Annotated in this window: 186 protein-coding genes and 2 tRNA genes (2 of these 188 running past the window's edge); 98 read left to right on the top strand and 90 right to left on the bottom strand. The window is 60.3% G+C overall.

All coding sequences use genetic code 11. The annotated features are described in order from the left end of the window. The 5 genes in view from DES53_RS14605 to DES53_RS14585 are tightly spaced (at most 56 nt apart) and all read left to right on the top strand, a layout consistent with a single transcriptional unit that may run on beyond the window. Nucleotides 1–76: the end of a vWA domain-containing protein gene (locus DES53_RS14605; RefSeq protein ID WP_113958999.1), read on the top strand. 560 nt of this gene lie to the left of the window's left edge; 76 of the gene's 636 nt are visible here — the last part of the coding sequence; its start codon lies beyond the left edge, outside the window; the stop codon is at nucleotides 74–76. Nucleotides 77–95: 19 nt separating this feature from the next. Further along, nucleotides 96–2,102 carry a PP2C family serine/threonine-protein phosphatase gene (locus DES53_RS14600; protein WP_113958998.1) on the top strand — a complete coding sequence of 669 codons (2,007 nt, stop codon included), beginning with the start codon at nucleotides 96–98 and terminating at the stop codon, nucleotides 2,100–2,102. Then, nucleotides 2,099–3,595, top strand: coding sequence for a helix-hairpin-helix domain-containing protein (locus DES53_RS14595; protein WP_113958997.1), 1,497 nt, complete (start codon nucleotides 2,099–2,101; stop codon nucleotides 3,593–3,595). The genes DES53_RS14600 and DES53_RS14595 overlap by 4 nt, the downstream gene beginning before the upstream one ends. A 56-nt stretch (nucleotides 3,596–3,651) precedes the next feature. Continuing rightward, complete coding sequence (locus DES53_RS14590; RefSeq protein ID WP_113958996.1) at nucleotides 3,652–4,686, top strand: VWA domain-containing protein; 1,035 nt, start codon at nucleotides 3,652–3,654, stop codon at nucleotides 4,684–4,686. Between the two features lie 52 nt (nucleotides 4,687–4,738). Then, nucleotides 4,739–5,440, top strand: a complete 702-nt coding sequence (locus tag DES53_RS14585; RefSeq protein ID WP_113958995.1) for a TIGR00266 family protein — start codon at nucleotides 4,739–4,741, stop codon at nucleotides 5,438–5,440. Here the strand turns inward: DES53_RS14585 and DES53_RS14580 are convergent. The 10 genes from DES53_RS14580 to DES53_RS14535 all read right to left on the bottom strand — a co-directional run bounded on the left by DES53_RS14580 (nucleotide 5,381) and on the right by DES53_RS14535 (nucleotide 14,321). Then, on the bottom strand, nucleotides 5,381–6,367 hold the full coding sequence (locus DES53_RS14580) for an HpcH/HpaI aldolase/citrate lyase family protein (protein ID WP_113958994.1): 987 nt from the start codon (nucleotides 6,365–6,367) through the stop codon (nucleotides 5,381–5,383). The two genes, DES53_RS14585 and DES53_RS14580, sit on opposite strands and share 60 nt — an antisense overlap. 11 nt (nucleotides 6,368–6,378) lie before the next feature. Then, the gene (locus tag DES53_RS14575) at nucleotides 6,379–7,494 is read right to left on the bottom strand and encodes a cysteine protease StiP domain-containing protein (protein WP_113958993.1); all 1,116 of its coding nucleotides are present in this window, start codon (nucleotides 7,492–7,494) and stop codon (nucleotides 6,379–6,381) included. 10 nt (nucleotides 7,495–7,504) lie between these two features. After that, nucleotides 7,505–8,233, bottom strand: coding sequence for an HAD family hydrolase (locus DES53_RS14570; RefSeq protein ID WP_113958992.1), 729 nt, complete (start codon nucleotides 8,231–8,233; stop codon nucleotides 7,505–7,507). Continuing rightward, nucleotides 8,230–9,390 (bottom strand): phosphoribosyltransferase domain-containing protein, encoded by a 1,161-nt coding sequence (locus tag DES53_RS14565; protein WP_113958991.1) that lies wholly within the window; start codon nucleotides 9,388–9,390, stop codon nucleotides 8,230–8,232. The genes DES53_RS14570 and DES53_RS14565 overlap by 4 nt, the downstream gene beginning before the upstream one ends. Continuing rightward, complete coding sequence (locus tag DES53_RS14560) at nucleotides 9,387–10,469, bottom strand: ATP-grasp domain-containing protein (protein WP_113958990.1); 1,083 nt, start codon at nucleotides 10,467–10,469, stop codon at nucleotides 9,387–9,389. The genes DES53_RS14565 and DES53_RS14560 overlap by 4 nt, the downstream gene beginning before the upstream one ends. A gap of 50 nt (nucleotides 10,470–10,519) precedes the next feature. Continuing rightward, a complete protein-coding gene (locus DES53_RS14555) occupies nucleotides 10,520–11,101 on the bottom strand; it encodes a TerD family protein (RefSeq protein ID WP_113958989.1) in 582 nt (193 codons plus the stop codon). 92 nt (nucleotides 11,102–11,193) lie between these two features. After that, a complete protein-coding gene (locus DES53_RS14550; protein WP_113958988.1) occupies nucleotides 11,194–11,769 on the bottom strand; it encodes a TerD family protein in 576 nt (191 codons plus the stop codon). Between the two features lie 66 nt (nucleotides 11,770–11,835). Beyond that, the gene (locus DES53_RS14545) at nucleotides 11,836–13,077 is read right to left on the bottom strand and encodes a TerD family protein (RefSeq protein WP_113958987.1); all 1,242 of its coding nucleotides are present in this window, start codon (nucleotides 13,075–13,077) and stop codon (nucleotides 11,836–11,838) included. 163 nt (nucleotides 13,078–13,240) lie between these two features. Continuing rightward, nucleotides 13,241–13,696: a tellurite resistance TerB family protein gene (locus DES53_RS14540; protein ID WP_113958986.1), complete on the bottom strand. Its 456-nt coding sequence runs from the start codon at nucleotides 13,694–13,696 to the stop codon at nucleotides 13,241–13,243. Nucleotides 13,697–14,000: 304 nt separating this feature from the next. Then, nucleotides 14,001–14,321: a cupin domain-containing protein gene (locus tag DES53_RS14535; RefSeq protein WP_170157124.1), complete on the bottom strand. Its 321-nt coding sequence runs from the start codon at nucleotides 14,319–14,321 to the stop codon at nucleotides 14,001–14,003. A 353-nt stretch (nucleotides 14,322–14,674) separates the two neighbouring features. Between DES53_RS14535 and DES53_RS14530 the strand changes: the two genes are divergently transcribed. From DES53_RS14530 to DES53_RS14445, 18 genes are all read left to right on the top strand, one after another. Beyond that, nucleotides 14,675–18,403, top strand: coding sequence for a DUF4132 domain-containing protein (locus DES53_RS14530; RefSeq protein ID WP_170157123.1), 3,729 nt, complete (start codon nucleotides 14,675–14,677; stop codon nucleotides 18,401–18,403). A gap of 45 nt (nucleotides 18,404–18,448) precedes the next feature. Next, entirely contained in the window at nucleotides 18,449–21,412 is a 2,964-nt protein-coding gene (locus DES53_RS14525; protein ID WP_113958983.1) for a DUF4132 domain-containing protein, read from the top strand. 17 nt (nucleotides 21,413–21,429) lie between these two features. Beyond that, nucleotides 21,430–22,560, top strand: a complete 1,131-nt coding sequence (locus DES53_RS14520; protein WP_113958982.1) for an ATP-binding protein — start codon at nucleotides 21,430–21,432, stop codon at nucleotides 22,558–22,560. Then, nucleotides 22,557–25,031: a DUF5682 family protein gene (locus DES53_RS14515; RefSeq protein ID WP_113958981.1), complete on the top strand. Its 2,475-nt coding sequence runs from the start codon at nucleotides 22,557–22,559 to the stop codon at nucleotides 25,029–25,031. Before DES53_RS14520 ends, DES53_RS14515 begins: the two co-directional genes overlap by 4 nt. Beyond that, nucleotides 25,028–26,164, top strand: coding sequence for a VWA domain-containing protein (locus DES53_RS14510; protein WP_113958980.1), 1,137 nt, complete (start codon nucleotides 25,028–25,030; stop codon nucleotides 26,162–26,164). The genes DES53_RS14515 and DES53_RS14510 overlap by 4 nt, the downstream gene beginning before the upstream one ends. Nucleotides 26,165–26,169: 5 nt before the next feature. Then, nucleotides 26,170–28,197, top strand: coding sequence for an SWIM zinc finger family protein (locus DES53_RS14505; protein ID WP_147263412.1), 2,028 nt, complete (start codon nucleotides 26,170–26,172; stop codon nucleotides 28,195–28,197). Nucleotides 28,198–28,264: 67 nt separating this feature from the next. Next, the gene (locus tag DES53_RS14500) at nucleotides 28,265–30,193 is read left to right on the top strand and encodes a BatA domain-containing protein (RefSeq protein WP_170157122.1); all 1,929 of its coding nucleotides are present in this window, start codon (nucleotides 28,265–28,267) and stop codon (nucleotides 30,191–30,193) included. A 3-nt stretch (nucleotides 30,194–30,196) separates the two neighbouring features. Further along, entirely contained in the window at nucleotides 30,197–33,709 is a 3,513-nt protein-coding gene (locus tag DES53_RS14495; protein WP_113958977.1) for a hypothetical protein, read from the top strand. Then, nucleotides 33,696–35,141: a trypsin-like peptidase domain-containing protein gene (locus DES53_RS14490; RefSeq protein WP_170157121.1), complete on the top strand. Its 1,446-nt coding sequence runs from the start codon at nucleotides 33,696–33,698 to the stop codon at nucleotides 35,139–35,141. Before DES53_RS14495 ends, DES53_RS14490 begins: the two co-directional genes overlap by 14 nt. A gap of 26 nt (nucleotides 35,142–35,167) precedes the next feature. Next, complete coding sequence (locus DES53_RS14485) at nucleotides 35,168–37,618, top strand: glutamine amidotransferase (protein ID WP_113958975.1); 2,451 nt, start codon at nucleotides 35,168–35,170, stop codon at nucleotides 37,616–37,618. Then, nucleotides 37,615–38,856: a WD40 repeat domain-containing protein gene (locus DES53_RS14480; protein ID WP_113958974.1), complete on the top strand. Its 1,242-nt coding sequence runs from the start codon at nucleotides 37,615–37,617 to the stop codon at nucleotides 38,854–38,856. Before DES53_RS14485 ends, DES53_RS14480 begins: the two co-directional genes overlap by 4 nt. A 200-nt stretch (nucleotides 38,857–39,056) precedes the next feature. Then, nucleotides 39,057–39,857: a hypothetical protein gene (locus DES53_RS14475; protein WP_113958973.1), complete on the top strand. Its 801-nt coding sequence runs from the start codon at nucleotides 39,057–39,059 to the stop codon at nucleotides 39,855–39,857. 42 nt (nucleotides 39,858–39,899) lie between these two features. Then, the gene (locus DES53_RS14470) at nucleotides 39,900–40,901 is read left to right on the top strand and encodes an AAA family ATPase (RefSeq protein WP_113958972.1); all 1,002 of its coding nucleotides are present in this window, start codon (nucleotides 39,900–39,902) and stop codon (nucleotides 40,899–40,901) included. Beyond that, nucleotides 40,898–41,776, top strand: a complete 879-nt coding sequence (locus DES53_RS14465; RefSeq protein ID WP_113958971.1) for a DUF58 domain-containing protein — start codon at nucleotides 40,898–40,900, stop codon at nucleotides 41,774–41,776. The genes DES53_RS14470 and DES53_RS14465 overlap by 4 nt, the downstream gene beginning before the upstream one ends. 97 nt (nucleotides 41,777–41,873) lie before the next feature. Then, the gene (locus tag DES53_RS14460; RefSeq protein WP_170157120.1) at nucleotides 41,874–44,501 is read left to right on the top strand and encodes a DUF1592 domain-containing protein; all 2,628 of its coding nucleotides are present in this window, start codon (nucleotides 41,874–41,876) and stop codon (nucleotides 44,499–44,501) included. After that, nucleotides 44,498–45,130 carry a heavy-metal-associated domain-containing protein gene (locus DES53_RS14455; protein WP_113958969.1) on the top strand — a complete coding sequence of 211 codons (633 nt, stop codon included), beginning with the start codon at nucleotides 44,498–44,500 and terminating at the stop codon, nucleotides 45,128–45,130. The genes DES53_RS14460 and DES53_RS14455 overlap by 4 nt, the downstream gene beginning before the upstream one ends. 23 nt (nucleotides 45,131–45,153) lie before the next feature. Beyond that, nucleotides 45,154–46,419 (top strand): DUF1552 domain-containing protein, encoded by a 1,266-nt coding sequence (locus DES53_RS14450; RefSeq protein WP_113958968.1) that lies wholly within the window; start codon nucleotides 45,154–45,156, stop codon nucleotides 46,417–46,419. 144 nt (nucleotides 46,420–46,563) lie between these two features. Further along, the gene (locus tag DES53_RS14445) at nucleotides 46,564–47,112 is read left to right on the top strand and encodes a glutathione peroxidase (RefSeq protein WP_113959090.1); all 549 of its coding nucleotides are present in this window, start codon (nucleotides 46,564–46,566) and stop codon (nucleotides 47,110–47,112) included. Between the two features lie 70 nt (nucleotides 47,113–47,182). On the opposite strand, the gene DES53_RS14440 is transcribed toward DES53_RS14445, so the two are convergent. Next, on the bottom strand, nucleotides 47,183–48,352 hold the full coding sequence (locus DES53_RS14440) for a XylR family transcriptional regulator (RefSeq protein ID WP_170157119.1): 1,170 nt from the start codon (nucleotides 48,350–48,352) through the stop codon (nucleotides 47,183–47,185). A 203-nt stretch (nucleotides 48,353–48,555) separates the two neighbouring features. Between DES53_RS14440 and DES53_RS14435 the strand changes: the two genes are divergently transcribed. The 3 genes from DES53_RS14435 to DES53_RS14425 are packed head-to-tail and all read left to right on the top strand — an operon-like array spanning nucleotide 48,556 to nucleotide 51,607. Beyond that, the gene (locus tag DES53_RS14435) at nucleotides 48,556–49,122 is read left to right on the top strand and encodes a DJ-1/PfpI family protein (RefSeq protein WP_113958966.1); all 567 of its coding nucleotides are present in this window, start codon (nucleotides 48,556–48,558) and stop codon (nucleotides 49,120–49,122) included. Between the two features lie 15 nt (nucleotides 49,123–49,137). Further along, a complete protein-coding gene (locus DES53_RS14430; protein WP_113958965.1) occupies nucleotides 49,138–50,949 on the top strand; it encodes a GMC family oxidoreductase in 1,812 nt (603 codons plus the stop codon). Between the two features lies 1 nt (nucleotide 50,950). After that, on the top strand, nucleotides 50,951–51,607 hold the full coding sequence (locus DES53_RS14425) for a gluconate 2-dehydrogenase subunit 3 family protein (RefSeq protein ID WP_211325551.1): 657 nt from the start codon (nucleotides 50,951–50,953) through the stop codon (nucleotides 51,605–51,607). 233 nt (nucleotides 51,608–51,840) lie between these two features. Here the strand turns inward: DES53_RS14425 and DES53_RS14420 are convergent, their stop codons facing one another. Both DES53_RS14420 and DES53_RS14415 read right to left on the bottom strand, forming a co-directional pair. Next, nucleotides 51,841–52,107 carry a GIY-YIG nuclease family protein gene (locus DES53_RS14420; protein ID WP_113958964.1) on the bottom strand — a complete coding sequence of 89 codons (267 nt, stop codon included), beginning with the start codon at nucleotides 52,105–52,107 and terminating at the stop codon, nucleotides 51,841–51,843. Between the two features lie 48 nt (nucleotides 52,108–52,155). Next, a tRNA-Met gene (locus DES53_RS14415) sits at nucleotides 52,156–52,232 on the bottom strand. A 296-nt stretch (nucleotides 52,233–52,528) separates the two neighbouring features. Between DES53_RS14415 and DES53_RS14410 the strand changes: the two genes are divergently transcribed. The 10 genes from DES53_RS14410 to DES53_RS14365 all read left to right on the top strand — a co-directional run bounded on the left by DES53_RS14410 (nucleotide 52,529) and on the right by DES53_RS14365 (nucleotide 62,919). Next, nucleotides 52,529–53,323, top strand: coding sequence for a 3-keto-disaccharide hydrolase (locus tag DES53_RS14410; protein ID WP_113958963.1), 795 nt, complete (start codon nucleotides 52,529–52,531; stop codon nucleotides 53,321–53,323). 503 nt (nucleotides 53,324–53,826) lie between these two features. Further along, a complete protein-coding gene (kdsA, locus tag DES53_RS14405; protein ID WP_113958962.1) occupies nucleotides 53,827–54,669 on the top strand; it encodes a 3-deoxy-8-phosphooctulonate synthase in 843 nt (280 codons plus the stop codon). A gap of 5 nt (nucleotides 54,670–54,674) precedes the next feature. Beyond that, entirely contained in the window at nucleotides 54,675–55,469 is a 795-nt protein-coding gene (locus tag DES53_RS33015) for a hypothetical protein (protein WP_170157118.1), read from the top strand. Nucleotide 55,470: 1 nt separating this feature from the next. Further along, nucleotides 55,471–56,628, top strand: a complete 1,158-nt coding sequence (locus DES53_RS14400; RefSeq protein WP_170157117.1) for an LptA/OstA family protein — start codon at nucleotides 55,471–55,473, stop codon at nucleotides 56,626–56,628. A gap of 116 nt (nucleotides 56,629–56,744) precedes the next feature. After that, complete coding sequence (gene lptB / locus DES53_RS14395) at nucleotides 56,745–57,578, top strand: LPS export ABC transporter ATP-binding protein (protein ID WP_113959088.1); 834 nt, start codon at nucleotides 56,745–56,747, stop codon at nucleotides 57,576–57,578. 144 nt (nucleotides 57,579–57,722) lie between these two features. Beyond that, nucleotides 57,723–58,328 (top strand): ribosome hibernation-promoting factor, HPF/YfiA family, encoded by a 606-nt coding sequence (gene hpf / locus DES53_RS14390; protein WP_113958960.1) that lies wholly within the window; start codon nucleotides 57,723–57,725, stop codon nucleotides 58,326–58,328. A 130-nt stretch (nucleotides 58,329–58,458) separates the two neighbouring features. After that, nucleotides 58,459–58,935: a MarR family winged helix-turn-helix transcriptional regulator gene (locus DES53_RS14385; protein WP_113958959.1), complete on the top strand. Its 477-nt coding sequence runs from the start codon at nucleotides 58,459–58,461 to the stop codon at nucleotides 58,933–58,935. Nucleotides 58,936–59,389: 454 nt separating this feature from the next. Next, nucleotides 59,390–60,559: an ABC transporter permease gene (locus DES53_RS14375; protein WP_113958957.1), complete on the top strand. Its 1,170-nt coding sequence runs from the start codon at nucleotides 59,390–59,392 to the stop codon at nucleotides 60,557–60,559. Then, complete coding sequence (locus DES53_RS14370) at nucleotides 60,556–61,302, top strand: ABC transporter ATP-binding protein (RefSeq protein ID WP_113958956.1); 747 nt, start codon at nucleotides 60,556–60,558, stop codon at nucleotides 61,300–61,302. Before DES53_RS14375 ends, DES53_RS14370 begins: the two co-directional genes overlap by 4 nt. Nucleotides 61,303–61,914: 612 nt before the next feature. After that, on the top strand, nucleotides 61,915–62,919 hold the full coding sequence (locus DES53_RS14365) for an efflux RND transporter periplasmic adaptor subunit (protein ID WP_113958955.1): 1,005 nt from the start codon (nucleotides 61,915–61,917) through the stop codon (nucleotides 62,917–62,919). A 104-nt stretch (nucleotides 62,920–63,023) separates the two neighbouring features. Here DES53_RS14365 and DES53_RS14360 read toward each other — a convergent pair whose 3' ends face one another. The 5 genes from DES53_RS14360 to DES53_RS14340 all read right to left on the bottom strand — a co-directional run bounded on the left by DES53_RS14360 (nucleotide 63,024) and on the right by DES53_RS14340 (nucleotide 65,996). Then, entirely contained in the window at nucleotides 63,024–63,296 is a 273-nt protein-coding gene (locus DES53_RS14360) for a hypothetical protein (RefSeq protein ID WP_113958954.1), read from the bottom strand. Nucleotides 63,297–63,600: 304 nt separating this feature from the next. Further along, entirely contained in the window at nucleotides 63,601–64,065 is a 465-nt protein-coding gene (locus tag DES53_RS14355) for a GyrI-like domain-containing protein (RefSeq protein WP_113958953.1), read from the bottom strand. Nucleotides 64,066–64,165: 100 nt separating this feature from the next. Next, nucleotides 64,166–64,642, bottom strand: coding sequence for a hypothetical protein (locus DES53_RS14350; protein WP_113958952.1), 477 nt, complete (start codon nucleotides 64,640–64,642; stop codon nucleotides 64,166–64,168). Nucleotides 64,643–64,654: 12 nt separating this feature from the next. Continuing rightward, on the bottom strand, nucleotides 64,655–65,557 hold the full coding sequence (locus DES53_RS14345; protein WP_113958951.1) for an ATP-grasp domain-containing protein: 903 nt from the start codon (nucleotides 65,555–65,557) through the stop codon (nucleotides 64,655–64,657). A gap of 70 nt (nucleotides 65,558–65,627) precedes the next feature. Next, the gene (locus DES53_RS14340) at nucleotides 65,628–65,996 is read right to left on the bottom strand and encodes a hypothetical protein (RefSeq protein ID WP_113958950.1); all 369 of its coding nucleotides are present in this window, start codon (nucleotides 65,994–65,996) and stop codon (nucleotides 65,628–65,630) included. Nucleotides 65,997–66,135: 139 nt separating this feature from the next. Here DES53_RS14340 and DES53_RS14335 point away from each other — a divergent pair, with 139 nt between their 5' ends. After that, nucleotides 66,136–66,723, top strand: a complete 588-nt coding sequence (locus tag DES53_RS14335; protein WP_147263411.1) for a hypothetical protein — start codon at nucleotides 66,136–66,138, stop codon at nucleotides 66,721–66,723. Here DES53_RS14335 and DES53_RS33010 read toward each other — a convergent pair. Beyond that, nucleotides 66,689–67,252, bottom strand: a complete 564-nt coding sequence (locus DES53_RS33010) for a hypothetical protein (RefSeq protein WP_170157116.1) — start codon at nucleotides 67,250–67,252, stop codon at nucleotides 66,689–66,691. The two genes, DES53_RS14335 and DES53_RS33010, sit on opposite strands and share 35 nt — an antisense overlap. Nucleotides 67,253–67,493: 241 nt before the next feature. Here DES53_RS33010 and DES53_RS14320 point away from each other — a divergent pair, with 241 nt between their 5' ends. The 3 genes from DES53_RS14320 to DES53_RS14310 all read left to right on the top strand — a co-directional run bounded on the left by DES53_RS14320 (nucleotide 67,494) and on the right by DES53_RS14310 (nucleotide 69,981). Further along, nucleotides 67,494–68,405, top strand: a complete 912-nt coding sequence (locus DES53_RS14320; protein ID WP_170157115.1) for a helix-turn-helix transcriptional regulator — start codon at nucleotides 67,494–67,496, stop codon at nucleotides 68,403–68,405. A 351-nt stretch (nucleotides 68,406–68,756) separates the two neighbouring features. Beyond that, nucleotides 68,757–69,626 carry a class I SAM-dependent methyltransferase gene (locus DES53_RS14315; protein WP_113958945.1) on the top strand — a complete coding sequence of 290 codons (870 nt, stop codon included), beginning with the start codon at nucleotides 68,757–68,759 and terminating at the stop codon, nucleotides 69,624–69,626. 49 nt (nucleotides 69,627–69,675) lie between these two features. Further along, nucleotides 69,676–69,981 (top strand): carboxymuconolactone decarboxylase family protein, encoded by a 306-nt coding sequence (locus DES53_RS14310; protein ID WP_113958944.1) that lies wholly within the window; start codon nucleotides 69,676–69,678, stop codon nucleotides 69,979–69,981. 144 nt (nucleotides 69,982–70,125) lie between these two features. Here the strand turns inward: DES53_RS14310 and DES53_RS14305 are convergent, their stop codons facing one another. Beyond that, nucleotides 70,126–71,343, bottom strand: coding sequence for an endo-1,4-beta-xylanase (locus DES53_RS14305; protein WP_113958943.1), 1,218 nt, complete (start codon nucleotides 71,341–71,343; stop codon nucleotides 70,126–70,128). A 177-nt stretch (nucleotides 71,344–71,520) separates the two neighbouring features. Here DES53_RS14305 and DES53_RS14300 point away from each other — a divergent pair, with 177 nt between their 5' ends. Beyond that, nucleotides 71,521–72,564 (top strand): hypothetical protein, encoded by a 1,044-nt coding sequence (locus tag DES53_RS14300; RefSeq protein ID WP_113958942.1) that lies wholly within the window; start codon nucleotides 71,521–71,523, stop codon nucleotides 72,562–72,564. 1,112 nt (nucleotides 72,565–73,676) lie between these two features. Here DES53_RS14300 and DES53_RS14295 read toward each other — a convergent pair. Further along, entirely contained in the window at nucleotides 73,677–74,003 is a 327-nt protein-coding gene (locus DES53_RS14295) for a rhodanese-like domain-containing protein (protein WP_113958941.1), read from the bottom strand. Nucleotides 74,004–74,016: 13 nt separating this feature from the next. Further along, nucleotides 74,017–74,691: a L,D-transpeptidase family protein gene (locus tag DES53_RS14290; protein WP_113958940.1), complete on the bottom strand. Its 675-nt coding sequence runs from the start codon at nucleotides 74,689–74,691 to the stop codon at nucleotides 74,017–74,019. Between the two features lie 272 nt (nucleotides 74,692–74,963). On the opposite strand from DES53_RS14290, the gene lepB reads away from it, so the two are divergent. The 3 genes from lepB (at nucleotide 74,964) to DES53_RS14275 (ending at nucleotide 77,813) form a co-directional block, all read left to right on the top strand. Further along, a complete protein-coding gene (gene lepB, locus DES53_RS14285; RefSeq protein WP_113958939.1) occupies nucleotides 74,964–75,641 on the top strand; it encodes a signal peptidase I in 678 nt (225 codons plus the stop codon). Nucleotides 75,642–75,937: 296 nt separating this feature from the next. Further along, entirely contained in the window at nucleotides 75,938–76,990 is a 1,053-nt protein-coding gene (locus tag DES53_RS14280; RefSeq protein WP_113958938.1) for a hypothetical protein, read from the top strand. Nucleotides 76,991–77,300: 310 nt separating this feature from the next. Next, the gene (locus DES53_RS14275; protein ID WP_113958937.1) at nucleotides 77,301–77,813 is read left to right on the top strand and encodes a hypothetical protein; all 513 of its coding nucleotides are present in this window, start codon (nucleotides 77,301–77,303) and stop codon (nucleotides 77,811–77,813) included. Between the two features lie 183 nt (nucleotides 77,814–77,996). On the opposite strand, the gene DES53_RS14270 is transcribed toward DES53_RS14275, so the two are convergent. Beyond that, a complete protein-coding gene (locus DES53_RS14270) occupies nucleotides 77,997–80,282 on the bottom strand; it encodes a DUF1549 domain-containing protein (protein ID WP_170157114.1) in 2,286 nt (761 codons plus the stop codon). 276 nt (nucleotides 80,283–80,558) lie between these two features. Here DES53_RS14270 and DES53_RS14265 point away from each other — a divergent pair, with 276 nt between their 5' ends. From DES53_RS14265 to DES53_RS14240, 6 genes are all read left to right on the top strand, one after another. Continuing rightward, on the top strand, nucleotides 80,559–80,789 hold the full coding sequence (locus DES53_RS14265) for a hypothetical protein (RefSeq protein ID WP_113958935.1): 231 nt from the start codon (nucleotides 80,559–80,561) through the stop codon (nucleotides 80,787–80,789). Nucleotides 80,790–80,814: 25 nt separating this feature from the next. Then, the gene (locus DES53_RS14260; protein ID WP_113958934.1) at nucleotides 80,815–81,147 is read left to right on the top strand and encodes a hypothetical protein; all 333 of its coding nucleotides are present in this window, start codon (nucleotides 80,815–80,817) and stop codon (nucleotides 81,145–81,147) included. Further along, complete coding sequence (locus tag DES53_RS14255; protein ID WP_113958933.1) at nucleotides 81,144–81,440, top strand: hypothetical protein; 297 nt, start codon at nucleotides 81,144–81,146, stop codon at nucleotides 81,438–81,440. Before DES53_RS14260 ends, DES53_RS14255 begins: the two co-directional genes overlap by 4 nt. A 289-nt stretch (nucleotides 81,441–81,729) precedes the next feature. After that, nucleotides 81,730–82,305 (top strand): lipocalin family protein, encoded by a 576-nt coding sequence (locus tag DES53_RS14250; protein WP_113958932.1) that lies wholly within the window; start codon nucleotides 81,730–81,732, stop codon nucleotides 82,303–82,305. A 127-nt stretch (nucleotides 82,306–82,432) separates the two neighbouring features. Next, on the top strand, nucleotides 82,433–82,711 hold the full coding sequence (locus DES53_RS14245) for a hypothetical protein (protein WP_113958931.1): 279 nt from the start codon (nucleotides 82,433–82,435) through the stop codon (nucleotides 82,709–82,711). A 124-nt stretch (nucleotides 82,712–82,835) separates the two neighbouring features. Next, entirely contained in the window at nucleotides 82,836–83,105 is a 270-nt protein-coding gene (locus DES53_RS14240) for a hypothetical protein (protein ID WP_147263409.1), read from the top strand. A 158-nt stretch (nucleotides 83,106–83,263) separates the two neighbouring features. Here DES53_RS14240 and DES53_RS14235 read toward each other — a convergent pair whose 3' ends face one another. After that, nucleotides 83,264–84,151, bottom strand: a complete 888-nt coding sequence (locus DES53_RS14235; RefSeq protein ID WP_113958929.1) for an HAD family hydrolase — start codon at nucleotides 84,149–84,151, stop codon at nucleotides 83,264–83,266. A gap of 241 nt (nucleotides 84,152–84,392) precedes the next feature. On the opposite strand from DES53_RS14235, the gene DES53_RS14230 reads away from it, so the two are divergent. After that, entirely contained in the window at nucleotides 84,393–85,295 is a 903-nt protein-coding gene (locus DES53_RS14230; protein ID WP_113958928.1) for a LysR family transcriptional regulator, read from the top strand. Between the two features lie 406 nt (nucleotides 85,296–85,701). Here DES53_RS14230 and DES53_RS14225 read toward each other — a convergent pair whose 3' ends face one another. The 9 genes from DES53_RS14225 to dnaA all read right to left on the bottom strand — a co-directional run bounded on the left by DES53_RS14225 (nucleotide 85,702) and on the right by dnaA (nucleotide 94,844). Then, nucleotides 85,702–86,673: a sugar phosphate isomerase/epimerase family protein gene (locus DES53_RS14225; protein ID WP_113958927.1), complete on the bottom strand. Its 972-nt coding sequence runs from the start codon at nucleotides 86,671–86,673 to the stop codon at nucleotides 85,702–85,704. Between the two features lie 110 nt (nucleotides 86,674–86,783). After that, nucleotides 86,784–87,080: a hypothetical protein gene (locus DES53_RS33005; protein WP_170157113.1), complete on the bottom strand. Its 297-nt coding sequence runs from the start codon at nucleotides 87,078–87,080 to the stop codon at nucleotides 86,784–86,786. Between the two features lie 470 nt (nucleotides 87,081–87,550). Continuing rightward, nucleotides 87,551–88,168 carry a lysophospholipid acyltransferase family protein gene (locus DES53_RS14220; protein ID WP_113958926.1) on the bottom strand — a complete coding sequence of 206 codons (618 nt, stop codon included), beginning with the start codon at nucleotides 88,166–88,168 and terminating at the stop codon, nucleotides 87,551–87,553. Between the two features lie 21 nt (nucleotides 88,169–88,189). Then, the gene (gene cmk / locus DES53_RS14215) at nucleotides 88,190–88,846 is read right to left on the bottom strand and encodes a (d)CMP kinase (protein ID WP_113958925.1); all 657 of its coding nucleotides are present in this window, start codon (nucleotides 88,844–88,846) and stop codon (nucleotides 88,190–88,192) included. Further along, the gene (gene aroA / locus DES53_RS14210) at nucleotides 88,843–90,231 is read right to left on the bottom strand and encodes a 3-phosphoshikimate 1-carboxyvinyltransferase (protein WP_113958924.1); all 1,389 of its coding nucleotides are present in this window, start codon (nucleotides 90,229–90,231) and stop codon (nucleotides 88,843–88,845) included. The genes cmk and aroA overlap by 4 nt, the downstream gene beginning before the upstream one ends. 3 nt (nucleotides 90,232–90,234) lie before the next feature. Continuing rightward, nucleotides 90,235–91,107 carry a prephenate dehydrogenase gene (locus DES53_RS14205; protein ID WP_170157112.1) on the bottom strand — a complete coding sequence of 291 codons (873 nt, stop codon included), beginning with the start codon at nucleotides 91,105–91,107 and terminating at the stop codon, nucleotides 90,235–90,237. A gap of 85 nt (nucleotides 91,108–91,192) precedes the next feature. Continuing rightward, nucleotides 91,193–91,681, bottom strand: coding sequence for a hypothetical protein (locus DES53_RS33505; RefSeq protein ID WP_211325549.1), 489 nt, complete (start codon nucleotides 91,679–91,681; stop codon nucleotides 91,193–91,195). Nucleotides 91,682–91,695: 14 nt separating this feature from the next. Then, on the bottom strand, nucleotides 91,696–92,793 hold the full coding sequence (dnaN, locus tag DES53_RS14195) for a DNA polymerase III subunit beta (protein ID WP_113958922.1): 1,098 nt from the start codon (nucleotides 92,791–92,793) through the stop codon (nucleotides 91,696–91,698). 527 nt (nucleotides 92,794–93,320) lie between these two features. Further along, nucleotides 93,321–94,844: a chromosomal replication initiator protein DnaA gene (dnaA, locus tag DES53_RS14190; RefSeq protein ID WP_170157111.1), complete on the bottom strand. Its 1,524-nt coding sequence runs from the start codon at nucleotides 94,842–94,844 to the stop codon at nucleotides 93,321–93,323. A gap of 279 nt (nucleotides 94,845–95,123) precedes the next feature. Here dnaA and DES53_RS14185 point away from each other — a divergent pair, with 279 nt between their 5' ends. After that, nucleotides 95,124–95,372 (top strand): hypothetical protein, encoded by a 249-nt coding sequence (locus DES53_RS14185; protein ID WP_113958920.1) that lies wholly within the window; start codon nucleotides 95,124–95,126, stop codon nucleotides 95,370–95,372. 165 nt (nucleotides 95,373–95,537) lie between these two features. Here DES53_RS14185 and DES53_RS14180 read toward each other — a convergent pair whose 3' ends face one another. The 5 genes from DES53_RS14180 to DES53_RS14160 form a co-directional block, all read right to left on the bottom strand. Then, the gene (locus DES53_RS14180; protein WP_113958919.1) at nucleotides 95,538–95,993 is read right to left on the bottom strand and encodes an SRPBCC family protein; all 456 of its coding nucleotides are present in this window, start codon (nucleotides 95,991–95,993) and stop codon (nucleotides 95,538–95,540) included. Nucleotides 95,994–96,045: 52 nt separating this feature from the next. Continuing rightward, nucleotides 96,046–96,393: a DUF2200 domain-containing protein gene (locus DES53_RS14175; RefSeq protein ID WP_113958918.1), complete on the bottom strand. Its 348-nt coding sequence runs from the start codon at nucleotides 96,391–96,393 to the stop codon at nucleotides 96,046–96,048. Nucleotides 96,394–96,427: 34 nt separating this feature from the next. Next, nucleotides 96,428–96,817 (bottom strand): hypothetical protein, encoded by a 390-nt coding sequence (locus DES53_RS14170; protein ID WP_113958917.1) that lies wholly within the window; start codon nucleotides 96,815–96,817, stop codon nucleotides 96,428–96,430. A 32-nt stretch (nucleotides 96,818–96,849) separates the two neighbouring features. Then, complete coding sequence (locus DES53_RS14165) at nucleotides 96,850–97,719, bottom strand: hypothetical protein (protein ID WP_113958916.1); 870 nt, start codon at nucleotides 97,717–97,719, stop codon at nucleotides 96,850–96,852. 111 nt (nucleotides 97,720–97,830) lie between these two features. After that, nucleotides 97,831–98,172 carry a HesB/IscA family protein gene (locus DES53_RS14160; protein WP_113958915.1) on the bottom strand — a complete coding sequence of 114 codons (342 nt, stop codon included), beginning with the start codon at nucleotides 98,170–98,172 and terminating at the stop codon, nucleotides 97,831–97,833. A 147-nt stretch (nucleotides 98,173–98,319) separates the two neighbouring features. On the opposite strand from DES53_RS14160, the gene mutL reads away from it, so the two are divergent. Then, nucleotides 98,320–100,335, top strand: coding sequence for a DNA mismatch repair endonuclease MutL (gene mutL / locus DES53_RS14155; RefSeq protein WP_113958914.1), 2,016 nt, complete (start codon nucleotides 98,320–98,322; stop codon nucleotides 100,333–100,335). Nucleotides 100,336–100,838: 503 nt separating this feature from the next. After that, nucleotides 100,839–101,540, top strand: a complete 702-nt coding sequence (locus DES53_RS14150; RefSeq protein WP_113958913.1) for a hypothetical protein — start codon at nucleotides 100,839–100,841, stop codon at nucleotides 101,538–101,540. Between the two features lie 115 nt (nucleotides 101,541–101,655). On the opposite strand, the gene DES53_RS14145 is transcribed toward DES53_RS14150, so the two are convergent. The 4 genes from DES53_RS14145 to DES53_RS14130 all read right to left on the bottom strand — a co-directional run bounded on the left by DES53_RS14145 (nucleotide 101,656) and on the right by DES53_RS14130 (nucleotide 104,414). Beyond that, the gene (locus DES53_RS14145; RefSeq protein WP_113958912.1) at nucleotides 101,656–102,153 is read right to left on the bottom strand and encodes a hypothetical protein; all 498 of its coding nucleotides are present in this window, start codon (nucleotides 102,151–102,153) and stop codon (nucleotides 101,656–101,658) included. A gap of 53 nt (nucleotides 102,154–102,206) precedes the next feature. Continuing rightward, complete coding sequence (locus DES53_RS14140; protein ID WP_170157110.1) at nucleotides 102,207–102,797, bottom strand: RNA polymerase sigma factor; 591 nt, start codon at nucleotides 102,795–102,797, stop codon at nucleotides 102,207–102,209. 102 nt (nucleotides 102,798–102,899) lie between these two features. After that, on the bottom strand, nucleotides 102,900–103,256 hold the full coding sequence (locus DES53_RS14135; protein ID WP_113958910.1) for a dihydroneopterin aldolase: 357 nt from the start codon (nucleotides 103,254–103,256) through the stop codon (nucleotides 102,900–102,902). 66 nt (nucleotides 103,257–103,322) lie between these two features. Next, complete coding sequence (locus tag DES53_RS14130; protein WP_113958909.1) at nucleotides 103,323–104,414, bottom strand: NUDIX domain-containing protein; 1,092 nt, start codon at nucleotides 104,412–104,414, stop codon at nucleotides 103,323–103,325. Nucleotides 104,415–104,878: 464 nt separating this feature from the next. On the opposite strand from DES53_RS14130, the gene DES53_RS14125 reads away from it, so the two are divergent. Further along, nucleotides 104,879–105,220: a DUF6717 family protein gene (locus tag DES53_RS14125; protein ID WP_113958908.1), complete on the top strand. Its 342-nt coding sequence runs from the start codon at nucleotides 104,879–104,881 to the stop codon at nucleotides 105,218–105,220. A 106-nt stretch (nucleotides 105,221–105,326) separates the two neighbouring features. Here the strand turns inward: DES53_RS14125 and DES53_RS14120 are convergent, their stop codons facing one another. The 4 genes from DES53_RS14120 to DES53_RS14100 form a co-directional block, all read right to left on the bottom strand. Beyond that, on the bottom strand, nucleotides 105,327–105,857 hold the full coding sequence (locus DES53_RS14120) for an outer membrane beta-barrel protein (protein ID WP_170157109.1): 531 nt from the start codon (nucleotides 105,855–105,857) through the stop codon (nucleotides 105,327–105,329). Nucleotides 105,858–106,673: 816 nt separating this feature from the next. Next, nucleotides 106,674–107,993, bottom strand: a complete 1,320-nt coding sequence (locus DES53_RS14115) for an ATP-dependent Clp protease proteolytic subunit (RefSeq protein WP_113958906.1) — start codon at nucleotides 107,991–107,993, stop codon at nucleotides 106,674–106,676. Nucleotides 107,994–108,606: 613 nt separating this feature from the next. Beyond that, on the bottom strand, nucleotides 108,607–109,572 hold the full coding sequence (locus DES53_RS14110) for an enolase-like domain-containing protein (RefSeq protein WP_113958905.1): 966 nt from the start codon (nucleotides 109,570–109,572) through the stop codon (nucleotides 108,607–108,609). A gap of 281 nt (nucleotides 109,573–109,853) precedes the next feature. Further along, the gene (locus tag DES53_RS14100) at nucleotides 109,854–110,786 is read right to left on the bottom strand and encodes a 1,4-dihydroxy-2-naphthoate polyprenyltransferase (RefSeq protein WP_113958903.1); all 933 of its coding nucleotides are present in this window, start codon (nucleotides 110,784–110,786) and stop codon (nucleotides 109,854–109,856) included. Between the two features lie 454 nt (nucleotides 110,787–111,240). Here DES53_RS14100 and DES53_RS14095 point away from each other — a divergent pair, with 454 nt between their 5' ends. From DES53_RS14095 to DES53_RS14065, 7 genes are all read left to right on the top strand, one after another. Next, a complete protein-coding gene (locus tag DES53_RS14095; RefSeq protein WP_211325548.1) occupies nucleotides 111,241–112,944 on the top strand; it encodes a 3-keto-disaccharide hydrolase in 1,704 nt (567 codons plus the stop codon). 130 nt (nucleotides 112,945–113,074) lie between these two features. Next, nucleotides 113,075–114,256: a Gfo/Idh/MocA family protein gene (locus tag DES53_RS14090; RefSeq protein ID WP_113958902.1), complete on the top strand. Its 1,182-nt coding sequence runs from the start codon at nucleotides 113,075–113,077 to the stop codon at nucleotides 114,254–114,256. 348 nt (nucleotides 114,257–114,604) lie between these two features. Beyond that, nucleotides 114,605–115,093, top strand: coding sequence for a GNAT family N-acetyltransferase (locus DES53_RS14085; protein ID WP_113958901.1), 489 nt, complete (start codon nucleotides 114,605–114,607; stop codon nucleotides 115,091–115,093). After that, nucleotides 115,090–115,524: a GNAT family acetyltransferase gene (locus DES53_RS14080; protein ID WP_113958900.1), complete on the top strand. Its 435-nt coding sequence runs from the start codon at nucleotides 115,090–115,092 to the stop codon at nucleotides 115,522–115,524. The genes DES53_RS14085 and DES53_RS14080 overlap by 4 nt, the downstream gene beginning before the upstream one ends. Before the next feature lie 61 nt (nucleotides 115,525–115,585). Further along, on the top strand, nucleotides 115,586–117,061 hold the full coding sequence (locus tag DES53_RS14075; protein WP_113959086.1) for a sulfatase: 1,476 nt from the start codon (nucleotides 115,586–115,588) through the stop codon (nucleotides 117,059–117,061). A 573-nt stretch (nucleotides 117,062–117,634) separates the two neighbouring features. Next, nucleotides 117,635–118,153 carry a GNAT family N-acetyltransferase gene (locus DES53_RS14070; RefSeq protein WP_113958899.1) on the top strand — a complete coding sequence of 173 codons (519 nt, stop codon included), beginning with the start codon at nucleotides 117,635–117,637 and terminating at the stop codon, nucleotides 118,151–118,153. A gap of 13 nt (nucleotides 118,154–118,166) precedes the next feature. Next, the gene (locus DES53_RS14065; RefSeq protein WP_113958898.1) at nucleotides 118,167–118,670 is read left to right on the top strand and encodes a GNAT family N-acetyltransferase; all 504 of its coding nucleotides are present in this window, start codon (nucleotides 118,167–118,169) and stop codon (nucleotides 118,668–118,670) included. 462 nt (nucleotides 118,671–119,132) lie between these two features. Here the strand turns inward: DES53_RS14065 and DES53_RS14055 are convergent, their stop codons facing one another. The 4 genes from DES53_RS14055 to DES53_RS14040 are packed head-to-tail and all read right to left on the bottom strand — an operon-like array spanning nucleotide 119,133 to nucleotide 123,012. Next, nucleotides 119,133–120,284 carry an ABC transporter permease gene (locus tag DES53_RS14055; protein ID WP_113958896.1) on the bottom strand — a complete coding sequence of 384 codons (1,152 nt, stop codon included), beginning with the start codon at nucleotides 120,282–120,284 and terminating at the stop codon, nucleotides 119,133–119,135. Nucleotides 120,285–120,324: 40 nt separating this feature from the next. After that, a complete protein-coding gene (locus DES53_RS14050; RefSeq protein WP_113958895.1) occupies nucleotides 120,325–121,260 on the bottom strand; it encodes an ABC transporter ATP-binding protein in 936 nt (311 codons plus the stop codon). Between the two features lie 19 nt (nucleotides 121,261–121,279). Next, nucleotides 121,280–122,251, bottom strand: a complete 972-nt coding sequence (locus tag DES53_RS14045) for an HlyD family secretion protein (RefSeq protein WP_113959085.1) — start codon at nucleotides 122,249–122,251, stop codon at nucleotides 121,280–121,282. A 38-nt stretch (nucleotides 122,252–122,289) separates the two neighbouring features. Beyond that, on the bottom strand, nucleotides 122,290–123,012 hold the full coding sequence (locus tag DES53_RS14040) for a TetR/AcrR family transcriptional regulator (RefSeq protein WP_113958894.1): 723 nt from the start codon (nucleotides 123,010–123,012) through the stop codon (nucleotides 122,290–122,292). Nucleotides 123,013–123,538: 526 nt separating this feature from the next. Between DES53_RS14040 and DES53_RS14035 the strand changes: the two genes are divergently transcribed. The 6 genes from DES53_RS14035 (at nucleotide 123,539) to DES53_RS14010 (ending at nucleotide 134,113) form a co-directional block, all read left to right on the top strand. Further along, a complete protein-coding gene (locus DES53_RS14035) occupies nucleotides 123,539–125,218 on the top strand; it encodes a glycoside hydrolase family protein (protein WP_113958893.1) in 1,680 nt (559 codons plus the stop codon). 212 nt (nucleotides 125,219–125,430) lie between these two features. Next, entirely contained in the window at nucleotides 125,431–128,070 is a 2,640-nt protein-coding gene (locus DES53_RS14030; protein WP_147263408.1) for an FAD-dependent oxidoreductase, read from the top strand. Nucleotides 128,071–128,095: 25 nt separating this feature from the next. Further along, nucleotides 128,096–128,410 (top strand): hypothetical protein, encoded by a 315-nt coding sequence (locus DES53_RS14025; protein WP_113958891.1) that lies wholly within the window; start codon nucleotides 128,096–128,098, stop codon nucleotides 128,408–128,410. 118 nt (nucleotides 128,411–128,528) lie between these two features. Beyond that, nucleotides 128,529–129,767: a TolB family protein gene (locus DES53_RS14020; protein ID WP_113958890.1), complete on the top strand. Its 1,239-nt coding sequence runs from the start codon at nucleotides 128,529–128,531 to the stop codon at nucleotides 129,765–129,767. A 318-nt stretch (nucleotides 129,768–130,085) separates the two neighbouring features. Beyond that, nucleotides 130,086–132,770: an FAD-dependent oxidoreductase gene (locus DES53_RS14015; protein WP_113958889.1), complete on the top strand. Its 2,685-nt coding sequence runs from the start codon at nucleotides 130,086–130,088 to the stop codon at nucleotides 132,768–132,770. Nucleotides 132,771–133,033: 263 nt separating this feature from the next. Continuing rightward, complete coding sequence (locus tag DES53_RS14010; protein ID WP_170157108.1) at nucleotides 133,034–134,113, top strand: galactose oxidase; 1,080 nt, start codon at nucleotides 133,034–133,036, stop codon at nucleotides 134,111–134,113. A gap of 534 nt (nucleotides 134,114–134,647) precedes the next feature. On the opposite strand, the gene DES53_RS14005 is transcribed toward DES53_RS14010, so the two are convergent. Beyond that, the gene (locus tag DES53_RS14005; RefSeq protein WP_113958887.1) at nucleotides 134,648–135,784 is read right to left on the bottom strand and encodes a zinc-dependent alcohol dehydrogenase family protein; all 1,137 of its coding nucleotides are present in this window, start codon (nucleotides 135,782–135,784) and stop codon (nucleotides 134,648–134,650) included. A gap of 80 nt (nucleotides 135,785–135,864) precedes the next feature. After that, entirely contained in the window at nucleotides 135,865–136,920 is a 1,056-nt protein-coding gene (locus DES53_RS14000; RefSeq protein WP_170157107.1) for a pepsin/retropepsin-like aspartic protease family protein, read from the bottom strand. A gap of 105 nt (nucleotides 136,921–137,025) precedes the next feature. Here DES53_RS14000 and DES53_RS13995 point away from each other — a divergent pair, with 105 nt between their 5' ends. Continuing rightward, complete coding sequence (locus tag DES53_RS13995; protein ID WP_211325547.1) at nucleotides 137,026–137,931, top strand: hypothetical protein; 906 nt, start codon at nucleotides 137,026–137,028, stop codon at nucleotides 137,929–137,931. Nucleotides 137,932–137,943: 12 nt separating this feature from the next. Here DES53_RS13995 and DES53_RS13990 read toward each other — a convergent pair whose 3' ends face one another. The 8 genes from DES53_RS13990 to DES53_RS33500 all read right to left on the bottom strand — a co-directional run bounded on the left by DES53_RS13990 (nucleotide 137,944) and on the right by DES53_RS33500 (nucleotide 148,860). Next, a complete protein-coding gene (locus DES53_RS13990) occupies nucleotides 137,944–139,026 on the bottom strand; it encodes a pepsin/retropepsin-like aspartic protease family protein (protein WP_113958885.1) in 1,083 nt (360 codons plus the stop codon). Further along, nucleotides 139,010–140,299: a TCR/Tet family MFS transporter gene (locus tag DES53_RS13985; RefSeq protein ID WP_113959083.1), complete on the bottom strand. Its 1,290-nt coding sequence runs from the start codon at nucleotides 140,297–140,299 to the stop codon at nucleotides 139,010–139,012. The genes DES53_RS13990 and DES53_RS13985 overlap by 17 nt, the downstream gene beginning before the upstream one ends. A gap of 180 nt (nucleotides 140,300–140,479) precedes the next feature. Then, complete coding sequence (vccD, locus tag DES53_RS13980; RefSeq protein ID WP_211325546.1) at nucleotides 140,480–141,133, bottom strand: Verru_Chthon cassette protein D; 654 nt, start codon at nucleotides 141,131–141,133, stop codon at nucleotides 140,480–140,482. A gap of 52 nt (nucleotides 141,134–141,185) precedes the next feature. Further along, on the bottom strand, nucleotides 141,186–142,334 hold the full coding sequence (gene vccC / locus DES53_RS13975; RefSeq protein ID WP_170157105.1) for a Verru_Chthon cassette protein C: 1,149 nt from the start codon (nucleotides 142,332–142,334) through the stop codon (nucleotides 141,186–141,188). Between the two features lie 14 nt (nucleotides 142,335–142,348). Beyond that, entirely contained in the window at nucleotides 142,349–142,873 is a 525-nt protein-coding gene (gene vccB, locus DES53_RS13970; protein WP_113958882.1) for a Verru_Chthon cassette protein B, read from the bottom strand. After that, nucleotides 142,870–146,820, bottom strand: coding sequence for a Verru_Chthon cassette protein A (vccA, locus tag DES53_RS13965; RefSeq protein WP_113958881.1), 3,951 nt, complete (start codon nucleotides 146,818–146,820; stop codon nucleotides 142,870–142,872). The genes vccB and vccA overlap by 4 nt, the downstream gene beginning before the upstream one ends. A 417-nt stretch (nucleotides 146,821–147,237) precedes the next feature. Next, nucleotides 147,238–147,978 (bottom strand): helix-turn-helix domain-containing protein, encoded by a 741-nt coding sequence (locus DES53_RS13960; RefSeq protein WP_170157104.1) that lies wholly within the window; start codon nucleotides 147,976–147,978, stop codon nucleotides 147,238–147,240. 408 nt (nucleotides 147,979–148,386) lie between these two features. Next, a complete protein-coding gene (locus DES53_RS33500) occupies nucleotides 148,387–148,860 on the bottom strand; it encodes a histone (RefSeq protein ID WP_113958879.1) in 474 nt (157 codons plus the stop codon). Nucleotides 148,861–148,971: 111 nt separating this feature from the next. Between DES53_RS33500 and dusB the strand changes: the two genes are divergently transcribed. From dusB to DES53_RS13940, 3 genes are all read left to right on the top strand, one after another. Continuing rightward, entirely contained in the window at nucleotides 148,972–150,015 is a 1,044-nt protein-coding gene (dusB, locus tag DES53_RS13950; protein WP_113959082.1) for a tRNA dihydrouridine synthase DusB, read from the top strand. A 432-nt stretch (nucleotides 150,016–150,447) separates the two neighbouring features. Further along, a complete protein-coding gene (locus tag DES53_RS13945) occupies nucleotides 150,448–150,774 on the top strand; it encodes a hypothetical protein (RefSeq protein ID WP_113958878.1) in 327 nt (108 codons plus the stop codon). A gap of 367 nt (nucleotides 150,775–151,141) precedes the next feature. Next, nucleotides 151,142–151,480, top strand: a complete 339-nt coding sequence (locus DES53_RS13940; protein WP_147263406.1) for a hypothetical protein — start codon at nucleotides 151,142–151,144, stop codon at nucleotides 151,478–151,480. 159 nt (nucleotides 151,481–151,639) lie between these two features. Here DES53_RS13940 and DES53_RS13935 read toward each other — a convergent pair whose 3' ends face one another. Then, nucleotides 151,640–153,661 (bottom strand): monovalent cation:proton antiporter family protein, encoded by a 2,022-nt coding sequence (locus DES53_RS13935; protein WP_113958876.1) that lies wholly within the window; start codon nucleotides 153,659–153,661, stop codon nucleotides 151,640–151,642. Between the two features lie 181 nt (nucleotides 153,662–153,842). Here DES53_RS13935 and DES53_RS13930 point away from each other — a divergent pair, with 181 nt between their 5' ends. The 5 genes from DES53_RS13930 (at nucleotide 153,843) to DES53_RS13910 (ending at nucleotide 160,560) form a co-directional block, all read left to right on the top strand. Next, nucleotides 153,843–155,618 carry a DUF4241 domain-containing protein gene (locus DES53_RS13930; RefSeq protein WP_113958875.1) on the top strand — a complete coding sequence of 592 codons (1,776 nt, stop codon included), beginning with the start codon at nucleotides 153,843–153,845 and terminating at the stop codon, nucleotides 155,616–155,618. A gap of 79 nt (nucleotides 155,619–155,697) precedes the next feature. Next, nucleotides 155,698–156,117 (top strand): hypothetical protein, encoded by a 420-nt coding sequence (locus DES53_RS13925; RefSeq protein ID WP_113958874.1) that lies wholly within the window; start codon nucleotides 155,698–155,700, stop codon nucleotides 156,115–156,117. A 213-nt stretch (nucleotides 156,118–156,330) separates the two neighbouring features. Then, nucleotides 156,331–157,752: an MBOAT family O-acyltransferase gene (locus DES53_RS13920; RefSeq protein WP_245958178.1), complete on the top strand. Its 1,422-nt coding sequence runs from the start codon at nucleotides 156,331–156,333 to the stop codon at nucleotides 157,750–157,752. Between the two features lie 29 nt (nucleotides 157,753–157,781). Further along, entirely contained in the window at nucleotides 157,782–159,575 is a 1,794-nt protein-coding gene (locus DES53_RS13915) for an alginate O-acetyltransferase AlgX-related protein (protein ID WP_113958872.1), read from the top strand. Between the two features lie 346 nt (nucleotides 159,576–159,921). Then, nucleotides 159,922–160,560: a hypothetical protein gene (locus DES53_RS13910; protein WP_147263404.1), complete on the top strand. Its 639-nt coding sequence runs from the start codon at nucleotides 159,922–159,924 to the stop codon at nucleotides 160,558–160,560. 226 nt (nucleotides 160,561–160,786) lie between these two features. Here the strand turns inward: DES53_RS13910 and DES53_RS13905 are convergent, their stop codons facing one another. Together DES53_RS13905 and DES53_RS13900 are read right to left on the bottom strand one after the other, a co-directional pair. Then, nucleotides 160,787–161,932, bottom strand: a complete 1,146-nt coding sequence (locus DES53_RS13905; RefSeq protein ID WP_170157103.1) for a hypothetical protein — start codon at nucleotides 161,930–161,932, stop codon at nucleotides 160,787–160,789. A 68-nt stretch (nucleotides 161,933–162,000) separates the two neighbouring features. Continuing rightward, entirely contained in the window at nucleotides 162,001–163,476 is a 1,476-nt protein-coding gene (locus DES53_RS13900) for a glycoside hydrolase family 10-like protein (protein ID WP_170157102.1), read from the bottom strand. A gap of 147 nt (nucleotides 163,477–163,623) precedes the next feature. Here DES53_RS13900 and DES53_RS32990 point away from each other — a divergent pair, with 147 nt between their 5' ends. Then, on the top strand, nucleotides 163,624–164,664 hold the full coding sequence (locus DES53_RS32990) for a PH domain-containing protein (protein ID WP_170157101.1): 1,041 nt from the start codon (nucleotides 163,624–163,626) through the stop codon (nucleotides 164,662–164,664). A 33-nt stretch (nucleotides 164,665–164,697) separates the two neighbouring features. On the opposite strand, the gene DES53_RS13890 is transcribed toward DES53_RS32990, so the two are convergent. Then, nucleotides 164,698–165,090: a hypothetical protein gene (locus tag DES53_RS13890; RefSeq protein WP_113958867.1), complete on the bottom strand. Its 393-nt coding sequence runs from the start codon at nucleotides 165,088–165,090 to the stop codon at nucleotides 164,698–164,700. Nucleotides 165,091–165,284: 194 nt separating this feature from the next. Here DES53_RS13890 and DES53_RS13885 point away from each other — a divergent pair, with 194 nt between their 5' ends. From DES53_RS13885 to DES53_RS13860, 6 genes are all read left to right on the top strand, one after another. Beyond that, the gene (locus DES53_RS13885) at nucleotides 165,285–165,818 is read left to right on the top strand and encodes an RNA polymerase sigma factor (protein WP_113958866.1); all 534 of its coding nucleotides are present in this window, start codon (nucleotides 165,285–165,287) and stop codon (nucleotides 165,816–165,818) included. Nucleotides 165,819–165,875: 57 nt separating this feature from the next. Continuing rightward, the gene (locus DES53_RS33495; protein ID WP_211325544.1) at nucleotides 165,876–169,253 is read left to right on the top strand and encodes a YfbK domain-containing protein; all 3,378 of its coding nucleotides are present in this window, start codon (nucleotides 165,876–165,878) and stop codon (nucleotides 169,251–169,253) included. A gap of 71 nt (nucleotides 169,254–169,324) precedes the next feature. Beyond that, complete coding sequence (locus tag DES53_RS13875; protein WP_113958865.1) at nucleotides 169,325–171,169, top strand: HEAT repeat domain-containing protein; 1,845 nt, start codon at nucleotides 169,325–169,327, stop codon at nucleotides 171,167–171,169. Between the two features lie 349 nt (nucleotides 171,170–171,518). Continuing rightward, nucleotides 171,519–172,211 carry a PIG-L deacetylase family protein gene (locus DES53_RS13870; protein WP_113958864.1) on the top strand — a complete coding sequence of 231 codons (693 nt, stop codon included), beginning with the start codon at nucleotides 171,519–171,521 and terminating at the stop codon, nucleotides 172,209–172,211. 48 nt (nucleotides 172,212–172,259) lie between these two features. Next, complete coding sequence (locus DES53_RS13865; protein WP_113958863.1) at nucleotides 172,260–173,666, top strand: right-handed parallel beta-helix repeat-containing protein; 1,407 nt, start codon at nucleotides 172,260–172,262, stop codon at nucleotides 173,664–173,666. Nucleotides 173,667–173,862: 196 nt separating this feature from the next. Further along, nucleotides 173,863–178,443: an ATP-binding protein gene (locus DES53_RS13860; RefSeq protein WP_113958862.1), complete on the top strand. Its 4,581-nt coding sequence runs from the start codon at nucleotides 173,863–173,865 to the stop codon at nucleotides 178,441–178,443. A gap of 40 nt (nucleotides 178,444–178,483) precedes the next feature. Here DES53_RS13860 and DES53_RS32985 read toward each other — a convergent pair whose 3' ends face one another. Together DES53_RS32985 and DES53_RS13850 are read right to left on the bottom strand one after the other, a co-directional pair. Beyond that, nucleotides 178,484–179,206 (bottom strand): hypothetical protein, encoded by a 723-nt coding sequence (locus tag DES53_RS32985; RefSeq protein ID WP_170157100.1) that lies wholly within the window; start codon nucleotides 179,204–179,206, stop codon nucleotides 178,484–178,486. Nucleotides 179,207–179,459: 253 nt separating this feature from the next. Next, the gene (locus DES53_RS13850; protein ID WP_113958861.1) at nucleotides 179,460–184,763 is read right to left on the bottom strand and encodes a serine/threonine-protein kinase; all 5,304 of its coding nucleotides are present in this window, start codon (nucleotides 184,761–184,763) and stop codon (nucleotides 179,460–179,462) included. Between the two features lie 189 nt (nucleotides 184,764–184,952). Between DES53_RS13850 and DES53_RS13845 the strand changes: the two genes are divergently transcribed. Further along, a complete protein-coding gene (locus DES53_RS13845) occupies nucleotides 184,953–185,687 on the top strand; it encodes an RNA polymerase sigma factor (protein ID WP_113958860.1) in 735 nt (244 codons plus the stop codon). Nucleotides 185,688–185,742: 55 nt separating this feature from the next. Here DES53_RS13845 and DES53_RS13840 read toward each other — a convergent pair whose 3' ends face one another. Continuing rightward, nucleotides 185,743–186,339: a hypothetical protein gene (locus DES53_RS13840; RefSeq protein WP_147263401.1), complete on the bottom strand. Its 597-nt coding sequence runs from the start codon at nucleotides 186,337–186,339 to the stop codon at nucleotides 185,743–185,745. A 269-nt stretch (nucleotides 186,340–186,608) separates the two neighbouring features. Here DES53_RS13840 and DES53_RS13835 point away from each other — a divergent pair, with 269 nt between their 5' ends. The 3 genes from DES53_RS13835 (at nucleotide 186,609) to DES53_RS13825 (ending at nucleotide 191,385) form a co-directional block, all read left to right on the top strand. Continuing rightward, nucleotides 186,609–189,149, top strand: a complete 2,541-nt coding sequence (locus DES53_RS13835) for a hypothetical protein (RefSeq protein WP_147263400.1) — start codon at nucleotides 186,609–186,611, stop codon at nucleotides 189,147–189,149. Between the two features lie 178 nt (nucleotides 189,150–189,327). Further along, complete coding sequence (locus DES53_RS13830; protein WP_113958857.1) at nucleotides 189,328–190,116, top strand: ABC transporter ATP-binding protein; 789 nt, start codon at nucleotides 189,328–189,330, stop codon at nucleotides 190,114–190,116. A gap of 42 nt (nucleotides 190,117–190,158) precedes the next feature. Continuing rightward, nucleotides 190,159–191,385 carry an FtsW/RodA/SpoVE family cell cycle protein gene (locus DES53_RS13825; protein ID WP_113958856.1) on the top strand — a complete coding sequence of 409 codons (1,227 nt, stop codon included), beginning with the start codon at nucleotides 190,159–190,161 and terminating at the stop codon, nucleotides 191,383–191,385. 30 nt (nucleotides 191,386–191,415) lie between these two features. On the opposite strand, the gene DES53_RS13820 is transcribed toward DES53_RS13825, so the two are convergent. Then, nucleotides 191,416–191,488: transfer RNA gene (locus DES53_RS13820), tRNA-Ile, on the bottom strand. A 209-nt stretch (nucleotides 191,489–191,697) separates the two neighbouring features. On the opposite strand from DES53_RS13820, the gene lpxD reads away from it, so the two are divergent. Beyond that, entirely contained in the window at nucleotides 191,698–192,759 is a 1,062-nt protein-coding gene (lpxD, locus tag DES53_RS13815; RefSeq protein ID WP_113958855.1) for a UDP-3-O-(3-hydroxymyristoyl)glucosamine N-acyltransferase, read from the top strand. A 41-nt stretch (nucleotides 192,760–192,800) separates the two neighbouring features. Here lpxD and DES53_RS13810 read toward each other — a convergent pair whose 3' ends face one another. From DES53_RS13810 to DES53_RS13800, 3 genes are all read right to left on the bottom strand, one after another. Continuing rightward, entirely contained in the window at nucleotides 192,801–193,379 is a 579-nt protein-coding gene (locus DES53_RS13810; RefSeq protein WP_113958854.1) for a sterol desaturase family protein, read from the bottom strand. Nucleotides 193,380–193,652: 273 nt separating this feature from the next. Then, nucleotides 193,653–194,171, bottom strand: coding sequence for an HD domain-containing protein (locus DES53_RS13805; protein WP_211325543.1), 519 nt, complete (start codon nucleotides 194,169–194,171; stop codon nucleotides 193,653–193,655). A 103-nt stretch (nucleotides 194,172–194,274) separates the two neighbouring features. Further along, the gene (locus DES53_RS13800) at nucleotides 194,275–194,688 is read right to left on the bottom strand and encodes a MarR family winged helix-turn-helix transcriptional regulator (RefSeq protein ID WP_113958853.1); all 414 of its coding nucleotides are present in this window, start codon (nucleotides 194,686–194,688) and stop codon (nucleotides 194,275–194,277) included. A gap of 154 nt (nucleotides 194,689–194,842) precedes the next feature. On the opposite strand from DES53_RS13800, the gene DES53_RS13795 reads away from it, so the two are divergent. The 3 genes from DES53_RS13795 to DES53_RS13785 all read left to right on the top strand — a co-directional run bounded on the left by DES53_RS13795 (nucleotide 194,843) and on the right by DES53_RS13785 (nucleotide 197,778). Next, nucleotides 194,843–196,594, top strand: coding sequence for a chloride channel protein (locus tag DES53_RS13795; protein ID WP_245958173.1), 1,752 nt, complete (start codon nucleotides 194,843–194,845; stop codon nucleotides 196,592–196,594). Between the two features lie 138 nt (nucleotides 196,595–196,732). Beyond that, nucleotides 196,733–197,134: a hypothetical protein gene (locus tag DES53_RS13790; protein ID WP_113958852.1), complete on the top strand. Its 402-nt coding sequence runs from the start codon at nucleotides 196,733–196,735 to the stop codon at nucleotides 197,132–197,134. Then, on the top strand, nucleotides 197,131–197,778 hold the full coding sequence (locus DES53_RS13785; RefSeq protein ID WP_113958851.1) for a class I SAM-dependent methyltransferase: 648 nt from the start codon (nucleotides 197,131–197,133) through the stop codon (nucleotides 197,776–197,778). The genes DES53_RS13790 and DES53_RS13785 overlap by 4 nt, the downstream gene beginning before the upstream one ends. Nucleotides 197,779–197,785: 7 nt before the next feature. Here the strand turns inward: DES53_RS13785 and DES53_RS13780 are convergent, their stop codons facing one another. The 3 genes from DES53_RS13780 to DES53_RS13770 all read right to left on the bottom strand — a co-directional run bounded on the left by DES53_RS13780 (nucleotide 197,786) and on the right by DES53_RS13770 (nucleotide 201,367). Then, nucleotides 197,786–198,130, bottom strand: coding sequence for a hypothetical protein (locus DES53_RS13780; RefSeq protein WP_113958850.1), 345 nt, complete (start codon nucleotides 198,128–198,130; stop codon nucleotides 197,786–197,788). A gap of 280 nt (nucleotides 198,131–198,410) precedes the next feature. Continuing rightward, the gene (locus tag DES53_RS13775; protein ID WP_113958849.1) at nucleotides 198,411–199,709 is read right to left on the bottom strand and encodes a hypothetical protein; all 1,299 of its coding nucleotides are present in this window, start codon (nucleotides 199,707–199,709) and stop codon (nucleotides 198,411–198,413) included. A 176-nt stretch (nucleotides 199,710–199,885) separates the two neighbouring features. Next, nucleotides 199,886–201,367, bottom strand: coding sequence for a hypothetical protein (locus DES53_RS13770; RefSeq protein ID WP_113958848.1), 1,482 nt, complete (start codon nucleotides 201,365–201,367; stop codon nucleotides 199,886–199,888). 191 nt (nucleotides 201,368–201,558) lie between these two features. Between DES53_RS13770 and DES53_RS13765 the strand changes: the two genes are divergently transcribed. Further along, nucleotides 201,559–202,650, top strand: coding sequence for an alpha/beta hydrolase (locus DES53_RS13765; protein WP_245958172.1), 1,092 nt, complete (start codon nucleotides 201,559–201,561; stop codon nucleotides 202,648–202,650). Here DES53_RS13765 and DES53_RS13760 read toward each other — a convergent pair. Next, nucleotides 202,586–203,410, bottom strand: a complete 825-nt coding sequence (locus tag DES53_RS13760) for a transglutaminase-like domain-containing protein (RefSeq protein WP_113958846.1) — start codon at nucleotides 203,408–203,410, stop codon at nucleotides 202,586–202,588. The genes DES53_RS13765 and DES53_RS13760 overlap by 65 nt on opposite strands. Nucleotides 203,411–204,119: 709 nt before the next feature. Here DES53_RS13760 and DES53_RS13755 point away from each other — a divergent pair. The 3 genes from DES53_RS13755 to DES53_RS13745 all read left to right on the top strand — a co-directional run bounded on the left by DES53_RS13755 (nucleotide 204,120) and on the right by DES53_RS13745 (nucleotide 207,502). Continuing rightward, the gene (locus DES53_RS13755) at nucleotides 204,120–204,869 is read left to right on the top strand and encodes a hypothetical protein (RefSeq protein ID WP_113958845.1); all 750 of its coding nucleotides are present in this window, start codon (nucleotides 204,120–204,122) and stop codon (nucleotides 204,867–204,869) included. 100 nt (nucleotides 204,870–204,969) lie between these two features. Then, on the top strand, nucleotides 204,970–206,286 hold the full coding sequence (locus tag DES53_RS13750; protein WP_113958844.1) for a hypothetical protein: 1,317 nt from the start codon (nucleotides 204,970–204,972) through the stop codon (nucleotides 206,284–206,286). A 199-nt stretch (nucleotides 206,287–206,485) separates the two neighbouring features. After that, nucleotides 206,486–207,502: an SMP-30/gluconolactonase/LRE family protein gene (locus DES53_RS13745; protein ID WP_113958843.1), complete on the top strand. Its 1,017-nt coding sequence runs from the start codon at nucleotides 206,486–206,488 to the stop codon at nucleotides 207,500–207,502. A gap of 153 nt (nucleotides 207,503–207,655) precedes the next feature. Here the strand turns inward: DES53_RS13745 and DES53_RS13740 are convergent, their stop codons facing one another. Next, nucleotides 207,656–208,240, bottom strand: a complete 585-nt coding sequence (locus DES53_RS13740) for a YdeI/OmpD-associated family protein (protein ID WP_170157099.1) — start codon at nucleotides 208,238–208,240, stop codon at nucleotides 207,656–207,658. Between the two features lie 217 nt (nucleotides 208,241–208,457). Between DES53_RS13740 and DES53_RS13735 the strand changes: the two genes are divergently transcribed. Further along, entirely contained in the window at nucleotides 208,458–208,718 is a 261-nt protein-coding gene (locus DES53_RS13735) for a neuropeptide-like protein 29 (protein WP_147263398.1), read from the top strand. A gap of 79 nt (nucleotides 208,719–208,797) precedes the next feature. Here the strand turns inward: DES53_RS13735 and DES53_RS13730 are convergent, their stop codons facing one another. The 11 genes from DES53_RS13730 to DES53_RS13675 form a co-directional block, all read right to left on the bottom strand. Then, complete coding sequence (locus DES53_RS13730; protein ID WP_113958840.1) at nucleotides 208,798–209,805, bottom strand: DUF6807 domain-containing protein; 1,008 nt, start codon at nucleotides 209,803–209,805, stop codon at nucleotides 208,798–208,800. Nucleotides 209,806–209,869: 64 nt separating this feature from the next. Further along, entirely contained in the window at nucleotides 209,870–212,968 is a 3,099-nt protein-coding gene (locus DES53_RS13725; protein WP_170157098.1) for a PVC-type heme-binding CxxCH protein, read from the bottom strand. 261 nt (nucleotides 212,969–213,229) lie between these two features. Beyond that, entirely contained in the window at nucleotides 213,230–214,498 is a 1,269-nt protein-coding gene (locus DES53_RS13720) for an outer membrane protein assembly factor BamB family protein (protein ID WP_170157097.1), read from the bottom strand. 99 nt (nucleotides 214,499–214,597) lie between these two features. Beyond that, on the bottom strand, nucleotides 214,598–215,068 hold the full coding sequence (locus DES53_RS13715) for a nuclear transport factor 2 family protein (protein ID WP_113958837.1): 471 nt from the start codon (nucleotides 215,066–215,068) through the stop codon (nucleotides 214,598–214,600). A gap of 103 nt (nucleotides 215,069–215,171) precedes the next feature. Beyond that, on the bottom strand, nucleotides 215,172–215,615 hold the full coding sequence (gene cynS, locus DES53_RS13710) for a cyanase (RefSeq protein WP_211325555.1): 444 nt from the start codon (nucleotides 215,613–215,615) through the stop codon (nucleotides 215,172–215,174). Between the two features lie 98 nt (nucleotides 215,616–215,713). After that, complete coding sequence (locus tag DES53_RS13705; RefSeq protein WP_113958836.1) at nucleotides 215,714–216,292, bottom strand: TetR/AcrR family transcriptional regulator; 579 nt, start codon at nucleotides 216,290–216,292, stop codon at nucleotides 215,714–215,716. A 177-nt stretch (nucleotides 216,293–216,469) separates the two neighbouring features. Next, nucleotides 216,470–217,837: a RasGAP domain-containing protein gene (locus tag DES53_RS13700; protein WP_113958835.1), complete on the bottom strand. Its 1,368-nt coding sequence runs from the start codon at nucleotides 217,835–217,837 to the stop codon at nucleotides 216,470–216,472. A 397-nt stretch (nucleotides 217,838–218,234) separates the two neighbouring features. After that, nucleotides 218,235–219,758: a RasGAP domain-containing protein gene (locus DES53_RS13690; protein WP_113958833.1), complete on the bottom strand. Its 1,524-nt coding sequence runs from the start codon at nucleotides 219,756–219,758 to the stop codon at nucleotides 218,235–218,237. 87 nt (nucleotides 219,759–219,845) lie between these two features. Then, nucleotides 219,846–221,273, bottom strand: a complete 1,428-nt coding sequence (locus tag DES53_RS13685; protein WP_113958832.1) for a sulfatase family protein — start codon at nucleotides 221,271–221,273, stop codon at nucleotides 219,846–219,848. A 111-nt stretch (nucleotides 221,274–221,384) separates the two neighbouring features. Continuing rightward, nucleotides 221,385–223,646: a sulfatase gene (locus DES53_RS13680; protein ID WP_113958831.1), complete on the bottom strand. Its 2,262-nt coding sequence runs from the start codon at nucleotides 223,644–223,646 to the stop codon at nucleotides 221,385–221,387. A gap of 198 nt (nucleotides 223,647–223,844) precedes the next feature. Further along, nucleotides 223,845–225,380 carry a N,N-dimethylformamidase beta subunit family domain-containing protein gene (locus DES53_RS13675; protein WP_113958830.1) on the bottom strand — a complete coding sequence of 512 codons (1,536 nt, stop codon included), beginning with the start codon at nucleotides 225,378–225,380 and terminating at the stop codon, nucleotides 223,845–223,847. Between the two features lie 151 nt (nucleotides 225,381–225,531). Here DES53_RS13675 and DES53_RS13670 point away from each other — a divergent pair, with 151 nt between their 5' ends. Further along, nucleotides 225,532–225,903 (top strand): ankyrin repeat domain-containing protein, encoded by a 372-nt coding sequence (locus tag DES53_RS13670; RefSeq protein WP_113958829.1) that lies wholly within the window; start codon nucleotides 225,532–225,534, stop codon nucleotides 225,901–225,903. Nucleotides 225,904–226,396: 493 nt separating this feature from the next. Here the strand turns inward: DES53_RS13670 and DES53_RS13665 are convergent, their stop codons facing one another. From DES53_RS13665 to DES53_RS13655, 3 genes are all read right to left on the bottom strand, one after another. Beyond that, nucleotides 226,397–227,440 (bottom strand): cation diffusion facilitator family transporter, encoded by a 1,044-nt coding sequence (locus DES53_RS13665; RefSeq protein ID WP_113958828.1) that lies wholly within the window; start codon nucleotides 227,438–227,440, stop codon nucleotides 226,397–226,399. A 108-nt stretch (nucleotides 227,441–227,548) separates the two neighbouring features. Further along, complete coding sequence (locus DES53_RS13660) at nucleotides 227,549–228,211, bottom strand: hypothetical protein (RefSeq protein WP_170157096.1); 663 nt, start codon at nucleotides 228,209–228,211, stop codon at nucleotides 227,549–227,551. Nucleotides 228,212–228,379: 168 nt separating this feature from the next. Next, on the bottom strand, nucleotides 228,380–230,686 hold the 3' portion of the coding sequence (locus DES53_RS13655; RefSeq protein WP_147263396.1) for a TcdA/TcdB catalytic glycosyltransferase domain-containing protein. It continues 630 nt past the right edge of the window; the window shows 2,307 of its 2,937 coding nt (coding positions 631–2,937); its start codon lies beyond the right edge, outside the window — the gene reads right to left on this strand; it ends in the stop codon at nucleotides 228,380–228,382.

The following is a 230,686-nucleotide window of genomic DNA, read 5'->3' as shown; positions in this document are numbered from 1 at the left end:
TGGAAACGTGAGCGTGGGCGCCAGCGCCGAGCTGCATCTGCCACCGCCGCCGCCCGAAGTGAACCTGGTGTTCTAACTTCCTCGGAGATTGTCTCATGGCGGGTCTCAACACTCTCTCCCAAAGGAATGATCAGCGGCTGCCTTTATACACATTCCTGATCCAGCGGCATGAGATCCTCGTGGGAAATCCCGTGAGGACGCTGCATTCCATCGTGGAATGCCTGAAGCAGATTCACGACTTGGGCCGGGCTCATGGCGCGGTGTGTGCCCAGCGCATGCTGGTTTCATCCGAAGGGATGCTCGATGCGGAGTTCTTCGCCGCGAGAGATGGACAGCGGGAACCTCTCAAGCCTCAGGAAGCCTACTCGTATTATCCCGATGGGACAGGCGCGACGCTTGAAGAGCAACAGCACAGCGATGTCCAGGCTCTGGCAAGTGTGCTGCACTTGATTGTGCTTGGTCACGAACCTGCACCGGTCCTGCGCAACGCCAACATTCGTCAATGGGGACAGCCCATCGAGGCGCCGTGGCCGCCTTTGTTCTTGCAGTACGCTGAGCTCCTGTTTACGCATGGTCCGCGGGCCGTCGAGGCGCCCTTGGAGGCCCTGATGCAGTCCTTGGAGACAGTCGTCCATTCCAACAACGGAGAATCCATGGCAACCGACGCAGCATCCTCTCCGGAGAGCCAAGAACCTCCGGGGGAGTCTTCCAGCGAAGTTCCGGTGTCCGAAGTCCCCGCGGAAACCCAGGTGGAAAGCACAGCCACGGAGTCCGTGGATCAACCACAGCCCGCTGAGGACGGTTCTGCCGCGGCACCCGAATCCACCCCTCCCCCAACCGTCGCCGCAGCCATGACGCCTCCTCCAATGCCCATCCGGCTGCCCAACGCCACCGTGGGACGTGCGTATTCGGCATCCCTGCTGACGGCGCTGGAGATCCACAAGCTTTCCTTCGATGTAGTGACCGTGGCAGACGACCCGCCGAAGGGATTGTCCTGTGAATCGTCGGTGCTGTCAGGCGTGCCCGCTGAGTCAGGTGAGTTTTCATTTTCGATGACGTGCGCCTCGGCCGAGCCGGAGTCCGGCAAGCCATCGGCACTGAACAAGACCTTCCTGCTGACCATCAATCCGGATCCGTCCTCGCTTTGGAAAAACACACCCTCCAACACTTCGGCTCCGTTCTGGAAACCGGATGTCGATGCGGCGGCGCTTCCTGATGCCCCGCTGCTGGTGACCGCCGCCAGCCGGCGCGGTCGCTCCCACGCGCACGTGGGTAGCTGCCGTGATGATGACTTTTCCATGGCGTGGCTGCCCGAGACCGGATGGTATGCCCTGACGGTGGCGGACGGCGCGGGCAGTGCCAAGTACTCCCGCGAAGGCTCCAGGATTGCCTGTGTGCATGTGCTCCAGTATTTCTCGAAGCTGCTGGGCGAAGTTTCCACGGATCCTCTTACCCCCCTCGTCGAAGCCTACGCGGCGGATCCATCTGCAACGTCTGAAGCACGCTCAAAGCTGCGAACGGAAGTCTACAACCATTTTGGCCGCGTGGCATGGGACGCCCGCCGCTTGATTGAGGAGAAGGCAAACACGGCAAACGCCGTCTCCAGGGACTTCCACACCACCATCATCATCGTCCTTGCCCGGCCACTGGCCTCGGGCGGATGGTTCGTTGCCTCCTTCTCCATCGGCGACGGTGCTGCTGCGCTGGTGAGAACGGCTGATGACGACATCGAGTGTCTGTTGACCAAACCAGACGGCGGAGAATTCGCCGGACAGACTGTGTTCCTTACCGTCAAGGAAGCGCTGGCATCCGGTGAGGCCATCATGAACCGGATCAAGTTCGCGATCGTGCCCAGTTTCGAGGCACTGCTGCTGGTCACCGATGGTGTTTCGGATCCGCGTTTTGCCAGTGAGGCCGCGCTGGGTGACGCAGATGCCTGGAGGAAACTCTGGGCCGAGGTGCAGCCCCTCGTAGCCGGAGCCTCCACACGTGCGGAGTCCGCCGAGCGGCTGCTTGATTGGCTGAACTTCCCCTCTCCCGGTCACCATGACGACCGGACGATCATCGTCCTTACGGAAACCCAACCCTCCGCATCCCTATGAGCATTGTCAGGCTGAAAGCCACGGATGGAACCTCGTTCGAGTTTGACGACGCCAACCAGGCCGGATCAGGCGGGATGAAGGATGTCTACTTCTCGAAAGACAAGAAGCAGGTCATCGGGTGGTACCGGAAGAAACCGGACGCCAACTCCATGGAGCGCCTGCGCAACATCGTGGGAAGGTACCGTGAGAACATTTTCAATCAAGAGGGCGGAGCCTATTGGGAGTCGCTCTTCTGCTGGCCCACGCATATTGTGGAAGACGCGGGGCATGTGGGTGTCGTCATGCCCACCTACCGGCAGCATTTCTTCTTTGAGCACGGATCAAAGAATGGCGATTTCCTGAGCATCAAGGGCAAGGAAAAGGAGGGCAAGTGGTTCGCCTCCGCCAATCACCAGCAGAAGCACCTGGATCCCCGCGAACGCGGCAACTGGCTGAGCTACTTCACCACGTGCATCAAGATCGCACGCTCCGTGGGCCGCCTGCACATGGCGGGTCTCGCGCATTCCGACCTCTCCTACAAGAACGTGCTGGTGGATCCCGCTGGAGGAAATGCCTGCATCATCGACATCGACACCCTCGTGGTGCCTGGTAGGTACCCGCCAGATGTGGTGGGCACGCCGGACTTCATTGCCCCTGAAGTGGTGTCCAGTCTGAGCCTCCCGGTGGGCGATCCCAAGAAGATGCTCCCCCGCATCGAAACCGATCGTCATGCGCTGGCGGTACTCGTGTACATGTACTTGCTCTACCGCCACCCGCTTCGCGGACGGAAGGTGCATCACAGTGATCCTCAGAAGGATGAAGAACTCGGCATGGGGAAACAGGCGCTGTTCATCGAGCATCCGTCTGATGACACCAACCGCAGTGATCCCACCTCAGTGAAGCCAGGCTTCCTGCCCTTTGCCGATACGGCGAAGATTCCCTACGCCATCTGTGGCCCGTATCTGCGGGATATCTTTGATCGCGCTTTCATCACGGGACTGCATGCACCGGATCAGCGGCCCACGGCGCACGACATTGAAACGGCGCTGGTGAAGACAGTCGACCTGATCCAGCCCTGCGCCAATCCGAGCTGCGACCAGAAGTGGTACGTCTTTGACAACAGCACCAAACCCAAGTGCCCCTTCTGTGGCACGCCGTTCGTCGGGCCTCTGCCTGTGCTGAACCTGTACTCGTCGCGTGGTGGTGGGAAGTTCCTGCCGGACAACCACCGGCTGATGGTCTACTCCAACCAGTACCTCTATCCCTGGCACGTTTCGCGCCTCATTTTCCCAAGCGCGAAGCTTACGGATGCGCAGCGCAAGCCGGTCGGCTACTTCGTTTTCCACGGCGGAAAATGGCTGCTGGTGAACCAGTCCCTGCCCGCCCTCAAGGATGCGGATACGGGTGAACTCATCGAGCCTGGCAAACGCATCGAACTGAAGAATGACCAGAAGCTCCTGCTGAGTCCCGAGGACGGCGGCCGACTGGTCCACGTGCAGATGGCCAACGTCTGAGTCGAGCCCCGAATCAACTTTTCTCCACACACTGAACCTTCTCACCTGAATCTGCTATGCGCCGTCTTCCTGTTTACGTACTTCTGGACTGCTCAGAATCCATGATCGGCGCCGGCCTCGCCGGCATGAGGGTAGGCATCAACAGCATGTTGAAGGCCCTGCGGCAGAATCCCCACGCGCTGGAGACAGCTTGGATTTCCTTCATCACATTCGACAGCCGTGCCGAGTTGAAGTCGCCGCTGCAAAGCATTGATGAGGCGCAACCACCACGCCTGCTCGTGCGCCCCGGGACCTCACTGGGCAGCGCGCTGATGCTCCTGGCAGAGCGCATCCTCAAGGAAGTGCAACGCAACCAGTCCGGCGGAGCGAAAGGTGACTTCCGCCCCATCGTCATCCTCATCACCGACGGCCAGCCGACGGACGACTGGCGCTCCGCGCTCCGCGATCTGAACAGCACGGTGAAGATCGCCAACTTCTACGCCATCGGCTGCGGTGATGACATTGACTTCGCCGGCCTTCGCGAGATGACCGATGTGGTGCTGAATCTCCACCAGACGGATGAGCACGGCTGGGCCAAGCTCTTTGTCTGGATCAGCGACACGGTCTCCACCGCAAGCCGGGGGGTATCCGACGGGGATGAGCGTGAGGTCATGCTGTCCAAGCTTCCTGACGTCATCGAGAAGGTCGATGACTCGAACATGCCCTACTCCAGCGATGACGGTCGCGCCCGGCAGTTGTTCCTTTCAGCGCTTTGTGGAAAAACAAAACAGCCCTACCTCATGCGCTACCGCTGGGAGCCGGACTACGGTGTGTATGTCCCCGCAGCATCGCACATCATGGACGCGGAGACGTGCGACTTCAGCACCCGTGCCGGCGCAGGCCTGCCCCAGGTGAACTCCCGCGAAGTGGATGGCTGCCCGCCCTGTGCTTATTGTGGCAACATGTCTGCCGGTTCCTGTGGAAACTGCGGTACTGTCTTCTGTGGCTCCAGCCGTCAGCCGGACGGAACCAGCGTCTGCCCGGGATGCGGCGGCATCCTGCGCTCAGGCGGCGGTGGACGTGACTTCAAGATCAAGGCCAGCGAAGGCTGATTACCCACCCGCTTACTCTCTCTCACACACCTACCCCTTACTCCATTCCATCATGCCCAAGTTCGAAGTCGTCGGCAACGTTGATCCATTCCTCCATGTCTCCATGAAACGGGGCGAGAGCGTGTATGCAGAACGCGGCGCCATGGTAACCATGGATGGAACTCTCGAACTCAAGGGTGAGGCACGCGGAGGCCTGCTGCGCTCCCTGGCACGCCGCCTGACCGCGGGTGAATCCTTTTTCCAGCAGAGCGTGGTTGCCACAAATGGAGACGGAGATGCGCTGTTCTCTCCGAACATGCCGGGAGATGTCATGGTGCTCGATTGCGGCGCCAAGCAATACCGTCTCAATGACGGGGCCTTCCTCGCAGCCGAGACCTCGATTCAAATCACCACGAAGACCCAGGGCATCGGCCAGGGGCTCTTCGGCGGCACCGGCGGCTGGTTCATCATGGAAACCACCGGTTCAGGAAAGCTGGCCATCTCGGGATTCGGTGCGCTGTTCGCGATCGATGTGAACGAGCAGACCGGCACGATTGTGGACAACAGCCACGTGGTGGCCTGGGAATCGGGACTTCAGTACGAGATCACCGCCTCCACCACCGGACGCGGGTTCTTCAGCAATGTGGTGAACTCCATGACCAGCGGCGAAGGCCTGGTGAACCGCTTCCGTGGCAAGGGTCAGGTCATCATCGCCTCACGAAACCGTGCTGGCTTTGTGGATTGGATAGCCAGCCTCCTCAAGACCGGGAATTGAGTGCCCGCTGCCGTTGCCGTTGGCTTGCGCACGCCGCTCCAGTGCCAGCTCCGCAGCGCGGTGCATGGACTGGCGTGTGAGAAGGCGCCGCGCCCACTCCCCGTGGCACGCAGGCTCGTGCATGGAGCCATTCATGCCGAACACAGCCGGAGAATCCGGGTGCAGGATGTGGTTCGCCTCTTCAATCTCCAGCTCTCCGGGCTTGTATCCTGACCAGATGGTCGCCACCTGGGCCGGGTTCAACGCGGTCTTGCAGAAGAGCCCGCGATGGATGTCCAGCTCCACCTCGCGCTCAAGCGTCTTGAGGTCATCCAACCGGTCAAACACGGGCCCGCTCAGCGGAATATCCCGTGGTACAAATACTTCAAGGAGTTCATCAATGACTCTGCCAAGCGGAGTCTCATACACGGTGCAGCCCTGAGGCCGTCGCAGGCCACCCAACCGTGCGAAGAGGTCATTTGCCCCGATGCGCACCCGCGGAATGAACTGGCTGTACTCCGCGCAGACGGCGGCAAGTTCCCTGCGGCCACCGTGATCCAGTGCTTCGTTGCTTTCCAGGATAGGCAGAATCGGGAATCTCCCGCAGGTCAGCTCCATCCATCGCGCAATGTTGCGCGTCGTGGCCTTGGGCAGCACGAAGGCGGCGATGTGATCGAGTTGCGCTGCATCCAGCAGTCGCTCGAGCATCTCAGAGTCGGCGGGCCTCACGAAAATAGTATGGGGCAAGGAGCTCGCCTGATGCAGGATCTCGCACAGACGTGACGCGGCGCGGGCGCGGTCATCAATCCTCACCGCATCTTCCAGGCACACGGCGAGCGAGCAGACTCCGAGCTTTTTCCGCCCGGACAGGATGGCCTGCAGGTCCGGCCGGGAGGCCGGCACGTAGAGCACAGGAGCCAGATGAAAGGAAGCGGAGGGAGTCATCATTCTAAAAGGTGCTAAGGGAGGGCAACATTCGCGATGAGTGCGACAGCCGCAAATGGCATGATCTGTGCCTGAACGGGAACATTGCGCAAAGCCGCCAGCCGGCGGATGAGTTCGGCATCCTGCTCGTGAGCGTCTGGAGACAAAAGGACAATCTTCGGCAGCCGGCGCAGCAACACTCGCACGGTCTCTCCGATGCCGAGTTTGATCTGATTGCGACTGGCGACACCATGCTCAGCCTCAAGGGTGTCCAGAAACGCGTGGGCCAGTTCGTAGCGCACTTTCCCACCGGAGGCATTGGGCGGCGCTGGGAAGGCGGCGCTGTAGTTCTCGCAAAGGGTAAGCATCGTCCGGAGGAACCAGCGCGTGAGGTCATAGCGCCGCAGGTGGGACAGTTCCACGGAGCCGTGCCACACCCCGGTGTCCTCTTCGCCACGGGGCAGCACTGAACGGGATACGAGGCCGGAAATGGTCCCACCCAGCAGGGTCGAAGGGATGAGGTAGTCGCGCGCGTTCGGCGAGTACCTGGCCGCGCCGCAGACATCCAGAGGTGTCCACAGCCCGGGGTCAATGACCGCAAGGTCGGGTTTTGTCGACAGTGACTCGCGCAATTCCGTGGCGATGGTCCCCTTGCCAGTCCAGCCATCCACAAAGCGGATGCTTTCCGCCGCATGCCGCTCCTGGATCCAACGCAATGCAGCGAAGTCCGCACCACGATCCCGGATCACCGAAATAGAGTAGTGGTAGACCCGAAGGTCCGGACGTGACTTTTTCAGCAAGTGCCAGAGCAAGGCGCCAATCGGCGTGCCCGCGCGAGCAATGGAGGTGATGGTCACCTCCCCCTCGTGCGCACTCTCCGCGAGAGCGCTCGCGAGATCCATGGTGTCCTGGGCAAGCTGCCTCCCGTTGTTCTCCAGGCATTCGCGGAAAAGCCTCAGGCGTTCCCGCGTAGGGGCATCCTCCGGGCCGATGAGTTCGCTATAGTGGCGGGATCCGCTTTGGATAAGCCTCTCGCGCTCCTGCAAGGGTGTAGCGGTCATCTGCAGCCCGCGCAGCAGGAAGGTGGTCTCCTCCGGAAGGTAACTTCCGTGGAATGCCTGATTGAGGACGGCTGTGGGAGCTGCGGACATGGATACTGTACTAGACAAAACTTTGCTCCAGGCGGCTGCCGGACGGAATGCCAAGGAAACTGCACTCACGCATGAATTCCATGTCGGTGGGCATGTCACCGAGGCCCATCAGCGGCGGATTGCCCATGCCGTAGCGCTGCTGATAGGCCGCGAGGCCGATGCTCTTCGATACGCCGGGTGGCAGCACCTGGAGTTCATTCTTGAGCAGGGCTGCGCGGCAGGTGCTTACTTCGAGAGTCTGCAGGAGGTGGACACCCTCTGGGGTGCCCCACCACGCCTCGTCTGCTTTCGCCACCAGGTAGGCCGCATGCTCTGTACCGCTGGCTACCAGTCGTGCGCGCGCAAGACCTCGCGACTGCTCAGCAACCTGCCGGCATACGGTCTGCAGTTCAGGCGCCACGCTTTCCAGCACTCCCCCCATCACATCATTCCAGCTCTCGTCAATGTTGCCATCCGGGTCGATGATGATGGCACCATTGGCGAGCACGGCCCCACGGAACGTGAGCCCCTCGATCTTCACGCGAGAATAGGAATCCAGATCGCGCGCCGTCACGGGAACAAGGTCGAAGCACTCTCCCAGCGCCCGCATGAGGCGGTAGGTCGCGGGGTGCACCCAGGATGAAGGCACGTCTCCGGCAGCGTCCTTTTTCCACGTGGCAGGGATCGCCCCCTCTACGGCGAATTCCCGTGAAAAGAGCGTGCCATCCAGATCCGTGGCAATCCAGTCACGTGTCTTCATGAGGGCAGAGAGTCTGGGAGTGGCAGGATTTCGATTCGCGGCACCTGTCGCAGCGGATGGTCCGATGGCAGCAGGGTGTCTTCACAGCAGAGGAGAACCCGATCGTACGGATGGTCGTCGGGGACATTGTAGAGGAACTCGGGATGGCCCTCGCCCGTGAGGGAGGGAAAGGTACGGCTGTGGCCGATGGCTCCCCCAGTCAGCACCGGCGAGCGTGTCGTGGCCTGCACCCATGCCGTGGCTCCCTGCCCTTCCAAAGCAGAGGCGAGGAGCTGGGGCTGATAACCGAACTCGCCCGTGCCCAACACGAGAATGCGCTCACCGGGATTGGCCTTCACCGACCAAGGCATCTCCTGGGGACGGGACAGGCCATGCCGTGCGCCACACCGTGCATTGCTCTGCACATCGGCATGGGCCACCTGGGCAGGCGCCTCGGGGAAGACACCCGTCTCGCGAAACTCAAATGCGCCATCCAGCAGGGTGTGAATGGTCACCTCGCCAAGAGGTGCCGCGCCTTGGGGAGGATTCCACCGCGCCAGGACGGCAAGCTCCACCCGCATGGCCTCGACAGGGATGCCACGCCAGGCGGCGTAGGCCGCTGCCAGTCCTGCTGCGGTGCGTCCTGTGGTGGCTTCGTCATCCACGACCACCACGCGGCTGGCCTTCTGAAAAACACCTTCAGGATCATCCTCGGGTGACGGCAGGTGGACGAGATGCGCGGAAGCGTGTGAATGGCTCTCCACAAACTCGAACGCGATTGAGCCCCCCGTCCTGCGGCGCGTGCTCTCGATGTACAGACCTGCGCAGCCAAGCTCATGCCACGCCGCATACACCGCCTGGGCGAGTGTGGTGGCCGTCTCGGACATGCCAAAGAACAACACAGGGCCGCGACCATTCCCTGCAGCGATCTTCCGCGCCAATCGTGCCGCGGCATCCCGCAAATGGCCAGGCCGGGTGGGCATGTGCCTTCCGAGCACCCGGCTGACAAAGAGGAATCGCCGCCGTGCATTCCGCCGCAGCGCAAAATCGCACAGCTCCGGCAGCGGCACTTCCTCGCGATGCATCTCCATCGTGAGCACACCTCCGGACAGGCGGGCTTCATATCTGCCCGGGGCTGTCTGGATAAGGTGGGGCTGGAACGGGCGGGTAATGCTCATCTAGAGGTCGAGCTACCCTGTGACACAACATGAACCGCGGGGAAAGCACTGAATGCCTGTTGGGCACGAACTGGAGATCCGACCTTGCGGACCTCCGGCAAAGGTGCATCCGGACCGGCCAGGGTCACCTGGATGGCCAGCTCCAGCAGATGGATGCCTGTGAGACAGGCCAGGGCCATGCCGCCGGACATCCGCCCATTCACCTCCAGAAGCTTGGGGCGTCCTCCATCTGCACCCTCACGAAACTGCATGTTATACAGTCCATCCAGTCCGTAGCGGTGGGTAATGGCGCGGGCCATCTGCTCCACTTCAGGATTCCCCTGGACGAGCTGGGAACTGCCTACGGAGTCGTCGCCTCTCAGCTTGGCACGCACGATGGCGCACACCAGCTCTCCCCGGCGCCCTACGCAGTCCACGCTGTATTCGTTGCCGGGCAGGTACTCCATGACCAGCACATCGCGAAACTTCTCCTGGGTGGCCAGGATGCGGTGTGCCTCCTCGAACGAGATGACATTGGCATACCCATCGAGCAGGCGGTTCACCGGCTGCAGGCCTTCCTTGAGCACATAGAATCCCAGCCCGAAGATGGACTGGCTGGGCTTGAAGCACACCTTCTCGCAGGTGGCCTGGAGCGTGGTGACAGCATCCGCAAACTCTGCCGCGGTATTGACCGTCACATAGCGGGCGATGGGAGCAATTTCCGGCGGCACTCCGGCGAGGAAGCCGGACTTGTCCTCCAGATGCTTCAAGGTCGGCCCATCCGCAGCCACGAGGATACGGGTGCCTACTGACGCGAACTCCTCCCGTCGGTCAGCGATTTGCGACCGGGCTCCGCCGGGGACAAAGACATCAATGCGGTGCTCACGACAGAAGTCGAGGCACCACTGGACATACGCGTTCCCCTTGAGCTCAGCCGGCTCCAGCAGGGCCACATCACTGGCACAGAGTGCTGGGGAATCCCACTGGGAATGGCTGGAGTAAATCTCCAGATCACCACCCAGTGGTCTCTGCTTGAGAGTCAGAAGTGCGGGATGAAGACTGGAACTGGCCCGGCTGAACCAAACGCGATGTTTTGCCATGAAGAAACAGAATCCTGCTGGGGGGAAGCTGGGGGTCTGAACCTCAGGCGTTAGAGTGCGCGCACCATCGCTGGCAGCAGATCCTGGAAGGTGCGTCCAGCGGCATTCTCACCGATGGCGTGCATCTTCCACTCGTTGTTGTGGCGGTACACCTTGGCCATGACCATGGCGGTGTGTGAGCCATTGCAGCTCAGGTCGTACTTCGCCAGTTCCTGGTTGTTCGATCCATTGATCACGCGGCAGAACGCATTCTCAATTTCTGCAAAGCTCTGGCCGGTGAAGCTGCTCACCACAAAGATCAACGACTTCACCCCGGCGGAGACGCGGGAGAGGTCCACGATGATCTGCTCGTCATCTCCATCACCGGCGCCCGTGCGGTTGTCGCCCGTGTGATTGATGGAGCCGTCACGGCTGGTAAGCTGCCCAAAGTACACGATGTCCATCGGCCTGTTCTGATCATCGAACAGTGCGCAACTGGCATCCAGGTCGATTTCCTGGTCCTTGGAGCCGAGGCCGAAGAACGACTTCTTCTTCTTGGCGTCCCAGCCCAGACCCATGACGATCTTGGTGAGCGTTCCTCCCGCTTCCTTCTCCAGCGAGATCTTCTGTCCTTTTTGCAGGCTGATGGGCATAGTGAACAATGGTTAAAGTGAATGACTGAAACGGGAACCGTGCATACGCACCAGCGCATGCACGGCCCATAAGAGGCTGTAAGAGGGGTGAACTAGATGTTCACACCGTAGTTCTTGGCCATGGCGGCAAGGCCACCCTGGAAGCCCTGGCCCACGGCGCGGAACTTCCACTCGCCGGAGTTGCGATAGACTTCGCCGAAGACGAGAGCGGTCTCAATGCTGAAGTCTTCGCTCAGATCGTAGCGCACGATCTCCGTGCCATCCGCTTCGTTCACCACGCGTACGAAGGCCTGGGATACCATGCCGAAGTTCTGCTTGCGGGCTTCCGCATCATGGATGGTCACGCTCACGGCGATCTTGTCCACGTCCGCGGGGACGCCGGCGAGGTTCACCTTGATCACTTCGTCATCGCCTTCACCGGCGCCCGTCGTGTTGTCACCCATGTGGTTCACGGAGCCGTCAGCCGAGGTCTTCTGGTTGAAGAAGATGAAGTCGCCGTCGCCGCGCACCTTGCCATCGGGCTTGAGCAGGAACGCGCTCGCATCAAGGTCGAAGCCAGCACCGTCAGTGGCGCGAGCATCCCAACCAAGGCCGATGAGGATGTTCGTCAGTCCGGGAGCAGTCTTGGAAAGGGAAACATTTCCGCCTTTGGATAGTGAGATAGCCATGGTTTGCTTATGTTTTGATGTTTGGTGTTCTGAAAAAGAGAGCTTCTCTTGAAAACAGATTGGGAACTACTTTGAACCCTGCCTCCACTGGAAGCCGAAACCGTAGTGGCGATCCGCGTCCGGATGGCCTCTGAAGTATCGGGTTTCCTTCATCACGTCCACACCGGACGAGGTGCGTGAGATCAGGCAAATCGCACAGAAAGTGGCCCCTTGTTGGGGAGCGTCAAGACGGATCAATGTTTCACTTCCGTCTGTTTCGCGCAGGTTCAGCCGGCCATTGACCGTGCTAAAGTTTGCAACGCCTTCATAAATGAAGGCGAATACGAGCACGCGCTCGATGATATCCGGGCGGAGGATGTAGAGGTTCTCACCGTCGGTGCTTGCGCCACTCCGGTCATCCTTGTCCAGATAGATGAAGGGCTCGCTACTGCGGCTTCCGAAATTGCCGCCCAGCGCCTGGATGCAGCTCTTCCTGCCGTCACGCAATTGGAAGAAGCAGCCCAAATCGAGGTCGGCCTCCTGTTTGCCTCCGAAGAAGGAACGCTTCGTGGCGCGGTCCCAGTTGAGATTGATGTGAATCGGGCTCTGTCCCCCACCCTTGGTCAGGTTGATGGACTTGCGCTCGCCTGGCTTTTCCAGCGTGAGCTTCTTCAGCGACAACGTCGGCGCTGCTGACGCGGCGGCGGCAGCGGCAACAGGAGGAGGAGTTGCAGGCCGAGGAGGCGGAGCGGGAGCTGGAGGCGGGCTGGCCACCGGAGGCTTCGGCTTCTGTTCGTCCTCCGCCACCTTTCCGCCGAAGTGCCGCAGCAAAGCATCCAGACCACCGGCGAAGCCCTGGCCGGTAGCGGCCACACGCCATTCATCCTTCCAGTAAAGGTCCAGCAGCATCAAGGCCTTTTCAGCACCGTAGTCCCTGGCCTCCAGGGGAAACTCGGCCATGGGCGAGCCCGCACTCTTGAGGCGCACCGCTCCCCGGGTGATCTGATTCATGGTGGCGCTGCCGTCGATGGCCGCCGTGAACACCAGTCGCTTCACCGTGGAGGGGAGCTTTCCCAGATCCACCTGGAAGGTCTGGCGGGCGTCTCCGGACGCGCCCTTCGCCTGTAGCGCACCGCAGGGGGACTTCGGCTGATTGTAGAAGATGAAATACCTCTCGTCCGAGAGCTTCCCCTGCTCGTCCAGACCGAAACAGCTGACGTCAACGTCACCTGCCTGGCTGAGATCCAGGGACACGGCAACCTCCAGGGCGGCAGGATTGCCGCCCAAGCTGGAAATGGTGGCCTTCTGGCCGCGCGCGAGAGTTTTCATGCAGGCAGGTACTTGTCTGCGTTCCGATGCTTGAACGGTGATTTTTGTCGATGCTCAGTACGTACACGTCACCGGCTGTGCAAGGTTTTATTTACGGAATGGGGACTCTCCGCAAAAGACCTTCACAGCAGGCGCTGACTTTTCTGACGGAAAAGTAACTGACTTACAGATCGAAGTCGGACGGGGCGATGCCCACCGCGGCGCAGGCAGCCTTCACCGCTTTCTTTTCGTCATCGTCGAAGTTGCCATCCGCACCGCCGATGATGATGCCAATCTGGATCACCGCGCGCGCCTGGTCCGGCTTGGACTTCAGCTTGCCAATGGCTTGGATGGCCTCAATGCGGCCGAAGTCGTAGTCCGCCGTCAGCTTGTCGCAGAAGAAGTCGAACTTCGTCTTGAGTTCCGCAGCGGGGAAGATCTTGAGCGTCTCGTTCACGGAGATGAGCGTGGCGATCTTGCCCTTCTCCTGTCCGCTGATGCTGCCGTCCGCCGAGGCAATCAGGGCGCACATGGCCATGCAACCGTTCGCGAACTCCGCGTTCTTGAATTTGCTGACGCTGGTTTGCAGCGAGGCATTCATGCCCGCCACCTTGTCCTTGAGATTATCCCAAAAGCTCATGGCCCCGAATTAAGGCGGGATAACTTTGGTTTGTCGAGTAACAAGTGCTGATTTTCGGAAGATATTTGGCCCCAATTCCTTATCCGCACGATTTGGCTGGGAGAACTCGCCCAGCGCCTGCCCTACCTACGCCGGCAGCTTCGGAAGCTCTAAATTGGGAGTGCTTGAAACAGGTTCAGGGTGCGCCGCTTGGATGCGCTGATCCCCCGTTGCATCCCGGCATAAGGAACGGGGTCCTCTTGGAGCAAAAAAGTACCGCAGTTGCACCTCATTCCTGAGCAAGGGAAGCTCCCACAGCGCACCCTCACCCCTCACGCAAGTCTCCAGGCCCAACCCACTCACCCTCCTCATCGTACGCGCGATAAATACCGTCGCCACCCTTGATGGTAAACACCACCTGCGTGCCAGGTTGCTCCGGCCTGGCCGAGTGCCTTGTCCCCTTGGGCAATTGCACCGACGCACCAGCCTTCAGCTTTTTCTTTTGGATCCTGCCATCGGGCAATAGCACCGCCTGTTCAATCTCACCTTTCACGACCACAATCAATTCATCCTGCTTGTGGTAGTGCCAGAGGTGCGGAGAATCATCTTTGAAGTCCACCGCATACATCGTTGTATCACGGGCCATCCGACCAAGAAAGCGCATCACGCCCCAGTAGGGCCTATTTCTCTTTTGCTTTGAGAGTGGGAAGAATTGGAGGTTCATAAATCCAGCAGGTGACCGTCGATGAAACTTCATGCGTTGCGCACTGCATCCTTCAGCGTCGATTGAAATCCCTGCGTTATCATACGCACACGAGTGATTAAACTCTCACAATTCAATCGAACAAATCAAGGCGGCACGTAACAATCCTGTTCCACGCTGTCATGCGTGGCAGAAGGCACTGCACATTCAGTGGAATCTCATAATCACTAAATGCAGTAGCACTTGCGCAGCTTTGGACCATGCCCAAAGTCCGCGGGAACCCAGACTGTAGAACCATGCTCAAGTGGCTCAAGAATATGCGAGGAACGACTGGCGAGAACTGGCGTAAGGCTCAGCACCCTGTTGGCGAGTTGGAATACTTGTGGTCCAGCTTTCACGCACTGGATTCCCTGAAGCCCGATGTGGCGGACAGAATCATGAACTTCATCGTCCTGGGTGGCGATGACTCCGTACTGAAGGAGATATCCAGCATGCCTGCCGCGAGCGGCGCCCTGGGGCTCAGGAGCCGGAGTGACTCAGGTCGCGAGGTGACGGAAAGGGATCTTTTCTTCTCCTCCACCACCATCAGTGAACCCGAATTGCACTGGCGCCTGGGACTCGTGTTGCATGCGGCTTCACTCACGGGCCGCCGGGTCGATATCGCCCCGGGACTTCTGGTCGGCGCGGATTTCCTGGACTCCTACATCTGGGAGGCCACCCAATGCAACGGGTACAGCTATCCCCGCAGACCGAAGACTCCCAAGCTCAGTGCTCCCGAATTTGAGAGGATGCTGGAACTTAATGGCAATCCTGCTTCCAAGCTCGTCCGAGCCGCGTTGTTCATTGATCCCAGCACTCATGGATGGCTTTCGCATTCAGGTTCGCTGTTCACTTCGATCAAAGGCTTCCACGATGCGCTGGTCCGCCATCTGAATGAGGTACGAGCATGCCTGGCTCATGCGGATCACCGGGCCAAGACGCATGCAATCGGCGTGCTTCAGGGTGCACTGTTCTCACCAAAGCATGTACCGGATACCGCGGTGAAGCTTGCCGTGGATTCCTCCAAGGTGGTGCGCGAAGCAGCGCAGGCATGGATCGACAGGGACCCGAAGTCTGTCGTGCCGCAACTACAGCAGGTGGTGGAGGCCGGTTCGCCGGAGGAGCGCCTCCATGCAGTCCGACTTTTCGCGAGAATCGGTGGTGAGGGCGCCCAAGCCGTTTTGCAAGAGAGACTCCCTGCGGAGAAATCCAAAAAAGTCGCAGAACTCATCGAGTCCATTCTCCGCCCACCATCCGAAGCCGACCTTGCTGCGGAGACGTCGTCCACCGAACTCCCAGCGCTCCCGTCGCTTCCCGATGTGATGGCGGATCAGGCGCTCGATGCCTCCATACTGGAAGAACTCCATACGATCATTGAGAAGACCAATGTCACATGGGCATCCCTCTGGGAGCGTCAGAAGTCTCAGTCGTGGGCACCAAAGAAGCCGCCGCATATCCAGCCAGCATCCGCGAAGGAGTGGTTCGCTCTTTTGCAGAACCTGGATTCCAATTCCAGGATCCAGCACGCGGTGCCGCACAGCGGGATGGGAGGCCGGGAACTGCTGGAGGAATTTGCCGCGCACCCGAAGCTCAGGCTGGTGCATGTCCTGCGCTGGTGCACCATCATGCAGGGCGGGAGCTTCCATCACATGCCCAGTGGACATCTGGGACTGGTCTCGGCCTGCCTCACTGCCCGTATCCTGAAGCATGGTCCCATCGACTACCGCGAGCTGGCGGAAGTGTGCCACCGCCTGGGATTTGATTCCGACTGGATTGGACAAGGCTGGTTGCAGGCCGACCCTTATTTCAAGAATATGTTCAATGCGGAGCCGCCGGAGTTCGTCTGGAGTTACTTCGCGGAACGGCTGACCATGCTGGAGGAAGCGCTGGGCTGGAAACATGCCTCCAATCCGAGCACGCAGCCAGACTACTGGGCTGCCACCAGGCGCTCGAATGCCTGGCGCGCGCTGGCAGGCTTCCCCACACCACCTCCCTCCTTTCTTGATCGGATGTGGGAGACAGCGCTCAGCGCCGGCAAGACAGAGCGTCCGCTGGTGCAGGAAGCCCTGCTGCGCGCGCCCAATCGTGATGCGCGTATCATCGCAGCCCTGAGCTCGGGTCTGCAGGACCAGCGTACCGCAGCAGCAGAGTGGCTCGGCCGCATCAAGGCGGAGGTGGCCATTCCTGCACTGCGCACAGCCGTGGCCAGGGAGAAGCATGATGTTCCCAAGGCTGCCATGATCGGCGCACTTGAGCGGCTGGGTGTGTCACCGGATGAATTCCTGGATCGCAAGGGACTGCAGGCGGAGGCCGTCAAGCTATTGGGCAAGGGCATCCCTGCCGCCCTGCAATGGTTCCCCTTCGCCCAGCTTCCCGTAGTGCATTGGGCTGACAATGGTGAAGTGGTCGCGCCGGAGATCCTCAAGGGCTGGCTGGCGCAGTCCTGCAAACTCAAGCAGCCTGAGCCTGGCGCCCTGCTGCGACGCTATGCACAGAGCTTCCGCCCGGAGGATCGCGCCGCACTTGGAGAGTATGTGCTGGACGCATGGATGGCGGAAGATGTGATGCCAATCACGCGGCAGGAGGCTGAGAAAAGCGCGATGAATCTCGCGCAGACGTTTCATCAATCAGCAATTCAATATCCACAGTACTATTCGGCATATCAGGGGAAATCACTGGAGCAAATCTACGCAAGCCTGCTGCCGAATCAGCTCGAGGCGCCCAGGGGATCCGCGACGGATTCCAAAGGCATCCTGGCGCTCGCGGCTGCGTGTGCAGGAACCAGCGCGGCTGAACCCGTCGCCCGTTATCTGAAAAAATGGTATGGCACACGCGTGCACCAGGCCAAGGCTCTGCTGCAAATGCTCGCGTGGGTGGATCATCCCAACGCCACACAAACACTGCTGGCCATCGGCACGCGCTTCCGCACGAAGAGTCTTCAAGAGGAGGCCACGAAACTGGCGCGCGAGATTGCCGAGCGGAAAGGCTGGTCCCTTGCAGAACTGGCGGACCGTACCATTCCCACAGCCGGGCTGGATGAGCAGGGATTGCTGGAACTCGACTACGGAGCGCGCCAGTTCCAAGCGAGATTGGATGCGGACCTCAATCTGACCCTCGCGGATCCCGACGGAAAAACCATCAAAAGCCTTCCGGAACCTCGCAAGGATGACCATGAAGAACTCGCGGCCGCGGCGAAGAAACAACTCGCAACCTCCCGCAAGGAGCTGAAACAGGTGCTCGAGCAGCAGCGGATGAATCTCTATGAAGCCATGTGTGTTGAGCGCGCCTGGGACTACGAGGATTGGGAGCCGTATCTGAATCGCCACCCCGTGGTGCGTCACTATTGCCAGCGCATCGTCTGGATGGCAAAGCGTGGCGAGGAGACCGTGTGGTTCCGCCCTCTGGCCGATGGCACACTCTCTGATGTGGAGGACAATGCGCTTACGCTGCAGCCCGATCATCGCATTTCCATCGGGCATCACACGACTACATCCCTGGAGAACGCAAAGGCCTGGATCCAGCACTTCGACGACTACGAGGTGACTCCCCTGTTCGAGCAGTTTGGCAGGAGCACTCCTGAGAGCACCTCCGATGGCAATGAGCGCCGCGAGTTGAAGGACTTCGAAGGCTGGCTGGTGGAAACCTTCAAGCTGCGCACCCGCGCCACCAAGCTGGGCTACACCCGCGGAGCCACGGGCGACGGTGGCTGGTTCAATGACTATGTGAAGCGCTTCACGACCACAGGCATCCGGGCTGTGGTCGAGTTCACAGGCAACAGTCTCCCGGAAGAAAACCGGACTGCTGCCATGCTGAAGCTCTCCTTCCACCGCGAAGATTCCTCCCCCGACCATAGTTACGGAAGTGTTGGTCTGCGCCTTAGCGAGGTCCCCACCGTGCTGCTCGCAGAATGCTGGAATGACTTCCGCCAGATGGCCGCCGAAGGCCCGGGCTATGACGCGGACTGGGCCAAGAAGAGCCAGTCTTAACTCTCAATTCCACGCCCTTTCCACGCACCATTCTTCTTCACCCCCATGTCCAAGATTCTCAAGCTTCTCGATGCCTTTGCCAAAGAAACCTACTCCAAGGACTGGCATCATCCCTCCATCAAACGATACATTGAGACCGGAGATGATGCACAGCTCGCAGCCATTCCCAAGATGCCCTATCGCAGTGGGTCCTGGCAACTGGCCTACGAGCTACCCGACCCGGACGCGTGGACTGAAGAAGCCGATCGTGTGCTGAAGTTTGCGGTTACCCGGAATGTCGAGAATCTGCTGACGACCTGGCTTGAGCGCTACTGCAGGTACACCAGTGCCAGGCCCGAACAGTTTGACGCCGCGGTGCAGAAGTACCGCTCCATGGGAATCAATGATGCTCAATTGCGGGAGTGGGTACTTCACTCGCGTCTGGTCGGGGAGGATGGCGCTCCCACACCCGCGGGCAGCCTGATGCTGGAGGGTGATGACAAAGAACTGGCTGCGAATCTGCGGCAGCAGAGGTTCAATGATGTCGGTCCCTTGCTCGCCCGCTCCGCTCCAGATCGCCTCGAACGCATGCTGGACGATCCCACCGTGCTCAAGCGAGGCGACTCCCTGCTATCCCGGATCGTGCATGCCAATGCACCGCGCTTTCACACAAGGGCGTTTGACTACTACAAGAGTCAGGGCAGCGCCAAAGACAACACCAGCATCCTGATGCAACTCGGCGAGAAGATGCCGGAGAAGTACCTCACATGGGCATGCGGTGAGCTGAAGACCCTGATGCGCGGCGAGTCCAAGCGGGAGAACTTTGCGGGAAGTGAAGACTACATGGGGCGCTCCATTTGCGAGTACCTGGTGAAACATCGCGATCCGGATGCGCTTCCGGTTTCAGAGGAGTGGATGGCAGGATACAACGAGAAGAATCCCTGGAACGCTCCCTTCCAGCGCGAACTCATTCTCAAAGCAGCCTCCGAAGTGTCTCCGGAAATGGTGCTGCCTCTCGCCGAGGCCTGCACGCGCTGTGGAGCGGGCAATGTCGTACTGATGGGACTCAAGTACTGGAAGCTGCATGGCACTGGTGACAGCGTCGATCGCTATCATGCTGCACTGCAGCGGCTCCTTGCCAATGCAGACAACAGCTCCGTGGTCTCGGGAATTTCAGAATGCCGGGAATGGGACATGCATCGCACCCAAGAAGACATCTGGCCCCTGATGCTACACAAGTCACGTCCCGTGCGCGGCGCCGCAGCACGCGCCCTGGCCACGCTGGGATACGCAGCCGCAGGCGCACGAGCGCTGAAACTCCTGGCCCACAAGAAAGCAGACATACGCCAGGCCGCGGTCTCCCTCCTCAGCCAGATCGGAGACGAAGAAGCCATGGCCAAACTGAAACAGCACATGGACCTCGAGGAGAATGACGACGTGCGCGATGCCATTCTCCTCGCTCTGGAGAACAGCGGTGGCGGCTCCGCATTGACGCCTGAGGAACTCGCCGAACGTGTGGCCAAGACACTCTCCAAGATCAAGGGCCCACCCGTGGCCTGGATCGATCCAGCGGCCCCCTCACTGACGCGAACCGATGGAAACAGCCTGTCGAAAGATGAGGTCTTGTATCTCCTGACACGCCAGTCGCGCTGCAAGGAGATGCGCGCCGACCTGGAGGCCAAGCCGCTGTACGCCTCACTCGATCGCAAGGCCTGCGGCGAGACGGCCGTGAGCGTGGTGAAGGCCTTTCTTGGCAGCAAGCAAGATGCGGCAGACAGGTGGGTGCTGGCCTTCGCAGCCTTGATTGGGGATGACCGCATCGTTCCGCCCCTGACCAAGGCCATCCATGAATGGGCCGACAAGCAAAGAGGCAAGCTGGCCGAGTATGCCGCCCAGGCGCTCGCACTTCTGGCCACGGAGCCCGCGCTCATGGTGGTGGACAGTCTCAGCGTCCGCTATCGCAGCAAGAACAAGAATATCGGCCAGGCGGCCGCAGAAGCATTCGCCGCAGCAGCGGAAGCGCGCGGTGTGAGTGTGGAAGAATTAGGGGACCTCGTGGTGCCATGGCTGGGCTTTGAGGCCGGTTCACCGCGTCTCGTCACCGCGGGCAAGGGCAAAGTGGAAGTGAGCATCACGGACGACCTCAAACTGTCCTTCCGCGATACTGCCTCACGCAAGACCCTCTCCAAGCTGCCTTCCGGCACGGATGCTGCAACGCAAGCGGAGTTCAAAGAACTGGCAGCTACTCTGAGGGAAGCGGTGAAGGCACAGCTTCTGCGCATCGAGACCTTGCTGGTGCGTCAATTCCGCTGGCCCACGGAACGCTGGTGGGGACTCTACGCATCCCATCCGCTGCTGCTGCCCTTCGCGCACCGGTTGGTGTGGTCGTGGCGCGATGAAGACGGAGTACTCGCGAAGACATTCCGCCTTCTGGACGATGGCTCCCTCACCGATGTGGAGGACAACATGGTCTCCTTGCCACCTCGCGGGACCGTCTCTCTGGTGCATCCACTTGAGCTCGACGATGCGCAGCGACAGGCGTGGATCCAACACCTGGCGGACTACAACGTCGAGCCTCCTTTCTCACAACTTGATCGCCCTGTTGTGACGGTCAACGAAGAGGAGCGCGGCCTCAAGTTCGGCAAGCAGGTTGAGGGCACATCACTCAATGCCATGACATTCCGCAGCCGCTCGGAAAAGCTCGGCTGGACGCGGGGTTCAGTAGTCGATGGAGGCGGTGTCTCCTCCTACCGGAAGACCTTCTCCGGCGCCGGCATTGAGGCGTTCCTCCTGTTGGATGGCATGTACATCGGCATCAGCATGGATGAAAGCATCACGCTCGGGACCCTCAGCTTCGTGAAGGCCGGCACCGTGACGGTCGGAAGTTACATCTATGATGAACCCCACAAGGAGGATGACCCCCGGCTGCTTGCTTTCGGAGATGTACCTCCCGTACCATTTTCAGAAGTGATGGGGGACCTCACCAAGATCGCAGGAAAGACTGCTGACGCACCCACCGCAGAGGCCTAGCATCACCACACCACATCATGGCAGACAAGGACCACATCCAGCCTCCTGCAGAACACCGCTTTGCCAGGGAACTCGCCGCGCTCGCAGCCAATGACCCGGGTGCAAAACCAGTGAACTGGAATCTCTCTCCACAGACGGTGAGACAGTTCATCATCGGCTCCGACGGCGCTGCCCTCAGTCATGAGTGGGAGGGAAAGAAGACAAAAACGGTCATCACGAAAAAGTACTACGGTGACACCGCACTCATCGAGCGGTGCATCGTGACAGTGCTGGGCCAGCGTGGACTCATGCTGGTGGGTGAGCCGGGTACGGCGAAGTCCATGCTGTCCGAACTGCTCTCCGCGGCCATCAGCGGGGATTCTACTCTGGTGATCCAGGGGACCGCCGGCACCACGGATGACCACATCAAGTACTCGTGGAACTATGCACTGCTGCTCGCGGAAGGACCTTCCCAGCGGGCCCTGGTTCCATCCCCCCTGCACACAGCGATGAAGCGTGGAGGCCTGGTGCGCTTTGAGGAAATCACGCGCTGCCAGCCGGAAATCCAGGACACGATGGTGAGCGTCCTTTCGGACAAGGCCATGCACATCCCTGAACTGGGAGAGGACGCCGTGCTGCAAGCGCAGCGCGGATTCAATGTCATCGCCACGGCCAACCTCCGCGACCGCGGCGTGCACGAAATGTCCAGCGCGCTGAAGCGCCGGTTCAACTTCGAGACCGTGCCCGCGCTGGACGACAAGAAGCTGGAAATGGAACTGGTGCGACTTCAGGCAGAGACACTGCTCAGCGGCTCCGGCATCCAGGTGAAGTATCCGGAAGATGTGATGGAGGTGCTGGTGACCACCTTCCAGGACTTGCGCCAGGGCCGCACCGATGAAGGCACGGTGATCGAGAAGCCGAGCACTGTAATGTCCACGGCGGAAGCGGTCGCCGTGGCACACGCGGCAGCGCTTGATGCGCACTACTTTGGCAAAGGATCCGTAGAACCGGAACACCTTGCGAGGCAGCTCCTGGGCACCGCGCTGAAGGATAATCCAGATGATGCCAAAAAACTGCGCCACTATCTGGACGTGGTCGTGAAGGCGCGTGCCGCCAAAGGGCGAGCCTGGTCACAATTTCACAGCGCGCGCCGATGGCTGACTCGATGAGCAGCAGCACCTCCAGCAGAGCGACGCTGCAGGAGGTGCAGCGCGCCATGATCACACCCGAGGTGCTCTACTTTCCTGTGCGGCACCACAGTCCCGCGTGTGCGTGGCAATTGCGGCGATGGATTCGCGAGCACCGGCCACGCGCAGTGTTGGTGGAAGGACCGGACGATTTCACACCTTTGATCACACATCTGGTGGATGCGCGTTGTAAGCCGCCCGTGGCCATCTACACGCACTACCGCATGGGAGGAAAGGCAGCGAAGGCGGCCGACGAACGTTGCGCCTCCTACTTTCCCATGGCCGCCTATTCACCGGAGTGGGTGGCGCTCCGCGAGGGGCACGCCGTAGGTGCGGAGTTGCGCTTTATTGATCTCGACTATGCAAGCCAGCGCGGTGTGGAGCGGGAGGCAGCCGAGCATCCCGGCGCCTTGCACATCGAATCTCTCCAGGCAGAGCATCATTTCCAGCGCAGTGAAGCCCTGCGCTATCTGGCATCCCGCTGCGGATGCCGTGATCACGATGAGCTGTGGGATCACCTTATCGAGGTGCGTGGGTGGCAGTTGAGCGTGGAGCGGCTGGTGCAGGAAGTGGCCGCGTATTGCTGGCTCTCACGGAAAGACACTCCGCAAGAAGTGTTGGAAGCCGATGGCACCGCCGCACGCGAAGCAGTCATGGCAGCAGCTATTCGCGAGACCCTGGCCCGGAATGAGGAGGCCGGAGATCCACGACCGGTACTGGTGGTGACGGGTGGTTTCCACAGTGTCGTCCTGCCCGCCCTGGTAGCAGCCTCCCCCCGCGAGGCAAAGCGGCATGTGCCTGCCCAAAGCCATTCATGCCTCACCCGTTACACCTTCCCCCAACTCGACTCCCTCTCTGGCTATTCCGCGGGCATGCCACAGCCCGGCTACTACCAGGTCATGTGGGAGGCGCTGGAGCGTGCGGAAGGAGAGCCGCTGCATCACACCACTTTGCAATTGCTCGTGCAGCTTGGCCAGGCAGCACGCAGTCGTGACATGTCTGCATCCATATCCGTGGCGGATGAAATCGCCGCCATGGAGCAGGCCTCTCGACTGGCGCAATTGCGCGGCCACCCCGGCCCGTCCCGCGAAGATCTCTGGGACGCGATTCGCGGTTGCCTCGTCAAAGGCGAGCTCGGTGCTGACGGCGCCGCCATCATGGCACTCGCAAGCAAACTGCTCACGGGAGATGCGACCGGGAGTGTCCCACCCGACGCGGGAGTGCCGCCCCTGGTGGAGGACTTCCGCCGTGTGGCGACTGCCGCGAAGCTGCCCGTCGCATTTGGTTCCACGCAGAATCTGGCTCTCGAAATCTACAGCCGCGAGAATCACCGTGGCGTGAGCCGGTTTCTTCACTGCGTGGAATTTCTCTCCGTGCCCTATGGCTTGCGCCGGGCAGGCCCTGATTTCCTGCGCGGTGTGGAGGTGCGACGCGTCATTGAGCACTGGGACTGCCAGTGGACACCCCAGACGGAGAGCAAACTCATCGAGTGCTCCGCCTACGGCAGCTCGGTAGAAGAAGCTGCCTCAGCCAGGCTGCGCGCGGAGATGATGAAGCTGGATGACGAAGCAGCAGAGAGCGCCGCCGCAGGTGTCTCGCTCATCATCCGCGCCTGCCAGATGGGATTGAAAGCCGCCGCGGAAGAATGTGCGCAGCATCTCTCGGACTGGGTGGCTCAAGATGCCTCCTTCGTCTCGGTGTCCAGCGCGCTCAGCCAGCTCATGCTGCTCTGGCAGAGCCGAGAACCACTGGAGGCACAGCGTCTGACGATGCTGCCCGAACTCATGAGCACCGCGTATGCGCGCGCCTGCCAGCTCCTGGAGCACGCAGCGCAGGTGCCGGAGGATGGCGCTCCACCCGTGGTAGATGCCTGCCTTCTGCTCAACAGCCGCCTCGCGGCACAGACCAGGGAACTCCTATTGGATGCGGATCTCTTCTGGCAAGCAGCGGCCCGTGTGCTCGCCCAAGTTTCTACGCCACCACTGCTGCGCGGAGCGATTGCCGGCCTGCTGCATGCCACAGGCAGGATGGACACAGAGGCGCTGATCACGCTCACGCAGGGCGCGCTGTCACCCGCCGTGGATGATGGTGCCAGGCAGGTGAACTTCCTCGCGGGACTTCTGAAGACAGAACGGGAACTGGCCTGGCGTGAACCACGGCTGGCGGAAGCGGTCGAGGCGCTGTTCCAAACCTGGACGGAAGAGGAGTTCCTTCACCGGCTGCCCCACTTGCGATTGGCGTGGTCCGATCTGACGCCTCGCGAAACTGATCGCGTCGCAGCTCTCGTGGCCACCCGGCATGGTGTGGAGTCCCTGCAGCTTGCCCGCGTGCATCAATTTACGGAGGCGGACATGATGCAGGCGCTGCATACCACCGCCGCCGTGGAGCAGTCCCTGCGTGATGATGGCCTGGAAGCATGGCTCACCCCCCAATCCCAACCGATTCCCGCATGAGCAATACTGCCCTTGATCGCTGGCGACTGGTGCTGGGAAGGTTTTCCCAGCGTCAGCTTCCATCCGGCTTGTCCACACAACAGCAGCAGCGCATGGAGGCGGCGCTGGACTATCTCTACGCCCGTGAATATCGGGGCCGTGGTCTGCGCGAGGATCCGGGCACTTCACGTGAAGGCGGCAGCGGACCTCCGGAGTTTACCGTGCCCAGCTGGCTCTCTGAAGTGCGGGAACTCTTTCCCCGCGAGACGGTGGAGATCATCGAGAAGCATGCGCTCGATCGCTACGAGCTGAAGGAACTGGTCACGGACCCGGAGACACTCGCCAAGCTGGAGCCGAACATCGATCTGCTGAAGACTTTGCTCAGCTTCCGGGGGCACCTGCAGGGACAGGTGCTGGATCAAGCGCGCCGGATCATCCGCCATGTGGTGGAGGAGATCCGCAAGAAATGGGAGAGCGAAGTGCGCCAGGCACTCAGTGGGCGCCTCAACCGCTTCCGCCACAGTCCGCTGAAAGTGGCGCAAAATTTTGACTGGCGCGCCACCCTGCGCCGGAACCTGAAGCACTACGACCCCGCCAGGAAAGCCCTGGTGCTGCATGAACAGAAATTCTTTGCCAGGAACACGCAGCATCTGCCCTGGAATATCATCATGTGCGTCGACCAGAGCGGCTCCATGGCAGACAGCGTGATCCACAGCGCGGTCATGGCAGGCATCTTCGCCGGGCTGCCTTCGCTGCGTGTGAAGCTGGTCGTATTTGATACGGAGGTGGTGGATCTCTCGGAGCATGCAGATGATCCTGTGGAGGTGCTCATGAGTGTGCAACTCGGAGGCGGTACGGATATCGCGAAGGCGCTGCACTATTGTGAAACACTGATTGAGCAGCCTCGCCGCACCGTCCTCGTGCTGGTGAGCGATTTCATCGAGGGTGGGTCCGTGGTCCACATGCTGGCTGCGGTGAAGCGGATGAAGGAGTCTGGTGTCATCCCGCTGGGACTCGCAGCACTGGATGCCGAGGCAGTGCCGCAATACGATGCGCAAATGGCACAGCGCCTCGTGGATGTGGGCATGGAGGTGGCAGCCCTGACTCCGAAGCAGCTTGCTGGATGGCTCTCACGCATTGTCGCACTGAGGTAGATGGCATGAGCACCGAAGCCAGTATCCGCGGGTTGCATGCCTCACTCAGTATCGAGACGCTCGAAGCGCTCTCGAACAAGGGGCTGATGCGCCGCGCACAGAAGGACCTTGAGCGTGGCGAGGTGACCCATGCGGAATGGTCGGGCAACGTTCTGTTGCTGACCGTCAGCGGCCAGTGTGTGTCTCTCGTCGAGGCCGGCCCGGCAAAGGCCACCTGCACCTGCCCCGCAACGGGTGTATGCCAGCACATCCTCGCCGCCTGCCTCCACCTGATGCAACAGCCACCAGAAACGGCGGATGCGCAGCAACCTTCCGGAGGAGAACGCGCTCACGCGGAGTGGACGGCCCTGAGCGATGAGGACGTGATCGCGTACTACGGTATGCCGGACCTGCGCATCGCCCATGAGCTGGCCCACACTCAGGAGGTGACCTTCCACTTGGATGACGCTCTTGTGGTGACTTTCCCCGGGCTGAACGCCGAGGTGCGGGGTGTGCCTGGCGCGGGACTCAGCGGCATTATTGTACGTGGCCCTGCGGAGAAGCGGCATCGTCATTTCGCAGCTGCCGCAGTGCTGACGGTGCGTGCACGTGCTGGCATCAGATGGGCACCACCCGCGATCAAAAGCGATGCGACTACGAAAGCACCGGGGCACCGCGACAGCCTGCTGCGCACCGTCGCAGCGACGCTGGAGGAGATTCTGGGCGCAGGACTCGCGAGACTTCCCCCGGCCATGATAGAGCGCCTGGATGCGCTCTCTGTTTCGGCTCAAACGGCAGAACTACATCGGCTGAACCTTCTGCTGCAACGCTTGGCCTCACAGGCATGTGACTGGCAGCTGCGCCGCCCCCATGCCGACCTGAGCGAGATCTTTGAGAACATGGCCACCGCGTACGCCTTGGTTCAAGCTCTGATGACGAAACCGCAGGCGCATCTCACGGGAGTGGCCAGGGAGTCCTACGTGGAAGTCGGCGCGCTGAATCTGGTCGGCGTCGCAGCATGGCCATGGCGCACGCTATCTGGATACGAAGGTCTCACGCTTCTCCTGTGGGACCAGGGGAATGCCTCCTGGGCCACATGGTCGGAGGCACGTCCGCGTGCATTCCAAGGGATGTCGGGATTCAACGCGGTGGCGAGATACACACAAGCGGGCCCGTGGGAGGGTGCGGAATCACCAGCCCAAATCTCCCGCAGCCGGTTTCGGATTACCAAGGCGCGAAAAAACCGTTGGAGCCGCCTTTCCTCCTCCACACAAACGCGTGCCCTGGTGACCGGTGTCACCACACCGGCAGACCTTGGTGCACCTGTGATTGAGGATTGGGCCATGCTGGATGCTCTCCTGGACAAGGCCACGCCTCCCGGGCTCCGTGAGCGCGATCCACGCGCAGCTTTTCAAGTGGTGAAACCAGCTCAGTGGCTGAGACAACCCTTCGATCCCATCACCCAAAGCCTCTCATGGCTGCTGCGTGATACAGCAGGGGGACTGCTCGAACTGCATCTGACTTTCGATGAGCTGAACCAGCCCGCGATCGAGCGATTGGAGAAGCTCACCCCCCAAGATCTGGAAGGGGGCACACTGGTCGGACGATGCCAGCGCATCCACGGGAGGCTGCGACTCTTTCCCCTTGCGCTGATCTCTTCCACGAAAGTCACAGGATTCTTTTTCGCTGCACCGGCCACTACATCGCAACGTCCCGCGTCTACGCCCCAGCAGGCGCCCTCGAATACCGACGAGGTGGGACAGGAACAGCAGGAACTGGAACCGGAAGAAACTCCAAACCCTGTCCCCACCTCCGCCCTGACTCAGATCGTGCTCTCCGCCACGAGTTCCCTCGAATGGATGGCCGAGACGGGTCTGCAAAATCGCAACCATGAAGCACGATCACGACTCCAAGAGGCAGGCTTTTCCCTGGATAAACTGGGTGCCCGTTCTCTTGCACACCTCATCGACCTCGCCGCCACCAATCAGGAACCTTCCTCGCTGATGAAGCTCCGTTGGATGCTCCTCCTTGCAGAACGTTCCCTGGCGAAGTGATGGCGGAGACAATTGCCAGCTTGTCAGGCTGCGAGATTTTCTCCTATGATTCTGCCCGATGTGGTTCATGCACCCAGGCTTCCTGTGGGCGATGGCGGCCCTGGCGGTGCCGCTGTGGATCCATCTGAGCCGGCGACGGCGCTATACCGAAGTGCCGGTGGGCACGCTGAGGTTCCTCAATGAGGTACTGAAGGAGCGGCGGAAACGCTCGCGATTTGAGGAAATCCCGCTGCTGCTCTTGCGACTGCTCGCTGTGGCGTTGCTGGCATTGGCCTTCTGCCGACCGTTTCTGAACTCCAGTGAAAAGGCGGTAGAGTCTCCTGCGGAGACCGTGGTACTGCTGGATGCCTCGGGCAGTGTCACCGAGGACATGAAGGATGCGGGGATGAAGCTGCTGCAACAAAGCACCCAGCAGGTGGCGGAAGGCAGCAAACTCACCCTGGCCCAGTTTTCCGATGAAGTGGAAACCATCAACCCAGCGGACAAGTGGACGCCACGTGCGGGAGCGCCCACGGATCTGACGCGCGCCATGGGATGGGCGCTCGATCGACTGGGAGGCTCGGGCACCAAGCGTGCGGGGAAGATTGTCCTGATTGCCCATCTCGCCGAGGGAGACCTGCCGCCGAATCCTCCACGAGTCTGGCCTCCGGGGGTGACTTTGGAGGTGCATGCGCTCACACCACCATCTTCCGTGAATGCGGCGGTGCGAAATGTTACTTTGCTCACTCCCTATGTCATGGAGCAGATGGAGATCGAAGCGGAAGTCATACTGCCACCGGGTGCAGACCGCACGGTGACCTTGAAAGCCGAGGGCATCACCGCCACCGAGCAAGTGCTGGAGGGCGCCGACCGTGTCATCTTCAAAATCAATCCTCCACGCGATGAAGTGCGCGGCACCATTTCGGTGGCTGGCACGGATGCATGGCCCGCGGATGATGCACGTCCCTTCGCAGTACGCTGGGTAGAACCTCGCAAGGTGAAGCTCATCGATGGCAATCCGGGAACCACACCCTTCGAAGGGCAGGCCTACTTTGGCGAGAAGGCGCTCACCGCCTCCGGCGCGGCGCACGGGAAGACGCCCTTCCAACCGGACATCGCATACGGACTCTCCGGTCGCCAGGGCGCAACGGATCTGACCGGCGTGGGCGCAGTGGCTCTGTGCGGCCTGCCAAACCTCTCCACGGCGGATGCTCGCCAACTGGCGCAATATGTAGAGTCGGGCGGTGGACTGGTGGTAATACTGGACGCGCGATGGACGCGTGGCGCTTCCGCCGTGCTGGAGACCGCAGGTCTTTTGCCGAATGGTGTCCGGCCTGCAGCAGCAGCCACGATGCCCGCCAGCGCCGATGAATCCGGTCCCGTTCGCGCCATCACACAGTGGGAGCGGACCCACCCCGTCCTCGCCGCCTTCGACGGCAGGGAAGGCGGCGACCTCCGCGAAATCGAGTGGCGTGACTGCTTCGACATTCCCGAAGGAGACGGTTGGAAGGCTCTTGCGAAGTTGGACGGAGGTCACGCGTTGCTGCTGGAAAAGACGGGACCGGTTCAGAAAGGCCGCGTGCTGGTGCTGGCGCACTCGCTCACACGTGAGTGGACCGACTTGCCTCGCGATCCTCTGTTTGTGCCATTTGTGAAGAGTCTCTTCTCGTATGCCTCGCGTGCGGAGGGTGCCGGACCTGAGCTGAAGCCAAGGCATCCCGGCATCCATGAGAAGCGCGCTCCGGGTCTGTATGACACCGCCTCGGGTGGAACGGAAATTGTGGCGGCAGCACCGGCTGAATCGTCCGTGGTCGCGACCCCGCCAGAGGCGCTGCGCCGCGCCTTTGGCGTTCCGGACACCACGATACAAACCATCACACCGAAGGATGATCCAACGCTGGCAACGGCCTCGGTGCCGTGGCGTCACGAACTCTGGCCGTGGGCCGTGGCCCTGCTCCTGGTACTGCTCACGGTCGAAAACATCGTCGCCACCCGGCGCCCCACCCGCAACGCCTGACCGATGACTCCCCCACTCCACGACCTGTTCGACCAGGCTCCAGTGCATGCCATCGTGAAACGGCGCGGTTTCATCAATCGTACGACTGCCATGTTGTCTGGAGCGGCAGTGCTGCTGGGCTCCATTCTGATGCTCGCCCTCCTCGACATGCAGGAGGCGTGGGGCGAGTCATTGAGGTTGTGGTTGATCAGCATCACGGCAGCAAGCGCCCTGGTGCTCGCGGTGTGGCTGTGGCTGTCAGGGAGGAAAGGAAACGATCCTGAAACCGTGGTGCGTGCCATGGAAGCGGCCGATCCTGCCTGCGGCCAACAGCTGCGCACGGCATGGGAGGTCGCTCAGCGGGGTGTGCTCACTTCATCCACAGATGAGCACCAGCATTTCACCACCCGTCTGCTGAGTGAAGCGCAGCAGCAGGTAAGCGGCCGTGGCTGGGATTCACTGGCGCCTTCGGTTCGCATGGTGCGTGGGATCGCAGTTTGTGCTTTTCTCGCGGTGCTGGTTCTCGTGACAGCATGGCAGTCTCCTGAGTTTCGCACGGCGTTGCATCGCATCGTCATGCCATTGGGCGCGCCGACCTATACCACTGTGGCATGGCAGTCGCTTCCCACGCATTATGATGATCGGCATCCACCACGCGTGGCTGTGTTGCTTTCCGGAAGAGCCGCAGCGCCGGAACTGCAGGTGAGAGAGGCTGGAACGTCCGAGTGGCAAACCCACTCGCTCAACGCGCTCTCGGACGGACGCACCTATGACGCCGTGCTCACGAGCATGACGGGAGACATCGAAATGCGCGTTTCCGCCGGCGATGGTGGGACTTCCACACACGTGGTGCAGTACCGGCCGATCCCTCGTCTTGAGGAGTCGAAGGTCGCGATTCGTTTCCCGGACTACACAGGCGTCGCTCCCGAAGAGCGCCAGGGTGCGGATGCGAGCGTGGTGGAAGGCAGCGCGCTGGACTGGACCTTCCGCTTCAATACGCCACCCGACCGCGTGGAGTGGACGCTCGCCTCGGACACCAGCACTCCGGAAAAGCTCCCTCTCAAGCACGACGGCTCCACGGTGCAAGCTTCGTGGAAAGCGCCGCTGGGCAAGTACTCCGGTGTGCTCACCATCTACGACAAGGAAGGTGCCACCGTGGACTCCTGGAGATATGAAGTCGTGGGAGCGGTGGACAAGCTCCCCACGGTTGAACTGCTGGAGCCAATGAAGGATCGCCAGGCCACGTGCGTGACCGAACTGCCGGTGCGTATTCGCGCGCGCGATGACTTCGGCGTGGCGGAGGTGGGCCTCATCATGGAGGCCGCAGGCCAGACCATCTGGACACTGGAGAAGGTAATCACGGAGAAAGACCAGCACGACGTTTCCGAACTCACGCGCGCCATGCTGGAGACCGTGCCGCTGACAATTCGCGACAACGTGAAGCTCTACGCCTATGCGTTGGATCACAAACCGCGTGGTGGTCCGCGCAGTGTGAGTCCGCTCCGCTGCATCGACATTCGCGACTTCAAGAAGCTGGAGATCCAAGCAGATGGTGGGAAGCCGCCACCGATGGAAAAGCGGCAGTTTGCGAAGCTGAACCAGCTCATTCGCGCCCAGCGCGTGATCGTTTCCGATTGCCACGTGCTGAAGGAGGACGCGAAAAACGAACAGGCGGAAGGCATCGGACCCCGGTGCCAGGAAACGGATGTGAAGCAGCAGGATGTCATCGTGAAGACAAACGAGCTGCACGCGGAGTGGGCGCAGAAGTCCGGCGTCCCTCAGGATGATCTCGCCCTGCTCCTCACCGCGGCCGCACAGATGGGTGACACCAGCCGCTATCTCCAGCGCACGCTCACGGAGCAGGCCCATCCCGCCTCCGACCGCGCGCTCGGCTCCCTGTTGCAGATCCGCAAGCATCTCATCCTGATTCACACTCCGTTTGGCGATGAGAGCGACCCGGACGAAGAGGACGACAGCAAGCCCAAGCCGCTAGAGGAACTGGCGAAGGAAGCCGAACGTCTCGCCAATGAAGAGAAGTCCGTGCGGGAACAAATTGCGCCCGGGGAGAAGAAAGCCGTGGCGCCGCTGGAATCGTCACGCCGACAGCAGGAAGTCGCTGCGACGGATGCTGGTGAGTTGTTCTCCGCCATCGTAGCGCATCCAAGGAAGAACGAACAGATGCTCAAGCTCATGGCGGCTGCAGAGACCTTCATGCGCGACGCCGATGAACGCCTGCATACCAGGGAGCATCTCACGGCCCAGCAACCTCTCACCGATGCCGAGCATCACCTGCGCGATCTCTCCGACTTCATCCGCGCGATGATCGAGGAAAAGCTTGCGGAAACGCTGAAGCAGATGGCGGCCAAGGCGCAGTCCGACAGCAAGTCTGGCAAGGGTGAAGGCCAGGGCAAAGGAAGCGGAGAAGGTGAAGGCGAAGGAAAAAGTTCAGGTCAGGGGAAGAGTGCCGGTGAACAACCGGCCGAACTGGCCGCCAATGGCAAGGACAAAGGCGAGAGCTCAGGTCAGGGGAAAGGTGCCGGGAAGAAGCCAGGAGAAGTTGCCGCCAACACCCAGGATACAAAAGAGAAGCAGCAGCAGGCCAAACAGCAGGCACTCAAAGAGGCCGCACGCAATGCAGGACTCGCCGATGAGATCCTGAAAGCCCTGGCAGAACTCGCCGCGGAACGCGGCAAGGGTGAATCCCAAGGCCAAGGCAAAAACGGAGAGCAGGACGGCACGGGCACGGGTCTCACCGCGGCAGAACTCGCCGCCCTGCGCGCACGTGCCGGCACCGAAACTTTGGCCAAAGACCTGAAGCAACTCGCAGAAGGCAAAGTCGACGCCAAGGGAGGCAACGGCAAGGGCGACAAGCCAGGAGATGAAGGCACCTCAGGAGATGGCGCCAAACCCAGTGATCAACCACAACCGGGCACAGACTCTCCTGACGGCAAGGACATCGCCGCACGACTCGACCAGATGGCAAAGGCCCTGAACGCCGAAGCTGGACGGCTCAATGCATCCCGCCTCGCCCACCTCGCGGACGTGCGCGAGAAGGCCAAAGGTCTGCGCGACAAGGCGGCCAAGGAAGCCGAGGCAGCGCGAGCCGCGGAAGAGCGGCAGCTTATTGAAAAGCTCCTCGCACAGGGCATGCAGCCCGGTCAGACCGTGAACATCAACGGCAAGAAGATCACCATCCCCGCTCAACCCATGCCGGGCAGCGGTCCTGGCGCAGGCACCGAAAGCAAGGAAGCCAAACCCGGCCCCGGCACACCCAGGGCAGAAATCGAGCGCTTCGCAGCAGAAGCCCAACGTCTCGGTGACGACACGATCACCGGACTGGCCAGTCAACTCGCCACAGACGTGCCACTCGTGACCGCCTTCGACGGAATCATTGAACGTCTGGACCAACTCATGGCCACGCTCCCCGGCAGTGGCACCGTGCAGGCCGCGCAGAGCCGCGTGCCAGAGCACTACCGCCGCGAGATTGAAGCCTACTTCCGCAACCTTTCCGATGACTTTGGCAATGAACCCCAGTAAGCCCGCCGCACTCGCAGGAACCCTCCTTGTCGCAAGCGCGCTCATGCTGCACGCCGAGCCTCCGCGCATGGCGGCGGGACAGGCCGCAATCGCATTCGCCGCGCCCACAGGCACTGCCCAAGCTTACACCAGTGATGCGGATCTCATCGACGTCGTCACCCCTGCCGTGGTCTCCGTGTTTCCCGCACGCATTGTGGAGGGTGAAGATGCCAAGAACCCGCTCGATCAATTCTTCAATCGCGATCTCTCCGGCCCCAAGGGCAAAGGCGGTGATGGCGGCAGCCGCGAGAATGAACGTGTGCAGGGCGTGGGCTCTGGCGTGGTGATTGGTCCGGAGGGTTGGATTGTCACCAACAGTCACGTCATCCACCTCTCCAACGGCAAGCAAGCCGATGCCGTCTCCGTGGAGTTCCCTGATCGACGTCGCTACGATGCGGAAGTCGTTGGTGATGATCCGCTCACCGATCTCGCACTCCTGAAAATCAAAGCCACGGGCCTGCCGTTCCTACATCTCGCTGATAGCGATGGCGTGCGCGTCGGCGATCCGGTGTACGCAGTAGGCAATCCTTTCAAAATTGGCATCACTGCCACGAAGGGCATGGTCTCTGCCGTACGCCGCGCGAACCTCAATCTCACCACGCAGGGCGGCTATGAGAGCTACATCCAGACGGATGCTGCCATCAATCCCGGCAACTCCGGCGGCGTGCTTGCGGATCGACACGGCAGGCTGGTCGGTATCAACACGGCCATCTGGGGTGCCGCAGGCCGTTTCAATGTCGGCATCGGCTTTGCTATTCCTTCGAACCTGGTGCGCAATGTGGTCTCCCAACTCGCGGAGACAGGGAAGGTGGAACGTGGATTCTTTGGCTGGCAGATCGAGGAGCCCACACGGAAGGATATTGAAGCCGCCGGGCTCGTAAGCATGGCGGGCGCAAAACTTTCCCAAGTGATGCAAGGCGGCCCTGCATCCTCGGGTGGGCTGAAGGCTGGAGACATCATCCTCGCAGCCGCAGGACAGCGAGTCTTCTCACGCGGCGACCTTCGCTTTCTCTCCTCCCTGGTGAAGCCGGGCGGCACATTGACACTGACGTATCAACGCGATGGCAAGGAACTCACCGCCGCAGTCACGGCAGGACGCAACGAATCCTCCGCCGTCGCCACGAGCACCACCTTCCGACTGGATGCATTGCCCGGAGTCGACTTTCGTAAAGCACAAGGAGGCATCACCGTGGCGCAGATTGGAAAGCGGGAAAAGGCGAAGACCGGACTCGCCGTTGGCATGGACGTCATCGAGATCAATGGCAAACCCATCGCGGACTTCGCCGCTGCGCAGGCGGCACTGACGGAAGGCGTGAACCGTGTAAAGACAAGAACCGGATTGGAAGAGCAAACGCTTGCCATCCGTCTGCCTCTGAATGCAGAGGAAGAGTAACCGCCATCCCGCTGCTCTTCTCCTGCATGACCTTCTTCTCTTCACTGCAACCCGCCTTGCCCGTTGCGTTGATCGTCGGCCTGGCCGCGTGCGCTGCCGTGGTCGCGGTGGCGTCAGCGGTTCGCGGCAGACCGTTGCGTCCCTCGTGGCTGCAGGCGCCGGCGCTCGTGTTACGCTTGGGAACGATCGCATTGCTCACGTTTATCCTGCTGAACCCTTCGGTGAATGTCAGCACGCCCACAAAGACGTCACGCAGTGCCGTGCTGCTGGATGCCTCTGCCAGCATGACTCTCGCAGGCACGGAAAGCGGCACCCGTTGGGAGGAAAGCCAAAAGTGGACTCGTGACTTGGGCGCCGCCCTGAAGTCGGCCGGTCTGCCTGAGCCGGAAATTCACAAGTTCGCCGGAGATTCCACCATCATCTCTTCCGCCGAGCTTCAGGCAGGCAACTCCCTTCCCGATGGACAGCAGACGAAGCTGGCTGCGGCTTTGGAAAAACTGGCGAGCGGTGGTGGCAGCACAAATATCGATCACGTCATCGTGGTATCCGACGGCTGCACTCAGGACGCCACTCGCATCAGCGCGGCATTGGGGGGCCTGCATGATGCAGGCATCCGTGCCTCGACCAAGCTCGTGGGTCGTGATGTGCCTGCACGGAACGCGACGCTCCTTTCCGTGCTGCCACCACGCATGGTGCGGGCGCAATCACGCGTCATCGTGCCGGTGGAACTGGAAGCAGGCGGAGTGACGCCCAAGGAGAACTTCGAACTCATCCTCCGGGACGCGGATGGCACAGAGGTCGCGCGCCAGCCAGTACACTTTTCCTCACCCGCACCGGATTCCGGCTTTTCCTCCGCGTCACGCAAGCTCAGCTTCGTCAGTCCGGCGCAGACCACACGCTACACCCTGGAACTTTCCGGACCAGGAAAGGAAGCAACGCTGGAGGACAACCGTTTCAGCTTCACGCTGGAGGTCGTGACCACGAAGCTGCGCGTGCTCCTCGCGGAAGGCACCCACGCCAAGCGCTCGCTCGGTTCCGAAGGACACTTTGTGAATGACATCGAGATGATTACCGCAGCCTGCACCGGCACCGGCGAGATCGAGTGCGTGACCTTCACTCCGGTGAGCCAGTATGTGGACAAGCCGAATCTCTTTGCCGTGAAGTTTGCCAATGGCGAGATGCTCGTCGACTCCTCGCGCCCCTTCCCCACCACTCGGGAGGAACTGCACAGCTATGATGTCATCATGGTCAGCGACGTGCCCGTGGGGAACTTCTCCCCGGAGCAGATGCAATGGGTCGTGGACTGGGTGGTGGAGCGTGGCGGCGGCTTCCTCATGGCAGGTGGCAACACCGCCTTCGACACGGGCAACTACGACCGCACGCCGTGGGAAAAGATCACGCCCGTGGACATGCTCGACTATGGCGATGGCCACTATGGCAAGGCGCTCGAAGTCACCATTCCCCTCTCCGTGCGGACCCATCCCATCTGGCAGATGACGCCAGATGCGAAGGAGAATGCGGCCATCCTCGACACGCATCCGAAGTTCGGCGGCATGAACCGGGTGCGTCGCGCCAAACCGGGAGCCACCGTGCTCGCTGTGGTACAGGATGAGCCCGAGCAACCGGTCATCGCCGCGCAAAACTACGGCCGTGGGCGCTCCATCGCCTACCTTCCAGATCCGAATGGCGGCTGGGGCGAATTCGTGATCCGTTGGAGCGCGGATAATGCACCTACTTTGGGAGATCGCATTGAGCTGGGTCAGGGTGCCTCGCTCACCACGCACCCCAGCGAAGCGCGTGCGCCCGCCACGCCACGCCCGCCGCATCCTTCGCCTCACTACGCGGCCTTCTGGGTGAATACGATGAAGTGGCTCGCGGAAAACAGCATCCGCTGGCGACGTGACAAGCTCTCCGGAAAAATCCTCACCGCCCAGGCACGACCGGGCACGCTCCTCCCCGTCGCCGCAGAGTTCCTCGCGGAGTCCGATCCTGCAAAGATGGCGGTTCAGGAGATCGGCGCGCGGCTGGATGTTCCCGGCAGCCCGCGTATCCGCCTCATCTATGACCGTGATCGCCGTGAGTTCGCTGGCTCGCTCCCCGTGCCAGCAGATCTCACCGCAAAGGAGGTGCAGGTGCTTTTTGATACCACTGCCGGACGCGAATCACTTACCGATGTGGTGCCTTGCGGCGTCCTGATTCAGAACAGCGAGTACACACGCTCCGCACCGGATACCGCATTGATGACCGAACTCGCGCAGGCAGGCGGTGGCGAAGTGCTCACTACACCGGAGTCGGCAATCGCCGCATGTCGAGCTGCTTCCGAGGCGCGAGCCGCGCGTGACTCACGTGCCTGGCCGCAACCCATCTGGAGCCACTGGCCCTGGTGGACTGCCGTGCTCGTGCTGCTGGGTCTGGAATGGGTGCTACGCCGCGCTGGCCGTTATTCTCCTCAAACTCCCGTCTCCACCTCCGCATGAAGAGGCTTCTTGCCATCCTCTGTCTCACCACCACGCTCTCCGCCCAGGAACCAGCATCGGAAGAGGCGCGCCTTCAGGCACTGATCGATCAGCTCGCCGCGCCCAAGGTGCGTCTGAGAGATGAAGCGCAACAGGCGCTCTCGCAAAGGATCGATGCCGAGCCGGTGATGCGTACCGCCATGGAGTCGCATCCCAGTGAGGAAGCGCGACTGCGGCTGAAACGCATCCTCAAAGGATTCCGTGATGGCCTGTGGACTATTGAGAGCCAGCAAGCGGTCTCCGCCGTAGGCCTGGACCGCGGGCCTTTGCGCACCACCACGAAAGGCACCCTTCTGGCGAATCTGCACAGCGCGGGCATCGAGATTTTGGATACCACAGATCTCGCCGTGGTGCGCACCTTGGGAAAGTCCACCTCGGGCACTCTCACGCTCCGTTCCCTGGCGTGGACGCCCGATGGCAAACGCATCGCCTTCTCCAATCAATCTGGCGCTGTGATGGTCGAGGATGATGCGGGCAAGCGGCTGCTCACCCTGCCACCGGAGATGCGGCAGATGAACCCCAACAATCCGAACGCGAAGCAGATGGCTCCGCCGGTGGCCCTGGAGTTCCTCCCTGACACGCAGAGGTTGCTCGTATTCACCAATGCGGGTCTCGCGCTGCATGAGCCTGGTCCCGCCGTGGTGTCGCGCCGCATCAGTGTGAAAGAGATCTTTCCTGAAATCACACGTAACATCATCGCGCAGTCCATGGCGGTGTCCGGTGATGGCAAGACTGCGGGACTGGCCTTCGAAGTTCCCGGGCCGGATGATGATCTCGTAGCGATGATCTCGCTCGCCGACATGAAGGTGCTTTGGATCTCAAAAATCTCCGTCACGCCTCGCTGGATTGCCGTGAATCAAGACGGCTCAGAGGCGCTGGTCGCCATGCGTGAAAGGGGCGTGGTGCGTTGCGCAGCAGATGCACCGCTGGCCATCACGGTGAGCCGCTCCATTGATGATCTCACGTCCGTCGCTTATTCACCTGATTACAAAAGCGCCTTCCTCACCTCCGGCCGGGCCAATGCGCCAGTGCGCCAGCTTGCCGTGCCAAGCGGCGAAGAGATGTGGACTGCTGCACCTGCGCCCACAGGATGTTATCACGTGACGATTCTCGGGCCTGACCGTCTTGCCGTGAAGACCTACGACAACCGCATCCTCATCTGGAAGAAGCGCCCACCGATGAATCCGGCCACACGCTGAACTGATCTATGATGATATACTTACACATCATTAGATACAGCCTGATGCGCATCCTCAGGAAAGTAGCTTCGGCTTCAGCCGAATCAGTGAGGCCTCGCGCAGGGATGATGACAATATCGGTCGCGAGTGCGGGCATCCTCATTCGGCTGAAGCCGAAGCTACTTTGCCTGAGCCTTCGGCTATCCGCAGCATGCCTTGTCATGCACGGACTCTGCTTCAGTCAGGACGCAGTCGTGAAGCCGTCCACCAACACCACCACTCCCCGCGTGTGGATCTTCAATGGCACGCCGGGAGATGATGTGCACCACGACTTCTATGAGGCAAACCTGCAATCCCTCCGCAGTTCCCTGACCCAGCGCTTCGGCATTCCTGCGGCGAACATCACTGTGCTGTACGGCCCCAAGAGCGCCGGATACGACGGCCCATGCACCCGAGAAGCGATGCTCGCCGAACTGGAAACGGTCGTGGCACATACCAAGACTAACGGTGCGGGGCCAGCATGGATCATTCTCGAGGGCCACGCCAATGGCGTCCCGGGTGGCGCCATGTTCAACCTGCCGGGACCAGACCTGAGCATGCGTGAGATCGGCACTGCGCTGAAGGAGTGCTCGCCGCAGACCCCGCTGGTGGTATGGGGCACCACCACAGTGAGCACAGACTTGATAAAGCGCGTCTCCGGCCCCGGACGCTACGTCATCACTGCCAGCTCTGCGGAGGACAAGGAAAGCGAGACCGAGTTTCCCAAGGCCCTGGCACAAGCACTCGCGGCGGAGGCGAGCGATGCGAATCAGGACGGCGTCCTCACTCTCACCGAACTCTTCCTCGCCACCTACGAGCAGGTGCTCGCCATCTACAAGCAGGGCAACTACGTCGTCACTGAGCATGCCCAACTCGATGGCAATGGCGACGGCAAAGGCACCCAGCGCCCCGCTCCCGAGGATGCCGAGCCAGCCCAGCGCATCGGCCTCGCCGTCGGCGGTGGTCGTCCCAAATTCGAATAACATCTCTCCCACTTCACTCCATCCCCTCTTTCCATTCACATCATGTCCACCGTATCCACTCCCAGCGATCCCGCCGCCCGCCTCTCCGCTGCCCGAGAAGCACTGCGGAATGAATTGAAAAAATGCATCGTCGGTCAGGAGGACACTGCCGAGCTTCTGCTGCTTGCGCTGCTCTGCCGTGGACACGCCCTCCTGCTCGGCGTGCCGGGTGTGGGGAAGACGCTCATGAGCGCCACGCTGGCGAAGGCGCTGCACCTGGAGTTCCACCGCGTGCAGTTCACCCCGGATCTTATGCCTGGCGATATCACGGGCACTGAAGTGCTGGAGGAAGATCCCGCCACCGGCCGCTACCGCCGCCTCGTGATGCAGGGCCCGCTCTTCGCCAATGTGCTGCTCGCGGATGAAATCAACCGCACGCCTCCGAAGACCCAGGCCGCACTGCTACAAGCGATGCAGGAAGGTGAAGTCACCATCGGCCGCGAGACACACAAACTCCCCTCGCCCTTCCTCGTGCTCGCCACACAGAACCCCATCGAGATGGAAGGCACCTATCCTCTGCCCGAGGCGCAGCTCGACCGCTTCTTCTTCTGCATTCGCGTGGAGTACCCCAACCTGGAAGACGAACTCTCCATCGCCCTGAACGCGCCCGGCAACGCGCTGTCCACCGTGAATGCCGTGCTGGATGCGGAAGCGCTTCATGCGTTGCAAAAGACGGTGCAAGCAGTGCCCATCGCGACGGATGTGGGCCGCTATGCGGTGAGCCTGGTCTCAGCCACGCGGCCGCAGTCCGGCAGCGTTGCAGGAGTGACCGAGTTCATCGAGTGCGGCGCGAGTCCACGTGCCTCGCAAGCCCTTGTACTCGCAGGCAAGGCACGCGCGCTTTTGAATGGCCGCGCTCATGTGGACTTCGCGGACATCCGCGCCCTTGCTCCAGCCGTGCTGCGTCATCGTCTCGTGCTGAACTTCCGCGCGCGTGCCGAGAAGACCGATGCGGATGCCATCATCGCGAGACTGCTGGCTCACGTTCCCCAGGAGAAAGCATGAACACCGCCACTCCAGCCGCGCACGCCGTGGAGGATCCTGAGGTCTTCCTGGCCATCGACGATCTTGACCTCGTGGGCCGCGGTCTTGCCGATGCGGTGTGGCATGGGCAGCACCAGAGCCTGCTACGAGGCCCCGGCGTGGAGTTCCACAGTCATCGCCCTTATCAGGCGGGCGATGATCTGCGGCGCGTGAACTGGTCCCTCCTCGCTCGCCACCACCGCCTCTACACCCGCGAGAGTCGCGCTGAGTCCCGCCGCCCCGTGTATCTGCTGCTGGATACCAGCGCCTCCATGTCCATCCATCACGGACCAAGTTCCAAGCTCCAGTATGGCAAGCGTGCTCTGGCCGGAGCTGCTCATCTCGCGCGACGCCAGGGGGACGCACCCGCGCTGCGTCTCTCCGCGGAAATGGTGCTCCCCCCTCGCAGCAGCGCCGATCATGTGTCCGGCATCTGTGCCATGCTCACTCAGACATCCGCATCAGGCGCTTCCAGCATGGCAGATGAACTGCGGGCCGCACGAGACCTCTGCCGCCAGCGTGGTTTTCTTCTCTTCATCTCTGACTTCCTCGATAACGAACAAGACACCCTGGCTGAACTCGCCGTCTACCGCGCCCAAGGCCACGACGTCTTCGCACTGCAGGTGCTCGACCCCATGGAGGTCGCCCTGCCGGAAGGCGGTGATTTCGACTTCATCGAGCCAGAGAATCACACCCGCCTCCGCACCGCAGCCGAGCCCATCCGCGTGGCCTACGCACGCAAGGTGGCCGAGTGGCGCGCCAGCCTCCGCCACCAGGCCGAGTCCCATGGCATTCGCTGGCACAGCACCACCACAGCAGACTCACTGGTGACCGCGCTGCGTACGTGGCTGGCGTGAAGGCTCCTGCTGCCTGCAGGTGGTGATCCCCAGGACGCCTACCCCGCCGAATCCTCCTAACAAATGGACACATCGCTGCGTATTTTGAGCCGTGTTCTTGAGGAATCTCCCGCTCCTGTTCCTTCTTTCCGCCCTGTCCCCTGCTGCGTTCGCTGCGGGCACGGCAGATCTGCCTGCGACTGCCAGGACGTTTCTGGAGAATCGCTGCCTGGACTGCCATGACTCTGATACCAAAAAGGGCGACTTCGATCTCTCCGCGCTGAAGACGGACTTTACCCATGCGGAAACATTCGCCCAATGGGTGAAGATTCATGACCGCATCGCGTCCGGAGAAATGCCGCCAAAAAAATCCGAGCGCCCTCCAGCCGCCGAGATGCAGCCGGTGCTGGCGTGGATGAAGACGACACTCACCCAGGCTGAGGAGACGCGCCAGGCAGGCACAGGCCGCACCGCACTGCGACGCCTCACCCGTTCCGAATATGAGAGCACGGTGCGCGATCTCTTCGATATGCCGGGCATCGCGCTGCAAGCGATGCTCCCGCCGGATGGCACGGCCCATGGGTTCGACAAGAACAGCGAGGCACTGAGCATTTCCCACGTGAACCTGGCGAAGTACATGGAGGCGGCAGACCATGCGCTGGACCTCGCCATCACCACCCGGCCCCAAGCGCCCACGGTGCAGAAGGTGCGCACGTATCTCACGGACCGCGGTGGGCAGGCGCCGAACCTCTCCATGCAAGGGGATGTGGTTCTGCTGCGCGATGGGAAGGCGGATCCGGCCTACGCGCCTGCAGGTGAGATCGCACACATCGACCAGGGCGCGCATGAGGCCATGGGCAGCTTCGAAACGGGCAGCAGCGTCGGCGTCTTCCGTCGTGAAGATGAATCGGTGAACTACTACTTCCGCGGCCACACCACGGTGTATCCGGGCCGCTACCGTGTGCGCACTTCGATCTGGTCCTTCCAGTGGGACAAGGGACAGGTGCTCCCTGCGCGCGGCACGGAGGCGGCGCGACTCGCGGTGGTGCAGCTCACGGCGGATGGCCGTGGTGGCCAGCATCCCAACTATACCTACGGCTACCTCGACGCGCCCTCCCTCAAGCCCACGGAACACGAAGTGGAAGTGTGGCTGAATCACAATGAGATGATGGGCTTCGATGCCGCCTCGCTCGCGCCCGTGGCGAACTACAACCGCAAGGGTCGCGCCATGGCCTTCACCGGTCCGGGCGTCGCGGTGGACTGGATGGATGTGGAAGGCCCGCTGAATGACGTGTGGCCGCCGCGTTCGCATCGCGCCATCTTCGGCGACCTGCCCATCCAGGAGTTTGTGCCGAAGGATCATCCCGAGGTGCGCGCACCCATCCGCAAGCCTTATGAAAAATCCTGGCTGCGTCTCGGCAAGAACACTCCCGAACCGGTGCCGGGCGTCTGGACAGTGACCAGCACCCAGCCACTGGTGGATGCGGATCGATTGCTCGCCAACTTCCTGCCTCGTGCCTTCCGTCGTCCGGTTTCTGACGGGTTGAGGAAGCGTTACCTGGGTCTCGTAGAAGAGCGGCTGAAGACGGGTGATTGCTTTGAAACGGCCATGCGCTGGGCCTGTCGCGCGGCCTTGTGCTCGCCGGATTTCCTTTTCCACTATGAGCCGGCAAAGCTCGATGACTTCGCGCTCGCGAACCGCCTCTCCTATTTCCTCAGCAACACTGCGCCGGATGAGCAACTCACCAAGCTCGCCACTGCAGGCACGCTGCATGAGCAAAAGACCCTCAGCACCGAAATCGAACGCCTGCTCAAGGACAAGCGCGCGGAACGTTTCATCGAGGACTTCACTGGCCAGTGGCTGAAGCTGCGCTCCATCGCGGCCAATGACCCTGACAAGAAGCTCTACCCGGAGTTCAGCCCGTATCTGCAGGACTCCATGATCCTGGAGACGCGCGCATATTTCCGCGAGATGCTGGTGAAGAATCTCGACATCACCCACCTTGTGCGTTCGGAGTTCGCCATGCTGAATGAAAAGCTCGCCGTGCACTACGGCATCGAGGGTGTGGTAGGGCCTTCCATCCGTCGCGTGGCCCTTCCCGCCGACTGTCAGCGTGGTGGCTTGCTCACGCAGGCCTCCATCCTGAAAGTCACGGCGAATGGCACCACCACCTCACCGGTGCCACGCGGTGCCTTTGTCATGGACCGCATCCTCGGCCATCCGCCTGAGCCGCCTCCCTCCTCGGTGCCTGCGGTGGAGCCGGATGTGCGTGGCGCGGCGACGATTCGCGAGCTGCTGGACAAGCACCGGAACGACGCCACCTGCGCCGGCTGCCATGCGAAGATCGACCCGGCAGGCTTCGCGTTGGAGAGCTACGATGTCATCGGCGGCTTCCGCACGCGGTACCGCTCTTTGGATTTGGGAGATACAGCCCCGCGTGGGAAGATTGACCCGTTCATCGGCATCAGCTTCAAGCTGGGGCCGAATGTGGATGCGAGTGGCGAGCTGACAGATGGACGCGCCTTCAAGGACATCCGTGAGCTGCAGGCTTATCTCGCCGCTGACCGCCAGACGCTCCTGGCAAATCTCGCGCGCCAGTGGCTCACCTATGCCACCGGCCGCGAGCCCAGCTTCCGCGATCGCGAAGCCATCGCCGTCATCGTCATTGCAGCGGAGAAGCGCGGCGGCGGTATCCGCGACCTGCTGCATGAGGTGATCCAGAGTGACCTTTTCCAGACCCGATGAGATTCGTCCTTTCCATCTTCTTCTGCCTGGCCGTACACGCGGGGATAGCCTCCGCGGAGGAGGTGACGGTGCAGTACCGTCTCACCGGACTCTTCCAGCCTGACCGCGTGGAAGACCTGCGCCAGCAGACCAGCATGCTGCAGATTGGCAGTCCCACCGACTCCCCTGCCCAGGTCCGGCTCGTGGATGTGAACTACGACACCACGGTCGTGACCTTCGGTTACGACCCGGCCTCCAAGCACTTCAAGAATGCCAAGGCTGACCAGGTGCGTGAACGCATCAGCAATGTGCTGCGCAACGTTTCTAAGGGCGCCTTCAACATTTTTTCTGTGAGCGAACTCAAGCCGGAGCAGCGCAAGGAAGAACGCATCGCGGTGGCGGGGCTGGATTGCAAAGGCTGCGCCTATGGAGCCTACCGTACGGTCGCCTCCATCGATGGCGTGGAGCGTGCCACGGTGAGCTTCAAGGAAGGCTGGCTCACGGCCTCGATTGATCCGGCCCGCACCAATCGCGAGGCTCTCATCACTGCCTTGGAAAAAGCGCGTGTGACCGTCGTAAAGAGTGATGCGGCACCTGCTCCCGCTCCCACGCCCGCCAAGACTGCCTCTGCCACTTCGACCGCCAAGTAGTAAGTACCCAGCCCGACTCCGCCATGACCCACGTCGCGAAATCCCCGCTCAATCGCCGCGCCTTCCTGCGTGGTGCCGGTGTCACGCTGGCCCTGCCTTTCCTGGATGCCATGCGCCCGGTCTTCGGCGCGGCGGCAAAGGCTGCCTCCGCGGAGTCCGCCGTGCCGCGCCGCATGGTGTGCATCCAGACGAATCAGGGCATCATGCCGCAGTTCTTCTTTCCGGAGAAGGAAGGCCGCGACTACGCCATCACCCCCTATTTGGAGAAACTTTCCGCGCATCGTTCGCAGTACACCGTCTTCTCCGGCGTGAGCCTGCCGGGCGTGAGCGGGGGGCATCTGGCGGAGAAGTGCTTCATCACCGGTACGCCGCACCCGGATCGTGGAGGCTTCCGCAATGACATCTCACTGGACCAGTTCGCCGCAGAGCAGATTGGCAATCAGACGCGACACCCCTCGCTCGTGCTGGCCATGACCACGGAGAACAAGACGCTGAGCTACACGCGCAATGGCGCCCCCATTCCCGCGGAGAGCAGTCCGAAGAAGCTCTTCCAGAAACTCTTCGTGCAGGGAAAGCCTGAGGAAGTCACCGCCACCGTGGAAGCGCTGCGCCAGGGCCGCAGCATGATGGATTTCCTCACGGAAGAGACTTCGCGTCTCAACCGATCCCTGTCTCGCGATGACCAGGCGCGCCTGGATCAATACCTCACCTCCGTGCGCGAGCTCGAGCAGCGCATGGAGAGCTCCGAAGCGTGGGAGCAGAAGCCCAAGCCAGTCGTTGATGCCAAGGCTCCGGATGACATCACCGAAGGCCTGCAGTTCGTGAACAAGACCGGCCAGCTCTATGACCTGATGAAGCTCGCCATCCAGACGGATTCCACGCGTATCATCTCCCTCTTCGTCGACACCACGGTGATTCACAACATCACCCACCACGGCAATCGTCCTGATGTGGTCGCTGAATTGCGCGCCCATGAGGAAGGGCAGTTCGACGTGCTCGGCAAGTTCCTCTCCGGCCTCGCGGAAGTGAAGGAAGGCGATGCGAACCTGCTGGAGCGCACCCAGGTCCTCTACGGCACCTGCATGGGCAGTGCGAACAGCCACAGCAATGTGAACCTCCCCGTGCTCCTCGCCGGAGGCGGCTTCAAGCACGGCCAGCACCTCGCCTTCGACAAGGAGCACAATCACGACCTCTCCACCCTCTATGTCAGCATGCTCCAGCGTCTCGGCATCGAGACCTCGACCTTCGCCGCCGCGAAGACGACGATGCGGGGACTGGAGGTGGCGTGAGCACCGGAGCGAAGACGGTACCAAGCTCACGAACTCAGCGCTCCAGGAAGCACGTCATGCTCCTGGAGCTTTTTTGTGCCTGCCCCGGGAATAGCGTGGAGTGTCTTGAAAGGTGGCTCCGCCCGGGCCGTCTTCCTCCTCCTCATGAAACACATCCTGGTCACCCTCATGCTCGCTGCTACTGCCGCCTTCGGAGCGGAAAATCAGAAACCTCTCAAAGATGTCCCGCTCAAGGACATTGACGGCAAGGACACTTCCTTGAAGGCCTACTCCGGCAAAGTGCTCCTCGTCGTAAACGTCGCCTCGAAGTGCGGCAACACGCCCCAATACAAGGACCTGGAAGCCGCCTACGAGAAATACAAGGATCGCGGTCTCGTCGTCATGGGCTTTCCCTGCAATGACTTCGGCGGGCAGGAGCCCGGCACGAATGAGGAGGTTAAGACCTTCTGCACCACCAAGTACAACGTCAGCTTCCCGATGTTCGACAAGGTGCAGGTGAAGGGCGAGCCAAAGCATCCGCTCTATGAGGCGCTCACAGGGAAGAAGGGCGCCTTCCCCGGGGACGTGAAATGGAACTTCGGCAAGTTCCTCATCGGTCGCGACGGCAAACCCATCATGCGCATCGAGCCCAAAACCAAGGTTGATGACCCCAGCGTCGTCGCAGCCATTGAGCAAGCACTGGCGGCCAAGTGAGCGGTGCTCGCTTTCATCGTGTATTCAGACGGCCGGAGTGGAAACTCCGGCTGTCTCATTTTCACGAGGCTCACCGGGCTTGTTTTCTGCTCCGAAACGCTCCAGGCGTCGTGCCATAGGATTGCTTGAAGACGGCCTGCAGATAGTGGCTGTGACTGAAGCCGGTCTGCCGGGCGATGACATCGATGGTGAGGTCCGTCTCGAGAAGAAGCCGTTCGATCTCGCGGAATCGAATGCGCATGATCTCCTCCTTGGGCGAACGGTTCAAGGCCGCTTTCATGCGACGGTCGAGTGTGCTGCGGGAGGCGTTGAGCTTGCGACAAAGGTCATCCACGTTGATGCCGTTCATCGCGTTCTCCCGAATGAGACGTGCGGCGTGGGCGACGAGGCTGTCGTTGATCACCAGTTCATCAGAGGAGCCACGCACGACAATCCCTTTGGGAGGAATGAGAGTTTCACGGGTGCGCGGCGCCTTTCCGTGCATCATCTTGTCCAGCACGCCGGCGGCAGTGTAGCCCACTGTCTGGCCATCGAATCGGACGCTCGTCAGAGGCGGCGTGGCGAAGGTGCAGAGGGTTTCCTCATTCTCAGCCCCCACCACGGCCACTTCTTCGGGAACAGCAACACCCGCGCGCTGACACGCTTCGAGAAGGCGGACACCGAGCTGATCGTTGGCGGCAAAGACACCGACGGGCTTTGGCAGTTGTGAAAGCCAGGTGATGAGGCGGGCCTGACTCTTCTCCCAGTCAGCCACGCTGTCTGACTTGGCTTCGGGCAGTTCCGAACAGGCGCAGCCATAGGATTGCACCGTACTGACAAAATTCCGTACACGCTCGACGAAAAAGCTCTCTGACTGCAGGCTGTACACGGCGAACCTCCGGTAACCCCGCTCAAAGAAATGCTCGGCCACGGCACGCCCAATGTGGGCGTTGTCTATGCCTACGAAAGGCCGAGCACCAGCGAGTGCCTTGGAGCGAACCTCCACAGCAGGCAGGCCGGTGGCGGTGACGAGGTCGGCCATCTCTTGAGTGAAGGTACGCGTCAGAATACCGTCGCCATCCCAGTGCCGCAGCCACGCGGGAGGCGAGGAGTCCGGAGCGCGAAGCTCAAGGAAGGTGGACCACGGTCCATGCTCGGCCACGTAGCGGCGCACACCCGAAAGCATTTCGCGTGAGAACGTGCGAGTGGTCTCGATAAGGAGTGCCACACGAGGAATACGGCGACGTCTGGGGATGCCCATGGGCGGAAAGTGAAGTGACGAAAAACCTGAGTTTCCATGCACCATAGCTGTATTGGCGGCATCCGCCAAGCGGCGTAATGGAGTACATGAACCGCCGGCAGTTTGTCGCCCTTTCCAGCCTTGCCGTCGCAGGCTCCACCAACCTCCGCGCGGCCAAAGAGACATCTCAGACTCTGCCTTCACAGCCATCCCCCTCCCCATCCATGACCAAGCCCAAAGTTCTCGTCATCGTCGGCGACGCCACAGAAACCGTGGACACGCTCTATCCGTACTACCGCCTCATTGAAGGCGGCTTCGAGCCCGTAGTCGCCGCGCCGGAGAAGCGCCGCTACCAGATGGTGCTGCACGAGGTGAAGCCCGGCTGGACGATCACGAAAGAATGGGAGGGCTACACCATCAATGCCGACATCACCTTCAAGGACATCAAGCCCGAAGACTACGCGGGCATTTTCTTCAGCGGCGGACGCGCTCCGGAATACATCCGCGAGGACGAAGACCTGCTGCGTGCCACGCGCTGGTTCTGGGAGAACGGCAGGCCCATGGCGAGCGTGTGCCACGGCGTGGAGATTCCCGCCCGCGCCGGCATCGTGAAAGGACTGCGCATGGCCACGGTGGCGAAGTGCAAGTTCGACCTCGAAGTCTGCGGCGGCATCTATGTGAATGAACCGTGCGTCATCGACCGCCACATGGTCAGTGGACGCACCTTCCACGACAACGGCCACTATGTGGGCCCGTGGATCAAGATGCTGGAGACCTTCTGCGGCAAATAACTGCTCCTTCACGCCATGCCTGTCATCACCTCCAACACACTCAAAGACACCTACGATGTGATCATCGTGGGCTCCGGCGCAGGCGGTGGCCAGACGGCCTACACGCTGACGATGGAAGGCGTGAAGGTGCTCATGCTGGAGGCCGGGCGATCATTTGACCCTGCGACTGAGGTGGCCATGTTCCAGTTGCCGAGTCATGCGCCTCTGCGCGGTGTCAGCACACCGGACAAGCAATACGGCTTCCACGATTGCTCCATCAACAGCGGCTGGAACATTCCCGGCGAGCCCTACACGAACGCGAGCCCCGAGCCGGAACATCAGTTCCGCTGGTGGCGGCAGCGCATGATGGGTGGCCGCACGAATCACTGGGGCCGCATCTCGCTGCGCAACGGGCCTTATGACTTCAAGCCCCGCACGCGGTTCGGTGCCGGGTTTGACTGGCCCATCGGCTATGAAGATGTCGCGCCGTACTACGACAAGGTGGAGATGCTGGTCGGAGTGTTCGGCACGAACGAAGGGCTGGAGAATTCACCCGACTCATCACCAGGCGTGTTGCAGCCGGCACCGAAGCTGCGTGTGGGTGAACTGTATGCGCAGAAGCATGGCCAGAAAGTTGGCGCGAAGATTGTGCCCATCCACCGCGCCGTGCTGACGAAGCCACAGGATGCGGACACGCTGCCGGCGAAGCTGCATCCGAAGAATGCGAAGGCGCAGCGTATCCTCGCCGAGCACATGCGCATGCGGGCACCCTGCTTCTGGGCCACGGACTGCCATCGCGGCTGCGCCATCCGTGCGAACTACGACTCACAAACGGTGCACCTGCGACCAGCACTCGCCACGGAGAATCTGGATATCCTGCCCAACGCGATGGCCCGCGAGGTCACCATCGACAAGCAGGGCAAGGCCACCGGAGTGACATTCATCGACAAGACAAACGGCCAGGAACGCCATGCGGCAGGACGCGTGGTGGTGCTGGCGGCGAGTTCGCAGGAGTCGGTGCGCCTCTTGCTGAACTCGAAGTCGGCGCTGTTCCCCCACGGACTCGCCAACTCCAGCGGCAAGGTGGGCAAGTACATCACCGATTCCGTCTCGAGCAGCGTAGGCGCTCACATTCCGGCGTTCGAGAACATGCCAGTACACAACGAAGATGGCGCAGGCGGGCCGCACGCCTATGTGCCATGGACGTTGCATGATCAAAATCGCAACGGCGAGCTCGGCTTCCCCGGCGGTTATCATCTGGAATTCACGACGGGACGGCAGATGCCCTCGCTGACCGTGGTGAACGGCATCGACAGGCTCGCAGGTGATGGCGGTGTCCTCTACGGAAAACGTCTCAAGGAAGACGCGCGGCGCTTTTACGGATGCAACCTGGGCTTTGGAGCCCAAGGCACCATGCTGCCGAATGACGGCACCTACTGCGAGCTCGATCCCACCTTGAAGGATCAGTGGGGCATTCCGGTACTGCGGTTCCACTGGAAGTGGACGGACTTTGATCTCAATCAGGTGCGCCATCAGCAGAAGTTCATCACCGAGTTGCTCCAGGCAGCAGGCGGCAAGGTTTCGCCGAAGACGGAGGCCGACATCTTCAAGACGATGAAGCCCGGCGGCTCGGTGATTCACGAAGTGGGAGGAGCAATCATGGGCGAGGATCGCGAGACCTCCGTGACGAATCAATGGAGCCAGACCTGGGATGTAAAAAACCTGTTCCTCGCGGATGGCGCCCCCTTCGCCAGCACTGCAGACAAGAACCCCACCCTCACCATCATGGCCCTGGCCTGGCGCATGGCCGACCACCTGATGGATGAATTGAAGAAAGGGAATCTCTAACATGAGCACGCCTGTCGACCTCCCACGCATGGACCGCCGCAAGGCCATCCAATGGATGCTCAGTACCGCAGCCACCGTCGCCGCTCGCGACACCGGCCTGCACGCCGCAGAAAGCACCACCACTGCCCCACCCCTCGCGAAAGGGTACGGACCCGACCCGAGCATGGTGAAGGTCTACCAACCGGGCGACGTCTGGCCACTCACGCTCTCGGAGCCGCAGCGTCGTGCGGCCCATGCCTTGTGCGATGTGATCATTCCTGCAGACGCGAGTTCCCCGAGTGCCTCCTCCGTGGGAGTCCCGGACTTCATCGACGAATGGATAAGCTCACCCTACCCCGCCCAAGCCACCGACCGCCGCATCGTGCTCGAAGGATTGAAATGGATCGATGACGAAGCGAGCCGCCGCTTCAAAAAGGTCTTTGCCGAGCTCACGGACGAGCAACAAACCGCGATCTGCGATGACCTCTGCCATCCCGCAAAGACCAAGCCTGAGCACAAAGCCGCCGCAGCCTTCTTTAAACGTTATCGCGATCTCACCGCCGGAGGCTACTACACCACCGCCGAAGGCATGAAAGCCATCGGCTACGTGGGCAACGTCGCCTCAGCCACTTTCGATGGCCCGCCGCTGGAAGCGCTCAAGCATGTGGGATTGGCTTGAGGAATCTTCGGCGAACCCGCTCCCTGCGAGGGGGCAGCGTACAGTGCATACGGAGCTTGGCCAAGTGAGTCAGTCACGCCGAAGATTGTACGGCTGAAACCGCAGCTACGTCGGAGCTGCTGAAGCTCGATAGCACATTTCAAACAAAAAGCCCCTGCAAACGTGAGTTGCAGGGGCTTTGTTGAAATTGGTTGTGGGGACAGGATTTGAACCTGTGATCCCGCGAAGCGGGATTATGAGCCTGACGAGCCACCTCGTTGCAGACCAGTGCGCGCATAGAAACCAACTCCGCCTTTTTGCCGCTTCAACTCGTTCTCCAGCCCACGGGCCTCGCCCAAGCTGAGAACCTCGCTTTGCCAGACCAGTTTCCAAAGACCTCGGTGCTTGGTCCATTTGGAGACTCCGTTGTTGTGATCTTCCAGCCGATTGAGGACGTCTTCCGAAACGCCGATGTAGAATCGGCCCTCTTCGTTTTGGATGACGTAAACCTGGTAGAGCATACGCAAGAAAAAGTCCGCCGAGCTTTCGCCAGGCGGACTTCTTGAAATTGGTTGCGGGGACAGGATTTGAACCTGTGACCTTCAGGTTATGAGCCTGACGAGCTACCGGGCTGCTCCACCCCGCGATTGGACGGTGATACTCGTTCAGAGTCGGACACTTGCAAGAAGAATCTGCAATTGTTGATGCTTCACTTCTGTTTTGTCGCTTCATCGCTCATACAACTCCAACTGTGGGGCGACCTCCAACCTCTGATCCCGCGAAGCGGGATGATGAGCCTGACGAGCCACCAGGCCGCTCCACTCCGCGGTTGAGAGAACGCGACAGCTTCCCACCGGACACTTGCAAGAAGAATCTGCAACAGTTATGCGTGCGTCGCGTTTCAGCATCGTTACCCAGTCAGTGTAGTCCTCGTCATCCTCCATGAAGATTCCGTTCTCTGCTTCGCTTCTGCTCTCCTTCGCCTTCACTGCTGTGGCCTGCCATGGCCAGGAGAAGGACAAGCCTTCGCCCATCGGGTATGAAGACACACCCGTCATTCCGGGCACGGAGTGGCGTGTGCACGATATCAAACGTCCCGCGCCGCCGGTGGTGAAGCCGGGCAAGACAAATGACGATGCGCCGGCGGATGCAGTGATCATCTTCAATGGCGGCAGCACGGACGCGCTGGTGAGCAAGGAGGGCAAGCCCTGCCCGTGGAAGGTGGAGAATGGCGAGCTGCTCATCGCGGGCGGCGACTGCTGGACGAAGGAGCAATTCGCGAGCTGCCAGCTCCATATCGAGTGGATGAGCGCGCCGAATACGAAGGGCAATTCCCAGAAGAAGGGCAATGCAGGCGTGTTCTTCATGGACAAGTACGAGTCCCAGATGATGGACAATGACAACAACCCGACCTACGCAGATGGTATGACCGGCTCCATCTACGGCCAGACGCCCCCGATGGTAAATGCGGTGCGCAAGGCAGGCGAGTGGCAGACCTATGACATCATCTTCACCGCGCCGAAGCTGAAAGACGGCAAGGTGGTGGAGCCGGCGTACATCACGACCTTTGTGAATGGTGTGTGCGTGCAGAACCACACGAAGATCATGGGGCCGACGAAGCACAAGAACATCACGAACTATGATGGGGATTTCCCGGAGAAGGGAGCCATCCGTCTGCAGGACCACAAGAATGATCCCCCGGTGCGTGTGCGGAATTATTGGGTGAGACCGCTGTAGGTCATTTTTGATTTCTGATTTTTTGCGGAGCCCGCTGTGTGGATGCATGGCGGGCTTTTTGTTTTCGCCCTGCTGAGGCGTTGGATTGAGCGGGAGGGTTGTGTGCGGACAGAATGGGTGTGGTCGCCTGCATGGGATTCAACGCAGAGACACAGAGACGCAGAGGAACTTCGGAGACTGAAGAAGGGTTGATGGTCTATGGTTGATGGTTGATAGCCGGAGCCACTGAACAGACACCTCTCGGCACGTGCGCTCGTCTCGCCGTACTTCACCTGAAACTGGCAACCCCTTTGATGCGTCCCTCCGTTCCCACCTCTCAGGCTATCAACCATCAACCCCTCCCCGCCACCCTCTCCTCGCGCATTTTGCACTTTATTTTGCATTCCGCTTGTCACAAACGCCCCGTTCCCTGACATGCAGGCGTTGCAATCCACGGAGCCTTCATTACTGTCTGCCCCCTCGATTCGCCTTCAGCCTCAGTTTCACTCACTTCCTCCCACGTTTTGCCAGCTCCGTTTCTCAGCTCACTCCCCATCGTCGACCTTGGCCGCGATGTCCGTTTTGATGGTGTCCAGCCCGTCTTCATCTTGGGGCCCTGTGTCATCGAAAGTGAGGCCTTCGTGTGGGACATGGCCCGCCAGATCAAGGGGATTGCCGATGAACTCGGCCTACGCTGGGTCTTCAAGGCGAGCTATGACAAGGCGAACCGCAGTTCGGGCAAGAGCTACCGGGGCATGTCCTTGGAGGAGGGCTGCGGGATTCTCGCCGCGATTGGCAAAGAACTGGGTGTGCCCGTGACGACGGATGTGCACAGCCCGGAGGAGGCCACGCGAGCGGCAGAGTGGATTGATTTTCTCCAAATCCCGGCCTTCCTCTGCCGTCAGACCGACCTCATCGAGGCGGCGGGCCGTACGGGCCGGGCGGTGAACGTGAAGAAGGGCCAATTCCTGGCGCCTTGGGATGTGAAGAACATTGCGGAAAAACTGCAGTCTGTGGGCTGTAATAACTTTGTTTTCACTGAACGTGGGACTACATTCGGGTATCAAAACCTCGTCGCCGACATGAGGTCACTCTACTGGATGCGTGAGTTGGGCTATCGTGTGGTCATGGATGCCACACACTCGGTGCAGCGTCCCGGAGGACTGGGAAGCGCCACGGGCGGCGACGGGAAGCTGGCGCCGGTACTGGCACGTGCGGCAGTCGCCGCCGGGGTGGACGGCGTATTCATAGAGACGCATGTGGACCCCTCAAAAGCCCTCAGTGATGGGCCTAATCAAATCCCCCTTGGCGACCTAAAGGGGTTGCTCAGCCAGTTGTTGCGCATCCACGAAATCGCGAAAGAGTAATGGCAATGTCCTCCCCCAGTATCCAGAGGCGCCTCCGGCTGGCCATGACGCTGCTCCTGCTGCTCGTCATGGGCAGTGTGACGGGTGCGCAGGCCCAGGAAAAGGACGCCGCAAAGAAGGAAGGCAAAGCCAGGGCCAAGGAAGCAAAGGCTGGCACGGAGGAAGAGAGTGCAGGAAAGCCTGCGACCGCCACTCCTGCCGCTCCCACGACGGGTCTCTTTGCCTTTGGCAAGATGCTGCCCGTGGGTGAGCAGCACAAGGAGCTGGAGATTCCGAGTTTCAAGAATGGCGCGCCCGCCAGCATGGTACAGGCGAAGAGCATGACGCGCATGGATACGGAAAACATGTTCCTGGAGCGCATGGACATCTGGATGTATGGCCCGCCCGGCGAGGCGGAGAAGGACATGCGCGTGCAGCTGCGCACGGCCACGTACCACATGCCCAGCAACATCATCGCCAGTGACGAGCGGAGCCGCATCAGCCGCTCCGATTTCGACCTCCAAGGGGATACGTTGATCTTCGACACGATCACCGGACAGGGGAAGATGGTCGGCAATGTGCGCATGGTGCTCCACGACGCCTCTGCCCTCACCAAGTCTCCCGCCGGCACCTCAGCGGAAAAGGAAAAGAAGGAACCCAAACCGGGGAAAGGCACTCCTGACAAGGACGCCTCAGCTACCGCCCCCGCCTCACCCACTGCCAGCGGCCAGCCGGCAACCACCGCCACTACGCCTGCTGCCGCGGCCGCTTCCAAGAAGCCGGACGCAGGCGCGGCATCACCCACGAATCCGAAGAAGTGAGATGAAACTGACTTTGATCACCACCTGCTGCGTGCTCGCCGCAGCCTCCCAGGCAGTCGCCCAGGCCGGACGGAATGGATTTCCCGTCATCCGCTCGCGTGAAGCAATGAAGAGTGCCCAGGAAGCGGCCCGTGTGCTGACCGAAGCGAAGGCCAATGGCATCGCGGACCTGCAGCGCAAGGCGCAGGAACTGCCGCAGGCCCAGCGCATGGAAACACTGGTGTCTGAGGCGAGGCAGAGCTCCCCCACCCAGCCTTCCTTCTCAGATCAGGCCCACACTGCGGAGTCCACCGCTCGGATGGAATCCGCCATGAGCCGCCTGGCTCCGGAGGGCCAGATACTGCTGGCCCAGAGCAACACCTCACCAGCCATGCGCTCGCCAGATGATGTGCCCGTGGCCAGCCCTGCTGTGAAGGCCTCCCCGCTGACCACCGCAGGTGGGGGCCCGAAGCCCCAGCCGCTGAAGCCCACGCCTCTGGAAGAGAAACCCAAAACGCCGCCCCAGGAGACGGTGATCAATTCGCAGAGCTCCTTCTTCGATTCTCGCGAGGGTTTTGGAGTCTTCGTGGAGAATGTGGTGGTGAATCACCCCCAGTTCCACCTGACCTGCGATGAGCTGCAGGTGTACATGAACAAGGAAGAGGAAAAAGGTGCGGACGGCAAGTCTGCCGCAACGACGCCTCCTCCTCCCAAGGCCCCCACCGCCAGTGAGCTTGCGGCCAGCGGTGCCGCAAACAAACCCGCTTCTGCCTCGGACGCCAAGCCGGACGGCAACAGCAGCCTGAAACGCGCGATCGCCAAAGGGCGCAAAGTGCTCATCAACAAGATGTCCGACAAGGGCGAACTCCAGACCGGAATTGGCCGTGAGGCTGACTACGACGGCAAGACTGGCGACATCATCCTGCGTGGCTGGCCCCAGATTCAGGAGGGGCGGAACCTCACCGTGGCCAAGTCTCCTTCCACCTATTTCCTGATCAAGGCGAATGGCCAGTTCCAGTCGTTTGGACCGAATGAGACCCGCCTGATTCAGGAAGACGATAAGAAAGGCCTGAAAGGTGCTCCCAACGGCGCTTCTGTTGGCGTGGCCGTACCACCCACGGCTCCCGGAGCCGGGCCCGCTCCCGTTTTGAACAATCGCACTCAAGGAGGCCAGCAGTAGTGAGGAAGAAAGGACGCAAACAGCGCCCCCTGGATAGGGATGACGCTCCTCTACAGCCGCAGTCACAGCAAGAGCAGGCCGACCTGCTCTCCGCTGCCCAGGAACCCGTGGAAGGAGTGGTGGCCGCCAGCGCCGCCGCGGCCCCCCGACGCAAGCAGCAAACCAAGGCCTCCGAGGATGATTTTTTTGCCCGTCAGCAGGAGGCAAATCAAGACGCTACTGACGGGGAAACCCTGCTTTACACCCGCGGACTGAGGAAAGTATACGATGGCCGCGCCGTGGTGAATGGCGTGGACATCGAGGTGAAGCGCGGTGAAATCGTCGGCCTGCTGGGACCGAACGGCGCGGGCAAGACCACCTCCTTCTACATGATTGTGGGACTGGTGCAGCCGAATGGCGGCCAGGTCTTTTTCAACGGCCTGGATACCACGGCCGAACCCATGTACAAGCGGGCGCGTCTGGGCATGGGCTACCTGCCACAGGAAGAGTCCATCTTCCGCAAGCTCACCGTCCGGCAGAACATTCTGGCCGTGATGGAGACCCAGAACTTCACCGCCAGGGAGCGCGAGACCCAGTGCCAGCAGCTCATGGAGAAGTTCGGCATCGACCACGTGGCGGACAATCTGGCCCTGACCCTCTCCGGCGGTGAGAAGCGCCGCCTGACCATCGCCCGCTCATTAGTTACAGAGCCGAAGCTGATCATGCTGGACGAACCCTTCTCCGGCGTGGATCCTTTGGCTGTGGAGGATATTCAAAAAATCATCCTGATGCTCAAGAGCGTGGGACTGGCCATTCTCATCACCGACCACAATGTGCGCGAGACACTGGGCATCGTGGATCGCGCGTATCTCATTCATGAAGGACGCGTGCTGCTCCACGGCACGCGCGAGTACATCGTGAACCACCCCCTCGCCCGAGAGCGATACCTCGGCGAGAACTTCAGCATGTGACGCGCGGCTCATCGCAAGCCGCCACGCCACGCAAGCGCACGAACGCAAGCCTACGTCCCAGCACAGCAGAAGCACGCACACGCCCGTATATCGCAAACACCACACGGACCATTTTTGAGGTAAAACCAACCAAGGAGGAAAACCATGCAAGTGCACAATGTAAACCTGCCCATCACCGTCACCGGACGTCACGTAAGCGTGACCGAGCCCATGCGTGACTACGCGCAGCGAAAGGTCGAGAACCTCCACCTCGACTACCCGCGCATCATCGACGCGAAGATCATCCTCGACGTGGAGAACAAGGAGCGCCAGAAGGCGGAAATCATTCTGCACTGTGCGAACCACATCACCATTGAGGTGGACACGACCACGGGCGACATCTACTCCGCCATCGACGAAAGCGTGAGCAAGATCGCGCGCCGCATGCGCAAGTTCAAGACGCGCCTCCTCAAGAGCCATCACCGCCCGCGCAACGGCTCCATCAAGCACATCCAGGAGCAGGTCTTCACGGAAGAGTCCATGCATGCCAACACCGAGCATGACGACATCGAGCCGGTGATCATCCACCGCGAGAACTTCCGCATGAAGCCCCTCTTCCCGGACGAGGCCATCATGGACCTGGAGCTCAGCGATCGTCCCTTCGTCCTTTTCCACAATGCGAAGAACGACGGGAAGCTGGCCATCCTTTTCCGCCGCAAGGACGGCGAGTACGGGATGGTGGAGCCTGAGATGAACGGGCACGCGGCATAAGAATTCGACACGATAGAATCTTTGCCTTTGTCCAATTTGAGCGGCGGCAGCGGTCTGGACCCTGCCGCCGCCTTCGTTTTTGGAGGCGCAGGCTTTGACAGAAGAAAAATCATCAGCAATACTGACCATCATGGGTGCCGACCTTTGTGATTTGATGTTCCGCCTGCCTGAAGGGGCGGAACGCGAACCCCTGCCCGAGGGCCTGACCCGCTACACGGGCTTCCTCGTGGCGAAGGCACACCAACGCATCTGGACCCTCTTCAGCGACGAATGCAAAAAACTTGGCATTGATGTCCACTGCGGCGGCGTGCTGTGGCTGCTGGGTGAGGAGGGCTCCATGTCCCAGCAGCAGCTCGGTCGGAAGCTGCGCATCGACCGCACCACCATGGTGAAGATGGTGGATGCGCTGGAGAAGGGAAAGCTGGCCCGCCGCAAGGACCACCCGGAAGACCGCCGCGTGTACCTGGTGGAGATCACTCCTGCTGGCAGGAAGGTGCTGGCTGCCCTGCAGAAGGTGGGAGACCAGATGGAAAAGAAGCTCTTGATTGGGTTTACCGAAGACGAGCGCATCCTCATCCGACGCGCGTTGCTGGCTCTGGCGGGCTAGGATCCGGAGCGAGAAGGACTGAATTCCTATGGGAGCCGGAGATCACAGCACACTGCCGCAAAGGCGACTGGATCTCCCGCCGCAGTTTGCTGGTGGCATCGCGACACAAGGGGTGGTGGGTGGAAGAGGGTGTGGTGATGTGGTGTGGGATGGCAGAGAATTAATGGAGAAGCGGAGCGCACAGCACCATTTGGAGTGCTGGAGCTTGCTCCAGCTTTTGGGAGTGGAGCTTGCTCCACGTGAAGCCACCCAGAGTGCCATCACCCGCCTCGAAGGTTCTTATGGCCCACGTCTCGGACAAGTAGCACATCAACCATGGCTTCACGGCAGCAAGCTGCCTGCGGGAAAGCTGGAGCAAGCTCCAGCACTCCAAATCTCCGAACAGCAGCTCCCCACCCCGAGCGCCCCCCATTCTCCGCTCCCCGCCTGACTACCGTCCTACCGTCGCTTCACCATGTACCGCCTCGCCCTCAAGATGCTCTTCGGTGATACCGCGAAGTATCTCATGCTGGTGTTCGGCATCTTCTTTGCCACCTTCCTCATTGCCCAGCAGGCCTCGGTCTTCTGCGGCCTCATGCGGTGGACCACGGCTACGCTGAAGAATGTGCCCGCGCCCATCTGGGTGGTGGATGAGAAGGTGGAGCAGGTGAATGAGACCAATCCCCTGCGCGATACGGATGTGGCGCGCGTGCGCAGTGTGGACAGCGTGGCGTGGGCCATGCCGCTCTTCTCCGGCATCCAGCGCGTGCGCCTGGAGAATGGCAAGTTCAAGGTCATCCAGCTCCTGGGCGTTGACCCCACCACGCTCGCTGGCGCTCCAGCGAAGATGATCCAGGGCAACCTTGAGGACCTGCGACTGCCAAATACGGTGATCATCGATGACCTCGCGGTGAAACGCCTGGCGAAGAATCCCGGTGACAAGAGCACGTGGATCAAGGTGGGTGATGTCTTTGAGATCAATGACATGGAAGCCCGCGTGGTCGGCATCTGCGATGCCATGACGAGCTTCACCGGTGGTCCCTACGTGTGGACCACCTATGAACGAGCCCTCCAGTACACCCCGGCCTCGCGCAAGATGCTCTCCGCCATCATTGCCGCGCCCAAGGAGGGCATCAGCGATGTGCAGGCGGCGGCAGATATCCAAAAGGCCACGGGTATGAGGGCGTATGTGAACCACTCCTTCAATTCCTCACCGTATGACTTCGGCACTTCCACCATCTGGTGGTATGTGCGAAACACGGGTATCCCCGTTTCCTTCGGTACCACGGTGATCATTGGCTTCATCGTGGGCATCGCGATTTCCTGCCAGACGTTTTATGCGTTCGTGCTGGAGAACATCAAGCACCTCGGCGCGCTCAAGGCCATGGGCGCCTCCAGTACGAAGCTCTGCGGCATGCTCATCCTGCAGGCGCTCACGGTGGGCGTCATCGGCTTCGGCATTGGCATGGCCGGTACCGCGCTTTTTGGCTACTTCGGCATCAAAAATGAGCAGCCGCCCTTTTACATGACATGGGAGATCCCTGTGTTCTCCCTCGCCATCATCCTTTTCATCTGCATGCTGGCAGCGCTCATCGGCATCTGGCGCGTCAGCCGGTTCGAACCCGCCATGGTCTTCCGCGGATGAGTGACACACCTCCCAACCGGGGCGATCACAAAATCGCTGTGCATGCCAAGGGCATCGTGAAAAGCTTCGGCGACGGTGGCTCGAAGCTCACTGTGCTCAAGGGCGTGGACTTCGATGCGCGTGATGGCGAAATCATGATGCTGGTGGGTCCCTCCGGCTGTGGGAAGACCACGCTGCTGAGCATCCTCGCCGGGACCTTGCGTGCCGAGCAGGGCAGCATCGAGGTCTTCGGCAGGCAAATCGACAAGCTGAGCAATGGCGTGGTGACGAAGTTCCGCGCGGAGAACATCGGCTTCATCTTCCAATCCTTCAATCTCATCCCCACGCTGAACTGCGCGGAGAACGTGAGCGTGCCGCTGCTCATCCAAGGCGTGAGTCCGCGCAAGGCAGAGGCGAAGGCGCGTGAAGTCCTGGCTCAGGTGGGTCTCGGCGAGCGCTGGAAGCACCGGCCCAATCAGCTCTCCGGCGGCCAGCAGCAGCGCGTGGCGATTGCACGCGCACTGGTGCATGAGCCACGCCTCATCATCTGTGATGAACCCACCGCCGCGCTCGATGCGAAGAATGGCGCGCTGGTGATGGACCTCTTTGAAAAAATCGCGCGCGTCCCCGGCCGCTGCGTGATCATCGTGACCCATGACAACCGCATTTTCTCTCACGCGGACCGCATTGCGCAGATGGATGATGGGAAGATTGTGGAGGTGCACGATGTGGACCGCGCTGAACCTCCGGTGTTTCATCATTAAACGGAAGGGACGAATGTGATGAAACTACCCCTGCACACCGCAGCCGCCTGCGAGCCGTCTCGTGAGATGAATTACACGAGCAGGCATGTCTCGTCTCCATCGTGCACCACCTTGCGCGCAGCGCCTTGGAGTACGGTGCGAAGCACCGCTTTGGGAGGGGAGCTTGGCGTGCAGAGCAGGGGCCGGAGATTTGGAGTGCTGGAGCTTGCTCCAGCTTTCCCGCAGGCAGCTTGCTGCCGTGAAGCCGCTGCGGATGTGATTCTCGTCTGCGAGGCGAATCTACGGGGACTCCTGCGCGAGTGGTTATTTTTTCGGTGGCTTCACGCAGAGCAAGCTCTGCTCCCCAAAGCTGGAGCAAGCTCCAGCACTCCAAATGGCGCTTCCCGCTTGCACCGTTCCCCACCAAAGCGGTGCTTCGCACACGCACTCCAAAGCGCTACGCGCAAGGTGGCACCTCCTGGGACGGCTTCCTTCTCCGGACTGCGAATGAGGTCACGGGACGTTTCCCTTTCTCATTCTCTGCATGAGCATGCTGGTGGATGTGTTCGATGAGCGCTCATCATTCTAGTATTCCATTACTCCATCATTCCAATACTCCCCAGTCCCCACCTCATGAACTTCCTTTCCAAACTCATCCGCTATCTCACCTTCGCGATAGCTCTCGGAGGTTTTGTGAGCGTCACGCTGCTGCTGCAGAAGATCAAAGCGGAAGACCAGGCGAAGATCCTCCCGCCTCCGGTGGCCCCCGCAAGCAAACCGTTTGCCAGCACAGTGGCGGCCACGGGCATTTTGGAAGCGCTGAGTGAGAACGTCTCCATCGGTGTGCCTGCGGCGGGTCTTGTCACCGAGGTGCTGGTGAAGGTGAATGACAACGTGAAGGTGAATGACCCTCTCTTCCGACTGGATGACCGCGACTTCCAGGCGACGCTGCTGCGTCAGCGCGCCATGGTAGAAGTTTCCAAGGCAAACATCGAAGTGGCCAAGGCGACCGTGGTGAAGCAGGAGGACCTCTACAAGCGTGTGCGCGACATGCCCGACACCCGCGCCGTGAGTGTGGATGAAGTGCGCCAGCGCGAGAATGATGTGAATGTGGCCAAGGCCCAGCTCGCCGCGAGCAACGCGCAGCTCCTCGCTTCCGAAGCCGATGTGAAGCAAACGGAACTGCTCATCCAGCGCCTCACCGTGCGCGCACCGAGAGAGGGCACCATTCTGCAGGTGAACATCCGCGCCGGGGAATACGCCGCGACCGCGCCGAAGGCTCCGGCGATGGTGCTGGGTGATTTGGACCGGCTTCAGGTGCGTGCCGATGTGGATGAACAGAATGCCACCCGTGTGCGTCCCGGTCAGGCCGCGAAGGCCTTCATCAAAGGCGACACGACGAATCCGATTCCGCTACAGTTCGTACGTGTGGAGCCCTATGTGATTCCGAAGGTTTCGCTCACCGGAGCAAGCACCGAGCGTGTGGACACGCGTGTGCTCCAGGTGATCTACAGCCTGCAACGCCCCAAGGACCCGCCGATTTATGTGGGTCAGCAGGTGGATGTGTTTATTGATGCGGGAAGTGTGGCGGGTGAGAAGGAAAAGGCGAAAGGCGAGGAGAAGACGGCGGCGAAATAACAAAGTAGCTACGGCTTCAGCCGTATGCATTCGGCTGCAGCGCGACTGATTCGACTGAAGTCGAAGCTACTTTGCGTGCGGCAGCAACGCGGGGAAGTGTCTCGTCAGGATGCCGAATCTCTCCTGGGCACCAAACGCGAAATGCCGAATGCACCCGCCAGCGCCAGGGACAAGTTCCACACAACGGAATCCATGGGATACTCAGTCAGCCCGCCACGTCCATCGCATTCACAGTTCTCGATGCGCCAGGGAAACGGCGATCCGTAGGAGTAGGTGGTGCAATACTCGTTCTCCTTGTCGTTCCGATGGGCATAGAGGAACCATCCCGCAGCGCCAAGGGCGATGAAGAAGACGAGGGTGCGAGCGTGGCGAAGCATGAAAGTGGATCCAACTTATCTTGGAGGATGGCGGATGCCAGAGGATTGCGAGACCTATGGACGATGCCATGCGTCACCTGCGGCTCCGCACCCGCCAGCGCCACCACCGGCACTAAGCTAGTGCCGCTCCTTGAACGGGGGCTCCGCTCCTCTGCAATGGTGGTGAAATGCCGCGGCGGCTGCAGCTCAAAGTAGCTACGGCTTCAGCCGTATGTGCTCGGCTGCAACGCGACTGATTCGACTGAAGTCGAGGCTACTTTGCAGGGTGCCGACGCACCGCCCCACACCGGGTATAGCTGGCCGACTACTCCGCCAGCGGCCTATTCAGCTCCGTGCGATACAGGCCCCCATCCGGGCCGACTTCGGGTCCGACGAGGTAGCGCTCCCAGAGGTCCTGGGTGCCTTTAAGACCTTGAGTTTCGATCCACGCTTCGAACTCGCCCCAGGCGTCGCCCATGCCTTCGTAGGGACCATGGTAGACGGTGCGGATGACTCGCATGGATGGCCAGATGCCGGGGATGACGCGGCCCACGGGCTTCACGGGAGCGGTCACAGGCACGCAGATTTCGAAGTCAAAGATCTCCGGCTCGATGCGGAGGTGATGCGTGAACCACGCGCCGGCAGGGCCGATGCCCTGTGCCTTCACGGCGGTCATGATTTCGGTGAGGCCGGGCATCATGGCCTCGCCAATCTGGTCACGCGGAACGGTAATGGGGATGATGGCGGCGAGCTGGGCACTGGTCTGGATGATTTGGGGAGATTCGATCATGGCGGTGTGGGGATGGGTTGATTCCTTTGCTCAAACCCATGACGATCACACCGCCACGCGCAGGACATCTGTCCCTACTTTTCGGAGTTCCCCGCCGTCATCATTGTTTCTTCACCATCTTCGCCTCGAATTCCCCGATGAGATGCGACTTCTTGTAGTCCGGCAGGGAGATGTGGATGGCGAGCCTGGCGCTGTCTGCGGTCTCGCTGAGCACGGTCAGGCGCATGGAGTACTCGCCGGTGTACGTCAGCGTGCCCGGAAACTTCGCTCCCTTCTTGGCGAACTTCATGTGCACGTGTGGATTCTTCTCCGTGTCCGGGGTGATGACCCACTCCTTTTTCTCGCCCGGCTTGACGAAGATCACGAGGCTCGACACCGGCCAGTTCCCCTGCTTGTCAGCAGACTCAATGCGCAACGTCAGGTTGGACCATTCCGCTTTTCCCAAGGTGAAGGGCGCCCCGTAGATTTCACCTTTGAGTGGGCCTTCGACCTTGTCCACGGGAGCATCGATTTTCCACTCCGCAAAGAGGGTGGCAGAGGAGAGGAGGAGAAGGGAGAAAGCGAGGAGGTGTTTCATGGCGCGGTAAATTTACGCCAGCGCCTCACCAGACGACAATGAAAAAGCCAACCTGTGCCACAGGGCATGAATGGACACCTGACTCAGTCCGGAGAACTGGGCATCTCCGACTTCAATCACCAGCCAGTCGCCGTTATCACGCTGCCCGATATCCACGGTAAGGTAGGGCACATCCACCCTTCTGGCAGCTTCACACGCGAGGGACGAGATGAGCCGGGTTTCATCCTCATGAAGCGCAGCCAGTTCATCGTCTCCCTCCCAGTAGTACCCAAGCCCCACGACCTCACCCTGTAGCACGAATACACGGTACTCGCGGCCGAGAGGAAAGCCTCCCGGACCCGTGCGGCTGTGGCGCAGGGAGACGAGCTCGCGGACAATCACTTTCCCCAGGGAGCGACGATAACTCTGCAGGATGCGCCCCGCGATGTCGCGGAGCTGGGCGGCATCGTGCGCCACGCAAGCGTCCACCCCCTTCGACTTCAGGGATTGGATGGTGCCTTTTACAAAGACGGGGTAACCAATCTGCACGGCGGCCGCTTCACAAGTCTCGATGGAGTCTGCCACGGCGCTCCGAGCCGTGATCTCGGCGAGCCGCGGGTAGAAACGGTCAAACTCCTCGGCGCGGCGGAATTCGGCCGGTGCATTGATGATGCGGATGTTCTTCGCGAGCGCCGCAGCGTGGATGGCCTCATAGTGGGAGGGCAGTGGGATGTAGCCAATCCAGATGGCCGCCGTCTTCTGCTCCTGCATGGGGATGTGCCAGAGCGCGTCCTCGGCTGATACACCCTCCGGCAAATCCTGTGGGATATGATACACCTTGCATCCCGCGAGCTGCGCTGCCTCCGTGGAGCGCTGGATGTCCGAGGCGCTGGCAGAGGGTGGGAGCTGGGGTGAGGCTTCGCTGAGGACGAGCATGCGGAGAGAGTATGGAATGGAGGCGGCTGCCCTTCACGAGATCGCCAAGGACTTTCCCCGATCTTGGAAATCATGTGCCGGAGCAACTTCGAAATCCACGCCACTCTGGATCAATGGGACCTGCGAGCAGCGGATGCTTGAAGGCGGAGCCCTTCACTCCCGGCTGCCAGCCTTTGGACAGGGCAGCACGAATCGAGCTGGCAATGATCTGCGGCGTGATCGGCTCGGAGCTCGGACGCATGCCCATGATGCTGTCCAATCGGGCGTAGGCAGATTCCAACACCAGCACAGAGCGCGAACGAGGATCCGCCCACTCCACACCGACTGAAAACGTATCACTAAAACACTCCTGCTCATACGAAGGCTTGCGCCGGATGCGCCAGCGATAGGACACACCGTCCACCTTGATGCCTCTGGAACCTTTTCTGGGAATAGCCATGCCGATACCTCACCGAATGCGAAGTCGCAAAAATGCCTCACCTGTGCTGGTTTGTCCAGCGGGCAGCATTCCCACTGCTCTCTCCTGTCACAACCCCTCCACTTCTGACATGAATGCTGTACCATCTATGAACTTTCCCATGACTGAGATGAAGGCAACGTCCCGGAGCTATTTCACGAGCAAGAGTGCGAGCATGCTCGGCGCGGCAGCACTTCTCGCCTCGGCCATGCTCACCATGACCACGACTCCCCTGCCCGCTCAGGAGGCGTCGCAGGACCCTGCGGAGCGTGGGTTCAAGCTGATGAATGAGGACTCGCTCGGCGGGCTGAAGCTGGAGATGAGCGCGAAGGACATCACGGCGCTGCTGGGCAAGCCGGAGAAGATGGGCAAGGACATCGAATGGGAGGCGCTGGGCGAATACGTGCAGCAGTGGTCCTGGCCGAAGTCCGGCATCGTGGCAGAGATGGTCTCTGAGAAAAAAGGTGGCAGCAAGCGCGTGCTCATGTTCACCGCGCAAGCCCCGTGGGATGCGGCCAAGAAGACGGCGAAGGGCATCGGCCTGGGCAGCACGGAGGCGGAGGTGCGCGCGGTGTACGGCAGCTATGAGGACAAGGAGATGAGCAAGGCGGGGAGCGTCTTCATCGCCGGCACGGTGTACGGCGGGCTCCAGTTCCACTTCACGAAGGGAAAGGTCACTTCGATCTTTTACGGTGCATCTGCTGAGTGACGTGGTGCGTCGCCGCCTTCCGCAGATTGGACTGGCCTTGGGATTGCGAGCGCAGCAAGGCGAGCTCATCCCGGAGGGAGGTGACGATGGTCTCCAGTCCCTCCACCTTGGCCCGCAAGTTCAACACATCGCGCACGAGTTCGCTATTCTCTGCCTGTAACTTGGATCTTTCGCTTTCGAGCGCTCCAATCTGCGCCTGCAGGCCGGCCATTTCGGAGTCCAGATGCTCGTGCTCATGGAGCATGGGATTCTCTGGAAGAGACTCGAGGGCATTGCCGTTCTCCAAAGCGCGATTGTGGATGGCGTCCTGGCGACGCGCCTCTTCCTCCTGCAGGCGTGCCTCTTCCTCCTGCAGGCGTGCCTCTTCCTCCTGCAGGCGTGCCTCCTCCGCCTGCATGCGGGCGCGGGTCTGACGGACGGTTTCCCCCTGGGAACCTGTGCGGTTCATGGCGGCCGCAGCAGCAGAGCGTCGCTCCTTGGCTTCGGTGGCCAGTTTGCCGAGTTTCAAGGCCCACGTATCCTTGTCCATGGTTTGCGACGGTCGCGTGCACAAAGCAGGGCGTCAAACGGGAAGTTCGTGACAGAGCGGACTCAGGGGTAAGATCGTCCATGGAGACGGTGCGGCGAGGTGAGGTGAGGTGGCGCTCCTGGACGAGCGGGTGCTTCCCTTCGTGAGGGGGGAGCCGGCTGCGGCACTTCAGAAAGCGTAGGAAGGAGCTGGCGTGCCTAAGGAAGTTCTCCGTGCGAGTTCCTCCGGCGCATGTATGGTCTTGGCCTTCCCTGCCCTCAGCCGGGATTCCAGCATGCTCAATCTCTACGATGCGGTGCGTGACAACCCGAGCTACAGCAAGCTCGTGATCGGTGATTTCCTCTTTGCCGAGTACACCTGCGGCACGGACCTGAAGATGCTGCCGAACTGGACGGAGAAGGATTACTTTGTCCATGTGGTGACGGGGAAAAAGACCTGGCATACGCCAGATGGTGTGTGGACGGTGCATCCCGGTGAGACGGTCTTTTTCAAGAAAGGCGCGACGGTGGCGGAGCAGCACTTCGAGGTCGATGTGTGCATGCTGATGGTTTTCATCCCCGACACGCTCATGCGCAGCACGGTGCGCGAGGTGGTTGAAAGCCTGAACCTCGGCACCAAGAACTGCGCGCCGACCAAGGTGGCGCTGCGTGTGGAGAGCGATGTGGCGCTGGCGGCCCTCTTCCAGTCCATGCGCACTTACCTGGTCGCCATGGAGAAACCTCCAGAACCTCTCGTGCGGCTGAAGCTGAAGGAACTGGTGATGAGTGTGCTGACCAGCGGTACGAACGCGGAGCTGGCGGCATATTTCTGCCGGGTCGCTGCGAGTGATGCACCTGGCATCAGCGAGATTATGGAGGCGAACTTCCGCTACAATCTCTCCATGGAGGAGTATGCGAAGCTGTGCCATCGCAGCCTTTCCTCCTTCAAGCGTGACTTCCATGAGGAGTTCCAGGAATCGCCGGGAAAATGGCTGCTACAGCGTCGACTGGATCACGCGGCAAATTTGTTGCGCCACTCGAGGATGAACATCACGGAGGTGGCGCTGGAGAGCGGATTCGAGCATGTGTCGCACTTCAGCCGTGTGTTCAAGGAGCGTTTCGGCGTGCCACCCCTCTCCTACCGGCAGGAGAAGGATGTCGAGGTGAAGGAGTGAGGAGAAGGATGGTGGAGGGATGAGCACGAGGTTAAGCGTGAGGGTTGGTTCCGGGATGGATGGGTGTGGTCATGTTCAGTGGGTTCAACACAGAGCCACAGAGACGCAGAGGAACTTCGGAGACAGAAGCTGAGGGGCCATCACCACTCCCAGCGAAGATGCAGTATGCAAAGTAGCTTCGACTTCAGTCGAATCAGTGACGCTGCAGCCCGACACATACGGCTGAAGCCGTAGCTACTTTGCGAGGCGCAGGCCCTGTCTGAACTCCACAGTCAAAAGACTGGGCCGCACGGCCAAGCAGACGGAGGGGTGTTTGGGTATCTTGCCATGGTTAGACAAACCAGAACAAGTATGCAAACACTCGCACCCAGCCAGAACCAACAGACCCCCCCCAACACTGCACCGGCGCTGCCGGACCTCGGCCTCATCAAGGTCAAACAGAAGGCAACCTGGGAATCCGGAGACTTCGGTGAAATCGCCCGCGTCATTGAGAACTTCGCGGAGGACTTCATGTCGCGGCAGCCCATGCAACGCGGCGCTCGCGTGCTGGACGTAGCGTGCGGCACGGGGAACCTCGCGGTCATCGCGGCGGGGAATGGCTGCCTGGTGCATGGCATCGACATCGCGGCGAATCTGCTGGACCAGGCGCGCAGCCGCGCGGCCCAGGCGGGGCTGCGCATCCTCTTCGAAGAAGCGGATGCGGAGGCGCTGCCTTTCCGTGAGAGCAGCTTCGATCTCACCGTGAGCATGTTTGGCGTGATGTTCACGCCGCAACCCGCAAAGGCGACGGCGGAATTGCGTCGTGTAACACGCCCCGGTGGCCAAATCGCCCTGGCGAACTGGACACCCGAGGGCTTCATCGGAAAGATGTTCGGCGTATTCAAGACGCATGTGCCGCCGCCGCCCGCAGGCGTGCCCTCCCCCATGGAATGGGGCAAGGAAGACATGGTGCAGCAGCGCCTGCGCCAGGGCTTCACGGATGTGCGCATCACACGCCAGATAGGCTGCATGCGTTATCCCTTCCCGCCTGCGGAGACAGTGGAGTATTTCCGCAAGTACTACGGTCCGACGCTGAAGGCCTTTGAGTCGCTGACGGCGTCTGGTCAGGATGCTCTACGCAAGGACCTGGTGGACCTGCACACGAAGTACAACATCGCCGTGGACCCCGGCTGTACGGAGATCGCCGCTGAGTATCTGGAGGTGGTGGCGACGAAGGTCTGAGCCACCGGTCAAGAATCATGAACTAAGAACCATAGACGAACTCACACATATGTATCAGCAAAAGAATCTGACCAGGATCAAGAAGATGGAAGAACTCGCTCCGGAGGCGATGAAGGCCTTCTGGGCCTTCGACAAGCTCGCCGTGGCCGAGGGCGAGATCCCGGTGAAGTACAAGGAGCTCATCGCCGTGGCCGTAGCCGTGACGACACAGTGCCCCTACTGCATCGAAATACACAGCGGCAATGCCAAGCGGGCCGGCGCGACCGAAGCGGAGCTGACGGAGGCGACCATCGTGGCCGCCGCGCTGAGAGCCGGTGGCGCGATCACGCATGCGACCCATGCGCTGGATGCGTAGTGGTGAGGGCAGCAAAGTGAGATGAACACTGGACTGCGTTCACTCCGATTCCGGGAGGAGTGAACGTAGCTCACGGAAGAGTGCCTGACTGCTGTGGGGTCAAAACGAAGGACACCCGGTGGGTCAGGCCTCAAGCTTCAGAACTCATGGCTTGAGTTCTCTCATCACGGCATGATAGGCAGGCTTGGGTTTCTTCTCACGATCGAAGAGCAGAGGATGATTTGCACGCTTCCAGGGGAAGTCATTCAGCCAGCTCTGGCCGTCATGCAGGTTCCAGAAGGAGATGCGCAGGATGGTATCTGAGTACTTCCTGAAAAGCTGGAAGAGGCGCGCGTATTGCTCCGCCTGACGCTGGAGAATCTCGGGCGGGCAACCGTCCTTGTAGGGGTCGTACTTTGAGAGGGTGGCGCGCTCGGCTCCGTTGTTCGCCCACCAGCGACCACGGGGGATGACATCGATGTCGAGTTCGGACACGACCACTTTCATCCCCATCCTCTGCATCGCGGCAAGGGTTCGCTCCAGAGCCTCGAAGGGTACCATATCCAGTTCGTAGTGGCCCTGGAGGCCGATGGCATGCATCGGCACCTGCTGAGCATGCAGGGACTCAATCAACCGCACCATCTTCTCGAACTTGCCGTCCAGTTCGTTGTTGTAGTCGTTGTAGATGAGCAAGGCGTCCGGGTCGGCGGCATGCGCATAGACAAACGCTTTGGCGATGAATTCCTCACCACACGCGCGGCTCCATGAGGAGTCACGCAGATACGCGCTTCCGTCATCCAGCGCTTCATTCACCACGTCCCACATGGCGATTTTTCCCCGGTAGCGGCCCACGACGGTGTCGATGTGGGTCTTCATGCGTGCGAGCAGCACTTCACGCGAGGCGGGCTTGTCCCCATCCGTGGCGAACCACGGAGGGGTGCGATCGTCCTTGGCCCAGACGAGGCAATGGCCCACGACCTTGAGTTTCTTGGAGAGCGCGAAGTCGACAAAGCGGTCTGCGGTCTCGAACCGCCACTGTCCCGGCTGCGGCTGCACGGCCACGGGCTTCATGTCATTCTCCGGAGTGACGTATTCGTAGTGCGCGGTGAGCAGTGGCCAATCCCCCGGAAGCTCAAAGACGCGATCACGAATGCCCACGCCCATGGGGAAGGGCGAGGCTTCTTTGAGCGTGTCTGCACCGTGGCTCATGGGCTGCGCCAGATGAAGATGCATGAGGACGAGCGGGAGGAAGGTGAGTCCGAAGCGCATAAAGATAGTCAGGCTGTCATGGACTCCAACACGCGTGGGCGCCTCCGCTCTGAACAACACGGCGGCGCTCCATGCGAACACGAAGCACACGCCCTTCATGATGGGTGCATCCATGAACCATGTCTGGTTACGCCCCGCCAAAGATTGTTGAAATCCTGCCAAAACATCGGGACGCCGTTCCTCCGTTCAAGGCGGTGTCGCACTCACACTTGCCACGAGCACTCCACTTCAATCGGAGTTTCAATTGGAGTTTCAATTTGCAACGCCATCGAACATTTTTTACGGTGAGAGATGCCTCTGGAACCCGAAGAAATCGCATCGGCCCTCAATCTGGATGAGAAATCCACGGTGGTGACACGGGTGATGGGCCACATCGAGACGCTCATCGGCGAGATGGAGCTGACTCCCTCCAAGGAGGCGCGCATGAATGAACTCGTCCTCTCTGAGTTGAGAGAGTGGGGGGACACCGTCCTGACCGACCAGCCGAAGAATGTAGAGGGATGGCTCAAGGGAGTGGCCCAATGCGTGAAGGATGCCGGGAAACGGCTGCGGGAAGAACACGCGGTGTCCTTCGAAGTTGAGACGGACATGTCGACGGCGTCGGAGCTGGAAGAAGCAAGGCACCACGAAGAGGCCGAGCGCATGGACAAGGGCGCAATGGAATTGAGGCTGCCGACGGTCCTGGATCGCGCCGAGGGCACGTCTGCAGTCGTGGGCTATGCTGACATGGGGAAAGTCGTCGCGGCGAAACTCGAGAAGGGCCAGGCGCTGCGCACTGCCGACCTGGCGACCTGCACGGGTGTGTGCTTGTTCGATCCGGAGACCAACGTGGGCGCCATGATGCATGTGTATGATGGCTCGGGGATACCTACCATCGAAGACGCGCTGGAGGCGATGAAGGCCGTGGATCCAGAGCTGGAGCCGGGCCGTCTCCAGGTGGTCCTGATGCCGGGCATCTCCACGGAAACGGGTAACCGGAGCCATCTGGCCAAGCTACAGGGGGACTTGGCCAAAGCGGGAATCACCCATGTGCGTGACCACAGCAAGATTGGGCAAAAGGCAGGCGAACTCCTGCTGAAAGATGATGGAGTGGTGATCGCGTCGATGAATCGCGAAAAACTGGAGATGAAAGTGGGCGGTCCCAAGATGGAATCCGTGGGCAGTGGGGGCAGTGTAGGCATGGGCACTCCGGGCACCGCAGACACCGGTGAGAAGCCGCTCTCCGTGCGCGAAGCGCTGGCCAAGGGCAAGACCAGTCCCACGCTCGGACCGATGGGGCAAAGCGTGGGCCAAGGCGCAGGCGACCCCTCCACGGCGATCAAGGTGCGGCGGTAGGCAGGGGGAAAAGGATGCTCGTGTGGAAGAGATGCAGGACCGGTGTGTCGTATGGGGTGCTTCACCCTGGCTGTTCTTGCGCCGAAGAAAGTCTCTGCTTTTAAAGATCCGGTAGGGAGGCGCGTCCCGCAGCGCGCATGTGCGCCAGGTTAAGAGAAAAATCTGCGGGCACATCAAACCATGATCTCGGTTCGCTTTCACGTGGCACGCGGAAGGACCGCTTTGCGTCGTGGAGTGCGCGTGGCAAGCGTTAGCGCGACACCGCTTTGAACGGAGAGGATGAGCACCGCGGGGAGGTATCACGATCCAATGCTCAAGATACTCTCCCACCGGGAAGCTCCGGATGCTGGGTTCCAATGAATCCATCCAGGAGATCAGGACGCGATTCCTCCGTTCAAAGCGGTGTCGCGGCCTCAAGGGAGGCCTATGCCACGCGCACTCCAGGACGCAAAGCGACCTGGTACGTTGAGGTGGTGCGCAATACCCCATTCCCCTGTTCATCCACCACGGTTTCTTAATCAGACGCACCTGCGCAAGGCGGGGCTCGGCACGTCACACTCCACGACGCAAAGCGCTCCTTCCTCATGCCTGATGAAAGCGGGCCGAGGTACATGATTCGCTATGCCCACCACTCCCTCGACCTTGAGAAACGTCTCGTGACATCTTCAGCCCTCTGCACCGTGAAAGATCATGCCCAGGTGCCACCTTGCGCGAAGCGCCTTGGAGTGCGCGTGCGAAGCACCGCTTTGGGCAGGAGCGGGGAACCCATCACGTGCAGAATCCCCGCCACGTCTCCAGCTCGTCGGGTGATGTGACAGGTGACATGGGACACGCTGTCAGGCCGGAGGCCTAACGTCCTGGGTTTCTCCTTGGTTTCTCCATCGACTCTTTGCTGCTTCGTTGCTTTGCTGCTTTGCGTTTTTCAATCTCCTGTCAGGTGGAACGTCAGGCCCGTGCAGGTGGCGAGGGAGGACGCGGGTGGACGAAGGGCCTCCGGGCTTCCCTGAAGAATTTCAGATTTCAGATTTCAGACTTGAGGAGCAGAAGCGAAGACGGAGAGGGGAAGTTTGCCTGACACCCCTTTTCCTTCCCTCCCTGCGCTTCCCCACCCCTCAGTACTTCGGCACGCGGCCGTCCACGCGGTCAGACCAGGCGTCGATGCCGCCGGTGAGGTTGAAGACGGTCTTGTAGCCGACACTGCGGAGCCACTCGGCGGCGTGGTGGGAGCGGACGCCATGGTGGCAATAGACCACGATGGGGCGGTCCAGATCCAGCAGGCGCGCGGGGGCCTGCTGGGGCAGCGTGTTCAGGGGGATGAGTTCGGCCCAGTCCAGCTTGCAGTGGCGGAACTCGTCTTCTTCGCGCACGTCGATGAGCCGGAAGGCGCGCGGACCGGGGCGCTGCATCAGCTCGTGAAGTTCTTCTGGGGAAATTTCCATTTAGGAGGGCGCTTTAGTAGCGCACTTCCACCGGCGTGCCAACAGTCACATTGCGAAAAAATGCCTGCGCCATGTCAACCGGCATGCGCACGCAGCCGTGACTGGCGGGATAGCCGGGAAGGTACCCGGCGTGCATGCCGATGCCGCGGGTGAAGCGCATGAAATAATGCATGTTTGCTCCATCATACTTGGTACCGGGCGGCTGCGGATCGACGTTGCGATCGATGTTCGATGCCACGACGTTGCCACTGTAGTCCACGTAATCGCCGTACTGGCTGGACTGGTGCCACTGGTTCTTCTGCGAGATGGTGAACTTCCCGGTGGGTGTGGGATGGTCCACATCCCCGGTGGAGAGGGAGGAGACGCCGACGAGTTTGCCGCTCTTGTAGAAGAACGCCTGCTGCTGGCCGAGGGAGATGACGATGTGGGGATTTCCCGGAACGCCATCGCCGCGCCACCAGGAGTTCGTATCGGTGGGCTGGCCTGCGTAGCGGCTGTCGCCGGGGTCGTAGCCCTCAAGGTACACCGTGCGACCAGACACAGCGCCGGCGGGTCCGTAGTAGTAGACGTCTGCGCAGTTCGTCAGCAGCAGCGAGGCGCAAACGCCGAGCGCAGCCCTGCACGCATGGCCATGGGTGATGAGAGAACGGACACGACGAAACACAGGCGTGAGCAGCGACAGCGGCATGCGTAGGGAAAGGGGTAAAAGGTTTTGGGGGCGTGCCAGTATGATGCACCACTGCGGGGTTGTCCACCTTCGGAGCGGCGGAGCGGAGCGTGGGAGAAAGTGGGGTGATCCGTGGTTGCCTGCTGCAGGAGATTTTTTTCGAATGAGAGTTGGCGGAGGCACGTGGTGAATGATGAAGGGGGCAGAGACGCAAGCTGGCCCAGCCGTGCATTTCGCTACCCATCCTGCGGCAAACATGCTGTGCTGGGGCAGCCTCCTGACGTCATCCAATCATGCGCGAGCCATCTCCGCTACCATCCCCCACTCCACCCTCCCCTGCCTTGAGCCGTGGCGGCCATGCCCGGGGCGGGTCGGTCGCAAAAGGAAAAAGGACATCCCCCTGGCTCAAAGGAGGGTTGCTGGGGGTGGTCGCTCTGCTGGTGGCCCTGGGCGCGTGGCTTGTGATGACGGTGCTGCCCGTAGGCATCGGCTCGAGGATTTTTGAGGCGTCCGTCAATACCATGGAACCGACGGTGACGAAGGGTGACTATGTGTATGTGAACCTGCGCGCGTATCGGAGTGGGACCCTGCCGACCCACGGGGATCTGGTGATTCTGAATACCGGCGATGTCCCGGCGATTGAAACGCGGGACGGGAAGAGCACCATTTTCCTCGAGCGCGCGGTAGGGCTTCCCGGGGACACGATTGCCATTGTGGGCGGGAAGCTGACGGTGAATGGCTCCGTGCCTCCGGCGCTGGAGGGACTGAGCTATGTGACCTATGCTGTGCCGGGCGGCGGTCTCACGCACGAGGGCGCCACCTTTACCGTGCCGCCGGACTCTGTGTATGTGCTGGGGGACAATACGAAGAACAGTTACGACAGCCGTTTCTGGGGACCGGCGCCACTGAAGGCGCTGCGCGGCAGGGTGGAGAGCTGCGTGTGGCCACCGCCGAGGATGCGGCGGCATTGAGAAGTGGGAGTGAGGGGTGAAGGCTCATTGGTTGGGAGGGCCAGATGGCGGGGACGCGTGATGTGGTGGGTGATGGTGTATGAGAACAAAGGCAACCATGTCCCGGCAGGTCCTGAGGGAATGGCCGCAAAAGAGCGCAAAGAACACAAGCGTTAGAATACCAAGCTTGCTGCGCGCTGTCGTCGCACCGATTCATCCCACGCTCATATGGCATCAAATTGTCCTGAATCTCTTTGCTGCCTCGCTGCTTTGCGTTTCAACTGCGGTACTCACCGCTGACCAGGCTCCTCCCCCTCATGCTTCGCGCGCTCAACCGCTTCGTCCGTCGTCTGCCGAGCCTGCTCAAGCTGATGGTGACAGTATTCATCGCGATCATGGCGACGGGCGCCTTTGTGGCGAAGGTGCTGGACCGCCTCGGCGTACGTGGGTGTGCGCCAAATCTGGAGCCCATCACGTGGCACTATTGGCTGGTGCTGGTGGTGGGATTGTGGATGTTCCGGTGCCTCGTGCGGGACATCCTGTGGCCGAAGCTGCGAGTTGAGGAATGGACTCCGGTGCACCAGGGCGACGGCGCCATCGCGGCACAGACACGGGCAAAGATGCGCTATGCGTATCTCACCACCCACCCCTCCTACATCCTCGTGGATGTGCTCGCGGTACTGGGGCCTGCAGTCCTGATGGTGATGGCATGGAACGAGCCCTGCCATGCGAATCACCAAGTGCTGATGCTGCGCTCCGCAGTGGCGCTGTGGCTTCCCCTTCCCCTGCTGCGGCTGCTCAGCTGGTTTGTGCTCAAGCGTGGGAAGGCGGCGCTATTTCAGCATCTCGCGGAAAATGCGAGCGAGGAGAAGAAGTCCGCGCTGGAGTGGCGCATCTGCTGGCAGCCGGTGTTGAATCTATGGGGCTTGTACCTCGCGATTGCCTCGCTGGTGATCGGCATCATCGCGTATGAGCAGCGCCAGGAAGAGAAGAACACACCGCTGCTGGATACGGCGCAGTTCAGCGCGGCGATTTCAGACCCAGCGAGCTTTGGCGAGAAGCGCCTGCGCGTGCATGGCACCGTGGCGAGCGGCGTGAAGGAGTTCCGTGGCAACGTGCGCGGCACCGGCGTGGCGATGCATACGGATGCAGGACCGGTGCTGGTGTTTGCGACAGGACTGATGTCCGATGAGTTCGTGGCGATGGTGCAGGAGTCTTCAGCGACAGGGCAGCCCGCACGCTTCGTGGCGAATGTGATGCCGGACATCCTTCCAGAAGACGCGCGGAACTTCGGCTGGAACGCAGGAGCGTTTGCGGGTGATGGTGATTTCGCGAACGCACCGGTGTGGTTGCGGTTTGTGAAGAGGTAAGTGGCGAAACACTCTTTTGAGTTGAAACGCAAAGCTGGAGAGCCAGGCATGGCTCATTGGAGCACCATGCAGTGCACCCGATGCGAGGGTGGCTTTGCATCAGCTGCAAACTCCAGAGCGACATCTTGCACGAGTCCAAAGGTCGCAGTTTCAAAAAGCTGCATGTGCCATGCCATAAACACGCCCATGGACATGTGCGGCGGCGATGCAATGCCAGCAATCGCCACTGCTGCCTCACACGAGCAAGCCTCAATAGGCTTGCGTGTTCGCAGACAAAGCGATCGATTCACACCCCCTACTATTTGACTCCATGAAAACAGAACGCGAAAAGGCACGGGCCGACGCCCGCAACGAAGATCCCATCAGCGGTGCTCCTGGGGCGCATCCCGTAGGTACGGGAGTAGGCGCAGCCAGCGGCGGCGTGGCCGGTGCAGCAGCAGGCATCCCGGGAGGCCCCGTGGGCATGGCTGTCGGCGCAGCCGTAGGTGCCGTGGTCGGAGGACTCGTGGGTAAGGGTGCCGCGGAAGGTATCAACCCCACCGTGGAGGAGGCGTACTGGAGGGAGAACTGGAACCAGCGCGACTATGCGGACGCAAACATGACCTACGAAGACTACGAGCCCGCCTACCGTCAGGGCTATGAGGCCTACGGTTCGCAGAAGTACAAGAACTTCGACGAAGGCGAATCCGATTTCGCTAGAATGTGGGAGGAGCGGAAAGGCAAGTCCCGCCTCGGCTGGGACAAGGCGAAACGCGCCTCGCGCGATGCCTGGGACCGTGTGGAGCGCGCCATCCCCGGCGACGCGGACAAGGACGGAAAGTAGTGTCCCCCACGTTATACACGCAAATCAACGAATGGAGCGCGGTCTTTCAACCCGAGGGGTGGCTACCCGCAAGACAATGCGGATATATATGAGTGCAGAAGAATCCAAAACTCGCCTCACCTCGCCACCCTGCGACCTGAAAAGGCCGCGCTCCTTTGAATTGTCAAAATCTACTCTGGCCCACTACTGCACGAAGATAAACTGCTGCGTATTGATAAGCGCGTAGATGAGGTCTTCGGGTTTATCCAAGCCTCGCGCTTTCGCCTTTTCCCAGGCAGCCTTCTCGGTGGTGGTGGGTTTGCGAGTAAGGAGGGTCTGGTAGATGATGTCCACCTGGTCCTCCGGATATTGCGTGGTGGCGAGATTGAGGCCGAGCTGGGTGTAGCGTTTGGTGATTTCCTCAAAGAGGCTGCTGTTCATGAGGACGAGGGCCTGGGCGATGGCGGCATCCGAGCTCGAGTTCTCTATCATGTCGCGGTCGCTCTGGCCGAACTCGCGGAGGAAGTGGCCGCGCGGTGCGGGAGAGTCCAGCTCGGCAGCGCGCTTCCACTCCATGGCATGGCGACGACGGGTGGCGATGTAGGCATCCCACTCCCGGGGGTCGATGCCGTAGCGCCGTGCTTCCGCACGGAAGAGGCCATCGCGAGTCCCAGCAGCCCTTTGTTCTTCACGCGCGATGGCAGGGTCGAGATCATAACCGGGTACGGGGATGTAGTCGCGCTGCTGGCCAGCGTTTTGCAGCTCCTTGAGCGTGGGCGTACGCACAGGGATGGGCGCGGGCGCGGGCTGCCCGGTCTTCTTGGTGTAGAGACGGGCAACGGCAGGGACGACGACGTTCTCATGGATGCCTGTGCGTGAGGTGAAGCTGAGCATGCGGATTTCCACATTGAGCTTCTCCATGAGGGGCTTGTCCTTGGCCTTCTGCGCGGCGGTGAACTTGTCCTTCAACCCCTTGGACTCCTGCGCACTGGCTTCGTAAGCGAGTGCGGCTTTCATGGAGCCGTCGAAAACTTCCTGCGCATCGAGAAGGTCAAGCGCATCACTGAGCTTCCCCTTGTAGAGGATGCGTGAAGCCATCTCCGCATCAATGCCATGGCGGCGAGGCAGGTCGGGATTGGGATGGATGAGGGTGATGAAGGAATCCCAGATCTGCTCGGCGGTCATGCGGCGCAGGAGCGGGCCGGTAAAGTGATAGGCCTCCCCAGGCTGCAGCTCGGCGTGGGAGGCGGCACGCTGATACGCATCCGTGCGGTAGAGCACGGCGAGAAAGGCGCGGGTGTCGTAGCGCAAGTCGCGCATCAGCTTCTCGAGATGCTGCATGAGCACCGGGTCCGTGGCGACGGTGCTGTCCATCATCTCATCCACCGGCTCGATGAGGCCGCGACCGAATACTTTCTTCCACAGGCGGTTTGCGATGACGGTGGTAAAGCGCGGATTCTGCGGAGACGTGAGCCAGTCGGCGAAGGCTTTCACGGAGTCTGCCTTCTGCGGGTCGCAGGTGACCTGCTCGCCCATCATGGTCAGCGGAGTGATGCGATCCTTGGGCTTCGCGTCGGAGTACTGGTAGTCGTGCGGGAGCTTCAGCTGGCGCTTCTCCGGCAAGGCCTGCACCTTGCTGTAGCGGACGAAGTCGCCGAGGTTCTCCGAGATGATGCCGAGCCAGCGTGCCTGCGCAGCCTGGTCAGGCTTCTTCTCCGCGGCGCGCTTCATCTTGTTCACCTCGTCCTCAGCGGAGATGCCGGTGAAGTTTGTCTCCAGCGGGTAGGTGAAGGCCGCCATCTGGTAGAACTGCATCTGCGTCGTCTTGTCGAAGGGATCGTTATGGCACTGCGCGCACTCGATGCGGGTACCGAGGAAGATGCGTGAGGTGCTGGCGAGATTCTCCAAGGGCATGCCGAGGTCGCGCATGTAGTAGCCAATGGCAGGATTGTGCCAGACCTTGCCCTGGGCGGTGAGGAGTTCGTGAACAAACTTGTCGTACGGCTGGTTCTCGCGGATGCGTTTCTTGATGTGCTCGACGTAGGGCCTGGAGGTCATGTTCCCCTGGCCGCCATTCGCATTGGACTGCACACGCAGGATGTCTGCCCAAAAGGCGTACATATGCAGCGCGTGCCCTTCGCTGGCCAGGAGTTCATCTATGAGCTCCCCACGCTTCTCCAGGAGCGGCCTGGTATCCTCAAGATAGGCGCGCGCCTCCTGCAGCGTGGGAATGCGGCCGATAATATCAAGATACACGCGGCGCAGGTAAGTCTCCTCACTCGCGGGTGGATTCACCGTGACGTTGTTCTTCTGCCAGTGGGTGATGAGGAGGTTGTTGATCTGGACGGCGGCGGCAGTGGGATAGCGAGGGTCGACGGGAGTCTTCGACGGCGACATGGCTGGGAGTGCAGCAGAGGCAGAGTCCGCGGCGATGGCCGGGAGCGTGAGGACGAGGGACGCAAGGAGAGTGGCGGCAGGGGTGAGCTTCATGTCGGGTCGGTCGTCACAGGTGTGGGCCTCTGCTATGCATACGAGTTTTGCCGAGGGAATCTTGCGACTTGCCGCTGGGGCCAGGGGCGTTACCATGCCATGTCATGGCGACCCCAGAGCTTCTTTCCGAGATGCTCGAAATCCACATGGTCGCGCTCTTCAAGTTTCCAGATGGGCTTTTCACCCGGTGAAGGAGTAGTGCATGGCCAGAAGCGGGAACGCTGCCGCAGCCGATGAATAACGACGACTCTCCTGAGCAGACACCCATCCCGCTGGATGAGCTGGACTCTCGCACTGGTCGCCGTGCCGCTGCTGTATGTGCTGACGTTTCCGCTTATCTTCTTCACCGTGATGCCTCCTTCGTATACCCCATCACCGGGAACGCCACGGCGGCCTCCGGCATGGCTGAATGTCTATGCGCGTCCCTTTTTCTGGATGATGGACAAAACACCGCCGGCCCATCCCCTGAACCAGTATGGCGCGTGGTGGCGGTCCATGCTGGAGTAAGCATGAGTTGCTTGCACACTCCAGCATGAAGCAGCACGATGGAACCGGGCATGCCCCCACTTACCCACGACAGGGCCGCATGAATGATGAAAGCTCCAACGACGAGGTGAAGACGCGTGCTGCCTCTCCGTGGCTGGGCTGGACGCTCGGCCTGCTCGCCGTGCCGGTGTTGTATTTCCTCACACTGCCGGCGGTGGTGGACTATGCCGTGTCCCATCCAGCGGTGGATGACTCGGCCTTGATGAAATGGTATTTCAAGCCCTACAGCTGGATCCATGAGTGGCCGCTGACACAGCGCTACCACACGTGGTACCTGAAGACGACGGGATTGCCCACCCCCTACGATCCGGTCCCATGAGTGAGCATCAGACTGACGAGTCTTCGCGCGAGAACGCACGGCCTCCTTCACACGCCCGCACGACGGGCGGGACGGTGGTGCTGATTTTTCTGGCGGCACTGATGCTGTATGTGGTGACGCTGCCGCCCATCCTCGTGCTGGCGGAGAAGTACCGTCCTGAGGACCAGCTCCCCTCCCCTGTGGTCGTGTGGTACGGGAAACCCGGTCTCTGGCTCTACAACGAATCCCCCGTGAGCGGAGTGATGCTGGAGTATGTGTACTGGTGGGAGGGACTGGTGAATGGGAGACCCTGATATGAGGTGAGCAGAGGTGAGGTGAGGTGGAACGTCAGCCTCATGCGGATGCGATGCCGGACGCGGGTGGACGAAGGGCCTCCGGCCTTCCCACCTGAACGCGGCTGTGGACGTTCGTGAGTACGATGAAGGTGCTCAGGGATGTGTGAATCCCCTCATGCATACCACGGAAGGTGGCACGAGAAGCGAATCCGTAGGCGAAGGCAGAGAGGCAGGGTCGCGTTCATGTTCACGCCCCTGCATTTGCTCATCCTCCCCACATCCGTTTCATCCCCCACACCACACATTCATGCATGCTCCCCACACTCCGGTTCCTCTCCATCGCGCAGTCTCCATCCTCATGCTGGGCGTGGCCATGGTCCTCTCCAGTTGCGTTTCTGCGCCGGATGGCGTGACACCCGTGACGGGATTCGACGTCAAGCGTTATGAAGGCAGGTGGTATGAAATCGCGCGGCTGGACCATCCCTTTGAACGCGGACTGACGAATGTGACCGCGACCTACTCCGAAAGCCCCGATGGCGGGGTGCTGGTACTGAATCGCGGGTACGATCCGAAGTCGCGCAAGTGGAAGACAGCGGATGGCCTGGCCAAGCCGCTGGGTGACCCCGGCACGGGAAGCTTCAAAGTGAAGGTGAGCTCACCCTTCTACGCGAGCTACCACGTGATCGCGTTGGATCAAAAGGCGTACGGTTACGCCCTGGTATCCGGCCCCACGAGGGACTACCTGTGGATTCTCTCACGCACGCCGCAGATGAAGCCTGCGACTCTGGGAGAGCTGAAAGCGAAAGCCGCGGCGCTGGGCTTCCCCACGGGAGAACTCATCATGGTGTCTCATGATCCGGTGCCGGAGTCGGGCGGGCAGTGAGTGGCGGAAGGGAAGCTTCAGAGAGTGCAGATATCACGGCACCGCCCGGGCTGAATGTTTCTCCCACAGAATGGCCTTGCGCAGAACGTCCTGCCAATGTTGCATCGAACAACGTTGCTGAAAACTCATGCGCATTTCATGTCCAGTCTGCGGTCAAGGTGGTGAGGCAGTATGGTATTCGCCAGACTACGAGCCTGCGCGGCATGAGGCGTATCTGGCGGAGGCGGTCCGTTTTTCCTTCATTTGGGAAGGAGAGGCGACCCACACCTACCTGCTTTCACCCGGATTCATGGAAACCCATGGCATTGAGAACGCCACCATGCCTCTCACGAAGGACTACCCGGCATGGGATGCCCTGGTGAGATTTGAATGCGAGGATTGTTTTGAATCCCGGCGGTTGCGGTAGGTACAAGCACCGGACTGTTTCCCGCAGAAAAGTACATGTGAGCAATTCTGAGACATGGAGTATCAAAGGGGAAGACATCATTGAAGAGTGCACAGGCTCGCAGGACTCCGACACATACTCTCCCATGCCTGAATCTCCTCTCGCATCCTCATCTCGCGGTTGGTGGTATGCGCTCACAGCAGTGCTGCCTTTGCTGTATCTACTGAGCATTCCGCCGCTCTATTTTTCATTCCTCCGGACTACATCGTCCAGTGGTGCATTCGATGTGCCGGGCTGGGTCAGGTTCTATATTGGACCTTACATGTTGCTGACTGACATCCCGCTCCTGGCCGAGCCCATGAGGACATACTTCTTCTGGTGGGCAGAGGTGCTGGACGCCAGGGGGGTGTGGTGATGCATGCCAAAACGGCATGCGTGTGCAGGTGAAACGTCAGACCCGTGCAGGTGAAAGTACACTGCACGGGCGGATGAAAGCCCTCTGGGCCGGCCGAAGATGCGCAAGTAAAAGTGCAGGAGCACGATGTCGCGGACGACGACGGAGAGGATGTGGAGTTACTGAGCGAGGTAGAGATCGATGGCGCGAGCGAGGGCGTTTTCAGGCGCCCCTCCAGGAGCGATGCGCTTGGCGGCTGCAAGGGCGTTGGGATGACCGTGGGGCATGGCGTAGGAGGCGCCCGCCCATTGGAACATGGCGATATCATTTTCGCCATCGCCGAAGGCCACGACATCCCTGGCGCTCAGGCCGAGATGTGCGGTGAGGCGTGTCAGGCCATTCGCCTTCGTCACGGTGTGAGGCATGAGCTCGAAGATGCCATGCTCGGTGTGCAGGGCCTGCATGGGGAGCGCGGTGACCTCAGGCAGATGACGCAGGCCGGCGACGTACTCAGGCGCGCCAACCCACAAGACTTTGTAGGCCTGGCGCTCGAGGATTTGCGCGCGGGGGATGCGGCGTGAGGAGCGGCCATTGATACTGTCGTGATATGCGAGCTGGGGTTCGCGGGAGGAGTCGGCATCGGTGATGGTGCCTTCGGGTACCTGCACGAGTGAGACGAGGCCTAGCTGGTCGCCCGTGGCGAGGGCGAGCTCCACTTCTGTGCGCGTCATGTACTGACGCTCCAGCACGGTCTTGCGGTCGGCATGGGTGACCTCCGCGCCTTGGGAGCAAACGTACCAGTCCACCGCACTGAGTTGCGTGGCGATGGGCGCAATGGCATCGAAATGGCGGCCGGAGGCGATGACGACGGTGATGCCATGTTGCTGCAGACGGGCCACGGCGGCGAGATTCTCGCGACTGGGCCGCCGGTCGGGGCCGAGCAGGGTGCCATCCAGGTCGATGGCAGCCAGCTTCGCAGCCGGGCGCAGTGCGGGAGTGCCTTTGAAGAAGGCCGAGACTGTGGCGGGTGTCGTGCGTACTGGAGGCGTGAGAAGTGATGATGTCATAGGGGGTGAGATTTCTTTGCAGGTTCCTGGTTGATGAGCAGGCGCAGGCCTTGCTCCGTGAGTAACGGATTCTTTGTTGAGCCCGCGCGGGTCTGGTCAGAGGCAGAGGCGCGGGTGGGTTGCGATGCGGTACCGTGGCAGGGCTACAGCTTGGGCAGACGCGGTTTCATGATAACGAAGGGTAGGCTCGCGGGCTGATAATTCCAATGGTGCTTTCTCATCACCGTGATAACCTCAAGTTATGGACATTCACGAACTGCGCTCCTTTGTCGTGCTGGCAGAGCAGCTCCACTTCGGCCGTGCGGCGCGTGTACTGCATCTGAGCCAGCCGGCGCTGACAAAGCAGATCCGCAAGATGGAGGAGGAACTGGGTGCGGTTCTCTTCGAGCGGGGGCGGCACGGCACGCGTCTCACCATCTTTGGTGAGACGTGGCTCACGCAGGCGCGGCGGGTGATTGCGAGCTTCGAGCAATTGCTGGAGAGCGGACGGAAGATGGCGGCGGGACGTGCCGGGCGATTGCGCATCGGCTTTGGTTTCACGACGCTGGATGTTGTGCCGCGCGTGGTGGTACGCCTGCGGGAGTCCCTGCCCAATGTGGAGGTGATGCTGCGGGACATGTCCTCCGCGGAGCAGGCGGAGGCATTGCGCGAGGGTGAGATCGACATCGCCTTCATGCGCATGCCGCTGCCACCAGGCGGCGGCTTCCACGCCATGCCGGTGATCAAGGACCGACTCGCGCTGGTGACGCCGCGGCTGGAGCACGGCAGGAAACTGCGGCTGGCGGACTGCGGTAAAGCACCCTTCGTGGTTATTTCGAAATCGCGTTCCCCGGGCTTCTACAATCACATGCTGAGCCTTTGCGCCACGCAGGGCTTTCATCCTCGCATCGTACAGGAAGTGCTCGAGACCACCACCGCACTGGCCATGGTCCGTGCCGGTATGGGCTACAGCATCCTGCCCGAATCCCTCAGCGCTCACAGTGCCGCCGGTGTGCAACTCCACCGCATTCCCGACATGAAGTCCATATGGACCGTGAGCGCCGTGTGGCAGAAGCGCGACGGGAACCCGATGATTCCCGTCTTCCTAAAGATGTTGAAGAAGGTTATTCAAGACGGCAGGATGCCGGAGGACGCAAAGACATGAGTGAAGACTTTTCTTCCGAAAAGCATGGGTCACGCTGGCTCAGCTGGGTGCTGGCGACCGTCGCGGCGCTCCTATTGTATTTGCTGGCAGCGCCCCCTCTTCTCTTTGGCCTTATCTCAGACTGGGGCAAGCGCAGGCCCCAGGCCCCGGAAGCTTGGATGACTCCGTTCGTCATGCCTTACCAGTGGCTGCTAGACCACACACCTCTTCGCGGTCCACTCACCAATTATTCGCGGTGGTGGGGACAGAAGTTCTTTGGCAAACACATCACTCCGTCCCCGTCTAGTACGCCACCCCCATCATCTGCGCCAGCTCCTCCGTGAGGCGTGGTTGTAGCACTCACCGGGGGGGGGGAAATGAGAATGAGGGCAAGAATGCCCCCATTCCTTGACGCTCGAACGTTTGATTACACCCCCAACGCTTTCTGCATCTGCTGCCTCACTTCCGTGAGTCGCGCGACGTCGCCGCCGCGCACTTCTGCGGTGGCCCAGCCGGTGAAACCGATTTCAGCGAGGGCATCCCGCACTTCGTTCCAGGGCAGATCATCATCGGGACTGGTAATGTCCACGAACTTGCTTTGCTTCCGGCTGAAGCCCTTGATGTCCAGTTTCACGGCACGATAGCCGAAGGCTTTGGTCCACGCCGCTGGCTGCCCGTACTTCCAGTGATTGCCGATGTCGTAGTACATCCCCACCCACGGACTGTTAAAGCTGTCGACAAACTTCACGAAACGCTCGGCGGTCTGCTCAGGGCCGGCGTCATGATCATACATCATCTGGTTCCACACGTTCTCGAAAAGAATCTTCTGTCCCAACGAGGCAGCGAGCGGGATGGACTTCTTGATTTCCTGGCGGCAGCGTTCTTCAATCTCCTCTGCGGGACCATCACTCCCCTTCCCCACGACGATGAGGATGCCGCTGCCACCGACGGCGTGCGCAACACGAAGGCAGTGATCCATATTGGCGCGCGCCTGCTCCCTCACCTTCGCATCCGGGTCCGTGAGACGCACCTTCCAGTGGTCGTGATTGATCGCGTTGTGCGCAAAGATGCCTGATTCCTTCACCGCATCGCGGGCTTCATCCACGGTGAAACGTCCTGCCTCGTCGAAGTCGACGCCATCGAAACCTGCTTCCCCAGCCATCTTCAAGCGCTCGACGAGGGTGAGATCACGATCACCGGCCTTCTTGGCAATCATGCCCAACTTACAGGAGAGGAGAATACGCCGGCCGCTGGGTGCGGGAAGGATGGTCTTGTCGCTGGATGCTGCTACTTGTGCAACAACGGAGGGTGACTGTGCGAGTGCGGCGGCCACGGCGCCGGCACTGCCCACGGAGAAGAAATGACGGCGGGAGAGCGGTGACGATGAGGAAGGGTTCATGGAGGGAGGCATACGTGGGCGTGTAGCGCGCACTTTCCTGAGGTCACAATGTCACCAGTGGCGGGTAGATTTCGATTGGAGCGGCGGGGATGCGTGCCAGACAGGGCAGTTCACTTATCGCAAAGTTTCCACCACCATTGTTGATAGCCGAGCATATGAGGACCCAACGGAGTTTCGTCCACCAACCAGTTGTAAGGCTCACAATAGACGTTGAGCCAATCTGGCCAATGGTCGGTCACCCACCCCTTGGTAGTCTTGCTGGGCCGTGCTGAGGCCATCCCACTCCAACGTGGCCGGACAACGATGCACATCACCGCAGGAACGGTCAGAACATACAGCAAAGGGACAGCCAACAACAGCAGTGCCCATGTCGCGATGTGAGACTTGCCGGGATGCGTGGTGCTCATTGGGGGTGAGTGTAGCGTGTGGGGGGTGTTTGTCAGGTGGGGCTGCGGGTGGGTGTGGATTTGTGCAAGGTGTTCAACACAGAGACACGGAGACGCAGAGGAACTTCGGAGACTGAAACTGAGATTGAGGAAGGAACCTGCCCATGAGGCAATATCACAGATGCATCTGTATTCCTCAGTCTCCGAAGTTCCCCTGTGACTCTGTGACTCTGTGACTCTGTGTTGGATCCAATGCAGCCCGCCGCACCCAGCAGCAAGAACACCGGCCACCGGGCCGAACACAGTCCTGCCCCCCCCGGCATCGAAGCATGGCGCTTCATCCACGCGGCACTCCTTCGTTCAAAGCGGTGTCGCGTCCCGCAGGGGCGGGATTTTGCCACCGCACTCCACGACGCAAAGCGCTCTATTTACACGAACACCAATGCAGTACGACATCAGCCGCCAGCGGCCTCAGCAGCGCAGGGCTCCACCTACGCCCGCAAGTCCGCCACCTGCGCCATCAAGTCCTGGCTGATGCGCCGGTACAAATCCTTGCCCTCGGCATCGCCATAGGCCGTGGGGTCGTAGTGCCACAACTGGCCAATGACGAGTGTGATGTCCGAGGGCTGTGGAAAGGAACCGCCACGAGGCAGGGCTTTGCGTGCGCCAAAAATACGCACAGGAAGCACGGGCACGCCGGCCTTGGCGACGATCAAACCCACCCCAGGTTCACCGGGAAGCATGTCCCCGTCGAGTGTACGGGAGCCCTCGGGGAAGACCAGTACCTTGCCCCCCTGTTTCAGAGTGCGGATCACGGTCTTCAGGCTGGTCATGTCCGGGCGCTCTTGATCGACGGGAATGGAATTCAGTTCACGGTAGAGCGTGCCTGCAATGGGATTGTTGAAGAGGGACTTTCTGGCGAGGTAATGCAGCTCCTGATCAAACGCGATGCCCACGATGGGCGGGTCAAAGAAGCTCTCGTGGTTGCTCACCACCAGCACACCCTCCGGCCGCTGCAACTGGGTGGGGTCGCCCACAACGCGGTAGTTGTAGAAGCCCCGCGCGAGCATCTTCGCGAGGCTGTAAAAGAACCAGTAGCTCAGCTTCATGTGCCGCAGTGAATTTGTCGTTCATGCAGCAGCAGTCACGCCACGCTCATGGAGCAGTTCCATGATTCGTGCCACCACCTGCGCCAGCGTCATTTCCGAGCTGTCCACCACCACGGCATCCGCCGCAGCCGTCAGCGGCGCGACTTTGCGGGTGGAGTCAATGCGGTCACGCTCACCCACGCTATCCGCATGGCCCTGCAGCCCGCGGCGCTTCGCACGCACTTCCTCGCTCGCATCGATGTAAAACTTCACCAGCGCATCCGGGAATACCACGGTGCCGATATCGCGACCTTCCATGACGGAGGGATGGGTGTGACCCACATCGCGTTGCATGGCTACGAGGATCTCGCGCACCTGCGGAATCTTCGCCACATAGGACACACCGCGGTTCACGGACTCCGAGTTGAGCTGTAACTCCACGTCCGCGCCATTCACGCGAATGACGCTGCGGCCGCCTTCCACGGTGCACTGGAAATCGGTCCCCTGCACCACGGCGAGTACGGCGGCTTCGTCTTCGGGATTGGTACCGGACTCGACCACAGCCCAAGTGGCTGCGCGGTACATGTTGCCCGTGTTCACATAGATCCAGCCGAGCTTCGCAGCCACTTCACGTGCCACACTGCTCTTGCCGGAGGCTGCGGGGCCATCCATGGCAATGACCTGGGGAGCGCTGCTCATGATGGGTCCTGCGAGGAAAGACGCTCACCCACTTCATGCGGCACCCGGTTGATCACCGGCGTGGACTCATCGGGGAACCGGGGCTCATTGAGAAAGAGCGCCAGGTCCCGCTCGAATCCGGGATAGGAAGTGGAAATGCACTCGGTGTCCTCAATGGTGGTCACCCCCTCGGCATAGAGACCTGCGATCGCGAAGGCCATGGCAATACGATGGTCACCATAGCTGGTCAGCGTGGTACCTGTCAGCTCCATGCCGCCGGTGATTTCCATGCCATCTTCGAACTCCTGCACGGGCACGCCCATGAGGCGGAGGTTCTGCGCCACAGCGGAGATGCGGTCCGTCTCCTTCACGCGAAGCTCTTTGGCGTCCTTGATGATGGTGGTGCCACGCGCCAGCGCCGCAGCCACCGCGAGGATGGGCAGTTCATCGATCACGTTCGGGATTTCATCGCCACCGATCACGGTTGCATTCAGCTCACCACCGTGAATCACCACGTTGCCGCGAGGTTCGCCTTCGGCGTAGTTCACGTTGTCGCTGATTTGCGCGCCCATGCGGACGAGCACATTGAGAATGCCGGTGCGGGTGGGATTGAGGCCCACGTCCTTGAGGATCAACTGGGCTCCGGGTGTGGCAGCGGCGGCCACCATCCAAAAGGCCGCGCTGGAGATGTCTCCCGGGACGTAGAGGTCCTTTGCCTCGGGTTTCTGGCCACCGTAGATGCTCACGGTATTGCCATCGCGCACCACCTTCACCCCGAAGTGGGCGAGCAGGCGCTCGGTGTGGTCGCGGGTCACAGCGGGCTCCACCACGGAGGTTTTGCCCTGCGTGTTCCACCCGGCGAGAAGCACGGCGCTTTTCACCTGGGCACTGGCCATGGGGAGGGTGTAGGTGATGGCATTCAAGTCACCACCGTGCACCGTGATGGGCGCACAAATCTTGTCCCCCTGCCCTGTCACCTTGGCACCCATGAGCGCCAGCGGGTCCGCCACACGCTTCATGGGGCGGCGCGAAAGACTCTCGTCACCGGTCATGGTGGTATTGAAGCGCTGTGCGGCGAGGATGCCGGACATGAGACGCATGGTGGTGCCTGAATTTCCGCAATCAATCGGAGCGGCAGGCGCCTTCAGCTTCATGCCGTGTCCGGTGACGGCCAGTTTCACTGGCTTGCCACGGCCATCCGTCTCCAGCACTTCGCACTCCGCCCCCATGGCCTGCATGGCAGACAGGGAGCAGAGGCAGTCTTCGCTCGGAAGAAAGTTCTCAATGACAGTCGTGCCCTCACACAGACCGGCGAACATCACCGACCGGTGGCTGATGCTCTTGTCTCCCGGGACGGTGATTTCGGAAGGGATGTGCTTGAGTTTGCGGACTTTGATCTGGGACATGATTCAGGGACTGGCAGGCACGCTCTGGCGGAGGAGTTGGGCCTCGTGAAGGAAATGGCGAAGAGCTTTGTCATCCATCTTCTCCAGCATCGCAAGCAGTTCATTGAAACGGTCCCGCGCCTCGGTGAGCGCTGCCAGGACCTCGGCCCGGTTCTCCGCCACAATGCCGCGCCACAGCTCGGGGTCGCCAGCGGCCACACGGGTCGTATCCCGGAAGCCATTGCCGATGCAGGAGGCCGCATCCTTGTGGTCATGGAGGGCCGCCAGGGTCACGACGGCTGCCGCGAGGTGCGGCATGTGGCTGACGCGGGCCACGATGCGGTCATGGTCCTCCGGCGAAATCTCGCGGAGATGACACCCGACCTTTTCCCAAACGGCACGAGTGACCTGCAGGGCGGAGGCGTCTGTGAGCAAGGTGGGGGTGAGCAGGCAGCTCGCGCCCTCGAAAAGGTCAGCGCGAGATACTTCAAAGCCCGCCTTCTCCGAGCCTGCCATGGGATGGCTGCCAAGGAAATGAAGGGGGCTGGCGGCAAAAATCTGTTCCAGGGCGAAGACCACGCTCGTCTTCACACTGCCCACATCCGTGACCACGCAGCCGGGGCTCACGGGCGCCTTCACAAGCTGCCTGGCAATCGCTGCCATGTGCTCCACCGGCATGCACAGGACGATGAAATCTGCACCGGAAACGGCCTCATTCAGATCCGTGGTGGCGAGGTCGGCGATACCTGCCTTCCCCACCTGCTGGGCCGCCTCCTCACGCCGCGCCCACACGCGCAGGTGGATGCCCTCACAGCGCTCCCGCAGGGCACGCAGCAGCGAGCCTCCGAGGAGGCCGGGCGCCAGGATGGCCACACGTTCAGGAAAGCGGGAATTCACGATGGACACGCAGGGAAGGAAAGAAAAGGCGCGTTGGGATGCCAACGCGCCCGAGGGTCAAAGAAGCATCAACTCTGGTGGAGAATCAAGGCACCAGGAAGACCTTGCCCGTGCGTGGGTCGCGGACCTTCTGGCCGGGGGTGAAGTCACGCACGTCCACCATGTTCTCCGGCTTCTGGTCGGAACCGGGGGGATAGACGAAGCCTTTGCGGCCAGGGACCGGGGAGCCGTAGCTCGCCGGAGCCGTCGTGGTGGTCGTCGGCGGGGGCGGAGGCTGCGGAAGAGTTTCCGTGGTGGTGGTCGTCGTGGTCGTGGAAGGCTGCACCGAGTCCGGAGGAGGCGTGGTAGTCGTCGTCTCCGTGGTCTGGGTGGTCGTGGTGGCCGCACCAGGGGATGTCGTGCTGGCAGGCCCCTGCAGGTAACGCGACTGGCTGGAGGGCGGGTTGTCCAGCGAGTAACCGGCACCACGACGGCTTTCCGTGTCAGACGCACCGTAGGGCCAGGTGGACTCGCAGCTTGCGAAAGTCACGCAAACGGCGGCACCGAGGAAACGCAGGAGGTTGATGTGTTTCATGGGAGAAAGGGGGGTCAGGAGTTCACACGCATGGGCATGAGGACATACAGGAAGCTGCTGCCACTCTTAATCACACCCGGGCTGATTTCGTCAATGAGGTGAAGGTGTACTTCATCGCTCAGCAGATTGCGCAGGGGTGCCATGAGGAATTCCGGATTGAAGGCGACCGTCATGTCCACGCCCTTGTAGCTGATGGCCACGCTTTCACGGGCCTCACCGACGTCTGGCGAGTTGGCGACCACTTCGAGATTGTCCTTGGAAAAGTGGAGCTTCACCGAGTTCGACTTGTCGCTGAGGAGCAGCGACACACGAGCCAGCGTCCTGAGCAGGGGCTCGCGCTCGAGTGTGATACGTTCCTTGCTTTCTCCTGGAATCACCTGGCGGTAGTTCGGGTAGTTCCCTTCGATCAACTTGCTGGCGAGGAAATAGTTTCCAAGATCAAAGCCCACCTGGCCGGAAGCCACCTTCAGGGTGACCTCACCCTCGTCTCCGAGGAGGCGCTGGATCTCATTCACCGCCTTGGTCGGGATGATGATGTCACCCTCATGGCTCTGGGGAAACTCAAGCTCCTGCTCCACCATCGCGAGGCGGCGTCCGTCCGTAGCGACCATGGTCAGCATGTTGTCACGGAAGGAGCAGAGGATGCCATTCAGCACATAGCGAGTCTCGTCCGTGGAGATGGCGTAGGAAGTTTTGCGCAGGCACTCCTTGAGCACGCGCTGCTCGAGCTTGAACTCGCGGGCATCGTTGAAGGTCGGGAGCGGAGGGAACTCATCGTGGGCCAGTCCCATGAGCTTGAAGGAACTCGGGCCGCTGCGGATGTGAGCCACGTTCTTTTCGTCCACGGAGACATCGACTTCATCCGCGGGGAGCTCACGCACAATGGTGGCGAGGCGGCGGGCAGGCAGCGTGGTCGCGCCCCCCTCCTCCACCTCGGCCTTCACGGTGCCGCTGATGCCCACGTCCAAGTCCGTTGTGGCAAAAAGGAGCTCGCCCTTGCCCGCCTTGATGAGAACGTTGGACAAAATCGGCAGCGTGGTGCGTGTGCTGACGACGTGTTGCACCTGCTGGAGGGCGCTGAGATAGGCTTCCTTGCTGATCGAGAATTTCATGATCGGACTTGCGTACCTCTCTTAGCGAGAGGCCAAAATTAAGCAAGCATAATGGCGGAAATCGTCCGGCTGTCTAAAGGATTATCCTCCCGACCCACGCCACCGCACCCCATGGCTGCTAACCCGAAGAGTTTCAAGCAACGGGAGGAGTCAATTTTGACCCGTTTTGCCGGTTGAAAGCCGGGAGTGGAGGGAGGGTGGTTTGGGGGTAGCAGCCGCACGAATGTCAGCGATTGATCGAGACGCTGTGCCGAAGGCCTTGGACTGCAGCAGCCTGCTGCCGCTTTGAAGAGTCCACAGCCTGCTGTGGCGATGGTGACATGCACACGTGAGGCAACACGTCCTGAAGACTTGGCGACTTCGTCGCGGTGGAGCGTGCAGCAGGCTGCACTTGGGAAAGCGGCAGCAGGCTGCCGCAGTCCAAGGACGCTGCGCGTCACAGCGTCGGGATCTGTCGGGTATTCACGCGGGCCTCCCCCACTCCTCTCTGCTGAGGAGCAGGGTTTCATTTTTTCCGGGGCAACACCCTACACGGCCTTGCGAATCAAGTCCGTAACAGCAGCCACCTGCTGGCGGAACTCCTCACTTTCAGCAATGCGCTGGGTGATGGTTTTGCAGGCGTGGATGATGGTGCCGTGGTCTTTCCCTCCAAAGGCGTCGCCAATCTCCTTGAACGGAGACTTGGTGAGCTGGCGGGCCAGATACATGGCAATCTGGCGCGGCAGGGCGATGTTTGCCGGGCGCCGTTTGCTGTTCATGTCCGCGAGCCGGATGTCGTAGTGCTCGGCCACCACCTTCTGGATGATGTCGATGGTGATCATCCCGGTGGCAGGCTCCTCCAGGATGTCAGCCAACAGGCTGTTGAGCGTCTCCTTGGTGAGCGCAGTCTCAGTGGGCTTGCTGCGGTCCCCCGGAGAAGATGAGAGGGAAAGGTGACCCGCCACGCGCATGAGCGCGCCTTCCAGACGACGGACGTTCGTGCGGATGTTGTCCGCCAGATGCGTCAGCACCCAATCCTCCACCGGCACGGACCAGTCGCGAATCTTCTGACGCAGAATCGCCGTGCGTGTCTCCACATCGGGGGACTCGATCATGGTCGTCATCCCCCACTCAAAGCGGGAGACGAGGCGCTCTTCCAGGTTCTTGATCTCACTCGGTGCGCGGTCGCTCGTGAGGATGATCTGCTTGAAGGAATTGAACAGGTCATTGAAGGTGTGGAACACCTCCTCCTGAGTGCCCCCTTTGCCCGCGAAGAACTGGATGTCATCGATCATGAGGACATCCACCTTGCGGTACTTCTGGCGGAAGGCATTGACCTTGTGGAGGCGCACCGCCTCGATGTACTCATTCGTGAAAGCCTCGCTGGTGACATAGCGCACCACCTTGCGCGGCTTGTTCCGCAGAATCTCCTGGCCGATGGCCTGCATGAGATGGGTCTTGCCCAGACCCACGGAGCCGTGCAGGAAAAGTGGGTTGTACGTTTTTCCAGGCTTCTCCGCAACGGCACGGGCCGCGGCAAACGAGTACGAGCAGTTCGGACCCACGACGAAGGAGTCAAAGGAGAAGCGATGGTTCAGACCCGCATCCGAAAGGCTGCGCGCAAAGCGGGCCTCATCACGGAAGAGCGGCTCATCCGCGCCTGCCTCAATGACGGCAGGTGCCTCACGGCGGCGGTCCATGCTGCGGGCGGCTTCGCGAAGCTGCGGCCGCGACTCAACTGGTGTCTCGGGAACCACCATGAACTCGATCTCGCAATGTCCTCCCGCCACTTCAGCGATGGATGAAGACAACTGCTGCATGAAGTGCTCTTCGATCCAGTACTGGTGCATCAGGTTCGGCACTCGCAGCACCACTGGTGCTGGATCAAGCCGCTCGATGCTGACCTTGGAGAACCAACGATCAAAACTCAACGCACCAATCTTTCCGCTCAGATCCACAGCGGCCTTCTTCCAAGCCTTCACTTCAGGGCCAGGCTCAGGTACGCCAGGGAATTTGAGAGGGAGAAGTTCATCCTCCTCCTCGGGATCAGAATCACGACGGGACGTGCTCATGGCAAGCATTGTTGATGTCGTGAATTTCACTCCGCGGGGCTCAACTCTTTCGCTTCTGTTTCCTTCCTCACACAATCCCCGGCGGCGAAATTTTTGAAATTCATCCCTCTCGTTTAGGACTCATTCGAGAAAGTCACAAGATAATCTTCGAACATTTTGAAAACTCTTTTCAAACTTTCACCTTGCGTCAAAATTCAAAAAAAAGGCTTGCTGATTTGCTCGTGATTCCCCACGCCTTGTGCAGCCTTGCATGCAGCGCGGAATGAGGTTCCTTGAGTCATGTCCACGGCCTCCCCCACCCTTGACACGCTTGCCGAACTTTTGAAAAAACGGCTCGCGGTGATCGCTGATCATGAGCTTCGCCAACGCGATGCGGAGGCGCATCTTGCCGCGCTTCGTGGAGTCTCTGAAGCCATCGATGCAGAACATCAACGTCTGCGTTCACAGCTTGATGGACGCCTGCGCCACTTCCTGCAGCAGGCCAGTTATCAGAAGGCGCTGGAGTGGATTGAAGCTTCCAAGAGTTGATGGTCTATCGTTGATAGTTGATAGCCTGAAGAAGCTCAAGCTGGTTTGCTGCGAGCTCTGAGACTAACAGCTCTCACTCGTTGATGGCGCGGTGCACTTCACGTTGAGTGCCGACCAGATTCTGCATCCACAGCCTTCAGGCTATCAACCATCAACCATAGACCATCAACTTCCTCCGAAGAGCTCCCTCATCCTCCTCTTCCGCCACGCGAACATCATCGTGAGGTAGATGCGAAACAGCGTGATGCCAAACAGGTGGCCCAGCCAACCGCCGCGAGAGGCGTAGTGGATTTCATCCACCATTCTCGTGCGCATTTTATCCATCACTTCAAAGCGGTGGTGATGCACGAATGTTTTGAAGGGTCCCTCCATCATCTCATCCACCAACAAATGCGGTGGCTCGACGCGCTTCCACCGGCACTTCCAACACATGGGCAGGATGCCGAGCTCACGCATGCGCAACTCGATGACACCACCTTCCACGGCTCGCTCATCCGCGCGAAGCTCCACCAGTCTTGACGTCGGAGGCATGACCTTCGTCAGGTTTGCCGGATTGTTATGAAACTCAAACAACGCCTGCGGCGACGCCTCCAGGATGCACTCGGTGCGGAACGTGGGCATGGGGTGAGTGGATGCGAGGGACGGCGGGATTTACTCCCTCCTTGAAGACTTGCTACTTCCGCAAAATCTTCTCCATGACCTTCCCCTTGGCCAGCTCATCGATCAGCTTGTCCAGGTAGCGAATCTCCTGCATGGTGGGCTCTTCGATGTCCTCCACGCGGACGCCGCAGACGGTGCCCTTGATGAGGGTGCGCGAAGGGTTCAGCCGGGCCTCGCCAAAGAAAGTCTCGAAGTCTGTCTGCTTTTTCAGGTGGGTTTCCAGCTCCTTCTGGGTGTAGCCGGTCAGCCAACGGATGACTTCATCCACCTCTGCTTTCGCACGCCCCTTCTTCTCCGCCTTGGCCACGTAGAGGGGATACACGCTTGCGAAGCTGATGGTGTAGATGCGGTGCTTGGTCATGGGGCTTGCTTCCCTCCCGTGGGTCTCTGCGTCATCAGACCGAATGCCTCCAATAGTCAGAGCGAAGCACCGCCAACACCGCAAGGAGTACGGGAATACCAAACGGCAGCAGCACTGAAAACCAGAACCCAAGTCGAAAACAGGTGCGCCGGTATGACTCCGGGTCGCCAGGACGGATCACGAACTCCGACAGTGGGCCAATAAAGTAGAAGACATTGGCGACGCCTATCATGAACAAATATCCGAAGCCTTGGAAAAGAATCGTGAGGCCTGTAATCTCAAATTCAGCGTCTGCGGGCAGCATCACAAAACCAACGGCTGCGTAAGCGATGAAGGCTAGAATCCCAGCAACCACCAGTCCGATGTTGTAACGGATGCGACGCGCACGCCACCAGGCAAACGGAGGCGTGGCGGCGTCACTCACGATGCAAACGGTCTGCCAGCGCGCTCACCCCCTTACCGCGACACCTTCACCTGAGCCGTGTTGGCGGGTTTCACAGGCTCTGCCACAGGAATGGCCTTCGGCGCATCCGAGCCGGGAGCCTTTTCCTCCACCGGGATGGCTGGCATCGGTGGGTCCATGGCGAGCACAGGCCAGCCAGCTTCCATGTTCAGCTTCTTCGGCGGTGCAATCTCAATCGGCTGCTTCTCCGGCGTGGTGAAGCCGGTATAGGTCAGCGGAGTCACCGTGGCGCAGACGCCATCCGTGTCCCGATTGCGCTCCACATTGATCACGCAGCAGATGTGATTCTTGTTATCCAGGGTGAATTTCTGGTCGGGCTTGAAGGGTGCCTCAGCCGACTTCGCGCCGGGCAGCAGCAGTTCCACCTGCACGTCCTCCAGCTCTTCCGAGCGCGCACGGATGACCCAGCCATCCTGCATGACGTCCCCCTCTTTCAGGGGGCGGGCAAACATCACCACGTAGGTCCCTTTCACATACACCGGATTCTCGGCGATGTAGTTCATGATGTAGGACCGCTTCAGCAGATCATTGGCGAGATGGAGCTGCTCCGGATTGAAGTTGTAGTACTTCGCAAGGAGGTCGCGCGGCCCCACGAAGGCGCCGTTGGGAATCTTCAGCGGGTCAAACTTCTGAATCGGGTCCAGCTTCTCCAGCTTCGTCAGGAGGCGGTAGTGGAAGGGCTTCTCCGGATATTTGAAGACCATGATGCTGAAAAACCAGCAAAACGTGGCCAAGCCCATCAGCAGCGTGATGAGGATGGTCCACCAGAAAAGGCTGTTGTCGCGGCGCCCTTTGGCCAGCGAACCGCCTCCGCTGCTGCGCGAGCGGAAGTCGGAGCCATCATTGAGAAAGTGAATGCTCATGGAGGAACTTGATCGTCAGTCAGATGTCAGACCCGCCACACGCCAGGGTCCGGTATTCAACTCCCCTATAAAAAGTAACATTTTCCGGGGATTTAGGAAGGCAATTATTGTTCATGGGGCGTCCGCCTTTCGAGGTTCGAAGGAGGAGCCGCAGCCACAGGTCCGCTCGGCTTGGGGATTGTTTACCTTGAAGCCGCCATCACTCAGGCTGTCCGAATAGTCGATTTCCGAGCCATCCAGGAAGGAGAGGCTCTCGGGGTCCACGATGACCTGCACGCCACCCTCACCGTAGACCTGGTCGGCCGCGCCGGGAGTGTCGAGCTTCATGGCATACTCAAGACCGGCACAACCACCACGCTTCACCATGAGACGAAGTCCCGTGCCCGCAGCGGCGTTCTTGCTTTCCAAAAGCTCGCGCAGGTGTTTGACGGCATTCTCAGTGACGGCAATCATGACATGACAATAGTATACAGCATCGCGCATCCCAGACCTAGAGGCAGCTCGTCGAAATCCACAGGATTGCTCTGGCAACCCATGACAGATGAGCGCGGAAGACGCTATGATGGCTACGTAGCAAGTATTTGAATTGACGCAAACACGATGAGCAGAATTCGCATTCTCCCCGACGCACTGGCAAGCCAGGTGGCCGCGGGTGAAGTGGTGGAGCGACCCGCCGCAGTAGTACGTGAACTGGTGGACAACAGCATCGATGCCGGTGCCACACATGTGGAAGTGCATGTGCAGCGCGGAGGCTCCTCGCTCATCCGTGTGGTGGACAATGGCCATGGCATGGGGCGCGAGGATGCGCTCCTCTGCCTGGAGCGCCACGCGACCAGCAAAATCCACACCAAGGAAGACCTCGCCTCCATCCGCACGCTTGGCTTCCGTGGGGAGGCCATGCCCAGCGTGGCGAGTGTGTCCCGATTCCGCCTCGCCACTCGCGAGCCAGATGCCCTGGCAGGCACCGAAGTGGAAGTGCATGGAGGAAAAATGCACGCCGTGCGCGACTACGGCGGAGCCCCCGGCACCGTGGTGGAGGCGCGGTCCCTCTTCTATAATATACCGGCGCGTCGCAAGTTCCTCCGCTCGGAGGCAACCGAGTACGCGCACGTGGAGCAGCAGTTCCGCGTGCATGCGGTGGCGAATCCCCGAATCGCCTTCACCCTGGTGCGGGATGGCGAGGTGCTCTTCCACCTGCCTGCCACGGACAGCCTGCTGGCGCGCATCGAGGGCCTGTGCGGTGCGGACATGGCACGTCGACTCTATGAAGTGGAGCCCTTCACCCTGCAGGGCGTGACCGTGCAGGGCTACATCGCCGGACCCGGCGTGAGCCGGGCAAACCGCCAGATGCAGTTCACCTTCCTGAACAAGCGCTCGGTGGACAGCCCCACGCTCGCCTACGGCCTGCGCGAGGCCTACCACACGGCGCTGATGAAGGGCCAGCACCCCATCACCTTCCTCTACCTGGAGATGGAGCCGGACACCTTCGATATCAACGTGCACCCGGCGAAGAAGGAAGTGCGCTTCCACAATGGCTTCGGCGTGCGCGAGGCCGTGGTGCAGGCCGTGCGCCGCACCCTGGAGGCCGCCACCCGGCTCTCCACCGGCCATATGCCCATGCCGCAGGCACGGAGTAGCGCCCCGCAGATTCCCGCCGCGGAGGAAGTGCAGACCGACTTGGCGATTCCCGAGCGGGAGAAGTTTGAGTTGCGGAAGGATTGGAGTGCGATGCCGAGGCAGACCGCTGGGGCCGCAGCAACACCCTTCGCCGCACCCCTGGCAAAGCAAGAGCTCACGCGCCCGCCTGTCTCCCCTGCCCATGAGGAAGACGAAGTAGACGCAGTCGTCACCGCGCGCAGCAGCACACCGTTCCCTTCCCCCGTTCCGGCGCTTGTTCCAGCTCCCGAGCTGGAAGCAACCTCAGATCTCCCCGTCTCCCCCTCCCCATCTCCGTCCCTCCCCGCCTCCGACTCTCCCCGTCTCCCCGTCTCCCCGTCTCCCACTCTCCCCTCTTCATCCTCCACCCCCTCCCCCGGCTCCTTCCGCATCCTCGGCGTCCTGCACAAGCTCTACGTCCTCATGGAAAACGCCGAGGGCCTCGTGCTCATGGACCAGCATGCCGCCCATGAACGCGTGCTCTTCGAGCAGATGCGTCGCGCCATGGAGACCGAGGGCGTCCCCTCCCAGCGCCTGCTCATCCCCCTCACCATGCAGACCACCCCGCGGGACTTCGACATCCTCAGCCGCAACCTCCCCGTCCTGCACAAGCTCGGCATCGAGGCCGAGCCCTTTGGCACGAACGCCTTCAAGCTCGACGCCCTCCCCGCCTTCGTGAAGACCGATGACCCCCTCGGCCTGCTCCGCGACGTGCTGGACGAACTCGCCGGCGCCGGTTCCAAGACCTCCGCCCTCCGCCTCGGCGAGGACATGATCGCCACCACCGTCTGCCGCCACGCCGTGAAGGCGAATGACAACCTCCGCGACCCCGAGCTCAAGAAGCTCCTGGAAGACCTCCTCGCCTGCGAAATGCCCTACTGCTGCCCGCATGGCCGGCCGACGCTGATACAGATTTCACTGCCGGAGCTGGAGCGGAAGTTTGGACGGAGGGCGCCGTGAGAGGGGGTATGCAGCGTGGTGGTCCGCACACTCCGTTGTGCGGTCACGCCTGCATGGCCCTTGATAGCCCAAGCTCTAGAACACGACACGCGAGCTGAGGATGGTGAAGCAGGAGTGACGCCTCTCCACACCCAACGTGCTGCATGCAGTCACCCGCTGACCGCACACGGAGTGGGCGGACCACCATGTAACGCATTCGAAGCTCTGTCCCGGAGGGATTGCGGCCGGTAGCCGGTGCGTGGAGGGAGTATCGACGACCGCAACCACCGGATCACATGGCAAAAAATTCCGTGGCGTCCCGGAGGGCACGCCGGAAAGTTGCTCCATGGACTCTACGCACCTTTCCCTCAATTACCATGTCATCTTCTCAACCAAGGACTGTCACCCTTGGTTCGCACCCAGCGTTCGTCCGCGTATCCCACACACGTCACCCCCTTGTGCTTGCCTGACACGGTTCTTGGCGTCAGGGTTACACATCCGCATGCATTAGAATATAGGAGCATATGGTGACACCTATTCCTGAAGACAGCATCAAGCGCCTGTGGATCACGGCGGGACATGGAGAGTTGTGGGGCTCAAAGGGTACCTACGGCTTCGTTGAGTATCGACGTCTGCCGACGCTGCCTCCGATCCGTTCGAATTTCGACTGGCTCTCGGCACTTCCCAAAAGGGACTACAATTCCACGTTGGACAGTCCTGAAAACAAAGTGGAGAGCTTCCCAAGCATCGAAACCGGGCTTCAGTCACTCGGTTTTCAGGTGCCTCAGGAACTGAAGATGCTCATCACATGGCCTGAGATACAGGTCCAGATACCGACGTGCACCGACTGCTACCTGGAACTCTCCGACGCCGTGACCCCGCTTCCGGGCTATCCGGACAGCTACGTTGTGCGTTTCATGAACGACTCCCAGTGTTGCGTGATGTGGTATCTGCTTTTCCAACGCAACAAACCAGTCAGGGTGCTGGCCAGTGTGTATTTCATCGAAAAGGACATCTTTGATGCCATGCAATACGAAGTCGGGGAGGATGGTGATCTGCTTCGCTATGAAGGTGTGCTCGCCGACAGTTGCATTTGCGCGGAGTCCCTCGGCGAGTTCCTGTTCCGCTTTTGCATCGAGAATGCCATCTGGATTGCCACTCACAACAATCAAGAGCTTTCACCACTTGAAACCGACTACATGATGCAGGCGAGGGGGAGCGCTTGAGATTGCGTCCAAGGACTATCGCCCATCAACCACCCCACCCAAAAACAAGAAAGCGGACCCGCAGGTCCGCTTTCTTCGATGCAAAGGATGTTCAGTCAGTCGCTGGTGGGACGGCTCACTTCATGTCCACCTGGAATCCTGCCGGCAGCAGGCCGCCGTCAGAATGCTGGATGGTGATGGGGGGAAGGATGTAGCTGCTGTCCTGGTCGGCGATGGTCTCATCTCCGAAGCCACCCTGATAGTGGCGGGACATGAGCTGGCGTTGCAGGGTCAGGTAGCGGCTCACCTCTTCCTGCGAGATGGGCTCCACGCCTTCAAGAACCTTAACCTTGCTCACTTCAAAGCCGCGCTCACCTGAGGAGGCGGGCTTGAAGATGAAGAATACAGCCACCAGCGCCATCACCGTGGCACCAGCGAAGCCCCATTTGGGAGCGAAAAGACCTTCAAAGTAGGTGTTGATTCGCTCCCAGAGAAGGCCCCGGGCGGACTGTTGTAGCAATTCGGCTCTCTGCCGATGTTGGAGCCGACCTACGAAATCGTCCACGAAACCGGGTGGTGGCTGCTCGTGACGTTTGAGGCGGATGAGTCGCTGGATGTCTTCGAAGTCACTCATGAGTTGTTCACAGCTAACGCGTTTCTACTCTCCACGGCGGTTTTGTTTTTCATCTATTGTCGGAACTCTTCAAGGAAATTTTGCAGCTGCCTGTGGGCGTAGAACAGGCGCGAACGCACGGTCCCCTCGCTGACTCCCAGGATCTTGCTGATTTCGGCGTGCTGCAGACCCTGGATGTCGTAGAGGGTCACGACGGTCCGGTGGTCTTCAGACAGCTTCATCATGGCCTCGTTCAAACGTTTCTGGAGCTCATGGATGTTTACGTCCTTCAGGGGATTGCCCCCGGAAGTGAGCTTGATGAAATCGGGATCATTCTGGATGCCGCTGTCCACGTCATCCAGGCTGAGCTTCGTGTGCCGGTTCCGCTTTTTCAGGAAGTTCAGCGTCATGTTCACGCTGATGGAGTAGATCCACGTGTAGAAGGTACTCTTCCCCTGGAAGCGCTTCAGGGAACGGTAGGCCTTCGCAAAGATGTCCTGCAGCAGGTCCGCAGTGTCATCCCGGTTGCTGGTCATGTTGTACACCAGCCCGTACAGCTTGGGCGTGTATTTCCGTACCAGGTCGTCGAAGGCCCGCGTGTCTCCGGTCTGGGCACGCACTACGAGTTCCTGGTCGGGGTCTGGGTTGAGAGGACGGTCTGACATCGCCATTCCCGCGTGGGAGCGCGGGCACCAAGTTAGAGAAACATGCGAGGGCAGCCCCGCGCAAGTCTTTCTTATACATGCTATCGCACCGCGACAGCCCGGTCAGCGCTTCTCCCGGCGCAAGCGGACGGCCACGGCATCAGTATGAGGCAGGATACGCTTACGGAGAAGGACTTCCACGGCTCTGACCCGATCATCCCGCAAAAAGTGGCCCACAAGGTCGGCAGCCAAGGTTTCGAGAAGCTGACGGGGACGCGAGGCCGCCAGGGCGGTGGCCTCATTGGCAGCGCGTTCATAATCGAGGGTACTATCAAGCTCATCCTGCATTTTGTCGAATTCCCCCTCCAAAGTGACAGTGATGTCTGCGCGGACCGTCTGCCAGGCAGCGCGCTCCGTCTCAGGTACGCCGATGCGCACCGGCATTTCCAAGCCAAGGATGTGGATTTCGTCGCCAGTCATGGGGGGCAGAAGAGTGGATCGTTGAGGGTGGGGAGTTGAGAGCTTGGGGCTGCGGCTGTGGGTGCTTCAGGGCTGGAGAGCGCCCACCACTTGGGTGGGAGCCAGGCCGCGGCGTTCCATCTCTTCCATCAGCACGCGGGTGGGAATGTTCAACTCCATCCGCATCGCATCCGCCCATGGCAGCCATTGGAAGGCCTCGGCCTCATCATTGAGTACGACTTGCGGCAGCGATTCGAGGCAGCGGGCGGTGTAATTCAGCAGCAAAAAGTGGGCGCTGCGCATGAACTCGGGCGGCTCCACACAGTCCTGCACCATGACGAAGGTCACCTCCCCCAGTGCCAGTCCGGTCTCCTCCAGCACCTCGCGGCGCAGGGCGGTTTCACAGGATTCACCACGTTTGATTTTCCCACCCGGGATGCCCCAGCGGTGGCTCCACTTGTGGGTACGCAGCAGCAGAACCTCATCCCGATGATTCGTGATGAGCGCGCCCACGGTGGCGACAGGGAAATGGTGGCCATGATTCGCGAGCTGCACATGCCACCCACCGAGCAGGCGCGGCAGCCGGGAAAGGTCCGGCACCAGCACATCTGGATGCGCCTGCATGAGCACAACGGCGCTGTCATACCCGGTGCAGGTGGCGATGCTCAGCACGCCGGCGGAGTGGGCGGACTCCATGTCATGTCGCATGTCTCCGATGAAAGCCGTCTCCTCCGCAGCCATCTCATGCTTTTCGAGCAGCAGGCGAATACCCTCCCGCTTGTCCACGACGCCGCAGAAGGCGTCCTCAAAAAAATCCCGCACGCCATTCGCTCTCGCCTGTGCCTCGAAGTGCTCCTCCGGTGCGCTGCTCAGCAGCACGATGCGGCGCCCCGTGGCTGCGGCGTACTGCAGGAACTCCCGCGCATGCGGCAGCAGCGGCACGGCGGCGGAGTCCGCAGGGAAGTGCGCCATGTAGATCTCCTTCACTGTCTCGATGCAGGCATCCGGCAGCATCTCCTTGTAGAACTCCGTGTACGGCAGACGAAACACGGCACGGAACTCCTCCCGGCTCAGCGCCACCCGGCCATGATGCACCAGCACCCCATTGGTCGCATGCAGCACTCCTGCGAGATCATCTGCCAGCGTACCAGACCAATCGAAGATGAGATTGCGGATCATTCAGGGAGTGAGGTGGCGTGCGATGGGATGATGCAGGGAAGAGGAATATGGAGAGGGATGGCGGGGAGCAAAGTGGGAAGGTGTTGGGCGCTGCAAAAGTATCATGGCCCACGACCCACCAACTGAAGATGGGTGAGTTTGGGTGCAGGGTGATCAACACAGAGACGCAGAGACACAGAGGAAACTTCGGAGACTGAAAAAATACAAATGCGTCTCCTGCATTTCCATTCCGAGTCAGTTTCATTCTCAGTCTCCGAAGTTCCCTCTGCGGCTCCGTGTTTGATTCGTCCTGCCGTCCTCACCCTTCGGGCCGCTTCGCAGTCGTCTCGCTCCGCTCGGCGCTGCGTTGAATCCAATGCAACCCGCCACACCCAGCACTCTCATGCCAACCCGTGCACGCATTTGATTTTCCCCGACACATGCACGATCTTTGAAACCATCACACACATTTCTCACGCTCCTCCATGAACTCCCTCTTTGTCATCGCTCCCTACAAATATGAAGGCATCTGGGTCTTTGATGATCCCAGCGTGGGTCTCGTGCAGGAACCCTTCGTCAGTGGAGCGGACACCATTCTCGATGTGCTCACGGAGGACATTCCCAATGCAGGCGAAGGCTTCCGTCTGGTGTTCTCGCTCGATCCGTTTCCCGGATACACCGCGCGCTTCGTGTGGAACCGGCCCGAGTTCAGCGGGAACTGGTACACCTGGCCCGAGCGGAATATGGAGGGATGGCTTTGCCCCGCCCTCTTCAAGTACTTCGAAGACGCGCCCAAAGAAATCTATGTGAAGGCATCCGCAAAGTAGTGCGACGTGACCACTTTGCTTCTCCACAAAAAAGAAGAAGGGAGCGGCGAACCGCTCCCTTCCATGATTCAAGTTGTTCTACTGAAGACGAGAGCTATCCCCCGAATTACAGCGTGAACTTCAGACCGACGCGGATGAGGGTGAAATCACCGTCATCTTCACCCCAGTGATAGGCGCCGTCAGCGAAGATGCCGAGGCAGTTCACTTCGGGGAGGCGGGCTTCGAGACCGCCGCCGACGAACCAGTTCCACTCTTCGAAGGAGTTGGTGGCATAGCCGCCACCACCCATCACATACGGAGCGACGCAGATGGAGGTGATGGGATAACGCAGCACCAGGGCGCCATCAAATTCATGATGCTCGCTGTTGGTGGCGAAGATGCCATAGCTACCCTGAATACCAACGTACTCATTGAAGAAGTACTCAACGAGTACACCTCCGCCGAGAGCGTCGTCTTCACCTTCTTCAGGAAGGATACCGGCACCGAAGAGGCCGAAGGTAAGACCAGGGCCAAAGCAATCGCAGCCAGCCGGAGGCGGCGGGATCACGGGAGCTTTGGGGTTCTTGACATAGGCTTCGCCCGCATGCGCAGTGGCGGCGAGCACGAGTGCTGCGAACAGTGTCGTGATGATTTTCATGGTTTGAGGAGTTAGTTGGTTGGCAGTTGAGAGCATGCCTGAACCTGACGGTCCCGAGATGCGCTTCAGAATCGTAGCAGCGTTTGCCTGCGGTTGCCTAGTATGAAATAATTTTTTTACGACCCCTCTAAAGTCGGCTTTTCAGGGTCAACCTGATACGGATATCAGGGGGCCATTGCTCCATCAAATGTTTGGATTTCCCCAGTGAAATGGCTGTTTGAGAGGCCTGGACACGAGCGCCCCTTCAGGCTGCGTGTGCAGTCAAGGTGAACTATCGTTCATATAAGCCCTTGGGCCTATGGGCTCGCTCCGACCCCCAAGGGGTAGCTTTATTTGAACATTACGGCTCGGGCCTGTCTGAGGGCTCCAACACCCCTGCTGCCGGGAGGTCAGGGAGGAGGGCGGGATGGTTTGGGGCAGGGCGTTTGCTCTATAAGTTCACCTATTGCCATCACAACTTCGGTCATCCATGCCATCCTAAAATAGCGGCTTGGTCATGTGGGTGTGAAGCATGAGCCGTTTGCATTGCGGAAGGTCCAAGAAACGGGAACGCCTCGTTCCCGCTCCTCGGGCCTATGCGATGTCTTTCACTGAAGAGCTAACCTTGGAAGAAGACGACGCGCTCTTTGCCAAGAGAACCCCAGAGTTATTCAAGGCGCATGCGTAACGCCACGCTCATTCAAACGCACCAACCATTTTCACCACGGTATCCCACACACAAAAAACCGGCGCAGGGGTTGCCTGCGCCGGTTTGCATTCCAAACCTCACTCACTCACTCAACACACCACGGTGCTCTCCATCATTCCATTCCTCACCTACTCCGCCCGGTAGTAGCCATCGGGATTGTACATCCAGTAGCAGTCCATCGGATTCAGACGTGGGAGAGACATGTAGAGGCGACCCTTTTCATCACGGACCTCAGCGGTGGCGCGACCCGTGGCGGGAGCGCTGTCATTGGCCATGGTGCGCAACTCGCCCTTGGCACCCACACCCACATCAGGATGCATGAGCAGGCCAGTCTCCTCGATTTCTTCCACGACCATATCCACCCACTTCAGCTTCTGCGCTTCATCAGCGAACTCACTCCAATCACCAGTCGAGGCGTGGGCGTACATCTGCTTGATAAACTCCTCGCGAGTCACGCCCATCTTCTGTGCCACCGGCTCGGCGAGACGGCGCCACCATTCGTTCATCTCCTTCACCCACTCCTGCTGCTGCGTGAGATTGCCACCGCCCAGACCAGAAATCTGGTGATGCAGGATGACGGCATTCGGATACGCATATGATTTTTCTGCCAGCGTGGTGAGGCACGCTGCCATGCTCGCGGCAAAGGACTTCACCACCACATACACCGGAGCCTCGCTGCCCTTCATGGCTTTGAGAATCTTGTAGCCCGCCATCACGGAACCACCAGGCGAGTCATCGATCACGATGAACATGGGCAGCTCGCGATCACGATTGTTGAAGTAATTGATACGAGCCACAATCTGGTCCGCCGAAGCCATGGTGATGGGGCCATTCAGCGGGATGCGCCGGTCGGAGAGCACCAGCTTGTTCCCTTGAAACGGATCCTTCAGATAGATGGGTTGCTTGAGCGCATAGTTGCGCGATTCCGCCTGCTGCTTGTCCAGGTCAATCTCAGAGGCCAGCTTCGCGATCTCCAGCTTCGCGGCATTCTCCACGGAGCGAATGGCGGCGAACTGTGTCTCCGCCTCGGCCTTGGCGATGTTGCTCTCCAGCGTGACCTTTTCGAACTGCTTCTTCAGCGCGGCGAGCTCCTGGTCCTGCTTGGTCTTGTCCTGATAGTCCTTGAGTTCTTTGCGAGCCTTGAGCTCATCCAGCTCGGCCTGTAGGCGGGCAGTGGCCAGCTTGCTCTCGGAGAGCTCCTTGTCCAGCGTCGCCTGGGCGAGGGTGACTTCCGCCGTAAGCTTCTCCTTTTGAAGGCTCAGTCGCTGCACCTCGTCGCGCATGGCCTGCAGCGGGTCCGGGGTGGGAACTGGTGCAGGAGTGGCTTGGGGGACGGGTTCCGTCACCTCACCGGGGGGGAGGCCCGCAGCATGGGAAACAGTCACTGGGATGCTGGTGGTAAGCACCGCCAGCGGCATCACGAGCGCGATGAACTTGTTGGGACGCATTTGGTTATCTGATGTTCGATGTGTGGCTTTTGATCACGGGGCATGACTGTCCCGCAGGGAGAGTAAGAGGGCTGTCGGCAGTGGGAGGTCTGCCGTAAGACTTTGGCTTGGGAGGAGCCTGGCTACATGCCAGCCCCGGGTGTTCCAGGGAGTCTCGCATTTCGCTGGCAGCTATTGCAGCGATCATGCCAGACTTAGTAAAGATTTTTTTGAGGAATCTCAATGAGTCTGGACATTATCGTGCACGCTGCACGAGAAGCCAAGAGTGCGAGGCTCTTATGCATCTCAATCAGCGCACGGATAGATACGCCGTGAGCTCCAGATATCTAACGCCACTTGGCACGAATGTGAGCACTGCGAATGGCAATGGTGATCATGCAGGGAAGGACCACAAGCGGCCACAACTCAGGCCTGAGCGTTGTCGCAAAGCAGCAAAGCAACCAAGACTGAAGGAACGGAGGTTAGGCCTTCCGGCCTGACAGTGGGCGTTGGGTCTTCTGACCCGACAGCTGATACTTCAATTCATCCTTGCTGCTCTGCTGCTTTTGCTGCTTTGCGTTAAAAACCATCCACACTCTCAGTCCACTAAGCGTCACACCACTCCCCCAACCCCTCACAACCTCTCCCACTTCAACTTCTTCAGCACCTTATCAAACCCCAATCCCGTGCCCTCACGATCCACCTGCAGCACGCCGCCCTTCGACTTCATCCTTCCAAAGAAATCATCCTGCGCGAAGAGGTGCTCCGTGCTGAGCCCGCAGAGGTCGAGCCTCTCTCCCAACTCCTGCCACGCCACAGCGGCCTCATAGGCGGCGAAGCTCTGGCCGATCGCGTGGTCCATGGCGGAGGTCATGACCACGCGCGTGTACCTGGGCAGCTCGCTCACGAGGTCGCGCCATTCACGGCGTCCCGGCTTGAGCACGGCCACATCATAGCCTTCATAAGAGCCGCGCAGTTGTTTATCCAGCGCGAGCCGCACCCGATAGCGCTCCTGCATTCCCATCCATGCTCCCGGCTCGTAGGGAAACGGGTCCTCCACATAATCCAGCCGCTCACGCACCCGCGGCGTCATCCACTCCATGAAGTTGCGGAACTGCTGCGGCTCCAGGCAGGAGTTGAAGTCCACGCGCAGACGAATTTCACCCGTGGTGTCCTTCGAGGCGAAGCTGTCCATCCAGCGCAAGACCTCACCCACATTCGCCCAGCCCTTGGTCTTGATGGCCTGCCACCCCTCGTCGATCACGCGCTTGATCTGCGGCGGACTGGCCTGGTTCTGGTCCCACGAATAGTGGCACAGCGGAATCTCCAATCCTGCAAACAAACTCACCCCACGCCGGCGCGCTGCGCCATCCACCGCCGCCATGTGCAATGCACGCTCGATGACCTTCGACGTGCCCCCCTCACGCAGGATGGAGAGTTGCTCCTCAATCGGCGGGTCGCCAAACTCCGGCCACGGATGCAGGCAGCCAATGCCCACCTCATCCACCTTGATGAGCGCCCCATGAAAATCACGCCGACGCGACACCGCATTCAACGAGCCGCGGGAGTAGAGGGTGTAGGGGTGGTAGTGGATGCTCAATGGGCTGAGGCCAAGTTTTACTTTGCTTTCTTGCTCCGCATGAACGCACGATACGACAGGTAACTGCAAATCGCAGCGATGGCCGATAACACTGCCCCCACCAATCCAATTGGATCTCCATCCTTGAGGTACCCCAAAAACATAAGGCCACTCGCGATTGTGGACATGATGATTCCGAATGCGGTCGATGCTGCGGACATGATAGTGGAGAGAATGTGGCTTAAGATTGTGGCGCCGTACAATTCGATTCCCAACATCAAGCACCTTCGCCTCGAGAACATTCATGGAACGGCCAAGCGCAACGCTGAAACCGGACACCCAAATGAAAAGCCAATACTGAACAAGATGGAGAACAAAACCAACAAGGCTCCTGCTTTGGCAAGGGTGCGATTCAATGCTTCAGATGGCTCGGCCTTGATGTCCTTTCGAATGGCCTGCATCAGAAAGATGCAGAGCACTGGCAACGCACATGCGTGAGGGTAGCGCATCCCGCCGGGCCAGATGGCGAAGAGCCAGAGCATTCCCACAAGCAAAACACCCGTGATGAGTGCCACTATCTCCCACCGCGCAAACTTCTTCCCAAACCGCACCGCCAGCGTTCGCTTCCCCGTCTTCGTATCCTCATCCACATCGCGGAAGTTATTGATGGCAATCAGCACCGTGGAGAGCATGCCGACCTGCAACCCTGCCACGAGAGCTTCTACATGCCACTGACCACTCTGCACATACGCGGAACCCGTGACCGCCACGAGGCCGAAGAAGAGCACGACAAACAACTCTCCCAATCCCCGATACGCCAGCGGCAGTGGACCACCGGTATAGCCATAGCAGAACCACAGCGACGGAATGCCAATCGCAATGATGGGCCATCCACGATAGATGATGAGCGGCACTGCCAGCAGTGTAGCCACCACCAGCACACCTGCCGCGACCAAGAGCACCGTGCGCGGGGCCATCATCCCAGAGGCCGTGATGCGCGTGGGACCGAGACGCTCCTTCGTATCACTGCCCTTCATACCATCCACAGCGTCATTGAAGAGATTCGTCGCAATCTGCAGGCAGATGCACGAGCCCAGCGTGGCCAGCATGAGCCACACACAAAACTCGCCACCCAGCTTCGCCCCCAGCGCACTCCCCACCAGCACCGGCGCAATGGCTGCTCCGAGCGTCTTTGGTCGGGCAGCGAGTATCCAGGGAGTGATCTTTGAGGGCATGTGCGAGTGGGGAGGAAGGGAGGCGGCAGACCATGCGCTGGGGAGGCGGAGGGAGCAAGGACGGAGAGGAGGTTAGACCTTCCGGGATGACAGCGAGTGCCACTCACGCCGAAAGCAGGCCCACGGCACACCTCTGATCTTTTGCTTTGCGCGCCTGATACACCGGTGGGGAGCCGCTGCGCCGGCTTCCTAATCAAATGGGCGGAGGCGGGGCGGAGCGTCTGGATGCCGGCAGCTTGCCGCACGCTGGTTCCACGCCACCTCCGCCCCCCAGTTAGGAAGCCGGCGCAGCGGCTCCCCACCGGATTTTTTCGAAGCAAAGCCCTCAGCGAGGTGTGCCTATCACCGGCTGACTTGGTAAGTGGCGGGCTTTTCCTGCGCTGTGTGTTCTCTCAAAACGTCCCCATCCCTCCGCAAAGATCCCACTACTCCCTTCGTTCCCTGCACTCTCCTCATGCTCCCGCGCCTCCGCATTCCCTCTCCCCTCTCCTGCGTGCTCGCTGCATGGCTCACCACAGGGTCCCTCGTACCCCACACTTTTGCTGCCGAGGTTGAAGCAAATCCCAAACCCAAGCCCGAGCAAAAGACCAAAGGCCCCGAAGACCCGCCCAATCCCCCTGCCGTGCCACACAGCACTACGTGGCAGCATGAGGAGCTCCGCCGCTTCCCCGCCAAAGAGGCCAACCAAGGCGTGGCCGTGGATGACGCGCACATTTATGTCATCTCAAACTCGGCCATCGGAAAGTATCGCAAGGACACGTTTGAGAAAGTCACCGAGTGGAAGCAGCCCAAGAGCGGCCCGCTCATTCACATGAATGCCGGCATCACCCACGAGGGGAAACTCTACTGCGCGCATTCGAATTTCCCCGGCATCCCCATGACCAGTTCCATCGAAGTGTGGGACGCCTCCACCATGCAGCATGTGGACTCGCACAGTCTCGGCATTGACATGGGATCGCTCACGTGGATTGAGCCGCAGAAGGACGGCACATGGCTCGCCTGCTTCGCGCACTATTCCAAGGACAAGCCGCGCACCGGTCGCGACCCCTCATGGACGGAGCTCGTGAAGTTCGACTCCGAGTGGCGCCGCACGGGTGGCTGGGTCTTCCCTGCCACACTCACTTCACACTTCGGTGGCAGCAGTTGCTCCGGTGGCGCGCATGGTCCGGAGGGCCAGCTCTATGTCACCGGTCACACCTGGCGCGAACTGTACGTGCTGAAGTTCCCCACCGCAGGCTCCGTGCTCGAGTGGATCGACACAATCCCCATCACCGCCGAGGGACAAGCCTTCGACTGGGACCCGAAGGAGCCCGGCATCTTCTACGGCATCATCAAGCGCACGCAGGAAGTCGTGATCTCACGCATTTCCAAGCGCACTGACACCGCAAAAGAAGGCACCACCCAAACCAAAGCCACCGATCAAGTCAACGAAGTCAAAGAAGAGAAGGTCGATGCCAAGCCTGCCAACACGCTCAGCGAGGAAGAGCAACGCCTCGGCTTCGTCTCCATCTTCAACGGCACCTCCACCGAAGGCTGGGAGCAGAAGGGCAACTGGGTCATCGATGCGGATGGCGCCTTCTACCGCAAGGAGAAGGGCGGCGACCTCACGTACAAGGCCGCGTTCGTTCCCGATGACTTTGAACTGCGCTTCGAGTGGAAGGTCTCCAAAGGCTGCAACAGCGGCGTCTACTACCGCCCCGCGCAATACGAGTACCAGGTGCTCGATAATGTAAACAGCCCCTACGGCGAGAACCCACGCCAAGCCGCCGCATCCCTCTTCTTCTGCATGGCCCCGAGCAAGGATGCCACGAAGCCCCTCGGCGAGTGGAACACGGCCCGCATCGTGGGCAAGGGTACCGTCATCCAGCACTGGCTGAATGAAGAGAAGGTGCTCGACTTCGACTACACCGACCCGAAGTGGGCCAAGGAAATCGAACTCCTCCGCATCCGCGGCGCCGACCTCAGCAAGCGCGGTGCGAACATCAAGCTCCAGGACCACGGCCAGGACGTGTGGTTCCGCAATCTCCGCTGGCGCACCATTCCTGCGGACGAAAAACTCACCGCCTCTCCCGACTTCACCCCCATGCCCATCCCACCTGCCGCATTGGAAAAAGAAAATGCGCGCGTGCAGCAGATGCTGAACTCAAAAAGGAAGTGAGCAGTTTTCAGCATGCACCATTGCTGATCCTGCGTTCACTAAGGCAACTGCACTTTCAGTCTCCGAAGTTTCCTCTGCGTCTCTGTGTCTCTGCGTTGAACTCCCTGCACCCACCACTTCCCTCCGCCCCATGAACCGCCGTCGCTTCCTCTCCACCACTGCCGCAAGCCTTGCTGCCACCTCCGCCTTCTCTGCTACTGCTGATAAGAAAGCACGTATCGCCGTCATCGGCCACACCGGACGTGGCAACTACGGCCACGGACTCGACACCATGTGGCTGAAGATTCCCGAGTCTGAAATCGTTGCCGTGGCGGACGCCGACGCCAAGGGACTCGAAGGCGCCCAGGCCAAGCTCAAGCTCAGCAAGGGCTACGCCGACTACCGCAAGATGCTGGAGGAAGTGAAGCCCGACATCGTCTCCATCGGCCCGCGTCACATCGACCAGCATCACGAGATGATCATGGCTTCCATCGCTGCTGGCGCGAAGGGCATCTACCTGGAGAAGCCCTTCGTCCGCAATCTCGTCGAAGCCGATGAAGTGGTGGACGCCTGCACGAAGTCGAAGTGCAAGCTCGCCCTCGCGCATCGCAATCGCTATCACCCCGCGCTTCCGCGCATCGTGCAACTCATCAAGGACGGCGCGATTGGCAAGCCGCTCGAGTACCGCACCCGCGGCAAGGAAGACCCTCGCGGAGGCAGTCTCGATCTCTGGGTGCTCGGCTCACACCTCTTGAACCTCACGAACTTCTTCGCAGGCGACTACCTCGCCTGCACCGCCACCGTGCTGCAGAACGGCAAGCCCGTGACCAAGGCGGATGTGGTGGACGGCGCCGAGGGCATCGGACCTCTCGCAGGGAATGAAGTGCACGCGCGTTTCGAGATGCAAAGCAGCCTGCCCGTCTTCTTTGACTCTGTGCAGAACGCGGGCGCCAAGACCGCCGGATTCGGCGTGCAGATCATCGGCAATGGCGGCATCATCGATCTGCGTATCGATGAAGAGCCCATCGCTCATTATTTGGAAGGCAGCCCCTTCCGCCCTGTGACGAAGCCGCGTGCGTGGGTTCCCATCTCCTCTGCTGGCATCGGCCAGCCAGAGCCGATTGTGAACCTGAAGGAACTCTGCGGCGGTCACCTGCTCGCCGGACAGGACCTCATCGCCGCCATCAAGGAGGACCGTGATCCTCTGTGCAGTGCTCAAGAAGGCCGCACCACCATCGAAGCCATCTCCGCTGTCTTCGAGTCTCACCGCCTCGGTGGCCAGCGCGTGACGCTGCCGCTGAAGACACGGCAGAATCCGCTGACGTTGTTGTAGGGGATACTCTTCATATCAAGCGACTCGCGACAGCACTCACTCGTGGGGTTCGAAAACGCCTATCGACGAACTCCCACGCGCGAAGCGCCTTGGACTGCGTGCAGCCCTGCTGCCGCTTTTCTGAAGTGCAGCCTGCTGCACGTCGTGCCGCGACGAAGTCGCCTATTATTCACCGGTGACAACAAGCTTACCAGACGACGCCACCATCGCTACAGCAGGCTGTAGACTCTAGAAAGCGGCAGCAGGGCTGCACGCAGTCCAAGGACGCTTCGCGTCGCGGTTCAGGGTCTTCCATGTCCATCACCACTTGCCTGAGGTCTCTCGAACTCCTATCACTTCCATTCCCCGATGCCTCCCTCCCCCTCCCCCTGGCACATCACCCCCGCCGCGAATGACGATGCACCCGAGTGCGAGCCCATTCGCGAGTGGCTGCGCCAGCACAACTGGAGCGCCAACGCCGAGTTCATGCGGAAATGGACCTCACCGGAGCATGAGTCAAAACCCCTCGTACTCATCACGAAATCCTCTCACGGCGAAGTCATCGGCGGCCTCCTCGCCCACACCCAGTTCTCCTGGTTGCGCATCTCCATCATGGCCGTGCATCCCAATTTCCGCGGCATCGGCATCGGCGCAGGCTTGCTGGCGGATGCCGAAAGCATGGCCATCGGACGCGGCTGCCTTCACGCCCATGTAGACACCATGTCCTACCAGGCCCCGGAATTCTATCTAAAGCACGGCTACCGCCTCGCCGGTGAATTCCCCAATTGGGACTCGCACGGGCATGCAAAAATGCATTTCCTGAAATCGATCTCTCCGGCATCATTATCGCCGTCATGACCATCCGTCCTTTCCGCATCGAAGATGAAGCCGCCGTCATCGAGCTGTGGACGAAGTGCGAGCTCACGCGTCCGTGGAACGACCCGAGCAAAGACATCCAGAGGAAGCTCCAAGTGCAGCCGGAGCTCTTCCTCGTGGGTGAGGATGAGCACGGCATTATCATCGCCTCCGTCATGGCCGGGTATGAAGGGCATCGCGGCTGGCTGAACTACCTCGCCGTACATCCCGCGCATCAGCGTCGTGGTCACGCCCGCACGCTGCTTGCAGAGGCAGAGCGTCTGCTGCTAGAACGCGGTTGCCCAAAAATCAATCTCCAGGTACGCAGCACCAACGCCGCCGCAGCCGCCTTCTACCACGCCCTCGGCTACGACTTGGATGAAGTCCTCTCCATGGGCAAGCGTCTCGTGCAGGATGCGCCTCCTGTATCCTGAAGGAAGCGCGACACAACTTCCCCGCAACAACCCGCGGGTGCGTTCGTTCTACACGCGCGTCATGACTGTCCGGCCCTTTTTCCTGCTTCTCGCCGCTCTCTTCACCTGTGCGCCCTTCGTGTTGCACGCTGCTGAAACGCGCCCGATGAACGTGCTCTTCATCGCGGTCGATGACCTCCGCCCCGAACTCGGCTGCTACGACGCGGCGCACATGAAGACGCCGCACATCGACAAGCTCGCGCAGGAGGGCACGCTGTTTGAGAAGGCGTACTGCCAGTTCGCCGTGTGCAATCCCTCCCGCGCCAGCGTGCTTGGTGGTGTGCGGCCCGACACCACACAGGTGATGGCGAACAACAAGTTCCTCCGGCCCATGATGCCGGATGTGGTCACACTCCCGCAGCACTTCAAGAACCACGGCTACACCGCCCTCTCCCTGGGAAAAATCTTCCACCACAGCGAGCGTGAGCCCGGCGATGACCCGCAGTCCTGGAGCGAGCCCGCATGGTACCACGGCGAGCCGTACCGCCAATGGTTCACGAAGGAGTCGAATGACTTCATTGCCAATCTCAAGAAACTCCCGCCCGACAAACGCCCCAAGCTCCTGCGCGCTCCACCTTTCGAAGCCTCGCCCGAGTCGGATGATGTCTATCCGGATGGCATGACCGCGCTCAAGGCCATCGAGACGCTCAATCGCGTGAAAGACCAGCCCTTCTTCCTCGGCGTGGGTTTCGTGAAGCCGCATCTTCCCTTCACCTGCCCGCAGAAGTATTGGGACCTCTATCCGGAAGAGAGCATCAAGCTTCCTCCGAACTACTACCGTACGAAGGATGCGCCTGAGCCCGCGTTTCACAACCTTTACGAACTGCGCTCCTACGGCGGCATCCCACCCAAAGGAGATATCGATGACGCCACCGCGCTGAAGCTCATCCGCGGCTATCGCGCCTGCGTGAGCTTCATGGATGCCCAGGTGGGTCGCGTGCTTGCCGAGCTGGATCGCCAGGGCCTGCGTGAGAACACCCTCGTCGTCTTCTGGGGCGACCACGGCTATCACCTCGGTGAGAATGGTCTCTTCACGAAGATGACCAACTTCGAACTCGGCACGCACGTCCCGCTCATCGTGCGCGCTCCTGCTTCGGCGCAGAAGGCCGCGGGCCAGCGCAGCAGTGCCCTGGTGGAGCTCGTGGACCTCTACCCCACCCTCGCCGAACTCGCAGGTCTCAAGCTCCCATCCCATCTTGAAGGCACCAGCTTCGCCCCTCTTCTCAAAGACCCTGCAAAGCCCTGGAAGAAGGCCGCCTTCAGCCAGTACCTGCGCCCTGGTAAGGAAGGCATCATGGGTCGCAGCGTTCGCACCCGCGACTGGCGCTACACCGAGTGGAAGGACCGTGAAGGCAACAACATGGGTGTGGAACTCTACGATGAGAACAAGGACCCGCAGGAGAATACCAACATCGCCACGGATGCCGCGAACGCAGAGAAGGTGAAGGAGATGGCAGCCATCCTGAACGCGGGATGGAAGGCGGCGACGCCGAATTGATTCCAGTCAAAGTAGCTTCGACCTCAGTCGAATCAGTAACGTGCCATGAAAGAGGTGCGTGGGTTGGCTCAAGGGTGCTGGGTGTGATGAAGTGCAGTGGCGTCAACACAGCGCCGATCGGAGCGAGACGACTGCGAAGCAGACCGAAGGGTGAGGACGGCAGGACGAATCAAACACAGAGACGCAGAGGAACTTCGGAGACTGAGAAACACGTATGCATAGCCGAAAGGCCACACTCATTTCAAAACATGTTGCTGGCAGCCACACAGTCGCAGCGGAACTCACTGCTTCTTGGCACACGCCACGCCGTTCCTCCCAGCACAGTCATCTTCTCCCACCGCCTACCGTCGCACTGATACCCTCAGTCTCCGAAGTTCCTCTGTGTCTCTGTGTCTCTGCGTTGAATCCAATGCACACGAACACACCCACACGCCTCCTTCTCAACCCCGCCACTCCGCTCCTTCGCCGCCTCACTGCCCTCCCTCTCAACCAACTGCTCAACCACTGCAAACCATCACTCCACCACCGCAAACTCCTCTTGTCTCCCACGCTCCTGTCATCCATTTTCCCCACATGAGCACCGCTTCACAGGCCTCTTTCCTCGTCCGCCCTATTCAGGTGGCTGACATTCCCGACTTCCATCGCGTGCTGGATGGCGTGTGCCGTGAGCGCAAATACCTCGCCATGCTGGAAGCGCCGCCTCTGGAAGGCACGGAAAGTTTTGTGAGGAACAATGTGCAGATGGACCATCCGCAATTCATCGCCCTCGTGAATGGCCAACTGGCAGGCTGGTGTGATGCCCTTCCGGGAGAGTCCACTCATGGTACCGCGCACATCGGCCATTTGGGCATGGGTGTGGCAAAGCCATTTCGCCGACAGGGCCTCGGGGCAAAACTCATGCATGCGGTGCTCGACAAGGCGCGCGACAAAGGCATGGTGAAAATCGAGCTTGAGGTCTATGCCTCGAACACGGGCGCCGTCACCCTGTACCAGCGCTTTGGCTTCGAAGAAGAAGGGCGCAAAAGACGCGGACGTTTCCTGGATGACCACTATGACGATGTGGTGGTGATGAGCCTGTTCCTAGACACCTGAGCCAGCGGCCAGCATGCACATAACGGACGACGACGACATCACACGGGACGGCATCCACTTCCGTCGCGCGGGAAAGGAGGACGCCAGCGACCTTGCCACCATGCATCGTGCTGCCTTCCGCACGGCCCTGCCCCACATTCCCGCACTGCACACACCCGCGGAGGACCTCGATTTCTTCACCCGCATGCTCGCCCGTGAAGCGGTCGCCACGTGGCTGGCCGTCTCCAGCATCGCGGGCGAGCCCATGGGTTTCATCACCTTCTGCCCCGGCGCAGTCGAGCATCTCTATGTGCATCCCGCCCATCAAGGCGAAGGCCTCGGCACCGCCCTGCTACGCCTCGCCATGCGCGAGAACATCGAGCTAAAACTCTGGACCTTCCAGCGCAACACCAACGCCCGCCGCTTCTATGAGAAGCACGGCTTCATCGCCGACCGCATGACGGATGGCATGGGCAATGAAGAGCGCGAGCCGGATATGCGGTATGTGTGGAAGCAGAAGAGCGATGCCAGGGCGTGAGGGTGATCACGGATGCACTCTCATGCCTGCATCTCCACATTCATGCGCCTATGCGTCAGGTTGAGAAAAACGTGTGATGCCATGGAGAAGGGTGATAGACGCGAATGACCCAGAGTCAGTGACGCGCAGCGTCCTTGGACTGCGTACAGCCCTGCTGCCGCTTTGAAGAGTCTGCAGCCTGCTGCAGCGATGGTGACACCCACTTTTAAGGTGACGCGTTCAGAAGAGCTTGGCGACTTCGTCGCGATGCAGCGTGCAGCAGGCTGCACTTGAGGAAAGCGGCAGCAGGGCTGCACGCAGTCCAAGGCCTTCGGCACCGATTCCCTATCCTTACCCTGACGTTCACCTGCTTCGCGGAGTCAGCCCTCGACGTGCGCCTCCCTGACCAATGACCAATGACCAATGACCAATGACCAATGACCAATGACCAATGACTACTGACTACTGACTACTGACTACTGACTAATCCAGCGTCTGCTTGTACCGCTTCACCCCGATGAACATCACCACCGTGGCGAAGAGCGCAATCTGCCAGAGCTGCAACCCCATCTCGATCGCGCCATTCCCCTTCAAAAGAATGCCGCGGATGATGCGCAGGAAGTGCGTCAGCGGAAAGACTTCACCCAGCATCTGCGCCCACACCGGCATGCCACGGAAGGGAAACATGAACCCTGACAACAGCAGCGACGGCAGGAAGAAGAAGAAGGACATCTGCATGGCCTGAAGCTGGTTCTTCGCCAGCGTGGAGAACATGATGCCCACGGCCAGGTTCGCCACGATGAAGACAAAGGCGGCGAGCAGCAGCAGCGCAAGACTGCCGGACATGGGCACCCGGAAGAGGTAATGCGCCGCGATCAAGATGACCGTGACCTGCACATAGCCCATGAAGATGTACGGGATGATCTTCCCCGTCATCACCTCCAGCGGACGCGTGGGCATGGCGAGCAAGTTTTCCATGGTGCCGCGCTCGCGCTCGCGCGTGATGGCCAGCGAGGTGATCATGACCATGGTCATGGTGAGCACCACGCCCATGAGACCGGGGACAATGTTGTACTGCGTGATGGCCTCCGGATTGTACTTCGCATGGATGCGCAGGTCCACCGGCCCCTCCGTGCCCGCGAGGAAACTCAGCGACCCCTTGAGGTCATTCTTCAGGGAGCTGTTCACCAGCGTGCGCAGGGAGCTGATGGCATTGCTGGTGGCGCCCGGGTCAGTCGCATCCGCCTCGACCAGCAGGGTGGGCCGGTCGCCGCGCAGGAAGTCGCGTGTGAAGTTCTGCGGAATCTGAATCACGAACTGCACCTCCCCCCGTGCCAGCAGGTCAAACGCCTCCTGCTCGGTCGCACTCTCCCTCACAAACTGGTAGTAGCCGCTGTTCTTGATGGCCTGCAGCAGGGTGCGCGCCTGCGGACCATGGTCAGCCAGATGCACGGCGGCAGGGAGGTTCTTGGGGTCCGAATTGATGGCGAAGCCAAAGAGCACCAATTGCAGGATGGGAATGCCCACCATCATGCCAAACGTGAGCCGGTCCCTCCGCATCTGCACGAACTCCTTGATCACAATCGCCGCGAAGCGTGTGAGGGAGAATCGGGAGTTCGTGTGTCCAGTGCTCATGGTTTACATCATTTCATAGGATGACTCATCATACGGCGCATCACTGCTTCGCGAAGTTGTCCTTCGAGTGCTCCATGAGGTGGATGAATACATCCTCCAACCCCGGGCGAATCTTCTCCCACTGCAATCCATCCTTCCGGTAGGGCGCGATGGCCTTCTCCAGCGCAGCCGCATCCGTGCCGCTCACATGTAGGGAGGTGCCAAACGCAACCGCCTGGCCGATGCCATCCTTCCCGCGAATGTCTTCCGCGAGGGCAATGAGTCCCTTTCCGCGCACCGACCACGTGGTGATGCCTGCCTGATCAATCACCTCCGGCACGGTGCCATTCGTGAGCAGGTTCCCATAGGCGATGTACGCCAGACGGTCGCACTGCTCCGCTTCATCCATGTAGTGCGTGGTGATGAGAAAGGTGAGCCCCTTGTGCGAGAGCTGGTGGATGCGCTCCCAGAAATCGCGACGTGCCTTCGGGTCCACCCCGGCGGTGGGTTCATCCAGCAGCAAAAGATTGGGATTGTGAATGAGGCAAGCAGCCAGCGCGAGGCGCTGCTTCCATCCGCCGGAGAGCTGCCCGGCGAGTTGTTTCTCACGACCCGCGAGACCGAGCTCCTCGATGCTCTGCCGCACAGCATCCTTCCGATTCGGCACCGCATACATGCGCGCCACGAAGTCCAGATTCTCCGCGATGCTCAGGTCCTCGTAAAAACTGAAGCGCTGCGTCATGTAGCCCACGTGCTTCTTGATCTCCGCGCTCTGGGTGATTATGTCATACCCCAGGCACGTGCCGCTGCCGCCATCCGCCTTCAGCAGGCCGCACAGCATGCGGATGAAGGTGGTCTTGCCACTGCCGTTCGGGCCGAGGAATCCGTAGATCTCACCACGCTTCACCTGCAGGCCGATGTCATTCACCACGGTGCGCTCGCCGAAGCGCTTCGTGACGCCTTCCACATCGATGATGAGTTCTTCCTTCTCCGGCATGGCGCGGGTCTCGAGGGTTTTACTTGCGACGCACATCCACCGGCTGGCCCGGGTGCAGCTTCGCCGCCACCTCCGGGTCGAAAGTCAGCTCGATCATGAAGACCAGCTTGCTGCGACTCTCGCGACTGTAGATCACCGGCGGCGTGTACTCTGCCTCCGGCGAGACGAAGCTCACCGTGCCCACCACGGGAGCGCTCGCTCCATCGAGCGTGACCTCCATCTTGTCCCCCTGATGTACGCTGCCAATCTCCGGCTCCGGCACGAAGGCGCGCACCTTCACATTCGGCGGTGGCAGCAGCGCCACCACCGGCCTGCCCGCCGCGACCCATTCGCCTTCGCGATACAGCGTATCAAAGACCACACCACTCTTCGCGGCGGTCTGCTGTTTCTGCGCGAGGTCCCACTTCGCCTTTTCCAGCGTCGCGGCGCGGGCCTTCATGTCTGCCTCCGCAGCCATGATTTGGTCCTCTCGCTGGCCGAGCTTTGCCGTTTGCAGTTCCGCATCCAGTTCCGCCACGCGGTGCCTGTTCTGGTCATACAGGTTCACCGCACGGTCCAGGTCCTCCTTGGAGGTGGCCCCGGTGCCAGCGAGTTGCCTTTGCCGCTTCATCTCGGTCTCGGAATAGGTCAGCGCGGCCTTCATCTGCCCGAGCTGCGCTTCGATGGCCGCCATCTCCGTGGGGCGGCGTCCCTTCTTCATGTCTTCCACCGTGGCCTTGGACTGGTTCAGCCGGCGCTCCGCTTCTTCCACCGCGGCCTTCTCGGGAATGTTGTCCAGTTCGAAGAGCATCGCGCCCTCCTTCACCTGATCGCCGCGCTTCACGTGCAGCTTCTGCAGTTGGCCCGCGAGCGGCGAGGCCACATACACGTACTCACCCTCCACGTACCCCTGGATGATGCCGGAGTTGCTGCGCTCACAACCTGTCAGGCCGGCGAGAAACGTGGCCACAAGCATCAGCCGCAAGCCACCTGATAGAGTGTGATGGTTCATGATGGTCATCTTCATCGCATGCATCATCGTGATCATGTTCAGCTCCCCCTCCCTTCCGGCATCAGTGCGCCCTCCAGCACCACGGTCACGATGCCCAGGTAGCCCTCACGCGGCGTGAGGCCCAGCTCCGTGATCTTCGTGGGGTTCACAATCGCCGTGGTAGCCGCGAGCAGGATTTCCACGATGAGTTCCAGCGGCACATCCTTGCGCACGCGGCCCTCCTTCTTCCCCTGGGCGAACAGCCTGCCGAAGTGGCGGGCAATCATCTCCCGCCTCCCCTGCTCCACGATGGCGAAGAGCTGCGGCGCCTCACGTTTCACATCCCGCACGAAGGGCGGCGTGATCTCCCGCGTGTGCTCCTGCATGCAAGCCAGAAGGTCGTGCAGCGCCGATGGAAAATCTCGCGATACATCTCCTGTGATCCGCTCCAGATCGGTCATCACCCGCTTCAGCTTGTCCCGCATCACGGCCTCCACGAGTTCCAGCTTGCTGCTGAAGTGGGCGTAGAGCGTCTTCTTGCTCATGGCGAGTTCCTGCGCGAGGTCGTCCATCGTCACGCCCCGGAATCCGTGGGCAAAGAAATGCTGCCGTGCACCTTCGATGATGCGCTGGCGTGCGGGATGTGAGTCAGAATTGTCGGGTGGGGCAGCCTCCGCAGGACGAGCGCTCGCTCTCGCAGCAACACCTGCGCCGCCTTTCCTGGCTACCGCCTTGGCCACGCTCTTGCGAGCGGTGGGGCTGGTCTTTCGCTTCGCATTCATAGCACCTTGGAAACTAGAATAGTATCTTCAGTTTCCTGAAATGCGCAAGCACATTTTCTCCACATGGGGCACAGGGCTCATCCAGAACGTCTCATGAACCTCCTTCAGCATCCCCGGCGACCCTTTTCACCAAACAGCGTGCCACCTTGCGCGCAGCGCTTTGGAGTGCGTGTGCGAAGCACCGCTTTGGAGATGCACGTCGTCAGCCAGTGGAGTTTTCGAACCACCCCTCGCTCCCCTACTCACGGCGTCGAACAAACCGCCCTGCTCCGCGCATTGGCTCCCAACCAAAGCGGTGCTTCGCACACGCACTCCAAAGCGCTGCGCGCAAGGAATCACCTCACATCTCTCGCACCCCTCCCGCGTGTCTTTCATGTCACGAGACGTTCCCGGGAGTGTGCTCTCCTTCTCTCTGAACGCTCGACCGCACACAAATTCTTCTTTAACCGAAAGCTCCCCAACCACCCCCGACGTTTCTCTCCACGATATACCACTAGGCTTCGCAGACTCTTCTGCCCACTCCCCCATGCCCCCTCTCTCCCGCCGGCACTTCCTCACCCGCACCGCGTCTGCCACCACGGCAGCAGCGCTGGCAGGTCATCACGCCTTTTCGCTCACTCCCGCCACCGCAGCCAATGTCGCCAGTGGCCCTGGTCGCAAGGCACCGTTCAAGGTGCTCTACAGCAATGATGCCACGAACATCACGAGCTGCATCGCTCCCTGGCGCACCAAGGGAGCGCCGCTGCGCAAGGAAATGATCGAGGCCACCGTGGATGAAGTCGCGGGCACCGGGGTGGACGCGCACTTCCTGCAGCCTGGCCTCGGCATGGTGCCCATGTGGCCCAGCAAGGTCATTCCGCTCAAGGAGCACTACGAGTGGATCCAGCAGCGCTACGGCACCGGCCCCGATTCCTTCGGAAACTTCGTGCTCCGTGGCGGGGATGTGGTGCAGGTCTTCCTGGACCGTTGCAAGGCTCGTGGTCAGGCGGGCTTCATTTCCGTGCGGCTCAATGATGCGCACCATAAGGAGCGCGCCGGCTTCGAGCCAAAGGACAAGCCCGGCGCCAGCATCGGCATGAGCGTCACGCGGCACTACGTGGCGCACCCCGAGTACTGGCTGCGTGAGAAGTCAGAGAAGGGTCGCGGCTACGACCTCGTGCAGAACTGGGCCGAGCGCGAAGTGCGCGTGCACAAGTTCAAGCTCATCGAGGAGCTCTGCGAGAACTACGACCTCGACGGCATCGAACTCGACTTCATGCGCTTCTACAATTTCTTCCGTCCGGAGGAAACGAAGCAGGCGCAGCGGCGTGACATCATGACCTCCTTTGTCAGTGATGTGCGTGCGCTGCTGGACCGCACCGAGCGCAATGGGAAGCGCCGCTGGCTCTGCGCGCGCGTGCCCGCCATCCTGAAGGCGCATGATCCGCTCGGCATCCACCTGCCCAGCATGGTCGCCGCCGGGCTGGACATGGTGAATCTCTCCGTGAGCTACTTCACCGTGCAGCAGACGGACCTCGCTGCCATCCGCGCCAGCATCCCGGATGCGTCGGTGTATCATGAGCTGTGTCATTCCATCTGGAACGGGACGAAGCTCACGCCGGGCTACGACACCTTCTCCTTCCGCCGCACCACGAAGGAACAGTACCACACCACCGCGCACCTCGCCTATGCCCGTGGTGCGGACGGCGTGAGTGCCTTCAACTTCGCCTACTACCGCGAGCACGGTGGCCCGGGTCGCGGCCCCTTCAGCGAGCCTCCATTTGAGGTGTTCAACAAGATTGCGGACAGGCAGTGGCTCGCCCAGCAGCCTCAGCACTGGTTCCTCGCGCCCGGCTGGAACAATCCCTTTGTGCGCCCGCCCATTCTCCCCCGCAAGGTGGAGACCGGCGAAACTGCCGTCTTCACCCTCGACCTCGCCCCGCCGAAGGACGGCTGGCAGCGCGATGGCCGCCTGCGCCTGCAACTCGCCCCCGAGTTCCCCACCTGCAAGTGGAAGGCCTTTATCAACGGCACCGAACTCGCCGCGAATGCTCTGGTCGCTGAGCCCTTCCCCAATCCCTACCCCTCCATGCTCGGCACCCCCGCACAAATGCGCGCCTGGACTGTACCGGCCGCGCTGCTCGTGGATGGGAAGAACAAGATCGAGTTCACGCTGGAATCCGGCGAGGCAATGGAGATGGATTACTTTGATCTGGCGATGGTGTGATGGTGGTCCGCATACTCCGTATGCGGTGGGTGCAAAGTTGCCGCGGCACCCCGCACACATCACCAACAACAAGCCACCTGACTCCTGACCGCACACGGAGTGTGCGGACCACCACGCCACACCGCTGGTCAATCCACTTGACCAGCTATTCTCCTTCCAGCATCGCGTTCACTGTGGCACGTACTCTCCATCAAAAAACGCACCTCCTCACGATGGCCCGATTTCCGTCTTCCCCCACTCCCTTTTTTCCACGCCTGAAGACCGCTGCACTCTCCCTGCTCGCGGCCTGCACCTTCACATCCTCCTCATACACCCGCGCTGCTGACGTCATCGCGGCAGATATCTGTGTCTATGGTGGCACCTCAGGTGGTGTCGCTGCCGCTGTGCAGGCTTCCCGCATGGGGAAGAAAGCCGTCATCATCGAGCCCGGGAAGCACCTCGGCGGCATGACCTCCGGCGGCCTCAGCGCGGTGGACATCGGTGACCCACGCACGGTGGGTGGCATTGCGCGGGAGTACTTCACGCGACTCGTCGCCAGTTATGGGAAAACACTCGCGTGGGACCAGCCCTTCGTGAGCAAGGGCGGCGGACCCGCCACCGGCGGCGCGTACTCCATCGAGCCGCACATCGCGGAGAAGGTCTTCACCGACATGGCGAAGGAGGCGAAGGTCCCCGTGCATTTCAATGCCCGCCTCGCCAGTGCCAAGAAAGACGGTGCACGCATCACCGAGCTCACCATGGAAGACGGCACCGTGGTGCGGGCAAAGATGTTCATCGATGCCACCTATGAGGGTGACCTCATGGCGCGCGCGAAGGTGTCCTACACCCTGATGCGCGAGGGCAATGCAAAGTACGGGGAGACCTACAACGGCATCCACTACACGGAGAAGTACCAGCCCCGCACCAACCACCTCAAGCCCGGCCCCAGTGGACGTGTACCCGGCGGCCAGGGCGTGTGGGACCGCGACCTGCCGCTCGACCCCTATGTATCACCCGGCGAACCGCGCAGTGGATTGCTCCCTCTCCTCAATCCCGGCACGCCCGGCACTCCGGGTGAGCCTGCTCCCGGCGTGCAGGCCTACTGCTTCCGCCTCTGCCTCACCACCGCCGCGGACCGCATCCCCATCATCGCTCCGGAGGGTTATGATGTGAAGCGCTACGAACTCGTGGCGCGCTTCATCGCAGGCTGCATCGCCATGGGAGATGACATGGACCTGCGCTGGTTCTCCAAGCATGATGCGCTGCCCAATGACAAGTGGGACTTCAATACCGCCACTTTCGGTGGGAACATGCCCGGCGCGAGCTGGGAGTGGCCCGAGGCCAGCTATGACCGCCGCGTGCAGATTGCGAAGGAGCATGAGCTCTACCATCGCGGCCTCCTCTACTTCCTCGCCACCGATCCGCGGGTGCCGGCGAAGGTGCGGGAGGACATGAAGCGCTTCGGCCTGCCGAAGGATGAATTCCAGGACAACGGCGGCTGGCCGCATCAGCTCTACATCCGCGAAGCACGCCGCATGGTCTCCGACCTCGTAATGACGGAGCACCACACATTTGGCCGCGAAGTCGCGCCGAACTCCGTGAGCCTCGGATCCTACGGCACGGACACGCATGAAATCCGTCGCATTGTGAAGGACGGCGTGGTCATCCGCGAAGGCAAGACCGCCCTCGGCCGCGATGGCGCCCCGCCCTACCCCATCGGCTACGGCGCCATCGTGCCGAAGCAGGCCGAGTGTGAGAATCTCTTCGTCACCTTCGCGCTCTCTGCGAGCCACACGGCCTTCAGCAGCATCCGCATGGAGCCCGTCTTCATGATCAGCAGCCAGAGCGCCGCCACCGCCGCGAGCTACGCCATCGATGACAACGTGCCCGTGCAGAAGGTGGACCAGGCCAAGCTGCGCACCCAACTGCTGAAGGACAAACAAATCCTCGAATGGAGAGAGAAGAAGGTGCAGGCGGATCTCGACACGCCGGGAGCACCCAAGAAAACAAACAAGGCGGAAACCAAGTCCACGTCCGCTCCAGCGCCCACAGCCGCACCCGCTGTCGAGCCCCAAGGCCCGGACTACGTCGACCAGCTCGCCATCCAACTGAAGCCCACGCGCAAGGTCGCGTACAAGAAGCTGGTGAGCCGCGACCTGATGCTGCACGTCTTCGAGCCGGAAGGCTTCAAGTCTGCGGACAAGCGTCCCTGCTACATCGTCATCCACGGAGGTGGGTGGCGCGGTGGCCAGGCCAGCCGGATGTATCCTTTCGCCGAGCATTTCGCAAAGCTTGGCATGGTGGGCATCAGCGTGGAGTACCGCCTGCTGGGCAAGGAACCTGCCAACACCGTGTTTGACTGTGTGAAGGACGGACGCTCCGCCGTGCGCTACGTGCGCGCTCATGCCAGTGAGTTCGGCATCGACCCGCAGAAGATTGTCGTGAGCGGCGGCTCCGCCGGCGGCCATGTCGCCGTGAGCACCGCGCTCTTCGATGATGTGAATGAAGAAGGCGAAGACACCAGTGTCTCCTCCACGCCGAATGCGCTCATCCTTCTCTTCCCCGTCATCGACACCTCAGCGCAAGGCTACGGCAATGCGAAAATCGGCGCGAGGTGGAAGGAACTCTCTCCTGCAGATCGCGTGAAGCCCGGTGGGCCGCCCACCATCACCTTCCACGGCACCGGTGACACCGTCACTCCCTTCGCCGGAGCGCAGCGTTTCCACGAGGAGATGCTCAAGGCCGGGAACCGCAGCGAACTGGTCATCCACGAGGGCGGCGCCCACGGATACCTCATGCGCACTGCCCCGCTGTATGATGAATGCATGGCCAAGTCTGAAGCGTTTCTGAGATCGCTCTCGTTCCTCAAGTAGTCGTCGTTGGTCCAGCTCTACTGCCATGGTCACGCCCGATCCCATCCTCCCGGCTCCCATTGTGCCGGATGCCATCACCCCCGATGTGATCGCACCAGCATCCATCACGCCGCAGGTGATCGCGCCGCAGCCGCTCACGGCAGACCTCATTGCGCCGGACCGAATTCTTCCGGAGACCATCGCGGTCGATGTAATCGCACCGCAGGTCATCGTGCCAGATGCCGTCACATCCGCGCCTCTGGTGCCGGACATCATCCCGGCCCAGCCCGTGATGCCGCAGCCAATTGCACCCGAACGCATCCTTCCTCAACCCATCGCGCCAGAGGCGCCAGCAAAGTAGTTTCGGCTTTAGCCGAACTCAGTCGGCTGCCATATCTCACCCACCCCGCTCCTGATTCGGCTAAAGCCGAAGTTACTTTGGAATACCGGTCTCCTTCAACTCGTGCCCTGTACTGACCATGAAACGCGCTTCTCACCACACCACCCTGCCCGCGCTTCTCACCTTCGCAGGACTCGCCCTCACGTGCTTCACGAGCACCACCACCACCGCTCACGCGGAAGAAGCGAAAGACGATCCCCTCGCCCCCTGGCGCAGTGGCGTGAAGATTCGCTCTGTCTTGCCAGAGACCGCCGAGCGGCACAGCATCCACTCGTACTTCAACACGTGTCCGGAGAGCCCGGATGGCACCCAAGTCCTGTTCTACTCCTCCACCGCGCTGAATGGCCACACCGGTGAGGTGCACATCGTCAACCGCGCCACGGGTGAAGAGAAGACGCTCGTCACGAATCTCGAAACCGAGGACGCGCATCGCGCCGCCTGCCAGCAGTGGCTGTCCAACGGCAAGCGCATCAGCTTTCACGGCCTGCGCGATGGCACGTGGTTCGTCGGTGCCGTGGATCTCGATACCGGCAAGGAGCGCGTCCTCGCCAAAAACCGTCTCTCCAGCTGGGGCCAGCCAAATGGTGACCTCGTTCCCATCTACGGCCAGCATTGGGACCCGGGTGAGCACACCAACCTGGAACTCTGCAACTCCGCCACCGGCGAAATCAAAACCGTACTCACCGCGCAGGCCGTGCGGGACAAGTACACGCCCTGGGTGGACAAGGCCTTCCAGGGAAAGCCCTTCATCATCTTCTTCCCCGTACTGAGTCCGAAGGCGGACCGTGTCTTCTTCAAGCTCGCCGCCCCCGGCATCACGCGTGACCCACGTGGCGGCGCCGCGAGCCAGCGCCTCGGCCTCGTGTGCTACAGCATTGCGGAGAATCGCTTCCTTTATCAAAGCGACCGCTGGGGCCACCCCTCGTGGCATCCGGATGGCAAGACCATTGTCGAGACTTCGTTCACCCTCTTTGATAGCGGTAACGGCAAAGGCACCCGCCTGCCCGAATTGCCCGCCGTGCGCGGTGACCATCCCTCTGCCAGTCCCGATGGGAAGCTCATCGTCACGGACTCCACCATGGACAAGTTCGGGGGCGACGCGAACAGCTGGGGCATCGTGCTCGCCGATGCGCGCGGCGGGAAGCACATCCTGCTGCATTCCTTCAAGAACGACGGCGGCGCCCGCTCCTGGCGGCGCTCCCATCCCCACCCCGTCTTCAGCGCGGATGGCAAGCGCATCTATTTCAATGTGAGCAACGGCACCTGGACTCGGCTGTATGTGGCGGAGGTGGGTGATGGTGCGGCAGCGGGGAAGTGAAAGTGGTCAAGCGCCATTGAATCAAATCACCATCCAGGGAGAACTGAAATGCACCCTCCTGATGAACCAGTGCGCTTTGCGTCTTGGAGTGCGGTGGCAAGTCCCCGCCCCTTGCGGGACGCGACACCGCTTTTGCCGGAGCGGACGGGGTACAATTCGCCAAAGCAAGCAAACCAACCGGGATGTCCCGATGTTGAAACCCGTTTTCCAGTCACCCCCTCCGGCGAAAGCGGTGTCGCGCTTTAGCGCTTGCCACCGCACTCCAAGACGCAAAGCGACGTTTCGAGCAGAGCACCTTTTTTCACACACCTTCGTACCATGATATACCATTCCATCCTTTGCGATGTGCGAACCTTGGCACTCGCTGGCGGGTTTTGCCTGCTGTCTTGCGCACCGTGCACAGCCGCCGCGCCCGCCGGTCTCGTGCAGGATGATGAATCCGCAGTGTACAAGGGCTCCTGGGTCACCAGCGAGAAACAATCGCCGCTGCTCGGGAAGAGCTACCGCCATGATGACAACAAGAACCAGGGCGAAGCCAGTGCGACCTTCACCCAGCAGATCACCGAGCCCGGAGACTACGAAGTGCGCCTCCTCTATGTGGCCACGAAGAACCGCGCCACGAATGTGCCCGTCACCATCCAGAGCGCAGACGGCGCGAAGACCGTGACTGTGAACCAGCGCGAAGAGGTCCTGCAAAACAACGTGCCCCGCGCCCTCGGTGTGTTCCGCTACGAAGCAGGCGGCAAGGCCTCGCTCGAAATCACCAACAAGGGCGCGGACGGTTATGTGGTGGTGGATGGCGTGCAGTTCGTGCCCATCGCCCTCGCGAAGTCGGAACGCGATGGCAAATTGCCCTCCGGCTTCACCGCGAGCACGCCCACAGGAAAGAAAGAACTCGTCCCCGCATCCACCCGCTCCAAGGAAGTGGAGTCTTCTCCCGAGCACACCGCAGCCCGCGCGCGTCTCGCAGCGGCAGCCGCCCTCTCGCCACTCGCGGAGAAGACAGCCGAACGAAAGACTGGCATCACGCCTGACAACGCCCCCATCGCCCTCGCGAAGAACGTGCCCGCAGCGCAAGTGAATGGGAAATCCTATAATCTCATCGTGGTCGGCGCGACCGCCGGTGGCACCGCCTGCGCCGTGCGTGCCGCGCGTGAAGGCCTCACCGTTCTGCTCGTGCAGCACAACCGCCACATCGGCGGCATGATGAGCAATGGTCTCATGCAGTGGGATGCGCTCTATGGCGGCCCACGTGCACCGCTCTTCACCGAGTTGCTGGGGAATATCGAGAAGTACTACATCGACCGCTTCGGCAAGGACTCGCCTGACCATCAAATCATCCGCTACTCCCACCAGAAGTATCCCATCGGCTGGGCGGAATCGAAGGTGAATGAGCGCGAATTCAACCGCCTCGTGGCTGGTGAGAAGAATCTCACGCTGCTGCTCTCGCACTATCCCGTGTCCCTCGATCGCGAAGGCGCCATCCTCAAGGGCGTGACCCTGCGCGAGTATGGCACGCAGAACGACATCACGGCAAAGGCCACCGTCTTCGCCGATAGCACGTATGAAGGCGATCTCTTCGCGCTGGCGAAGGTCCCCTTCCGCGTGGGCCGCGAAGCACGCGCCGAGTTCAACGAGCCACACGCGGGCAAGGCCTTTGTGAATATCGACAGCGACTCCGCTCCGGTCGACGCCATCGAGGGCAGGTTGAACATCCGCCCCTATGGTTCCCGCCAGGGCACCGTGGATCCCACCAGTCCCTTCACCGCGGATGGCGCCGTGCAGGCGTACAACTACCGCTTTTGCGTGACGAAGGACCCGGAGAACCGCCTCATGCTCACCGAACCGCCTCCCGGCTACAACCGCGAGGAGTATGTGAACTTCGGTCGCAAATCCATCTCCACGAATGCGGGCCCCAATCTGAAGTCCCACATGAACAGCCCGATTCTTCCCGGGGAAAACCACGAGTATCCCGAGGCGGACTGGCCGAAGCGCGAGAAGATCATCGAGCGGCACAAGAACTTCGCACTTGGTCTCATCTGGTTCCTTCAGAATGACGAGTCCGTTTCGGAAAAAGCGCGCGAAGGATTCCGCCAGTGGGGCCTGCCGAAGGATGAGTTCAAGGACAACGGGCACATCCCGTATGAAATGTATGTGCGTGAAGCCCGCCGCATCGTGGGCCGCCATGTGCTGACGGAGCTCGATGGCTTTGCCGCGAAAGGTTATGCGCGCACGCCGATTCAGCACGACAGCATCGGCACCACCGATTGGTACCAGGACTCGCACTCCTGCACCACGGACTCGCGTCCCGGCTTCAAGTATGACGGCAAGCTCATCCTCACCGAGGAGTCGCGCCCCGCACAGATTCCCTACCGCAGCCTGCTGCCCCAGGGCGTGGACAATCTGCTCGTGCCCATCTGCCTCTCCGCCACGCACGTCATGTGGGGCGCCATCCGCCTGGAGCCCGTGTGGATGCAGACCGGTGAGGCCGCTGGATTCGCCGCGGCACAAGCCATCAAGGACAAGACCACTCCCGCCGCGCTGGATAGCCGCAAGCTCGTGCGCACCCTCGCCGAACGCCAGTTCCTCGTGAGCTTCTTCAATGATGTGAAGGTCACGAATGAAGAAGCATGGATTCCCGCCGTGCAGTACCTCGCCACGCAGGGCTTCTTCGACGGCTACGACGCCCGCCCCACCGACCGCCTCGATGGCGTGACCGCGAAGCTGTGGGTGGAGACGTTTGCCAAACTCGCGAGCAGCGAGGGCGCAAACAACCCCAGCGTCACCCGCCACCTCGCTGAGTCCATCGCAAAGGCAGCCATCAGCAAGGACGCCGTGGCCATGAAGACACAGGACTTCCTGAAGCTCGTGCGCAGTGCGAAAGGCATGAACGAAGAAGCGGTGCACGGTGCGTCGAAGCGTATCGATGCCAAGTCAGACACCATCACCCGTGGTGATGCGGCCTTGGTGATCTACACGCTGCTGAAGTCTGGCGCTAAATAGACGGGAGTCTATGGAAAGGAACCCTGTCAGTCATGAGAGAAGATGCCCCATTCGCGACCACCGGTCGCAACCACAGTTCTGAAGCAAGGACATTCGTCCGCAGCCATGGGCATGCATGTCACTCCGACAGCCACGGCCATTACCATGACCACGACCGCCGTTACTGTGGCTGCGACCGCTGGTCGCGGTGCTCAGCAGCGACTCGAACTGTGACGGACCTGTTCCACACCGCACGCCAAAGGACTTCGCGCATGCATCCCGGAATGACTTCCCTCTCCCTCTCTCCCATTCTCCCCCTCTTCCTCCTGTCTCTCGCCCTCTCCCTGCCCCTGATGTCCCACGCGCAATCATCCCCCGCCCTTCCCATCCTCAACTGGTCGCAGCTCTCGAACCTGCCGGACAAGGAAGGATTCGCCGCGATGCATGCCGGTGTGAGTGGCAGCGCGCTGCTCGTGGCCGGTGGCGCGAACTTCCCCGGGAAACGCCCGTGGGAAGGCGGTACGAAGATTTGGTATGATGACATCTGGGTGCTGGAGAAGCCCGATGGCCAGTGGCGCCACGCGGGGAAGCTACCCAAGCCCATCGGCTACGGCGTCAGCGTCACCTGGAAGGATGAAGTCATCTGCGCCGGCGGCAGCAATGCGGAGGGACACCGGGCCGATGTGTACGCGCTGAAGCTGGAGGGTGGAAAAATCACCACTCGCCCCCTGCCCTCCCTGCCCCAGCCCTGCGCGAATACCTGTGGTGTACTCATCAATGATACACTCTATGTAGCCGGCGGCATCGAGAAGCCGGATGCCACGAAGGCCATGCACACCTTCTGGTCGCTGAACCTCGCCGATGCCAACGCCACCTGGCAGACACTGCCCACGTGGCCAGGATCGGAGCGTATGCTGGCCACCGCCGGTGCGCATGAAGGCGCCTTCTACCTCTTCACCGGCGCCGCCCTGCATGCGGACAAGGATGGCAAGCCCGCCCGCGACTGGCTGAAGGACGCCTACCGCTTCACTCCTAGGAAGAACACCTGGGAAAAGCTGCCCGATGTCCCGCAGGTGGCTGTCGCCGCCTGCACTCCTGCTCCCAGCACCGAGCGCGGACCGCTGCTCCTCTGTGGCGATGACGGCGGCAAGGTCGGCTTCAAACCCGAGACCGAGCACCCCGGCTTCCCCAAGGGCACACTCCTCTTCGACGTCACCGCCGGTGAGTGGAGACGCCTCGCAGATGGCCCCATCTCCCGCGCTACGGTACCCACCACCCTGTGGAATGGTCGCATCATCATCCCCAGTGGCGAAGCTCGCCCAGGCTTCCGCTCGCCGGAAGTGTGGGCGGTGGAGGTGAAGTAGTTGAGGGTTGTTGGTGCTTGGTTCTTCGTTCCTTGTTGAGGGAGTTGGGTGGGTGCGGTGGGCTGCATTGGATTCAACACAGAGGAACATCGGAGACTGAGAGGTTCGGCTTATTCCGACTTGCTCTCGCAGGGTGGCAGATGGGCTCGCCCAGCGACTCGGGAGGGACGCGTTCCCTTTTTCAGGTCTTTCCAGGGAAAATTCCCAACGTTTAAGTCTTGCGGAAGATGTACAAACGTGTAGTGTTCAAAATAACACGAACCCGCTCATACCCTACAGCACCCCACGCCTAACTCCCATGCAAGACCTCCAGATGAAGACGCTGTTTCGCCTGTTCAAGAGACTCTGCCATCGCCCGTCTACCCGGCGGCCGATGCGCGGGCCGAAGTACATCGAATGGGATCGTCCAGAGGGGAGCTAGCCACGTGACGATGCGCTATCAAAGTAGCTTCGGCTTCAGCCGGATGAAACCACCCTGCAGCCCAGCCAGATTCGGCTGAAGCTGAAGCTACATTTTTTCGCGACCTGCGCTCCCTACCCCCGCGCAAACCGGATCACCTGCCGCGCCACTTCGCCACTATCCAGCAGGTCGAACCCTTCATTCACCTGTTCCAGGGAAATGGTGCGAGTCCTGAGCAGATCCACGGGCAGGGCTCCGGTGCGGTACAGTTCCATGTATCTCGGAATATCCCGCTGCGGCACACAGGAGCCCATGTAACTGCCCATGAGCACCTTTTCTTCCGCAGCAAAGGCCAGCGCAGGCAGGGTGATTTTGCTGTCAGGATGCGTCAGGCCAATGCTCACTGCGCGACCGCCCCGCTTCGCACTGGCAAAGGCCTGCTCAATGACCTTCACATTCCCCACCGCTTCGAACGCGTGATCCACCCCCCCATGCGTCAGGTCACGAACCGCGGCCACCGGGTCCACACGGGAAGCATTCACCACATGGGTGGCACCGCACTGTTTCGCGAGTTCCAGCTTGGAGTCCAGCACGTCCACGGCAATGATGGGATGCGCCCCGGCTGCACGCGCACCCATCACGACACTGAGACCCACGCCTCCCATACCGAAGACGACCACGGAGGTTCCCGCAGGCACCTTGGCCGTATTAATCACTGCGCCCACGCCGGTCATGATCGCGCAGCCGAAAAGTACCGCCGTTTCTGGAGGGATGTCCTGAGGCACCTTCACGATCGATTCCCGGGCGACCACACTGTACTGTGAGTACCCCGCGATACCGGAGTGATGATGCACCCGGCTCGCGCCGCCTTTCCAGAAGCGCACACCTCCGGTGATCAGCTTGCCAGCACGGTTCGCCATCACGCCCGGTTCACAGAGGGAGGGGCGGCCGCAGGAGCACATGGGACAATGCCCGCACGTGGGCAGAAACGAGAACACCACGTGCTCGCCTTCACGCAGGTCCTTCACCCCATGTCCCACCTCCCGCACGATGCCGCATGCCTCGTGCCCGATGACAATGGGGAGCGGCCACAGGCGCGTGCCATTCAGTACGGAGAGGTCCGAGTGGCACAGACCGGCGGCGGTCATCTCCACGAGGACCTCGCCCTCCTGCGGACCGTCGAGTTCCAGTTCTTCAATCACGAGCGGCTGGCTCGTGGCATAGGGCTTGGGCAGCCCGCGCTCATGCAGCACCGCGGCGATGGTCTTCATGGGTGGGAAGCAGTTGAGGCGATGACGCCACTGCCTTTCCACCAGAAGTGTGCACTCGTCATCTTTATTATGGTGTCACTTCACTGCCGGGGAACTTCCAGCCAGAGCAGGTTCCTCCGGAAATCGATCGTGGCACGATAGTGTGCCAGCAGACCCGAGCCCACCTTCGGCTCATCCCGCACGATGAAGGCGGGCACATCACGCATGGTGAGTCCCAGTCCGAAGAGCTTCGGGACCACCACACGTTGCAGGGTATCAAGGGCATCGCCATCCGCCACGCCCACGCCGAAGCGCTGACCTGGCAGCGTCCGCGCGCTCGCAAGCAGGTTTCCGCGCTGGGCCACCTCCTGGGTGATCTCCAGCGGCGAGTTCGCCCCCGAATCCAGCAGCGCCTCCCACTTGGCCTGCCCATTGCCAATCTGTACGTAGGGCAGACCGTGGCGGAATCTCAGCGGCACCTTCCACACTTCATTCCCCCGCTGCGGCTGGTAGCTGCCATCAAAACCAAAGGTGATCTGGTCCCTCTTGTGGTCCAGCGTGAGGTAGGTGCAGGCCTGATGCAGCAGCGCCATGCCCCAGATGTTCAGGGTAATTTGCTCCCGGAAGAAGCCCCCCCCCGTAAGGCTCCGATGCGTGCGAATCAGGCAGGGCAGCCCCTGGATGTTCCACGCACCCACCTTCACCTCGCGTGCACGTCCCACAATGGCGGGCTCGCTGCCGAAGGCACCCTCAAGACGGAAGCGATCCGGGGAATGCCGCAGTGTATCCACCTTTGCGCGCACTGCCGTGTCTGCATCCAGCACCAGGCACCCCTGGCTCCCGGTATCCATGATCAGGAGCACCGGTCTGCCATTGATCTGGCCATCCATCGCAGGCAGACCGTGGTGCCACTTCATCGGCACTGTCACCGTAGGCCGGCCCCCATGCGTGTGGTCCACCTGCACATCCAGCTCACCATCGCGGAGATTCACCCCGAGACGGGAGGCTTCCACCGCGCGACTCTGCAGCGTGCGCAGGGTGCCATGTGACACCCGCTGATGAGAACTGGCAGCGCACCCTCCCACCGCCAGACCGAGGAGCAGGAGGAGGAGATGACCCGAAAGCTTGGCCGCACCGGCGCGGAACAGATTCATCATGCGCCCCGCTTCGTAACGCGGCTTTGACCACCTGCCAAGCGCAAGCAAGCATGATTCTGTTGCGTTGTTCACACCCGGTCCGGCCTTGATTTTGCCCATGCACCCATGAATACGCACTCCCCCTCCGCTTTGCTCCTACGAGGATGCTTCATCTTTTTCACCATGCTCGCCATGGCGGGCGGCCAGGAGCTGCCCGACCTCTCCTCCGTTCCCACGGACCTGACCGTCCCGGCCATGGAAGGAGAAGACGCCACGCCGACTGCCGGACACCGGGTGAGGCAAACCACACCCGGCTGGGAGGGCACCCAGGTGCATCACGCTCTCTATCTGCCCACCGACTGGACACCCAAGGGCGGAAAAAAGTTTCCCGTGATCGCCGAGTACGCTGGCAATGGTGGCTACAAGAACAAATACGGCGATGTCTCCGAAGGCACGGTGCAGGGAAGCAATCTCGGCTACGGACTCAGCAATGGGCAAGGCTTCATCTGGGTATGCCTGCCATACATTGAGATGGCCGACGGCACGAAACGGAATGCCACCAAGTGGTGGGGTGACGTCATCGAAACCAACCGCTACGCCACAGCCACCCTGAAGATGGTGGCGGAGAAATACGGCGCCGATATCGACTGCATGATCCTCGCTGGCTTTTCAAGAGGTGCCATTGCCTGCAACTACCTCGGTCTCCACAATGACATCGTGGCTCCTCAATGGCGAGCCTTCTTCTGCCACTCGCACTACGATGGCGTCAATGCGCGCTGGCCCTATGCCGGAGCAGATCGTGCCTCAGCATTGGAGAGACTTCAGCGTCTGGAGGGAAGACCGCAATGGATATCACACGAGGGCAGCACCAAAGGTGTGGAGGAGTACCTGCAGAGCACCGGGGTGAAAGGTGACTTCACCTTCCGCGCCATCCCATTTCGCAATCATTCGGACCAGTGGGTGCTGCGTGACATTCCAGAAAGAAAAGCAGCACGTGAATGGCTGCTGGCCGTGACGGCTGACTGGCGGTAGCGAGGTGTTCGTTCACGATGCCGGATCACCTTGCTCCTTCAGCCCCTCTTCCTCCAGCCACAGAAGCTGTCTCTTGAAGTCCAGGGTGACCCGGTAATGCCTCAACAAGCCTGAACCCACTCGGGGGGTAAAGTTGGCAATGGTGGCTGGAACGTGCGACAACTCTGGACCGAGACCTTGGATTCGGTGCAGGACCACACGTTGCAACTTGTCGCGGTCCTTCAACCCGGACATCACACCTATTCCGAGACGATATCCGTCCACTTGGCTGAGGGAGGACATGGCACCGCATTGTTGGGCAATTTCGGGAGTGATGGTCATGGTCGGGTTGGCCCCGGTATCTATGACCGCCTCCCATCTTACCCCTCCATGGCGCAATCTCACATGAGGAAGCCCATCACGCAGAATCATGGGAACACTCCAGACATGTCGGTTCTTCACCGGCTGATAGTGCTGGTGGAAACCAAAGACAACGCGTTCATGAGGATAATCGATGGTCATGTAACTGCACGCATGAAGCGGCAGCGCCATCCCAAATAGATTCAGCGGGAGCTTCCGTCGCTGGAACAGGCCAGCCATATAGGTCTGCTGTGAGCGGATGAGGCAGAGTGGCCCCTCAATCCGCCAATCTGTGAGGCTCAACTGTTGCACCCTGCCGAGCAAAGCATCCTCCTCTCCCAAGGTCCCCTCCAACACGAGACTTCCTTGAGCAGGTTTCACCACAAGCACGCTTGCTCTCACCGCGCTCTCAGGATCCACCATCAACGTGGGTTGACAGCCCGTATCAATGATCAATGGAATGGTGACACCGTTCAGGTGTGCATCGATCACAGGAACTCCGTGGGTCATCCTCAGGGGTGCAGACACTTCACTTCCGCTGTGCCCCCCATGGCTCGGGGCCTTTGCCTCTGGCTTCGTGAGCAGCATCAGAGGCTTCTGAATGACTTCCGTCCCCTGCGGCAACTGCTTCAAGAGCTGCACAGGGGTCAGGATCTTGAGGGCACGGGACGTGCAACCGCTGGGCATCCAGCCCAACACCAGGATCATGGCGACCCGCCAGATCCGGCCGCAGCTCCTCTCACGCCGGAGGATCATCCCGAAGAGGAAAGGGAGTTTCCAGCGCTTTTGCCGCTCCAATCTTCTCACCACGCAACGCCCACCTGCCCAGCAACATGGCGCCAAAGGTCAGGATGCCCGCCACGATGAAGGCGATGCCCGGCACATGAATCTTCCTCTCGTCACTCACGCTGTAGGCGAACATCCATGTCCACACGATGGGTCCCACGATGCCAGCCACACTGGCCACACTATTCAGCGCGCCCTGCACCTCACCTTGCTCGGTGGCTCCCACCTTCTTGGTGATGATGGCCTGTGCCGCGGGACCCGCAATACCGCTGAAGGCGCCCACAAACATGACCACATAGATGACAAATCCATTGGGCGCGAGCCCATAGCCCACCATCGCCACCGTCATAAGTGCGAACCCAAGCAGCAGTCCGCGACGATCACCCAGGAAACCAATGATACGTCCCGCGAGCCCTCCCTGCACAATCGCGGACATGATACCTACAAAGCCCAGAGAAAGCCCCACATCCAACTCGCCCCATCCATAGCGCTTTTTGGTATAGAGCACCCAAAGGCTCGGGTAGATGGTGTGCGTGAGATTCATCAGGAAGTGCACACCGGAAAGACTCAGTACCACCGGCCAGCGGCTCAGCGATTTGATGGACTTGATGGGATGCGCACTCTCCCAGTGGAAGGGGCGGCGGTTTTCCTTTGTCAATGACTCCGGCAGTACGAACACCCCATAGACCCAGTTCAGCAGTGTGACGCCAGCTGCCAGGATGAAGGGAAGCCGCAGGCCGTAGTCGCCCATCAAGTGCCTACCATACTCGCTCACCAATCCACCGACTGCAGGTCCCGCGATGAACCCCAGCCCAAAGGCCGCACCAATAATGCCGAACCCGTGGGCCCGCTTCTCCGGTGGAGTAATATCTGCGATGTAAGCGCTGGCCGCAGTGAAATTCGCCGCCGTGATCCCAGAGATGATGCGCCCGAGAAAGAGCCACCACAGCGACGGCGCCCAAGCGAGTAACAGATAATCCAACCCCGACCCCAACAGCGAGAGCAGGATCACCGGCCGGCGACCGAAGCGGTCCGAGAGCGATCCGAGCACAGGGGAGAACAGGAACTGCATGAGCGCATACAGCGCTACCAGCCAGCCCACCATGTGTGAGGTGGTCTCCTCATTACCACCCACCATCTTCTCCACCAGCCCCGGCAACACAGGCACAATGAGGCCAATCCCAAAGATATCGAGAAAGAGGGTGATGAAAATGAAAACGATGGCCGGCTGCCTTTGAGACATGGGACCGCCATCCATAGAGAGTCACGGGAGCGTGTCGAGTGCCAGATTGCAAGGAATCTGCGGAATCCCAAGGTGGAAGAGCCCACATGGGGCCCGTCCGCAAGCGGGCGCCCCTTTACTCTGACCCTGTGGGTAGAGTCCAAGGGGGCACCTTGATGGCAGCACTACATCTCCGGCTCGTCAATAGACTGTCGCCTTCCCGGTCACCGGTTGGAGCACCACGGAGCGGTAGTTCGGTGGCGGCTCCTTGGCGCTGGTCATCTCGCTTTCCTTCACCAGAGTGAAGACGGTGTCCGGGGTGCGAGGCAGGCTGGTAGATCCATTCGGCAGGAACAGAAATGAACGATATGAACGCTGCTGGCCACGAATCTCGGGATCCTTTTCCCCCGCAGGTGTGGGCTCCACGGAGCACAGGGACGTGTAGTCCTTGGTATCCATGAGGATGATGTCATCTTCAAAGAAGCGCACCTCGGTCAGGAATTTGTACTGGGGCCTTCTCGTGGTCGTATCGTATCCCGTAAGCCGTGCAATCTGGATAGCACGCATTGCGGTAGAGGAGCCGTCACCAAACTCATTTGGAAGGAGGTAGAACCTGACTTCCACCGGGTAATTATCCTTCTGGGCCAGCAATGCCACCTCCGCGAGTTGTGATGAAAGCTGACGCGCCTCTGTGGAAAGCTTCTGCGCCTTCCACGAATTTGTCACGCCAATGCTCACGCCCATGAGGAGCAGCATGATGGTCATCACCACCATGATTTCGATCAGCGTGAACCCCCGAGCCGCAGAAGTGCGCATATGAGGAAGTCCCTTCCCACGGGATTGGCCTGGTGACATGGAGGTATTGGGGTTGTTCATGATGAAAGTCCTTTCTGAAGGCGGATGAGCCTCAGGTCTTTTCCCGCTCAGTGATCCACTTGGAGGCGCGGAGGCTCACCGTGGTGGTGAAGATCTTGTAGTTCATCTCCAGCCCCTGGAGACTCTTTTCGATCTTGTCGATGTCATACTCCTTCACCTGCACGTTGTTGGGGTCAGGTGCAAAGTCGGTGGAAAGTTTCAGAAGACCGGCGAACACCTCACGAATCTTCGCCGCTGCACCATCCACGCCGTGTTTTTGCTCGAGCTTCTCGTAGGAGCGCTCATCCGTTGCGATGATCGTGAGCTCCAGCATGGCAGGAAGCTGGTTCTTGCTGGAGATCACATCCTGCCCGGTACCGCCACGCCATTGAAAGAGGCGGGTGTCATATTCATAGCTCTGCTTCTTCCGCATGTCCGTGGTGCTCACTCCCTTGGAATCTGCGGTGGTCACGTAGATGTAGGGCGTGATCACCACGGCAAGCACATTCTCGGCTAGCGGCACTGAGTAGGTCTCTGTGGTCTTGCTCGGGTCTTTGAAAGGTCCGCGGAACCATTTGTAGAGCTCCTTGGTGTCCTTCTTGTTGCTGATATCAAATGTCTTCGAGAAGAGGATGGACTGATCGGGTGGCTGACGGAATTCCATCAAACGGAAGCGTTTCCTTTCAGGGTTCAGCGCAAGACCATGCTCGTCCTTCAGGAACTGCGGCCGTCTTGTCAGGTCGCTGCCGTAGCTTACGTAGAACCCCCAGCAATTCAGGAGATCATGCAGATCATTGATTTTCTCTCCGTACTGTGTGGTCGGATCCGTATCTCCAAGCAGTGCCTGGAAGAAGACGGCATGACCATTTCCTCCGGCTTGCGGGAGCAGGGTCGCCACCTTCTCCTGCACATAGTGCAGGTCGCTCTGCCGGTCATAGTAGAGAGGCACGGGATTCTTCGCCTTGGGGTCCTGGTACACATAGCCCCAGTAGCCATTCAGCGTCGCCTGGGAGAGACGACGAGCGGTAACCTCGAACGCCTGACGTGCCTCCTTGAACTCCTCAGCCTGGGCCTGCGAACGCGTGACCACCTCCTGCACATTGCTCACCGTGCTGGTGAGCATGAGGATCAGGATGGAGAGGATGGCCACCGAAAGCAGCAGCTCCACCATCGTGAAACCGCGGCAACGACGAAACGACACTGGTGTATGCGTGTTCACAGTTTTGTCTGGTCAAAGTTTGCCACCCAGGCACTGCGCTGGATGTAGAGCTTCGGATCTTCAAAGGCCTCCGGATTGTTGATTGCTTGGGTGATCTTCACATCAAGTCGACGCACATGGCGGGACGGGGTGGGATCACCAGGAAGCTTGGGCCAGTCCTTCTGCATGGTGGCTTTCGCGGTGATGGCATGCTCAAACACACCCGCCTTCGGCAAGACGGTGCCGCGCGCATCAAAGTAGAGAGTTTTATCCTTCAAGGTCATCTCCGTGCCACCGGCCTTACCCCAGCTCTTCATCTCATAGTCTGCGATGAAGGTCTGAATGATTCGGGCCTCAGCCTGCTTCATATAGCTCTGGCGGAGATCCTCCATGCCAATGGGCAGCATCGCCACCACGGAGAGCACAGCTCCAGCCACAATGGCCAGTGCCAGCACTGTCTCGACCAAGGTGAATGCCGCGCGGCTCATCACTGCCCGTCTGGACTGAGTGGAGGAGATAGGGGTGTTGGGGGTACTATTCATGGAACGAATTGGTTGCGTTGGACAATGCGGATGCGGTAGAAGGTGTCCCACGAAGTCGTGAAGGTGTTGCTTCCGATATTTGTGGGACCCATTTCCCTGTCATTGGGATCGAGGTAGCGCTCCAAAGTGGTTGACCCGCGGAATTCGGACATCACGCTGTCCTTGCCTTCCTCCCAGACCTCCGGGACCGTGGAGCGGGCCTTCTTCAGAGTCTGCACACGGTAGTGCACCGTGTAAGTATTCGACTGCGTGGTAACGCGTGGATAGATGTGGTTGTAGGGCATCTCGCGGGAGTTGTCCCCGGTCAGCTCGAAGGCATCCAGGCGCTCGAGGTCGGTGAGATTTCCATTCCACCACTCCATCATGTCCTTGTACTCCGTGGGAGGCGGCTTGGCGCCGCCGTAGTTCTTCCCTTGCAGGCGTTGGGGCACGAGGAAGATCTCGCAAATCTCACTCGCACTGCGGTAGATGTCCCACTTGTTGAATCTCTCGCGAACACCTGACATCGTCACGTCGCCGTTCACTGCATACCGGAGCTCCAGCTTGTGAGTACTGCTGGCATCGCTCTGCTTGTACACGTCCGCACCACTCTTCACATAAGGACGGCCACCTCCGGCACTGGAGGTATCCACACCGGTGCCAAATCCTCCCGCGGAATCAGGCGTGATGGCCGTGATGCGCGTGGACTTCAGCACCGCACGCATACCCGTGGAGCGCTCAATATTCGTAAAAGGAAGGATCTGCGTATTCAGGTTAATCTTGCCCGCGGTCGAGAGCGGTTCGCTGATGGCGTACGGCTCGGTAATGGGCATCCAGAACAAATCCAGCAGCAGGTGATCCCTCGGAGTACCGAAACCGGGGTGATCCTTTGCCGTTGGATCATCCAGGGACTTCGTGCTACGCGATGCTGGATTCGGGCAGAACAGCAGCGTCTGCCATGGCTTCACCGTCGTGGCATTATTGATATCGATACCGGTGGGCAGCGACCCAAAGTTCACCGCAGAGGCAATCTGCCGGTTCGGCGAATACGTGGCTCCTGTTTCCTTGTCGAAATAGTGACGGCTCAGATAGGTATTGCCGTCGGTACCGGAGTTTCCTTCATCAGGCTTTCTCACATACGGGCCATCCGCAACGATCCCCACACCATTGTCCCAGTCGCCAGGACGATTGTCAGAGATGGAACCCGTACCCACATTGAGGAACGCACCATCCAGGCCGCGTGGTACGGCAGGAGGACATCCGCGCGCATAGATGAAATTCCTCACCAGCGTGCCCGCGGTATTGTGGTTGGACTGCCGGTTGCTTTGCTCACCCCAGTTCTGCCCAGCAGGCAGCGCTCCGCTATGCGGGCCAAACTGTCCGTTGCTTGCGGTGAAGTCTGTCCGCAGGAACTGCCTGCGCTCCACGGAGGTATTGGTGTAGTCCGGATGCACAGTAAACCATGCCTTCGGCACATCCTTCATCAGCGAATACAGCCGCAGGTCACCTTTGGGCGCAGCATTCACATCTGCTTCCACGGAGCGCACAGTATCTCCATCCACGATCAGCTTCGCTTCATAGCGCGTGCTGTCCTTCACGAATCGCGAATTCACCGTTTGATAGGTGCTATTCATGCGCGGAACCTTCAGCTTTACACTCGGCAGGGTCATGCGGATGGTCTGCACCACTTCGGTGGCGGGTGTCTTCCATCCCGGAAGAGTCTCGATGGCAAAGTCACCACCCGTGAATTGGAATTCCGTGGCACCCGAGGGAATTTCAAGGGCACTGCTCACAAATGGATACACGTTTACAAAGCCACCATTTCCCGGTGTCGGCACCTTGGCAGAGCCGCCATTGGCGAGCTGGTTTCCCAATCCGGTGAAAGGTGTATTGCCGCAAGCCAGCATACCGAAGCTGCCCTCAGTGGTGGGACACACATTGTCCATCTGGCCACCGAAGCCCATGGCCACAGCGGTGCTCGTGCCAAATGCCACTTTGAATTTGTCCATGCCAGTGATGCGATAAACAATATTCGGCGTCATGCTCGGAGGACCACTCGACGGCACGAAGGTCTCCAGAAGGATATAGGCCTGCATCTTCTCCTTATCCCCGTCCTTCACTCTGGCAAACACGATCACCGCCTCAGTCACAGTTGGCCACCGGCCAAAACCACGACCGATGACGGTGCTGCCCTTCTTGTACAAAAGCGGCACTGCAGAGGACTGCCCCAGGTTTCCACCAACGCGGTCTGGCAGGTACGTATAAGTAGGCCAGCCGTCGTTCGACATGGAACTGTAGCTGTTCACACCCCAGCGCAGCAGATCGAACGCTTCCGCACCGATCTGGTCGCGCTTCGTGGCCCCGTACTTCGTAGCCATGGTCCTGTTTCCAAATCCCGGCACGAGATAGGCGCCATCACCCACGAGAAAGCGGTAGTATGACTCAAACATGTCGTCATTCCGCTTCGTTCCCGGATAGTCTGCAGTGGAGGTTTGTGAAGAGCCTGGATCATTCGCCGTCCAGTTCTTCTCACGCATCCAGTACCACTGGCGGGTGGTGTTACCCGTGGTCTCGCTGAGAAACGCGAGCATCTTGTCCTTCGGATTACGATCCTTGGGGTCCGCAGACTGCGGCCACAAGCTGATGCGCGGTTTCCCAAACAAGTTCATCTCCGGCGCGCGACTGTGCGCGGTGAGGAAGAAGCGCCCAAGTTCCAGCGATTCCCCGGTCAGGGTTGTATTGATGGGATCACGATTGGGATCGAAGAACATCTCATCCACACTCGCATAGAGACGATCTGTCTTGGGCGCGAGACCTTCCTTGCCCGTGCCTGGACTTTGGGTGCCTGCCTTGCTGCCACCCCAGGGAGTGCGTGGAGATAGTTTGTGAATACGCTCAAACACCACCGGATCAGGCAAGCGTGTGGGGTCCACATAAAAGTCATCGCTGAATGCCTGCAGCACCGCGCTCATGCTCGTAGTGGCAGGGTGACCGGGATAGCGGCTGAACTCACCCTGTGCAGGCATGCGCGAGGCGTATTCTTTCTCCGTCTGGCTCGTTGCTACAGGCACATCCCAGTGGGAGCCTTCAGACGCGGTATTGATGTTGATCTTGGCACTGTCATCATCTGTCCAGAAGGCCACACGTCCTACGATAGGGTTCTCTGCAGTCGGCAGAGGCCTGTCCACGCCCGAGGTGAAAACGGTCTTCAATTCGTCCCCTGAAGTTGGCGTGATCAGCGAGCCATCCTTCAGCACATACATCCACCGCACCGGCATGGGGAGACGGGCAGCGAGATCATCCCGATCTTTTGGCAGGAGTGTCTTCGCCACATTGGCCGCATTCGGATATTTGGCGGTTGGCCCCGTGACAAATTCAAAACCTTCTACTGCGTGGCTGCCATTTCCCGGCACCACCGCACGAGGATCCACAATGGGAAACTTCATCGTTGGCGTTGTGCCCGGCACCGCCACGGGTTCATTCAAGTCCGTATACAGACCCGGCTTCTTGTCCCACGTGGAGAGATCCAACGTGTCCGCCTTCAGTGCGGACTCCACTTCGGCGGAGCTCAAACCACCGCCAGAAGCAGAAGCACCGACCTTGGAAACCACGAGTGTATCATCCGAATATAGCTTGTAGAGCGCCACGGCCCTGCTGCGATATCCGCTCTCGTCCGGCTCGACTCCGTATTGGCGGATCATCCCAGGCTGGGACGCCCACGTCTTGAAGTTCTTACTTCCATCACGTGGAGCATTATTCTCCGTAGCCTTGCGCATCTGCGAGATGACAAGACTCACGGGCACATTGGAGAGGTTTCTGACCTCGACACTTTCGGCAAAGATGCCAGCACCAGTTCTCTCCGTACGGACCAGCCCAAGGAAGGCGATAGTCAGTGCGACGAGCAGTGACAGCATTGCTAATACGATGACGAGGGCAGAACCCCGTGGTTTTGGGGGCAGGGTTCTCATGGGGGGATTTTGTATTTCTATGCCGGCTCAAATCAGCCAGCCTGGATATACAATGATGTTACGAAGTATTTTCGGATTGAGACAGACAAATGGTCCTACGGATTCAATTCACTTCAGAAAGATTTCGTCCGCTCGCGTCATGCGGACTCATCCAAAGGGGCGGCGTAGCGATGCAGTATGCACGAGCGAATATTTTCGCTTGGTGATATCGCTACCTACTGGCTAGTCACAGTTCCCGCGCGAACTGGGAAGAAGAGTTCGCGTGTGATGCATCATGAAGTACTGGGTGGGTATCACTTGGAGTTGGGGGGGTGGGGGTTTTCGATCTGGACTGCTCCAAATCTGACCAAAGCCTACCGAAAAATGCTCGGCGGGGTCTTGATCCCAACCGACGCCTTTTTTAAACTTTCCGACACATCAGTCGTTGCTATCCAGCTTTCGCCCCTGCGCTTCCATAAGATAACGCTGACGATACTTCAGCGGTGAAATTCCAATCGCCCTGCGGAACTGTGTTGCAAATGCGCTCTGTTCGCTGAAGCCACACTCCAGCGCCACGTCCACAATGGGCTTGGCAGTGTGCGCAAGAGAGTCGCATGCGAGCTTCATGCGATTCTGTGTGATGAATTCTCTTGGAGTCATGCCCAGAATCTCGCGAAAGCGGCGTTCGAGCTGCCTCTCCGACATCGCCGCCATGCGCGCGAGGTCCTCCACGGTGTAGCTGCCAGCCGGATTGTCTCTGATGAACTCCACCACATCGTCCAGACGCGTGCCCTCCAGCAGCTTTCTCCTGCCACCTTCATAGAGCTGTACGGTGCCCATCACTCCGATCACCGCCCCGTTGCTGTCATGCACAGGGAATTTGTTCGTCACATACCATTCGACGGCTTTGTTTCCGGGATTCACCAGGAGCTCAACAATGTTCAGCATCGGAGCATTGGACTCAATGACGACGCGATCATCATCACGAATGCGGTCCGCGATGTGTATCGGATACAGATCATGATCGGTGCGCCCCAAGTTCGACTCCTCCGTGCCGTGATCAAATCTCCGCCTGGGCCCCTCCCCTAGCGCGACGAATCTACCCATGAGGTCCTTCATGAAAAACGTGACACCGTCCAGATGATCAAAGACCAGTCTCAACTCCTGCGAACTTCCCATGCGAAGAAAAAAATCCTTCTGGAGCTGTCTGGCCTCTTCGCGATTGGATATGCTGGTTGCTTGCGACGGGAAATTGACCTTGGCGGCACTCATCTGCCTCCATCGTATCCAAACCTGCCAGAGCCCCGCAAGACCTAACCAAAACACACCAGATTTTGTGATCCACTTCGTTCAGAATCGATGTGCTGAATCTTGATGCTCACGACAATCTGCACTTTCTCTGGCACTATATTTCTCTATTACTTGGATAACTGAACAACAACATTGCCACGCCGCAAATGACGACTGGTCAGCGATTTTCCTGAAGGTGCACTTCTCTCCTTCCACCAAAAAAAAGCGCCGGACATCATCCGGCGCTTTTCAATGCTGGTTTAAACTCTTATCTCCCGTCAGGAGAACTCTGAGTCACTAGTTTGTGCCCGAGGGTGCTGGGGCAGGAGCAGGAGGTGCAGGAGTGGGAGCCGGCGCAGGAGCTGCATCCGTGGCGGGAGCAGGTGCGGGAGGAGCCGGAGTCGGGCTCACTGCTTCCTTCACCTTGGCCGCGGCCTCTTCAGCCTTCTTCTTGGCCTCTTCGGCAAGCTTGGCTGCGGCTTCCTTCGCTTCAGCAGCGGCTTTGTCAGCTTCCACCTTGGCAGCGTCTACGGCCTTCTCAGCCGCGACTTTGGCCTCTTCCATCTTCTTCTCAGCCGCTTCTTTCGTGGCGGAGGCGGCTTCCTTGGTGGCGTCTACCGCCTTGTCGACAGCCTTCTTGGCCTCTTCACCCGACTTGGATGCTTCCGTCTTGGCTTTTTCGATAGCCTTGGCAGCCTCGTCCTTCTGCTGTTCACAAGCGGTCATACCGGTGGCGAGCAATGCGATGATGGCAAAATGGTGCAGTTTCATAGGGTTACAGTGTGTCAGTCCCCATTGCACAACGCAACCAGCATCTCCTTCAAGTTTTGCTAATCATTGACCCAACCTTGCGAATTGGCCCGCATGAGGCATGGTAGCTGGATGCTCCCGTGGCTCCAGCCTGATCGTTTCCCTCTGTACCTCGCCCCGATGGCGGGAGTCACGGACACGGTTTTTCGTGGCCTCTGCAAGGAGCTCGGCGCGGATGTCACGGTGACCGAATTTGTTTCTGCAGAAGGCATCCTCCAGGCGGATGAGCGCACCCGGAAATATACAGACTTTGACGAACCCCAGCGCCCTCTGGGAGTCCAGCTCTTCGGCGCAGACGGCAAGCGCATGGGTGAGGCTGCACGCAAGATCACGGACTGGAAGCGTCCTGACTTCATCGACATCAATTTCGGCTGCCCGGTGAACAAGGTCGTGGCAAAGAACGGCGGATCCTCCCTACTGAAGGACTGCCCGCTGCTCACCAATGTGGCCAGCGAACTCGTGAAAGCCTCTCCTGTGCCCGTGACTGCAAAGATGCGCATTGGCTGGGATTCGGAGAACGTCAACGCGCTCGACGTTTGCCGCCGCCTCGAAGACGCCGGCATCCAGGCCATCGCCATCCATGGACGCACACGCGCTCAAGGCTACACCGGTCTTGCGAATTGGGATGTCATTGGCATGTGTGCGGAGGCAGTGAAGATTCCCGTCATCGGGAATGGTGATATCGCCAGTGGCCACGATGTGGAAAGACGCCGCCGGGAGACAAAAGTGCGTGGCATCATGATTGGCCGTGCCGCCATGGGAAATCCATGGGTCTTCCGTGAGGCCAAGCACTATCTGGGGACAGGCGAACACCTTAGCCCAGTCACCATGGAGCAGCGTTTCGAATTCATGCTGCGCCACACGCGTCTGGCGCTCGTGAGCAATCGCTACAAGGACGAGATCAGCGCCATGCGTTCCATGCGCAACCGCCTCATGACCTACACCGCTGGTCTGCCCGGAGGAAAACACCTGCGAGCCAAGTTCTGCCATGTGAGTAGCGTTGCCGAGTTGGAAGACATCGCGGCGGAGCATCTCGCCGCCACCTCTCGCGGCTCACATGTTGCAGATGCCAATGCTTCCACCTCAGAAGAAGGCGAGCTCCTCGTTGCGGCATAGCCTCCCCTCGCCCTGAGAGGTCGTTAGAGGCGCTGAGGAATTGGCAATTGACTGCGATCGGAAAGGCCGCTGAAAACGCAGAGGTGAAATATCCCACGCGCGCACAACGCACACTTCCTTGTATCATATCCTGATACCAGACACCTCATCACATCATCTTGGACACACCAGCAGCGAGCCCCTCCGCTCAACTGGACCTCTCTTGTTTCGTGCATTTTTCACTGCGTTCACCTTCGCGGAAGCACGCATTCGACATGCCATCGAACAGCATTCCCGTGCATAACGCCAGACACAAAAATATTCCGCAACGGAAGGCAAATTCATCCATCCACCGGATAAGAGCCTCACGATTTCGAGACATCTGCACCGTGAAGATCACTCCTCACGGTTGCAATCACAGAAAAAACCGAAACCGACCCATTGGAACTACCCATGAAGACCATCCTGACCACACTGGCCTGCCTTGCCTTTGCCCTTGTCACCGCATCCGCTGACGACAAGAAGACCACGACTACGACAACCACGTATGGCTCCGGCACCATCACTGAGTACACCCCCGGCACGACTTTCGTTCTGAAAGAAACAGCCGGGCCGGTGACCTACAAATACGGTGACAGTGTCACCTACGTGACGAAGAGCGGCACCGTGCTCACTGAAGAGCAGGTGAAGACTCGCATCAAAGTGGGCGTACCCGCCCGTGTGTATTACACACCCGCCGGTGAGACCAAGACAATCACCAAGGTAGAAGTGGATGATTGATCCTCATCCCTCTCCCTGAGACCTGAATCAAAGGCCCACACTCGCCGCGATGTGCAAATGTCGCGGCGAGCTCTTTTGAAAGTGAAATGAAGGATATGGCATGCAGCATTTCGTGCATCATTCCGCACGCACACTGCACCAGCCACCCGCGATCCAGTGGATGGAGTTGCACGAATTTGAGATGCGATATTTCGCCTCGTGCAACCTGCCCACCAGATTATCGATAAACAAAGATAATCACTCGCGGCAATGCCATCCGCCACCGCGCGCGAGGGCGAACCTTTAGAGTCTGCTACGGCAGCAACCTCTGTCTTTTGCAGACTCGCACGACAAACAAAAAACCCAAACACCCCAAACCTTAATCCCAATGAAAACCCTACTACTGACGCTGGCGTGCGCCATGTTCACTGCAGGAGCAGCCTTCGCGGATGATCGCACCGTGACGACTTACAGCACGAGCACCGGCACCATCAATGCGTACACCCCTGGAAGTTCCTTCATCCTGACGGAATCCGCCGGCCCTGTGACGTACAGCTATGGTGACGGCGTCACATACGTCACCCGTAGCGGCGTTGTGTTGACGCCTGAGCAGGTGCAGACCCGCATCCGGGTGGGCATCCCTGCCACGGTGCACTATGCCCCCATGGGCGAACGTCGCGTGATCCAAAAGGTGGTCGTCGATGATGACGACGACGATGATGATTAAACTCCAGGAGGGCGCCTGGCCGCGCGCCTCATGAGAACATCATTGCCGATAGATCGAATCCAACTCACCAACAAACGCATCGCCGCGGTGGCATTCCATCGCGGCGATGTTTTTCTTGAGAAAAGGGATAGAGCACCGATCACAAGCCAGCCCTTCCTCCTACCCCATCACCACCTTCGCCTTTTCAATCTGCGCGATGGTTCCAATCAACAACACCGAGTCTCCCGCCTTGATCTCCTCATCAATGCCGGGATTGATCACATTCTCACCCGAGCGCTCGATGCCCACGATGCTCGCGCCGGTGAGCGTACGCAGTTTCAACTCGGCAATCACCTTCCCTGCCGCAGTGGATGTCGGCGAGACAGTGATGGTATCGAGCTGTGCCTCACGCAGCAGAGGGTGCACCTTGGACTCGGATTCCTCGTGTGGATGAGGCGCCGGCGGTGTCTCGAAGGTTTCCACCAGAGCAACCTGGGCACGAGCATGCAACCGGATGAAGGAGCGACGCAGCAAAAGCGTTGCCACCAGCAGCAGCAGGGCGAGCACGATGAGCAAATTCCACGAAGGCAGCAGCGCAGAACTCAGCAACAGGATGTAGATGCTCAGGGCCACGCACCCAGCTACAAACGCAATCATCTGCACCACCGCACGCAGAGCGGCGGTCCGCTCTCCTGCAGCTTTCCTCGTCACACTCATCTCGCTCAGCAGCATCGCGAAGGCCTGCCACTTGCGCACCACCGCGATGATCATCGGCAGGCTCAGCAGCATCGCGCCTAGCAACACCATGCCCTTGAGCGCATTGTCCCCGCCCGGGGCCTCAGGCCAGCGCTCCAGAGCAAACCGTCTCGCATAAAAGGCCCCGATGAACACGCCCGCAATCAGCAGCAGATTAAGCGCAATCTGCCAGCCCCACTTTTTCAGGAACGTGCTTGGACTGCGTCTACTGCCGCTCTTTCCGAGCTGCCCCACCCAGTGGGTGTATGCATCCAGGGCGCGGCTCACAGAGACCGGCATCACTTTCTCAGACCAGGCTACAATGGTGTCTGAACTGCGAATGAGATACGGTGTCAGCAACGTGGTGATGGCAGATACCGCCACCGCGATTGGGTAGAGGAACTCGCTTGTCACCCCTTTCTGCAAACCGAAAGCCGCGATGATGAAGGAGAACTCACCAATCTGAGCGAGACCCATGCCCACGCGCATGGAGGTTCGCAGATCATTCCCTGCCACAAAGGTCCCGAGGCCGCAGGTGATCACCTTGCCCAGCACCACGGCGAGCGAGATCACCGAAATGGCCCCGATGTGTTCCCACAGGACTTTGGGATCAATCAAGAGACCGATGGAGACGAAGAACACCGCACTGAAAAGATCCCGCACCGGATGCATGAGCATCTCAATCTTCGCAATCTGGCGTGCCTCCGCAATGATGGCACCGATGAGGAAAGCGCCCAGAGCCACGCTGTACTCCAGCTTCACCGCCAGCATCGAGACGCCCAGGCACAGTCCGGTGACCGTCACGAGCAGCATCTCATTGCTCTTGAACTTCGCCACGTAGTTCAGCAGGCGTGGCACAATGATGAGTCCCGCCACCAGAAGCACACCGAGGAATGCACTCAGCTTGCCCACAGTGACGCCCACCTCTGCCGCACTCAGTGACCCTGTGGTGGCGAAAGCCCCCAGCATGGCAATCATCAAGATCGCCAGGATGTCCTCCACAATGAGGATGCCGAAGATGAGCTGGGCAAAGGACTCCTTCGTCTTCCCCAGCTCCTCCAGTGCCTTGATGATGATCGTGGTTGAGGAAATGGCCAGGATCGCGCCGAGGAAGACGCTGTCCATCGTATGCCAGCCAAAGGCCCTCCCTATCTGGTAGCCCACCCACACCATCAGCACGATTTCCATCGTCGCTCCAATGAGGGCCGTGGCCCCTACCTTGGAGAGCTTTCTCAGGCTGAACTCCAGCCCGAGGGCGAACATGAGGAAGATCACGCCCAATTCCGAGAGCGTCTCAATGGTATGCTTGTCCTCAATGAGTGCGTAGGGCGGCGTGTGGGGGCCGATAATGACCCCAGCAAGGATGTACCCTAAAACCACCGGCTGCTTCAGCCTCCGGAATATCACCGTCACGATTGCCGCTACCATCATCACGATCGCGAGGTCCTGGAGAAGCGTGTGATGCATAGGGCTGGAAGGGGGCGTGATGGTCGATAAGAGGGTGAAGCGGGTGAATGGACCCCGTCAGGGGTGGTAAAACCACCCTTTGCACAGACCTCACGCGGTGCGCAACCCCTCGGGCAAAAAAAGCGGCATTTTGTCGTATGCGAGCGTGTTATTTCTCCCACATGCCACTTTCGGCCGTCCCATGCGCATCTCGTATTTGGCGCGGCTCGTAGTGAATCCGGGCAGTCCCGGCAGATTAAGATTGAGAGGCTCGCGCGAACTGCGTCGCCGCGGGAATGAGCGCTCACAGGCACTGCGCTCACTGGACATCCATGGAGGCACCAGTCATCTTGAGCGCATGCCCCAAAGGACCCGGATCCTTCTCACCTACGCCATCGGCATCGCCCTCCTGTGGGTGCTCGTGTTCTGGCTCCGGCATCTGTTCCCTTCCAGCGAGTACCTGAAGTCGTTTCCCAGCAGCAAGACCTCATCCTCACTGATCTCACCGACCTCACTGACCTCACCAACCACTCCGCCTGTGACTCCTCAGAACACGCCCCCCTCCTCCGAAGGCAGCACTCCTGAGGCGCGAGTCGAGGCGTACATTCGCGAATGGCATGCCGCTTGGCTGCAGAGCGCAAAGCCGCACCTCAACACGATGCTAGCTCTCAGCATGCCGCAAAAGGATGGCAGTTCTCCAGGCATCAAGGACTTCATGAAACTGCAGGAGGGCTGGAATCAAATCATCCGTGGCGTTCAGAAGAGGCACAGCTCCGTGTCCCACGAAGACTTTAGTGATCTGGAGTCAAGTATGGGCCATCCCCCAAGTCATGCTCCCGGTGGTGAAGTGGTGACCAAGGTTCATGTGGAATCCAACGGCGCAACGGTCACCACTCGGCTGGGAGATTCTCCGCCTGAATTCAATGTCTATCAACTGACCAAGGGCAACGGCAGCTGGTACATCCGCTCCATTGATCGCTTCTTCAGTGATGAAACGGAAGCGGCGTTCACTGATGAGGAGCGCACAGCCATCCTCGCAAAGGTGACACCTGATGCGGCGCTTCCCGAACTGAAGCCGGGTGCGGCACCGAACTGCGACCGGCTTTTCACCGAGGGACGCAAGGTCACCTTTCTCAACAAGGAGCACACGCTTCATGTTCACTCCGGCGGAATGCTGAGCGTGCCTTCAGGTGTGCTGGGGGTGCATCACCTCGGCGCCTTCCCCGAAGAAATGCGGCCACTCACCCTGCGCATCACTCCAGGTGACCATGCATGTGAGTATGCCGAGGTGGATGGCACCGTGGCAGCAGCCAGACTCCTTCTGGACAAGTCTTCCCCAGCAGTCACGTACCGTCCGGCCCATGCCCTGGAAGCTGAGGACAATGAGGCCAGCGTAAATCATGGGAATGTCGCCGTCTTTGACGCGGCCGCGTTCATGCAGGTGTCGAAACGGGCGCACGAGGAGCACTTCCAGCACGACTATGTCGACCACGTCCTGGCACCGGGATCGCACCCCGAGAATCCAACACCCATTCGCCTGGGAAATCCTCCCTCCGGGAAAACAAACTGTCTCGTCATCTCCATGGACGGTGGCTGTCTGTGCTATTGGGGTCTGGATGCCAGCGGCAAGCCGGTCTCCCTCATCCTGGACTTCCTTGTCATCGCAGAGCAGCTCAAGGACCGCTGCAAGCTGCCATGGCCACCTGTAAGCGACGGCCCTTCATTGACTCACCCCACGCTGCAAAGTCACCAGACAAGCATTCATCTCGGCAAAGAGGGAGGCCGCGTGACCTTCCAGGTGAAAGGCGACGATTTCTTCCGCGCCATCTGGCGCTCCGCCAATGGCAGCATGGTGGCTGACACTGATGGCATGGGTTTCGTAGACACAGGTGCCGCCGTCACGTACACCTTTCAAGAAGGCATGCTGGATAAGGCCACCGAGATTGAGGTGGAGCTACACGCCGGTCATCGGAACTAGCGCAAAACACCTCTCCATCCCAACTCCCATCTGCCCCGTCGCCCATCAGTGAAATACTCCCTGCGAGCAGACCACGAAGATGAAACCGTTGAGTGAAGCGGACAAGGCTTTGATTCTTGAAATCCAAGAATGCTTCCCTGTGGAGGCATATCGTGGAGGCATCCCGAAGAAGGTCGACGCCAATATTGGCCCGTTGCGCAGCAAATTGTGTCGATTCGCCCTCTCCAGTACCCGGGGTCTGCTGGGCGACGTGCTGATCGACATCCTTGTGGGGAATGAGCAATTCGATGACTTCATGGTGCTCTACTATCTTGAAGTTGGTGAGAAGCCGACGGCAAAGCGGGAGGAAGCCATTCGAGAATTTGCCTGTCTCACGAAGCGCCAGCGTCGTGTGGTGGCAGACTGGCTGCATCACGTCAGCTCCTTTGCTCTCGCGAGCGATCAGGAAGCCTACGACCGCGCGGCAAGGTTCTGGGATGGGTTCGCGGAGGAAAGGTAATTTCTATAGGCGGATGGGGCGTGGCGGTTGGAGACCAACATCGAGCACCCACCCCTCCTCCACGTCCTGTGGTCACCGCCTTTCTGTGCGAAATCCCCGGATCACCCCACCCTTTCCGCCCCGCATCCCCCGTTTGACCCCCACGCCGACCCCGGCTAAACACAGCGCGTGGTTTTCAGTTCGCACATCTTCATTTTCTTCTTCTTGCCGCTCGTGCTGGCGGGCTACTACGGCATGCTCGCCGCGAAGACGAGCATCACCTCCCGGCACCTCTTCCTCACGTGCATGGGCATGGTGTTCTACGGCTGGCACAATCCGTGGTTCGTCCTGCTCATGCTGGGCACCACCGCCCTGGACTACAACCTCGGGAAGATGATCGTCAACGCGGAGAAACTCCGCGAAAAGGGCGCCACGGACGCCCAGGTGCACGCGCGGAAGAAGCTCGGCATGGTGCTCTCCGTCGTCTCGAATCTCGCCGCGCTCGCCTTCTTCAAGTACACCGCCTTCGGGGTGGAGAGCATCCAGGGTGTGTCTGACTGGATGGGCTGGGGCCACGTCACGGTGCCGGAGTTTTTCCGGAATATCGTCCTCCCGGCGGGCATTTCCTTCTATGTATTCCAGAGCCTGAGCTACTGCGTGGACCTTTACCGCGGGCACGCAAAGCCGGCCGAGTCGTTTCTGGACTTCACCTGCTTTGTCTCGCTCTTCCCCCACCTCGTAGCCGGTCCCATCGTGCGGTACGGCATCATCGCGGAGCAGATGCGTCACCGTGTCCACACAGTGGATGGCTTTGCCCTCGGCCTCACGCGCTTCGGCTTCGGTCTTGGTAAGAAGATCCTCCTCGCAGACCCCATGGGCGTCATCGCGGATCAGGCCTTCGGCGCAGGAGATGGCAGCCTCAGCACCATGACGGCTTGGGTGGGCATCATCGCGTATGCCTTCCAGATCTACTTCGACTTCTCCGCCTACTCAGACATGGCCATCGGCCTGGCAAAGCTCCTCGGGTTCTACTTCGTGGAGAACTTCAACTCACCGTACAAGAGCGCCAGCATCACCGAGTTCTGGAGGCGGTGGCACATGTCCCTCTCCACCTTCCTGCGGGACTACCTTTACATCCCGCTGGGTGGCAATCGCATGGGCGTCTCCCGCACCTATGTGAATCTCATGCTCACCATGGTCATCGGGGGCCTGTGGCACGGTGCCTCGTGGAACTTCATCATCTGGGGCGCCATCCACGGAGCTATGCTCTCCTTCGAGCGCATGATGGGGAAGAAATCCTTCTACGGCGCGATGCCCAAGCCGCTCAAGATCATCCTCACCTTCTTCATCCTGCTCATCACCTGGGTCTTCTTCCGCGCGGAGAACTTCGAGGTCGCGAAGCGTTTCCTGGCCACCATGTTCGGCATGGTGCAGGCCGGCCCCACCGCCGCGCTACTGGAAGCGCAAATGCTCACGGATGTGAAGATCTACCAGTTCCTGCTCTGCGCGTTCGTGGTGTGGGTCATGCCGAATACGCAGACCATCCTGCATCGCTTCGTCTGGTGGAAGGCCGTCATTGGACTCGTCCTTTTCGTCGTCGCCGTGATCATGATGTTCACCATCGGTCACAGCCCCTTCCTGTATTTCCAGTTCTAGTTCCCTGAGTTAAACTTTCTGCATATACCATGGCCGCCGACGCCCCCACCAGCCCCAGGCACGTGCCTGACAATCCTTATCCGGAGGAAAAGGAGACCACGGTGTATGCCATCAACCGCGGCTTCTGCGCAGTCATCATCGTGATCTTCTTTGCGCTGGTACTCACCCCAGTCGTGCTGGATCATCTGCGCCGCTCCTCGCATGAGGAAAACGGCGCCGCGTATGCGAAGCGCCGCGCCTTCTGGTACGAAGTCTTCAGCCCGCCTTCCTTCGACCCGAACCAGCCCAATCCGGAGAAGAAGAAAATCGTCTCCCACCTCCGCTGGCTCGAACGCGGGCTGGATCAGGCCGACTACGCCGTGGCCATGAGGCAAAACACCCAGCAGTGGCTCATCGACAAGTTCGCCGAAGGCAGCCAGAAGGTCTACATCGGGTGGAACGGCTGGCTCTTCTACAACGCGGATCTCAAGGCACTCACCGGGTACGGTCCTGTGAAGCCCGAGCCCTTCAGCGTGATGAAGGATCCCGAACTCGCGAAGCTGCCCACCGCCGCGGCCTGCATCACGGAGTTCGCTGCCCAGCTCAAGGAGCGCGACATCCAGCTCCTCTTCGTCCCCGTGCCGTTGAAGCCCATGCTCTACAGTTCAGAGGTGGCAACCTCCCTGGAGGTAAAATCCATCACGCATCCTGACGCGGCAAAGTTCTACGACTCACTGCGGCAGCAGGGCGTGGATGTGCTGGATCTCACGGAGGACTTTGTGAAGTTCCGCAACACTCCCAAGAACTTCTACTTCCTCGAATCCACTGCCGCCAATCGCGACATCGCACGCAAGTCCTTTGAGCAGACCCAGGAAAAGGAGGATGCCTTCCTGCTGCAGGACACTCACTGGACCCCCGATGCCATGCGCATGGCCGCAGAGAAGGTGGCAGACCACGTGAAGCAGAAGTACCCCAATGCCTTCCGACCCATGGCGCGCACCATCACCAGCGCCGACGGTGTGTACCGCGACAGCATGGGCGACCTGGTAAAACTGCTCGATCTGAAGAATCCAAAGTCGCTCTTCGGTGAGGAGGAGCAGTTCCTTCGCGTGGTGGGTGATGGCACGGAGGACAAGTACGCCCCCATGGTGCTCCTGGGCGATAGCTTCGCGAACATCTTCGATGATCCGAGCATTGGCTTCGGTGATCCGGATGCGCCGGAGAAGCGCATCCGCGCGGGCTTTGCGCAGCATCTCAGCCTGCTGCTCAATCAGCCGCTCGACGTCATCGCGCAGAATGGCAAAGGCGCCACCGGCGTACGCCGCGAGTTTGCCCGACGCCACGACGATCAAGTGCGCGGGAAGAAACTCGTGATCTGGGTGATTGCCGCGCGCGATGTGCTCCTCTCCCGCACCGCCGCGCACCAGGCGAACATCGAGTGGGATGTGGTGAAGTTTAATCCCAACAAAAGCCCGGATGCTCTTGAGACCTCTCCCGTAGCTGCCACCTCCAGCAACATCGTGGTCGAAGCCAGTCTCAGTGAAAAATCCGCCAACCAGGATCCGGTGGGCACCCCCTATCGCGATGCCCTGCATGCTGCCGTCTATGATGTGACCAGCGTCGGCGAAGGTGAACTCGCCGCGAAGCAGATCGTGGGCATTCAGTGGACCTTCAAGGACAAGGTCATGCAACCTACCGCCAGCTTCACCGTGGGTAAGAAGTACAAGCTTACCCTCGTGCCTTGGGACGGACGCAAGGAACTCCATGGCTTGAACCTGCAGGATGACACCGTCGCCTTTGACGCCCCCCGCTTCTACGTGGAGAAGGCAGAAGAGGTGAAATAAGGCGCGGTGGAGCTCCGGCTCCAAAAGTATTGCACCATCGAGACAAAAGCTTTCTTCAACGGCGGAACACTGTCACGCACGTACAGGGCAGTGCCATTTTGAATAGCGTTATCTGTAACGCTGCCTTCCGCTCTAGCGAATCTTCCAAGGGCCATAAATACGGGACACGCCCGGCATTTCTATGGCTATCTCCTAAATAGAGTGCCTACGCAGACTCACCTCAACTCAATTACCATTATCCAAGCAATTCATGCACAATAGCCTTGCTGAAATTCGCACGATTTGATTTTATGCGGGCGTGCACGCGGAAAAGAGAACCCCGTCCCGTGTAGAGAATCTAGTCACCGTGGTCGCAGTCGCGGTTCCTGCGGTGTGGCTTGGTCTCATCGTCCAGGCATACATGAACCGGGCTGCGGAGAAGCAGGAGGTTGCGCAGGGCATCTCCAATTGCCGGCAGATCATCACTGCCGTGTATGCCTACGCCTCCGATCATCGCGGAGGACCAGACGGACTATCTGACCGTCAGAAAACCTCCTCCTCATCCAACCAAGCGTTCAAGATGCTCTTCGCAGAGGGCATCTTGGAGAATGAGCTTATCTTTGGCTGCCCTCAGAGTCCCTATCAGCCGGACGGAAAAATCGGCACTGCCCCCCATTTTGTAGATGCGTTGAAGGCTGGGGAAAACCACTGGATGTTTACCCCGCACCTCTCTGACTCCCCCGGCAGCTCCGTTCCTTTTGTTTATGAAAATGCCGCCGTCGCCACTTGGAACCCCAAGTGGAACGCCGATGCGAAGCGAAGACCGCTGCCCGGACGTACGTGGACGAAGGGCATCATCATCGGCATGCATGACAAATCCGTAGCCCTTGAGAAACTGGCCGCCACGGAGGGAACCGAAGTCCCGCTGAAAGCGATGTCCGACAATGGGAACACGCTCTTCACCCAACATGGGGACAAGTTTGAAGTGCTCGATGTCGAGCGATGAGGCAGCGTAGCTCGCGAGCTAGAGCGGTTTAAGTTACAGTGTAGCCATTTTCGTCTTGGGGCGCGCCACCCCAAACGCGACCAGCGGTCGCAGCCACAGCTGCGGCCTGAACCATCCGCCACGGCAGTAAGTCTTGGTACCACTGTGGCTGCGACCGCTGGTCGCGGTGCGGCAAGTCACCCCTGATCCAAGGCCACGACTTTGTTTAAACCGCACCAGGTTGCAGCTACTGCTGCACTCGCACATGCGCATCCTCTCCGCCTACGTCCACCAAATCCAGCTCGGGCAGGAACTGGCGCAGCTTCTCCGCCATGTGGCGTGAGTAAAGATGCGCACCATTTTCATTGATGTGCGTACGGTCCGCCATGTGTTCCACCTTCAATCCACAGTCGGCCGGATCCGGTGTGTAGAGCCGTGCCAGCGGCTGTGGCTTGAGGGACTCGATGTAGGCCACGAACTTCGCGTGCCCCTCCTCGTACTCAGGCACTTCTCGGACCTTCTTCATTACCTCCGGGTGCACCGGGAGCTCATGGAAGACCACACGTACCCGATGCTTCACAAACCAGTCCAGGCTTTGGCGCAGTGAGTGATCCTGCAGCTTCGAGAGTCGCCAGTTCCCCACCATGCGTTTCGCCGCGGCATCGGGAGAAAGTGTGAGACGCTCCTTGGCCAGAGTGCTCTTGTGGTGCCAGGCATGCCAGTCAGACGCGGGGGCAGTGCGCTGCTCCGGGCATGGGTAGATGGGGTTGCCCGGTTCAGGATCCATCACGTTCAAGACCACCGACTCCAGTGAATGTCGTACCGACCGCACGGGCATCAGCCATTCCGCAATCTGGCCCACGCGATTCGCCCGGTTCTTGAGAAGCATGCGCTCCGAAAACGTGGCATGCTGGTAAAAGTCCGTCTGCACACGGCTGTCACCATCGAGGGATTGCCGCAGCACAAAGGGATTCACCTCCACCACGGCGAGACGCAGCTCGCGCAGATGCTCCTCATTCCGCCGGATGAGATTCCACAGGTCAAAAGGCGTGCCACCCTCGCTGGAGAGGTTGCGCACCTCCGCAGGGTTCAGCCCCGTCTCGCGTGCCACATCATCCGCGATGATGGCCCAGAGGCTCTGGCTGCTGCCAAAGAAGGCCACCTTCACCGGGGAAGGCTGCTTTCTCAGCGTGTACGTTTCCGTCGCGTTGAAGGCATCCATGCCATGATGATCAAAGTGTGGCTCATCCCGCAAGGGCTCCAGCGCGAATCTCCCGAGGGCAAACACCCCCAGCGCTATCCATGCACTGGAGCCAAACCAACGCCTCGTTCCAGCCTTTGTTGATGCCGGTGGCGAAGGTGATGTCGACGGGTCGGAACCAGGGGCTTCCATGGACGCGCGAAGAAACACCAGAGGCCGCATTTCGCAAGCAATGCGTCTCTACGTGCCTCGGCACGGAGTCACCGCGCGACCGACACCTCACCCGCAATCCCCGTGCGGGTGATGGCGCGCACCGCAATCGCCTGCGCCCCCTTGGGATAGCTGAGAGAGCGCTCCTCCACAGGCAGGGAGCGCAGCGATATCCACTGGGAGCCATCATACACCTGCACATGCCACCACTTCACGAAGGAGTCGAAGCGTGGGTCGGCATACTGCCACTCAGCCTTCCCGTCCTGGATTCTCACAGTCGGAGCGGCAGGCTTGTCTTTTCCCAGCCAGGAGGCGGAGGGTACCAGCGCATAGTCCTGGTAGGCGCGCTGCCCACAAAGATCCGCCAGCGTACCGAGATTCTTCTTCAAGGCCGTGAAGTTCCAGTGGATGTGCCCGGGCGGCATGTATTGCATGCGGTTCCGCGTATGGCTGATCTGGCGCAGGATCTCGGCAGGCTGTCGATCGCGCAGCACCCGCTCAGACGCCATCCCCGGCCAGATGTGACGCTGCGCCGTATTCTGCGTAAGCCACCAGTCGAAGAAGCCGATGAAGCTCAGATTCTTTTGCTCGATTGGCCAGTAGAGCTGTGGCGCGAAATAGTCCACCCATCCATTCTGCAGCCACTTCAACGAGTCTGCGGCAAGGGCCTCATACGGATCCAGCGCCCCCTTCCCCATCCCCTCCGGATATCCGGGACGCCACAGGCCAAAGGGGCTGATGCCCACACGCACCCAGGGCTTCTCACGCTTCACCCCCGCGTATAGATCGCGCACAAAGGTGTTCACGTTGTCGCGGCGCCAGTCAGACCGGCTCAATGTGCCACCGGAGTCCTGGTACTTCTTCCAGGCCCTGCCATCCGGAAAGGGCACCGTCGCGCCCTTTTCCTGGATGGGGTACGGGTAGAAATAGTCATCCATGTGGATGCCATCCACGTCATAGCGTCGGGTCACATCCAGCATCACCGCCAGGCTTTGCGCGCGCACGCCGGGCTCACCGGGATCCATCCAGAGATTCTCCCCATACTGCCAGCACCATTCAGGATGCGTGAGGCTGATGTGGTTCTTCGCCCCCTTGTATTTGGGGCCGCTCAGAGCGCGGAAGGGGTTGAACCACGCGTGCAGTTCAATGCCCCGCTTGTGCGCCTCCTTGATGAAAAATTCCAGTGGGTCCCACATGGGATCCGGGGCCTTTCCCATGGCGTGGGTCAGCCAGGGAGACCAGGGCTCGATGTCGGACTTGTACACGGCGTCCCCCGCTGGCCGCACCTGGAAGATGAGGGCGTTCAGCTTCAGAGCCGCTGCCTTGTTGCAGATTTCCACGATTTCCGCCTGTTGTTTCGGCGTCGGGTCGCCGGGCTCGAAGGGAAAGTCGATGCCGCGCACGGTGGCCACCCAGGCGCCACGAAACTCGCGCAGCGGCTCAGGGGGGCGTTCCACTTGCGCCGGACACACTCCGGCGAGACTCAGCACTGACAGCGCGATCAACGAAAGTCGGGCAGACGACATGGGCGCGCAAGATGCCAGCAAGCGCCGCAATAGCAAAAGGGCATTTGGTTTTGAGAAGAAGCGATGGACACGCGGGCCGGTTTCGCATTTTGTCATAGGCGCGCCGGACTCCGCCTGCCCCGCGCACCCCGCCCACTTCGCCCTGTCATGGCCAACGCACGCTACTTTCTGCCGGACCATCCCACCCTGAAGGATGTGTACAGCAAGAACGATCTGCGCGCGATGCTCATCTCCGGCACACTCAGTCGGAGCGACATGGTACTGGATGACGAAACGGGTCACGGCCACCTTCTCGGCGATCTGCTGGCCATGCCCTACCCGGACGTGACGAACATGCCGCGACGGAGCACGAGCGGCGGAGGCCCCTCCCCCCGCCCGCAATTGCCGCCCAATCACGAATTCCGCGCGGACACGCCGCTGCCGCGACCGGAGACCGACTTCCGCCCACCCTCCCAGCGACGCCCCGCTCGGGAAGACAACTTCAACAATCCTGATGAAGGTGACGAGGAGGAGGAAGATGCCTCGTTTGAAGACGATGAATTCGCCCCTGGTCTCGACGAAGACGAGCCTGATCATTTTGATGACCACGGCGTGGAAGATGAAGAAGAGCTCGATGAGGATGCGCTGCATCTGAATGCCTCTGCTGCCGGGTCCGGGATGCCCCCACCTGTACAGGAATGGAGGCCCGGGTACCCCAATGGCGGCATGATGCGGCCCCATCTGGGCGAGGCCGAGACCTCCTATCCGGAGGACCGCGAGCCGGAGGAAATGCTCTACCAGGGTCATCCAAGCTGGTTCGCCTATCCCAAGTCACTCCTCGGCATCGCGCTGACCATTGCCGGCGCGGTGGTGTCCCACCACCTGCACTTCGGCATGGAGTGGATGCTGTTGTTCAGCTCCATCGCCGGATTGGTCCTGCTTTTCGTGGGGCTCGATCGCTACACCTGCACCTACTTCATCACCACGCGGAGAGTGGAGATGGAATACGGCGTGCTCGGGAGAAACACACGTGAAGTGCGCATCCGCGACATCCGCGCCATTGACGTGCAACAAAGCGGCTGGCGGGCTCTGCTTGGCATGGGGAATCTACGATTCGACTCTTCCGTGAGCGCAGGTCCTGAGGTGTATTTCCGCAATGTGCACCGGCCTCACACGCTCAAGGAGATGGTGCGCGAGCTCCAGAGGTGATTGCCTCGCGCAAGAACAAGGAGCGGCACGCTCCTATTCAGAATACACAGTCAGTTGCTGAGGCATGACCACGACACGCAGGCCGCCATCCCTGGTATCGCTCTTGCCATCTGGACCATACGTCTGCAGTACCGCCTGGTCCAGACTCTGGTCGACGGCCAATAGAAAAGGCCTTCCCCACTCGTCCTGCCGACCACCACCGCCCATGCCCAGTGCCGTGCTCACACTGGCGTCAATCTGTCCGCGGTTCTCAGGCCACTTCCCATGAGTATTGCGATAATCCTGTGCAGCAACAGCACAGGCGACCAACTCCATCCTTGTATCCACGACGATATCTTTGGAAGCTCGAAAGAGCAGCCCGAGCGCCAGGAGGACGCCCACGAAAACAAGCACAAGCGCCAGAAGGACACGTTTGAGGATGATCATGACTTCCGAATGGTGTGTCTTGTGAAATCTCCTTCCACATCCCCAACTCTCACGTCATATCAAGATACCTCAACATGTGTGCCTGTGCCTGTGCCTGAGAAATCCTGCATGATGGAACGAGCGATCCACTTCTCCTTTTCCCACAGCCGAATCTTTCTCCATCTTTTTCCCAAGACTTCCTTCCCCTCCCCGTGATGCCTCCTGAAGCCTTCATGAGCAGTCGCGACCCCGACCACGCCTTCCTCCTTGGTGCCCTGGAACGGTATGAGAAGCCCCTCATACGCTATGCCATCGGCATCGTGGGAGATGTGAGTCAGGCTCGCGACATCGCCCAGGACGTCTTCATCCGGCTGAGCCAGAGCCTTGGCACGCTGGATCGCGAACGGCTCGCGCCGTGGCTCTTCACGGTGTGCCGCAATCGCGCCCTGGATCATCAGCGAAAATTCAACCGCATCATCCCCATGGAAAACGACGTGCTCGACATGGAATCCTCCAACGCTCCGACTCCCGCGGATGCTCTTGAGGAGCAGGAGACCAGCGGCCAGATCAGCCGGTGGATTGATCAACTTCCTGACAAGCAGCGCGAGGCTGTGAAGATGAAATTCGAGGCCGGGCTGAGCTACAAGGAGATCAGCGAAGTCCTGAAGACGAGCGTGGGAAATGTAGGCACGCTCATTCACCTCGGAGTCACCACCCTGCGGGAGCGCTGGCTCGCACTGAATGCCTGAAAAAAGAGCCGCATCCCACCACATCCTTTTCTGATACATCCCTTTTCCCCGAAAGCCATGAATGCGAAACTAACCGCCTACGCCCTGAATGAGCTGCCGCCTGATGAGCGCGCCGCCCTGGAGGCCGAGATGGAAACCAATCCCGCCCTGCGCGTGGAGGCGGAGGAGATGCGCAAGTTCTGCACCCTGCTCCACGACGAGGTCACTGATGCAGAAAAAACGACGCTCACCTCCGAGCAACGCTTCCGTGTGTTGCGCGAATTCACCGCGGATACGCAGCCCCTGCCAAAGAAGACCGAGCGCTCCATCTGGAAGCATCCCGCCTTCTGGGTGCCCACCGCCATCGCGGCCTGCACCACAGCCATGCTCGTGATCACCCTGAACGAACAGCGCTCACAGGCGCCTGAGGAGAGGGTGAGTCTGGCCGTTCACGCCAAAGGCAAGCTCTCCACCGAAGACGTGCGGGTGAACATTGAAAAAACAGCAAAGCCGATCTCCGCTGGCCAGACTCCCGCCCCCGGAATGCCTGATACACCCACCTTCGTGGCGGTGAATGCGCCCGTCGCTCTCGGCAAGACAGGCGATGCATTGCTTCCCATGCCCACGCCGGGCACGCCCGCAAGTCCTGCGCTGTTGCTCCCCGTCTCGCCGGATGGGACCGCCGCATCCACCCTGGTGGCCGAGGCATTGTCATCGACGATGGTGACGGAAAAAGCAGAGGCGGATTTCAGCAGTGCGAGCGAGGGAAGCCGCATCACAGGCTCAGGTAGCATTGCCAGTCGCGGCATCGCCATCGGCAGTACCCGTCCTCTGGATCAGTTCAACTTTTCAAATGACAAGCTGAGCGAAATGCCTGCGGATCCAACGTCGGGAACCTTCGGATCACTGGGTGGCCTCTCGCCAGCCTCCGACATTGTGGTGGGCGCGGGTGGGACTGTATCCATGTCTGGCAACGGCCTGGCATTGGGGCTGGAGGTCAATGAGCCTGCCGTGAGCTTTGGCCGCGACGCCTCCATGGCCAGCGGTGCCGACATCAACGGCAGCACCCTCAACCTGAATCGCAGTGGCGTGGTCACAGTGAATGGCTCGCTCACTTCCAGGGGGGCGGTGGGCGGCACTGTCATTGCCAATGGGGCTTCCACTACCGGAGATGTGCCCACCGCAGACAAGGCAGCTGCGGGAACGGGTGGAGTGACGAAGGTGGGAGCTGGCTCGATCACGCTGGCTGGTGGTACACTCGCATTCACTGGCACCACCACTTCTGCCCCCACGGGAGCACCTGCGAACACCTACACCGGAGGCACAACCCTCGCGGCGGGTAGCGTGCCCGCACTGCGTGCTGAGGAAGCGGAAACCGGTCTGCACATGGACAGTTCCACGCCCGCTGTGGCGGTAAATACTCCTCCCAGCTCCCAAGCACCCAAACCTTTGACCCGTCGCAGGGTCTTTGATACCTCCCCAGGAGCGGCACCCTCCCCCAGTGACGGCGGGGTCAAGCTCCAGGCTGCTGCCGCGGAACCCAAGCCACCCACGGAACTCGCAGGCAGGTCAGCCACGCCCGCCTCAGGCCCCGTGGCATCCCCCGCTCCTGCGGATACCATGACTCTCGCCACCCTTGCTGATACCGACGACGCGATCAAGATGCCTGCCGCTGGTGGTGCCCCCGCTGCGACCACGCCTTCAACCCCGCTTACTGGGGTTCCCAAGCCTGCCAGCGCTACTCCCGCCGCTCCTGCCGCTACCATTGCCAACCCCGTGCCGGCTCCAGCTCCCCACTTCTACGCCATCGCGGACAACGAAAACGACGCCTACAGGAGAACCCAAACCACCACTACCACCACGGAGTCTCTGGTGAGAGGCAAGCGCGAACAGGACCTGGAGAAGTTTGGCAAACAGTTGCAAGAGCTCAAGCAAATCAAAGACCTCCAGGAAGCCGAAACCCGTGCTCGCAAGCTCGTCACCCGGCATGCTGGTGGCGAGACCTACACCCCCATCTACGAGAATCCATTCCTACAGGTAGCGCAGCAACCTCTCTCCACCTTCTCGATCGATGTGGACACCGCGAGCTACGCCAATGTGCGCCGCTTCCTGAACAATGGACAGCGCCCTCCGGCCGACGCCGTGCGTCTGGAAGAACTCATCAATTACTTCCCCTATGCCTATGAACCACCCGCGGAAGACGCCGCTCCTTTCTCCGTGACGGTGGACATGGCGGAGGCTCCCTGGCAGCCCATGCACCGCCTCGCGCGCATCGCGCTGAAAGGTCGCGAGATTCGCAAGGAACGCGGTGCGGCAAACTTTGTCTTCCTCGTGGATGTGTCCGGCTCCATGGATTCGCCGGACAAGCTGCCTCTCGTGAAGCAGTCCCTGCGCATGCTCACGGAGCAGCTCAAGGACACGGACCGTGTGGCCATCGTGACTTATGCGGGTGACACTGGTGTCGCCCTCACTTCCACAACGGGTAGCGAGCGGCAGAAGATTCAAAGCGCCGTCGAAGCCCTCAATGCCGGAGGCTCCACCAATGGCGCAGGCGGCATTCGCGTGGCCTATCAGCAGGCCACGCAGAACTTCGTACAAGAAGGCGTGAATCGGGTCATCTTATGCACGGATGGTGACTTCAATGTGGGCATCAGCTCGCCGGAGGAACTGGAGAAACTCATCGCGGAGAAGGCGAAGAGCCGCGTCTTCCTCAGCGTGCTGGGCTACGGCACAGGCAATCTCAAGGACCGCACGATGGAAACCCTCGCAGACAAGGGGAACGGCAACTATGCCTACATCGACTCCCTGAGCGAAGCACGCAAGGTGCTGGTGGATCAGATGAATGCCACGCTCGTGACGATCGCCAAGGATGTGAAGATCCAGGTGGAATTCAATCCCACCCAGGTTGCTGCCTATCGCCTGCTTGGTTATGAGAACCGCGCACTGGCGAAGGAGGACTTCAACAACGATCGCAAGGATGCAGGTGAAATCGGCGCGGGCCACACCGTGACAGCACTCTACGAAATCGTACCCGTGGGCGCACGCGCCATGTCACCCGATGGACGTCCCGCCGTCGATGACCTGAAGTACGCACCCAAGCCGCCACCCACGACGGTTATGGCCACTCCAGCTCCCGGCGGCGGATCTCCCAGCAGGGAAACCATGACCGTGAAGCTGCGCTACAAGCAACCCGAGGGTGACAAGAGCCAGCTCATTGAAGTGCCGGTGACGGACAAGGAGCAGACCATGGCGAATGCGCCCCGTGACTTCGTCTTTGCAGCCAGTGTCACCGGATTTGGCATGATGCTGCGCAACTCGCAGTACTCCGGTGAACTCACCTGGGACATGGTGCGTGACATGGCCCTGCGCGGCAAAGGTGAAGACCCGTTGGGCTATCGTGGTGAGTTCCTGCAACTCATCGACAAGGCTCGTGGACTCACGGAAGGCCGGGAGTAGGACTCATCAGAGTGTTGGCAATCCTTTCTTGAGGATTGCCGACCCGGGTTCTGTTCCACTAGGATGTCGAGATGAAGCTGCGCAACCTATGCCTCTGGACGTGCCTCGCCCTCGCGGGGATGCTGCACGGTGCAGACCCGGAGCTTCAGTCCTACTTCGGCCGCGAGGGCAAGCCGGTTCCAGAGTCGGCGAAAGTGAGCGTGCAAACGGGTAAGACCACCTACCTGCTGGGTGAACCCATCTCCGTGCAGTTCACACTGGAGAATGCTGGCAAGGATCCTTTCACCATCGAGACCGGCGGAGACTATCGCGGCACCGGCTTCCCTCTTCGGTACAAGTTTGTGGTGACCGATGCGGATGGGAAGGTCATGCCAGATCTCACCCAGTACGCCATGAACATGGGTGGCATCGGCGGACCGCGTGAGTTGAAGCCGGGTGAGAAGCATCAGGAGTTTCTTCCCCTGCTGCTCTATGTGACGATCAACCAGCCCGGCCGCTACAAAGTGAAGGTCGCGCATGACTTTGGCTGGGCTGTCACCGAAACGAGAAAGCACCCCTGGGCCGAGACCACCATTGAGGTCACCATGCCCACTGCGGATGAAGCCCGCGAACTCGTGAGTCAGGCCTGCGTCCGCGGCATCGATCGAAACACCCGCGCTACGGAGACACGGCTGCTGCGTCATCCCGTATTCCTCCCCGCACTGCTGGAGAAGGCGGAGAAAGGTTCACAAGCCGCCGTGCATGGCATCGGCGGCATCCTCACGGTGGATGCGACTGCAGCACTGGTGAAGCTGACGAAGCATGAGGACGCAGGGATCGCAACGCTCGCCATCGACCAATTGCTGTCCCGGTTGCCCATGATCACCATGGGTGAATACACTTACCCGGTCTATCACACCTGGTATGAGGCCGGAGACCCGAAGCAGGCCAGTGCTTTGACCTGGGACGAGCGCTTCCGCCCTGAAACGCTCGCCCTTGGAAAACAGTGGGTGGAATCTGACAAAGTTGACCTCATCAACCGGGGAGCGCTGGTGCTCACCTCGCTGGGTCGTCCCGAGGACATGCCTGTGATCCAGGCGACACTCGCTCGCGAAACGAAAACCATCCCGGTCCCACGCAAGGAATCCGGAGACAACATCCTCAACCACCCCGGAGCGCAGGACACACTCCTTCGCGCGGTGGATGCCATCCGCAGTCGTGGCCATCGCGCCAGCACGAATGCAGACATCGATGTCGCGGGCTCCCTCATCCTGATGCGGCAGCTCGCGGACAAGACCATTCCCAAGCCCGAGGGCGGCGCGTGGAAGGCACGCCTCGTCACCAGCATGGAAAGCCCCTGCCCCACGCTCCGTGAGGAAGCGCTCAAGGCCGTGCCAGATGACATCCCCTCAGACTGGATTCCCATGGTATTGCGCCGCATGGAGGATGACGATCTCGGCGTAGTTCGCATCGCTTGCGAGGCCGCCGCCCGTAGCAAGCACAAGGACTTTGCCAAACCTGCCCTCCGCATCCTGCAGACCAGTCATCACCCATGGGTGATCCGATCCGCCTCGGAAGCGGCCTGGTTCTGCGGTGCGCACGTGGAAATGTGGGACATCTGGGCCCAACGCCTCGCGGAAAAGGAACTGCACAGCGATGCCTTCCAATACCTGCAGAAGATCATTCAGGAGGTTGAAGACAAGCAGACCATGGGCAGCGGCAGCAGCAGCCACATGACCATGGATGAGCGCTTCACGCTGCGCGACCGTTGGGTGACTTTCCTCAACAAACACCGGAAGGAGCTCGCAGACGGAAAACGCTTTTCCATCAAGGATCCCGAACTCCTGCATCTCATGCAGCGTCCCGGCTCCGAGGACGTCGTATTCCATATTTCCTTCAAGGACGGCACCCAGTGGCCGCCACTGAAGCGGGAGTAGTTTAGTACGAGCGCAGAGATGGGGCGGCAGCCGCCAAGGATCGGGCTGTCGCCTCGTCTCCACCTCACAACGATATCTCCTCTCAGGAGGGCGCATTTGATTGGTGGGCAATCCTGAGAGCGAATTTGTATCCCTCCTCAGCTTCTCTGTGTCTCTGCGTTGAATCCAATGCAGCCCGCCACACCCAGCACCCTCGATAGACGCCACATCGTCCAGTGATCCGGAAGTGCCCACTACTGATTAAAAAGGCACCGTCTTCCCTACGTACGCCGCTCTGTCCCAATCAAAAATCGCAAATCATAAATCACAAATCCCCAGCCATGGCGTATTTGAACCTCCATCTTCAGCCATGCCCCTCCCCCAGACCATCCTCGCCATCGGCGCCCACTATGACGATTGCGTCTTCGGTATTCCCGGCATCCTGCTACAGGCCGTGCGCAAGCACCACCGGGTGGTCATCCTCTCGCTCATCGGCGACTACACAAACTGGCCGCCGGTGCAGGGACGCGAACCGCAACTCCTGGAAGTGACCAAACAGCTCGCCCAGGAGCGCGGCATGGAGATGCGATTCCTGAAGCACGCTTCCATGCACTTCCGTCTCGGTGAGGATACCCAACGCGAGGTCGCGGAGATCGTGGAAGAGGTGAAGCCCACCACCTCCTTCATGCTGTGGCCCCACGATCGCCATCCCGATCACGAATCCGCCGCCTCCATCTGCAAGGCCGCGCTCATGCAACCGCGTACCATCCTGGGACGCGACTGTCCGGCGCCACGCCGGGTCTTCTGCTATGACAATGGCCCGCGCCACACCATCGGCTTCGAGCCAAACACGTTCGTGGACGTGACGGCCGAGTGGCCTGCCTCCATGGAGTGGCTCGGCAGGCTCATGGCCTTCGTGAACAAGAAGGAGTATGACGCTGCCACCCTCGACTCCAGCCGTCAGGCGAAGGAATCCCTCGCCCGCTACCGCGGCGCGACTTGTGGCGTGAAGTACGCCGAGGCCATCTGGTCGATGACCGCCGCGCCCGTGGAAATCCTCTGACCATCACCCTCCATTTCCAGCACGCATCATTTTCCCTCACACCATCTCATGAAGCATTCGCCCCTGTTCACCACTCTCTGCCTGACCGTCACGGCCGCCCTCCTTGCCTCACCGCTCCATGCGGAGGAAATCAAAACCGTCCGCGACTTCGGCGCAAAAGGAGACGGCACCACGGATGACACGGCAGCCATCCAGAAGGCGGTGGACTCGGGGCACGGCAGCCTCATTTTCACGAAGGGTACCTACAAGCTGACCAAGTCCATCACCATCAATCTCGATACCACGGGCTTCACCTCCCTCACCGGAGATGGCACTCCGCGCATCGTGATGAGCGGTGCGGGACCGGCATTTCATTTTGTCGGCACGCATGAAGGCTCTGCCGCTCCTTCTGATTTCAAGCCCAATGTCTGGGAAAAGCAACGCATGCCCATCGTGCGCGGCATTGAAATCGTGGGCGACCACAAGGAGGCCAATGGACTGGAATTCACCGGCGTGATGGAACTCACAGTCACCGAGACGAACATCCGTGAATGCTTCCACGCCATCCACTTCACGAAGCGCAATCGCAACCTCATCGTGTCCAACTGCCACCTGTACCACAACCGCGGCGTCGGCGTGCTGTACGACCAGGTGAACATCCACCAGAGCAACATTGTGGGCTGCCACATCAGCTACAACGCCGGCGGTGGCGTGGTGACGCGTGGTGGGAACGTGCGCAACCTGCACATCGGCACGTGTGACATTGAGAGCAACATGTCACCCGACACACCTCCCACGGCGAACATCCTCATCGACTGCACCGGCGGCTCCACGGGTGAGGTGGCGGTGACCGGCTGCACCATCCAGCACAACAGCAAGTCCCCCGGCAGCGCGAATATCCGCGTACTCGGCACTGGCACGCTCAGCGAAAAGAAAATGGATCCCACGAAGGAGGGCCACATCGCCATCACGGGAAATATCTTCAGTGATGTGATGGTGAACATCCACCTCGACAACGCCCGCGGCGTGAACATCACAGGCAACACCTTCTGGGAGGGCTTCGAGCACGACCTCCTGATCGAAAACAGTCACGCCGTCGTCGTGGGCCCCAATGACTTCGACCGCAACCCGCGCTACGTCGTGAACGGCAAATGGGCCAAGGACATCAATGGCCTGGTGTTCCGCAATTGCTCCGACAGCAAGCTCGACGGCGTGCTCGTCAGCGGCGTGTGGAACAAGGATGCAGCCGTGCTGCTGGAAAACTGCGACCGCATGACCGTTACCGACTGCAGCATTCTCGACAGCGATGGCATCGGCCTCTGGATGAAAAACTGCACGCGCACCAAGGTCTCCGACAACGTGATTCGCGACGATCGTGACGAGAAAAAGATGACGCTCTCGCTCAAGGTGGAGGGTGGGAAGGAAAACACCTTTGACGACAATGTGCTAGCCAATGGAAGCGAAGGTTTGAAGTGATCAGGCGCCTCGCGTCCAGGGGAGATCAAGATCGCAGGCAGGCAAGGCTGGGGATTGTTCCTGAGCCTTGATTCATGATGCAAATCACATCGTGGGATCCGCCCTTTGTCTTGCCTCGTAAGCTTGAACGGTGATAACTTCGGAGGCTGCGCTCAGGCGCAGTCCAGCACGCTGACTCCCCGGTCTCCCCACGGACATGTTAGAGCTTGAATCATCTCCCACCATTTCCTCCTCGCAGGACGTCCTTGCGGGCGGGGGTGAAATGGGAGCGCGCATGCGCGAAATCGACTGGAGCACCTCACCACTGGGTCCGGTGGAGCAGTGGCCGCAGAGCCTGAAGACCTGTGTGCGCATCCTGCTCACCTGCCGCCAGCCCATGTTTGTATGGTGGGGAGAGCAACTCATCAATCTCTACAACGACGCATACAAGAGCATCGTGGGAGGCAAGCATCCGGAGGCACTCGGCCAGCCCGCCTCCGTCGTCTGGCGCGAAATCTGGGACGCCGTGCAGCCCCGCGCCGAGTCCGCGATGCTGAAAAATGAAGGTACCTACGATGAGGCGCTGCTCCTCATCATGGAGCGCTACGGCTATCAGGAAGAGACCTACTATACCTTCTCCTACAGTCCGGTTCCCAATGACCAGGGCGGAGCCGGTGGCATCATCTGCACGAATACGGATGACACTCAGCGCATCATCGGAGAGCGGCAGCTTACTTTGTTACGCGAGCTGGCCACGTCCACGTTGGATGCGCGCACCGTGCAAAGTGCCTGCACCCAGAGCGTAGGCGCGCTGAAATCTAATCGCCGGGACCTGCCCTTTGCCATGATCTATCTGGCGGATGGCAGCAATACCTCTGTCACCCTGGCAGGCACCTCCGGCATTGCAGCCGGGCATGAGGCCGCTCCAGCGACAGTGCCTCTGGAGTCGCCATCCCGGTGGCCATTCTCCGAAGTACTCACCCAGCATCAGCCTCGTCTCGTGGACCTCTCCACCGACTTCGGAACGTTGCCAACCGGTGATTGGGACGCACCCCCCAGGCAGGCTGCGGTGCTGCCGATTTCCATCGCGGGTGATTCAGGGTTCAACGGCGTGCTTGTCGTCGGTCTCAGTCCCTACCGCCAGTACGACTCGGAGTATGAAGGATTCATCTCTCTGGTCGCCGGGCAGATCTCCGCCAGCTTCGCGAGCGCCCTTGGCTATGAGGAGGAAAAACGCCGTGCGGAAGCTTTGGCGGAAATCGACCGCGCAAAGACCGCCTTCTTCAGCAATGTAAGCCACGAGTTCCGCACGCCGCTCACCCTCATGCTCGGTCCGCTGGAGGATGCCCTGCGGCAGCCGGAGGCCAGCATGGACGCACCGGTGCGGGAGGAACTGCAGGTGGTGCATCGCAATGGTCTGCGCCTGCTGAAACTGGTGAATGCCCTGCTGGACTTCTCACGCATCGAGGCCGGCCGCATGAAGGCCCAGTACGAGCCGCTGGATCTGGCCACGCTCACCGCGGAACTCGCCAGCGCCTTCCGCTCTGCTGTGGAGAAGGCGGGCATGACGCTGAGCGTGGACTGCCCTTCCCTCTCAGCGCCAGCGTATGTGGACCGTGAGATGTGGGAGAAGATTGTGCTCAATCTGCTTTCAAACGCGTACAAGCACACCTTCGAAGGCAGCATCCAGGTTTCTTTGCGGGAGAATTCCGGCATGGCCTGCCTTTCCGTGAAGGATAGCGGCATCGGCATCGCACCGGAGGTGATGCCCCGTCTCTTTGAGCGGTTCTTTCGCGTGGCGGGCTCACGCTCCCGTACGCACGAGGGCAGCGGCATCGGCCTCTCACTGGTGCAGGAGTTGGTGAAACAGCACGGGGGCAGCATCACGGCAGCGAGCGAGCCCGGTGAGGGCAGCACCTTTGAAGTAAAGATTCCCCTCGGGCATGCGCATCTGCCCGCAGACCGCATTGGCCTGGGACGCAGCTCTCCCATGTCGCTGCATGCGGACGCCTTTGTAAAAGAGGCCATGCGCTGGGCAGACACCGGCGTTGCAGAGCATCCTCTGGATGATGTGCCGCTGTCTGCATCACCCCCAAAAACGGAAGAAGCTGGAGACATGCCCCGCGTGGTGGTCGCGGATGACAATGCGGACATGCGCGACTACCTGCGACAGCTCCTCTCGCCCTCCTATCGTGTGACTACGGTGGGAAACGGCATGGACGCGCTCAATGCCGTCCAGAGCGAACCCACGGATCTGGTGCTCACCGACATCATGATGCCCGAGCTCGATGGCTTCGGACTGTTGCGCGAGTTACGTGCCGATCCCCTGACCAGGGACATCCCCATCATCATGCTTTCCGCGCGGGCCGGTGAAGAGGCTCGCATCGAGGGTATCGATGCCGGTGCGGACGACTACCTGGTGAAACCCTTCAGTGCGCGGGAGCTGCTGGCCCGCGTGGCGGCCAACCTGCGCCTCGTCCGGCTGCGTCGGGAAAATGCCGCCCGGGTGGAGAGCATTCTCGAAAGCACGAGTGATGCCTTCATCGCAGTGGACCACACCTGGCGCATCACCTATGCAAACAGCCGCTATCGCAAGATGGTGGAGCCATTCGTAGATGCCTCCCAGGATCTCGTGGGGCAGAATCTGTGGGAGCACGTTCCCGGGCTGGCCGAGTCTGAGGCAGGCGATCGCTATCGCCATGCGATGCGCTCTCAGGAGCCTGACTCCTTTGAGGTGTATTATGATCCCCTGCATATCATCATGGAGGTGCGCGCCTTTCCCTCGCCAGGGATGCTCTCCATCTATCTGCGTGACATCACCCAGCGTCGCGCCACGGAGGAGGCCCTGCACGACACACGCGACCGCCTGGAAGCGACTCTGAGCGCCGCTGAAATCGGCACCTGGACCTGGGACATTGAAAAGAACGAGGTTACCGCAGATCGGAAGCTGGCCCAGCTCTTCCCCATGATGGAGTCCGGCCACCCCACCACCGTGGATGACTACATGCAGCAGGTGCACCCAGATGACCGCATGCGTGTGCAGCAGGACATAACCTCGGCGCTCTCGGGAGGGCGTCCCGGCTTCGAATGCGACCTGCGGCTTGTCATGCCTGACAGCAGCATCCGCTGGGTGACTGCTCGTGGCCGGGTGCAGCGGGATGAGGAGGGGCACGCCGTGCGTTTCCCCGGTGTGCTCGTGGACATCACCGCGCGCAAGCGCGCCGAGGAGGCTCTGCGCAGCAATGAGCTCCGCCTGCGCGCGATTTTCAGCCAGGCGTCCACACTCATCGGCATCGTCGGTCCCGATGGCGTGCTGCTGGACAGCAATGATGCCGCCCTGACCGCAGCCAAGGTCCGGCTGAACGAAGAGAAAGGCAGGCCCTATTGGGAGACCTCCTGGTGGAATCAAGACGCCCAGGTGCAGGCGCGCATCCGCACCGCCATTGAGGGTGCCGTGCGTGGAAAGCCCTCCCATTTTGAAACCATGTACTTCGCCGGTGAAGGCAGCAAGCGCTGGGCTGATGTGCACGTAACCCCCGTCACAGATGCCGGAAAGCTCGCGTTCATTCTGGTGGAAGGACGTGACATCACAGAACTCAATGAAGCCAGGACCGCGCTGGTGCAGGCTCGCGATGGCGCGGAGCGTGCCAGCCAGGCGAAGGATGATTTCCTCGCCTCCCTCTCGCACGAGCTGCGCACGCCCCTGAATCCGGTGCTATTGCTGGCCACAGAAGCCGCGCGGAACTCCGCCTTCCCCAAGGAAGCGCGGGAGGACTTCGATACCATTGCGAAGAATGTGATGCTGGAGGCACGGCTCATCGACGACCTGCTCGACCTCACCCTCATCACCCGTGGAAAGATGCCGCTCGACATGGGGTTGCGTGACGCCCATGAAATCCTGCGCGACGCCGTCTCCACCGTGAACATGGAGATGGATCAAAAATCCATCGCGCTCACCCTGCGTCTCGCCGCTCAAGAGCATCAGGTGTGGGGAGATGCCGTCCGCCTCCAGCAAGTATTCTGGAACATCCTCAAGAACGCGGTGAAGTTCACGCCCTCAGGAGGCAACATCACGCTTTCCACGCGAAACAGTGGTCCGGACAATGACCTCATCATCGACCTCACGGACAGCGGGATTGGAATGACCGGGGAAGAACTCGCGCGGGTGTTTGACTACTTCACACAAGGCGAGCACGCAGGTGGCGGCGGTTCCCATCGCTTCGGCGGACTCGGACTCGGACTCGCCATCTCCCGCATGCTGGTGGAGATGCATGCAGGCTCCATCCGGGCCAACAGCGCCGGACGCAACAGTGGCACCACCATCACCATCCGGCTCGCTACCTCCAAGATGTCGGCCTCCGGCCGAGTCACACTGCCACCGGAATTCCGCGAAGCGGTGCCAGTGATCCTCGTGGAGGACGACGAGTTGCCCTCCAACCTGCGTATTCTACTGGTGGAAGATCACGAGCCCACGCGTGTGGCGCTCGCCCAGCTGCTGAAGCGCAGGAAGCATGTGGTGACTACGGCAGGCACCGTTGCCGAAGCCCTCGCTGCAGCGGAGAAAAACACCTTTGACCTGGTAATGTCCGACATTGGTCTTCCTGACGGCACCGGAAATGATCTCATGCGGGAACTCCGCAGCCGCTACAAGCTGCGCGGCATCGCTCTCACGGGCTACGGCATGAGCGAGGACATCGCTCGCACACAAGCCGCCGGCTTCATGGCGCACCTCACGAAACCCATCAGTGTGCAGTCACTGGATCAAGCCCTGCTGGCAGCGCATGATCGGCTGATGTGAGTGAAAGGATCCATGTAGGCGACTCAAGGTCACGCAGGGGTCATCGCATCTTGATGCCCTGCTTCGGACCATCAATTCCCATGCCCTGCTGCGGCAGGGAGAGTCCAGTGGCCTGACGCACCGTCAGCTTGTGTTCCTTGTCGTCCTTGCCGCTGACCGTCCGGATTACGTCCGCGATTCCGGCATCAGGTTCTCCGCCGCTCTGCCCTCCCAAATCTGCGAGACCACCAAGTCCACCTCCGCCTCCGCCGCCCATGCCAATGCCTCCACCACCTCCTCCCATGGACATCCCACCGCCGCCAACTCCCGGCATGCCCACGGCAGCACCCGCCACCATGGTCGCTGCTTTTACTCCGGTCTCGATCACCTGTTTACCAACTTCGATCGCGACATCCGCAATCTCCTGCCCCACTTCGGCCATTTGCTGTCCCATCCCTTCCAACTGCTGACCGATGTCAGTGTCACCACCGCCTTCGTCGCCCCCCGTGATGTCCTGAATTCCAGAACCCATCATGTTGGTAAACTTCGCCGCTCCCTGGCCCGCGCCCTCGGGCCCATTGGCCATGTCTCCCAATCCCTGGGACGCCGTCTTGAATGCATCATTTCCCTGTCCTTGCCCCTGTCCCTGGCCTTGACCAAACATCGAGCTCAACTCACCCGATTGGGCAAGCACATCACGCACCTTCATCTTGCCGGGTGATTGGCCATCCAGCCCCAAAGACGACGGCATCTCGGGCGCGTTGGTATCTTGTTCTTCCGGCATGACAAGAGTTGGGGGAACAATTCAGACTCCAGACTGGATAAGACTCGTGCAAAAAGGGAAGCCTGTCCAGAACCGGACTCCCTGCTGGAGTAATGCGGCACTTCTTCGGAAAGGTTACGTGGGCGACGTGGAAATCGTGTCCAGTCGAGAATTGGCAATTCAGGGTGAATTGACCACCACTCTCCCCTCGTTTCGCAGAAGATCGCGCAGCTCGACATCCCCCTGAAGCCACTCACCAGCCCGGTCTTCAGCTTCAAGGTGGGTTGCCCTGAGGAATGCAATGGGAGACCTGATACCGACCACGTTGAGGCTCGCGATCACGAACCTCAGGCATGATGCAAACAGCCGCTATGCCATACGCGGGAGGCTCATAAGCGATGTTCACCACCGCCAGATCATCGCTGGAGGTTGAAGAAAGGCTGAACGAGGCCAGCGTATGCTGCAAGAACTGCCGGGCAAGTTGCTCCAGCGCTTCAGATTTGCCCGGCCAGTCTCCACGCACCTCCTTCTCAAGGGCATTCCACGCAGTGCTCAGATCCTCGGGTACTTCACCCGGACTCTGCGCACGCATCTTTGAAAGCTCCTCCGGCCCGAGACGCAGATAAGGTCTAAGGAAGGTGAGCCGATTGCCAATCTTGGGATCTTTGAGACGGCCAAGCGCGGCCGGATCCATGAGGGAAGCCATGCTTTCAACATCGCGCAAGGCACATGCATGGATGAACGCACGACCGGTATTAGTGGCCGAATCACAAAGGTAGCTGGGATCATGCGTGCCGCTCCCTTCGCTTGGACGCATGAGTGGTTCCGTCGAGTCCAGTGCCCTCAGGCACGCTATGGCACGCCGCATCCCATCGGGTGCAGCGGTGATCGTGTAGGCATACTTGTCAGAAGAAATCTCGAAGGTCTCCTGCGGACCAGAGAGGATGCTCTTCAGCCAGCGCTCAATTTCCTCTCGAGAATGTGGCGTGGCAAAGGTGAGCTTGATGGTGCGCGTGGTCGTCACGAGTTTCGCGACAGAATCACCAGGGGGCACCGCCAATCCCGAAGAGTGCGCGCCTGGAGCAGATGCCTGGCCCCATTCCGCCGACGCTGTAGCATCGAGCTGCCCGAGATCCTTCTCCAGCAACTTCCGCTCACCCTCATCCGTGACGAGCGCGGCTTGTGCCTTGGCACTACCGAGGTGCTGACGGAAGCGCTGGATGTTCCCTTCTTTCAAGGCGGCCCGAGCCAGAGCCTCGTAAGCATAACCAAGATAGAACGGTGGCTCCTGTACGCTGGCCGCGAGACATAGTCGGGCACAGATTTGTGCACTGTACCACTCTCCCAGCAGAGCATAGACACGCGAGAGTTGCCAGTACCCTACAGAGAGGTTCCTCGTCTTGCAGTCGTCCCTCTGGCGCCAGTGCGCGAGCGAGCCATGGGCATACGAGCGCATTTCCGCAGCTTCTTCACGAGACCATTGAGTTCTGTCCATCAACTCCCAGGCACGATTGAAGTATTCCACGGATAGTTTCCTGTGGTCTTCACCATCGCCCGACTCGTAGGCCTTCCCATAGGTTTTGCCGAAGCCCCCCAGAAGGCGCTCAACCGCGATGAGATTGGGATCATTGAAGGCCAAGCTTCTGGCCATTTGCTCGTACGACATGAGCATGCCAAGACGATCCTCGCCGGGGACCAGAAAGGAGATCGTTGCATTCACGTAGCAGTTCCACATCTGACTGTCGTGGCTTGATGAGGGTGGGCGATGAAAAGACCTCCGCAGATGCTCCAGTGCTTTTTGCGTGTACAGAGGAGCAAAGGCATAGCATTGACCTGCGTGAAAATGCAGGTTGGCGCCATTCACCTGCTGCGCCTCCGTTTCCAGTTCGGGATGCAGCGCCAGGTACCGCTCGATGAGCTCTGCCGCCTCGCGATATCGTCGCACATCTGCAAGTTGCCGCCAGTACTGGTGGGGCGTTTGGTCGAATGTCTTCCAGTCAAGCGCGCGGAGGGCTGCATCAGAGGTATCCATAACAGGCGGCTCCGAGGCTGGAGCAGCGTGAAGCTCCTTCGCTTTCTCCGAGAGTGCATCGATGACGGTTTCCGTGGCCTGGATGCGATTCTCCAGCTCTCTTATCTTGGGATGTTTAGGCAGGAAGGTGTGAGTCAGGTTTTCCCGCTCCTCCCTCCACTTGGCGAGGTTGAAACGTAGCTTTTCCAATTCCTCGGCATGGAGGGCGCCGGGTGCCTGGGTCACGGGTTTGGGAGGCACAGGTTCAGACGGAGCCTCCTCCACCGCTTCAGGCTGCTCCAGATCCGCGAGTAACCTGAATTGCATCTCACCCTGATATACCTCCCTTTCTTTCGTTCGAACCTGGAATAGGATGCCGGATGCCGCGCGGCCAGGCACGGGGGACATCTGCCACAGGGGACGCAGGTCGCTTCCGGCTGCGCGTGCGGTCTCGGCGTCAGGAAAAGCGAAGGCGACCTCCATGGTGCTAGAGCCCCGGTAAAGCACATGCGGTGGACGTGCCGGAACGGGCCCCGGCATCGCCACCTCACCTTCGTATGACTTCCGGGCAAGCTCATGAGCTTCTCCACTAAGGCGGGGTCCCCGCATACTGGTCTTTACCGCCACCGCTTGAGTGCGAACCGTGGCCGTGAGCGTGACCACCAGCACATTTCCACGCACCCTGTGATTGTACTCAAAGGGAACCTCCACTACCGCACCCCGCGCTGAGTGTGAAGACGCCGTCCGGAAAAGCTGGCTCACTGCAAACACCACATAACCCACGGTAACCACGAGCAGGATTGGAAGGATGAAACTTGGGCCCCCATCCATACCGCGACGGCGGAACATCAGCAGCGCCCCGGCGACGCACGCTGAGGAACCCAGGACGATATACGTCAGCCCAAAGCCCATAAATTGGGGAAGGCGCGGCGGGAGTTGATCTCGAAGTTCAGCAGTCGCGGCCTGCCTGGAGTTCTGGACCGTGATCACCGCGCTTTGCACGCGTTCCAGATCACTTTGCAGTCTCGCCTTCGCAATAGCATCGGATGTCTGTGCCAGTTGAGCCTCCAGGTCACGAGCCGATTGCTGCAAGGCGTCCAGATTCGCCTCGTCAAGAATGGCACGCTGTTGCAGCATCGACTTTTGCCGGTGAAAAGCGGCCTGGTCCTGCGCCTTCTCGATGGCATGGGATGCCGCATACGCCAACGGGGCCACGACAGCAGCGAGCAGCATGAATATTCCCAAGGCCACGTGCCGCGGACTGCGTCTTGCTCCCCTGTCCACTCCCGGGCGCGGTCCACTCACCCTCCACAAGTGCCACGAGGCAAGGGGAAGTAAGAACGCACCCAGGCAAATCGCCGGTGTGATGAACGCCTCCGTTGGCGAAGGCTCCCAGTTGAAGGACGACTCACCCGCCACCGCGAGATAGATGAAAACCGCAAACCCCACCATGGGCAAGGATACCAGCCAGCCACAAACGGAAATCACACGCAGCCAGCGGCGCGTGGACGCTTCGGATAGCTTGCGTCGCGACAGCACCCAATGCGCGGCAACCGTGGATACACCCCATGTCACCAGAAACACGGAGATGAGAACCCGGTCCCTCACATGTCCACTCATCACTTCACGCAGCCAGTAGAAGAGGAAGGGAACGACAAACGCGGCGACGAAGCCCGCAGCCGCTGCCACAGGGCCACAGGACCGTGCATGCAAAGCTGCTGCACTCACTGCCGGAGCACCCCCCGGGGCAGCAGGACTCTTGCGAGCAATTTCGCTCCCCATCCCCTTCATAACGACGAATGATAAAATGAAAGTCGTGAAGAAGGCGTTGAGAGCGGGATTGGGTCCGTCACCCAGCAGGAGCATCATGAAGGCTGTCATGTGCCCTGACAGCGTTACCGATGTCCCCACGAACGCGAGGAATAGGAGTAGGTGGTGCCCCCACAAGATTCGAGTTTCCGAGGTCCGATCCACCATCGCCATCGCGAACGCCCGCTGCGCAGGGGGCAAGGCATCGCCAGCCCGTTGCTCTGCGGAGAAGAAACACCAGAAAAGAATCCAGAGAGATCCACCCACCACTCCCATGGCATAGGACAGGGTGAAGAAGTCCACCTCACGCTCCACCTGTGACGCTTGGGAGATGGTGCGCCCCACCACCTTGCCATCCGCATTCGTCACAGGCACGGTGGACTGGCGCATCGTCTGGATCCACCATCCATCGGGCACGCCAAACTCGCTTTTCACCTGCCAGTCGTCCTTGCTGTCGGCGCGGTTGTTCGGGTCCATCTGGAGCCATGGCGTGGGATCAACGCGATGCTTGGACACCGGCATCATGAAAAGAGCCGTAAGCAACGTGCCCGCCACGAGCATCCACCAGAAGAGCACCCGCCTGGTCTCGAAACTCCGCGCCACAAAGCGCTGCATCCAGGGATGAAACGGCCGGACCTTCGGTGCGGCATCGGAAACATTCGTGGGCAGAGGCGGAGGCGGAGCCGAGGTGGCGGAACTCACCTGCTCCACACGCGTGCGAAGTTCCGCCGCGGTCTGCCAGCGCATCTCCGGCTTCTTTTCCAGCGCGCGCAGCACGATCTCATCTACCCGCACATCAATGTGCAGATTCTTCAGTCGGGAACTTGTGGCTTCGATCTGCTTCGCTGGCAGTTCGCCTGTGAGCATCTCATAAAAAACGACGCCCAGCGAATAGATATCCGCCCGGCTGTCCACACGCTCAGGTGCACTCGCCTGTTCCGGAGCCATGTAGGCCGGGGTGCCCAAAGCCGTTTCAGGCTGGGTGACGCCAAGGGGAAGCGGCGCGGGCTCCACCGGTGCACTGCCCGTGGCATGAGCAGGTGCCCCATTTCCCAACATCTTCGCGATGCCGAAGTCGGCAATCTTCACCTGCCCACGCCTGTCCAGCAGCAGGTTCTCTGGCTTGATGTCTCGATGCACAATCCCACGCTCATGGGCATACTCCAGGGCATCACATAGCGGCGGGACAATGGCCAGCGCCTCTTCTGGAGTGAGCTTCCGCTGCTCCAAGAGCTGGCGCAGGTTCACGCCATCCACATACTCCATCAGGAGATAATAGAAGCCATCACCCACTCCTTCCTGCGATGAGCTGGTGATGCCAAAGTCATACACCGTGACGATGTGGGAGTGACTCAGCAAGGCCAGGGCTTGTGCTTCACGCGTGAACCGCTCCGCAAAGGCAGCATCTTTTTCCCGTTCCGGTGCCAGGAGCTTGAGTGCCACGAGGCGATTCAATGACTTCTGCCGCGCCTTGTACACCACCCCCATACCACCGCGGCCGAGGCACTCCAGGATTTCGAGTTGAGGAAAATGAGGCGCCAGCTCCGAAGGCGTCAACGGTGGTGATGGCGGCTTGGGCGGGGCAGCCGGCTGGGTGGGTGAGAGCGTCGGTTCCAGCGTGAGGTTCTGTAGCAGGCAGGCGGGGCACTGCCCCTCCGGCGCATCCGGTGGCAGCACCGCTCCGCAATGCGGACAGTTGCGCCCAGGTTTGGGTGATGACGATTCAGGCCCAGTCGGGCCGCTGTCGGAAGTGCTCATCACTGCATCACTTAAACATGACGGCGGGATTGTTGGGAGTTTTTTGGACTTATGGTGGGCAATGGATGATTTTTAGTTTGGTGGATGCACGGCCCACCGGTCCGCTCGCCTCCCCCCCTTCTTCCAACATCTCCCGCGACATCCTTAACTAACACAGGCACAGCTTTCACGACGCGCCCAACGTTTTCGATGTCCTCCTCCCCCCCGCCTTCGCCGCACTTTCTCACCACGCGCTGGTCCCTCGTCGTCGCTGCCCGGGATGCAGGAGCCCCCGGCTCAGACGCGGCGCTGGAGCATCTGTGCCGCAGCTACTGGTACCCCCTCTATGTCTATGTGCGGCGGCAGGGACACAGCCCGGAGGATGCGCAGGATCTCACGCAGGAGTTCTTCGCACGGTTGCTGCAGAAGCAGTGGATGCATGCCGCGGAACCCTCGCGTGGACGTTTCCGAAGCTTCCTGCTGGTCGCCCTGAAGCGTTTCCTCTTCAATGAATGGGACCGTTCTCACACCCTGAAACGCGGCGGCCGCGTCCAGCATGTGCCGCTGGACGCAGACGATGCCGAGGAGCGCTTTCTCAAGGAACCCGCTGTCTCCGCCACTCCCGAGCGCCAGTTCGAGCGGCGCTGGGCCCTCACCCTGCTGGATCGCGCCATGGCGAGTCTCAAGGAGGAATACGCAAGGGACTCCCGCCTGACAGAGTTCGACACGCTGAAGGATTACCTCTCCGCACCCCGCGGCAGCATTCCCTATCCCGATATTGCTGCCATACTATGCGTACCTCAGGGCACCGCACGCGCCGCCGTTCACCACATGCGTCGCCGGTTCGGCGAACTCTTCCGCATGGAAGTGGCTGACACGGTGTCTGATCCCGGAGACGTGCAGGAGGAGGTACGGTATCTCGCGGGACTGGTGGGCGAAGCGTAGCGGGCAGGCACCTGCTGGAAGCACTTATGATACACCATGATATCCCAGGCTTCCGTCACTCCCTGAGCAGCTTGTCCGAAAGTTTCTCCACTTCCGCCGCCTTTCCTGGCATGGTCGTATCCACGGTCATGAAGTAGGTACCCAGATTGCAGTAGCCACGGAAGCGTACCTTGGTTTCCGAGAGCCACTCGATCTTCAGCAGCGACGGACGAAAGAGCGAGGCACGATCTGGTATATCGTAGAATTCCTTCGACAGGCTGGCAAATGGGTCGAGTACCTCCGGCTGCCAGTCACCTTTCTCGTTCATTCGCAGCAGCCAGATGACCGGCCCTCCATTGTCCGGAGCATCGGCGATGATGCAGAGGTTGGAGGAAGCATTCCACGCCGCATCGGTGTAGCGCGGGTTCGACACGAAGGAAAAGAGCGGTGCGGAATCATCTGAGGCGCAGAGGACCACGGAGCGCATATCGCGAAGGGGCTCACCCACGTCCTGATCAAACCAGGCCACAAGATACTTCTTGTCTGGAGAGTGCCGGATTTCACGCACCGGCTCACCTCCATGGGCGAGCACGGTCATCACGAATCCTAAAATAAGGAGCTGGATGATGGAGCGCACGACACCAGAGAAGCGGTAGACTAGGGATGATTTCACAGGGCCCACGAAGGTACAGGAAAACTTTCCAACCCCCGCCGAAAGATTCAGCGTCACGGGCTGGCTCTCTAGGACAACCACGTGGGATTCAATTGGCTCCAAACAACACGGTATTTGCAGCCAATCTAAATATTATTTCATGACTTTATCTAGTTTTTCTGGCAATCTGATACTTCTGTGGAATGAAATGAATCAATTCGAGCCCTCCAGGAATCCAGCATTCCACTGCTGAAACGAGACCCTCCGCGCCCTGCCAAGCTCTCCCTGCGATGCCTGCTCCCACCCCCTCCCGCACTCCTCAGGACGTACCCCGGTTGACCCCGTCCCGGACCGCTGAGCTGGAGATGATGCAGCCCTTCGGCCATGACGTCTGCGCCTACTGGCGGGACGCGGTGCATGATTCAGAAGTGCCTATGAATGAAGGCGCTCTGCAGTCCCTGCGAGTGCTGGAATCCGAGGGGCGAGTGACCCTCTTAAACGCTCCGCGTGCCGGACATGGCAAGACTCACCTGCTGGGACGAGTGGCTCGCAGACTCCAAGAAGAAGCGATCGTAGCGGGCCTTCCGTGGACCTCTCTAGAAGGTCTTGGATGGTCCGCGAGCGGTCGTGGCATTCTGCAGGACCTGGCCAGGGCTGGCAAAAACCCCACCCTCCTCCAACGCGTGGGTGGTGGTGTGCTGGCCACCATGTTGCGCCGTCTCATTCAGACCGGACGCATTCCCAGCACGGATCCGGTGCAGGCACTCCGTGTGCTTTCACAGGATCCCATGGACCTCTTTCTGGAGGGCAAGAGTGCCAGCGTGATTGGTTCCTGGTTCCGCCGCCACTTCGAGCAGCTTGCCAAGCCCCTGGCAGAGTGCGCCGGTCCCGACGGCTCCGATGCCATGGAAGGCTGGCTGCGTGGGCTCTTCCACTACCTTGAAAACCCCAGCGCCACCGCAGTGGTCGCCTTGGAGAGCCGACTGGAACGCGACGGCGCAGCGGAGATTTCACGCCTCATTCGCCTCATCACCGCGTGGAAGCCCCTCGTGCTGGTGGCGGATCACATGGATGGGATGTACCGCGATCCCGAGGCTGGCGTGGCCATCGCTCGCATGGCACTGGCCTTCGTTTCGATGCCTGGTGTGCACGTGGTGCTGAGCATGAATCAGGACCTGTGGGAGACCACCTTCGGCGGCCAGCTCCCCAGCGCTTTGGAGGATCGCCTGAACTCCTATAGCGTACCGCTCCGGGGACCCACACCACAGGAAGCGCACTCGCTCATCACCCTGCGCCTGCAAGATGCAGGCGTAGCGGAGGACCATGCACGCGGGTTTCTGAATTTCCTGGATCTGGACCGCTTCTTCTACGGGCGTGCCGTGGGCAGCGTATCCGCGCGAGGTCTGCTGCGCCACGCAACGCAGACATGGCGTCACTGGCTCGCCGCAGGTGCTCCCCTGCAGGCTCCGCAATCCCCTCCGGCCACGATGCCCTTGCAAGGCAGGCACCAGCCGCAGCCTGAAATGCCGCTGCCGGACTCCGCAGGTGGATTCCTGCTGGAGGACATGCCCTCCGGAGCATCCGCTCCGGAGTCCGCTGCCGAAGTCGGCAAGCGTCCAGTTCCATCTCTCCCACCACCTGCCGCCGAACTTCCCGCTCCCAAGGAGCAGGAGGCGGAGGCATTTCCATCACTCACGTTTGATGATGAGTCGGACGCGGAGGATGACGAAGCGCTGAAGAAACTCGCGGAACATCTGGCTCAGGACTCGGGTGGGCGTGTCGTGGATCTCTCCACCGGACCCGGCTCTCTGCCCCCGGCCGGTCCCACCCCGCCGCAGGTAATCAATATCGTGCCAGTCCGTGGAGCTGCGACTCCTTCAGCTTCGGAACGCTCCACACCACCGCCATTGCCTCCGCAGCCGGCAGCGACTCCCCCTCCTGCCGAAGTCGGATTGAACAACAGCGCTGCTGACCAGGTACCGGATGCAACAGCTACGGAAGCAGGCGAAGGCTCCAGCTTCCAGCGGCTGCGCCATGCCCTCGCTCGCATCAAGCTCTCGGCAGGGCAGGCCAGCGTATCCACAGACCCCAACAGCTATTTCCGCGCGCGAGACACCCAACGCGTGCCGACACTCGAACAGGCACACGAAAGCGGCCACCTGCAGCCCGCCACGAATGGAGCCGCCGCCACGAGTGCCAGTATCGCAGCAGCGTTACCGCAAGAATCGGCCCCCGTGCCGCCGGACCAAATGCTGTCCCGGTTCGAATCGGCACGACAGGAAATCTCCCGCTCTGGTCGCGCCGCTCAAATTGAGCTGCCAGTGCTGGGCGATCTGGTGCGCCTCGCCGGAAAGCGGTTCCCCGTGGTGAACTACGACGAAATTGAGCTGCCAGGCTTACTGGGCCGCTCCGTGCCACGCTGGACCCTGCAGGGGATGGAAATCGTCTTCGGTCTGGAGGACTACGGCAACACCCGCTACTGGCGCACGATCTCGGCCTACGTCGTGGGCCGCCTTGCGGAGCTCCAGGTACTCGCAATGCAAAGTGGCGAGACGCCTCCGCAGCTCAAGCTCACCCTCTTCAAGGGAGATCTGGAAGGTCCCGGCCTTGCCGCGCTCTTCACGGACGAGGTTATCCCCGCCGCCATGCGCCATCAGGTGGATGCCGTGCATCTCGATGCCCGTGATCTCGCCAGCCTCTACGCCATGCACCAGCTCGTGCGTGACACGGAAACCGGCACCATGCAGGTGGACGCGAACACGGTACTGGGTGCACTGGCAAATGAGCTCGACTTCTTCTGGAAGCGGCTGACGAGACCAAAAGGGAGTTAGTCTTCAGGAAGGGGCACATCCCAGATGTGGAATGCACAGTCCATGTCTGCGGCTGGCGCTGCAGCAGGTTCGGACTGCACCCGGGACAATCACCTGCTGAAAACTCAAAACTGAACCCTATTGACCTCTCTCCTCTTTCCCCCCATTTTCGGGCGCATCAAGCACACCGTCCCTATCCATGGCTACCCTTCTTAGTGTCAAGGCGCTCAAAGTCTGGTTCTCCCTGCGCGGAGGATTCCTCAGCGGACCGGCGGATGAAATCAAGGCCGTGGATGATGTCAGCTTCGACATCGAGGAGGGAAAGACACTGGGCCTCGTGGGTGAAAGTGGCAGCGGCAAGTCCACCGTGGCCCGTGCGTTGCTGAAGCTCATCCCCGTGACGGGAGGCGAGGTGTACTACCGCGAGCGCGAAATCCTCTCCCTGCGGGAGGCGGCCTTCCGCCCGCTGCGGAAGGAGATGCAGATGATCTTCCAGGATCCCTTTGGCTCGCTCAATCCACGCATGACGGTGGAGGAGATCATCGCCGAACCGCTGCGCATTCACTTCCGGCACCTCGATAAAGCAGGGCGTCGCGACACGGCTGCAGCCTTGCTGGAGCGCGTGGGTCTGCCGCAGCAGAGCATGTGGCGCTATCCCCATGAGTTCAGCGGTGGCCAGCGCCAGCGCATCGGCATTGCCCGCGCCCTGGCTGTGCAGCCGAAATTCCTCATCTGCGATGAGCCTGTGAGCGCCCTGGACGTGAGCGTACAAGCCCAGATCATCAACCTGCTGAAGGACCTCCAGGAACAATTCAAACTCACCTACCTCTTCATCGCCCACGACCTCGCGGTAGTGGAGCACATGAGTGATGAGATTATTGTGATGAACCGCGGAAAAATCGTTGAACGTGGCACGCCAGCTCAGGTCTGTGGATCGCCTCAGCACGACTACACTCGCAAATTGCTCGCTGCGGTACCGAAATTGTGAGCCCTCCCGTGGAGCCTTCGCTGAGGCCTGCCTTCTCTTTTCATGACCCCTCTCTTCAGAAAATTTCTCGGCATCAATTGGATCCTGTTCATCAACATGATCCTCCTGCTCTCCTGGGGCGTGTATGCGATCTACAACGCCTCCTCCTTCCGCGAAGGTGAAGCGCTGGCCAGCAAGTGGCGCGACCAGGTGATGTGGGGTGGTGTCGGGCTGGTAGGATTCTTTATCGCGGCGCTCATTGACTACCGATGGCTCCGGTGGGGCGCCCCCTTCCTCTACGTGGCTGGTATCCTCGGCCTGGTGCTGGTGATGAAATTCGCCCCGGAGATCAAGGGCGCCAAGAGCTGGATCGACCTTGGTCCGGTGAACTTTCAGGGCTCGCAGCTCGCTATTGTGGCCACCATCGTGGCACTGGCGGTCATCCTTGGAGATTTGCACCGCATCTTTCCTGCCTTCAGGCACCACTGGCTGCGCTTGGCCGTGGCTGGCGTGGTGTCTTCCGTGCCCATGCTCATGGTGCTGAAGGAACCGGACCTGGGATCCGCGCTGGTCTATGGCCCCGTGGTGGTATCGATGCTGCTCGTGGGAAACATCCCCTTCCGCTACCTGATCACCATGTTCCTGGCGGTCATGTGTGTGATACCCATCGCCTACTTCTTTGGCCTCAAGCCCTACCAGAAAAAGCGCGTGGAAGTCTTCATCGCGATGCTCGCCAACGAAAAGGTGAACATCCAGAACGAAGCCTACATGGCGGACAAGATTCAGATCGCCGTGGGCTCGGCCGGCTTCGAAGGCAAGGGCCCGCTCTCCGTCAAAACGGAGGACCCGCTCACCAAGGAACGCCGCTCCATCCATCGTTCCTTTTACAGCGCCACGGAATCCATCAATGACTTCATCTACTCCGTGATCGTGGAGGAATTTGGCTTCCGCGGTGGGTTGATGCAGATCCTGGGAACAGCACTGCTGCTGCTGCAATGCGTCTTTGTCGCCTTCTATGCCCGGGACAATCTCGGCCGGCTCATCGTTGTCGGTGTGGTGGGCATGCAATTCGCGCATGCCATGCAGAACATGGGGATGAACGTGCTCATGATGCCCATCACCGGTCTCCCCCTCCCCTTCATCAGCTACGGGGGCACCTTCCTCATCATGTGCATGTTCCTCATGGGCCTGGTGCAGAGCGTCTGGGTGCACCGCAACCTCTCTCCCGTGAAAAAATCAGCTTCCTCCTCCAGCCGCCGCAATGAGGTGGAAGAGGATGATGAGTTCTGAGAACTTATTGCCTCCTGCCTCCCAGGGAAGTAGCCCCGGCCGGATTCGAACCGGCAACCAAAGGATTATGAGTCCTCTGCTCTAACCATTGAGCTACAGGGCCAATGCTGCATTTCTAATTTCTATGTAGCCCAACCAGTATGGAGAAGATTCCCGCTGGGGCAAGAAATGATGTCGATGTGTCTCAGGCAAAGCACCTGAGAGATATAGGTGGCACACACGGAGCCGGTGAACATGAACAGGGCATGAAATTAATTCACTCCAGAGGTAAGATTTCCTGCGCAGGAATTGCAGCATGACGGAAGCTTGTCCATGAGCCAGACCTCCTCCCCCCCAAACCGATTTCGCCTTTCTGTGGGAGATCTGACCCAGCTTGTCCATGGCACCTCCCGTTCTGAAGACGCCAAGATGATGGTGGAAGGCTTCGCCTCTCTGGGAGAGGCACAGAAGGGTGATGTCACCTTCTACACAGACGTGAAGCACGCAGCCGCGCTGCGCCAGACGAAGGCCACCGTCATCCTCGTTCCCGAGGACTGGGAGAGCGAACAACTGGGAGTGGCCTTCATTCGCGTGGTGAGTCCTACTGCTGCATTTGACCTTGTAGTGGACCGATACGGGCGCCAGGCACCCGCATTCAAAGCCGGCATCCATCCCACCGCCGTCATTTCAGATAGTGTCACATTCAATGCGGCGAAAGTGTGCATCGGCGCTCACGCGGTGATCGAGCAGGGAGCCATCATCGGCGATGGTGCCACGATTGGCGCAAGCTCATACGTGGGCCATGACGTGACCATCGGAAAGGACACGAAGTTGCACGCTCAAGTGACCATCCAGGATGGCTGTGTCATCGGAGACCGCGTCATCCTTCATTCAGGTGTCGTGATTGGCGCTGACGGCTTTGGCTACGAATTCGAGGCTGGCCGGCATCGCAAGGTGAAACAGAGGGGCATCGTGCAGGTGGACGCAGATGTGGAAATCGGAGCCAACTCCACCGTTGATCGGGCGCGCTATGGCCGCACATGGATTGGAGCTGGCACGAAAATAGACAACCTGGTACAAATCGGCCACAACGTGGTGATCGGCAGGCACTGCATCCTGGTGGCCTGTGTGGCCATCGCGGGCAGCGTGGTGATTGCGGACTATGTGGTCATTGGCGCCCAGGCGGGAATTGCCGGCCATGTGACCATCGGTCCCCAGGCACGTCTCGGAGCTCGCTGTGGAGTCACAAAGGACCTGCCCGGCGGACAGTCCTATCTCGGTTTTCCCGCGGTGCCTGCGGAAAAGGAAAAACGGAAGCTTGCCGGAGTGAGCCGTCTCGAAAAGCTCAATGCCCGCGTACGGGCCCTTGAAAAGATGCTGGAGAAGCTGGCATGACCGCAGCCTCCAGCAGGGTTGCCACCTGAGGCACCACTATCTCAGGCCCGGACCTCACGCGGCTGAACATTCGGCACAGAGGGACCGCTGGCCTGCTTGAAGTGGATCTTCGAACGCAAGAGCAGGGTACCGAAGATGAGGTCCGCGAAAGGCAGCACCACGTTGAAGTTCTTCCCCATGTAGCGGTGGTGCAGCAGGTGATGGCCGTTGAGACGGAAGAAGATGCCGCTGCGTTCCACGACACGCCGCTTGTCCTTCGGCACATGCATGCACCAGTGCATGTACTCATACGCCCCATAGTAGGCCGCGACGGACGCTGTGATGGCCAGCCAGGGAATCCAGGAGCCCATGATCAGGCTGGCGACGGCTGCAGGAATCGAAGAGATGAGGATGAGCACCGGACCATTCCACCAGGCCATGGGAATGATCTCACGATCCTTCTCGTGAATGAGGTGGTAGGTGTGGTCCGCCTTGAACGTACGATGGTGCACAAGGGCATGCGTCTCGAAAGGATAGCGGAACGAACCGACCGGGCGATGCATGACATAACGATGAAGCAGCCATTCCAGCACCGAGGCGTAAAGGATGCCTGAGACAAAGAGAATCGAAAACAACAGCATGTAACAACAGGAGGGCAAGCGGTGCGCCCAGTGTGGGCAACACGTCGCGATTGAGCGTAAAAAGGGGCAGAACGAACACGCTCAACCGCGATCCGGCAGACCTCATTCCGCTGGCAGCGGAGCAGCCTCCATTTTCATGCCCCCAGCGTCACCTCGGATGCCTCAGGATGCGAGAACTTTTCCGGTCGGCACGGCATTTTATTATTCAACGAAAAGCGCCTCGTATGGTCATGTCCATCCCCTTCACGTCCCGGGAAATCTGATGAACTGCCCTCACTCGGCGAACGCCTCGAATATCTCCTCCATCTCCTCCCACAGGTCCTCGCAGAGGCCGATGCGATAGACGGCCTCACGGAAAGCGGAGTGCTCCTTGCGATACATGGCCAGCTTCTTTGCGGCGACAGGATCGCCGCTCTTCACTCCTTTGGCACAATGACGCAAGTTGGCCAGCCGATCTGCGGCCTTCACAATGAGCGCCAGCCTGGTCGCCTGTTCCACCGGCACTTTGGCCAGCTTGGCGTGACTGCGTGCTTTCTTCTCCTCACGCGTGCCTTCCGGGGAATCGGTCAGCAGCTTCACGCAATCACCCACCAACTCGCCGAATTCCTCCGCGATGCTCTCGATTGGCATCTCTGTGTCCTCCACGACATCATGCAGGAAGCCGATGACCTGCGCCGCTGCACCAAAGGGCTTCAGCAAATGCACCACCTGCTCCAGGTGGTACACGTAGGGATGTGTACCGTACTGCTGGGTGCCATGCGCCTGCACGGCAAAGTCGCGAGCGCGGGCCACGTCCTCAGGGCCAAATGATGCCAGGGTATCCTTCACAGGGCTTTTCTGCCATAAGCCCACGCACCGGGCGAATGGAATGTTTTGCAGCCAGACCACCTTCCGGTCATGAGCTCAGCTTTTCCAGCAATGCTCCGAGGTCAGGCCCGATACGGCGCAACTCCTCACGATGCACCGCTGTCAGCTTGTCAAGAATCTCTTCCCCGTGTGCCGTGAGCCGGAGGTTCACCTGCCGGCGGTCCTCCTGGGATTGCTCCCGCTGGATGAGGCGCTCCGCAGCCAGCCGGTCCGCCAGTCCGACGGCACTGTGATGCTGGATCTGCAAACGTTCCGCCAACTCCCCCACCGTCACGTGATCTCGCGAAGGAAATCCTTTGATGGCCAGCAACGCCTGGTGTTGCTGCGGCGTCAGGCCCGCTTCGTGCGCTGCCTCCTCACTGAAGCGCAGGAACTGCCTGAGCCCGAAGCGGAATGCCGCGATCTGCTCATAGTGCGCCTTGGTGAATTTTCGTGTCGGCATCTGCCACCACCCTAAGACGTCGCGCCCTGTGGTGGCAACCGTTGTTTGACATATATCGCATTACGATATATGTATGGCTGCGGCTACCGCTGCGCTTTCCAGCATGTCAGATATTCCCGTCTCAGGTTCCCCCTCGCTCCCTTCCCCTGCATCCGTGCCCCATGCTGAAGGTCCAGCCCTGCGCGATTTCAGCACCACATCGCGAGTCCTCGTACTCTCTGCCATGGCGGTATGCGTGGGTGCCATCGGAGCGGTCGCTGCCTGGGTGCTGCAATGGCTCATCGCGGTGATCACAAATCTGGCCTTCTACCAGCAGTGGTCTTCCGCGCACACCACACCCCAGGGACACGCCCTCGGGTACTGGGTCATTGGCGTGCCCGTCGTCGGTGCGCTTATCATCGGATTGATGGCACGATTTGGCTCGGAGAAGATTCGGGGCCATGGCATCCCGGAGGCGCTCGAAGCCATCCTGCTGGGTCGCAGCCGCATCCAGTTGAAGGTCGCACTGCTGAAGCCGGTGTCCGCCGCCATCTCCATCGGCACGGGTGGCCCCTTCGGCGCGGAGGGTCCCATCATCATGACAGGTGGCGCCTTTGGCTCGCTCTTCGCCCAGCGTTTTCATCTCAGCGCAGCCGAGCGCAAGACACTGCTGGTGGCGGGTGCGGCAGCGGGCATGGCTGCAGTATTCTCGGCTCCCGTGGCCGCCGTGCTGCTGGCGGTGGAGTTGCTGCTCTTTGAGTGGAAGCCGCGCAGCTTCATCCCCGTGGTCATCGCGGCTGCGGTGGCGGCCACCCTGCGTGTGCCCCTGCTCGGTAGTGGTGCCCTGTTCTACATCACACCCCATCAAGCTCTCCCCATCACGGGACTGGCCTTCGCAGCGGGTGTGGGGGTGCTCGTGGGGCTTGGCTCCGGGCTGTTTACCATGCTCATCTACGCAGTGGAGGACGTCTTTCTGAAGTTTCCCATCCACTGGATGTGGTGGCCTGCCATGGGTGCGATGGTCGTGGGAGTCGGCGGCGTGCTGGACCCACGTGTCCTGGGGACCGGCTATGAAACAATCCACGGCATGCTGCGTGGCGAAGTGCTGGGCGCATCCCTGCTCGCACTGCTCGTGGCAAAGGCCGTCGTGTGGTCCGTCGCGCTCGGTTCCGGCACTTCAGGCGGCGTACTGGCGCCGCTGCTCATCCTCGGCGGAGCCATGGGGGCGATGCTGGGACAATGGATCCCTGTGGGCGATGTGGGTCTCTGGGCACTGGTGGGCATGGCCGCGATGATGGGAGGCACTATGCGCGTGCCTCTCACAGCGGTGGTCTTCGCGGTGGAGCTCACGGACGACTTCCACCTCTGCACGGCTTTGCTCATCGGAACGGTGTGCTCCTACGCGGTGACCGTGCTGCTCATGCGCCGCTCCATCCTCACAGAGAAGCTGGCACGCCGCGGTCATCACATCTCCTGCGAATACAGCGTGGATCCCTTCGAACTCGCTCGCGTGAAGGATGTGATGGATCGCAATCCGCCGAAGGTGCAGGCGAGCCTGCCACTTCATTCCTTGATCGACCAGCTGGCCAAGGGCGACCCCATGCTGAACTCCCGCCAGGCCACGCTCCTGGTCGATGAGAACGAACACCTCAGCGGCATCCTCACTCGCGGAGACATGCTGCGTGCCATGGGTGATTCCGGTGCCAGCACACGCAGAGTCTCCGATCTGGGAAGCACTGACCTCATCGTAACGCACCCCGAAGAGTCCCTCCATGACGCGCTAACCAAGATGCTCTCCCGCGACATCGGTCGTCTGCCCGTGGTGGAACCGAATGAACCACGTCGCATCGTGGGGTACCTCGGTCGCGCTGCATTGCTCACCGCCCGACGGAAGCTTCTTGAAGAAGAGCACATCCGCGAGCGATAGGGCACTGTCTTTCGTTCCCGCCATTCAAAACAAATTCCAACCCACATCCAAAACATGCTGATCATCAAAGTCCTTCTCGTGAAGATTGCCCTCGCTGCTGCTGCTGGCTGGGTGATGCTGGCACTCGTCTGATTTGTAATGTCACGCTTCCGCTATCTGCTGGATCCTCTCTGCCTGACAGGGTGCGCCCTGTATGCGCTGAATCGCTGGGCGGTAAAGCCACACACCACAGTCGAGTTCTTCCACTACTACTTCAATGACCTGTGGCTCATCCCCTGTGCGCTGCCGCCGCTTCTCTGGCTGCATCGCAAACTCAGTCTGCGAGCTCATGACAGGTTTCCATCATCCGCTGAAGTGCTGCTGCATCTCGGCATCTGGTGCGTGATCTGTGAAGGCATTGGGCCGCGCTGGGTGCCGGGCACCTCGGGAGACTATCGGGACGTGTTAGCCTACGCGAGTGGCGCCATCCTTGCCCTCTGCTGGTGGCGCTGGCAGGAGAAACGCTCACCAGTTTCCGGTCGTGAACCGCTCAACGCATGAGCTTCGAAGTCCTCGCGCCAATCTATCGACTGATGGAGCGCGTGCTCGCCGGCAGCAAGCTTCACCTCTGTCGCTGTGTTTTCCTCGAACGCATCCCGACACCAAAAAAAATTCTCATCCTTGGCGAGGGACCTGGCCGGTTTGTCGTGGAGTGTGTGCGACGCTTCCCCAACGCCGCCATCACCTGCATGGAGGAAAGCGCCGGGATGATTTCCCAGGCCAAGGCCAACCTCGCACATTGCGGCCTGCCCAGCGACAAGGTCACGTTCATTCAGGCAGACATCCTGAAGTCACCCCCTCCGAATGGGGCCTTCGATCTCATTGTCACCCACTTCTTCCTCGATTGCTTCCAGCCGGAACAGCTTGAAGCCCTCGTCCCCTCCATCGCTCAAGCGGGAACCAAGGATTCGCACTGGCTTCTGGCCGACTTCCAGGAAGCCGCCTCAGGCTGGAAGCGCTGGCGCAGCCGCTGCATCCTCGCGAGCATGTATGCATTCTTTCGAGTCGTCACACGATTGCCTGCGACCTCGCTCACGCCACCAGATCTCCATCTCATGCGGGCTGGTTTTATTTTGCGCGAACGCGTGGAGACGGAATGGGGGTTGCTGAAAAGCGACTGGTGGGTGCGGCCCAATGCCGGCTGACCAGAACTCATGCCATCACTTTCCTCGATCGTTTGAGCGCAGGTTTGGGCAGGGGTCCCATGCTGCCGGCAACGGTGGCCGCAAGCAGTGAGATGATGGCTCCGCTGAAGAACCCAAAGATGGCGCCTTCCAGGTGATAGCGAGCAGGGAGCGAAGCGTCTGGTATGGTCGGTTCGTCTGCCGGCATCGAGGGCTGGGCTTCAGCCGAGTCGGCAACAGGTGTTTCCCATCCCAAGCTCTTGTGATGGGCATAAGCGGCATTGTCCGCCAGCTGCACCGCTCCAAGGCCCGCACACACTAGTGGGAGCCAGCAGGTGAACAGCAGCGTACGCATGAAGTTTTTGCGGTTCATGACACAGGGGTTGTTTGAGGAGACGCATGGCGTCTGACCAAGCATCGCTGCTCCCGGCACCGTGGGATGTCATCAAGTAGTTTGCATTACGCATCCCCTCTGGCTTTTTCGCCATCCGGCGACAGGACCACATGCGAACGCAGCCCGCGTGCACAATTCACACCAGCTCAAGGCAAGACTCTGACAGGCCGCTTTTTGCAACGCGGCACCTGCATCTGGCACCACATGAACGAACCAGAAACGCAAGCACCCGACAATGCCGAATGCCCGACCCCTTCCGCTACTCCAATCCATTCAACCGATGCCACGCCGCCTCTGCGGGGAAGAACTGGGAGTAGTAGAGCTTGTCATACTTGTAGTGCCCGAGCACGGCGCGCACCTTCTCACGCTGTTGCTCCACAAAAGCACGGTCCGGACAGAGCGTAACGACCCATGCGGCAAAAACTGGCTCACGCACATACGTGAACTCCTGGTAGCGTTGCGGTGAGAGCTTGCCCAGCTCACGGACCTGCACCATGGCTACGTCCACGGCTTCCTGCTCGCTGTGCTGCGGCTTCCACCATTGATTCAGCACGCGCCAGTCGTGGTGAAACTTCTGCGGCGTGTCCACCTTGAACTGGCTGTGGAGTTCAAGGCTGTCCGCCGAGAGCTTCGCACTCGCCAGCAATCCCTTTGCAAAAGATGCCTTCAGCGCAGGATCTGTTTCCATTTCCCACAGGGCACGCAGCGGCGCCCCGCTGCTCACGCCCGTCCAGCTATGGCGGTGCTTGGGATTGTCAAAGTGCATGCCCTCCTCGCAAACCTGCAGACGCGTGCGCGCTGGTTCGCCGCCGGGTTCATGCAAAAACTTCTTGTACCGCTCCTCCCAAACCGCTTCACCGGTAAGTTCGTGCATCGCCTTGCAAAGGAAGAGCAGGCGCGGTGCCCCCTCCCACGCGATCATGGCAAAGCTGCCACGATGCGTCGAGGGCGCAGGCTCCTGGCAGGGCATGCGCCAGCCGTTGGAGGCCAGCACGTCCGCCACAGCCTTCATGCGCGCAATGATCTCCTTCTTTTCCTCCGGCTCAGCCATACCGCTCTGCACGTAACGCCACAGGCCATAGAACCACGGGCCAGTCTGGTCGTTGGAGCCCATGGGGTACGGAGTCTTTCCATCTGAAGCGACGCCACGCGCGACGAAGCCGGGTGTATTCCCCACGGAGTTCAAAAGCAAAAGTCCCTTCACCAATCTCCTCGCCTTGGCACGGTCTTCCTCCTTTTTTGTCTGCTTCCAGCGCAGCACCACTCCATCGAGATAACCGCCATTGAACATCGCGCCGTTCTCCACAGGCGTCCACCACGCCAGTGCATTCGGCTTGCCTGCGAGACACTCCTCAGGCGTGGGACGATCATAGGAGCCATCGAGATCCGTGGAATCCAGCATGAGGTCATACTTGTCCATGAACCGCGTCCAGAGCTGCTGGTGCGCCTTTTCCACATTGATGGCGACGGCGTCATCGGAGGCGGAAACATCACGCCCCCATGAGATGCCCAGGAGCGATGGAACAACTGCGAGGAGCAAGCGGCGGCGGCGAAGCATACCCCCTCCTGAACATCGGGAACTGCCGGTTTGCAACTTTCTCCGCGCACGAGGGAGACAAGCAAACGTGATATCACCTCGGCACGGAAGATTTTCCCATCGCGTTGCGACAGGCCCAAGGAACGGGGGGGGCAATAGCTCATCCACCCCGCTTCTGCGCCATCCATGCCCAGGCCTTACTCCATGGTCAGCTCACCACCGACCACCATCACAGTGACTTCGCCTTCAGAGAATCCGCTATCCGTGTAGGAAATGCTGAGGGACAAAGGCTCCTTCTTCAAGGACACCGTCCCCCCGATGCTCTCCAGCACCGCCAACTCCTCCGTCCACCCGAGGTCGGAGCCCTGCTTGCGCAGATCATTCACGGCGTCCTTGGCCTTGCCGGCAGCAACCTTGAAGCTCACGCTGCTGCCTTCCTTCTTCAGTCCGGTGGCCCCTGCGGGCAGCTTGAGTTTCGCCTGGGGCTTCGGAGCGTTTTTCTCCGCAGCGAGTTTCGCCTTCAGCTTCTCACCTTGCTCCTTGGCACGGCGATCCATCTCGGCGAATTGCGTCGGGCTCAGGTATTCCATCTGCACCTTGGTGCCCCCTTCCTTGACATCACTCATGTAGAGCGTGGTCATTGCCTTTTCCGGATTGCGGAAAACGATGAAGAAGCGGCCCTTGTCCTCGACAGCCTTGTCGAGGGTCGCCTGCCATCCGAGCGCCTCCATGGACATGCGATAGAACTTCTCCACGTTCTCACGAGTCGCAGGAGACTGGTAGTCCAGCGTGCCCATCTGGTCTGTGTAGCGCAGATCCTGGGCATCAAGCAATGCCGGAAGGTCCGCGGAGAGCTGTTCGCTATTGAAACTGATCATGGTCTTCCCGCCCTGCGCAGGGGCGCTGGATACCGTGACGTGAAGCAGCACCGCATTCTGCTTGTAGTACTTCGTGTCACCGGCAAAGCCGTACGGTTGCCATCCCGCCGCCTGCAGAAGCTTCTGACAGGTCTCCGCCGTGGCGGCCACCGGTTCACCTGAGGTGTACATGGCGGTGATGGGGCCTTCATACACCTTCGTGAGATTTGGCGGCATGGGCACCTTGGTCAGGTCCACATTGCCGTGATTGTGCATCATCACGTCCACCGTGCCATCTCCGCCCATCGGAGAGACGGAGACAGAGACATTGAAGCCACCACGCTGAAACATGGCACTCGCATATTGATCCGTGACGGCGGTGCCGGGGAGTTCCTTCCAGCCCATCGCTTGCAGCTTCGCACGCTGAAACTCAAAGCCGGACTTCACATCGCCCTTCGCCCGGTAGGCGAGATGGGCAAGGCAACGCTCGCCCGGTCCCTTGTCCACACCCGGCATGATTTCGAACTTCTCGAAGTCCAGCACCTTCGCAGCCTCGGCACTCTTCGCGGGATGATCCAGTGGCGGAACATCAGGGATGACTGGGGCGCTGTTGCCGCTCGCCTTCTTCCCGCCTGAGGAGTCACTTCCTCCAGTGTTCTTTGCCTCCGCCGCAGATGGAGATGACGGAGTTCCACCGGATGATTCACTGTTCCCCGGTTTGCAGGCAGGCAGGGAAAGCAGAGCGCCGCACAGAATGCCCGGCAGGATGCGGGTGCATGCTCCAGGGGTGGAGATGGCGGCGTGGAGGAAAGACTTTTTCATAGGTGTGATTGACGTTCTGGCAGGAATGCATGTGCACCGGTTGCTCCGTGTGACACACGGTCCGGACCATGTGTGCGTCCACGAAGGCCTGCAAACAATCTTCTTGCCTTGAAAGGGCACGCCTCCGCGTGATGCCCAAAGCATGGCGAAAGCTTCGCGCTCCCAGGCCGTTTAGCACTCTCCGCATCCGTATGAAACTCAGCATCTCTCTTCCGGCCCTGCTCCTTCTCGGCCTGGCACTTCCTCTCGTCGCTGCCGAACCGGCCAAGCCTGCCGAGGCCACGCCCACGGTTGCGAAACCCGAGAATGCGCCCGCCAAGCCCCTGCCTCCCCTGCCGCCACCCACACAGGCAAACGTCCCCTACGGCACCCATGAGCGGCAAGTGCTGGATTTTTACCAGGCGAAGTCAGACAAGCCTACCCCGCTCCTCTTTTTCATCCATGGCGGTGGCTGGGTGAATGGCAGCAAGGAACGCCCCGGCAGTCTGGTGCAGTGCTTGGACGCAGGCATCTCGGTCGTCTCCATCAACTACCGCCTCACCACCCAAGCCCAGCTCGCCGGTGTAAAAACACCCGTGGAGTGGCCGCTCAAGGATGCGGCACGTGCCCTGCAGTTCGTACGCAGCAAAGCGAAGGAGTGGAACATCGACAAGGCACGCATCGCCGCCTCTGGAGGCTCCGCGGGCGCGTGTTCCAGCCTGTGGCTCGCCTTTGTGCCAGACATGGCGGATCCGAAGAGCAGCGATCCCATCGCCCGTGAATCCACCCGTCTGTGGTGCGCGGCGGTGAGCGGCGCGCAGACCACGCTCGATCCGCAGCAGATGAAGGAGTGGACGCCGAACAGCCGCTACGGTGGCCACGCCTTCGGCTTCATGCCGGACCCGAAGGACCTCAAGACACGCGACACGCAATTCGCCACCTTCCTTGCCGCGCGTGATCAGTTGCTTCCCGAGATCAACAAATACTCCCCATATGCGCACGTCTCCCCGGACGATCCGCCCATCTACATGACCTATGCTGCGAAGCCCGAACTCGGCAAGGAGCAAAGGGATCCCACGCACACCGCAAACTTTGGCGTGAAACTGCAGGAGCGGCTGCGTGAGGTAAGCGTGCCCAGCGAACTCGTGTATCCCGGCGCTCCGTATGTGCAGCACGCGCAGATTCACGAATACATCATTGAGAAACTGAAAGCACCCTCCGCGATCGAGTGTTGCCAGGCTACAGGACCTCAGGCGGAGTGGGCCTTTCTCCTTCAGTCCTCTCACACACCGCTCCCACAGTGACCTTCATCTCAGTGCAGGTGAAGGCGCCGTATAGCGTAGCCTGCGCGACATCCGCGGCGTCGCGGCCATAGGCGATGACGATGCGGTTGCCCTTCGGTTCATCCTCGGTCGCGTCAAAGGTGAACCACCGCCCGCCGATGTACGCCTCATACCACGCATGCAGGTCCATCGGCTCCAGCTCGTGCAGGAATCCCACCACCATACGAGCAGGCACACTCACCGCACGACACAGGGCGATGCCGAGATGCGCGAAATCCCGGCACACCCCACGCTTCGTATTCACCGTCTCGAGCGCGGAGGTGGAGGCATTGCTGGTGCCGTACTCGTACTCGATGTTCTCATGCACCCAGTTCCGCAGCCGTGCGATTTGCTGGTAGGTACGCGGAACATTCCCTGTGATGGAATACGCGAGTCGCGAAAGCTTGTCTGACTGGCAGTAGCGACTCGGCAGCAGGTAGTGCAGCAGCTCCACCGGAAGCTGCGCCACCGGCACACGCTTCGCTGTAGGCATCGCGTCGATGTGATCCGGCACCGAAGCTCGGCAGGACATGGAGAAACGAAATTCCCCCTTCGGCATCACCACCCGCTGGCAGAGATTCCCGTAGAAGTCCGTGTACTCCACCACCGGCACCTGCGGGTCCAGCATGAATTCCTCCCTCATGATCCACTGCGCCCACCCGCTGCGCGGCCGCAGCATGAAGATGGCCGGCACCTCGGACTTGGTGGCGTAGGTGAGGGAGCAGGAGGCGTCGAGGGTCATGAACGAGGCAAAGTCCACACAGGAACAACGCCTGATGATCGCAGGAAGAACGGTGAATGGATGGCCGATGGTTTATTGATGGTTGTGCAATGAATGAGCACGACCACCGCGCTCACCTGTGCCTTGCACGCGCTGGCATCGCGCCCTGAAGGGGTGCAGGAGCCGCAGAGCGCATGTGAGTCAGGTGGATGAAATAGGAATAGTTGCAACAGGGTGGTGGCAGTGTGCGCGCTCTCTCGTCGCACCAAGTCGCTTTGCGTCGTGGAGTGCGCGTGGTCCCGCCATGCGGGACCTCCCTGGAGGCGACGACACCGCTATGAACGGAGAAAGCCAGTCCTGATGTGCCCTAGAACTATGGTGGAATCCAGCAGCCGGAGCCTCCTGCGAGCATCTTGGAATTTAGAACGTGATTCTGTGCCATGATGTTTATCCTCTCCGATGAAAGCGGTGTCGCGCTTGAGCGCTTGCCGCCGCACTCCAAGACGCAAAGCGCTGTTTCCAGGTACCAGATGAAAATGCACTACGGTCATCGTTCGACACGTCCACGGTTCTCCATCCCTTAACCCGACGCACATGCGTAGCCCCCCAAAGCAAGATGCAGAAGGCATCGATTGCACGATTGGCACGCCATGGGCATCATGGCACGCAGCCACCCCGCCTGTTCGATATGCATTCGGTTACCCGCCTACGTCTTCTCCTGTCAGCCTCGATGGTGCTTTCAGCAGCACTCAGTCTGCGTGCTCCGCTCACGGCCAATCCCATTGCCATCACCCACGATGTCTATATCGCTTCAGAAGCGCTGCACGTGAAGGTGGATGCCGAAGCGGCACATATCGATGGAAGTTTTCGATTCAAGTCGGCGCTCAAAAAAGGAGACTTCGGTGAGGACTCGGATGTGTTCATTTCGATTCCAGTCTGGATCCCAGCGAAGGCTTCCCAAGGTGATGCGACCGTCGCATCCTTGTTGAAAACTCTGGAGTCCGCCGACGACCATTACAAACTCGAAGGTCCCCTGCGCCAGGCGTGGAGCGAGGCCATCGGATTGAAACTCACGATCGGAAATCGCGATGTGCCCATCGGGAATCTCAGAGTTTCCAATCCCATGTCCCGCAGCAAAAGGAAATACACCTCCGCAGCATGGCGGCATGAGGGGTGGATTCTGTCCTTCGCGGACGTGGGATTTTCCCCGGCTCTTCTGCGCGGCTCACCTGAAGTCCACATTCGCTATCGTCAACCGCTACGCAAGACGAAGGCCGGTGCTGAATTCCTTTATCTGCCTGAATTCCATGACCTGCCAGAGGGCTCCACCACGAAGGATTTGGAGAAATTCGCGATGAAGTTGCAGGCACAGCAAGGCGTCTCCCTCGCCATGGGCGGAGTCATCATTCCCGCTGGGCATTCTGCCCGGTTGCCGCTCTCGCATCAGCAGCCCATCAAGCTCCTAGTCACCACACCCTGACCCCGCCTCCGGCGCCAAGCAGTGCGGCACGCATCACAAAAGATGCGCATGACATGCAGCGTATAGTATCTTGTCTGCCCCCCCTAGACACGTGCGCTGAATGTCCCCTCGTTCCCTGTCCTCCCTCACCCCTGCCCTGCTGCTGCTGTCGTTGCTTCTGAGCACGGCTGCCGTTGTACGTGCAGGTGTGCCTGAGCAGCAGGCGATTGTGGAAGGCGCGAATGACCCGGTGGCCGCCCTGTGGCAGCGGATGCAACGCGGCGAGGCGAAGCTCGATGCCACGAGTGAGAAGACCTTCCTCGCCAGCGTGCTTCGTGAGCTGAAGATTCCCGTGGAGTCCCAGGTGCTCGTCTTCTCCAAGACCAGCCTGCAGAACAGCCACATCACCCCGCGCACCCCGCGTGCGGTCTATTTCAATGAAGAGTGCTACGTGGGCTGGGTGCAGGGCATGGGTGGTGTGATGGAACTCATCGGCATGGATGGCGAGCGCGGCCCACAGTTCTACACACTTACCATCCCCACACAGAAGGATGAGAAGCCGGAACTGGGCCGCAGTGAGCAGTGCTTCTCCTGCCATGAAGGCTCACGCACAGGCAATGTGAAAGGCATGCTGGTGCGCTCCGTGTACACAGACGCGAGCGGGCAACCGCAACTGCAGGACGGCTCCTTCCTCAGCACGCATGAGAGCCCGCTGCATGAGCGCTGGGGTGGCTGGTATGTGACCGGCCGCCATGGCAATGACCTGCACATGGGCAACGTGACCGCGACGGTGGATGAAAACTCGCAGACGCGCGACATCCGCCTGGACCGCAAGGCCGGTGCGAACGTGCTGGACCTTTCGCCCTACATCGACATCCGCTCGTATCTCACCGGTAGCAGCGATCTCGTGGCCCTCATGGTGCTGGAGCATCAGTGCACCATGCACAACCTGCTGACCGCTGCGAATGAGCAGTGCCGCCAGGCCATGCTGCGCCAGCATGAGTTTCAGAAAGCCTTCGGTGAAAAGGTGACGGATTCTCCCCAAGGCTCCGCACTCGGCGTCTTCAACAGTCATGTGGACAAGCTGCTGCATCACCTGCTCTTCTGCGGCGAATACGAATTGAAGGACGATGGCGTGGAGGGCGCCGTGGCCTTCCAGGATGCCTTCCGCGCCAACCGCAAGGAGAATGCCGGGGGCCGCTCGCTCAAGGATTTCCAGCTTCGCACGCGTCTCTTCAAGGATCGCTGCAGTTACATGATTTACTCGAATTCGTTTGAGGCGCTGCCACCGCAGCTCAAGACGATGCTCTATACCCGCCTGCTGGCTGTTCTGAATGGCACAGATGCGTCCCCGGACTTCGCCCATCTCTCCGCCTCCGAGCGCGAGAACATTCTCTCCATCCTGCGGGAGACGAAGAAGGATTTTCCGCGGCAATAGCCAACGTAGCTCGCGAGTCCCTTCGCGAGTTTCCTTAAGACGCTCCATTCCCTTAGACCGCCGCTTTACGGAGGAGGCTACCTATCACCCGATGTATAGGAGCCCTGAAAAAACCTCGCGAAGGGACTCGCGAGCTACGTTGACCTGTCTCCTCGCCTTTTTCCCTCGCGAGACCTCGTCAGCCCGCTAGCATTCCTCCATGCGTCTGCCCACCCACCTCCTGCTTCCCGCCCTCGCCGCGGTGCTCGCCTCCTGCGCCGGTACCACCTCTCCCCTCGCCCCCAATGCCAAAGCCCATGACCACGGGAAGATTGGCGCCGGCGAAGGACCGGCATGGAAGGAAGGCTCGCTCTACTTCACAGATGGCTCGCACATCAACCGGTTTGATACGAAGACGGGGAAGACATCGGTCTTTCGCAGCAACTGTGGTTCCCCCAACGGGCTCCTTTTCGACACGAACGGTTATCTCATTGCCTGTGAATCCAAAGGACGACGCCTTGTACGCCATGAAGGTAAAGTCACGACATTGGGGTTCACTGGGACAGGTTGTACAGGCTCTGCGAACTTGAACTCAAACCCAAAGGTCACCGTCCTCGCCGACCGCTACGAAGGCCATCGCTTCAACGCACCCAACGATGTCACCACGGACTCGAAGGGCCGCATCTACTTCACCGACCCACGCTACGGCGACCGCAGCACCATGGAGATGCGCGACTCCAAAGGACGTCTCGTGGAGGGTGTGTATCGCGTGGACGCTCCCGGGAAGGTCACCCGCATTCTCGGTCCCGATGACGTGGAGCGCCCCAACGGCATCCTCGTTTCGTATGATGACCACTACCTCTACGTCGCGGATAACAACAACAACACGCACGGCGGCGCACGGAAGCTGTGGCGCTTCGACCTCAAGCCGGATGGCTCTGTGCGCCCCGGCAGCCGCATCCTCATCTTTGACTGGAAGAACAGCCGCGGCCCCGATGGTGTGAAGATGGATGCCGTGGGCCGCCTCTACGTCGCCGCTGGTGTGAACAAGGCCAACCCTTACGAGACCAATGAATTCAAAGCGGGCTGCTACATCCTCTCGCCCTTCGGCAAACTCCTCGACTTCGTGCCCACCGCTCCCGATGAAGCCACCAACTGCGCCTTTGGCGGCCATGACGGCAGGACCCTCTACATCACTTCCGGCAATCACCTCTGGAGCGTGCCTCTGAAGAAGTAAATCCCCATGATGGTCCGCACACTCCGTGTGCGGTCAGGACGTCACTCACGCTGACCGCTCACAAGCAACCTGCAAGGTGTCTGTCTCCCACATCAGGCAGATGAACCCCTGCAGAGATTTCACCACCCGCTCAACGGAGTATTCGGACCACATTCACACATACTCGTCCCCGAGCTTCCGTCCCTCGCCCAGCCGCGTCATTGCCTTCTCCAGCCTTCGCTGCATCGTCACCTCCTGCTTCGCGCTGCCGATCCACTCGCAGTAGTCACGTCGCGCAGAGGGTGATAGCGAATCAAAGAACTTCTTCGCGCGTGGATCACCACGCAACGCCTCCGCCAGCACCACGGGCACTGGCAGGTCCGGCCTCTTCGTACGAGCCTTGGCTCCACCTTCTGCATCCACTTTCGCGGCCGCTTTTACCAGGGTCGTAAGCGGCTTCACCTTCACGTCCTCCATCGAGAAGAACTGCACGTTGCGCGATGTCGCATTGTCCAGGCCATGGTTGAAGACACCCCCGGGATCCGGCACCTGCGCTCCGCGAAAGAAGAACAGGTTCACGTGCTTCTGGAATGCACCAATCCCGCATACCACGCCCTTGCCCTTGTAGCTCGGTCCACCCCACCGTATTCCCTCTTCCAGGTGCGGAGCGGCCTTGAGGACGATCTCGCGCAGCTTCTCGCAGATGGGCCGCATCGCGGCGTTCGTCTCCTTCAGGTAACGTTCTATCTCGGCATGCATGGATGTGTACAGCAGTGTGGCGCATCGACTTCGCGTTCGTGCCCAGCGTGAATCATGGATGCCATTCTGGCGATGAAAAAGAACCTTTCCGGAGATCCATGCGCCAACTCCCTGCGAAACATTAGATAGAGAGCGCACGAGACGCTCCATGGCGTTTTGCCATGCCCCGAGTTCCTCCGCTCTCCGAACCAAATCCAACTTTCCAAGGAGAGTCCCCATGAAAAAGACCCGATTTTTCATTCTCGCCAGTCTTGCCGCTGCCACGCTCGGCCTGAGTAGCTGTGTGGTCGATGATGACTACGACGGTGGATACGCCTATGTGGAGCGTCCCTACTACCGCGACTACTACTACGGCCCACGCCCTCGCTACTACCATCGTACTTACAGTGACGGCTACTACCACCACGGCCCCATAGGCCATGTGCGCGGCAACCTCCATGCCGCCCGAGCGGACGTGCACAATGCGATCTTCCACTAACGCGCCCAACAAAACGCCCGCTTGATGCTGCGAGGCACTCAAGCGGGCTGAGTTGATACACCGGAAGGAGACTCTTCGACTACGGCAGCTTTTCGTACGCCGCAAAAGCCTCGTCCAGCTTCGCGGAAGCGGTATCACCTTCGTGAAAGATGAGCCGATGACGAAGAGTCACGCTCTCACCGGCCTTCAAGATGAAGGTGCCGTCCGCGGCTGACTTGTCCAGATTCTTGGTGCCAAAGGGATTTGCGGTGAAGAGACCATAGTCACGCACATGCCAGGGTGTGGGGTACCGGAAGCTCTTCGGATGGTTCAGCATGGCCACGCCATACACCTTGCCATTCACGGGACCGTAGTAGTCGCACCATTTGGCATTCTTGCCCCAGGCATCAACATCTTTGATGCCATCGCTGTTTACAATGCTGCCGGACTTCTTTCCTTTTTCCGGAGCCACAGCCATGCTGGTGGGAACACGGATGCTGAAGCCGGCGTCCTTGCGATCTTCAAAGGTCACGGGTGCGTCTGTCGCCTTGAAAGTCACATCGTAGTCGATGACAAGTCGGCCATCAATGACCTGCAACACGATGGTGCGGGTGTCTTCGAATTCCTTCTTCCCCTGCGGGTTGTTGTGGTCCGTCACGGAGACGATGGTCGCTTTATCACCTTCCGCCTTGAGTTCCTTGAACTCGCGATGCTTCTGCGCTCCCACTTTGGTGAGACGCTCCTGGGCCTTCTTGTCTTTCGGCCGTTCCTCGAAGGTGGTCTTCTCCGCCCACGTATCGAAGCCGTTTGTCGCCTCATGGCCGAGACAGATGCCACGATGGTGCGGGTGGTCCCACTGCTCGCCGTCCACCTTCTGCATGGGGTACGCGCGTGTCATGGGCGTGCCATGGGGAGGAATCACGGGGAAGAGGTAGGGCTTGTTCGCCTGGTCCACCACGTACTCGGTCACCAGCTTGCCGTCATACTTCACGATGGCGCCGCCGCTGGCGGTCTTCTCAATGGAGAATCCCTTGTCCGCAGCCGCTGCCGGAGCAGCGAGGGAGACCAGGGCGAGCAGGAGGATGGAGGGGAGAGCTGGAATCTTCATGATGGATGAAAAGCAGGGCCAGGGCCCGGACTGTGGTATACGCCGGAGCCGGGCAGTTCTCACGTCATTCGACAATCATCACACCTTTCATCACAAGATAGTGCCCCGGGAAGGAGCAGAGGTAGGGGTAGCGACCGGGTGCTTTCGGCGCGTGGAAGCGGAGCGTTTCCATCTCCCCCTGTTTCAGCATCAGGCTGGCCTGGATGATCTTATCCGACTTGGGTGTGAAGTTCATGGTGGCCAGCGCCTCGGGCTGCTTTGCCATCTCAATCGCGGCAAGGCCCACCTCGTCCTCCGAGCCTGGCTGCACGATGAGCAGGTTATGCGGGGTGGCATCCGTGTTGTCGAACACCAGCTTCACCGGCGCACCGGCCTTCACGGTGAATTCAGTGACGGTGAAAAGCATGCGCTCCGCCACGGTGCCGATGCGCACCACCGTGGGATTCAGCTTGTCGAAGGGGTCGGGCTTTTCCTTGGCACGCTTCTTCTTCGGCTCGCTGTCGGCGTAGAATTTCTTCAGGTCCTCGCGGGCCGCGAATTCCGCATTTGAGCTCCATGCCGGCTTGAGAGCATCAAGAGACGTCCGCAGCGCATAGGTAGTGTAGCTGTCCATGGGATGCTTGAGCAGGTCCATCACAGCCACCGCCGAACTCAATCTGGGATGGTAGCTGGCAGTGATGGCGGCCTCGAGCCGTACCAGTCCGCTCGGGTCGTTGCACCCTTTCCGGAGCTTGTCGAGATTGGTTCCAGCCATCCCCGAAAAGCTTTCGTCGGGCAGCAAACGGCGCACTTCACGCATGGCAGCGGCGCGCACGTGTGGATTGGGCGACTGAAGCAACTTGGCCAGCAGGACGGACTTCTCCTCATTGTCCTTTGAAGTCACGAATATGCAGGGCCCATCAGCGGGTTTTACAATGAGGACATCGTGCGGAGCCTCCTCACCGGTGCAAGTGTGATACACCCAAAGTGCTTCCAGCTTGTGATGTTCTGCATCGGGGTCCTTTTCGTCAAGCGCAGCAACCCACTTGTCCAGCGCTGTCTTGACTTCACGCGGCTCCCTCATCCGCAATTCCATCTTCGCGGTGTAGCGCGTGCGGTATTCATACGCCTTCAGAAGGTCAAGCAGCTTCTCGATGGGCTCTCCGGCTATCTTCGGCGCTTCATCCAGCGGGCGCCCCTTCGCGGTGACACGCCAGATGCGACCGGCGGTCTTGTCTCGCCGTGTGTCGCGCAGAGAGTATTGCATGTGGCCCTTCACGGGATTGAACCAGTCGCAAATGTAGAGGTCACCACGCGGACCGAAGCGCACATCCACCGGGATGAAGGAGAGATTCGTGCTCTGCCACAGGTGGCCGATGAGCTTCTCCTCGAAGTGCGTATCATGCTCCACCCACTGGTGCAGTTCCACCACATTCGTGGGCTTGTAGCGCACGCGCACAAAGCAGCCCTGCAACTCCTCCGGGAAGTGTTTCGTGTAGATGAACTCCTGCCCGCAGGTGCCGCTGTAGGCCGGGAAATAATCTCCCGCAGGCACATGCTGCTCGGGATAGGGACGGTTCAATGCATGCGCCGCACTGGCGAAGACGGGATGGCTTCCGAGGTGCCAACCCCATTTGTCAAAAGTCAGACCCCATGGATTCGTACTCATGTAGCTGCCGAAGCCTGTGAGCTTCTGCGTGCGCGGATTGAAACGGAAGAAGGAGCTGTCCCGTGCGCGCACCGGGCCGTAGGGCGTCTCCACACTACTGTGGTGGAAGATGCTCTCGCGGAAGATGAGGTCACCATCCGGGGTCCACGTGAAGTCATGCAGCGAGTGGTGCGAATCCTCCGTACCGAATCCCGTGAGCACGATGCTGCGTGAGTCCATCTCGTCATCCCCATCCGCATCATGCAGGAAGGTGAGATGCGGCTGCTCGCTGCAATACAGTCCACCCTTCGCAAACTCGAAGGAGAGCGGGATGTTCAGCCCCTCGGCGAAGACCTTGCACGTGTCCGCTTTGCCATCCTGATTGGTATCTTCCAGGATCACAATCTTGTCATTGGGCTCCTGCCCCGGCGTCACCTGTGGATACGTCGTGGAGCATGAAACCCACAGACGCCCCTTCGTATCCCACCGCATCTGGATGGGCTTCGCTAGGTCCGGGAACTGTTCCTCAGAGGCGAAGAGATTCACCTCGAAGCGCGGGTCCACACGGAAGGCATCCTTCTCGCCCGCTGGCGTGGCCCATTCATTGATGGGGCGGTCACCGGTGATCTTCGGCAGAGGAGTGGTCTTGCTGTCATCCACCAGGTCCGGCACGTCCTTGCCCTGGGCGATATCCCACGCACGGCGTTCGCGAACGGCAGTCATCTCCTCCAGCTTCTGCAGTTCCCCGGGGAAGTTCACCACGCCGTACGGCTCCTTCCTTCCACCGGTGATGTAGAAGAGATTCAGCGGGCGGTATTTCCGCAGGAAGTGGCGGTTCTTGTCTTCGATGGCTGCCTTCAGTTTTGCGGGAACCTCCTTTGGGGTCTCGTCGAAGAGACCGTGGAAGAGGAGTTCGCCGAACTGCCGGTAGCCTGCATCGGTGAGGTGGATGCTGTTGTAGGTGACGGGCGCACCTGGAGCAGTACGTTTTTGATACTCCTCACGCAGAGGATTGAAGGCATCCACGAAGCCCACGCCCATCTCTTCCGCCACATGCTTCATGGTGTACACGTAGGGACTCAGACGCTCATTTCCCGCGTAGGCCCCCGGGAGATTGGCATCACCAATTTCCTCCTGGGGTATGGGCGACACGAGCACGATGACTGGTGCGGATTTTCCGTTGTACTGGTGCGCGCGCAGGCCCGCGAGAAAGATGCGCAGGTTGTGCTCAAAGTCTGCCAGCCCCTCCTTGCCGCGGAACGACTCATTGAAACCATACCCCGCGATGATGATGTCCGCCTTGGCCTCCGCGAGATGCTTGTGCAGGTCGCCATAGTCCTGAGGTCGCGGCTGCACCGTGATTTCATCTCCAGGCCACGCGAGGGTGCGGATGACCGGCTCTTCGTTCGCAAAGCGCTGCAGCACCATACCCTCGAACCACGCATGCTCCTGCATGCGCTCCATGAGTGTGCTGCCAATGATGACAATGCGTGTGCCCTTCTTCACCTCCAATGGAAGCGAAAAGGCAGTGTGCAAGGCGAGCCCTGCGAATAATGCTATGACAAGGAGGCGGCCCATGGCTGAGACCCTGTAAACTGCGCAAAGAGGCAGGATGTTTCAGCCACCACCCACCCCGTATCAACTCATATTACTTCTTCACTTCAAACTACCACCGCTAATGCCGTCATCTTCCGCCTCTTTTCGTTTAAGCAGAATTGCCTCCGGGCTCCATCACGTCCTGACGTACAGGCATCCACCTTTGCTGCTCCGCTGCTTTGCGTTTCTCTTCTCCAGCCGCTACTTCGCCAGCAGATCCACCGCCACCAGTTGCCGGTCATCTCGTGCGTACAGCACGCCATTTGAATAGGCGGCGTAGGACCGGTGACCGCCTCTCAAGATTTGTTCCTGGGCTTTCCGATTGAACTTCTCAGGCGTGGCACTTACCACCCACAGTTCGCCGGCCTCGGTGAGCACAAGGAGCGTGTCCTGCACCAGCAACAAAGTCCCTCCCGGCACGCGGCCAGATTCCCACATCACCTTCCCATCGTCCGCTCGCACGCAGCGCAGATGCTGACCAAATTCCTGGCGGCCGTGGAAGCCATACAGATGCCCCTGATGATACACCGGAGTGCTGTAGTGGCACTCCAGCGCGTCATCCTTGTGCCACACACGGGTGAGCTTGCCGTTGGTACGCGTCCACCTCCACAGATCCGCGCCGACTCCATAGCCCGCACTGGTGAAGACTCGCTCACCTTCCATCCACACCTGCTGCGCGGCATTCACGGAGGCATCCATCTCCGAGCGCAGCGGCTTTTGCAGAAGGATTTTCCCATCGAGTGCCGATACGGCCACGAAGTTGTTCCGCATCCAGCAAAAGACCACGCCACCATGCAAGGCGGGTGAGGCGTAGCCGGCCTCATCATCCACTGCGTTCCAGAGCAGTTTTCCATCAGCGAGGTTCAGCGCGATCATGCCCGCAGGTCCTTGGGGAAGGCGCCCACCAGGCGTGAGGATCACACGATCATCAATGATGAGTGGCGAGCACGCGCGGCCAAAGAAGCCTTGCGGGGAGCCGGTCTCCTTCACAGAATCGTATTTCCAAAGCACCGCTCCGTTCTCGAGATTCAATGCATGCACCATGCCCTCGGCGCCGTGCACCACCACCTTCCCTTGCAACACTGCCGGACAGCCGCGTGGACCATCATCCATGCCAAAGCTGTCCTTGTACGTATTCTCATAGCTGAAGCGCCAGATGTCCGTGCCATCGCGCGCGCCGATGGCCTCGACCAGTGTCTTGTCACCCACGCGATGGAAAACGATCGCCTTCCCCTCCGCCACCACAGGTCCGGCGAAGCCGCTGCCCAGTGGGTGCGTCCAGAGCACTTTGGGGTTGAAGACCACGCCCTCGCCGGAGGGAAAGCTCTCTGAGGTCGACGCCCTGCCTTCACGCGCGGGGCCGAGGAACTGCGGCCAGTCTGCGGCGTGAATCAACGGTGCCGTCAGCAGCGACAGCAAGAACACCCAACCGGGCGCTGGGGTGAAATGCGAGCGAAAAGTCCGTGCCATGGATTCCATAGGACGGCATTACAATTCGCCTCAAATCCGCCTTTCGTCACCCGGTTTTCGTGGGTTGTGCGTGGAGTCGCGGGGTGAAAAGACAACGCACTACAGCCCAAGCTCTGAAAGCGACGGATGATCATCCGGGCGGCGCCCCAGCGGCCAGTGGTACTTGCGTTCGCTTTCCTTGATGGGGTGATCATTGATGCTGGCAATGCGCCGCTGCATGTAGCCGTGTTCATCGAATTCCCAGTTCTCATTGCCATAGGAGCGGAACCACTGGCCTGAGTCATCATGCCACTCATAGGCGAAGCGCACCGCGATGCGGTTATCGTGGAATGCCCAGAGCTCTTTGATGAGACGATAGTCCATCTCCTTGTTCCACTTCCGTGTGAGGAACTGCACAATGGCCCCGCGACCCGTCAGGAACTCTGCGCGGTTCCGCCAGACGCTATCGACGGTGTAAGCGAGGGACACGCGCTCCGGTTCGCGAGTGTTCCAGGCATCCTCGGCCATGCGCACTTTCTGCGCAGCGGTCTTGGAGGTGAAGGGGGGAAGCGGTGGACGCGGATTGGACATGGCAGTTATTTTTTGGGGTGAAAGGCACAAGAGGACGAGAGCTTGCGAAGCCCGGCAGCAGTCCCGCTGCCGGGCTGTGTTTGAGGTGCGTTCTAAGGGAGGTTCACCATTTCTTGTACCCGAGGAATTTCCCGCTCATGGTGATGCCCACGCGGTCGCCCTTGGGATCCGCAATGCGCTCCACGCTCATGGTGAAATCGATCGCGCTCATGATGCCGGGACCGAACTTCTCCTCGATGATCGCTTTCAGGGTGGGACCGTACACATAGATCAGTTCCTGAAAGCGGTACTGCAGTGGCTCCTTGGAGACCGTGGGGGCATTGGCGCCTTTGTCAGCATACACTGTGAGAGCGGCTGCCACTTCCTCTCCCAGTCCCAGGTAGTCCGCCACCCGCCCTGCCTCGTCCGCATCGAGCGCATTGTCACCGAGGCACGCGGAGGTGGTGAATACTTCGGAAAGCCCGGCAGCTTGGGCGATGTCCGTCCAGGTGACTTTCTTTTCCGTCTTCGCCGCGAGAATGGCGGCCGTCATGGTCGTCTTGGTCATGCAGTAGTATTTGTTATGGTGGCCGGGAGAGGAGTACCGGCTGGGTTTCTGCGCGTGCGAAAGGGGGGGAATGGATATGGGCATGGAGTGCGGGCGCCTCAGCCACGCGTCTGGCGTTTGGGAGGCAGCAGGATCTCCGGAAGTGTCTGCAGCCCACGGATGAAGACCTTCGGGTCCTCCATGCACCGGGCGAGTACGAGGGTGCCCTGGATGGTGACGAGCACCCGCTCCGCCCTCTCACGGGCTACAGCACCCGTGGCGCCATGCTCGCGGGCCAGTCCGGCCAGCGCCCTCGCCCAAGCGTTCATGGCCTTGCCAATGCCCTTGAGGAAGGGATTGTCGCCACCACCCAGGCTGAGCGTATCAAAGATGCAGGAGTGACTCCCCTGCCCGTAGAAGGCGCACACGCGGTCAGTCATGTCCTTCAGTCGTTGCACAGGCGTTCCGGCGCCTCTCAAGGGCGCGAGTATCTTTCTCTCAAGGGAATCGCTCACACCATCCAGCACAGCCTGCGCCATCTCCTCCTTCCCGCCGGGAAAAAGGTGATAGAGGCTGGCCTTCTGCAGGCCCACGTCCTTCGCAATCATGGTGAGGCTCGCGCCCTCATACCCGTGCTGGCGAAAGACACCCAGCAAACGGCGGACCACGTCTTCACGGGAGACCTTTTGCAGGGGCATGCGGCCCAATTATACCGAACGTTCGGTATGGCAAGTGAAAAGAATGAAGTCGTGAATCAGGATGGCTTGCTCATGAAAGCCAATTCCCCTTCCGCACCCCACCCCATCAACATGAAAAACGCTGACGCCGGAGCATCCGACGTCAGCGTGAATGGTTGTGGGAGCGAGGCTATCAACTCACACTGAGACTCCCTTGCCCTGCGACTGGCCCTGGCCTGTTTGCGGTGCCTTGGGACCCAGCTTCTCGCGGACGGACATGACCTTTTCCTGCTGGTCGATCTTGGCCTGAACCTTTTCAGCCTCAGGTTTGACGGTTTCGTGCATCAGGATGGCCTTGTCCACCTGCTCCTTGGAGAAGCTGGACTCCATGTTCACGCTCTTCGCGGCATTGTTCAGGGTCACCACATCCTTGGCTGTTTTCATGGCCAGCAGGTACTCGGCGCGGTCGACTTTCATGCCGTCCAGCTTCTTCTGCAGGTCCTCCATGCTCGTGCCATCCTTCACGGACTGCTTGGCCAGTTCCGTCACCTCGATCTTACCCTCAATCTTTTCAATCTCGCCTTTCACCCCCTTCAGGCCGTGCTGGAAGAAGGCCTTGAACTTGTCGCCGAAGGTCGGGTTCTGCTCAAGCTGGGTCTTCTTGTCATTGAGTTCCTTGAGGCGGTCATTGAACCCTCTCAACGGGATTTCCGACACGAAATTGTTAATCGAATCCGAGCCCTGGGAGACGGCTTTGAAGGCATCAAGGGTCCGGCCCATGTTCTCCTTGGTGCGCATCTGGTTGACCACCTGGTTCTGCTCCTTGTCGGTGCCAAGAGGATTGTCGAGTGGCCTGTTGATGGTGTTGCCGAAAGTCAACGTGGCCTTGTTGGCGCCGAACATCAGCTCGCCGACGTCCCGTGTCTCCGGTTTGAGGCGCAAATCCACGGCATCCTTGTTTACCTGTGCGAGAGCCCCTCTCAGCAGAAGGGTGTTGGAGACAACGGTATTCTTCGCGCCCTGGTTTTCGCCCAACGGTTCGAGCGCAGCCTTCATGAACTCCCGGGCCTCAGGTGAGAGTTTGGTCAGGTTTCGCTCACCTGAACGGATCGATTCCGTGGAGATCTCACCGGTCACTTTGAGAATCTGGGCCTTGTCCTGCTCACTTACACCGTCGTAGTTCCCGAAGGGATTCATCTTGCCATTGAGCGAGCTCGGCAGTTGGGATTTGGCCTGCACCGTCGCAGTCAAGGTGTCCTGACGCACCGCATCAATGTAATCCTTGGCGTAGACATTCATGTAGTCGGTCATGAATCGCGTCGTGATCGAATCCGTACGCATCATGGTGGTGGGATCCGCGGTGGCCTTCTTGAGCTCGTCCTGCACGCCAGCCTTCACGAGCTTCTGGTAGACTTCCTGCTTCTCCTGGGCAGTCAGGGTGCTGCTCTCGATTTCATTGAAGATATCGGTGCCGACCTTGTTTGACTTCTTGTCCTGGTCCGGACCGTCATACAATAGGCGGTCGGTGTATCCCTGGACAAGTTTATCGATGTGCTCTCCTGGCATGGCTTTGTGAAGTTAGGTTGAATTTTAGCGGCAGTTCGACTCGGTGCGCCAGGGGGGGGGCAGGCGTTGGAGGAGGTTGTCTACAAGTACAGGTTTCGGCACGATTTCCCCAGAGTTACGCCATTGCCACACTTTTTTTGCTGTCACGCTGTTCCAGCGAATGCTGCCAACAATCGAAAGCTCCGGTACCAACTCAGGCTGGGAGCTGTCGAGATTGACAGCGGACGCCGCCTTTGGCCCGAGGTGGAGATGCTGGAAGCACTGTCGCGCCGCGGGCGTTTTTTCCAGTGTGGCCACCAACCCGCCGGTGTCAGCCTCAAAATGATTCACGCCGGCACCAGAGTATCCGGCGCCAGCGTGTGTGCGTTCCAAGTGTTGCAGAAGCTTATCCGTGAGCTCAGTGGATCTTCGTACCGGTCCCTTGCTGTTGCTTGTGACCCTGACCATGGCTCGCCTCCTCGGGCGCCAGCTTCTCACGAACCTTGACGATCTTCTCCTGCTCCTTGATCTTCGGATTGAGGTCTTCCTTTTCAATCTTCGCCCGCGCGTGGGTGTCCAGAGCCTTGTTCACCTGCTCGTCTGACATGCTTGGCGTATTGCCCATGCTCTCCTCAAGGCGTCTCAGTCCCACAATGTTCCTGGCCGACTCCATGGCCAGAGCGAACTCGGCGCGGTCGACTTTCATTCCCTCCAGTTTCTTCTGGAGTTCGTCCAGGCTCTTCCCCTGCACCATGGTGTCCTTTGCCATGGTGGTGATGTCGATCTTACCCTGGAGCTTCTCGATCTCGCCCTTCACCCCCTTGAGGCCATGCTGGAAGAAGGCCTTGAACTTGTCGCCGAAGGTCGGGTTCTGCTCAAGCTGGGTCTTCTTGTCATTGAGTTCATTGATGCGGTTGTCGAATCTCTTCAGGCCCACAAACCTGTCGATTGACTGCGATCCCTCGGCGATGGCCTTGTAGGCGGAGAGTGTCTGGCCCAGTCCCTTCTCGTTGCGCAGATTGTTCACGGTTTCATCTTGGGGTTTGCCCTGGCTCACCTGCTCACCCAACGGCTTGTTCACGAAGTTGGCATACGTCTGCACGGCGATATTTGCGCCCAACATCAAGTTACCGACATCCTTCGTGTCGTCCTTCTGACGCAGCTTGGCACTGCCGTTGAACAGGGAGGTCGATGCACCTCTCAGCAGCAGGGTGCTGGCCACGACCGTGTTCATCGCCTTCTGGTTGCCGGCTGTCGGCTCAAGCGCACTCTTCATAAACTCCCGGGCCTCAGGTGAGAGCTTGGGGAGATTCCGCTCGCTGGATTCGATTGTCTCCTTGGTGATCTCGCCACAGATGTCGCGGAGCTTGGCTTTGTCTCCCTCGCTGATGGTATTGCTATTGATGACACTGGAGCTGAAAGGATTCGTATCTTCCGTACCCACGACCGACTCCGGCAGCTGGGACTTAACCTTCATGGCCACCTTCAAGGTATCCTTGGCCACAGAATCCATGTACTCCTTGGCGTAGGTGTTCATGTAGTCGGTCATGAACCGTGAGGTCGCAGAGTTTCCGCGCAGCAGGGTGGCGGGGTCGACGGTAGTGTTCAGTTCGTCCTGCACGGCGGCCTTCACCAGCCCTTGATACACCTGCTGTTTTTCCTGAGGTGTAAGGTCCGTTCTGCCTTCGATTTCACTGAATACCTGGCTGCCAACGTCGACATTGGCCTTGGCCTTATCGAGTTCGATTTCCTCGGGTGAGGCATTTGTCAGTGCGTCGCCAAGCAGGCGCTTGTAGGTCAGCCTGTCGGAGTATTCCTTAACGAGTTTGTCGATGTCTGCCATGGCCTTTTGAAGTTGAGTTGATTTGAAGTGGTAGCTTTCAAGGGAGGAAATCGGAATGGATTGACCAAGGTTACGGTCCCGCCAGAAATTCTGTTCCATGGGTATGACGAACCGCCGCCTGGAAGCTGGTTTTCACACCGGCCTCTGCACAGGAAAGACATCGTAGTCCCTATGTGGCGAGCCTTCCTATTCCCCTCCAGAGGGTTTTGCTCCATCAGACCCCGGCTTCAGATTGTCCTTCTGCTTCTGTGCTTCGAATCGGCTCACCAGATCCGCGACAATCTCCGTCTTCGCCGCTGCGAGGTCGGTTTTCTCCAGAGGGTCTTCCGCCACATTGAAGAGCATCCATGTACTGGCAGGCGGAGCGCCTGCGGCAGCGGCTTCCTGGGCGGCCTTGCCCTTCGGCTTGCGGTTCTCGCGGATGATCTTCCAGTCGCCATGGCGCTGGCCTTCCCAGAAGCGTCCGGCACCCCAGACCCAGTAGAATTCCCGCGGACCCGAGGAGGCAGCAGGATCCTCCAACAGGGCGAAGATGTTCTGGCCATCCCACTTTGGGTCGGCATCCGCGGCCGGCTTGTATCCCGTGAGTGCGGCGAGGGTGGGCATCCAGTCGACCACATGCATGGGCGTGGACAGCTTGTGCGGCTTCAGCTTCGCGGGCCAGTTGATGAAGGCCGGCACGCGCATGCCGCCTTCATACATCTCGCCCTTGCCACCGCGCAGGGGTGCATTGCTGCTGAAGCCCGCAGCGAGGGAGGGGTCGGGCTCGGGGTAGTTGCTCCCCTTGTAGGCCTTGTGGATGCCGCCGTTGTCCGAGGTGAAGATGATGAGGGTATTCTCACGCAGCTTCTGCTTCTCCAGCGTGGCTACCACCTCGCCAATGGCCGAGTCCATGTGGGTGGCACTTGCGGCGAAGAGGCGGCGGTCCGGATCCGAGATATGCGCATTCGCATCCAGCCACTTCTGCTCCTCCACCACGGGTGTGTGCACCGCCGTGAAGGCGAGGTAGAGGAAGAAGGGATTCCCATCGTGCTTGCGAGAGATCCACTGGGAAGCTTCGCGTGCGATGAGATCGGTGGCATGTCCCTCTTCCTCGATGAACTCGCCATTGCGATGCCAGGACTTCGCGTTCTTCCGGTAGAGGTGATTGAGCGGCCCTACTGCTCCATCGAAGCAGCCATAGCTGTAGTGAAAACCATGATGATTCGGCCCCCACTCCTGCTTGCTGCCCATGTGCCATTTCCCAATAAGTGCCGTGTCGTAGCCCAATGATTGGAACATTTTCCCCATCGTGAGCGTCTCGAAAGGATAGGCATGATCCGCGCTGGCCTGTGTGCAGTGCGGACCGAACCTGCTGGGATAGCGCGCCGTCATCAGCGCCACGCGGGTGGGCGTGCACTGCGGCTGCACGTAGTGATGGTCCAGTTCCACGCCCTCCTTCGCGAGACGGTCGAGGTTCGGCGTGCGCATCTCGGGATTGTGATACCCCACATCCGCCCAACCCTGATCATCGGAGACGATGACAATGACATTGGGGCGCTGGTCTGCGGCGGTGGCGGAGAGGTGGAAGCCCAGTGCCAGCAACAGGGAAGCGAGGAAGGTAGGAAGCTTCATGCGGCTGTGTAACGCGGCGTGGGGCGCGTCATTTCAGCAACTAGGCACGTCAGGCGAAGGAAGAGGAACGGAACCTCTCCAACGCAGCCGACACACCACCCGCCTGCACCCCTATTTCACCGGCGTCGCGGCAGGCAGAAGGTCCCCGGGCTTGATGCCAAACTCATCCTGCCCCATGAAGATTTCCTTGATGGTGCTTTCCTTGTGCTCATCCCGCCATTTCACCAGCGCGGTCTTCATCGCATCGAACACAGCAGGGAACTTCTTCTTCACATCCACCTCGCAATGCTTGTCTTCAGCAAGGTCGAAGAGGCGGTAGATGGGGCCCTTCACGCCGGGAGTGTAGACCAGCTTGAACCGCTCCGTGCGCAGGCAGCGCTCCTTGGTGCGAATCACGTCCTCCTGATACTTGTCCTTCAGCACAAAGTGGAAGTCGAACTCCGGGTCGATCGTAGTGGTCTCATCCATCGCGGGAATGAAGAGAGGCTCCTCGCCGGGGATCTTGCGGCGGAAGAAGAGATAGCTCGTCTCGCCATACCATGCCAAGGAGAGGTCCGCATTTCCCTTCACATACGGGACCACACTCTTCCCTTCGAACCGCGGCTCCGGGGGCAAACCAGCAAGATCCAGCAGCGTTGGGGCGAAGTCGATCGAGCGGGTGATCTTGTCCGAGGTGCGACCGCGATTCTCAACACCCGGCACACGCAGGACGAAGGGGATGTTGTTGCTCTGGTCGCCGCCATTGAAGGTGAGGCCATGACCGAAGGTGACGTTTGGCTCGAAGAGGTCATCGCCATGGTCTCCGGTGATGAGCACGATGGTATCATCCTTCATCCCGCTGGCATCCAGCTCGGCCATGATGCGACCCACACAGTCGTCAAACATGCGTACGCAACCGTCGTAGAGCGCATCGATCTGCTCGACATCCTTCTTCGGCAGCTTTTCCCACTTGTTGCCGATATCCACGTTTCCAATGAACTCGTCCACGTTGAGCTTGAGCTCAAAGTTGTGATCCCCCTTGTAGTCCGGGTCACCCCAGATCTCGGCATACTGGCGCGGGGTGCGGTAGGGCAGGTGTGTACAGGAGTAGAAGGCGAAAATGATGAACGGCTTCTCGTCCTTGTCGCGCTCCTGCATGCGGTCGATGACCTGATTCGTCACCACATCGGGGGTCATGAAGTTCGCAAAGGACTTCAGCTTCGGGAAAAGCCAGTGGCCGGCGCGGTTGTCAAAGAACAAGGGCAGGATCTGGTGATGCAGGTACACCACCTCGCTCATGTAGACCTTGAAGTTGTCGAAATCAGAGACCGTGATGTGCTCGAAGCCCATGGGCAGCTCCTTGAAACCACAGGCGCACCAGTCGCCGATGACGGCGGTATCATACCCATGCCCACGCAGGATGGTGCCGAGCCCGGGTGCCTTGGCATTGGCCTGGGTCACCTGGTCCTTGTTCGGGAACATGTGCTGGATGCCATGCGTATGCGGATACTGGCTGGAGAACATGCTCGTGAGGCTCTCCAGCGTGGACGCAATGGGCGTGAAGCATTTCCGGAACGTGATGCCCTCCGCTGCAATGCGGTCGATGTTCGGCGAGGTCAGGCGGCCGTAGCCATTGCACGAGAGCCGGTCTGAGCGGAAGGAATCCGAGGCGAGGATGAGGATGTTCTTCGGCTTGGCCTTCTTCTTCACCACCTGCTCTCCGGCAGCAGGCTTGGGCTCATCCTTGATGAAGCCGTGGCCGGTGACCACCAATCCGATGAGAATGGCCGCAGGCCCCAGGATCGGCCAGGGCAGCAGACGCGGGCGGCGCTTCATCAGACGGCGCAGTTCATTCAGATAAAACAGACCGCACACGAGCACCGCGATCGCCGGGAAGATGTAGAGCACAAAGAACCCGAACCCCTGCTGGATGGCCGCGCCAAACCAGTCACCGAATTTCTTCCACCCCTGGTCAAAGTAGCTGTAGTTCCCGAAGTAGGGTTTGTTCAGCATGAGGCGGAACACAAAGAAGCCATAAAGCGCCCCGCATAGGGCCAGCGCGCGCCAGATGACGCCCCAGCGACCAAAGACCTGCCACTTCTGCCAGAGCAGCACGATGGGATAAATCACCGCCGTGAAGATGATGGCCACGATGACATAGGCCTTCATCACCTCCACATTGCTCCAGACAAGGTAGAACCAATGATGCCCCACGGCCACCTCGGTGAAGCGGTTGTTGAACCCGTAGGTGTTCCCCGCGAAGGTGAAGAGTGCATTGATGTACCAGCCAACGAGCGTGGCCAGCACGGTACAGACCGTAAAACGGAAGACCGTTTTACGGCTCAGTTCCTGAGTCTTGTGGAGAGGCCCGGGAGTCGGCTCGGATTGGGACATGGAGTATCGGTCTGGGGGAAAATGTAAGCGCGAACCATACCGAGATCGGGGAAACCCGCAACCCGCCAGAGATGTATGTTCTACGGAGGTTTTTTTGCCGGTCTTGCGGGGCTGAAAAGGGGGCGAATCAACCGCATACCCAGACCTGCCTCCAAAAGCTCGAACACCTCCTTGTCCCCTATCCCTCGCCCTCCTCCCCTACCCCACCGCCCTGTCCATCAAGTTCTTCGTGATCCGCTGCACCCGCGCATCCGGACCGTGGGGCCTGCTCCAGTGGGACCAGGGCAGCATATGCCCGGGAGGGCTGCTCAGGCCCTGGCACCAGAAGATAGTGGAGGCATTGAAGACAAAGTTCCCCTTCGGCCCCGGATAGATGGTCGCGGTCCAGTTTGAGGGATTGGTGCCCCCCTGCCAAGCCGTGCCAGCAGCGACGACTTCCAGGCCCTTGATATCCGGCGGGTCGCCATGGTACTCCCAGCCGATAAGCCCGGGGATGGCTTCCCCCTTCTTCATGCCCGTGCCTTCGAAGATCCAGTGGTCTGGCTTTTCGCAAATCCAGTCCCCGCCACCGTTCACGGGGCGGATGTTCCGTGAGCCCATGAGGTAGCCTTCATCCGGACCGCGCTCCGGGAAGGGGCCGTGCTGCTCAGCGCGCTCCACGGCCCACTTGTGCTCTCCTCCATAGGGACCACCGCGGAACATGATGCGGTTCTCACGTCCGTCGAATCCCGGCCGCAATGGCGTGACCCAGCACACGGAGTTCCCGGAGAAGAACATCACATTCACCCCCGCATCACGCAGGGCCACGACGCTGTTGTATTGATCGATGTGCCAGTACTCGTCATGCCCCACACTGAGGAAGGCCTTGCACTTCAGTGCGCGGTCGGGTGTGCGCAGGTCCACATTGGAGCAGTAAGTCACATCGTAGCCCTCCTGCTCCAGCCAGTAGGCCATGGGGAACTCAAAGCACAGCCACTCCCCGGAGCCGATGGATTGCGGATTTTCATAGATCTGCGCATACTTCGCATAGGGTCGGTCATAGCTGACATCGGCCCAGGGCCCCTGGTTCCCCTTGGGGTGGGTGTAGATGGAATACTTGTCCGGCCAGCGATTGTAGGCCTGCCAGGTATTGTCACTGCACTGCAGCAGGATTTCCGCGGGACGATCATCCTTCACGATGAAGACGACGTAACTCTGCCAGTACGGGCCTTCATCCGGAAGCGTGGTGAGGCGACCGAGGTATACGCCACTCACCCAGTCCTCCGGAATCTTCACAGAGGTGCAGGCCTCCCAGCGGCATTCGTGCAATTGCTTTTCACCCATGGCAGGCGTCTCTTGCGTCTTGCCTTGGAAGGGACCGACCTTCGTCATCAGCCGGGCACCGCGCCCGCCATAGTAACCAGTACGGAAGATTTCGATTTCGAACTTCGCCACCGGTTTCGTGCTCACGAAGATATCGATGGACTCGCCCGCCTTGACGGATTGCTTTGAGCAATACCCCTCGATCAGGGAGGAGCGGAAGCCTGCGGTACTGTCGAGCCGCACACGCGTGAGTTGCCAGTCGAGAGAACCCTCTCGTGCATTCTCCTGGACAATGAGATTGGATTTCCTGGACGCGGCAGCAGGTGATTTGCTTTCAGCCGCAGCAGCAGGTTGAGAAGCATCTCGCAGCAAGGCTGACGCGACGGCGCCGGTAGAGGTGGCCTTGAGGAAACGACGGCGATTGGGCTTCATGGAAGGGGTACGCGGAATGTGTGCCGGATTTGCGTGATGGTAGAAAAGTCGCAGCGCTGGTGAGGATAGGAGGAGTGTCGGGGACGAGCAGTGGCGAAGCCGCGTGGTTTTCATCTGCACGTTTGCAGGGCTCTGTATATTGGGCGTCAACATGGCGGCGCGAAATGTCCAGGATGCCCTCGATTCCGTAGCTGACGTGCTCTTTCCCGAAGTGTTGGAGGGCGCGGCAGTGGAGATATCCAGCCACGGTTATGATGGCGACACACCCCTCCATGTGATGTGCTGGCGGGAAGACGCGGAAGGTGTGCAGCTTCTTCTTCAGGCTGGCGCTGACCCAAACGCCATCGGTGAGATGAGCGAAACGCCGCTGCATGTGGCGTGCCGGGTGGCAAACGAAAGCATCGTCAGGATGCTCCTGGCTGCGGGAGCCAAGCCCGATATTCGGGGAGAGTTCGAGGTCACACCATTCGACATCGCACAAACGAAACCGATTCTCGCCGATGTCTTTGGCAGGGACCTGTGACATCCGCTGCACTTGCTCGGGTCTCACTGCTCCTCGCAGCCTTCACTCGTTCCCTCGACGGGCCAGAGTGTCCGCTCACGCCCGACGCATCAAAGCCATCATGATGCCTCATGCATCTTGGACGCCGAAGGCGTTCCACATCGTCCAGCCCAAGGTAAGCTCCACCGCGAAGCGGTGAGCGCCACCTTGGGTAGATGCGCCCGGATGCCGAACGCTGAAAGCGTTCCACAAAAATGCCGATGCAGAATGTCGCGGACTTTCCATCTGGTCGCCATCTTTGTGGAACTCTTACAGAGTTCAAATATCACCTGAACCTCACCCAAGGTGGCGCATGCTTCGCAGGCTGACCTTGGGCTGGACAGTGTGCAACGCCTTCGGCGTAGAACTGACGCCCTGGCTGCTATCGCTACTCATCATCATGTCCGACACAGACCACGAACCAATGCAAAATGAGAAATGAAAAGTGACACGCGCGCCCCCCACCTTTCATTTCTCATTTCGCATCCGGCTTTCCTGCAGAAGCGCCATCTCCGCATTCGTCCGCGCTGCAATCCTCCCCCTCCAACTCCACCTCCACGGTGATGTGCTCGAAATCCTGCTCTCTCAGCAGGCGATGCACTTGCCTCTTCGCTTCCACGACCTCCTCGCGCGTGCTGCTGGGCTTCAGCACGAGATGCGTGGAGAGCACATGATATTCGCCATCCACCGTCCATGTCTGGGTGTGGTGCGCATTCAGCACACCGGGAAGATCGCACAGCTTCTTCTCGAACTCCTCCACATCAAACCCCGTCGGAGCACGCTGCAGAAATACCATGGCCACCTGCCGCAGGTTGCGGATCACATTCCACAGGATGAAGAGCGAGATGCCCAACGAGAGCAGCGGATCCACGATGGGCACATCCCACATCGCCATAATGCCGCTGCCGATGAGCACTGCAATCCAGCCCAGCGTATCCTCGACGAGGTGCCAGCCCGCAACCTTCTCATTCAGTGAATGACTGTGTCGCAGCTTCCACGCCGCGAACCCATTGAAGAGCACTCCCACCACGGCGAGCGCCATCATGCCGGAGGCGTGCACCGGTTCCGGATTTCCCAGGCGATGAACGGCCTGCCACCCCATGTACCCCACGCCCACCGAGAGCAGCACCCCGGAAACGAGCGCCCCCAGTGACGAGAAACGCCGATATCCGTACGTGAACCGCGCATCCGCATTGCGTGCCGACACCCTTTGCAGATACAGCGCCAACCCCAGCGTGAGAGAATCCCCCGCATCATGCAGGGCATCACTAAGGATGGCGACGCTATTCGTCCACAATCCGCCCGCGATCTCGATGCCGGTGAAGGCGAGATTCAGCAGGAACGCCGTGAGCAGATTCCCACTGGCGCCATGTGTGTGGAGATGCGCATGTGCATGTGCATGTGCATGTGCATGTGCATGTGCATGTGACTGCGACTGTGCGGGGGCCGGGGCAGGTATGTGGTCATGACCGTGCTCATGAGAATGCGCGTGCGACTGTGTTTCCGGTTCGTTGCTCATGCCACCAACGGATGATTCCTCGAATCAACCTACGCGACGCCCCGGTCCGGAGCACGTGGAAACTTGATACCACAAGCCATCACGCAAGCACATCGCAAGCTGTACGGCTCACTTCTTGGCGGGTTCCGCAGGGTCCCATGGATACCGCTCTACTTTCTGGATGAACTGCTCCGGATTCACACTTCCATCGAACTCATTGGAGTACAGCGGGTCCATCTTCTGGCCACGCAGGAGAGCAAAGCGCATGCGCACCTTCTGCGTGCCAGTGTACTCCGGCACAGGGAACTCCCAGCAATGACCCGCGGGCAGAAACACGCGATGGAAGCTGTTCCCACAAAAGGTCCGGGGAAGACTTTCGATGGGCTTCCACTTGCCGTCAGTGTCCATCGCCTCGCGGATGATGTTCAGTGTGGAGTCCGATGCGGCGAAGGTCTTCTCTGCATGGGTGCGGTTGATGAGGAGAAGCTTGAATCCACGGCTCATACCGTGAAAGGAAACCGCCGCGGAAGGAAGGGCCACGAGGGAAAGCTCATCTGGCTTGCCCGGCTTCGAGGCATCCAGCTTCACGGGATCGTTGTCGCTCTTGCCGAAGCCACCGGGACATTCCGTGTCCACACGACTGCCTGCGTGGCAGAACGCTGTACACATCGTCTTGGCATCCATCGGCTTCGTATCATCCCGAGCCGGTGGAGCCGCATCAGCAATGGCACACCCCACCAGCAGCACCGCTGGCAGCAGAGCTGTGATCAACATGAAGCATCTCGTATTCATGACGCAGGGACAGCGACGGAGTGGCTACCCTATAGCGTAAGGGGTCCGGGGAATTTTCGACAAGCGCTATTCCATCCTGCCACCCCCAAAAACATCGCGCCCCATCACCTCGTGGGTGATGGGGCGCGCAGGCATTGCGGAGGATGCCGCAGCATCACAGAGCAGGGACTACTTCTTCACCATGCCCTTGGATGGCACGAATTGGTGATCATCCGGGCTCTTGTGCGGAGCAGGACTGGCCTTGAAGAATTCGCGAATCTTCCCACCCGTGCTGGTGGCAACGCGCTGGCTGAGGTCCGGAGAATCCACGGCCTTGGCCTTCTGGCGCATCTCGTCGCGCACGGAGACGGTCTTGCTGTTCATGCCACTGAGCTGACCTTGTGTCTGGCCAATCAAGCTCTGCAGATTGGCATCACCACTGAGGTTGGGCTCGGTCTTCATGGACTCCAGCAGTTCATTCCAGCCCTGCACGCGTCCCTTGTCCCCGGTGGCGTCCGCACGCAGACGGTCATGGGAGTACACCATGGCCTTCTGCACCAGTTCACGGGCCTGCTGGGGAGTCAGGGTGGAGACGTCCACATTCTTGTAGTCGTTCTTGCCCACTTCTGAGTTGGGAACCTTGGCGTGGGCAATCGCCAGTTGAGCCTCGGGGTCGTAGGTGCCGAAGGCGATCTTGTCATCGTCCGGGCGGTTCTTGTTCAGCGAAGCGGTGATGAGGTCCGGACGCTCCAGACGCGCGGCAGTGATGAGCACATCATCCTCGCCACCCACCAGCGCGGCCTTCCGCAGGATCTCATCGCAAGCCGGTCCATCCACCGCATTCTTGTCGAGATAGGCGGTGGTCAGGAAGTCGTTCTGCTGTTTGGCAGCAGCGCACAGCAGTTCCGTGTCCACGCCCAGATTCTCCGCAGTGACCAGCATGTTGGTGCTCTTCGGCGCATCCGTGGACCGCATGTTCATGGCGGAGACGAGCTTCTTCCTCTGATCGGCATCGAGATGGTCCATCTCCACGCCCAATTCCTGCATGCGCGGAATGGTGTCGGTCGCATTGTCGAACACCGCCTTGGTGAGCAGCGGACCGGAGGCCTGTTTGAAGGTGTCCAGATCGCCGAAGGTGCCCTTGAAACGCTCCAGCACCTCCACCCCCATCCGTCCGGGAATGTTCTCACCGTCCAGAAGCTGATGAATGGCCTCCGGCTTGTTGTGCGCTTCCGCAAGCGCGATCACGGTATCCACCTGTCCGAAGCCCGCAGCCTTCTTCACGGCGTCATCGATCTTCGGATACGTCCTGAAGGAAGGCAGGGAGGACAGGTACTGGATGGCATCACGGTTTCCACCGATGATGGCTGCTTCCACGACGTCGAGGCTCCCACCTTGGGGGCCACCCTGGCTGCTGCCGCCATCCAGACGTTGCGAGGTCTGCACGCTCAGGTCGTCCAGCATGCCATTGTCCTTCGCATAGCGGAGGAATTGCATGTTCCCTTCCAGCGCCGCTTCTTGCACGGTGAACTTGTCCAGTTCCAGATTCGCCAGGTTGCCGTCCCGGAGGAAGTCCAGCGTCTCCCGGGAAACAGGAAGATCCTTCGGCAGGCGCAGCGTGGTCACCAAGCCGTTCACCCCATTGAACTCATCACGCGCCAGCGTCTGCAGCGTGGCGTGGATGGCCAGTTGCTGCTCCTGCGGAGTGAGGTTCGCGAGGTGGGGCTTGATATGATTCATATCAAGACGTCCCATCTCATTGGGGATGGTGTAGCTCAGTGCGGTGACGCTCTTCTTCACCGCGTTGGCAATCTTCGTCCGGCTCTCGTCGCTGATGGCGTCCACCTGCGGGAGGCGCGGAGGCTGCGTGGCAGCCACCCCCGCCCGATGATGCAGCGCATGGGGCGTGGGCAGATCACCAATCCTGCCGGCGAGAGTGGTGGGATCCGTCTCACCGGTGAAGACCTTCTCACCGGTCCAGCTCGTGGTTCCCGTGTACGTATTCACTGAACCGAGGGGCATCAGCGCCTTGCCGCGCCGCTGGGGATCCACCGTGTCACGCATGACAGAGGGGCCCGTACGCGTGATGACTTCCACACGAGAGGCACGGTCACCTTCGTCCACCGAGAAGCCATTGTTCTTCAGTTGATGCCGGTCCTGTTTGTAGTTGTCCTGGATGCGATCGAGGATGGTCTCCACGGCCGGACTGCCTTTGGGAGCCATCATCGCGCAGTTCTGATAGCGGTTGTTTTCATTCCCCGCGGCGAATCCACGCACTTCGATCACGCGCATGCCATTCAGCACTGCCTCCCGCTCCGCATCCGTCTCGGGCTCAAGGACGGTGTTGGTCCCGACCTTGGCCTGCGGGACGATGACGCGCATCACGTTCTTCTCGGCAGCCTCGGTGATCTTGTCGAGAGGCACTTGAATCGCCTTGTCACCGTCCACATACATGCCACCGAAACGCTTCAGCACTTCCAGCCGCACGATGTCACT

Origin of the sequence: Roseimicrobium gellanilyticum (assembly GCF_003315205.1) — a bacterium.
GTDB classification, from domain to species: domain Bacteria; phylum Verrucomicrobiota; class Verrucomicrobiia; order Verrucomicrobiales; family Verrucomicrobiaceae; genus Roseimicrobium; species Roseimicrobium gellanilyticum.
The sequence above is the reverse complement of the archived record's forward strand: the minus strand, read 5'-3'. Positions and strand labels throughout refer to the sequence as shown.

Excerpts from the sequence above, each read along its gene's own strand:
- DES53_RS13660 (WP_170157096.1), bottom strand. The coding sequence starts at position 228,211 with ATGAATACGAGATGCTTCATGTTGATCACAGCTCTGCTGCCAGCGGTG.
- DES53_RS13905 (WP_170157103.1), bottom strand. The coding sequence starts at position 161,932 with ATGGAAGCCCCTGGTTCCGACCCGTCGACATCACCTTCGCCACCGGCA.
- DES53_RS13730 (WP_113958840.1), bottom strand. The coding sequence starts at position 209,805 with ATGAAGATTCCAGCTCTCCCCTCCATCCTCCTGCTCGCCCTGGTCTCC.
- DES53_RS13800 (WP_113958853.1), bottom strand. The coding sequence starts at position 194,688 with ATGCCGACACGAAAATTCACCAAGGCGCACTATGAGCAGATCGCGGCA.
- DES53_RS13680 (WP_113958831.1), bottom strand. The coding sequence starts at position 223,646 with ATGTCCCAATCCGAGCCGACTCCCGGGCCTCTCCACAAGACTCAGGAA.
- DES53_RS14035 (WP_113958893.1), top strand. The coding sequence starts at position 123,539 with ATGCCCCCTCTCTCCCGCCGGCACTTCCTCACCCGCACCGCGTCTGCC.
- DES53_RS14050 (WP_113958895.1), bottom strand. The coding sequence starts at position 121,260 with ATGCCGGAGAAGGAAGAACTCATCATCGATGTGGAAGGCGTCACGAAG.
- DES53_RS33005 (WP_170157113.1), bottom strand. The coding sequence starts at position 87,080 with ATGAGCACCACGCATCCCGGCAAGTCTCACATCGCGACATGGGCACTG.
- DES53_RS14240 (WP_147263409.1), top strand. The coding sequence starts at position 82,836 with ATGCCTGAATCTCCTCTCGCATCCTCATCTCGCGGTTGGTGGTATGCG.
- cynS (WP_211325555.1), bottom strand. The coding sequence starts at position 215,615 with ATGACCAAGACGACCATGACGGCCGCCATTCTCGCGGCGAAGACGGAA.
- dnaA (WP_170157111.1), bottom strand. The coding sequence starts at position 94,844 with ATGAGCACGTCCCGTCGTGATTCTGATCCCGAGGAGGAGGATGAACTT.
- DES53_RS14510 (WP_113958980.1), top strand. The coding sequence starts at position 25,028 with ATGAGCAATACTGCCCTTGATCGCTGGCGACTGGTGCTGGGAAGGTTT.
- DES53_RS14000 (WP_170157107.1), bottom strand. The coding sequence starts at position 136,920 with ATGATGAATCTGTTCCGCGCCGGTGCGGCCAAGCTTTCGGGTCATCTC.
- vccB (WP_113958882.1), bottom strand. The coding sequence starts at position 142,873 with ATGAATAGTACCCCCAACACCCCTATCTCCTCCACTCAGTCCAGACGG.
- DES53_RS14100 (WP_113958903.1), bottom strand. The coding sequence starts at position 110,786 with ATGCCCTCAAAGATCACTCCCTGGATACTCGCTGCCCGACCAAAGACG.
- dnaN (WP_113958922.1), bottom strand. The coding sequence starts at position 92,793 with ATGAAATTCTCGATCAGCAAGGAAGCCTATCTCAGCGCCCTCCAGCAG.
- DES53_RS14090 (WP_113958902.1), top strand. The coding sequence starts at position 113,075 with ATGAACCGCCGTCGCTTCCTCTCCACCACTGCCGCAAGCCTTGCTGCC.
- dusB (WP_113959082.1), top strand. The coding sequence starts at position 148,972 with ATGCTCCCGTGGCTCCAGCCTGATCGTTTCCCTCTGTACCTCGCCCCG.
- DES53_RS14450 (WP_113958968.1), top strand. The coding sequence starts at position 45,154 with ATGACCCACGTCGCGAAATCCCCGCTCAATCGCCGCGCCTTCCTGCGT.
- DES53_RS14455 (WP_113958969.1), top strand. The coding sequence starts at position 44,498 with ATGAGATTCGTCCTTTCCATCTTCTTCTGCCTGGCCGTACACGCGGGG.
- DES53_RS13830 (WP_113958857.1), top strand. The coding sequence starts at position 189,328 with ATGGCTACCCTTCTTAGTGTCAAGGCGCTCAAAGTCTGGTTCTCCCTG.
- DES53_RS13900 (WP_170157102.1), bottom strand. The coding sequence starts at position 163,476 with ATGTCGTCTGCCCGACTTTCGTTGATCGCGCTGTCAGTGCTGAGTCTC.
- DES53_RS14500 (WP_170157122.1), top strand. The coding sequence starts at position 28,265 with ATGCACCCAGGCTTCCTGTGGGCGATGGCGGCCCTGGCGGTGCCGCTG.
- aroA (WP_113958924.1), bottom strand. The coding sequence starts at position 90,231 with ATGTCCCAGATCAAAGTCCGCAAACTCAAGCACATCCCTTCCGAAATC.
- DES53_RS33010 (WP_170157116.1), bottom strand. The coding sequence starts at position 67,252 with ATGGACAAGGATACGTGGGCCTTGAAACTCGGCAAACTGGCCACCGAA.
- DES53_RS14490 (WP_170157121.1), top strand. The coding sequence starts at position 33,696 with ATGAACCCCAGTAAGCCCGCCGCACTCGCAGGAACCCTCCTTGTCGCA.
- DES53_RS13915 (WP_113958872.1), top strand. The coding sequence starts at position 157,782 with ATGGCCGCCGACGCCCCCACCAGCCCCAGGCACGTGCCTGACAATCCT.
- DES53_RS14180 (WP_113958919.1), bottom strand. The coding sequence starts at position 95,993 with ATGCCCACGTTCCGCACCGAGTGCATCCTGGAGGCGTCGCCGCAGGCG.
- DES53_RS14010 (WP_170157108.1), top strand. The coding sequence starts at position 133,034 with ATGACTTCCCTCTCCCTCTCTCCCATTCTCCCCCTCTTCCTCCTGTCT.
- DES53_RS14550 (WP_113958988.1), bottom strand. The coding sequence starts at position 11,769 with ATGGCTATCTCACTATCCAAAGGCGGAAATGTTTCCCTTTCCAAGACT.
- DES53_RS14580 (WP_113958994.1), bottom strand. The coding sequence starts at position 6,367 with ATGATGACTCCCTCCGCTTCCTTTCATCTGGCTCCTGTGCTCTACGTG.
- DES53_RS32985 (WP_170157100.1), bottom strand. The coding sequence starts at position 179,206 with ATGCCGGAAGAACAAGATACCAACGCGCCCGAGATGCCGTCGTCTTTG.
- DES53_RS14250 (WP_113958932.1), top strand. The coding sequence starts at position 81,730 with ATGCATGCTCCCCACACTCCGGTTCCTCTCCATCGCGCAGTCTCCATC.
- DES53_RS13850 (WP_113958861.1), bottom strand. The coding sequence starts at position 184,763 with ATGAGCACTTCCGACAGCGGCCCGACTGGGCCTGAATCGTCATCACCC.
- DES53_RS13755 (WP_113958845.1), top strand. The coding sequence starts at position 204,120 with ATGGTGCTTTCAGCAGCACTCAGTCTGCGTGCTCCGCTCACGGCCAAT.
- DES53_RS13825 (WP_113958856.1), top strand. The coding sequence starts at position 190,159 with ATGACCCCTCTCTTCAGAAAATTTCTCGGCATCAATTGGATCCTGTTC.
- DES53_RS13860 (WP_113958862.1), top strand. The coding sequence starts at position 173,863 with ATGTTAGAGCTTGAATCATCTCCCACCATTTCCTCCTCGCAGGACGTC.
- DES53_RS14495 (WP_113958977.1), top strand. The coding sequence starts at position 30,197 with ATGACTCCCCCACTCCACGACCTGTTCGACCAGGCTCCAGTGCATGCC.
- DES53_RS14095 (WP_211325548.1), top strand. The coding sequence starts at position 111,241 with ATGCTCCCGCGCCTCCGCATTCCCTCTCCCCTCTCCTGCGTGCTCGCT.
- DES53_RS13775 (WP_113958849.1), bottom strand. The coding sequence starts at position 199,709 with ATGCTTCGCCGCCGCCGCTTGCTCCTCGCAGTTGTTCCATCGCTCCTG.
- DES53_RS13990 (WP_113958885.1), bottom strand. The coding sequence starts at position 139,026 with ATGATCCTCCGGCGTGAGAGGAGCTGCGGCCGGATCTGGCGGGTCGCC.
- DES53_RS13890 (WP_113958867.1), bottom strand. The coding sequence starts at position 165,090 with ATGATCATCCTCAAACGTGTCCTTCTGGCGCTTGTGCTTGTTTTCGTG.
- DES53_RS14300 (WP_113958942.1), top strand. The coding sequence starts at position 71,521 with ATGCCTCTGGAACCCGAAGAAATCGCATCGGCCCTCAATCTGGATGAG.
- DES53_RS14430 (WP_113958965.1), top strand. The coding sequence starts at position 49,138 with ATGCCTGTCATCACCTCCAACACACTCAAAGACACCTACGATGTGATC.
- DES53_RS14400 (WP_170157117.1), top strand. The coding sequence starts at position 55,471 with ATGAAACTGACTTTGATCACCACCTGCTGCGTGCTCGCCGCAGCCTCC.
- DES53_RS13930 (WP_113958875.1), top strand. The coding sequence starts at position 153,843 with ATGCGCATCTCGTATTTGGCGCGGCTCGTAGTGAATCCGGGCAGTCCC.
- DES53_RS14365 (WP_113958955.1), top strand. The coding sequence starts at position 61,915 with ATGAACTTCCTTTCCAAACTCATCCGCTATCTCACCTTCGCGATAGCT.
- DES53_RS13745 (WP_113958843.1), top strand. The coding sequence starts at position 206,486 with ATGCGTCTGCCCACCCACCTCCTGCTTCCCGCCCTCGCCGCGGTGCTC.
- DES53_RS14030 (WP_147263408.1), top strand. The coding sequence starts at position 125,431 with ATGGCCCGATTTCCGTCTTCCCCCACTCCCTTTTTTCCACGCCTGAAG.
- DES53_RS14345 (WP_113958951.1), bottom strand. The coding sequence starts at position 65,557 with ATGCTCGTCCTCAGCGAAGCCTCACCCCAGCTCCCACCCTCTGCCAGC.
- DES53_RS14480 (WP_113958974.1), top strand. The coding sequence starts at position 37,615 with ATGAAGAGGCTTCTTGCCATCCTCTGTCTCACCACCACGCTCTCCGCC.
- DES53_RS13720 (WP_170157097.1), bottom strand. The coding sequence starts at position 214,498 with ATGGCACGGACTTTTCGCTCGCATTTCACCCCAGCGCCCGGTTGGGTG.
- DES53_RS14535 (WP_170157124.1), bottom strand. The coding sequence starts at position 14,321 with ATGGCCCGTGATACAACGATGTATGCGGTGGACTTCAAAGATGATTCT.
- DES53_RS14005 (WP_113958887.1), bottom strand. The coding sequence starts at position 135,784 with ATGAAGACCATCGCCGCGGTGCTGCATGAGCGCGGGCTGCCCAAGCCC.
- DES53_RS14600 (WP_113958998.1), top strand. The coding sequence starts at position 96 with ATGGCGGGTCTCAACACTCTCTCCCAAAGGAATGATCAGCGGCTGCCT.
- DES53_RS14565 (WP_113958991.1), bottom strand. The coding sequence starts at position 9,390 with ATGAGCATTACCCGCCCGTTCCAGCCCCACCTTATCCAGACAGCCCCG.
- DES53_RS13685 (WP_113958832.1), bottom strand. The coding sequence starts at position 221,273 with ATGAAGCTTCCTACCTTCCTCGCTTCCCTGTTGCTGGCACTGGGCTTC.
- DES53_RS14310 (WP_113958944.1), top strand. The coding sequence starts at position 69,676 with ATGTATCAGCAAAAGAATCTGACCAGGATCAAGAAGATGGAAGAACTC.
- DES53_RS13750 (WP_113958844.1), top strand. The coding sequence starts at position 204,970 with ATGTCCCCTCGTTCCCTGTCCTCCCTCACCCCTGCCCTGCTGCTGCTG.
- DES53_RS14045 (WP_113959085.1), bottom strand. The coding sequence starts at position 122,251 with ATGAACCATCACACTCTATCAGGTGGCTTGCGGCTGATGCTTGTGGCC.
- DES53_RS14305 (WP_113958943.1), bottom strand. The coding sequence starts at position 71,343 with ATGGATGCACCCATCATGAAGGGCGTGTGCTTCGTGTTCGCATGGAGC.
- DES53_RS32990 (WP_170157101.1), top strand. The coding sequence starts at position 163,624 with ATGGCCAACGCACGCTACTTTCTGCCGGACCATCCCACCCTGAAGGAT.
- DES53_RS14595 (WP_113958997.1), top strand. The coding sequence starts at position 2,099 with ATGAGCATTGTCAGGCTGAAAGCCACGGATGGAACCTCGTTCGAGTTT.
- DES53_RS33495 (WP_211325544.1), top strand. The coding sequence starts at position 165,876 with ATGAATGCGAAACTAACCGCCTACGCCCTGAATGAGCTGCCGCCTGAT.
- DES53_RS14020 (WP_113958890.1), top strand. The coding sequence starts at position 128,529 with ATGAAACGCGCTTCTCACCACACCACCCTGCCCGCGCTTCTCACCTTC.
- DES53_RS14575 (WP_113958993.1), bottom strand. The coding sequence starts at position 7,494 with ATGTCCGCAGCTCCCACAGCCGTCCTCAATCAGGCATTCCACGGAAGT.
- DES53_RS13770 (WP_113958848.1), bottom strand. The coding sequence starts at position 201,367 with ATGAAAAAGTCTTTCCTCCACGCCGCCATCTCCACCCCTGGAGCATGC.
- DES53_RS14385 (WP_113958959.1), top strand. The coding sequence starts at position 58,459 with ATGGGTGCCGACCTTTGTGATTTGATGTTCCGCCTGCCTGAAGGGGCG.
- DES53_RS14520 (WP_113958982.1), top strand. The coding sequence starts at position 21,430 with ATGGCAGACAAGGACCACATCCAGCCTCCTGCAGAACACCGCTTTGCC.
- DES53_RS14355 (WP_113958953.1), bottom strand. The coding sequence starts at position 64,065 with ATGATCGAATCTCCCCAAATCATCCAGACCAGTGCCCAGCTCGCCGCC.
- lepB (WP_113958939.1), top strand. The coding sequence starts at position 74,964 with ATGCGCGAGCCATCTCCGCTACCATCCCCCACTCCACCCTCCCCTGCC.
- DES53_RS13690 (WP_113958833.1), bottom strand. The coding sequence starts at position 219,758 with ATGGAACAGAATTTCTGGCGGGACCGTAACCTTGGTCAATCCATTCCG.
- DES53_RS14070 (WP_113958899.1), top strand. The coding sequence starts at position 117,635 with ATGAGCACCGCTTCACAGGCCTCTTTCCTCGTCCGCCCTATTCAGGTG.
- DES53_RS14145 (WP_113958912.1), bottom strand. The coding sequence starts at position 102,153 with ATGAGTGACTTCGAAGACATCCAGCGACTCATCCGCCTCAAACGTCAC.
- DES53_RS14525 (WP_113958983.1), top strand. The coding sequence starts at position 18,449 with ATGTCCAAGATTCTCAAGCTTCTCGATGCCTTTGCCAAAGAAACCTAC.
- DES53_RS14230 (WP_113958928.1), top strand. The coding sequence starts at position 84,393 with ATGGACATTCACGAACTGCGCTCCTTTGTCGTGCTGGCAGAGCAGCTC.
- DES53_RS13945 (WP_113958878.1), top strand. The coding sequence starts at position 150,448 with ATGAAGACCATCCTGACCACACTGGCCTGCCTTGCCTTTGCCCTTGTC.
- DES53_RS13765 (WP_245958172.1), top strand. The coding sequence starts at position 201,559 with ATGAAACTCAGCATCTCTCTTCCGGCCCTGCTCCTTCTCGGCCTGGCA.
- DES53_RS14530 (WP_170157123.1), top strand. The coding sequence starts at position 14,675 with ATGCTCAAGTGGCTCAAGAATATGCGAGGAACGACTGGCGAGAACTGG.
- mutL (WP_113958914.1), top strand. The coding sequence starts at position 98,320 with ATGAGCAGAATTCGCATTCTCCCCGACGCACTGGCAAGCCAGGTGGCC.
- DES53_RS14440 (WP_170157119.1), bottom strand. The coding sequence starts at position 48,352 with ATGGGCATCCCCAGACGTCGCCGTATTCCTCGTGTGGCACTCCTTATC.
- DES53_RS13810 (WP_113958854.1), bottom strand. The coding sequence starts at position 193,379 with ATGCTGTTGTTTTCGATTCTCTTTGTCTCAGGCATCCTTTACGCCTCG.
- DES53_RS14570 (WP_113958992.1), bottom strand. The coding sequence starts at position 8,233 with ATGAAGACACGTGACTGGATTGCCACGGATCTGGATGGCACGCTCTTT.
- DES53_RS14025 (WP_113958891.1), top strand. The coding sequence starts at position 128,096 with ATGGTCACGCCCGATCCCATCCTCCCGGCTCCCATTGTGCCGGATGCC.
- DES53_RS13940 (WP_147263406.1), top strand. The coding sequence starts at position 151,142 with ATGAAAACCCTACTACTGACGCTGGCGTGCGCCATGTTCACTGCAGGA.
- DES53_RS13865 (WP_113958863.1), top strand. The coding sequence starts at position 172,260 with ATGAAGCATTCGCCCCTGTTCACCACTCTCTGCCTGACCGTCACGGCC.
- DES53_RS13925 (WP_113958874.1), top strand. The coding sequence starts at position 155,698 with ATGAAACCGTTGAGTGAAGCGGACAAGGCTTTGATTCTTGAAATCCAA.
- DES53_RS14075 (WP_113959086.1), top strand. The coding sequence starts at position 115,586 with ATGACTGTCCGGCCCTTTTTCCTGCTTCTCGCCGCTCTCTTCACCTGT.
- DES53_RS14255 (WP_113958933.1), top strand. The coding sequence starts at position 81,144 with ATGAGTGAGCATCAGACTGACGAGTCTTCGCGCGAGAACGCACGGCCT.
- DES53_RS13665 (WP_113958828.1), bottom strand. The coding sequence starts at position 227,440 with ATGAGCAACGAACCGGAAACACAGTCGCACGCGCATTCTCATGAGCAC.
- hpf (WP_113958960.1), top strand. The coding sequence starts at position 57,723 with ATGCAAGTGCACAATGTAAACCTGCCCATCACCGTCACCGGACGTCAC.
- DES53_RS14225 (WP_113958927.1), bottom strand. The coding sequence starts at position 86,673 with ATGAACCCTTCCTCATCGTCACCGCTCTCCCGCCGTCATTTCTTCTCC.
- DES53_RS14465 (WP_113958971.1), top strand. The coding sequence starts at position 40,898 with ATGAACACCGCCACTCCAGCCGCGCACGCCGTGGAGGATCCTGAGGTC.
- DES53_RS14085 (WP_113958901.1), top strand. The coding sequence starts at position 114,605 with ATGCCTCCCTCCCCCTCCCCCTGGCACATCACCCCCGCCGCGAATGAC.
- DES53_RS13875 (WP_113958865.1), top strand. The coding sequence starts at position 169,325 with ATGAAGCTGCGCAACCTATGCCTCTGGACGTGCCTCGCCCTCGCGGGG.
- DES53_RS14220 (WP_113958926.1), bottom strand. The coding sequence starts at position 88,168 with ATGAAGCTGAGCTACTGGTTCTTTTACAGCCTCGCGAAGATGCTCGCG.
- DES53_RS13780 (WP_113958850.1), bottom strand. The coding sequence starts at position 198,130 with ATGAACCGCAAAAACTTCATGCGTACGCTGCTGTTCACCTGCTGGCTC.
- DES53_RS13835 (WP_147263400.1), top strand. The coding sequence starts at position 186,609 with ATGCCTGCTCCCACCCCCTCCCGCACTCCTCAGGACGTACCCCGGTTG.
- DES53_RS33015 (WP_170157118.1), top strand. The coding sequence starts at position 54,675 with ATGTCCTCCCCCAGTATCCAGAGGCGCCTCCGGCTGGCCATGACGCTG.
- DES53_RS14505 (WP_147263412.1), top strand. The coding sequence starts at position 26,170 with ATGAGCACCGAAGCCAGTATCCGCGGGTTGCATGCCTCACTCAGTATC.
- DES53_RS14290 (WP_113958940.1), bottom strand. The coding sequence starts at position 74,691 with ATGCCGCTGTCGCTGCTCACGCCTGTGTTTCGTCGTGTCCGTTCTCTC.
- DES53_RS14470 (WP_113958972.1), top strand. The coding sequence starts at position 39,900 with ATGTCCACCGTATCCACTCCCAGCGATCCCGCCGCCCGCCTCTCCGCT.
- DES53_RS14435 (WP_113958966.1), top strand. The coding sequence starts at position 48,556 with ATGACCAAGCCCAAAGTTCTCGTCATCGTCGGCGACGCCACAGAAACC.
- DES53_RS13935 (WP_113958876.1), bottom strand. The coding sequence starts at position 153,661 with ATGCATCACACGCTTCTCCAGGACCTCGCGATCGTGATGATGGTAGCG.
- DES53_RS14235 (WP_113958929.1), bottom strand. The coding sequence starts at position 84,151 with ATGACATCATCACTTCTCACGCCTCCAGTACGCACGACACCCGCCACA.
- DES53_RS14375 (WP_113958957.1), top strand. The coding sequence starts at position 59,390 with ATGTACCGCCTCGCCCTCAAGATGCTCTTCGGTGATACCGCGAAGTAT.
- DES53_RS14065 (WP_113958898.1), top strand. The coding sequence starts at position 118,167 with ATGCACATAACGGACGACGACGACATCACACGGGACGGCATCCACTTC.
- DES53_RS14340 (WP_113958950.1), bottom strand. The coding sequence starts at position 65,996 with ATGGCTATTCCCAGAAAAGGTTCCAGAGGCATCAAGGTGGACGGTGTG.
- DES53_RS14475 (WP_113958973.1), top strand. The coding sequence starts at position 39,057 with ATGCACGGACTCTGCTTCAGTCAGGACGCAGTCGTGAAGCCGTCCACC.
- DES53_RS14545 (WP_113958987.1), bottom strand. The coding sequence starts at position 13,077 with ATGAAAACTCTCGCGCGCGGCCAGAAGGCCACCATTTCCAGCTTGGGC.
- vccA (WP_113958881.1), bottom strand. The coding sequence starts at position 146,820 with ATGAGAACCCTGCCCCCAAAACCACGGGGTTCTGCCCTCGTCATCGTA.
- DES53_RS14485 (WP_113958975.1), top strand. The coding sequence starts at position 35,168 with ATGACCTTCTTCTCTTCACTGCAACCCGCCTTGCCCGTTGCGTTGATC.
- DES53_RS13715 (WP_113958837.1), bottom strand. The coding sequence starts at position 215,068 with ATGTCCAATCCGCGTCCACCGCTTCCCCCCTTCACCTCCAAGACCGCT.
- DES53_RS14160 (WP_113958915.1), bottom strand. The coding sequence starts at position 98,172 with ATGATTGCCGTCACTGAGAATGCCGTCAAACACCTGCGCGAGCTTTTG.
- DES53_RS14275 (WP_113958937.1), top strand. The coding sequence starts at position 77,301 with ATGAAAACAGAACGCGAAAAGGCACGGGCCGACGCCCGCAACGAAGAT.
- DES53_RS13885 (WP_113958866.1), top strand. The coding sequence starts at position 165,285 with ATGCCTCCTGAAGCCTTCATGAGCAGTCGCGACCCCGACCACGCCTTC.
- DES53_RS33500 (WP_113958879.1), bottom strand. The coding sequence starts at position 148,860 with ATGAAACTGCACCATTTTGCCATCATCGCATTGCTCGCCACCGGTATG.
- DES53_RS14080 (WP_113958900.1), top strand. The coding sequence starts at position 115,090 with ATGACCATCCGTCCTTTCCGCATCGAAGATGAAGCCGCCGTCATCGAG.
- DES53_RS14015 (WP_113958889.1), top strand. The coding sequence starts at position 130,086 with ATGATATACCATTCCATCCTTTGCGATGTGCGAACCTTGGCACTCGCT.
- DES53_RS14445 (WP_113959090.1), top strand. The coding sequence starts at position 46,564 with ATGAAACACATCCTGGTCACCCTCATGCTCGCTGCTACTGCCGCCTTC.
- DES53_RS14295 (WP_113958941.1), bottom strand. The coding sequence starts at position 74,003 with ATGGAAATTTCCCCAGAAGAACTTCACGAGCTGATGCAGCGCCCCGGT.
- DES53_RS14410 (WP_113958963.1), top strand. The coding sequence starts at position 52,529 with ATGAAGATTCCGTTCTCTGCTTCGCTTCTGCTCTCCTTCGCCTTCACT.
- cmk (WP_113958925.1), bottom strand. The coding sequence starts at position 88,846 with ATGAGCAGCGCTCCCCAGGTCATTGCCATGGATGGCCCCGCAGCCTCC.
- lpxD (WP_113958855.1), top strand. The coding sequence starts at position 191,698 with ATGAGCCAGACCTCCTCCCCCCCAAACCGATTTCGCCTTTCTGTGGGA.
- DES53_RS13785 (WP_113958851.1), top strand. The coding sequence starts at position 197,131 with ATGAGCTTCGAAGTCCTCGCGCCAATCTATCGACTGATGGAGCGCGTG.
- DES53_RS14590 (WP_113958996.1), top strand. The coding sequence starts at position 3,652 with ATGCGCCGTCTTCCTGTTTACGTACTTCTGGACTGCTCAGAATCCATG.
- DES53_RS14425 (WP_211325551.1), top strand. The coding sequence starts at position 50,951 with ATGAGCACGCCTGTCGACCTCCCACGCATGGACCGCCGCAAGGCCATC.
- DES53_RS33505 (WP_211325549.1), bottom strand. The coding sequence starts at position 91,681 with ATGAAACACATCAACCTCCTGCGTTTCCTCGGTGCCGCCGTTTGCGTG.
- DES53_RS13735 (WP_147263398.1), top strand. The coding sequence starts at position 208,458 with ATGAAAAAGACCCGATTTTTCATTCTCGCCAGTCTTGCCGCTGCCACG.
- DES53_RS13740 (WP_170157099.1), bottom strand. The coding sequence starts at position 208,240 with ATGCATGCCGAGATAGAACGTTACCTGAAGGAGACGAACGCCGCGATG.
- vccD (WP_211325546.1), bottom strand. The coding sequence starts at position 141,133 with ATGTCACCAGGCCAATCCCGTGGGAAGGGACTTCCTCATATGCGCACT.
- DES53_RS13760 (WP_113958846.1), bottom strand. The coding sequence starts at position 203,410 with ATGACCCTCGACGCCTCCTGCTCCCTCACCTACGCCACCAAGTCCGAG.
- DES53_RS13985 (WP_113959083.1), bottom strand. The coding sequence starts at position 140,299 with ATGTCTCAAAGGCAGCCGGCCATCGTTTTCATTTTCATCACCCTCTTT.
- DES53_RS14140 (WP_170157110.1), bottom strand. The coding sequence starts at position 102,797 with ATGTCAGACCGTCCTCTCAACCCAGACCCCGACCAGGAACTCGTAGTG.
- DES53_RS14265 (WP_113958935.1), top strand. The coding sequence starts at position 80,559 with ATGAGCTGGACTCTCGCACTGGTCGCCGTGCCGCTGCTGTATGTGCTG.
- DES53_RS14555 (WP_113958989.1), bottom strand. The coding sequence starts at position 11,101 with ATGCCCATCAGCCTGCAAAAAGGACAGAAGATCTCGCTGGAGAAGGAA.
- DES53_RS14115 (WP_113958906.1), bottom strand. The coding sequence starts at position 107,993 with ATGCGTCCCAACAAGTTCATCGCGCTCGTGATGCCGCTGGCGGTGCTT.
- DES53_RS14135 (WP_113958910.1), bottom strand. The coding sequence starts at position 103,256 with ATGACTGGCGACGAAATCCACATCCTTGGCTTGGAAATGCCGGTGCGC.
- DES53_RS14260 (WP_113958934.1), top strand. The coding sequence starts at position 80,815 with ATGAAGCAGCACGATGGAACCGGGCATGCCCCCACTTACCCACGACAG.
- DES53_RS13675 (WP_113958830.1), bottom strand. The coding sequence starts at position 225,380 with ATGAAGCCCAATCGCCGTCGTTTCCTCAAGGCCACCTCTACCGGCGCC.
- DES53_RS14150 (WP_113958913.1), top strand. The coding sequence starts at position 100,839 with ATGGTGACACCTATTCCTGAAGACAGCATCAAGCGCCTGTGGATCACG.
- DES53_RS13960 (WP_170157104.1), bottom strand. The coding sequence starts at position 147,978 with ATGGGAAGTTCGCAGGAGTTGAGACTGGTCTTTGATCATCTGGACGGT.
- DES53_RS14270 (WP_170157114.1), bottom strand. The coding sequence starts at position 80,282 with ATGAAGCTCACCCCTGCCGCCACTCTCCTTGCGTCCCTCGTCCTCACG.
- DES53_RS14055 (WP_113958896.1), bottom strand. The coding sequence starts at position 120,284 with ATGAGCACTGGACACACGAACTCCCGATTCTCCCTCACACGCTTCGCG.
- DES53_RS14125 (WP_113958908.1), top strand. The coding sequence starts at position 104,879 with ATGAACTCCCTCTTTGTCATCGCTCCCTACAAATATGAAGGCATCTGG.
- DES53_RS13705 (WP_113958836.1), bottom strand. The coding sequence starts at position 216,292 with ATGCCCCTGCAAAAGGTCTCCCGTGAAGACGTGGTCCGCCGTTTGCTG.
- DES53_RS14585 (WP_113958995.1), top strand. The coding sequence starts at position 4,739 with ATGCCCAAGTTCGAAGTCGTCGGCAACGTTGATCCATTCCTCCATGTC.
- DES53_RS13845 (WP_113958860.1), top strand. The coding sequence starts at position 184,953 with ATGTCCTCCTCCCCCCCGCCTTCGCCGCACTTTCTCACCACGCGCTGG.
- DES53_RS14315 (WP_113958945.1), top strand. The coding sequence starts at position 68,757 with ATGCAAACACTCGCACCCAGCCAGAACCAACAGACCCCCCCCAACACT.
- DES53_RS14040 (WP_113958894.1), bottom strand. The coding sequence starts at position 123,012 with ATGAATGCGAAGCGAAAGACCAGCCCCACCGCTCGCAAGAGCGTGGCC.
- DES53_RS14245 (WP_113958931.1), top strand. The coding sequence starts at position 82,433 with ATGCGCATTTCATGTCCAGTCTGCGGTCAAGGTGGTGAGGCAGTATGG.
- DES53_RS13995 (WP_211325547.1), top strand. The coding sequence starts at position 137,026 with ATGAATACGCACTCCCCCTCCGCTTTGCTCCTACGAGGATGCTTCATC.
- DES53_RS13870 (WP_113958864.1), top strand. The coding sequence starts at position 171,519 with ATGCCCCTCCCCCAGACCATCCTCGCCATCGGCGCCCACTATGACGAT.
- DES53_RS14360 (WP_113958954.1), bottom strand. The coding sequence starts at position 63,296 with ATGCTTCGCCACGCTCGCACCCTCGTCTTCTTCATCGCCCTTGGCGCT.
- DES53_RS14515 (WP_113958981.1), top strand. The coding sequence starts at position 22,557 with ATGAGCAGCAGCACCTCCAGCAGAGCGACGCTGCAGGAGGTGCAGCGC.
- DES53_RS14175 (WP_113958918.1), bottom strand. The coding sequence starts at position 96,393 with ATGACCAAGCACCGCATCTACACCATCAGCTTCGCAAGCGTGTATCCC.
- DES53_RS14185 (WP_113958920.1), top strand. The coding sequence starts at position 95,124 with ATGTCCACGGCCTCCCCCACCCTTGACACGCTTGCCGAACTTTTGAAA.
- DES53_RS14335 (WP_147263411.1), top strand. The coding sequence starts at position 66,136 with ATGACTGAGATGAAGGCAACGTCCCGGAGCTATTTCACGAGCAAGAGT.
- DES53_RS14120 (WP_170157109.1), bottom strand. The coding sequence starts at position 105,857 with ATGAAAATCATCACGACACTGTTCGCAGCACTCGTGCTCGCCGCCACT.
- DES53_RS14420 (WP_113958964.1), bottom strand. The coding sequence starts at position 52,107 with ATGCTCTACCAGGTTTACGTCATCCAAAACGAAGAGGGCCGATTCTAC.
- DES53_RS14560 (WP_113958990.1), bottom strand. The coding sequence starts at position 10,469 with ATGGCAAAACATCGCGTTTGGTTCAGCCGGGCCAGTTCCAGTCTTCAT.
- DES53_RS13670 (WP_113958829.1), top strand. The coding sequence starts at position 225,532 with ATGGCGGCGCGAAATGTCCAGGATGCCCTCGATTCCGTAGCTGACGTG.
- DES53_RS14165 (WP_113958916.1), bottom strand. The coding sequence starts at position 97,719 with ATGAGCATTCACTTTCTCAATGATGGCTCCGACTTCCGCTCGCGCAGC.
- DES53_RS13700 (WP_113958835.1), bottom strand. The coding sequence starts at position 217,837 with ATGCCAGGAGAGCACATCGATAAACTTGTCCAGGGATACACCGACCGC.
- DES53_RS14350 (WP_113958952.1), bottom strand. The coding sequence starts at position 64,642 with ATGAAACACCTCCTCGCTTTCTCCCTTCTCCTCCTCTCCTCTGCCACC.
- DES53_RS14130 (WP_113958909.1), bottom strand. The coding sequence starts at position 104,414 with ATGATCCGCAATCTCATCTTCGATTGGTCTGGTACGCTGGCAGATGAT.
- DES53_RS14540 (WP_113958986.1), bottom strand. The coding sequence starts at position 13,696 with ATGAGCTTTTGGGATAATCTCAAGGACAAGGTGGCGGGCATGAATGCC.
- DES53_RS14370 (WP_113958956.1), top strand. The coding sequence starts at position 60,556 with ATGAGTGACACACCTCCCAACCGGGGCGATCACAAAATCGCTGTGCAT.
- DES53_RS14280 (WP_113958938.1), top strand. The coding sequence starts at position 75,938 with ATGCTTCGCGCGCTCAACCGCTTCGTCCGTCGTCTGCCGAGCCTGCTC.
- DES53_RS13790 (WP_113958852.1), top strand. The coding sequence starts at position 196,733 with ATGTCACGCTTCCGCTATCTGCTGGATCCTCTCTGCCTGACAGGGTGC.